Below are 224,652 nucleotides of genomic sequence, written 5' to 3'. Positions count from 1 at the left end.
ACCTATGTCGCCAAGTATCGTGAAGATTTGAATCAGAGTATCATGAAGCGATTGGGAAAAAATAAATTCAATAGATAATACCGACTGAATAGCTGATTACAAATGTGAATTGCCACATTCGCCATTCAGTTATATTTTCACCTAGTAATAAGTTGTACAGATTATCAGTCAGACTAAATAGAAGAGTATTTTATAAGGAGGAAAAAAGTATGAGCAATGCAGCGATTTCTGTAAAAGGGTTAAAAAAATCCTTTAAAGACAAGGAAGTCTTAAAGGGAGTAGATTTTGAGGTACAGCGTGGCGAAATTTTCGCACTGCTGGGCTCAAATGGAGCGGGCAAGACGACGATAGTCAACATCCTCTCGACGCTGATGAAGGCCGATGGCGGCGAAGTAGGTATTTGCGGCTTTGACATCCAGCGTCAACCGGATCATGTTCGCCAGAGTATCAGCCTGACAGGGCAGTTCGCAGCTTTAGACGGGATGCTCACCGGGCGGGAAAACCTGATGATGATCGCCAAGTTGCGGGGAGTTTCCAATCCCGCTCAAGTCGCCGACAATTTGCTTGCAAGATTCAGCCTGACCGATGCGGCCAACCGCCGGGCAGACAAATATTCAGGCGGGATGAAGCGCCGGCTTGACATCGCCATGAGCCTGATCGGGACGCCAGCAGTCATTTTTCTCGACGAACCTACGACAGGGCTTGACCCCGAAGCGCGGATTGAAGTCTGGGATACCGTCAAGGAGCTTGCCGGCGGCGGCACGACCATCTTGCTGACGACCCAGTACCTGGAGGAAGCCGAACAACTGGCGGACCGTATCGCCATCCTGCATGGCGGAAAAATCATCACGACCGGAACCCTTACCGAACTCAAGGAGATGTTCCCGCCAGCGAAAGTGGAGTACATCGAGAAGCAGCCGACATTAGAGGAAATTTTCCTCGCGATCATCGGCAAAAAGGAGGAGATGTAAATGAAAAGCAAAACAGGGGTATTACTAGGACGTTTAATGCGCAACATCATGCGCAGCCCGGATACGATTATCACGGTGGCGATTACGCCGATTATGATGCTGCTGCTGTTTGTCTACGTATTTGGCGGCGCCATAGAGACAGGCACGGACAACTACGTCAATTATTTATTGCCGGGAATCTTGCTGATGGCTATCGCATCCGGCGTCGCTTACACTTCTGTACGGCTGTTCACGGATGTAAAGAGCGGGCTGATGTCGCGTTTCATTACCATGCCCATCAAGCGCTCGTCGGTATTGTGGGCTCACGTGTTGACCTCGCTTGTTTCCAATGCGCTAACTATCGTGGTGGTTATCCTCGTCGCGCTCTTGATGGGCTTCCGTTCCAGCGCGGATATCCTGGATTGGCTCGCGGTAGCTGGGATACTCGGGCTGTTTACACTGGCGCTGACATGGCTGGCGGTCATTCCCGGATTGACAGCGGGGTCTATGGAAGGGGCGACAGCCTACTCGTACCCGCTGATTTTCCTACCGTTTATCAGTTCGGCCTTTGTCCCCACCGAAACCATGCCTAAAATTGTCCGTGCGTTCGCTGAGAACCAGCCCGTGACTTCAATCGTGAATGCGATTCGTGCCCTTTTGTATGAAGGGTCTGTTGGCAACGATATCTGGATTGCGCTTGCCTGGTGCGTCGGCATCATGGTCATCGCTTACTTCTTCGCCATTAAAGTATTTAAACGCCAGTTAGGGTAAGTACACCATTATGGGATTAGCCATATCAATAATCAGTCGCTGCGATGAATGCATTTGCTATCACAGGAAGGCTGCTTAAATGCCGGGGCAACCATTGATGAAATCATGAAAACCCTCAAAATTGGTGTGATTGGTGGCGGCTCGATCAAAAAGAAATTGAAACCTATATCCATGATTTACCGATAAAAGCAAGACATACTCACTAGACAAATATTAGAATCCCCCTCACTGCAAGAACGAATGTTCTTATTTTGAGGGGGATTATTTGTGAAACCATTACCGAATCGCGCCATTACGTGTCTGGATATGCGAGTTTTTTACAAGTTAAGCACTCAAATCATGCTTTGGTGTATTGAAACTTCTATAACTACTACTCGTCGAATTACTGGGGAGGGTGAATAAAATGAGGCTTCATTGTCTATGGTTGTACCTCAACAAATCATACGGTACAACACTCGATGATTTCGCAAAAGAGAAGAAAATCAAGGCAAAACAAAAATATGATCAAGACAAGTTTCGCTTCAAAATGAAAAGTGAAGAGTATTTTTCGCCTCTCCGCATTCACAAGATGCAAAATACCTGAAATGCATCACACTAGAACCTCGTTGTAACATATTGGTAAGCCGTATGCCTAAATAGGGCACGTGCGGTTTGATAAGGGGGAAACCATGAATTTGTACTGGCCATACGTTTCTTCCATATTAATGGCATACAGTGATTATCAATATTTCTAATTGTATTAGATTTTAATTATATCGGTACTTTTTTAGAGTGCATTAAAAAATGAGCCGAAATTACTCGGCTCTTCTTTTTCAAATCAGTCTAGTAGTTTAAGTGTGTCCAATGTACGATAGAGCATAACTGCTGCTTCAGCACGTGTTGCGTTGTTTTTAGGATTGAACTGACCTTCGTTACCTTTAATAACACCTAGTGCAGTTGCTTTATAGACAGAATCAATTGCATATGCACCAATTAATTGATGGTCTTTAAAATTAGCTGGTTTTTCTAGGTTGTCTAGTTTTATTTTATCTTTAATCTCAACTGCTCTTACAACCATTGCCGCGATTTCTTCACGTTTAATCGGAGCGTCTGGATTAAATTTACCATCCTTCATTCCGTTCACAATGCCTGCATTGGCGGCTGCTTCAATCCCTGCAAATGCCCACTTTTTACTTGTGTTCACATCCTCAAACTTGCCCTCGTACGTCTTCAACGGAAGGTTTAGCGCGCGAGCAAGTAATACGGTGAATTCTGCACGCGTAATTTGTGCGTTTGGTGCAAAGGTAGTTCCCGTTTTCCCTTGGATAATTCCCTTCGCTGCGAGCTTATTAATTTCATCTTTTGCGAAAGTATTTGTAATATCTGTGAATGCTGGTGGTATTTCTGGTTTAGGATCAACCGGACCAGGTCCAGGGCCAGGACCAAGATCCTTGGATAGTAGTGAAACAATAACAGGATTCGATTTTCCCGTCATTTTCCCATTCAACATGGAGACTGCTGTTAAACTATTTTTACCATCTTTAATTTTCATTGGGATTGAAAATTTGCCTTCATCGCCAACTTTTGCAGTACCTACTTCTTCATTATTATTCATCAGCTTAATCGTTGTTGAAGGTGAGGCAGTTCCTTCTACCGTGATGTTTTCGTCTTTGAATACTTCATCCTGTTTTGGCGAAGTAATTGATGGCTTGTCTACTTCATAACTAACACGTGCACGGATCATATAATTACCGTCTTCAACAAATGCTGGATAAAATTCGCCATCAAGATATTGATAGCTTCTCTCCATATATGGATTACCGTTGTCGGTTGCTAAACCAAGTGCCTCCGGATAATTCAGTGTTTGGACATACACCATATAAAAGTCTCCATCAACCTTGATATTGTAATCGGTTAAATCAACTACTGTCCAGTCATCCAATACAGCTTCAGCGGCTATCGGGCCAGCAAGTTTCTTACCCGGTAACCCATCGCGCCCAGAGGCATCCCATACTTCCACATTAAATTCCGTCCCATGTGTTTCTGAGTATTTTTTATCCTTTAAGTGAAACACACCATCTGTGACAATCGCTGATTTCTTATTCTCTGGCAATGACATTTTTACTGCCCAGCCAGCTCCACCGCCAAAATACATACTGCCACTATCAACTTTTCCATTATCGTAGCCAATTTCGCCGCCAGGATACGTGTAAAAAGGATCAAGAACAATATCAACCGCATGTTCATTTCCTTTTATTGTAATATCAACATCTTGACTGTGATAGCCGCTTCTCATGGCTCTCAACGTATAAGTTCCTTCAATAGCAGTAAGTTCATATTTACCGTCCCTATCCGTAGCCACAGGTGTAATATTGGCATCTTCCATAAGGAGTAATGTCACACCTTCAACAACTTCCCCCGAGATTTTATCGGTAATCACACCACTTATAGTTCCTTTTGGGATTTCATTCAATGTGAAATCTGCGTGTATAGCTTTATCTTTTTCAAACGTTACTGATTGCTGTTTAGATTGATATCCATATGCTTCGGCTTGAACTGTAAATTTACCAGCAGCATGCGGGAGTTTATAAGAGCCATTTTCAGGATTTGTGTTGATGTACTGTCTACTTTCAAGCACGCTTACTTTACCGCTTATCGGCAAATCAAAATTCGTTTGGACCACTTTTCCTTCCAAAGTCCCTAGACCATCACTAATAGAAGATACCGCATTGTATGCATTGACTAATCCATAGCCGTACCCGTTATTTGGTGATTCTGGATATTCCTTATCCGTTAAAGGCTTTGCTGTTTCTATTAAAATTTTTTCTATTTCATCAACCGATAAACTTGCATTTACTTCATATAATAATGCTACAACTGCCGATACAGCGGGGGCCGCCATCGATGATCCATTCCAACCGCCTTCGTAATCACTGCGAGGTATCGATGAACGAATATTCGCTCCAGGCGCTGAAATATCAGGCTTTATTTCACCATATGGTGAAGGGCCGCGTAATGAAAAGTCTCCAACGATATCATTACTATCCGTTGCTCCCACTGCAAATGATTCGGGATAGTTTGCTGGATTGGCGACTGATCCAGGTCCGCCATCATTAGTCATGCCTGTGTTTCCAACTGCGAAAGTAGGAAATATCCCGGCATTTCTCCATTCTCTTACTACATCCCGATACCATTCATCAAGACCTGGTCCGCCACCCCATGAGTTGTTAACAATATCAGGTGCCATGTCAACGCGGGTATTCCCATTTGCATCTGTTGGTGCTAAAATCCACTCTGCTGCAGCCAATAGATTGGCATCACTTCCGCTAGTCTCCGAGAATGCCTTAACAGCAATCCATTTTGCGCCCGGTGCTACACCTATTTTGTTAGATCCATCTGGTTCACTGCCGACCATTGTCCCAGTCACATGTGTTCCATGTCCTAAATCATCATATGGACTCGATAGTCCGGCTGTGGCATCAAACCAATTAAAGTCGTGATCAACTTCTCCGGTTGCTGCATTATAGCCGCGATACTTTTCCTTTAATGCGGGGTGATCCAATTGAACACCGGTATCAATACTCGCTACAACAACACCTGAACCGTCGATTCCTTTTTCCCATAAAGCCGGAGCTCCAACTCTCTCAGCGTTCCACTCTACATTCGCTAGATTTGAATTAAGGCTTTCCTCTTTAGTTGTTGAAGCAAATAATTGTCTTGTTTCGTTTGGCAGTACTTTTTCAACTTCGGAAAAGGTTGCTATCTTTTCTGCAACCTCTTTCGTCGCTGTAACAGCCATACCATTGACGATAAAATAGGAATTAAAAGATTCGACATTCCCTTTAAGTTCTTCTTGTTTAAGATATTTTAAAACGTTTTGCTGCTCTACGTGTGCAGTAGCTTTTAACTCAGATACTACTGCAGAGCGTTGGATAAACTCTTCTTTATTCGCCGTTAATTTTTCTTGCTTCGCAATCGCTTTCGCCCGCTTTATAGCATTTGCTGTATCTGCTTTTTCATTAAATTTGATTAAAAAAGTTACTTTATCATCTTTTTTAAACGTATCCAGTAAACGATTGCTTACCTTTACCTCTGCAGCAGTTTGGTGATCATTTACATAACGGTTTGATGGCTTTATTGATTCAGCATCCGCGAATCCTGGTGATAGTAATGAAAATACCATAAGTAATGTTGCTACAATACTAAATATTCGCTTGTAACAGTGTTTCCTTTTCTTCAATTCGTTCCCATCCCTCCGAATATAAATTGATACTTGTCATTTGAAGCTGCCGTCTCTGTTTGCGACATCAATCGTTCAAAAATCCATCAGTATTTTTCATCTCCTCAACTCTCAATCTCAATCGTTACTAGTATAGGATAAGATAAAATATATTTCAAGAAAATTCAGTTTTAATAGAATAGTTTGGATATATATCCGGTGGAAAACATTTAGAATTGAATACATAGCCGATTAATAGTAGCTTCTGGTGTTTCATTGATATGACAATTAAAACCTTGAACGGCTTTACGGATCTTTTGAACAGAATCGAAGAATACGTTGTTGATGACGGATGATTTTAACCACCCCCGAATAGAATAGGTGCTATTAAGTGATAAAACATTGCCCACATAGGTATACCACGTGACAGATGGGAGACTGCAAATACCATAGAAATTAAGAAATATCTTATTAATAATTTGAAAACCGAGTTGGAACTTATGGTTAATAGGTTAAAAAAAGAAATATGAAGTTAATGATATAGATTTATGGAGTGACTTTTCTGAAAAGGATTTCTTATTCAACTGACGGGGCAGGTTAGTTGAAGAAAGATATAAATGGGGTGGAGTATATGAGTGAACGATTTGAATTAAGTTTTAAAAACAAGGAAGTAAGAATGGGGGGTTATTTGGCGGTAACAACGTTTATTATAAGCTTCATAAATTATATTTTTTGGTGAATAAGAACGGGTGCTTTACTTGAAGATCATTTAGCTGTTTAGACAGCTTTTTTTCTTATTCAACTAAAGGGGCACTTTTACGAACTGCTTTGAATTGCTCCTATTTAGTCATTTACATAGTTCGCAATACTATAATACCTTTTAATGAACGTTCACTTTTTAACGTCACTTTTACGAACTCTTATAAGCAATAAGAAAAAGCTACCCTCAAAGGATAAAATTATTTAAAATGTTTCGACAATATAATAAGACAGATAAAAAAAGAAGCATGGAATTAACCACACTTCTTTCTCTTATTTTCCTATAAATTGTTGAGTCCAATAGTTTCCACTTGCTACATGGCCAACTCCGATATGAGTAAAGTTTTTACTCAAGATGTTAGCTTTATGACCAGGAGAATTCATCCAAGCTTTCATGACTTCTGCAGGGGTTGTTTGACCTTGAGCAATATTTTCGCCAGCTGATTTATAAGTAACTCCAAAATGTTTCATCATATCGAAAGGTGATCCATAAGTTCCGTCATGAGACATAGTATTAAGGTTTTTCATATCTTGTGATTTGATGCCTGCGACTTCAGATAATTTCGCATCAACTTTCAAAGCAGGAAGAGAAACTTTTGCACGTTCTTGATTTACCAATGTAACCACTTGTTGTTCATATGCTGAAAGAGCAGATGAAGCTGTGGTTGGTGGAGTTGGAGTTGGAGTTGATTGTGAAGCTGGTTTTAGTTGAATCACTGATCCAACTTTCATTTGCATAGGATCAACTGTTGGGTTTAGCTCCATTAATTTTTTGTAATCTAATCCGTATCTATTAGCAATAAACCAAAATGAATCTCCTTGGGTTACTTTATATGCTTGAAAAGGTGGTTCCTTAAATGTTGTGATTGCACTAACTGATGATACACCACTGAATAAAGACATCAGCAGAACTAACGATATTAGTTTCTTCATGTATGTTTTCCTCCTAGGTTTTCTATCAGTATTTTAATATCTTATTATTTGAAAATGTAAAGCACCTAACGAATCATAACATGGATTAGGCAAAGAAAAAGAAGGTAATTTATACCTTCTACACCACTCTGATATTTTTGGAATATTAGTCAAGCTCTGACTGGGAATAATTATTAATCCCCTATGTAGCAAAGCTCGTCCTTATCTGGACACGACAATAGTGTTTTTCAAAATATCATTAAAATAAATTCCGCGTCACAAAACTCTGACCATAATTCTATGTTCATAAACCTATACTAATTTTTCTTATTCAACTAACGGGGCAGGTTAACTCAATAAGGAAATTAATCAATAAATGGTTAATTTAATCAATTAAATAAGAACATAAACTCGTGAGTTTTGTTACAATTACTTACTTGAGCAGTTGATTAACATAGCAAGTTAAACAGCAGAAAGAGGCAATGCAATGACAAAGTTTATGTATATATTTTGCTTAATCGTGTGGGGACTTAATTTTATTGCGGTGAAAATCCAAGGAACACCTGTCAGTTTGGAATTATCCTTAACCTATCGTTTAATTATTACAGCCTTATTATTTTTAGTTCTTGTATGGTTCCTTAGACCAAAGGGGAGACCAAAAAGAAAAGATATCCCGTTTGTAATAGTGTTCGGTATATGTAACTTTGCATTAAGCTACCTGTGCTTTTATTACGCCACCATTTTGAGTTCTGCGGCAATAGTAACATTGGTCTTCTCGTTAAAAGTGATACTGACTCCAATCGCTCTCCGAGTTTTTTTAAAAGAAAAATTACATTCACGCGTTTTAATTGGGGGGGTTTTTGGGGTATTGGGCGTATGTATTCTCATTTATCCCACATTGAACAATTTTCAAGGGTTTAATGAGATAAAAGGAATTGTGGTTGCTTTCATAGGTACGCTTCTTACAGCAGTTGGTGACGCCAGCTCGGCAAGAAATGCCAGTAGGAGGGTTGATCCTATCTATGCGAATGCCATTGGATTTACAGTAGCCAGTATATTAATGGGGTCCATTGTATTGATTCAAGGACAAGAAATAACAATTCCAACATCTGTTTCATACGTATCCGCGTTGCTTTATTTAACCCTGGTTGCTTCGTTCGCTGCCTGGTTGTTCTACTTAAAGCTTGTAGAAACAATTGGGGGATCTCAAAGTGGTTATATGGTCGCCCTTTTCCCGGTCATTGGAGGAATAGCTTCTGTATTAATCGGTGAATCAGATCCGTCATTGTTTTTGTTTGCTGGTTGTCTGTTTAGTTGCATTGGGGCTGCCATTGCTTTAGGTTTTGGAATTCGACGTCAGAATGTTAAGTTGCCTGTAAATGCTGATTAAGAATGGGCTTATTTATAAAAATCTTAAAAAGCTAACGGGTGCTTTAGTTAAAGATCGCCATTTTTCTTATTGAACTAACGGGGCAGGATAGTTGAAGAAGGAACTCCGAACATTCACAGAGAAGTAACAACTAAAGGTGGTGGAATTAGTGAAAAATGGTCGTGATGGTGGATTTAATTATTGGAAGTTGAATTATAGAAAGAAGTTCATTCGAACTTTGTGGATGATTCCTGTTGTTATATTTTTATCAATCCAGCTGTTTGTATTGGATATCCAGTCAAATTTTAGCGTATTTTTATTGGTACTTTTAATAGTTACCCTAATAGTCCAATTAATTTATACGTATTTCAAGTGGAAAAGTGAAAGACAAACCGTAGTTCTTAAAGATAAGTGAATATTAGAGATGTTTCTGTATTAAACAGAGACGCTTTTCACTAACGGGTGCTTTAGTTAAAGATCATTAGGCTGCCTTGGCAGCTTTTTTTCTTATTCAACTAACGGGGCAGTTTAGTTCAATAAGAAGGCGCGACATAGCGTGATACACAGTGTTTGTTGGAGTCAGACTAACGGGAGGGCTGTATGGCACCATAGTTCAACGACCTTCATTTCCTAGCCGTAGTAATCTATAACCGTTCTGAATACATTTTCATCCTCTGAGGTGCAGTGCTGTTTTAATGCAGCTTTTTTGGATTAAAGAAGAAGAGAGTTGGACTGATATATAGGAAGTGAAAGAATCAGAAATTTCTTACCACTTATCATTAAGACATAGTGAATTTAATGTTGATTTAGAGGATTTAAAGAAATCAAAAATATTGTTAAAAGTGCATGGAATCCTAGCAAAAATAAAAGAACGCTCAATGTATAAAAAGATTGAGCGTTCTATTTCGATCCTAAAAGGAATATTCAAACCTGTATTTAAGACAATAGTTGAACTTCTGTTATTCTTCTTATTTTAGATTTAAGAAATTACTAATTACCTCTACATATTCATTTTTTGGATATTTCTTATATAAATCGCTTGATAATCGAATTGGGTCACCAAAAAAGTATCGCTCATATTGGGTTTGTCTAGTTCCGAATGAACTCATTGTTAGATCCCAAGCTAAACGAAATATTTTTACACGTTCCTCTGCGGTCTTATTTGCTCCTTGAAGATAAATATCTAAGTCATTTCTAATAATAGAATGAAATGCTTTTTCAGTTGGCAATGTAATCATTCCACTAGCTCCGATTAACTGGATAATTTCAGTGAAACGAGGATAAATTTTAGGGAAAATGTTACCGGCAACTTGAAGCGGGAAAATATCTGGACGCATATATCCCCATTCATCTAATTTTGCGTTATTCTCCGATTTTTCTAACAAGGCTTTCATCGTTTCTAGACCAATGATGATTTCTGACATCTTTTCTTGAATATGTTGATACCCGTTAATATTAATCGTTTCGATAAGAAGCTCAGCAATACCTAAGACGAACTCTATTTTTACAATTTGTCTATTCAAAACTTGGTGCTTAGTAAAGGGATTGAAAGAGCTTTGAATTGGGAATTCTTCGGCTACTTCCGCATTGTTGTAATAAAATACCCTATTCCAAGGTACTAATACATTGTCAAAGACAACGATAGAATCCATTTCTTCGAATCGCGAGCTTAATGGATAATTAAAAGAAGATTGTCCTCCGATGAATGAATCCCTACAAATAAACTTTATTCCTTTCGTGTTAGAAGGGATCGAAAAAGCAAAAGCTTCATCTTCATTAAATAGAAATTTACCAACGCTAAATACTAATAACTCATCAGTTAAACCACCTTGCGTAGCAAGAAGACGGGCTCCTTTAATGATGATTCCTTCTTCATTTGTATCAATAACTTTTGCGGCGATTGGTGGCTCATCGGTATCTTCAAAGTAGATTTCAGAACGATTCACTTGTGGTGAAACAAAGGTATGTGTAAACGACAGGTCATTTTCCCTAGCCAATTCATAAAACGCTTGCAGATTATTCGGAAAACATTTGTCTTTATTTTTTAAAAAGGATACCGAAGAGGCAAAGCTCATTAAAACTGTGTTCAAATAATCTGGGCTTCTTCCCATGACACCACCTGAATACCTAGCCCAATGTTCAATCATCTTTCTTCTTCTTATTAAGTCCTCTTTCGTTTTTGGTTGCAAAAACGAAAGACCAATACGTTCACCTGAGACTGGGGAAATAAAAGTCATCTCATCTTTTATTTTTGGGTCATGTTGCAAATCATAAAGAGCCGCTTTTGACTGAATAAGTCCTTTGAATGCAGGGTGTTCCGAGAGCAACCCCTCAATTTTTTCACCGTCGTACCAAATCTCATTGTTAAGCTGGTTTAATCGGTAAATATAATCTTTTCCATTAATAGCCCCCATGTTTCACTCCCCAATGTAATTCGATATTTAAATATTCGATTAAAGCTGTTTTAAGAAGTTAAATCGTTCAATTTTTTATTACTATTGCTAAAATTAACCTATGTAACTAGAGCATGCTAATATTCCTTCTTCAACTAAAGCGCGCTTTAGTCAATTTGGGCAATGTCAATTATGACGTTGCCCTTTTTACATTTTAAAGTACTTCTGATAATACTCTTTCCTTAGTCTTTCGCTTAGTTGAGCGTAAATCAGAGGGGGGCGCTCTTCTCGTGTCCCAGAAGACTTTGAACGACTTCAATGGGTGTTCCAATATTCAACAAATGAGTAGCATAGCTGTTTCTAAGTAGATGGGGATGGATCTCTTTTCCAGGACGATATGTAATCTTCTTGATGATGTATCTCATTTGAGCGACATTCATTTTATGGGGATGTCTTACTGTGACGAAGATGGCCAGGGCATTTTCTGTGCGACTCTCCATATAGCGTTTAAGCAGATCGATTGGACCAATTAATATGGTTCCTTTCTAACGAAATGATTTCTCCGATTCGACAACCGAACTAACGGACCAGGTTAGTTCAAAAAATATTCTAAATATATCCAACTAAGGGATTTTTAATGTTATGCTTATGCTATGTTTTGAGTATATAAATTTGCTGAACTTTTTAACTGAAGTAATTTAAATCAACTAATAAAAACCATTACTTTGTAGCTTGAAAAATGAGTTTTTACTTTTTTTATCTCGATGTTGGAATTAAAAGTCTAAGTAAGAAATGAATAAGTACACAGAATGGAGTGGTAATCTGAAAACGTCAACTGGTTTATTAATTCTAATTGTTTTAATGCATCTCATCACGCTTACCAATATCACCCTTTTTAATGGAAATTGAAATGGAATAGCTTTATGGCTAAGTACGGGTTTATTCATAGCAGCGATAGCCTTCTATTTATTGGATAAAAGAAAAAAACAAAAAGTTTAACCCATTTGATCCGGATTCTTTCGTTCAAAGTAATATACGAAGTAACGGGTGCTTATGTTGAAAAACAGCAGCCATCCTTTGAGGCTACTGTTTCTGGTTTTATGTTAACTTATTGAGGGTTAGGAGGTAGCTGATGAAAATTAACACATATCTTATTCAATTGGCTTGTATGATTCTTTTAATATTTGGTGGAACTTTTATTCTTCGTTACTTTAGAACTGAAGAACTTTTATTAGACCAAATTATAGGAGTTGTTGTAGGATTTCTTCTCCTTATTTTTTCACTTTTTTGGAGAATAAAAAAAAATAAAGCGTCGAGAACTGGTGCTTAGAATAGAGTTACAAACGATAAGTTGTTGAACCAACGGGTGCTTTACTCCATTAAGGAGTGAAGCTTTTTTTCTTATTGAACTAACGGAGCAGGTTAGCTGAATAGGGGTTAAATTAATCATAATTCTATCCACGTTTCTGCGAGCAGTAGAAGCGTTTTCTGTATGGCTACAAAAAAACGTTGAAAATTTGAAACGAAAGGGGAGTTTCATTCATCTAACAATTGTAAAGGAAATGGAGGGTACTTTGTGTTTAATCAAAGTCTATTTAAAAAGGCTCAGCAAGGCGACAAAAAAGCATTTCTTCATTTAATTGAAATCGATAAAGAAAAGCTTTACAAGATGGCTTATTTATATGTAAAGAACGAAAATGATGCTTTAGATATTGTTCAAGAAACAATCACGAAAGCCTTTGTAAATATGAGTACTGTAAAAAAAGAAAAGTATTTCAATACATGGCTTACGAAGATTCTTATCAATACAGCACTCGATGTTTTGCGAAAAAAATCGAAAATCATCCTACTCAAAGAGGAAATGGTGGAAAAACAGTCTCCCGATATGCGGATTGAAGAAAAAATGGATTTATTACAAGCAATCGAACAGCTAGAAGAAAAATATAAAACGGTCATTATTCTTCGATATTATAGGGATTTACCAGTTCAACAAATAGCAGATTACTTAAACTGTCCAGAAGGCACAGTGAAGTCGAATTTACACAGAGCAATTCAAAAGTTAAAACAGTTTTATCAAGGGGGACAAGTGAATGAACAAGGATATTAAAAAATCAATTGATTCAATTCAAGTACCTTTTCAAAAGTTAGATGCAGCGATTGAAGAAGGGCTAAGAGCTAGCCAAAAAAAAGTTGCGCCTAAAAAAGTAATGATGCTACTGCTTTCAAGTGCTGCCGCATTTGGTTTAATCATTGGCTCAGGATTTATTTCACCAACGATGGCAAGTGTCCTTGCAAAAGTACCAATACTCTATTCAATTTTTACATCAGTTGGTGATAAAGGTTTGCAAGTTGCAATCAATGATAAAAATGCAATGTCGCTAAATGAAACATTAACGAGTAATGGGGTTTCATTAACAATTCAGGATGTATTATATGATGGTTCACGCCTTGCATTTTCATTCGTTCAAGACAAGGCAGAAGAAATTTACCCACTTCATATTGAAGTAAACGGGGAAGTAATTAACTTTTCGGAAAATATGACAGGGGAGTATCTACCAAACGGGCAATATTCCGGACTCATTCAAGTTCATCCAACGAAGCCTTTACCGAATGAGTTTGACTTATCCGTTGCCATACATCAAATTGGTAAGACAGAAGGTGATTGGCATTTTGAAACACATGTAAAAAAAACAAATAATAATAGTATTAATTTAACCACAGGGCAAAAAACTGAATTAGATGGCCTTTCCTATGAAGTGAAAAAATTTGAGAGTACAAATTCAGCTGTAAGTCTGCACATTTTATATAAAGGGACTGTTGAAGAAATCATGAATGAACATCAGGTACTTCAGCTACACCTATTAGACCAAGACGGAACAGTTATACCGATGATTAATTCGTCGGGTTCAGGAGATGCTGAGAGTATGCTTTTAGAATATGTATTCGAACCAATTAGTGAGAAAGTAACTGATCTTACAATTAGTCCATTCTTTATGCCGTTAGTTATAGAAAGGAAGGAGATTACAGCTACTTTAGAAGAAAATCAATTACCTTTAACAATTTCACAAGGTGAAATGGGCGACATTGTGGTGACAAAAGTCGAAGAAGAAAATGGTAAGTATGCCCTTTACTTTGAATCAACAAGTTCATTCCCATTTGGATCGAATTTTGAAATGAATCAATTAAGTGTGGAAGACACAGACGGGAATGATTTAATAGCAGATGGAGGTTATCCTAAAGCGATTGGTAAGAATAAATATAAATTATACTTTAATGATACAAAAGGTAATGGTGACATTATTTTGAAAACATTTGTACTGCCACATATGACGTTGAATCAACAAGCTCAAATCACAGTCAAGGTTCCACGATAGTGCTAGGAGATGAGATTGAAATATTGAATCACATTTCATTGGATTGGAGGAAATAGAGTGGAGACGAAAAACCCTGCTGGTCTAATAGTGAGAGCATTTGCCTTTATAGTGGAATTTAGCATTATTGTCATTCTTGGAGGTGTTGTTTTGATGATCCTAAAAGGTGAATACAATGTTAATTGGACGTCTGGTTTATCTTTTCAATTGTTTTATACATTGTATTTAACTATCTTACCAGTCTTATGGATTGGTTATTCTTTGGGTAAGCGAATGTGCAAAATTAAAGTAAAACGATTAGATGGTGATAATGTCAAACTTTCAAATATGGTTATGAGAGAAGTAATTGGACGTGGTCTAATTGGTTTTGTCTCTTTTGGATTATCAGCGGTGGTGAGTATCTTTATGATTATTTTTAGAGAAGACAAAAGGTCAATTCACGATTTTATTGGCGGAACCTATGTTAGTTATAATTTAAGCACGTCAGAGTATAAGTATTAATTATCAATAGCTATTTACTTTTATTTATTTAACGTGTGCATGTGGTAAAGATCAGAGAGCTGCCTAGTCAGCTCTTTTTTCTTATTCAACTAAAGAGGCAGTATAGTTGAAATGGAGTTTTATTGTAGTTAATAGGAGGGACAAGATGAATAAAAATAGTACGTGGTTTTTATGTGGTTATGGCTTAGCACTTACTTTACTTTTATATTTTGGTTTGAATGGTTTAGTTGTAGCTGTATTAAACGATACATTCCCTAATGCAAAATTTATAATTATTTTGTCTTTAATCCTTATAGTTACTTGGTCGATTGGGTTAGGAACTCGTCGATACTTAAATAGTTGTACTAAAGAAACACGAAGTAAAATCAGAAATCTTTTATTAGGTATTACCGTATTCAGTTGGATAATTGTCTTAATTGTTATTTAAATATCTGGGGAATTTATTATCCATTAGCAATGAGGGTTAGTTTTTCTCGTATTCAGTAACGGGTTTACTTCAAGAAGGAGTATTTTTAAAATGGTATTGAATAAGTTAATATATGTAAATTAAAAATAGAATTGGTGTTTAACAGGGTATTGTGAATAACAACTTGAAAAGAAGATTAGAATCCTACGTTCTATTCAAAACATGCTTTCAATTTTGTTGAAAACTTCTGATGAAGAGAAAAATAACTATTAACGTTATTTCATAAACTGAACAGAATGATCAATAAAAAAGGGGTTTGTGAAAGGGGATATAAAAATGAGTTTACAAATTTACAGCAAAAAACGTTCTATACAAAGTTATCTTTTTGAAAAATATCTAACTTTGCGAAATACAAAAAAGGGTTTTTCCACTATTGAAAACACCTCGCAGTTCGTAAAACAAAGGGGAACTGAAAATATTAAGCCATATGTTATAGGGAATGCTAAATTTTCCAGTGATATTAAGGAGCAAGTAATTGAGGACATAAAGGTTTTCACATTAAATGACCAAAAATCTTTGGGACAAAAAGTAATTCTTTATATACATGGAGGGGCCTGGACTAATCAACCTTTAATTTTTCACTGGAGGTTCATGGATAAAATGGCTCAATCATTAAATGCGAAAATTATTGCTCCTATTTATCCTAAAGTACCTAATTTTAATTATCAGCACACCTACCCAAAACTCTTAAACCTATATAAAGAAGTCCTTGGAACCGTTGAAAGTCCTAAACAATTGACCATCATGGGGGATTCGGCAGGCGGAAATATATCACTTGGTTTGGCACAACTTTTAAAGACGAACAATATACCTCAACCAAAAGATATCATTTTGCTATCTGCATGTGTTGATATGGGACTTGATAACCCTCTTATACCTGAATATGAAAAAAAGGACCCAATGTTGGCTATTGGAGGAATGGAAGTGATTACAAAGATTTGGGCAGCTGATAAGAACATAGATGACCCATTAATTAGTCCAATCTACGGTAACTTTAAAGGACTTGGGAAAATCACTCACTTTATTGGAACACACGAAGGTTTATATCCAGATGCTATAAAACTTGATGAAAAACTAACAGAGCAAGGAATTGAGAACATTACATTTGTTTATCCAAAAATGAACCATGCGTTTGTTGTAATGCCTATCCCTGAAGCTAAAGATGCTCAACAAAAAATTATTGAGATCATTAATAACTAATTGAGGTCTATCAACTGCAAATTAAGAATGCTTGAGTTAAAGACTAGAGCGTCATGTAGGCAGCATTTTTGTCATCAAATGGTCAGAATATAAGATTGTGAAAGATTGCACTTAAACTAACGAATGCTTTCGTATTATAAGGTCAACCAGTTTTTACTGGTTGACCTTATTTTTATTGGATTTAAGATATCAGTAGCCAAGGGTAGGACGTACGGGTGCGTGGGATGATGATCCGTGAAGAAGCATGTTTGAGGCTGGTTGGGAAGTAGATCTCGACAAGCGAAGCTATGATACTGCATGGATGTAATTGACAATGAAAATCATTATCAATTGTGTTATGATATCTTTTGTGCTTTTTACTTTGAAAAATAGGAGGAAAACATGGTATCGAAGCTGTGTTACATGTGTAACTCGAATAAACGTGTTTCATGGCTAGCGGGTGATATTTCTGAAAAATTTAGCTATTCGTTATCACACATTTAACTTTTTAGAAACTTGGGGAAACTATTGGTAGGTATAGGTTTATTAATCGGTTGTTTTACAAAAAATAGTTTTGGATTGTCGATGAACTTTTCTTATGATTATCAGTACTGATTCTACTTCGTTCTAAAAATATTCAGGAGGACTTTATGATGCAAAATGAAGTAGTTGCTAAAGATATATTCCATACTACAGATCAAAACAAACTTGGAAAACACGTGTTTCAATCTTTAGTCGTTTTAATGCGTATTCTATTTGGGTTAGGTTGGCTTTTAGCGGGAGTTACGAAGATTTTGGGAAAAGGAGGTTCCACAGGGCATTCGTGGTTTGCTCAACCCGGAGTATTTCTTAGTGATTATCTGCTGAAAGCATTAGATAAACCTAATGTACCAGATTTTTATAAATTCCTTATTGACGAGGTAGCTTTAAAGCACGTGATGGGTTTAAATTATTCCATTCCCATCGTTCAAATGATGCTTGGTTTGTTCCTCATCGCAGGATTTATGATACTTCCATCGATTCTGACTTGTCTCTTTATGCATATAAATTTTCTTCTCTCAGGTAATATCAATGTAATGAGCCTTACCCTTTATACAAGCGCATTTTGCTTGTTACTAAGAGAAAGACAGATTTATAGTTTAAGCTTGGATCAATACTTTAAAATAGATCATTTATTTTCCTTAACTATTAACAGACTTAGAGATACAAAATTCCGAGTTCCGTTGAAAAAACTCTGGAATTAAAATGAGCAGTTCGAACAAAGTTTAGAAATGATAAATAAAATCGATATGGGGAGGGATAGCTTGTGAAAAGATACTTAATCTTATTTTTGGCATCATTAGTAATTCTAGTATTATCGGCTTGCACTAATCAGAAAGAACATGGTTCTGAACATGAAGGTCAAGCTGGAGAGGATATAATGATTGGTCAGGTAATTAAAAATGGAATGGAGATTAATGCTGTTTATTTGCCCCATTCAGTTGAAGTAGCTCCTGTTGAGCGTGGAGGAAAAGAAGGAAACATTCACTTAGAAGCCGACATTCATGCAGCAAAAGACAATTCTTTTGGATTTCATGAAGGTGAATGGATTCCATATCTAACAATTGGCTATAAGATACATAATCTTGATACAGATGAAGATGTAGATCAAGGGCAATTGTATCAAATGGTAGCAGGTGACCCACATTATGCTTCTAATGTTTTATTACCTGAACCTGGAAATTATGAATTAACTTTTCAAATCAGCGAACCTGATCTATCTCGTCACGCTGAAGATGTAGAAAAGTTCTATGAACCAATGACTTTAAAGTGGGAATTTAAGTATGATGGGGCTCAAAAATAAATAAATACGAGCAGGAATCGTTGCCCTTTGCGGAACCGACGCTGCTCTAGAAGTGGTTTCGATAATTGGAATGTCTTCTTATTGTTAAAAAACTTCGGGGCTATTTTATAAAAAAAAGACGATTTAGCCACTAAAAAGGTTAAATCGTCTTTTGCTTTTTATAAGTTTAATAGCACTGGACTATGTAGGCTTAAGTTATTTGATAAATAGAAATTCCAAATAGGGAAAAGGTTAAATCTTATGATTTAGCCTTTTTCTGTTTTAGGGGTAGCACAAGCCAATCGCCGTATAAGTTAGGAAACGGGATCAATCAATGGGTGCTTTTCTTTAAGAAAAATCACATAAAACATTCCATAAACTGGCGCTTACTTCAATAAGGAGTAAAGTCTTTCTCTTATTCAAGTAACGGGATAGAGATTTTCTTGCAAGTTAAAAGACGAGCTCCTCCCATTTAGGGTAAGAGCTTGTCGTCGTTTATTTGGCGGTACAGCAGGCAATTCACCTTCACAAGGATTTACTTGAATAAAACACTTTTGAGTGAAGCACATCCAGCGACCGGTTAATTTCTTCCAAATCTTCATTGGATGCCTCCTTTATCCGTTGCAGGAAACGGGCTTCTATATGTTTAAAGGCTTCGTTCATCATGACTTCGCCTTCTTTGGAAAGACGGATATATTGCTTTCGTCGATCCTCGGCAACGGCAAATTTTTCGCATAGATTTTTTTCGCTTAGTTTTTTCAGTTCACGGCTCGTGTTAGGCATGGACATATTCTGACAATCACTAATTTGACTAATGGTAACGGGCTGACTAACCGCTATATATTCAAGAATACTATGTTGAACGGGGGTAATAGAATCGGATTTAACATCTTTTGTAATTTCATGCGTCACTTGATGTACAGAAGTAGTAAAGGCCACAAATTTATGAAATAAAGCTTTTTTGTCCAGAAGGATCACCTCTTACTGACAATATAACAAAATAGTTGTTATAATACAATTATCATTTGATAACTAAAAAAGAGTGTGTTACGATTTGTTTATCAAATGATAAGTAAAGAGGTGGCACAATGAAAACGCTTGTTATATATACGCATCCAAATCATCAGAGCCTAAGTTATGCATTTTTTCAAAAGGTCATCCAAGGAAGCAGTGAGAACCCCAATAAAGCGGAGATAAAGGTGCTGGATTTATATAAAGAGGAGTTTAATCCGATCCTAGTTTTCAATGAGAAAAAACGCAGAAGGGATATGCACTCCGATCCCCAACTTGAAAAGTATAGAGAACAAATTATTTGGGCCGATAAAATAGTTTTCATATATCCGATCTGGTGGGGACGTCCTCCAGCTATGCTTTTGGGGTATATAGACCAAATGTTTGCTTCAGAATTTGCCTACAAAGACAAGGGCGGACTTCTGCCAGAAGGACTTTTGAAGGGGAAGTCTGTTGTTTGTATTTCAACGATGAAGGGGCCAACGTATTATCCTTTGTTCTGGTTGAATAATGCGCACAAAGTATTAATGAAGAAGGCCTTATTTAATTATGTTGGGATAAAAAGAGTGAAGTTTTTTGAATTTGGGAATATGGAAAATCCGAAGGGAAAGCATGACGAGAAATTAAACAAAATATATCGTTATTTCAAAATAATAGACCGCTAAAGAATGTGAATAAGCATTTTTTCCACAGTAAACAACTGCATACGAGTCAGCTCTTTTTTTCTTATTGAACTAATGGGGCAGGTTAGTTCAATAAGAAAAAGTAGCATTTTTTATGCAGTCATCTTTTCATTGTTCTCCACTTCACTAAAAATCGACTGATAGATACGATGTTTCATTAGTACGATCAGGCCAATTATAGAGAAGAAATTCACCAGAGATAATGTGATAATTGTATATCGGAGTGGAAAAATATCTGCTATGATACCAACGACTATTACCAAAAGGATTTGCCCTGCACTTTGGATGAGTCCATAAAAGCTAGTCACCCTCCCCATAATTTCAATCGGAACATGAAATTGATAAAATGTGTTGTAGCCAGTGTTTGCAAAAGAATTAAAAAACCCCAATATTACGAACCCTATTGTAATCATTGTGAATGACGTACTGAAGGCATACAGTAAGTAACCAAGTGACATTAGAAGAAGTCCTCCACCAAAAAGAAAACGAATGGATAGTTTTTTTGAATAAGACGCCACCGTCAATGCGCCTAAAATAGATCCTATGCCTGTAATACTAATGAGCAAACTATAATCCAGCTCTGATAGCCCAACTACTCGCTGAGTAAAGACAACTTCTTGCGTATCCATAGCAAATGTTGTGAACAGTGTTCCTAAATACAAAGCAAGTACTAGCATAAAAACGGGTGTTTTTTTTCCAAAAGCAATAACGGTTTTTGCGTCTTCTCTAATAGCTGAAAAAGACAATGGATTTTTAAATGATGTTTTTTCTTTCTGTTGATCAGGTAAAAATAAAAACAAAATTGCTGATATTAAAAAAGAGATTGCATTTAAAAAGATTGCTAAATACACTGAACCAATGACAAAAAGCACCCCTGCAATCGCGGGTCCTACAATAAATGCACCAGAGCTTGTTAAGGAATAAAATGCATTAAATTGTTTGCGTTGTTCAGCTGGAACAAGTTCCGTAATATAGGTAAGCGATGCAGGTGCAAAAAATGCTTTCGCCATGCTCACAAACCACAACAATATGTATATCTCCCATACGGTAGGCATAAAAGGGACCAAAGCGATTAATAATGCCCGAATCAAGTCCGTCCATATCATTAACTTTTTGCGATTAGCACGATCAATAATGCTCCCAGCCCAAAATCTCGTGAAAATCGATGCAAGTGGTCCAACAATCCACAGACCAGCCACAGCTGCTGCGGATTCTGTCATTTGATACACTAATAAATTTATAGCGACCAAAAATACAAAATCCCCCAGTCCAGATATTCCAACAGCCCCTAGTAATAAAGTTGGGAAACGCCATCGTTTCCATTTTTCTTTACTTACCACTTAATCACCCCTTTACACAATCTATTCAATACGCACAAGTTAATTACCTGTAAAATGGATCTCTTCTTCAACTAACGGGTGCTTTACTTCAATAAGGGTTAAAGCCTTTTTCTTATTCAACTAACGAAGCAGGTTAGTGGAATAAGTGCTGCGTTTGATTTAGTATTTTAAACGAAGAATTATTAAGAGGTGAGGAGATTGGTGAAAGCAGATGATTAGCCTCCTAAAAATAAAAAACACAATTTTAGGAGGCTAATCAAGTGAAGTTTAATTTAATTGATAAAGAAAAATGGGATAGAAACCCGTATTTCGAGCATTATTTAAATCTAAAGTGTACCTTTAGCATAACAGCAAATATAGACATCACAACGTTATTGGAACAGCTTCGTACCAAGGGAATTAAGCTATACCCTACTTTTATTTACATGATCAGCAAGACAGTAAATTCTCATGAAGAATTTAGAACTTGCTTTAATGATGAGGGTGTTCTAGGGTATTGGGATAAAATGATTCCAAGTTATACAATCTTCCACAGTGATAATAAATCATTCTCAAGCATATGGACGGAGTTTTCTAATGAATTTACTGTCTTTTATAAAAACTATCAAAGTGATATAAAGCAATACGCTGAAGTTAAAGGTCTCTTTACAAAAGATAATGAACCCAAAAATTCTTTTCCTATATCTAGTATTCCTTGGGTTAGTTTTACTGGCTTTAACCTAAATATAAATAATGATAGCGACTTTTTATTACCCATCATTACAGGGGGGAAATATTTAAATATGAAAGATAAAACGTTGTTGCCAATTTCATTACAAGTGCATCATGCTGTTTGTGATGGATATAACGTAGTACATTTATAGAGGATTTGCAGCAATTAGCTAATAATTGTCATGATTGGCTTCCTTAAAATATGCAAATGAGTGCTCGTTTTAATTTAACTAAGGAGTTGTATTGGCGACTCCTTCTTATTGAACTAACGGGTGCTTTAGTTGAACAACCAGCTGCCTTTACAAGGCGGCTTTTTCTTATTGAGTTATGAAGTTGAATACTCCCTAATTGTGGTGTTATGTCAACCAAGCGTGCATACGTTATACAATCCAGTTGAGTAACAGAATCGATGTTTGCGGACGGATCGTCCGTGACGGTCAAGGGCTAAATCATTAGCTATCACGTTTTAGTCGTAGATTTTTGAACCATAAAGAGAATAAAAGACATTCATCAATGAACGATGAATGTCTTTTATTATTCTCTTGTAAACCCGGGAAGAGACTATATAATCTCAACCCTTATTAAATTTTAGTACAACCACATCAAAGATACGGTTTATGGATTTTATTGTTACAAATCCAATTGGAATCAATACAAATAAATACACAGCAGAATACATCATACTTTTAAAATCACTTGTTGCAGATAACTTTGTAAACGCTAAAGCGATAACAAAAGCAATCATAAAAATAAAAAGATTATTTTTCGAAATTTTCATAATTGGAAAACTCCCCTAGTTTAATCTTATTAAATCCAACCATTGGTTTCACAAAAGTCTGTGAAGAACCTATAGTCCCCTTCCAGTTTTTAACATGCTTTTATAATACCATAAGTAACTACATGATAAACAATTCCAGATGATAATTAACCGAAATTACTCAAGCCAGCTTTATCTCTTTAGAAATAATTGATATTCCTTCTTCAACTAACGGGTGCTTTAGTTAAACAAGACCATCATTTCGATGGTCTAGTTTTACGTCCAAAACATCAAGTAGATTTCGGCCATCCATTGTGAAATGATACACTTAAACTAACGGGGCAGGTTAGTTGAAGAAGGTAACGTAGGTGTAAAGGATTTAAAGGTAATGATAAAGAGCTTAATCATTGTGCTGTGTGCTTAGAACATTATTATTTAAGTTAGTAGCTAAATGTAATAGAAAAAAATTTGCGCAGGATTTTTAAAGGAGGAACTAGAGGTGGAAGCGAAATATCCAATTGGAAAATTTCAGCTTGATGGTGAGATTACTAATATTATGACAGAAGGTTGGATAAATGAGATTGAAGATTTACCTGGATTATTACGAGAGGTTGTAAGAGACTTGGATAATGAACAGCTTGATACACCTTATCGTTCAGGAGGATGGACTGTTCGTCAAGTAGTGCATCACTTAGCGGATAGTCATATGAATGCCTATGTTCGTTTTAAATTGGCTCTTACTGAAGAAAATCCTGTAATCAAGCCTTATGACGAAGGGAAATGGGCAGAACTTCCTGACTACAAATTACCAGTTGATATTTCACTATCTCTGCTAGAAGCATTGCACATACGCTGGGTCAAACTTTTACGTAGTCTAAGTCCTGCTGATATTGAAAAGACATTTATACATCCGGATTTAGGCGGAGTTTCAGTAGGTGAAAATATAGGAATTTACGCTTGGCATAGTGGACATCATCTTGCACATATTACTTCTTTATGTTCTCGTATGGGCTGGTAAATTACTACTTCTTGAAAGAAGAGCTAAGCTAGAAGGTTAAATGGAATTTATTTGACTAACGGGTGCTTTAGTTAAACAAGACCATCATTTCGATGGTCTATTTTTTATCCGAATCATCAAGTAGATCTCAGAAATCCATTGTGAAATGTTACACTTAAACTAACGGGGCAGGTTAGTGTTAAAAGTAGTAGTTTCTTTTGGTAACCTTAACAGAGGATGATGGATATGTTTTTCTGTAATAAAGAAGATGTTAAGATTGGATATTCAATGGAAGAATTTTCAAAGGTAAGAGCAATGCATTAAACATTCCAATAATAGAAAACTTGCATTTAAAACAGATGATTGAACCTAATAATTCTATTAAGAAAATGATAGTGTAAAAAGGTTTTAAGGAGATAGGTGATTAAATGAAAGACAAATACAAATTAAAAGACCCTTCAAAAAAATATATTGAAGTAGTAGAACAAGCTAATTCTTTGTACGGTTTGTTTTCGAGGAAGAAAAAATTAAGAGCGATAGAGTTTTTAAAAAGTAAATTAAATGACGAAGATTTCGAAGTAGAAGAATTAGCTAGTGGATTTATATTCATAGGCTATTTATATCAAGAAATTAAAGAATATGAATCTGCAGCATTTTACTTTAGTAAAGGTTACAGCTTAGGTAAAGACGTCCTATTTCCTTATAACTCTGAATTAAAAAAAGTATTAAAAACTTTTCTAAAAGCAAGTCGAAAAGATTTATATGATTATTGGCGTTCAGATTTTTTAAAGCGAAGTCTTTACGACAAAAAATTCAACAAATTGATGAATTCATAACTCCTCTACTCCTCTTATTAAATTAACGAGTGCTTTACTTCAAGAAGGAGTAAAGCATTTTTTCTTATTGAGCTAACTGGGCAGGTTAGTTGAACAAATTAACCTGAGAAAGGAGAAAAAATGGAATCGAATCAAAGAAAAATGATGGATAATGCCTTGAAAAAAATTGTGACACCGGTTTTAAGAAAACAAGAATTTAAAGGGTCGTTTCCTCACTTTAGACGGACAAATGAAAAGATTATAGATTTAATTACTATCCAATTCAACAGATGGGGTGGTTCAATTGTAGTTGAATTGGCAACGTGTCCAATAGAAGGTGTAACTATGAGTTGGGGAGAAAAAATCCCACCAAACAAAGCAACTGCTCATCATCTAAACAATCGGTTTAGGTTAGGAGCAAAATCAGTTGATGAAGAAGGAATATGGTTTGATTTTGAGAATGCAAAAACAGAAGATGATTTTGATGAAATAGCTTCAAGTGTTGTGGGTTTATTAAATACATCAGACCGTTTTTGGATTTCTATGTTATTAAACTAACGGGGCATGTTAGTTGAATAAGAAAAATCGTAAATTGGAACTTATAGACATTTAAACCGTAATAACATTAAGGGAATAATTAGGGAGGGATTTATTGATTTTCATTATATTGTTGTACGGAATTATAGCGGGAGTTTTTATTTCAAAGAGAAAAATGAAAATGTCTCAAGCAGTAATACCAATGATCGCATTCGCAATTCTTTCAAGTGTTGCTTTAGGTCAAAATTACACTAAAAGTTTAATTCCTGAAGTGAATGATGGTATAGGAATCTCCAATTTTTTAGCTACATTTTTATTGCCAGAAGACGGTTGGACAAAAGAAATGTTTTTATCAAAATTTGAATTATATCTGGGTATTTCTATCGCATTAATTCTTTTATATTTTTTAATCGTAATTGTTGAAAATATAAAATCAAATGTTAAAGCATAAGCGGTCTTATTGTGCTAACGGGTGCTTTAGTTGAATAAAAGGAATACTTCCCGATTGTGATGCTATGTCAACTGGTTGTGTATGGACTATACATGCCAGTTGAGTAATCGAATCGATGGATGGCGGACGAATCAGCCAATGATAAGCTTTCTTTAAAAGTGAAACGTTCGGTAAATATACTTTATTGTTGATCTATAGAAGGGAAGGTGAGTTAAAACATGAAATACCAATTGCATTTCACCATTCCAGAATTCCCTAATCCTAATCCGATGCCTGAAGATTATGAGTACTGGGTTCCGTTAATGAAATACTTCATTGAGAAATCGGATACCATCGAGATCCATTGTTGGAATGAAGAAAAAGAAGTGATTAAGGAAACGAAAGCCTTAGTTCAAGACGATCCTGAGTTGCCAGAAGATATGAAATTAACCATTTTCCGAGGAATCCTGACGTACGATATTTCACATCATCTTCTTTATGATCACATAGCTGAAACGGAGAATATCAAATGGTTCTCTATTTTCTTAAGCAAAGGTGATACTACGATGTTTCATTCTGAACATTGGGGAACGGAATTTTTTGCCCCTAATCTTAGTGAAGAAGAAATAGCGTATATTACATCCGTTATGCCAAAGGATACAAATTTCAACCAATACGAGTAGATAAACAGCTTTTTTTCCTTCAGCTCTCAGGGGGGGCGGTTTCAAAAGTATTATATGAGGTGCAAACTCGAATAAAATCCAGAAAGGTAGCGTTTTAGGTAGAAAAATGAGAGTGAAATATCCACGAAAAATGATCCAATCAAGTTAAGCAACTTCAACTAACGGGTGCATAGTGAGTTATCAAAAGAAAAGCAATTCACGCTCGCTGCCCCGTTTAAAGTTATTACACCGTAAATGTAAAGCAAATTTGATGTGTTTTAGGCTTGAGTTTTTAAAACCATTTGAACTAATAATACGGACTTATATGGATAAATTTTTCTGGGAATCAATACAAACACAATGAATTGGCATAGAGGGCTACATTGGCAGCTTATTGAGTATTTTCGAAGTGTTGATCCAAGAAGGATTAACGCTTATTTTGTTGAACTTCTTCAACTAACGGGGGCAGTTTAGTTCAATAAAGAGTACAAAGACGGTTGGCTAAATTCTAAAATGTAGGCTGATTTAATGAAATAAAAAACACGAATGATTGGTTTTCTACGATTGAGGAGAATACAATAGGAAGATTCCATAAAGGAGAGGGTTTAATAAATGCGTCAAGACTTTAAAGAAATTGCCTTGAAATTACTATGGGTTATAGGTTTGCTTGCATTGCTACTGGTTGCTTTCCATTATCAACAGATAATAAAACAAGATTTTGAAGCAACGTATAATCCTCTATCTACGTATTGGTTCAACTCGATTGTCCCCTTTTTGTTTGGCTAATATAGTTCCCTAATCTTTATAAAATTTTGGTCGTTTAAAATTAATATACCACTGTTTCTATGCATAACATGTCCATTACTAATTCTATCCTTTTATAGTCCAGTCACATACACGATTTTCTTAAATGTAGCACCTAATTCTTCTTCATTTAGTGTACCTATCCCTTATTGGTTGTTTAATATAAACTCATTTGAGATTGTTCCAATTGTCGCTGGATTAACTTTTATCGTGAGTTTATTTGGGGTAAACCGGCAACAATCAAGGAATTAATAGATTCTTCACTAGAAGATGACTTTTTTAGCTGTATCTTTATTTGCATGTACATCGGATCAGACGATCGTTCAGAAGGTAAGTCAAAAAGGAAATTCTTATTCAACTAACGGGTGCTTTACTTCAATAAGGATCAATTATTTGGTCTGTTAATCGTTTAGCTGGTCCATTTTATGGATTTCACCACAAAATCTGGGAATACCCGGATTTACTGCCTCTTCTGCACCAAATGGAAATTCTCGTTTTAATCCTTACACCCTCTATATTAAATGTATATTATATTAGTCCTTTGGGAAAACTAATCAAAAAAGGGTTGGTAATATGGAATTAAATTTGATTTGGAATGCAGTTCTCATTGTTGTAGTGGGAGTGCTCTTATTAAGACTAGCTGGAAGAAATTCCATTTCTCAAATGACCGTCTCCGAACTTGTTATAATGATTACGATTGGACCTTTACTTAGTCGTCCTATCGAGAACCAAGGACTTTGGAACACATTTGGTGTTGCTTCTGTTCTCATACTTACAGTGTTTGTAATCCAGTATCTTAAAATAAAGTTTGAAGGGGTAGAAAAACTTCTTACAGGAAAATCAATATTAGTAATTGAAAATGGGACCATAAATGAAGAAAACATGAAAAAAATGAGACTTACTACTGAAAATCTTGAAATGCGATTACGCCAAGTTGGAATCTACACTATAGGTGATCTAGAGTGGGGAACAATAGAGGTTAATGGAGAACTTGGTTATAAGTTGAACGCTAATAAACAACCAGCCACCAAGCAGGACATTCAGGATTTAATACTATTAATTGAATCCAAGTTTTCCGATACATCCTTTTCTTATCAAAAGGATTGATTTAATCAATCAGTCGCATACCAATGTGAATGATCCGATCAGCCCGGAGTTGCCGAAAGACTAGAATAATTTTTCTCAACTGTACAGCACATAATAGAAAATCACAAAACACTCCTTCCGCCTGAAAAGGTAGAAGGAGTGTTTTTATTATTGGGTTTGGATGAATGATTTTGTTGAAAATATACTAAGTTTTGTTAACTTATAGTAAATTTCGTTAAGAATTATCCGAAATATGGAAAATAAAAGCATCAATATGATAAATATTAGATTGTGTGAGAATTGTGTGAGTGATTGCACGACCAAAAGAAAGGGGTTTACAAGTGAGAAAAAAGAGTAGTGTTCTAATGAGAAAGAGCATAGCTTTGTTAATGCCGTTAGCTTTGATGATGCAAACGATTCCTGCCTATGCTGCAGGGGATGAGAGTGCACCGGACAGTGAAAGGGCAGAGTATTTAGATCTGAAGTTATTTACGGGGGAGTTGCATTCGCATACTTCCATTAGTGATGGTGTGTTGTTCCCGGAGGATGCTGTTAATCATGTGGCGGAAAATACGAATCTTGATTTTTACAGTACATCGGAACATGATGTGACGTTTGATATAACTACTGGTAATGACTATCTGGAAAGCTACACAGATTCTTACTCGGATGAATACAAGTTTTCTCGATCAGAGCTTGATAGATTGAATTCTGACAGTCTTGTAACAATACCTGGTGTTGAAGTAACTTGGTATGACAATGCTGGGCATATCAATTTGTTCAATACAGAATGGTTTCCTAGAACATATGGAAAAGGGGCAACTGGACAATTTGGAATGGGCGAATTAATGTATGATCTTCCAACATTTTATGGTCGTCTTGCAGAAGAAGAAGGTGCAATTGCACAATTCAATCATCCCGATCCAAATAGTAAAGGCAATTTCAATGGCTTTGGTCATTTAAATAAAGACATAGATGATAACGTTACGTTGTTTGAATATAAAGTTTCACGTTATTTTGACACATTCGTCCAAGCTTTAGATAATGGGTGGCACCTTTCTCCTTCCTATGGAGGGGATGAACACAGTGCCAATTGGGGAAGCGGAAATCCTGCTTTAACAGGTGTTTGGACAGATGAATTAACCAGAGAAAGTATTTACGATGCAATGGCGAACCGCCGTACGTATGTTACTTTCGATGAAAATTTTGAATTAGGTTACTCAGCTAATGGAAATATAATGGGTTCTATACTCTCTGGGGACACAAAAGAACTTAATCTTAATGTTTTATTGAAAGATCCAGACACAGAGGATCTTATTGACAATGTCACTATCTATACAAACAACGGTGAGATTGTAAAAGAATATAAGGATATTAATAACAATGAGTTTGTATTAGATGAGTCGATACCATCCAGTGATGGGGAATATTTCTTCGTTCGAACTTTCCAGAAAGATGGAGATGAAATACTTAGTGCACCGTTCTGGGTTGGTGAAGTAACGAAAGGAACTGACTACGCTCCTGACATCGTCATAAACGGGGAATTGCCTTCTACTGTTCAGTTAGGTGATACAGTGGAAATTCCTGATGCAACATCAATTGATGATAGTGGTGAAACTCCTAATGTGAAAGCAGAAGTTTTCGATTCTAAAGGCATGGCGGAAATAGTGGATAATCATTTCGTGGTAGAGGAATACGGCGAATACTTTGTTAGATACTATACGACGGATTCAGCAGGAAATTCACGGGTTAACACAGTCAGAATATTGGTTGATGATACTAGTCTAGATGGAGACAAAATTTTAAATGAATTTACGCCAACTGTAAATGTTGGGGCAACGGATGAAGAAGTAGGCATAACACTGGTTACGGACAGTGTTCTGAAGGAAGCCCATGTTCAGTATATGCCTACTTCCGAAAAAGATTGGAGCAATGCAAGTGTCATGGAAACAAAGGTTTCTTATTTTGAATCTGCATATGGGGAAAATATAGACAATAGTAGTTATAGAGTACTAGCTTCACATGAGGCAGATTTAGCGGATTTAAAAAGAGGGACAACTTATCAATACCGATATGGCCTGACTCCGGAAGGTCCATGGGGACAAGCGTATTCATTTGAAACAGCTCCTGAATCAGAGGATACAACGATTTACCTTATGGGGGATCTCCAAGTTCCGGACCGAAATCCAGAAAGCTTTAAGCTTTATACTGACATGCTGGATGTATTGAAACAAAACAATGCAAACGGCAAGCTAATGATCCAAGTTGGTGACTTGGTGAATTCAGCTGGTATGACTGATGCTTGGACGGATGTAATGAAGTATATCTACAAAGACCTGAATTTGTTATCAGCAAACATGATTGGGAATCATGAAGTCATACAAGATGTTGATGCAAGCTCATACACGAATTTCTTCAACTTACCTGAAAATGGCAAAGGGACGAAAAAAGAAGGGAATTATTCGTTTGACTATGGAGACGCACACATCGCTGTATTAAACTCGATGGACTTCACGGATAAGCAATTAGAGTGGCTTGAGCAAGACATGAGAGCAACCAATAAGAAATGGAAAATTGTGATGGGGCATTTCCCGTATTATGGTGGTTCACATAGCGATGATGCTGGGATGAGTACAGGTAGAGCACAAATATCTAAGAAACTTCAACAATTGGGAGTAAGCCTTTATATTGGCGGGCATGACCATGTATATAAACGTACCACCATTAGAGACGGTGTCATGAATAATAACCAAGACGCGATGAACTTAGGGACTACGTTTATTACAATGGGTTCATCTGGTCCTAAATTTTATGACAATGAAGTCTATGATTGGGATAACGTAGTTTACGATGAAAATGTTCAGACTGGCGTGATTCTGGAAGCTAATGAAGATTCCTTAACGATTAAAGCCTACAATAATGCCGGAACTGTTATTGATGAATTTACATTGACTCCGCCGGAAAGCCATATGGAATTATCAAGTGTAGATGTGGAGGATGGAGAGTTTAATGGAGTTGGTTTATTAAACTATCCGGATTCAAGTGATCAAGTTACTGTGATTGGTGCTACCTATGATGCAACAGGTACAAAGCTTATCGATGCACAGATTAAAGAGGTAGCATTAGAGGGACTTGGTCGTGAACAAATCATCAATTTCGACAAACCACTTATTTATAATGATCAAAATACGGTGAAACTTTTTGTTTGGGACAATTTGACGAATCAAAATCCTATTTTCCCTTCTAGAATTGTAAGAGAAGCGATGGATGGAGAAGGTACTGCAGAAAATCCATATAAAGTTGATACAGTTCAAGACTTGGAGAAAATCCAATATTATCCGGATAAACATTATATCCTAACAAAAGATATCATTGGAAACCAGGATGTAATTACTGCAATTGGATCCGATGCCACCCCATTCAGTGGAGTTTTTGATGGAAATGGACATTTTATAACAGGTGTTGATATTTCAACAAATGGTGCTGGATTATTCCGGATTAATAACGGCACGATCAAAAATATCGCTGTTTTGGATGTGAACATTGCTACAGGAACGAATGATGTAGGAATTCTGGTAGATGTAAATAATGGGACGATTGAAAACTCCTACACGACAGGAGCTATCAAGGGACAGTCGACTGTCGGCGGCCTGGTTGGCTATTCAAATGGAATAATTAGAAACAGTTATTCAACCGCCAATGTAAAAGCAAATGAAAAACAAGCGGGTGGTTTGGTTGGGATTACGAACCGTGGAAGTATTACAGAAAATGTATATGCAACTGGTACTGTAACAGCAGGAGCAAGCAATGCGGGTGGAATCAGTGGTTACGCCTATGGTGATACAGTGATACAGAACAGTGCTGCATTGAATACTTCAGTAATTACGACTACCGCAGCTAATAGAATTGTAGGAAGAGTGTTGGCTGGCGAAAAGGCGGAATTAGAAAATAACATCGCAAAAGAGAAGATGATTGTCAGCAAAGAGGCAATCACTCAGGAAGATCCAAATAATGAAAAAGGTCTTGGTAAGAGTGAAGATGCCCTTAAAGACCAAGCAACGTTTGAAGATCTTGACTGGGATTTTAATCACGTATGGACGTGGGATGAAAACGCAGATCGACCTATATTAATAGGGAATAAAGAACTTACGGAAAACAGTGGGGCAGGAAAACCATCATTGGATCAGGATGAAAATGGATTCTACATGATCAGAACGGTGGAAGACCTTAAGCAAATCGATGATCATTTAAATGAAAAGTATACTTTGGAAAATGATATTGATTTAACAGGAGAAGTATTAACACCATTTGCTGTTGATGCACCATTTATGGGAACACTTGATGGTAACGGGAAAAAGCTGATTAACTTCAAATCAACTTCAGGTGCTCTTATTCATTTAAATGGTGGAACTATCCATAACATCGCGATGGTGAATGTAGATGTAACCGGAGAAACTGGCGCATCTCAAACTGGTGTACTAGTGAATCTTAACAATGGGACGATCGAAAATAGTTATTCGACAGGTAAAGTAACTGGGGCCAATACAGTAGGTGGATTAGTTGGGTACTCAAATGCTGTAATACGAAATAGTTACTCCAACGCAGATGTATCGGCAACTGGGAGTCAAGCTGGTGGACTGGTAGGTATCACAAATTCTGGAAGTTTGACAGAGAATGTGTATGCTACTGGTAAAGTGAGTGCCACTAAGAGTAATGCAGGTGGTATTTCCGGATATGGTTACAACAATACAGCTGTGAAAAATACGATTGCATTAAATGGAACTGTAACATCTCCATATGCGAATAGAGTCGTCGGTCGTATATTAAGCGGACATACTGCAATTTTGGAAAATAACTTTGCCTATAATGGATCGATCGTTAATGTGGAAAAAACAAAAGAAAATGCTGGATCCAGTGTGTCAGGATTAAGTAAAACAAAAGAAGAAATCGAAACGATTGAGACGTACAGTGAGTTATTAGGTTGGGATTTTGAAACGGTTTGGAAATGGGATGAAACATTAAAACGTCCTGTATTAAGATAATCAATTGTTCTGTTCAGCGGGAAGTAATCTTCTCGCTGATAACTTTCTAAGTACGAATGAAGTTAGATGGAGGTTAAGGATGAAAAAATTAATATGTATGTTCATCGCAACAGTTGTAATAAGCCTATGTATCCCATTATTAACACTTGCTGCAACAACCAATAATGAAGATGGCACATTTACAACTAGTGGACATGATGCCAAATATGCCAATAAAGTAATGACGATTACAGTTTTCAAAGGAAATGTTCTTACATCCGAAAATTTGATGTATATCGACGAATTCACAGCTGACGAATCAGGAAAGTATTCGAATACGTATAAAACGAAAGAAGCATTGACCAACAATGTATCCTTTACCGTTCAAGTAACTACAGAAAGCAATCTTGTCGAGAAAGAAGTCATTAAGCTTAACGGGTCAACGCCAAATCCAGAACCAAACCCAACACCAACTCCAGAGCCAACGCCTGAACCAATCACTTTTGCTGATATCTCAGAACATTGGGCAAAAGAGGATATTGAATTATTAGCAACAAAAGGCATTATTAATGGACTGAAAAATGGATTATTTGCACCCGAAAAAGATATTACACGTGCAGAATTCACAGCCCTACTTGCGCGTGCTCTCGACTTGCCAAAAGCGACGGAGCAAGAAAACTTTACAGATGTCCGACCAACGGATTGGTATGTTTCGGAACTACAATCAGCTGTTGAAGCAGGATTAATCAATGGTTACGAAGACAATACATTTAAACCAAGTATGTACATCACACGTGAACAAATGGCTGCATTAATGGGTCGTGCATACAAAATCATAGAGAAACAAGCACCAACAATGGATGTGGATCAAGTATTGGCAAAATATATAGATCGTAAATCTATCAGTGCATGGTCCAGAGCAGACGTAGCATTAGCTATACAACTTGGCGTAATTCAAGGAAACAAGGCAAATGAATTGCAACCAAAAGAATCTGCAACAAGGGCAGAGACAGCAGTCATGCTAAAAAGGTTACTGGTAGAAATTAAACTGCTGGAAGAATAGATTTGCATAAAGCGATATTCATCAAATAAAATGACAAATTATCAAAAAGGGTATGTTCAAAGTGATTTCTGAACATACCCTTTTTTGCCTCCTAGCACTAAAACGCTGAACCGTAGCATAAATAAATGAGGTTTTCTCATTTACTTATGCTTTTTGCTTAGTTATTAGAGGGTTTGATGTTTTAATTCTGTACTATTATGCCGCTTTCTAGCCCTGATACGTTCTGCAGTATTCGGGAAATCCGCCAAGCTGAATGGCTATTTGACATACGTTGAGAAAAAAGGTTTGTCTAAGTTTTCATATTACTTAGAAACTGTAGCATTAAAACTAAGTTTACAATGACACAAGGTAGGTTTTTTTTCATACTATATTGTTGGGGTGAATAAATGCCAAGAGTAAAATACAAAAGTTCAGACATTGACTTAATGGCAAGGATGATGAGGGCAGAAGCCGAAGGTGAAGGACAGCAAGGAATGTTATATGTTGGAAATGTAATTGTTAATCGTCTTAAAGCCGATTGTTTAGACTTTAGAGATTTAAGAACAATTTCAGATGTAATTTTTCAAGTACAAGGAGGAAATTATTCTTTTGAAGCGGTTCAAAAAGGTAATTTATTTTATGAAAGAGCGAGATCTGTTGAAAAAAGATTAGCAAAAAAGAATTTAGATTATTGGAGAGACCATCCAGGGAAATATGCTCTATGGTATTTTAATCCATATGCACCATGCCCTCCAACATGGTACGGTCAACCTTATGCTGGTCAATTTAAAAATCATTGTTATTATGAACCAGCAGCTGGAACATGTGATAGTGTTTATAGTGGTTAGGTTGTCTAAGAGCTATTATTAATTCTGGAGGTTTTTGTGATTTTGCCTTTTGGTGCTACAACATTTTTAGTTATAGGTACTGGTTACCAACTATATTCATTCAATGCACTCCTATAGGTAATGTAACAGTTGTCGGTTGAAAAAAGCTGAAACCCAAACCTCAGCCTGTTTTTTTCCAAACGTTATTTTGTATTTTTTATCTCACTAATAAAAAAGGGAACCTCCTGGTTAGCAGGGTTCCCTTTTTTTACATATCAAACATTTAGTAATAGTAATTTATCCAAGGATGCAAGATTGTGAAGTATTGTACTTAAACTAAAATGTGCTTTCGTATTATAAGGTCAACAAGTTTTTAAAGGTTGACCTTATTTTTATATGATTTAATATTTCAGTAAATAGTTGTTACAATGAAATTATTAATAAGGAAGGAAGTGCAAAACTATGGATTTCAAAACAGTTATGCAGGAGCTTGAAGCCCTCGGTAAGGAACGAACGAAAAAAATATACTTATCTAATGGTGCGCACGAGCCTCTTTTTGGCGTAGCTACAGGCGCTATGAAACCAATTGCAAAGAAGATAAGAATAAATCAACATTTAGCTGACGAGCTTTATTCCACAGGTAACTACGATGCAATGTACTTTGCAGGCATTATTGCAGATCCAAAAGCCATGACTGAGACGGATTTTGATCGGTGGATGGATGCAGCATATTTTTATATGCTGTCCGATTATGTGGTTGCAGTAACTTTATCAGAGTCTGATATTGCACAAGACGTTGCTGATAAATGGATTGCAAGCGGTCAAGAACTGAGAATGTCAGCGGGCTGGAGTTGCTACTGCTGGCTTTTAGGTAATCGCATAGACAATGAATTTTCCGAAAGCAAGATTTCAAATATGCTTGATCTTGTAAAAAATAAGATTCACGATTCCCCAGAACGAACGAAATCAGCTATGAATAATTTTCTATACACTGTGGGGACTTCATATTTGCCTCACCATGAAAAGGCAGTCGAGACCGCAAAGGCAGTAGGTACAGTAGAAGTCAAACGGGACAAGAAAAAAAGCAGTATCCTAAACGCTTACGAAAGTATTCAAAAAGAAATTGATAAAGGGAGGCTGGGTTTTAAACGAAAACATGTAAGATGTTAAAAATTAGCTTCGTATCGGTGTGTTGATCGAAGAAGGTTTGACGTTCTTTAATGTTGAAGTTAGTGAACTCCCATGAAAAACAGTGCATAAAAAGAGGACCCAGAGATGAGCCTTAATTCTTCTTCAACTAACAGGGCAGCTTTCCTGTTTGAAGAATGTTCGAGGTCTTGAACGAAAAAGAGCCCTCTTGTATGATCATGAGTGTCAACTGTCATTGACTCATTATCAAACAAGGAGGACTCCTATACGGCTCTTTCTTCTTGTTCAACTAATTGGGTAGGTTAGTTGAAGAAGAAGAAAGGAAAATAGAGGTTTATGATACGTTCCCAGACGTTATTCCTCTTAGTAAGTTTAAAAATGGTTAACATAAAAAAACCTTTCCAAAGGAAGGTAACAATAAGCTTTTGAATAATTTTTATTCAATCTCAAGTCCGAAGTATTTTTAATTTTCTTTAGAAAGTTCGCTATATCTTTTGAAATTTTCTAGAATCGCCTGCCAGCCTGCTTTTTGCTGCTCAATGGAATGAGTGGCTTCTCCTTCAAAAACTTCAATTATCTTAGTGTCGTTTTCTTGACTAACAAACGTGATCGTAACTTTCCTACCATCTCCAAGAGTGTAAGAAATAAATTCATTTATTCTAATTTCATCATAAACTCCACCAAAATCAAATCCAAAGCTTCCATCCTTTGCTTCCATTCTTGTATGGAATCTTCCGCCAACCCTTACATCATTTTCGGCAATTGGTGCGTGCCAGTCTTCAGAAGCAAACGTCCATTTCGTTATATGCTTTGGTTCTGTCCAAAATTCCCACACTTTTTCAACGGGTGCATGAACTATTGTTTCTACCGTTATGGTTACTTTATCGCCTGTGTCCATTATAATTCCCCTCTCAACATTAATGGTTAATTATACCACATGATTTTTAGGTTAGAATAGTTGAAAAGCATCGGAAACCCAAAATAATTAACCGGAAATTTGCGCTTAGATAAGACATACGGAAGCTTATAAACGGATTAAGACTTTCTAAACCGAGTGAAGAAGAAGGGTGCAGTGCAAAGTGTCAGCTCTTTTTTCTTATTCAACTAACGGGACAAGTTAGTTCAATATAAAGTGATAAAATGTTTTTATAGCATTATTAACTTCGGGATGTGATTAAATCGGACAAAAGTTATTGATTATATATCAAGAATGGGAAGATAAATTAGATAAAGACGAGTGGTATTTCAGTAATTTTTTTGAATCAATTACTAAGGGAATGACTTCTGAAGAAGAGTTTAACTATTTACCAATTGTCATTGAGATGTTATTTAAGTTAGACGATGACTATTTGATATGGGAAACCCTTTATTTCTTAATTAATCTGTATAGTATTTCAGATACCACTCAGATACACCCATTCCTCGACCGTAATTGGTCTGGGTTAATCATATAAAGAAATTTAATGATTCCTATGCTTCTCCATTTAAGGAACTTGAAAATTACCTTAGAATAAAAAATTGAGATTATTACCCTTATTCAATTATCGGGTACTTTACTTCAAAACGGAGTGAAACCATTTCTAATTGAACTTTTTGGGGGTCAAAAAACTGCACCTTCAATCGTTAGACACAACTAACAATTGGAGGTGCAGTTCATTATAAGGGTTTTCTTTGAATAAATGGTAGATTTATCAGATTTTGAGAGTGGATATGATGTTGTGGAAAGTTTATAAAAAAATCCACGCTGTAGATCAAAAGAGTTATATCCTGTTCATTGGAAACGCCATACATCCTATGAGGGAGGGGTGTTTTTGAAATCTTGATAAAACAATCAATGCATTCCTTTCCATTCCCCTTGGTTTTTGGATGCTTTTTCTTTTTTCGCCTTTTCTTTTTTCGCTCGATTAGCATTTGCACTGCCAAATTCTTTGGAGAATTCTGAATCTGTTTTGCTGGAGTCAAACCCTTGTTTATTCTTTTGTTCTGCGTCATTTTTCTTAGTCCGTTTCGCCATAGATATCACTCCTTTTGTTCTTTAGTATGAGAAATGAAAGTAGAAATATACGTCCTAGCATTTTGCAGGTATTTATCAATCTCCATAAACAATTCCTAACAAGTTAATCAATAATATTTTTAAATCCCTATATGATTAAGATAATCTTTCTTTCATCTACCGTGAAAAAATGAACAATAGACACAAGATTAAGAATGCCCACTGTTATTTATATGTCCGCCTAGACTAGAACGGCGAATGGCTGTACCTGCTAATTGAAGTAATTCAATACATTTACCCAACTGGAAGAGTATCTGATGTAAATGATTTTAATATTCAACACATTTGTGTCTTTTTTAGGGGCATGGATAGGAAATATAGGTAGCAGTGTTAATAGAATTTTAACGTTTCATAAATCAAAAATAACCGATAACTAAAAGATGGGTTATTGTTGAACTAACGGAGTGCTTTACTTCAATAAAGATGCAAAGCATTTTTATTATTCAACTAACGCAGCAGTTTAGTTGAAGAAGAGAATGGGAGTTTTTATGTCGCATTTGACACATAAGGTGCAAGAAAAAAAGCCGACGTGATAGCCGGCTGCTAAACAATTAATGATGATTCATGAAATATAAAAACCAAACCGCATGATTTTGTTCATCAGCAGAAGCTTGCGTGAAAGCATCTTTAATAACAGGATTATTAGTACTTCGCGCTATATCGTGATAGAAGTCTACAGTCTCCTGTTCATCTATGAATGCAGCAAGTATCCCACTTTTATAATCTGCAGAACATTGTTTTGTGATTTGTGGAGTAGGTTGTTTTCCCGTCAAAGAAATATAAAGTTGCCAAAAGGTTTCATAGTGTCTGATTTCATCATTTCTGATTTCAAGAATACGATTTTTTATTTCGGCGTTCTGAGCCTGGTTCGCTAATAATTCATAGCAGGCAATTGCTGTATATTCACCATTAATTGCTTTCAAAATGTCGTTTAATACTTCCATGTTTGCAGAAGGCTGCACAGAATTTTGATTCAATTTGCTTTCACTCCTTTTTATCAATATATGGGTACACCATGTTTTGTGGACCTTGTCTTATGGGAGTGAAGGTCTTAGTACGCAGTTCGACCATAATGTGTATTAAAAGATAAGGTGCTTATTCAACTAACAGGGCAGATAAAGAAGGAACAACAATCGATGGTGAATAAAAAGGAGGAGAGAATTAGAAAGATTTAATTAAAGGCTCTGTTATCGTTTATTGTTGATTTTTACAAAGGAAAACCGCCCATGACATGAGCGGTTAAAAAAAATCGTTATCCGTTAGCTGAAGTGAACTATTAGCCAATAAATTGCATCAATAGCTGGTTAAACTTCTCACGTTCTTCCCAAAAAGGACCATGACCGCTGTATTGAAATGGAACAAGCAGTGAATTTTTTATTAGCGTATTTGTTTCCTGAGCTTTATCAAACGGAACAATTTTATCATGTATTCCGTGAATAATCAGTGTAGGTACTAGTATTTTGTCAAGATCATAGTACACGTTCTCATCTCTTAGTGTCTTCATGACTGCTACAGTCGACCAACCAGCTGCCTGTAATCCTAGCTGAAAAAACCAGTCCGATAATGGGGTGGTAAGATACTGGAAGAAGAAGAGATCATTTAATCCCTGCAACATTTTAGGTCGATCATTAAGTGATCCTGAAATGAACATATTTGCAACTTCTTCTTGAACACTATACGGAGATTGCGCGTCTATGAGGACAAGTTTGGATACTCCATAACCTTGGTGTCGAGCCATATATCGAATCGAGATTGCCCCTCCTGTAGAGTGTCCAGCTAGTGTGAAGTCTTTTAACTGCAACGCGACTACTACTGCATGGATATCATCTGCCAATCTGTCAAAGTTGTAGCCATGGAATGGTTTATCCGAATTACCGAACCCCCTCCAGTCGATGCCTATACATCGATATCCCATTGCTGGAAGAACATCAAACTGATATTCATACTGCTTATGGTTTAATGGCCAACCATGTATAAATAGTATTGTTTTATTTCCCTCCGGGTTTACATCCTCTACATATATCTTTACACCAGGTTCTACAGTAACAAAGTATCCCATGTTGTTCCCTCCGTTTAATTAAAGTGGCATCAACAATAAGATACTCATCTAGGGAAACATAGGTGAATTGCTTGGGTTGTTTAAGCACTCTTTCTACTTCAACTAACGGGGCAGGTTAGTTGAACAATAAAATTGGGGAAAAAATAAATACAAGAACAGATCGGGGTTAATTATGTCTGAATACATTATTGATTTAGTTAACGATACAGATAAAGAAGAAGCTTTTGAAATTACTGGAGACAACATTGCCTTAGTAAACGTTATGGATGGTAGTGGAATGATGTAACTCAGAATTGTAGAGTACAAATTAATCTGGTTTTCTGAACAAAACCCTTCGGTTCAGTGATTGAATCGGGCTTTATAAAATCTTTGAATAAAACGTTACTAAATGGCGAACTATTTGGTAATTAATTTACATGTGAGTTTATCCGTGGTAATATAACTAAATATTCCCAAGGTTAAAGGAGATTGAATGATGAAAAAACTATTATTGCTTCACTTTCTTTAGTTCTTGCAGCTTGTACTGAAGACGAAGAAGAGAAAAAAGTTACAACGACTGAAGGAACTAAATCTGAAGAAACTACATCTAAAGAAAAAGCGAACCCAGCTGGAGATATGATGAAGTTTTACTTATCAATCTCTCAATCTATTAATGCTGTAGATGCAGAACTAAATGCTTATGAAAATATAGATTTAGAAGCACCTCCAGAAGCTGCTGAGCTTAAAAAAATGCGGGATGCTGCAAAAACAGCTGCTGCAAATACTGCGGTTAAAGTAGAAGAATTAGAAGTTCCGGCTGAATTAAAAGATCATCAAGAAACAATTGACTCAGCATTAAACAAATTACAAGAAGCTTATACAATGAAAGCAGACGCATTAGCTGCGGAAGGTGACGTTGTATTAGATGAGGCAAATGCAAAATTTGAAGAGGCTGACGCTGAATTAAGTAAGGTACTTAAAGAAGTTGGCTTAGCTGAATCAAGCATTGCCAGCGAAGTAGCACAATAAGAAAAAATCGTCCGATTGAACGGACGATTTTTTTATTTAACATTATGTCAGTTGGTATATATACAAATGTGAAGCCAGCTGCCTTTAAAGGGCAGCTTTTCTTGTGGAGTAATGAAATCGAATACTTCCCAATCCGGGTGTTATGTCTACTTGGAGTCGAATGCTTTAGTTGAATATCATTGGGCTGCTGAAGGCAACTCTTTTCCTACTTGAATTATCGGGGCAGTTTTGAACAGTATTTAGAAAGGGAGTTAAAAAATGAGTATTAAATTTAAGTATCGAATTGCGTTAATAATACTTATGATAATTTTTATTTCTTTTCAGGCAATGAGAATTATTGATAGTTACAACAAAGGGTTTCTATCTGGTCTCCCTAGTTTTCAGTTATTAATTGGACTAATTATTTTGATTGCATTATTTTTACCTAATCATCAAAAAGAAGATGAGTAAATTTTTGACAAGATGCTCAAGCAGCCATTTTCCTTATTGATCTAACGAAGCAGGTTAGTGTAAATAAAACAATCGTCATTACCACAGAGTAATAATTGAAACATTGACCCAACATAATTGGTTAGATTACTAAAAAGAACCCACTAAAAAAACTATTTGAGGTGAAGTTATGTGGAGTATATCGAAAGAAGTTAAAGAAAGATTTTTAATGTGTAATTTACTGCCAATTCATGAATCCGACCAAAATTGGGAAGTAGCACGAAAAGAAGCAATAGAAGAAAGGTACGATCTCATTGCGCGTTTAAAAGAAGAACTTGAAGACGTAAAAGCGAGATTGCTGGCAGTCTTGCCAAGCCGTTTCATTCCATTCGTGGAAAATGCTACTTTAAATCAACCGACATTACCAAAACAAGTACGTGATGATTATTTGCAATGGATGCGAGAAGCAGACAAGGAATTTGAACAAATTTTAGATGCTGCATATGAACAGACAAAGCAGACTGTTACCTATTTACCAACTACAGTTCAAGAGGTCTTTGCGGAAAGTTTGCATGATTCAACCATTGAACGAATTGAACGAGAGGATAAAACGCTTCATCTATACGTCAATACAGAGGGTGGGTTTTCATCCAAATCACTTATTCATTTCATTTTTCAAAATGTTATAGCAGAAGAAACAGATGAACCAATCCAAGTTGGGCAATGGTTCATTTACAATGAGTTACAGAAAACAGATGATGGGTTTGCTTTCCGTGTGCTGTTTGAATGTCCTGATGCAGAGTGGACAATCGAAATTAAAGAGATGGATGTCCAGTATTATTATCGTCCGATTACTTATGCAACATTGAGAGATGAAGGTAGGATTGAAAAGACATCACTTGCAGAGTACATTACACAGCTGAATCTGGAATATAGCTATTTTTTGATTACACCAGATGTGAAGTGTTCTATTCAATCCTTTTCGGAAAATATGGTATTAGAAAACGGAAAGATTGAATTTGGAAAGAATAATATAATTGTTACAGTTGGGAATGAATGCTTTACGTATGAGTTAGATGAGTACAATCCAATCAAGTTCATTTACACGAACGTATACGAAAATCCGTATGCACAGTTTAGTGAACCGGTGCCAACAGAACAACTCGAAGTAGCCGCATTGAGTGATGAATTAGAATTGCAAGTCCGGGCATGGAATACAATGTATGCGAATCCTGAAGAACTAGCAGGCATTATCAATCGCGTATTATGGAATATGGAGATTACGGAAGAAAATGAAATGATGGTAAGTGTTTATGTGAGTCATTTTTATAAAACAGGGATTTTGACAACAGCAGTCATCGAAAAGTATCGAACAGAAATTTATTAGTATCCATTTCACGGAATAATAAGAAATGTACTTAAAGTAACGGGTGCTTTAGTTGAAGAACATCGGTCAGCTTAAAGCAACTCTTTTTCTTAATAAACTAACGTAGCAGTAGAGTTGAAGAAGGAAAAATAAGAGAAACTTATTGGGGGGGAATATATTGAGTACAGTTTTTTATATGGTGAGACACGGTGAGTCGCCAAAAGAAGGAAATGATAGAACAAGAGGATTAACCGAAAAAGGTTATTTAGATGCTCAACGAGTAACTGACATATTGAAAGATGAAAAAATCGATACAGTTGTTTCAAGCCCATACCTACGTTCAATATTGACTGTTGAAAAGATAGCTCAACAAATAGGGCAAGAAGTTTTAGTCTTTGAGGATTTAAAAGAGAGGATATTTTCTTCTGAAATCAAAAGATTAGCTGATAAGGAATTGGTTCAGATTTTGGAAAAGTCGTTTTTCGATTCGAATTTCTCCTTAGAGGGAGGAGAATCAAATGCTGATTGTCAAGAAAGAGCAATAAAAGTTTTAAAAGAACTATTAGATACTTTGAGAAATAAAAAAGTAGTTATAGGAACTCACGGGGCTATTATGACCTTGATGATGGGATATTTCGATAGCACCTATGACTTAAATTTTTTACATAGCACATCAAAACCTGATATTTATAGAATGGAATTCAATGAACAGGAATTACTGAACGTTCAAAGAATATGGTGAGTTAAATGAATTTGTAAGTTTATTTTAAATCAAATAAGAGGAGGGAATAAAGTTGGTATATAATGCAAAAGGTCAGCGAGGAGTTATAGGATTTTTATTTGCGATGATGATGGGTTTATTAATTTCAAATATTACAGGATTTAATTTTTCCAAAGGGTTATTATATTTTCAAATAGTAGTTCTTGTTTTTCTTGTTGTATCATTCTTTATTCGATACAAGTTTGAAATAAATGACGGTTTTCTGACGTATCAACCATTATTCTTAGCAATTCCTCTCTATAAAAAAGTAATATATCCCAATCAAATAATTAAGATAAAATTTAAACGATTAGGTTGGACAAACAAAGGTGCTATTATAAAAATCAAAAAGGGATTTAACATTCATGTTGTTAATTTCGAACCCGACAACGTATTTATAGATTTAATTAATTTTACAAATAAAAATTCTATTTCAATCTTAAAAACAAAGGATTATCTGATTTTAGAAAAAATGAAATAACCTTATTCAACTAACATGGCAGGTTAATATAATAAGAATTAAAATGATAAAATTGAATCACAGTGGAATTAGTGCTAGACAGAATTAATCCAAAATTATTTATTCTGGAGGTAAAAATGAAAACATTTATTGAGTTTTTAGAAGATAATTTAGGTGAAATTCTTTATGGGTTTGGGGATGATGCGGAAAGTGCAGAATTACCATTCCAAATTGTTAAATTTAGCAAAGGTCCCTTCCAAAAAACTACGACCTACTCCACGTTAGGATTGAGCAATCATATTTTGGCATCGCCTGAAAATGAAATGGAGATTCGTCAAGAGTTAATAATGGTTTCTTATTCGGAATTTGGGGATGAAGGCATACCAGGTATTCTCCACCAGGTTGGTATGTCCATTCTTAAAGATCACTCTGCTCTCTTGAGAGGGGATGTAATAGGTCCGTACGGTTCATTATTTGATGATTCGAACCTTGAAGCTTTATATTCCAGCATTCCAGTTTATTTTCATGATAGCTTCCATAGCTACGATATTGATACAAACTCTTCAATTCTAATGACCTGGCTTATTCCAATTACATCACAGGAAGCTGGGTTTATAAGTAAGCAGGGTTGGGATAGCTTTGAAGACATTTTAGAGGAAAAGGACCCTGATTTAGTGGATTTTTACAGAGAGAGTATCGTCTAATTAAGCAAACGGTGGGTGCTTTACCTCAAGTCGAGGTTAAGTCACTTTTTTATTGAACTAACGAGGCAGTTTAGTTCAATAAAGAGTAGTTAATATTAGTTGAATTTTTTCTGGAAAGTAAGCTTGTCTATTCTAATAAACATGTGATAGAATACATTAATTTGTGCATTTAGCGATGAATCGCCTGACATCTCAAATTAGTTTAGTAAAAGAGAATTAATTAGATGAGGAGACGTTTCGATGGAATTCAGAGGATCAAATGTTTACGATCAAACAGATTTTTTTTCAAATTACATGAAAAGAAGAAACAGACAAGATAGTCCAAATAATGCCATTGAAGGTCCAATTATCTATGAATTAATTGGGAACATTCAAGATAAAAGCGTCTTAGATTTAGGATGTGGTGATGCCTCGTTCGGAAAAGAACTCTTACAGTTAGGGGCAAAAAACTACACAGGAGTTGAAGGTTCGGAACAAATGGTGGAAGTGGCACGCTCTAACGTACTTGAACCAAACGGGACAATACACTTTGAAACAATGGAATCTTATGACTATCCGACAGAGGCATTTGATATTGTAACATCTCGATTTGCATTCCATTATGTTTCAGACATTAACCGCCTGTTTCAAGATGTTCATAAAACACTTAAAGGAAACGGAAGATTTGCTTTTAGTATCCAGCATCCACTAACAACTTCATCATTTGTTAGTAAGCAATCTGGGGACAAACGCGGTAATTGGATTGTTGATGACTATTTCCGTGAGGGTGAAAGAAAAGAGCCTTGGATTGATCAAATAGTGGTTAAGTATCATCGTACAATTGAAAATTATTTTATAGCACTTAGACAAGTTGGCTTTACAGTGCTAGATTTACGTGAAGGTACACCAAAACGTGAACATTTCAGTAGCGAAGAAGAATTTGTAAGAAGACAGCGAATTCCAGTTGTATTGGCTTTTTCTTGTGTGAAGTAAACAAATATCCTAACATGCCTGTTAACGCGTGCTTTACTTCAATAAGGATTAAGACCATTTCTTATTCAACTAACGGGGCAGGTTAGTTGAACAAGGTGAGCTGAAATCATGTTTAAATTTCTAATATTGTTTCAAAAGTGATTTTTTAGTGGGACTTACATATGAGTGGAATTGCAAAAACTCCTGAACCACCTTATTACGCAGTGATTTTTTCTTCACAAAGACCGGAAGTAGGCAGGGGTTACGGGATAATGGCGGATAAAATGGTGGAATTAGCTTCTCGGCAGAAAACTTTTTCTCAAAGTTTGTAAAGTAGTGAGACATAACTTTTTTGAAATGTGACAATTGTTATTGTGTTTTTTATTCACAGTATGGCTCAGGGAACGATACGATTACGATTAGAACATGTATCGATCAATTGGAATCGAACTTTCGTTATGATGGACGATATGTTGGTAATTTTGAATCAAATAACCTGGTTGCGACATCGAAAGTTTCGCCAAATGTTTAAAAGATGGTCTTGCAACTACATTTGTCAGATAGGCTGATTGATTTGCCCCTGGCATTCTGGTTTGATTCAGAGCATGAATCATTTGTTCAGCTGTCATTATTCCTAACCCATGACCAAAATACGTACCATCTCCTAAAACAACGGCATTCTCCCCTCTCCAGTGAGGGGTTCTCGGGTCGAAGTCCGGATTTTCAAAATATACGACATCTCCAGGCAAAAAATGGTCTGTATAATACGGTTTTATTTGGAGTTCAGAATCATTTTGCCAGCTGTATAAATAGATGTTTTGAAATAATTGATTAAATAAGGATTCTCCCATAGTGTTTAGGACCGCATGGTAATAGATAATGATCATTGCCGTAGCACATTCAAAAGCATATTGTGAACTGTTCATGTAGATATCTTGAATCGCGTCTGATGGTTTTACTCCATGCCGCAGCAGGAATCCGCCGGTACTCGTCATATGCCAGTACTGAGGATTACCACGGGAATTTTCAAGTGTTTCAAACCGCACATTGCTTTGATTCATGGCTCTTGCACTTAATATGATATTTTTTCGTAACTTAAGCTCAAACGATAATTCACCTATGGATTGATACGAGTAAACGACTGTATCTTCAATCATCCGTTGAATGATCATACTTTCAATACTACCAGACGACCACATGTCACTTTGTTGAAAGGGCATCCCCGATAGTTGAATCATAATATACCTCTTTCCAAGTTCGAGTAATAATTTACATTCTTACCTAGCATATTCAAGAATCGTTTTAATGTGTAGTTATCACAAACAAAACAAAAATAGGTGGAAGCTCGCCTATTAATAGGACTCGTATTTATTATTCTTTAGAAGAAGCAGAAGAATGGTGGAGTTCATATCCGAACTGGTGGAAAAACTAAATTGATTTACTGCTTATTCAACTTACGGGTGCTTTAGTTTAAACAAGACCATCATTTCGATGGTCTATTTTTACGTCCAAAACATCAAGTAGATTTCGGCAATATATTGTGAAATGTTACACTTAAACTAACGGGGCAGGTTAGTTGAATAAAAATTATTGAAAAGAAGAATAAATATGAGAAATCCTCTTTGACATAAAACCAAAAGGTGTTATATTATCTGATATATAACCAAAAGGTTTTATTTAATAATAAAGGAGAATATAATTTTGGAAACAATACAAGATATTAAGCAGATTGTTACTTTTGAAGCACCTATACAAAAAGTGTGGGAAACGGTTTCTACTTCGGAGGGAATTGCAATTTGGTTTATGCAAAACGATTTTGAACCTAAAGTAGGACATGAATTTCATATACAATCCCCATTCGGTCCATCTCCTTGCAAAGTATTAGAAATTGATGAACCAACCAAAGTTTCTTTTTCATGGGATACAGAAGGTTGGGTGGTTACGTTTCTTTTAAAAGAGCTGGATGAGAAGACGGAGTTTACACTTATACACAGTGGTTGGAAATCTCCTGATACTGTTCTTCCAAAAGCGAACGAGAAAAGTTCTATTATTCGTGACAGAATGGACAATGGCTGGGTCGGAATTGTAAATGAACGACTTCGAAAGGTAGTTGAAGGATAAATGACAGCAGCAAAGCATGATGTATTTCAAGCTATTGCTGATCCAACTAGAAGAGAGGTACTTCGATTACTTGCTAACAAGGAATTACCAATCTCAGAAATAACATCTCATTTTCCAATTAGTCGGACAGCCGTTGCAAAACATCTATTTATCCTTTCAGAAGCAAATTTAGTAAGCGGAAAAAAAGTTGGTAGGGAAAAAATTTATCAGTTGCAACCAGAACCCTTAGCAGAATTAAAACTATGGCTTTCATATTATGAACAGTTTTGGAATAACAAATTGTCAATTCTTAAACATGTGGTTGAAAATGAAGGTGTAAATGGTTTTAAAGTAGTAAAAACAGATAGTAAATAAGGTTATATAAAATTAATTCAGAAACCGACAATAAAATGTCGGTTTTTTTGTGTTGTTCAACTTACGGCTGTTTTACTTGAATAAGGAGTTAAGCCTTTTTCTTCTTCAACTAAAGGGGAAGTTTAGTGGAAGAAGGTATAAAACTTTCAGGGGGCGGTTCTAGAATACGCATTCCAAAGTGAGTTGAAACGTGGATGGCTGTGTTCTTTAAGAGATATGATGAATTATACAATAAATAAGTAAAACTTCTGCGGACGAAACTTTGATTTCGCCCGTTTTTTAATTCTTGCACTGTGAGTGTTCATATTAGAATTCTTTTTTACTAACGGGTGCTTTAGTTGAAGAACCCTTATTATATTTAGTGCAAACACCTGACCTCTTAGTTGGGTGTTTTTGTGTTTGATATCTACATTCATTAGTTCTCCATGTTGATAAAAGCACTTACATTTTGATTATGATAACGATACTTTTCATTCTTTCGTTCGTCTATGATTGTTAAGAGGAGTTGAAATTTATGGAAGAGGATGTAGAACGGTTGTATTTAGATTATAGTGACAAGGTTTATCACTTTATTTATCTGCTGGTACGTCATAAAGAAACCGCTGAAGATTTGACGCAGGAAACGTTTTGTAAAGCGATAAAGAGCCTGAACCATTTTAACAATCGAGCTTCAGTCTTAACATGGCTTTTGAAAATAGCACGAAATGTTACCTATGATTACTTTAGAAGAAAAAGAATCATCCAGTTTTTTAAATGGGGAAATGAAAACGACATCGACCATAAGACCCCTACGCCTGAGGGCACTGCAGAAACGAACGAGGATCTTGCAAAGTTACACGCCGCCTTAAGCAGACTGAAGAAAGATTATAGAGATGTGCTGATTCTCAGAAAAGTGAATGAATGTTCCATTAAAGAGACGGCCTATATATTGGGTTGGACAGAAGCAAAGGTGAAAACAAAAATGACCCGGGGATTTGAGGCATTAAGAGAAGAATTTCATGGAAAGGAAGGTTTTATTAATGGATCCATCAAAAGAATTTGATGAACATTTCCAGAAAATGCAGCATATTGACCGTTCCAATGAAGCACGAAGAAATAGTCTACTAAAACTGCAAGATAAAGTAGGAAGGGAAAAACGATATGTAGCGCCGATTTTCATTTCTATAGCAATGGTTGCAGTGGCTTGTTTCCTCATTTTTAGTTTAGTTAAAACTGAAAATCCTACTAATCATTTGGCTGCTGAAATTGCTGATGAAGATAAAAATAAGGCAGCGGTCCAGGCAATTCTTGAATCCGAATTTACGGTTCCTAATGAGGAATATATTCTTATCCAAAAAAACATTAATAAAAAAATGGATGAAATTAGTCAAAGCTTGCCAGAAGGTTCGGCAGGCTTCGGACTTCCAGCAGATTCTCCTGAATCCCTTGCCTACGAGGAATTAGTGAAAAAAACATATGGACCTTACTTTATGGACTATGCTTATGAACACCTTATTCCTACTAATCAGGCTTTCCAGTTCCACTTTGGTACGGAACTAGAGGAAGTGCGTTATCAAATGAAAGTTAGCGATATACAAGTGACTCAAAGTGAAAACAAGTCTGCACCAAAAAATTATGACTTTACTGCTCAGGTGGAATATAAAAATAACGTTGGGGAGGTTTCACGTCACGAGATACAAGGGATGGCAATTCTCTCGGAAGAAGGCAAAATTGGAAAGTTTGAAATCCGTGATGTTGGTGGGTTACATGAAAAAATAGAAGAAGACAATGGATATTGAAAAATTTTGTAGTTTTGCATTATCTTCGGAGGGTGCATTTCAAAAAGCGATTTGAATTTTCGGTACGATAATCGTTATACTTCTATCATTATTGATTTCACTCATATACTATTGAATAAATTTAGACTTTAGGTCGACTTTTCACTAACGGGTGCGATTCTTCAATAAAGAAGGATCGCTTTTTCTTATTCAAGTAACTTAAGCAGGTTAGTTAAACAAGGAGATATGTATTATGATTAAAGAAATGGAATCAAGGAGGTTGTAAGTTAATAAAATAAATGAATCAGTAACGAATAATAAATAAACAGTCTTTGTTTAACTATCGGGATAGTAAAAAACTTCTAAAGGTGATCTAATAATGAATATACAAGTCAGTCTAAAAGATATAATTGAGGAAATGGAAGTACAGTTTGAAGAGTCACGTTCATTACTAAATATTAATACGGGTGAAATAATTATAGTTACATCTGAGGACTTGAGAGCTGCCGAAGACGAAGAACCATTTGATCATTTACCTGAATGGGAACAAGAAAATAGAATGAATGCAATTGATGTGGTTAAAAACTTTGAAAACTATATAGAGTTACCTACTAAATATGCAGTGAATGAATATGAAATAATGGAAAACTTCAGTTTAAAAGTAAGGGATCAACGGATGCAGGAATCTTTATTAAGGGCCATTAAGGGTAAGGGTGCCTTTAGAAGGTTTAAGGACAAAATAATAGATTTTGAAATAGAAGATCAATGGTATTCATACCGTGATGAGTGTTTTAAACAAATTGCGATTGAATGGTGTCAGGAAAATAAAATAAACTTTATTGAATAGAAATAACAGAGATGATTACTGAACCATGAACTGAACCCCTAATAGTGGACACTTTAAAAAAGTGACCTATACGGGGTTTTTTCTATTCCTAGAGCCCGTTATATCTGGAAGATAACTATTGTGGACGGGTGCTTTTCAATCGTGACAAAATGCTCAAGGAAAATCGCTTGTATTTCAACCTTATGATTTATGAGTTGTTGAACTAACGAAAGCTTTTTTAAAGATTAAAGAGCTGCCTAAACAGCTCTTTTTTTGTCACTCACTGAACCGATTAGTTCAATAAGAAATTATTTTAATACTGGATTAAGTTGATTTGTATTTCTCCTTGTTTTAATTATCACTAAATTAGTAATCATTCTCCCCAAAAACATAGCCAGCATAAATTATTAATGGAATACAAGTTAATTCATACCTTTGCATTTCTTATTCTAAAAACGAGGAAGTTTAGTTCTATATGAAGGGATTATTGGAATGGTATTCAATAAGTTAATATATGTAAATCATTGAAGTTTTTAAGTGGTGATTAACTGATCATCGGGCTTGGGGTATAAATTTGTATTTTAAAAGCAAAAGGGGATGTATTATGCGTCGAAGGATTTCAGCATTATTGTTGCTGGTATTGGTATCATTTTTGCTATCAGCATGTGGCTATAAAACTTTCGATTTCTCTGGAGAGTCTGATAATTGGACGGGAGAATTAAAGGTTACTCAAACCGAAGATGAATGGGAAGAACAGGAATTAAAACTTCAATATAAAGGAAACGATGTAAATTCAGTTGGAGAAATTGAATATAACGTTGAGACTAATGCAGGAGGTTTTGGTGGAAGCGGTTTAACATTGGAGGAAAACGGAACGTTTAAAGCTAGTAAAGAGGCTAACCCAACAAATGCCAAAATCATTGAAGAAGCTGAGGTTGTAGTGACAATAGAATGGAATGGCCATACTGAAACAATCATATTAAACATCAACTAGATATTGAACTAACTGTTACTAATGCTTTAGTAAAAGATCATCGGGGTGCTTAGGCAGCTCTTTTTCTTATTGAACTAACACGTGGCAGGTTAGCAGAAAAAGAAATTTACTTTAGGGGTAAAGGATTTTGATGAAGATATTGTGAAATATCATATTAATAAGGAACAAATTTTTTAAGGGGTGTGTTAATAGTGGAAAGGGAAATAACAGTATTTGCGATTGCTTTTTTGGAGACCTTTGCTCTAGCTGGTGTTTTATATTTAATATCTTTATTGATTTTCAAAAAACATAATCAAATGATTTCAGTAATATACTATTTGATTATATTAATAATGGTACATTATTTTATCATTGGTCAACGAGATTAAATATTTAATGAGTACCCTACGATTGCATATTCAATGATAGTTTTAATGTTGCTTGGATATTATATCTTTTTTAGAGAATTGTTTTCATTTATAAAAATGAAGAAATCTGAAAGAGTCACATCAGCTAAGGAAATTAGATGATTTTTGCTCAAAAAGGTAGAACCGAAAACAAGTTCACTTATTTGTGAATAATCGCCTCGAAAAAATCAATGTATAACAACTGTCCCTCACGGTAATGCTTTGTAAAAAGTAATTTGCTAAAGGAGACTATTCAATGGCTGAGTTTCCAATCATACATACAAATGTTTGGGATGCACTATGGGCTATCCCTGTAATTATAATATTGCTCCTCATCCTAAAATTCCTTGTTCACGTACCTTCAAAATATATCCCTACTTGTGCAACCTTGATTGGTTTATTCATTTCGATTTTCATCAGTCATCCCGATAACCTTTCTGCTGGAATATTCATGGGTTTTTTCTATAGTGCTGCAGCAATCGGCACATATGCATCAATTAAAACAACATTGAAATCATATCGAACATCATAAAAAAACCCAACACTTGACTAGAAAACTAGTCAGTTGTTGGGTTTTCTTTGTTAAACCACAATGGATCTTCATTATCGACTTCACCATTATAGTTAATCAAAACTTCTTCTCCAGCTTTAATATCTTTGTAAGCGAAGAAATCAAACGTGTGATTATCAAAGTTAATGTCATACACAGCATTCGGTTGATACGAATGATTGAATAGCATGCCATAACCGAGCACTAATGCAGTATGGTTTATGCCATATTCAAATGCATAGTCCGCAAGCAACGTCTTTTCCACATGCTCATGCTCTTCATTTGGGTAGGGTAAAACTGGTGCTTCGTGAATCAGTTCACCTTTTTTAATATCACGCGTAGCAAAAACGCCACGATTTAATTCTCCATCACTTAATGTTGATGTTTTTATTTCAATCATTGATTTCACCTTCTCGATTCGATTGTCTGTAAAAGACATGCACATTTGGGAAAATATTATTGATCTTTACCCTTCACGCCAGCTACAAGTATACCACGTCATATCACAATCGGTAGGGTAAACGATAAATCAACGTCGAAGCGACCCCATTATTTTTCAGTCAAGCCTTTGAAGATTGTATCAATATTCCATTCCATCATCTTGATATATGTGTCGCCATCTTCACCGGGCTTGCCGATGGAGTCGGTGAAAACTTTTCCGTAAATCGGTACACCAGTTTCAGCAGACACGGACTCCATACTACGTGGATCGATGCTCGTTTCCACGAAAAGTACTGGATCTTCTTTAGAGCGGATATAATCAACGACTTTACTTACTTGTTCAGGGGAGCCCTGGTTTTCTGAATTAATTTCCCAAATATAAGCCGCTTCAAATCCATATGCCTCTGAAAAATATTTAAAAGCACCTTCACTGGTAATTAAAACTCTTTTTTCTTGAGGAATTTCGTTGAAACGGGCAACTGCTTCTTCATGTAACTTCTTCAATTCAGCAATATAGGCTTCCGCATTTTTTTCGTATTCAGCCGCATGATCTGGATCGACTTTCACTAATGCATTTTTGGCGTTTTCAGCATATTTAATGCCGTTACGGATGTCCAACCATGCATGAGGATCTTCTTCTGATTCTTTGCCTTTAGTCGTTAGATGTTTAGGTTCCACACCTTCACTTAATCGGAAAACCGGTGCATCTTTTTCGGACTTTCCTGCCGTAAGGAGGAGTTTCTCAAACCAAGAGTTTCCTCCTTCAAGATTTAGACCATTGTAAAAGACAACATCTGCATCAGTAGTCAATTGCACATCTTTTGGCAATGGATCGTACTCATGCGGATTTGAACCAACGGGTGCTAGTGTATGAACTTCGACTCGATCGCCGCCAACGTTTTTAACGATATCGTAAATGATCGAATAGGTAGCTACGACTTGAATTTTCCCATTGTCATCTGTTTCATTTCCATTTTCTTTTGTACAACCTGAAAGTAGTAGCAGCAATAGAATACTCATCGTGCTTAATAAATATAGTGTTTTTTTCATGTTTATCCTCCAAAAATAATTAAGATTGAGAATGCAGTTCTCGTTTTCGAGCACTTTTTAGTGATCTCCAGACCAATCCTTGCTTCGGCGAAAATAAAAAGGCGAGAATGAATAATACAGTTGCAGCAAGTACAATTGTTGCACCTGAAGCCAAATTATATGTGTAGCTGAAATATAAGCCGAGTATGGATGATAATATACCAATTCCAGCTGATAGATAAATCATTACCCACAGTCGATCAGTTAACAAATAAGCTGTCGAGGCCGGAGTGATGAGCATTGCCACCACCAGAATAATTCCTACGGTTTGTAAAGAAGCGACTGTCACCAAAGTCAGTAGCGCCATTAAAAAGTAATGAATGGCTTTTGTAGGAAGTCCATATGCTGCTGCCATCGTCGGATCAAATGAACTGACAAGAAGTTCTTTATAAAAGACAAAGATACTGATTAGCACAAAGATTCCAATCACCAATGTTGACAACATTTCTGTCGGTCTAACGGCCAGTACATTCCCGAATAGGATATGGTACAAATCAGTACTGCTTTTCATAAGCGTAATGAGAATAATCCCAGAGGCAAATGCAGCAGTAAACATAATACCAATTGATACGTCATTTTTAATTCGACTGTTTTGGCTGATAAATCCGATGCCGATGGCAGTCAGAATCCCTGTAAAGACAGCACCAATGAAAAAGTTAATTCCTAACATGTAAGACAATGCCACACCTGGAAGGACTGCGTGAGAAATTGCATCTCCCATTAAGGCCATGCCCCGTAAAATAATAAAGCATCCTATAACCCCGCAAATAATTCCGACCATTATCGACGTGAGCAAGGCCTTTTGTAAAAATTCATATTGAATTATAGCATCAATAAAATTCATCATGATGTCACCTCCGTGCCTACAATTGGAGAGAATTGATTGGTGTAGGCTTTGTTCAGTACGGCAGGTTGAAATACTTTCTCGACAATGCCGTGCTCAATCAATTCTTTATTAAGCAAAATCAATTCATTAAAATAATCGCTTGCTTTGCTCAAATCATGGTGAACAACAACGACTGTTTTTCCGCTATCGCGAAGTTCTTTCAAAATGGAAATGATTTTTTCTTCACTCGTTACATCAACACCTACGAATGGTTCGTCCAGAAAATACATTTCAGGTTTTTGTACCAATGCACGCGCTAGAAATACTCTTTGTTGCTGTCCGCCTGATAGCTCACCAATTTGGCGATTGCCATAATCGGCCATGCCAACTTTCTTTAAACATTCTAAAGCCCAAGCTTTATGTTCTTTTTTAGGACGATTGAAAATTCCTAAGTTTGGATAGGTGCCAATTAGGACTGTGTCCATAACGGTAATCGGGAAATCCCAGTCAATATTGCTGCGTTGAGGAACATAAGCAACTTTCGTCTTCATTTCCTTTATCGATTTTCCGAGTATTTCAACTTTACCTGTATCTTTTTTAATGAGATTCAATAAAGCTTTCAGCAGGGTGGATTTCCCTGCTCCATTGGGTCCTATGATGCCAACCAAATTTCCTTCTTCGACTGTAAAACTGACATTTCTTAACGCTTCGTTTCCGTTGTATGATACAAATAAATCGCTTACGGCAATAGCTGTTGTCATTTCTAATCCCTCCTGATAATTAAATATCTATATACGTCATATTTTTATATAAAAATAATTATTTCCTAATCGAAAAAAAGTTTCCTTAGAACAACTATATGCGACAACGTTCAATAAAGCAACTACAGAATAGTGTGAATTTATTTTAGAAAGCTTGATAGTGCAGCGAAATTCATATCATAAAGAAAAACTTATTAACTAAATTTCACGATAAATCACAAGGCGCGTTTCATGTACAATCATTTAGGAAAAACAGTATAATTAGAGGAAATAATTTCTTAAAAAATGGCACGATGCATTAGTTGTCAGGAATGATCTTTCGAGGAGGATTAAGTATGGGCGAGTATATAATGGCGATTGACCAGGGAACAACGAGTTCCAGAGCAATCCTATTTAATCAAAAAGGTGAAATTGTACATACGGCACAAAAAGAATTTCAGCAGTATTTTCCTAAGCCGGGCTGGGTCGAACATAACGCAAATGAAATCTGGGGTTCAGTCCTATCGGTAATTGCCGCAGTATTGACTGAGAGTGGTATTCAACAGACAGAGATTGATGGTATTGGTATTACGAATCAACGCGAAACGACCGTTGTGTGGAACAAAAAGACCGGTCGCCCGATTTATAATGCCATTGTTTGGCAATCCCGGCAAACACAAAAAATTGTGGACGAACTGAAAGAGGAAGATTTGGAAAAGTGGTTTCAGCAAAAAACTGGCCTACGTTTAGATCCCTATTTTTCAGGGACAAAAGTTAAATGGATCTTGGAAAATGTTGATGGTGCTAAAGATTTAGCGGATCAAGGGGATTTGTTATTTGGAACGATTGATACGTGGTTGATTTGGAAGTTGTCAGGTGAGAAAGTACATACGACCGATTACTCAAATGCGTCACGGACATTATTATTTAATATCCATGACTTAAAATGGGATGAAGAAATTTGCGAGAAATTAAATATTCCATTAACTATGCTTCCAAAAGTGGCATCCTCTTCTGAAGTGTATACAAAAACTGATCCAGCTGTTTTCTATGGAGCTGCGGTGCCAATAGCCGGGGTTGCTGGAGATCAACAGGCGGCACTTTTTGGTCAATGCTGCTTTGACAAAGGGATGGCGAAAAACACTTACGGTACGGGCTGTTTTATGTTATTAAATACTGGTGAAACCGCAGTTACATCGGATAATGGTTTGTTGACAACAATCGCATGGGGAGTGGAAGGTCAAGTTACGTATGCATTGGAAGGAAGTGTGTTTGTTGCAGGATCTGCCATTCAATGGTTGCGTGATGGGCTTCGAATGGTGAAAAATGCTGCTGACAGTGAATCGTATGCTAAAAAAGTAGATTCAACAGACGGGGTATACGTTGTACCGGCTTTTGTTGGACTCGGTACACCCTACTGGGATTCAGATGCCCGAGGTGCAATTTTCGGATTAACTCGAGGTACTTCAAAAGAACATTTCATTCGCGCTACAATCGAATCGCTTGCCTACCAGACAAAAGATGTTCTTGATGCTATGGAACAGGATGCGGGCATGAAAGTAGAAACGTTACGTGTAGACGGTGGCGCAGTTAATAATGAATTTTTGATGCAGTTCCAAAGCGATTTGCTTCAGCTTGATGTTGAATTAGCGAAATTAAACGAATCAACAGCTCTAGGTGCTGCTTACTTGGCAGGATTAGCTACTGGTTTTTGGTCGGATCTAAAAGAAATCGAAAAAATGCGCAGCAGCAAAAAAACATATACACCTCAAATGGAAGAAACGAAGCGACAAGAACTTTACAGAGGTTGGCAAAAAGCAGTGGAAGCAACTCGACTGTTTAAATAAGGGGAGATCGTCATGTTTTCAGCAATTGGACGTCCAAAACAAATCAAGACTTTAAATACGTTTCAATTCGATTTATTAGTCATCGGTGGAGGGGTTACGGGTGCAGGAATTGCACTTGACGCCGTCACTCGAGGTCTGTCAGTAGCTTTAGTTGAAATGCAGGATTTCGCTGCAGGTACGTCCAGTCGATCCACCAAACTTGTTCACGGAGGACTTCGTTATCTGAAGCAATTCGAAGTTCAGATGGTGGCGGAAGTGGGGAAAGAGCGTGAAATCGTATATGAAAATGCAGTTCATATAACAGAACCAGAGTGGATGCTATTACCGTTTCATAAAGGCGGAACATTTGGACCGCTTTCGACTTCAGCCGGACTTCGCGTTTATGATTTCTTGGCGGGAGTCAAACGGGATGAACGCCGTAAAATGTTAACATCAGAAGAAACGGTGAAGAAAGAACCCCTGTTGAAAACAAAAGGACTTCGTGGTGCGGGATACTACGTGGAGTATCGTACTGATGATGCGCGTTTGACAATTGAAGTCATAAAAAAAGCGGCTGAAAAAGGAGCCGTTTGCGTAAACTATGTGAAAGCCGAGTCCTTCATTTATGAACAAGGTCGAAATGTCGGCGTAGAAGTAGTAGATCAACTATCCGGAGAACTAGCGACGATTCATGCCACTCAGGTTGTTAATGCAACTGGTCCTTGGGTAGATCAAGTCCGTGCAAAAGATTCAATTGAAAATGGCAAACAGCTTCGAATGACAAAGGGTATACATGTTGTAGTGGATCAAACGGATTTCCCGTTAAAGCAAGCGGTTTATTTTGATACACACGATGGGCGCATGATATTTGCGATACCCCGTAATGGCAAAACCTATGTCGGTACCACGGACACATTTTACGACAATGACCCGAAGAATCCTGTTGCAACCAGTAAAGATGTGACTTACATATTAGAAGCCATTACATCTATGTTTCCAAGTATAAGATTGACTCCGCAACAAGTTGAGTCGACATGGGCCGGTGTAAGGCCACTTATTTTTGAAGAAGGAAAAGATCCATCCGAAATTTCCCGCAAAGATGAAATTTGGGAATCGTCAAGCGGTCTGATTACGATTGCTGGTGGCAAACTGACAGGATATCGCAAAATGGCGGAGATGGTTGTCGATCGTGTAATTAAAAAATCCACTTTTTCTTATGGTGCCTCCATAACAAAAAATCTTCCATTATCAGGGGGAGATGTAGGTGGATCAAATCGTTTTTCATCTTTTGTTGAAATGAAAGCTCTGGAAGGTCAACGGTATGGCTTAACGTATGACGAGGCTCTCCAACTGGCATCTTTTTATGGAACAAATGTCGATCATTTATTTGCCTACGCGAGCGTTCTACAGGGAAATGTCTTTGATTTGCCACTGCCACTAGCTGCTAGACTTGCGTATGGAATACAATTCGAAATGACTTGTACACCGTCAGATTTTTTTGTCCGTAGAACTGGAGATTTATATTTCAACATTGAAGAAGTTTATTCGTATAAAAAACAAGTGTGTCAAATGATGAAAGCACAACTTGGCTACACGGAAGATCAATTGGAATATTATCTTGTTGATTTAGAAAATCAACTGAATGCAGCAACATCATTCCGAGAGGAGCATGCATAATGACGAAAAGCATCCATTATGTAAAGATGTCAGATGGACATGAAGTCTATACAGTTGTCTATAAACCCCAGAACCCACCAATTGGTCATATCCATATATTGCATGGCATGGCGGAGCATATCGGACGATATGAAGAGTTTGCACAATTTTTGGTTACCAAAGGATATGTCGTGTCTGGGCATGACCATCGAGGGCATGGTTTCACTGGACAAAAAAATAATCAAAAGGGATTCTTTGCAGAAAAGGACGGCTTTGATCGAGTGACAGAAGATGTCCGGGAAGTTTTACAGGATGTTAGAAAAGATTTTACTTGTGAAAGTCCCATTCTTTTTGCTCACAGCATGGGTTCATTCATTGGCAGACGCTATATACAAAAATATGGCCACTCCATTTCAAAAATCGTTTTATCTGGTACAGGAGGTCCTGCTGGTTTCTCTGGTAAAGTTGGGAAATTGATCGCCAAGGGATTTGCTCGAGTAAAAGGAACTCAAATTGAGAATCCATTATTGAACAAGTTGACGTTCGGAAAATTCAATAAAGGTGTTATAGATGCTAAAACAGAATTTGATTGGTTATCGACAGATTCTGTTGAAGTCCAAAAGTATATTGATGATCCTTATTGTGGATTTGTAGCAAGTAACCAATTCTTTGTTGATTTAATCACAGGCATAAATAAGATACATGAAATGAAAGGGATGGATGACATTCCAAAACAACTCCCAATTTTGATGATATCTGGTGCGTTGGATCCCGTCAGTCAAAATGGTAATCAACTTTGGGAAGTTGCTGAAAAATATAAGAAAGCAGGACTTACTGATATTACGGTTGTTTTAATTGAAGGAAAAAGACACGAATTACTAAACGAGATTAATAAAGAAGAAACATTTGAACTCATTATTAATTGGATGGAGAAAAAATGAATGAATTAGAAGTGTTAGCCATAGTTGGACCTACCGCATCCGGTAAAACAGCCCTATCAATTAAGCTTGCTAAATTGCTGGACGGGGAAGTAATTAATGGTGATTCCATGCAAGTTTATAAAGGACTTGATATCGGCACAGCCAAAATCACATCAGACGAAATGGAAGGGATTCCTCACCATTTACTGGATATAAAACAGCCAGATGAATCTTTCTCGGTAGCAGAATACCAAAAAATAGTACGAGCAAAAATCGCAGAAATTAGAGCAAAAGGAAAATTGCCTATTCTAATTGGCGGTACCGGGCTTTATGTACAATCTGTTTTATATGATTTTCAATTTACTGAGGAGCGGGTTGATGAGACCATCCGCAACAAATATTATGAACAACTTGCAGAACTGGGCCCCCTTGCGTTGCATGAGAAACTTAAACAGGTGGACCCTCGAAGTGCCGCGGAGATTCATCCTAATAATACACGCAGAGTGGTAAGGGCGTTAGAAATCGCAGAGCATTCGGATACAACTAAATCTGCCGAACCACAAAACCAGGGACATGAACCTATGTATCGGCATGTGATTCTCGGACTTGATGTTGAAAGGGAAATTCTCTATGAGCGCATTAATTTGCGTGTCGACCGCATGATCGAACGAGGTTTGGTCCAGGAAGCGAAGCTTCTATGGGATAATGATATCAGGGATACTCAGTCAGTACAGGCTATTGGTTATAAAGAAATATTCTCTTATTTCAGAGAAGAAATTTCATTGGCAGAAGCCATCGAACAAATTAAGCAAAATTCACGCCGATATGCAAAGAGACAATTAACTTATTTCCGCAATAAGCTGCCTGTCGTTTGGATTGAACCAGAGATTACTTTATCGGAAATTCTTCCGAGCATTATGCAGGAATCCCATCATTAAAAGCGAATACTATCAGTGATAATAAATTTACAACCAATACGTGAGTTGAAATTGGAGGAACTAAACAATGAAATCGATCAATATGCAAGATACATTTTTAAATCAAGTAAGAAAAAATAATATATTTGTGACGGTCTTTTTATTAAACGGTTACCAACTAAAAGGACTTATTAAATCTTATGATAATTTCACAGTGTTGCTGGAATCAGAAGGGAAGCAGCAATTGATTTATAAACATGCCATTTCTACGTTTGTACCGGCGAAAGCAATTTCTATTTCCACTGACGAAGCATAATCAATTGTTTGATTGTATACCCGCTAGGATATATCATAAGGGTTGTATTTAATTGATTGGAGGAACAAACATGAAAACGATTCAACCTGAAGAGTTACAAGCAAGACTTGATGCAGGGGAAACAGTTCATATGATAGATGTACGTGAAGCTGATGAAGTTGCTAACGGTATGATTCCTGGTGCGCAACATTTACCATTGGGGTTAGTTGAATATAAACACCAAGAATTAGATAAAACGAAAGAATATGTCATAGTATGTCGCTCTGGTGGACGCAGTGGACAAGCTTGTCAGTTCTTGGAATCACAAGGCTTTGACGTAACAAACCTTTCTGGTGGCATGTTGGATTGGAAAGGTGAAGTAGAACTATAAAAAAACAGCTTAACTCGAATAATGAGTTAAGCTGTTTTTTCAGTTTGTTGTAAAGAACGAAATGGCAGGCGCCATTTATTCATATATGAAACAACACGTAAAGCTGTTGTAATCATGAACAATACATAAAGTGATACGTCGCTTTCGGCTAGTCCCACCCCAATAACTAATCCAGTAATCGCTGCCCATACTGCATATACTTCATTTTGCAAGATTAAAGGTTTTCGTTTCGCTAGGACATCACGGACGATACCACCACCCGAACCAGTCAGGACAGCAGCCACTACCGTTGCGTTAATTGGCAATCCGAGCTGAACAGCGAACAAGGCACCTTGAATGGCAAAAGCAGACAAGCCGATTGCATCGAAGAAATTTCCCCAACGATTCCAATGTTTCAATAAGTTTTGTGGGAATAAGAAGACTGCGGTAATCGCAACAAAGGCAATTTGGAACATCATTTCCTGCTCCCAAAGTGCAGATACCGGTACACCTATAAGTAAATTTCGAATTGCTCCACCACCAAAGGCTGTTACAATTCCAAGTAAATACACCCCGAATAAATCATATTCTTCTTCCATGGCAACAATTGCACCAGAAACCGCGAACGCAATTGTTCCAATAATACTTAATACTTCCCAAGCCACTTCACATTCCTCCAGAATTCAATAGAACGGATTAAATTGTAGCAGATTTTCAGTTAATTACAATACTTTTCAGCTAGCTATCAATATAATTAGTTGACGATAGTAGTGGGACTGATAAGATGAAAAAGGAAAATAGAAGAATTGAGGCATATATCATGACATTTCGAACAATTTTGACACCAAAATTATTAAATGAAGCCAAGCAAATGGAACAACTCGTTTCTGCTCAACATGAAGCGGCTGATCATATCGCTTTTTTTAATCAGGAAAAAGTTATTACTGCATTTCGCAATAACCAAGTCAGCGATTTTCATTTACATCCTTCGACTGGGTATGGCTACGACGATGAAGGAAGAGATAATCTGGAAAGAGTTTATGCTGAAGTGTTCGGGAGCGAAGCAGCACTCGTCAGAGCACAGATTATTTCCGGAACACATGCTATAACAATCAGTTTATTTGGAGTGCTCCGTCCTGGTGACGAACTATTATATATAACAGGTAAGCCATATGATACATTGCAATCAATTGTAGATGGGGGAGAAAAGGACACGGGGTCATTAAAGGACTTTAATATCTCCTATCAACATGTCGATTTACAAGAAGACGGACAAATCGATTGGACCAAAGTGGAACTAGCCATATCTGAGAAAACGAAAGTCATAGCAATTCAACGTTCAAAAGGGTATGCAAACCGCCCGTCGTTTACCATTGAACAAATTGAAGTGATGACAAAAAAAATTCGGACCTTAAAACCGCAAGCTATTATTTTTGTTGATAACTGTTATGGAGAATTTGTAGAAGAGCTTGAACCGACTAACGTTGGAGTCGATTTGATGGCCGGGTCCCTTATTAAAAATCCAGGGGGTGGCCTAGCAAAAATCGGAGGATATATTGCTGGTAAAAAAAGGTATGTAGATATGTGTGCTTACCGCATGACTTCTCCGGGTATAGGAGGAGAGGCAGGCGCATCCTTAAATACATTAGCTGATATGTATCAAGGATTTTTCTTGGCACCACATGTTGTTGCACAAGCTGTCAAAGGTGCCATCTTTACTTCAGCGATGCTTGAAAGCATCGGCATGGATACGTCTCCTCATTACATGGAAAAACGCACAGACCTCATCCAGTCCGTATCTTTTAAAACGGCTGAACAAATGATACGTTTTTGCAAAGCTATTCAAGCCAATTCTCCAATTAATGCACATTTCGCACCCGAGCCCGCATATATGCCAGGATATGAAGATGATGTCATTATGGCTGCCGGTACTTTTATTCAAGGCTCCAGTATCGAATTAACAGCAGACGGTCCCATCAGACCTCCCTATACAGCATATATCCAAGGTGGATTAACATATGAACATGTGAAATTCGCGATTCTGTCAGCGGTACAACAATTGCAATCAGAAGATCTTGAAAAATAAAATCGTCCTCCTATTTTGGAGGATTTTTTTCATGTTAGATAATATGACATGAACTTGACAGGAAACCTCACATATATTATGATAAGACTTGTGAAAGCGGAGGTGAGCTTTGTGAGTCAGCAATTAAGAAGGTCAATGCCATTATTACCAATTAGCATCGTCATGCAGCTGACAGAGTTGACTGCACGGCAAATTCGCTATTATGAGGATCATGATTTGATACATCCAGCCCGTACTGAAGGTAATCGACGAATGTTTTCATTGATTGATGTCGACACTCTACTTGAAATCAAAGATTTTCTTGAGCAAGGAATCAATATGGCTGGAATAAAGAAATTGTTTGAAATGAAAAACCAGCCAATTATCCAGGAAGCGAAAGCTCAATTAACGGATGCTGAATTACGTAATATCTTACGTATGGAAATGCAACAGGCAGGAAGATATCAGAAGGCTTCTTTAAGACAAGGGGATTTATCTCGTTTTTACCATTAAACGAGCATTATAAATATATAAATAATAATTGGGAGAGTGACAAGAAGTGAGCAAGTACACAAAAGGCGACATTCATAAGTTTGTTAAAGAGCAAGAGGTTAATTTTATCCGTTTACAATTTACTGATATTCTTGGGACGATTAAAAATGTTGAGATACCTGTAAGCCAGCTTGAGAAAGCTCTCGACAATAAAATGATGTTTGATGGTTCTTCAATCGAAGGTTTCGTACGAATTGAAGAGTCTGATATGTATTTAGTGCCAGATTTGAACACATGGGTAGTCTTCCCGTGGATTACTGGTAAAGGGAAAGTTGCAAGATTGATCTGTGACGTAAATAAAGCTGATGGGTCACCATTCCCAGGAGATCCCCGCAGTAACTTAAAACGTGTATTAAAAGAAATGGAAGAGTTAGGCTTTACAGATTTCAATTTAGGGCCAGAGCCAGAATTTTTCTTATTCAAATTAGATGAACACGGTGAGCCTACGCTTGAACTAAATGACGCTGGTGGCTATTTTGACTTAGCACCAATGGATTTAGGGGAGAACTGCCGACGTGATATCGTTCTAGAATTAGAAGAAATGGGCTTTGAAATCGAAGCTTCTCATCACGAAGTAGCTCCAGGTCAACATGAAATTGACTTTAAATATGCAGATGCTGTAACTGCATGTGATAATATTCAAACGTTTAAATTAGTTGTTAAGACAATTGCCCGTAAACACGGATTGCATGCGACATTCATGCCTAAACCATTGTTTGGTGTGAATGGATCAGGGATGCATATGAACGTTTCATTATTTAAAGGTAAAGAGAATGCGTTCTTTGACGAGACGGGTGACCTGAAGTTAAGTGAAACAGCTTATCAATTCATGGCAGGTATTCTGAAACACGTTCAAGGATTTACAGCGATTACTAATCCGACAGTAAATTCTTACAAACGTCTAGTACCTGGATACGAAGCTCCATGTTACGTTGCATGGTCTGCACAAAACCGTAGCCCACTAATCCGTATCCCATCTTCACGCGGAGTAAGTACACGAGTAGAAGTGCGTTCAGTGGATCCAGCTGCTAACCCTTACTTAGCAATGGCAGTAATATTAAAAGCTGGTCTTGATGGAGTGAAAAACAAACTAACTCCACCAAAAGCAGTTGATCGCAACATTTATGTAATGAATAAAGAAGAACGTCTTGCAAATGGTGTAGAGGATCTTCCAGCTAATTTACACCTAGCTTTAGAAGAACTTGAAAAAAATAGTACGATACGTGAAGCGCTGGGTGAGCATATATATGCAAACTTCGTAGATTCCAAAGAAATCGAGTGGGATATGTTCCGTACGTCTGTACACCCATGGGAACGCGAACAATATTTGAAAATGTACTAAGAAAAAACGTTGGAGTCTTTAAGACTTCCAACGTTTTTTTTTACGGAAAAAAATTCATGAAAGACCTGCAATAATTTTGCATATTTAGGATACAACATAAATTAGGTTGAGATACCATATAGGTCTCACCTTTAAATCGTATTATTTATTTATCTTGTTGGTTTGTTGATTCTTGTTTTTGTTGTTAACAATATTTTTAGGGTTGGAATCAAATTCTGTAACAGCAAATTCCTCTTTCTGATTGTTGGGGGTTTTGTAGGTTCCAAAGGGGTTATGCGTTCTTTCATTCAATGTTTTTTTGTTGTTTTTCATGGGTGTTCACCTCCTAGAGTCTAATGTGCTCTGTATAGAAGGTTTTATTCTTACAACTGCAAGGGAACTTTGATTAAACTTGTTCCCAAAATTAGCTAATTTCTACCTGAAAAGAAAATCTAAATTATATGACAGACGAGAAGAATTAATAAAATATAATATTTTTTCTTAGTCAATAGGTTTGTAATTGGGTTAAATGTACAGTTTGTGGGTATAAAGTAGTATGAGTAATGAATTTAGTAACTGTCGTTAAGCCTTCTTTTTAGCGGGAGGTGATTAATTGCGAAAAGTCCAAGGTGTTAAAAGTTTGATGGCTTATTTCGATTCAGTAAATTACCCAATGACTAAAGAAAATTTAATCGATCTTATGGCGCGAAAAGAAGTACTTCACATAAGTCCTATAAGCGTTATCCTTCTATTTGAACTAAATCATATCGACTGGTGGATTAAAGCACATATAAAGTAAGCATTGACAAAACCCTACTTATTATTCGGTAGGGTTTTGTTCATAAAGTGGATAAAATTCATTCGAGAATAAAGAATGTGTTTAAGTTCATAATGAAAGAAAGTATCATTGAAAATTCAATCAGTTGTTATGTTCGCTTGTTTCTAGTAGAATGAGTACTGATTTTGTTTTATGAAAAGAGGATATCAAATGAAAACATCTATTTTTGGATTGACATTGGAACAGCTGACAGCATGGCTTTTAGATAACGGACAAAAAAAATACCGAGCAGAGCAAATTTGGGATTGGTTATATATAAAGCGTATTACTGAGTTTTCACAAATGGCAAACATCAGTAAAGAATGTATTCATTTACTGGAAGAAAACTTCGTTCTTTATACACTAGAACAAAGCGTTAAGCAGGAATCTGCAGACGGTACCATTAAATTCCTGTTTAAAATGAAAGATGGAAATTTAATTGAAACTGTTCTGATGAGATTCAAGTATGGCTTATCAGTCTGTGTGACGACGCAAGTTGGATGTAACATCGGATGTAGTTTTTGTGCAAGTGGTTTACTGAAAAAGAGTCGTGATTTATCTTCAGGAGAAATTGTGGAGCAAATCATGAAAGTTCAGCAACATTTGGATACAGTGAAAAAAGACGAGAGAGTGAGCCATATTGTTGTAATGGGAATTGGCGAACCTTTTGATAACTATTCAAATTTGATGAGTTTCCTAAATGTAGTAAACTCACAAAAAGGACTTGCGATTGGGGCGCGTCATATCACCGTATCAACAAGTGGTATTGTTCCTAAAATTTATGACTATGCTGATGAAGGTTTGCAAGTTAACCTCGCAATTTCAATTCATGCACCGACAAATGAATTGCGTACACGAATCATGAAAATCAATAAAGCTTATCCAATTGAAAAATTAATGGATGCGATTGATTACTATTTAGAAAAAACAAACCGACGAATTACATTTGAATATATCCTGTTACGCGATGTAAACGATCATGTGGAAGAAGCGGTGAAACTAGCCAAATTGCTTGAAAACAAGCGTCACCTTTCATATGTCAATTTAATTCCTTATAACCCGGTTGATGAGCACGGCCAATATCAACAAAGTACGCCAGAAGCAATCAGTGCGTTTTACGATGCACTGAAGAAAAAAGGAATTAACTGTGGAGTACGTCATGAACAAGGTGCAGATATTGATGCTGCATGTGGTCAGTTAAGAAGTAAACAAATAAAAAAAGCTGATAAAGCGACAACATAATTAAACAAAAGACGAAAAACGCCTCCATATATGGGGCGTTTTTCGTCTTTTTGTGAATTTTTTTAGTGGAATCAAAAGAAATATCCAATTTTATTTCAAAAAAATAAGGGAATTAATACTAGCTCCCAACTTATTGTCATATGATGAGCTAACACCAAAATAATAAGGAGGTTTACTTGTGAGCGAAACAAATAATCACGCCCCGTTTGATAAAATGATGATCGTTCGGACAGTAGTTCTTTTATTAGCTTGGCTCAATCAATATTTGGTCATAAAAGGTAATAGTCCATTGCCCATCAGTGATACGGAGATTACGGCTTTCATTACTTTTGCAGCATCTATGTGGGCCTGGTGGAAAAACAATGATGTTCGTTTTAAAGCAAGAAGAAATACACAGTATTTAAAGGATAAAGGGTTAAAGTAAACTATTAAAATTTCGGAAATTCAGTTTAACACAAAAAAAGTGCACAAAAAGGCCGACTGAAGATGAAAATGTCAGTCGGCGTGATATCGGCTCATTTACTAGTATAGCATAGTCACCATAAGTCTACAAGATTATTTTAAGAGTGATAATTCAACTAAGATTTACATACAATTGATATAATTTCACAAAAAAGGCTAATCCAAAGTCTATGCATTAGACAAATGGACCAGCCTTTTATTAATAATTTAATGGATTTGACGATAAACCCCAACGACTTTACCAAGTATCGAAACTTGTTCAACGATTATTGGCTCCATTGATGAGTTTTCAGGTTGAAGGCGGAAATATGATTTTTCTTTAAAGAACCGTTTAACAGTAGCTTCATCATCTTCAGTCATGGCAACAACGATATCACCATTATTTGCAGTTTGCTGCTGTTTCACGACAACATAGTCACCATTTAAAATTCCGGCTTCTATCATACTATCTCCCATAATTTCCAGCATGAAGAGATTGTCTTCTGAAGTTCCGAAAGTCTCAGGAAGAGGGAAGAACTCTTCAATATTTTCAATGGCAGTAATAGGCAATCCTGCAGTAACTTTACCGATCAAAGGCACATTAACAACGTTTGGTCGTATTTCTGTAACGTTATCAAGCTCTAAAATTTCAATAGCACGTGGCTTTGTAGGGTCGCGTCTTATTAATCCTTTGCTTTCCAATCGAGCTAAGTGACCATGAACTGTCGAGCTAGAAGCAAGTCCAACCGCTTCGCCGATTTCACGTACGGAAGGTGGATACCCTTTTTTTCGAACTTCATCTTTTATAAAAGCTAATATATCTTCTTGTCGTTTCGAAACTTTTTTCAACTAGTTCACCTCTTCACCTAAATGGTTGTCTCTTTCATCTAAGAGTAGTATAACAATCCGACTGTAAAAATGCAAACATAGGTTCTAATTATTGTTGACAAGAAACAAGTGTTCGGTTTATAGTGAGAGCATATATTCCGAACAAACATTCGGTTCGAGGAGGAAACAACATGAATTGGATAAAAAACAATCAATTTATTTCTTTATTAGTAGCAGTAACTTTGGGTTGCACACTATTTTTTGTGCTCTTTAATGTTAACCATGAGGAATCTTACAATGAAATCTACATAAAAGACGGAGATACACTCTGGACGCTATCTGAAAAATATCGTGGTAATACACCAAAACAGGATTGGATTTCTGAAGTGATGGTAGCAAACAACCTAAATTCACAAATGATTCATTCAGGTGATTCTTTAATTATTCCAGACTCTCTACAGCAATACGCACCAGATCATGGAGTGGAATATGCGGGAGACACAGAGTGATGGATAATTCTAATTCCGTTGTATTATATTGCCGTGTCAGTACGGAAAAAGAGGCTCAGGAGACGTCGCTGTCCCGCCAAGAAGAAGAATTACGCCAGTTCGCTCTAGAACAGAATTATTTTGTCTGGGACGTATTCATTGATCAACATAGTGGTTACTCTGTAGAACGAGAAGGATTGCTTGATTTACTGGATTATGTAAAACAACATTCAATTTCAACCGTTTTAATTCAGGATGAAACAAGGTTGGGACGAGGCAATTCACGAATGGCTATTTTACATATGCTAAAAAAATTAGAGGTTCAAGTTATTTCTTTAAACGATGGCGGTTCAATCCGATTGAATGAAATGGATACGATGATGTTGGAAATTTTAGCGCTGGTAGAAGAATACCAACGGAAATTGCATAATGCGAAAATTCGTAGAGGGATGAGAAGGGCAGTAGAACACGGTTTCAAGCCTGAAAAAAATCTCAGAGATCAAGGGAATCCAGAAGGAAGAGAACGAAAAGATATTCCTATCGAAGAAATTGTGAAATTGCGAAATAACGGACTGACCTATGAAGAAATTGCTTCGACACTGAGAGGTTTCGGTTTTCCTGTGAGCAAAGCCACAGTTCATCGAAGATATATTGAGTATAAAGAAAGATTTGGAGGCTAAATACTTGCGCTCCAAGTCTTTTTTGCATACCTTTTAATAAGGTTATTAGAAGGAAGGTGTGTATTGAATGTTATCTCCTGATAAAATTTCACGAATTAATGAATTGTCCAAAAAATCCAAGTCTGTGGGTCTTAGTATAGAAGAAGCGAAAGAACAAACGTCCTTACGAAAAGAATATCTTGAAACGTTTCGTTCATCTATGAGAAGTACCATTGAAAATGTTAAAGTGGTTGATCCAGAAGGAAATGATGTTACACCAGATAAAGTGAAAGCGTTAAAAGAAAAGAAATTTCTGAATTAAATCAACATTTGCTAACCGTTGTCAGTTTATCAAAAGTTGACTACACTAAGGAATGAAGAAAACTTCTGTATCAGAAAGGATGTCAAGTATGTCTCAACACGTAGATCATTTAGCCATCAGTACTATCCGCACGTTATCAATCGATGCGATTGAAAAAGCAAATTCAGGTCATCCAGGTTTACCAATGGGTGCAGCCCCTATGGCTTATACTCTTTGGACGAAACATTTACGTCATAATCCGGAAAATCCTAACTGGTTTAATCGTGACCGTTTTGTATTATCAGCGGGCCATGGTTCCATGTTGCTTTATAGCTTATTGCACTTAGGTGGTTATGATTTACCAATGGAAGAGCTTAAAAACTTCCGACAATGGAATTCTAAAACACCAGGACATCCTGAATACGGTCATACTGCTGGAGTTGAAGCTACAACAGGACCACTTGGACAAGGGATAGCTATGTCAGTTGGTATGGCAATGGCTGAGCGCCATTTAGCTGCGGTTTACAATAAACCGAACCATGAAGTTGTAGATCATTACACTTATGCTTTATGTGGTGATGGGGACTTAATGGAAGGTGTTGCTGCGGAAGCCATTTCACTAGCAGGACACTTGCAATTGGATAAACTGATTGTATTGTACGACAGTAATGATATCTCGTTGGACGGGGATTTGAATAAATCTTTCTCTGAAAAAATTCAGAAACGCTTTGAGTCTTATGGTTGGAACTATTTGCATGTAGCAGATGGGAATTCACTAGAAGATCTTTCAAATGCTATTGAAACGGCTAAAAACCATAAAGGACAACCAACTCTTATTGAAGTGAAAACGATCATTGGTTTTGGCTCTCCAAACAAATCTGGTAAATCAGATGTTCACGGCGCGCCATTAGGTAAAGATGAGGCACTGCTTACAAAAGAAAGCTACAAATGGACTTTCGAACAAGACTTCCATGTACCGGAAGAAGTTTATGCTGCTTTCAAAGAGTCAGCTGAAAAACTTGGCGGGGTAAATGAAGCTTCTTGGAACGAACAATTTGCATCTTATAAATCAGAATATCCAGAGCTTGCACAACAGTTGGAGCTTGCAATTAAAGGGGATCTTCCTGAAAATTACGATTCAGAAATTCCAGTTTATGAAGTTGGTACTTCTCATGCAACTCGTTCATCTTCTGGTGACGTTTTGAATGCAATCGCAAAAACTGTCCCTTCATTCTTCGGAGGAAGTGCGGATTTAGCTGGTTCAAATAAGACGACAATCAAAGGTGCGGGTGATTTCTCAAGTGACTCGTACGAAGGCCGTAACATTTGGTTCGGTGTTCGTGAATTTGCGATGGGTGCTGCCTTGAACGGTATGGCCCTACATGGTGGTTTACACGTATTTGGCGGTACATTCTTCGTATTCAGCGATTATGTACGACCAGCTGTACGTTTATCAGCATTAATGGGACTTCCTGTTACTTATGTATTTACACATGACAGTATTGCAGTTGGAGAAGATGGTCCAACGCATGAGCCGGTTGAACAATTGGCATCATTGCGTGCTATGCCAAACTTGTCCGTCATTCGTCCGGCAGATGCCAACGAATCGGCAGAAGCTTGGAAATTAGCTGTTTCATCTAAATCAGTGCCAACAGCGTTGATTTTATCTAGACAAAACTTACCGGTTCTAGAACACTCTGCTGCTCGAGCAGCTGAAGGTGTTGCAAAAGGGGCTTATGTTGTTTCTCCTGCAAACAAAGAACTGGCAGACGCATTGCTCTTAGCAACTGGTTCTGAAGTTTCACTTGCTGTGGATGCACAACAACTGTTAGCAGAAGAAGGAATTGATGTAGCAGTTATTTCGATGCCGTCATGGGATCGCTTTGAACAGCAAGATGCCGAATATAAAAATAGTGTCTTGCCGAAAACGGTCAAAAAACGTTTGGCTATCGAAATGGGCGTATCATTTGGCTGGGAACGTTACACAGGTGACGAAGGCAGTGTGTTAGGAATCGATCGTTTTGGTGCAAGCGCACCAGGAGAAATCGTTATGAAAGAATTTGGTTTCTCTAAAGAAAACGTAGTAGCGCGTGTGAAATCTTTATTGAATAAATAATAAAAAAACAAGTAGTGTGCATTCGCCACTGCTTGTTTTTTTTCGTCAATAAAAGTGACCAAGCAGAATCGCAGTTCGACAACTTTAGCGAAGAGCACCCTTTATACTTAATAAAAAAAGTGGGGGTTTAACATATGCGCACATATAAAATTTTTCACATTAAAAAAGCATACCAACCTTTCGTTTTAGGCCGGGAAAAAATGCTTCAGGAAATACTGGGAAGAGACAATATGCAAAGTAACCAGGACCATAATGAGATGACATATGTGTGCGAGAAAATAGATGAAGAATTCATCAAACAAAGTTTGGAGAGAAAACTAAGTCGTTTGTTTTCGCATAACGAACAGGATATGCATAAACTGTTGCTTGAACATCCATTAAAAGGCTCCATTCAAATGAAGTTTGAACCATATTGTGTACATGTGTGGTGTAAGGGGTCCCATATGCTTGATTTGGATTTATTTGCAGGGTTTTCCGATTCTAGTGATTGCTATATGGCTTTCCAGCAAGAAGAAGCATCCTTTGGCTGGCTTAAGCCAATCAAAGTAGGATCCATTCATTCATTTACAGAAATTCTAGACTTCGCCTAGTAAGGAGAAGGGTTTTGTTGTATAATCCTTCTTGGAGATAGAAAGTAAGGTTAATCACCGAGAAGGGGGAAAACAACAATGCAATTATGGTTAGCAATTACTTTAATCATCGTGGCGTTAGTAGGTGGAGCTGTAATCGGTTTTTATGGCGCCCGTCAATATATGATGAAGTATTTAAAAGAGAACCCACCAATCAATGAACAAATGCTTCGCATGATGATGGCTCAAATGGGTCGTAAACCATCTGAAAAACAAGTGAAACAAATGATGAACCAAATGAATAAAATGCAAAAATAAAAAATAGCACTCCGTGAGTGCTATTTTTTATTGGTTATTATATCTAGTTCTTATAGGTAATACGACTTATGTTTTTATAATGTTGGTAAAAGATCATAGGTGTGAAGGAATTCTGCGACTGTTTTTTCATATTCCTCAGCATTTTGATTATATGATTGTGCATGGGGACCAATTTCAAATAGTTTTAATTGTTTTGGTCCTTGTTTCAACTCATACAGCTCTTTAGTCATTTCAGGCAAAATGAAATCATCAGGTAAACTATGAATGAATAAAACCGGTTTCTCGATATGAGATACTGCTTCTCTAGGTGATACAAGTTTCATGGAATATCCGTCCCGTACCCGTAAAAAGACATCCGCCAATTTTATTGCAAGACTTGAACGAAGTGGTGTTTCTTTTTTCATTAAGTACAGTAGTTGATCGGTAAAATCTGAAAACGCACAATCAGATATATAAAAATGAGCTTGATCTTCCAAAGTTCCAGCATACAGAATGGTTGTAGCGGCTCCCATCGACTCCCCATGAATCCCAATGATTGCGTCTTCACCGGCATAGTTTTTAACTGCGTTGACTATTACCTGTAAATCCATTTTTTCATAGTGACCGAAACTCGTTGTTTTACCCCCAGAATCACCATGCCGACGATGATCATATACAACTGAATTAAAACCCAACCGTTCAAAGAGACGGGCATATTTTACTGAATTTATTTTGTTTTCTGTGACACCGTGGCAAATGACGACGAAGTTATTTGTATCCAAAGGTTCCAGGAAAATTGCTTTAACTGGGTAGCCATTAGGGCTGTCAATCCATTTCTCCGTTTTTCGTACAATATTGAACCAAGCCTCATCGAATCTTTTCGCAGTAATTTCACGATTTAATATAAACGCATCATCTTTTTTCTTCAGATACATGAGTCGGTTTGTAAACACAAAACCAAAAATCGCCGCTCCTGCGGTCATAATACTCGAGAGAATACTGGTGATCCAAAGAATGCGACGCTTCATGGGAAATCCTCCTATGCTTGATTTAATTCGTATAATCTAAACATGCCCGTATCTATCGGTCTCGAAACGTGAGGAGCTATAATAGAAACCGCTTTACATAATTTATTCAGATCAATTCCTGTGTTTACTCCCATTGTATGTAACATATTCACGACATCTTCAGTTGCTACATTTCCTGTTGCCCCGGGCGCAAAAGGACAACCACCCAGTCCACCAGCTGATGTATCGAATCGTGTTACACCTGCAAGAAGAGCCGCGTAAATATTTGCTAAGCCCATTTTTCGTGTGTCGTGGAAATGTGCATTCATCAAAACTTGTGGAATTTCGCGAATCAGTAATGTGAATAATTCATAACTTTCCTGTGGATTCGCCATGCCGATTGTATCGGCAACACTAAGTTCGTCAATACCCCAGCTTGCGAACTCTTTGCATAAAGCCACCGTTTCATTAATGTCGATTTTCCCTTCATACGGACAATAAAAAGCCGTAGAGATACATGCCCGAACAAAAATTCCTTGTTGTTTTAAATCGATGATAACAGGTTTTAATTCCTGCATGCTTTGCGCCGTTGTTTTATTTATGTTCTTTAAATTGAATGTATTACTGACACCTACAAAAACTGCTACATTTTTTGCTCCTGCAGAAAGTGCACGTTCCACTCCTTTAGAGTTGGGTGTTAGCACGATTTGACGTCCTTGCTTGTGAACCCCTTGTACAATCTCGGTTGCATCGGCCATTTGTGGGACCCATTTTGGAGATACAAACGAAGTGATTTCCATTTCTTCTATTCCAGCTGTTTGTAATGCTTGAATAAATGCAAGCTTATTTTCGGTTGAAACCTCATTTTTCTCATTCTGAAGACCATCTCTTGGACCGACCTCGATAATTGTCACATTGTTTGGTAAACTAAACATATCATCCCTCCTTTATTCTATTGTAATGATGAGATAGGGGTGCTAGCAAATATATTTTCTTAGGGGATTAGGGGGATTTTCAATGTCAACAAGAGAAGTGGTTGTAGTAAGTGCTGTCCGTACAGCAATAGGTTCTTTCCAAGGGGCATTAAAAGACGTACCGGCTACAAAGTTAGGTGCGATTGTCATAAAAGAAGCATTAGAAAAAGCGGGTCTAGAACCAAATCAAGTGAGTGAAGTGATCATGGGGAATGTTTTGCAAGCTGGTTTGGGACAGAACCCTGCTAGACAAGCATCGATTCTTGCAGGTCTTCATGAAACAATTCCTTCCATGACAATTAATAAAGTGTGTGGATCAGGATTGAAAGCGATTCATTTGGCAACACAGGCTATTATCGCAGGAGATGCGGACATTGTTGTGGCAGGTGGAATGGAAAACATGAGCCAAGCTCCGTATTTGTTGAAAAATGCGCGTGAAGGTTTCCGAATGGGCGACCAAAAAGTGGTGGATAGCATGATTTCTGACGGCTTATGGTGTGCTTTCAATGATTACCATATGGGCATAACAGCAGAAAATTTATGTGACAGTTACGAAATTACACGTGAACAACAAGATGAATTCTCAGCTCGTTCACAGGAACGTGCAGTTCAGGCGATTGACGGCGGGAAATTTAAAGAAGAAATCGTTGCTGTCGAAATTCCACAACGCAAAGGAGACCCAATCGTATTTGATACGGACGAATATCCAAAACGTGGGACTTCAGCAGAGAAGTTAGGTAAATTGCGACCAGCGTTTAAAAAAGAAGGCAGTGTCACTGCTGGGAATGCTTCCGGTATTAACGACGGAGCAGCAGCGGTTATCGTTATGTCTAAAGAAAAAGCAGATGAGTTAGGTTTAACACCATTAGCAACGATCGTAGCGAACGCATCAGCTGGAGTTGATCCATCCGTTATGGGAATTGGCCCTGTTAAAGCAGTGAAAAATGTTTTTGAAAAATCAGGCCTATCAATGGCGGATATTGACTTAGTGGAAGCAAATGAAGCTTTTGCAGCACAATCAATTGCTGTAGATCGCGAGCTTGCATTTGATCATGACAAGCTGAATGTTAATGGTGGTGCAATAGCTCTCGGACATCCAATCGGCGCGAGTGGTGCACGTATTTTCGTTTCTCTGCTTCATGAAATGGCTAGACAAGATGCGAAGACAGGGTTAGCAACTTTATGTATTGGTGGCGGACAAGGTGTCGCTACAATTGTGAAAAGAGCATAGGTAGAAGGTGAAAAAATATGGCAAAAAAGAAACAACAACAGCAACAACGCAGACAACCTGAGCGATCTGAACAATCATCAGGCAACACATTGTCCGATCAACTGCAAGGGGATGTGCTTGAAAAACTGAAGTTAGCTAAAAAGCAGTTACAGGATACAGAGCGTCAACAGGAAGAAGAACGCCTCGCGCAAGCTGAATTTGATCGTAAACAAAAAGAGAAAAACAAATCCTTTGCTGAACTTCTAGATGAGTATGGAATGAAGGGTAATAAATTTTAAGAAAAAAGGACTTCGAATTTTTGAAGTCCTTTTTGTTTTGCCATCATCAGCGAACTATTTAATTAAAAATATCAAAAATCATTGAAATTAAGTAAAGAGGGACGCCAACGATGATCATACCTGCGATAAAATAACACATACTCCTTAACGCAAAATTGAAGATATCATAGAGTGCACCGGCAAAGTCATCAATAAACTTAGTCATTCATATCGCCTCCTTGAATCCATATGTATACGTTTTAACAAATAGGTAGGTTTCAATCTATAAAGGCGAGATTTAGAATATAACGACTTTTAAAGGCGATGGTCTTTGTAAATATCTGCTCTTAAGTATTCCTTCAAGTGTGCTAGTTGCTCAGGGGTCATAGGCTGATGATATGCTTGCATCGTTTCCACTAATTGATTTACTGAGCTTGCTCCAGCTAAGATAGCGGACACTTGGTCGTATTGAAGAACAAATGCCAATGCCGCACTATGAAGATTTTGAGTGGTTTGAGTGAGTTGTGAAAGTGTTTCTATTAAAGCTTCTTTTTTGTATTCTCCGTATCCATCCGATTTTTCGGCACGTTTCAATGCATCAGGCGTAAGCAGACCTTTTGCTAGAGAACCCCGGGTGACAACAGAACCACTATGTGATGCAATCATGTCAAACCATTCTTCGGGTCTGCGGTCTAACATGCTGTATTGCATCATGACAGAGCTTGCTTTACCGTTACGTAGGAAACGATGAATGACATTCGGGCGTATGGATGAAATGCCGTATGCTCGAATTAAACCTTCTTTTTTTAAAGATTCAAAAGCATCGACTGCTTCTTCTAAATCATCTTCCATCGTGCCTCCGTGTAATTGATATAGATCTAAATAATCGGTTTGAAGCCTTTGTAGACTTTCTTTAATTTGAGACGTGATATATGACTTTGATGAATCCCACGTCCAACCTGAAGCATCTTCATTCCACTTGTTACCCACCTTCGAAGCCAAAATGATGTCTTGTCGTTTGCCTTTCAGAGCGTGTCCAACAACATCTTCATTTTTACCTTTATCATATAGATCCGCTGTATCAAAGTATGTAATTCCATGTTCAATGGCTGCATCCACTATTAGTTGGGCTTCACGTTGATTTGTCGGAAGAGACATACAACCCAGTCCGATTTCCGATACCATTATTCCACTTTGTCCAAGTTCGCGTTTATTCATCAGTCAGCCTCCTCATTTCATACATGGTACAATTGTCTTTGAAAATAGACAAACAGAAAGGGCGAAAAATATGAAAAAATATGAAGAGAAATCTATATCGTCAACACCGATTTATGAAGGGAAAGTTATTTCTCTTCGAGTGGATGAAGTAACATTGCCAAATGGTATGACTTCGAAGCGTGAATTGGTTAAACACCCTGGAGCGGTTGCCATTGTACCGATTACAGACGAAGGTAAAATTGTCTTTGTCGAGCAATATCGAAAAGCGCTCGAACGTTCTCTGATTGAGACGCCTGCAGGGAAACTAGAGCCAGGAGAAGAGCCGGAAGTAACGGCAAGAAGAGAACTGGAAGAAGAAACAGGGTACGGTTGTGAGAAATTGACACACATTCAATCGTTCGCAACTTCTCCGGGCTTTGCAGACGAAATTATTCACCTATATGTGGCAGAAGGATTGTCAAAAATTGAAAACGCGGCATCACTGGATGAAGATGAGTTTGTTGAGATAATCGAGGCAACCTTAGAAGAAGCAGAAGGAATGATGAAGTCTGGCCAAATCTTTGATGCAAAAACAGCATATAGTGTTCTTTGGGCTAAGGAATATTTACAAAATCGATGAATGATTGATAGTGGGACACGCATAAGCTACTCTATGAAAGGTAGGTGGCAGATGTTGACTCGCTCTTTCCCAATATTTTATTTACTAGGATTGCTAGTCATCGGTTATTTAGGTGGGTTATGGCTGTATTCAAAAATGCCTTTTGATCAAGTTGAAAGAGTCATACATTGGATAGACCCAAGACTTTTGAATGAAAACATACCAAGTGGTTTTGATTCAATTCTCCCGCAACTCGTTACGATTTTATTATTCCTACTTTTTGCTACTCATTTAATCCTGAAATATACCATTCTATTAATAGGTACAATGAGAGCTGTTTTTTGGGGAATTTGCTCAGGTTTTTTAATTGCACAGGAAACAGAATTTTGGGCATATGCATTATGGTGGTTCCCATTCCAGTTAATTTATTGTTCTTTATTACTACTGATTGGATTTTTACTTGTCCCACCACCATCGTATAATCAATTCAAACAAGCCCGCAGTTTTAAAGGTATAGGCGTACTAAGTCTAATCTATTTTGTATTAATTGGACTTGAATTGTTTGTCCTTCCTTATATTCATGGTTTATAATCAATTTTAGATTATAATTATTATCATGTGGATAACTTTCTCTATCTTGTAAAGGGAAAGACCAATTTGGTATAATGAAGGAAGTTTGGGGGGGCGTCACATGGAGAGCCGTATTGACCGGATAAAAAAGCAGCTTCATGGTGCGAGCTATAAACTGACGCCACAGCGTGAAGCGACAGTTAGAGTGCTTCTTGAAAATGAAGAAGATCATCTGAGCGCAGAAGATGTATATCTTCTCGTTAAAAATAAAGCACCTGATATTGGACTTGCAACAGTATATCGAACGCTTGAACTTCTTACCGAATTAAAAGTTGTCGATAAAATTAACTTTGGAGACGGCGTTTCAAGATACGACTTGCGTCAGGAAGGTGCAGCACACTTCCATCACCATCTCGTATGTATTGAATGTGGAGCTGTAGATGAAATCCAGGAGGACTTGCTGGAAGATGTGGAAGTCGTTGTTGAAAAAAGATGGAATTTCCGTATTAAAGACCACAGGTTGACGTTCCATGGTATTTGTTGGCGCTGCCACGATACCCAGGATGAAAAAGAGGAGTCTGAGTAACAGAAAAGCGGAAAACATCGCTTCTAGCTCGACACAGACATGTTATACTGTAAAACAAAAGGATGGCAGAATTGCTATCCTTTTTTATGTTTTCATTAATAAAAATATATTGTCCATATATATACATAAAAGTGTTTTTACAGGGAGGTATCATTATGAAAGAAATGCAAGATGCAGTCGCAGATTATCTTCATTTTCTACGTGTAGAAAGACAATTATCAACCAATACTTTAACTTCGTACGAACGAGATTTACTTGCATATATTAAGGACCTTTCTAAAGTACAGCAATTATCCACTTTGAACGACGTCGAGCGAATTCATATTCTTTCACACTTGCAATCGTTAAAGACGAGTGGTAAATCTTCGCGAACATTAGCCCGTCATATTTCGTCAATCCGGTCATTCCATCAGTTTTTACTGCGGGAAAAAGTATCCGGTTCAGATCCCTCGGTCCACTTGGAAATGCCACAAATGGATCGTACACTTCCGAAAATATTGTCAATTGAAGAAGTAGAGGAATTGATTGCGGCACCCAACTTGGGGAAACCTCAAGGGCTACGGGATCGTGCATTGCTCGAGATTCTTTACGGGACGGGAATGCGGATTAGTGAATGTATTACATTAAATATGGAAGATTTACATTTAACGATGGGATTTGTTCGATGCTTCGGTAAAGGCGGAAAAGAGAGAATCATTCCTCTTGGACGAACAGCACTGGCAGCATGTGAACAATATTTAAAAGAAGGTCGTCCAAAACTGATTAAACCAACACATCGCACCGACGTTATTTTTGTTAACCAGCGAGGAAAAGGATTGACCAGACAAGGGGTCTGGAAGCTTATGAAAGAATACTCTATACAAGCGGGCATTCAAAATGATATTACGCCTCATACTATGCGCCACTCATTTGCCACACATTTAATTGAAAATGGAGCAGATTTACGCGCTGTACAGGAAATGCTAGGACATGCAGACATCTCGACGACTCAGATTTATACGCATGTCAGTAAAACCCGTTTGAAAGATGTGTATAAACAATTTCATCCGCGCGCATAATTCGACTTAATTCGTCAGAAGTCTGACGTGTATTTTTTCCAAACGTTTGATAAGATATGAGTAGAAGTTGAAGGAGGATATGTATGACACATAAATCATTTAAACGCATTCACTTAGTTGTTCTAGACTCCGTTGGAATTGGCGAAGCACCAGATGCCCAATCTTTCGGAGACACAGGTTCCGATACACTGGGACATATTGCAGAAAAAATGAATGGCTTGAACATGCCAAACCTTGAAAAAATGGGACTTTCCAATATTCGTCCATTCCAAGGTATTCAGCCTGTAACGATTCCTTCATCTCATTATGGAAAAATGCAGGAAGCGTCAGTAGGTAAAGATACAATGACAGGTCACTGGGAAATCATGGGACTTAACATTAATCAACCGTTTAAAGTGTACCCAGACGGATTCCCTGATGAATTAATCAATGCTTTGGAAGAAAAGACAGGACGTAAAGTCATTGGCAATAAACCAGCAAGTGGTACGGAAATCTTGGACGAGTTAGGACAAGAGCATATGGAAACAGGTGCAATTATCGTTTATACATCTGCAGATCCAGTATTGCAAATTGCTGCTCACGAAGAAATTATCCCTTTAGAAGAACTATATAAAATCTGTGAAATTGCACGCGAATTAACACTTGAACCCGAATTTTTAGTAGGACGCGTTATTGCACGTCCATTCATCGGACAACCTGGCGAATTCAAGCGTACAACGAATCGTCATGACTATGCGTTGAAACCGTTTGAACGTACAGTGATGAACGAATTAAAAGATGCAAATTATGATGTGATTGCTATTGGTAAAATCTCGGATATTTACAACAATGAAGGTGTAACTGAGTCATTGCGTACAAAAGATAATATGGACGGAATGGACAAGTTGGCTGAAGTCGTGAAAAGAGATTTCCATGGCATCAGTTTCTTGAATCTTGTGGATTTTGACGCATTGTATGGTCACCGTCGTGATCCAATCGGTTACGGAGAAGCATTGGAAGCTTTCGATGCACGTATGCCAGAAGTGTTGGATGCTTTGACAGATGAAGAATTACTAATTATCACAGCGGACCACGGAAATGACCCTACCTTCCCAGGTACGGATCATACACGTGAATTTGTACCGGTGCTGGCTTATTCACCTCGCTTTACGGAAGGCAAAGAACTTCCACTAAGCGAAACATTTGCCGATATAGGGGCGACAATTGCGGAAAACTTTAATGTTTCTATGCCTAAATTTGGCCGCAGTTTCCTTTCCCACTTAAACTGAAGGATAGGTGAATATTCATGAGAATGGTTGATTTAATTGAAAAAAAACGTGATGGCGTGGAATTAACAACTGAAGAAATTCGTTTTTTCATTGAGCAATATACAAACGGAAGCATTCCCGATTATCAAGTGAGTGCTTTAATGATGGCTATTTATTTCCAGGACATGAACGATCGCGAACGTGCAGATTTAACAATTGCCATGGTAGAGTCAGGCGATCAGATTGACTTGTCTGGCATTGAAGGTATTAAAGTGGATAAGCATTCAACTGGAGGCGTGGGTGACACTACCACATTAGTGCTTGGACCTTTAGTGGCAGCATGTGGTGTGCCAGTTGCTAAAATGAGTGGTCGTGGCCTAGGTCATACAGGTGGTACGATTGACAAACTAGAAGCAATTGAAGGCTTCCATGTTGAATTGACGACTGAACAATTTACGAAACAAGTTAATGAAATGAAGCTTGCCGTAATCGGTCAAAGTGGTAATTTGACTCCTGCAGACAAAAAATTATATGCGCTTCGTGATGTTACGGGAACTGTTAACAGCATTCCGTTAATCGCAAGCTCGATTATGAGTAAGAAAATCGCAGCGGGTGCAGATGCCATCGTTCTTGATGTGAAAACTGGCGAAGGCGCGTTCATGAAAACTGTTGAAGATGCACGTGCCCTAGCAACAGCGATGGTGCAGATCGGCAACAACGTAGGTCGCCAAACAATGGCAATAATCTCTGACATGAGCCAACCTTTAGGGTTTGCGATTGGTAATTCACTAGAAGTGAAAGAAGCGATTGATACACTTCGCGGTAAAGGTCCTGAAGATTTAACAGAACTATGCATGGTCCTAGGAAGTCAAATGGTCGTGGTCGGTGGCAAAGCAAAAGATTTGGAAGAAGCACGCGGTATGCTTCTTGAAGTGATTGAAAATGGATCAGCGATTGAAATCCTGAAAAATTTCATTGAAGGTCAAGGTGGAAATCCAGCAGTTGTAGACTCACCAGAATTGTTGCCACAAGCTCAATATACGTTTGAAGTCCCTTCAAAAGAAAGCGGATATATCTCTTTCATTGAAGCTGACGAAATTGGTACAGCTGCTATGATTCTTGGAGCGGGACGTGCGACAAAAGAATCTGAAATTGATTTGGCAGTCGGCATCGTTCTTCACAAAAAAGTTGGCGACTCTGTTAAAGAGGGCGAGTCCCTTGCAACAATCCACTCTAACACTCAAAATGTAGAAAAAGTTATGGAGATATTGTACAAATATATTGAGTTCTCAAAAGAACCAACCAAAGCACCAAAATTAATCGAAGAAATCATCACTCAATAATCTAAATCATCAAAGCGGTCTCTCCGGAGATCGCTTTTTTTATGGTATTTTTAAACTAACGTGTACTTTAATAGACGTACATCGAGCTTGGTTAAACAAGGATGGTTAATCTTTTTATAGAAAATAACAAGTTATTAGTACAAAAATCATTGTTATTACAAGGAGATGTATATGGAAATTTCATTGATTCGGCATGGAAGATCACTACTGACTGAAAATAATAAAATGACTTGTATGGAGTTTAAGAAATGGGTGGGAAAATATGACTTTAACGGCGTGTTTGAAGAGTCATTATACCCGTCGGAAACGCTTGAAAAAGTAACTACTGCAAAAATTGTTTTATCCAGCAATTTAAAAAGGTCAGTTGAATCAGCAAGGTTATTAAATACAAAAGTGAAAATAGTTTCTGATTGTTTATTTAGAGAAACAGAGTTACCTTCAATTCCAACTAAATTATTTAATGTAAGATTAAAGCCAAATATCTGGGCAGTGATTTTAAGATTACTGTGGTTTAGTGGATATTCTAACGAATGCGAGTCTTTCCGTCAGGCGAAAGACAGGGCAGGATTGGCTGTCCAACTGCTAATTGATTATGCACATGAGCATAAATCGATAGCTTTAGTAGGACATGGTTTTTTTAATATGTTAATTGCAAAGGAATTGCAGAAGAAGGGGTGGGAAGGAAAAAGTAAAGTAAGTGCAAGGCATTGGAATTGTACTACATATTCCTTGCTAGACTAACGGATCAAGTTAGTTCAATGATTTTACAAAGCCGCAAGGTGATCTAACAAAAGAGGATGGGGTTGTGACACAGTCACAACCCCATCCTCTTTATTCTCTAAATCAGGGTGCAGCAAATGAGGCGTCCACAGCGAACTGAAAACCTTATGCTTCAGTTTTCATTTCGAAATCATGTCTCAGCACAGGAAGTGTCTTTTAGCTCAAAACGTAAATGCCTACAAAAAAGTAAAACCTTTTTTCTTCTCTGATGTTTAAATGTATGAAAGATTTTCCATACTGTTAATGAATAGAATGTTGCAATTTCTGTCGAGAATTAAGAGGTTTAACCTTTATTTGTCAACGACAAGGAATTGGAGTAGCTCACCTCGAATAGTCACGGAAAGGAGGAGTTACTAGATGAAACATCAACTTTTATTTGTCGAAGATGGTATAGCTATTATTCGCTTAAAGGGCGAGCTTGACCATCATGCCACACAAACAATCCGTGACGAAATTTCACAATCTCTTTATAGAGGAACTCTTCGCGCCATCATATGGAACTTGCAAGACTTACATTTTATGGACAGTGCAGGTATTGGACTTATCTTAGGAAGAATGAGAGATTTTGTCCCTACTAATGGACAAACAGTTATTTTACATCCTTCTGAAACGATGAAAAAAATCTTTCAATATTCTGGTCTCGGTTCCTATGTTTGGCCAACAACAGAAGAAGAAACAATCGCACAGTTAGGGGGTATTTTAAATGGACAATGAAATGACGCTATCGTTTATTGCCATTAGTGAAAATGAAGGTTTGGCACGTATGGTGATGACGAGCTTTATTGCATCTCTTGACCCAACCATTGATGAATTAGCTGAGTTTAAAACAATTGTTTCTGAAGCAGTGACGAACGCCATCATTCATGGATATGAAGAAGATGGGGAGGGCATCGTAACCATACGTGCCAAAAGAAATGGACAATCAATCACGATGACCATCAGCGATGAAGGCAGAGGCATTCCAAACCTCGAGCAAGCGATGGAACCTCTTTATACATCAAAACCGGAGAGAGAACGCTCCGGGATGGGCTTTACCATTATGGAAAGTTTCTCGGATCATTTGTCGGTATGGTCAGAGCCTCAGAAAGGAACTGCGATTACCTTTACGAAGGAATTTTTACCCATACAATCCAACTTCGTTTTAGGTGAACGATGACGACGCCTATCGGACAACAACCCGTGTTGTTGACTCAAGAAAAAATGCGTGAATTGATCTTTTTGTCTCAACAGGGAGACAAAATTGCCAGACAAACCATGGTAGAAGGAAATACCCGTCTTGTCTGGTCCATCGTCCAACGATTCGCTTCACGGGGAGCGGATTTAGAGGATCTATTTCAAATCGGTTGTATAGGGTTAATGAAATCTGTCGACAAATTCGATTTATCGTACGAAGTTAAATTTTCCACTTATGCTGTTCCAATGATTATTGGGGAAATACAACGGTTCCTGCGAGATGACGGCATGGTTAAAGTAAGTCGTTCCATCCGGGAATTGAGTTTTAAAATTCGTCATGCAACCGATGAATTTATTCGGCTACATGAACGCCAACCCTCCTTGTCGGAACTTGCCACAACGCTTGATGTGACGATGGATGAAGTGGTTTTAGCTTCCGATGCATTAAGAGATCCAGCTTCTCTTCATGAACAATTATTTGAAAGTGAAGGGGACGCCTTAACTCTGATGGATCAATTAAGAGACGAACGTTCGGAGCGCTCGTTTGATCACATTCCATTGCGAGATATTTTATCGAAACTCGGAAAAAGGGAACAAATGATTATCTATTTACGCTACTACTTGGACTGTACGCAAAGTGATATTGCGGAAAGACTCGGTATTTCACAAGTGCAAGTTTCCAGGTTGGAAAAGAAAATACTTAAGCAACTGAAAAGTTGGATGATGCCTAAACAGGCGACATTAAAGGATGGATCTCAATAGATAAGTCACTTTTTGCCAATATCCAGGATGCTGAATCCTTTGTGTATTCCAAGTTTGGAAAGGGAGAAAGCTTCGATGTTGGTGTCAAAAACGCACACGTTTGGTCAATACCATCATTATTTGTCTATATGAATGGGTTGATTGATTCTACGACGCTTACACAAATTTTGACGTTAACACAGAGCACGACATCTCAAGTGAAACATAAATTAGAGATTCATGAAATTGAAGCAATGAATAGTTATTTTCCATATCATTCAGTCACAATCTATGACTCTAAAGATGCCTGGCTGTCCGCAATTTTAAGTGGACAGCTTGGTATTGTAACATCTGGTGGTTATGTTTTCACAATCGATGTTCGTTCATATCCAGGAAGACAACCCGATGAGCCTGATAATGAAAAAGTCATTCGCGGATCTCGTGATGGCTTCACGGAAAATATTTTACAAAATACGGCATTAATTCGAAGAAGAATCCGGGATGTCTCGCTTCGCTTCGAATTAACAAAGCTTTCCACTCGTGGTCAAACGGATACGGTCATCGCTTTTATTAAAGGTGTAGCGAATGAACAGCATATCGATTATATCCGCAAACGTATGAAAAAAATCCATCACGATGGGTTGACAATGACAGACAAGTCGCTAGAAGAATGGATATTCAAGCAAAAGTTCCATCCTGTCCCATTTGTCCGCTATACAGAACGTGCTGATACATGTGCAGCTCATTTATTGGAAGGTCATATTGCGATTATCGTGGACACCTCTCCTTCCGTAATTTTAGTTCCAACAACGATTTTTCATCATTTGCAACATGCAGAAGAATATCGACAAGCTCCTTTGATAGGAACGTTTGTCCGCATACTTCGCTTCTCGGGATTTTTCCTGAGTTTAACACTTTTGCCTTTCTGGTATTTATTAGTGGTGGAACCAGATCGAGTCCCTGAGTTTCTTTCCTACATTGGTCCAAAAGAGAATGGAGAGGTCCCGCTTTTTCTTCAAATCGTGATCGCTGATTTAGGTCTTGAATTTTTGAGGCTAGCAGCCATTCATACCCCTACACCTCTTTCCACGGCAATGGGCTTAGTAGCGGCCATTATTATTGGTCAAATTGCAATCGATGTCGGACTTTTCATTCCTGAAGTAGTGTTATATACAGCGGTATCAGCCATTTTAACATTTGCATTACCTTCTTATGAATTGAGTGTTGCCGCCAAGTTATTCCGAAATGTGATGCTTATTGCTACCGTCATATTTGGGTCCAATGGCTTTTTCATTGGAATCCTATTCGTTTTCATGTACCTGGTTTCAATTAAGCCGATGGGAGTCCCTTATTTGTGGCCGCTCGTTCCATTTTTCCCTAAAGCATTGGCACGCATTCTGGTTCGCTTTCCTACATCAAATGGCGCACTCAGACCATTCATTGTTCACTCGCCTAAGCGCAAACGTTCGTAATCCACTCATTGCATCGGAGTCTTTCCCTATGGTAAAGTTCTTATATTGAAAAACCACTTACCACTGGGAGAGATGAAGATGCATTTATTTGGAACACAGTCCGTGGATGAACATGGTCACTTAACAATTGGTGGAACTTCTGCAATGACATTAGCAAAAAACTATGGAACACCATTATTTGTTTACGATACAGCATTAATAAAAGAACGGGCACGTGCTTTTATTCACACATTTGAACGTGAGCAAGTTGAAGCTCAAGTAGCTTATGCGAGTAAGGCTTTCTCAAGTATTGCAATGTATCAGCTTGCAGCTGAAGAAGGACTGTCTTTGGACGTTGTGTCTGGAGGCGAATTGTATACAGCCATTCATGCCGGTTTTCCAGTGGAACGAATTCATTTTCATGGCAATAATAAGAGTGATGATGAATTAGTCTTTGCATTGAATTCGGGTATTGGATGTATTGTGGTTGATAATTTTTATGAAATAGAACAGTTAAAGAGATTAACAGAAATCCTTAAAAAACAAGTAAATATTTTATTACGTGTGACGCCAGGTATTGAAGCGCATACGCATGACTATATCACGACAGGACAAGCTGATTCAAAATTTGGTTTTGATCTGAATAATGGCCAGGCAGATGAAGCGTTCCATGCAGTAAAAGATGAAGAATCTATTCAATTACTAGGCATGCATTGTCATATTGGTTCACAAATTTTTGATACTGTTGCTTTCTCCTTGGCAGCAAAAAAACTAATTGGGAAAATGCTTTCCTGGAAAAAGAGTTATGACTTTGTTTGCCCAGTTTTAAACTTAGGGGGCGGTTTTGGCATCCGCTATACAGAAGAAGATAAACCACTTCAACCCGCAATTTATGTAGAAGACATGATTAAATCCATACGTTCTGAAATCGGCGAAGCAAAGTATCCAATGCCTGAGATTTGGATTGAACCTGGCCGTTCACTAGTAGGTGACGCAGGAACTACTTTATATTCGATTGGATCTCAAAAAGAAGTGCCGGGTGTCAGAAATTACTTGGCTGTAGATGGCGGAATGTCAGACAATATTCGTCCTGCACTTTATCAAGCAAAATATGATGCGGCTGTTGCGAACAAAATGACAGTTGAAGCCACTAAAACCTACACAGTAGCCGGTAAATGTTGTGAATCAGGCGATAAACTGATCGAAGACATTTCTTTGCCAATAGTAGAAGCGGGAGATATACTCGCTGTATTCTGCACAGGGGCATACGGATATTCGATGGCCAGCAATTATAACAGGCTTCCTAGACCCGCTGTCGTGTTCGTGGAGGAGGGCAATCATCGCATTGTCATTAAGAGAGAAACTTATGAAGATCTCGTAAAGTTGGATTGTTCTTTACAAGATGAGACGGTAGGTGCACACTCATGAAAAGAAACAATAACAAATTATATTTATTTATCCTATTAATAAGTATTGTTTGGGGAGTTCTTTATTGGATATTTATTGCACCGAACCAATAAACTGTTAAATAATGGATTGCGAGTTGAAGTTTTATTGCAAATGATGTAGGATAGTCATTGTGCTGAAGCGGAATCAAAAATGAGGGATTTATTATGTTAGTACGATATAAAAAAATATGTGAAAAAATTGCGATGGGTCTCCTGTCGTTTATGCCACAAGAAAAAGATTTAAAAAAATTACAAGAAACCATTCAAACCTATGAAAATAATCCGAACTGGCATTTGTTTATGTGGAAAAAAGAGGAAGATTTTGTGGGCTTGATTGGCATAGAAACTACAGATACAGAGTGTTTGATTCAGCATATAACTGTTTCACCTTCATTTAGAGGTGAAGGGATTGGAAAAGAAATGGTATCCAAAGTGCAAAATTTCCTTCCATGTACAGAAATAAAGGCTGCTGAATCGACAAAACCATTCATAGATAAGTGCACAATCCAGCAAGAAGGAACAGACATTTAATGTCTGTTCCTTCTTTTTTCTTCACGGGCATTAAGTATTTCTGAACGATCCCGGAGCATATGCTTGTGTATGAGTTGATCACCTGTTAGTGCTTCTAATGCTGGTTGTTGTAGGATGGCTGATGATAACTCAGATGAATCGACTTGTATTTTAAATGGCTGAAAAGATGTATTATTTTCAATGGATTCTAGTGATTGTTCCAAATTCACGATAAGTCTTGAAAAGTTAATGCCTTCATAAAAAGCACTCGTACCATTCAGATGGAAACGATCGTATGATTTGGCCAGTGATCTTTTCGCGCCATTGAAATTACCCCTTCGCCAGTGATACATTCCTGTCGAGAGCAAAATCCAAGCAGTAAGCGGATGTGTTTTATCTTTCGGTGCAATTTCTTTCCAGTATTCTTCCAACACTTCGTGGCATTCAAAAAAATCCTCGTGCTCATTAAAATATATGACAAACTGCACAAAAAGTGGGTGAAACAACGGATGCATTCTTCTCACACTTCCTCTATACTAAAATTTGAATCTATTTGATCGGGTGATCTTAACATGTCTTATGAAGTAAAATTGGACGCTTTTGAAGGTCCTCTCGATTTATTATTGCACTTAATCCATCGTTTGGAAATTGATATATATGATATTCCAATGGCTGATTTAACTTTACAGTACATGGAACATATTCGTGCTATGCAAGTGCTTGAATTGAATGAAGCAAGTGAATATTTAGTAATGGCCGCATCCCTGCTTGCAATCAAAAGTAAAATGCTGCTTCCGATTCACGAAGGTGAATTGGATGATGACGAACTTGCCCTTGATATGAATGACCCAAGGGAAGAATTGGTGAATCGTCTGATTGAGTATCGGAAGTATAAAGAAGCAGCTGAGAATCTGCAGCAATTAGAAGAACAAAGAGCACAAGTCTTTACAAGAGCACCAAGTGACTTGACCGACTATCAGCCAACTCAACAATTAACTGCATTTGATGATCCTTTGAATGTCTATGACATGTTGGGTGCTTTTCAGAAAATGCTGAGAAGGAAACGATTGAAAGCCCCGCTTGCCACCAAAATTACTCGACAAGAACTATCCATTAAGGACCAAATGAAAAGTGTCTTCAAGACTTTGAAATCCCGAGGCGGAAGTTGTTCTTTTTCAGAACTTTTTCCATCAGAAGACAAACCAACTCTGGTTGTCACATTTTTATCTTTGCTGGAACTTATGAAAAGACAAATGGTAATGGTCGAACAACGTCAGAATTTTGATGATCTGACAGTTAATCTAATAAATGATCGATGGGAGGAAGAATCTTTTGAGCCTATTGATGAGTAGAATTGAAAGTTTACTTTTTGTCACAGGAGACGAAGGGTTATCAAGTAAACAGATTGAAAATTTAACTGGTGCAACATCTATAGAGGTAAAAGAAGCATTAGAGAAATTACAGGATGACTATACAAAATCCAAAAACCGCGGAATTGAATTAAAAGAATTAGCCGGTACATATCAACTAATTTCAAAAAAACAAAACGCAGAAACCATTCAACGTCTCGTTGAAAACCCAACGAATCAACCTCTTTCACAGGCTTCATTGGAAGTGTTGGCGATTGTTGCCTACAAACAACCGATTACACGAATCGAGATTGAAGACTTACGGGGCGTGAAGAGTGAAAGACCATTACACACGTTAAGCCTTAAAGGTCTGATTCAGGAAGTCGGTCGAGCTGAAGGTACAGGGCGTGCCATCCTGTACGGTACCACGAAAGAGTTTTTAAATGTATTTGGATTAAATGATATGAATGAGTTGCCGCCGTTACCGGAAACACAAGGGACGGAAGATGATGACCAAACAGATTTATTCATGACAAAGTTCCAGGAAGCTTTTGGGGAACAACAAGAATAAGAAGCGAAAGGTGCTGCTGGTTGCGAAATAAATGGTTGATATTGTTAGTGATTCTCCTGGTAGGTGTAAGTCTGTTGTACCCTCGATTATCTGAGGCGCAGGGATCTGCTTATGCAGTAATTGATGCGAAGACAGGACGGTTATTGGCAGGAAGTGGTGAAGACCAAAAAATGCCGATTGCCAGCTTAACAAAAATGTGGACAGCGGTTGTCGTGGCGGATGAAGTAGATTTAAAAGAAAAGGTCAAAATTTCTCCTGTAGCCACATCGCAAGAAGGTTCATCCATTTATCTTAAAAATGGAGAAGAAACAGCCGTTGATGTATTGCTTTATGGATTAATGCTGAGGTCTGGTAACGATGCAGCAGTTGCTCTAGCAGAGCATGCAGGAGGATCAGTTGAAGGCTTCGTTAAATTGATGAATGAAAAAGCAAAAATTATGGGATTAAAAGATACACACTTTGAAAACCCATCAGGATTACACCACGAGGAACACTTATCTACCGCTTATGACACAGCTCTTATGTTGAAAATCGCAATGGAGAATAAAGAACTCAAACCGATCTTAACTGCACCCCATTTCAAACAAGACGGGAAGTACTGGGATAACAAACATAAGCTCGTTCGCTTGGAAACGAAAGCGATTGCCGGGAAAACAGGATTTACGAAAACAGCAGGTAGAACACTTGCAACGTATTTCAAAGATGGAGACGAAGAAGTGATTGTTGTTACATTGAACCAATCGAATGATTGGCAAATGCACATGCAACTTGCAGAGAACGTCTTTGCACAATATGATAGAGTTCAAGTCATTAAAAAAGGCTCATATGATTTACCAGGTGGATTGGTGATGAAAGCTGACAAGTCAGCCTACATTCTAAAACACAAAGATGAACAAGTTTCGCATCTTGTCGTTTTGAATCGGGCGAAAGCGTCTCAAAAGATGGCAAAATGGGAAGTACAAATAAACGGGAAAACCATACTTACAAAAAAAGTACATATTGAGCGGAATGAATGACGAAGACTGCTTATTAAATAAGCGGTCTTCTTTTGTTTTGAGCGAAAGTGTGACATAATTTTTAAAGAGTATAGGAATCGACGATGAGGTGAAAGTATGGAAAGATTACAAAAAATGTTAGCACATGCTGGGGTTGCGTCACGAAGAAAATCCGAGCAACTGATTTTAGAAGGAAAAGTGAAAGTGAATGGACAAGTTGTCAAAGAACTTGGAACAAAAGTATCTGCATCAGATACAGTTGAAGTAGATGGCGTGAAGTTGGAAAAAGAGCAAAAGGTTTATTATTTATTATATAAACCAAGAGGAATTATTTCGGCAGTGACGGATGACAAAGGACGTAAAACGGTTGCAGATTTATTTCCGCACATACCAGAACGACTATTTCCGGTGGGGCGTTTAGATTATGAGACATCGGGTCTTTTAATCATGACGAATGATGGCGATTTATCATATACGCTGACTCATCCTAAATTCAAAATTGATAAGACGTATGTTGCACGAGTTAAAGGAATCCCAGTGAAAGAGCAACTCCGACCGTTAGAACGTGGAATTGTACTAGAAGACGGAAAGACAGCTCCAGCCCGTGTCAAATTATTATCGGCTGATCCAAAACAAAGCAAGGCAATTATTGAAATCACGATTCATGAGGGTAAAAACCGTCAAGTTCGTCGCATGTTCGATGCCATCGGTTTCCCTGTGCAAAAATTGAAACGTGAACGCTTTGCTTTCTTGACGCTTCATGGTCTTAATGCAGGTGAATCACGTGAGTTGACGTCCCATGAAGTGAAATTACTGCGTGTTATGGCTGAAACAGGAAAAATTGGTTCATAATTAGTAGGTATTGGAAATTGCTTAAATCTATTCACAAATAATTTAGAGGTTTTCGGAATACCTGAAAACGTTCACAAACCCTTCAAATGTGCGGTCTTAGCAACCGCTTTTCTTTGTTATAATGATAAATGATTATTTCGTCATGTAGGAGGGTATAAAAATGGCTCAGACGAAACAAAAAAGATTTTTGATACGGACATTGATTTTGTCTGTTCTGGTAGTAGCAATCATTTACACTATTTACAACAATGCTTCTAAAGACAAGGTGGATGTTCTAGGCGTTGGGGACGAAGCACCGGATTTCACTTTGGTGGATTTAAATGGGGAAGAGCATCGCTTGTCAGATTATAAAGGACAAGGGGTCTTTCTAAATTTCTGGGGTACATGGTGTAAGCCGTGTGCAAAAGAAATGCCCGCAATGGATCGTCAATACGAAGTATTTAAAGAACAAGGTGTTGAAATATTGGCTGTAAACATCGCGCAATCCAATTTTGAAGTAGAACAGTTTGCTGACCAGTATGGACTGGATTTCCCGATTGTTATTGATAAAACGAAAAGTGTGATGGAAACATACAACATTGATCCGCTTCCAACGACTTTGTTAATCAATCCTGAAGGTAAAATTGAGAAGATCGTACGCGGAGAGATGACAGAACAGGACATCGCTCATTTTATGGAGCAGATACGTCCCGATTAAGGAGTCAATCATATGAACAACATCATTTGTGCTTGTGGGCATGAAAATCCAGAAGGAACAGTGTTATGTGGGAACTGTGGTCGGCCCCTCACAAAAGAAGCAAAAGATTTAAAATTAGCGGATATGCGTTACGAAGGTTCTGCACGCCGTTCGCAAACATACAACAAATCGATTATTGATAAGATATGGAACTTCTTTTCAAGTGTTAAAATCGGAGTAACGATTATTATCATGATTTTGGTGGCAGCTGCCATCGGAACAATTCTACCGCAAGTACTTTACGTTCCAGCAACAACAGAAGCGGATATAGCCGCTTATTATGAAAGAGTGTATGGAACGTTTGGGAAGATCTATTACGAATTGGGCTTATCAGATCTATATGGCTCATGGTGGTTCCAGACGTTAATCGGGATGCTTGGTATTTCCCTTATCGTTGCAAGTTTGGACCGTTTTATTCCTTTATACAACTCTTTGAAAAAACAACGCACGAAAAGACATGAAAGCTTTATGAAACGTCAACGTCTTTTTGCTCTTGGTGGCATCAGTTCCATAGAAGAAACGTTTACAAAAAGTGAAGCTAAGCTAAAAGAACTCCGTTATAACGTGAAGCGAGAAGACGGAGCGTTACTGGCGGAAAAAGGTCGCTTTTCAAGATGGGGTCCTTATGTTAATCATGTTGGTCTTATTATTTTCCTGTTCGGGGTTATGCTGAGGGCATTACCAGGATTCTATGTGGATGAAACGATGTGGATTCGCGAAGGTGAAACACGGGCCATTCCGGAAGCACCTGGTTATTACTTGGAAAGTAAAGAATTTATTCTTGAAACTTACGATAAAGAAAAATCAGACGAAGTATTCGGAGATGCTATTGATCGTGTCGGAACGATTGCATCTAACTATCAGACAAATGTAGTTTTATATAAAAAACCAGAAACTGCATTACCTGGTCAAACTGATAATCTTGAAGAAGTGAAAAAAGAATCCATTCAGGTGAATCATCCTTTGAAATTTGAAGGTTTTTCTGTTTATCAAATGGACTTCCGTTTGGATGAACTTCGCACAATGCATTTTAATCTATCAAATAAAGCGACTGGCGAATCTTTAGGTGATCTTTCCATCGATTTGACGAATCCAAAAACTACTTATGATTTAGGTAATGGGTCTTCTGTAAAATTGTTAGGATATTATCCGGATTTTTCTGGATTTGAAAAGGGAGAGCCTCAAACGAAGTCTCCAGTTCCGAACAACCCTGCATTTTTAGTGGAAATGAAGACACCTGAAACTCCTGAAGGGGAAACCAGTTTTGTGGCGATAAAACAAACTGTGGAGCCGCTTGGGGATAATGAATATAAACTTGAATTCCAAAATGTAGATACGCGTGATGTTTCCGGTCTCACGATACGGAAAGATAAAACATTATGGATTTTAGCTTTAGGTGGCTTGATTTTCATGATCGGGGTTGCGCAAGGATCTTACTTCAATCACCGTAGAATATGGATTCATGAAACGAAAGATGGACAGGTTGCTGTCGCTGCCCATACGAATAAAAACTGGTTTGCTATTAAAAAAGAGTTGGATCAGCTAACGGAAGTAGCACAACTGCCTCCATACATGGATCAACAGGACTCTGAATCACATGAGCTCAAAAAGGATGGTGAGAAGTCGTCATGACACTCGTCTCGATAAGTGGGAATTTATTGTTTTTTGCATTTGTTTGTTATTTGATTGCAACATTATTTTTCGGTGGAGCAGTGAAAGGGTCAAAGTCAGAAGCATCAGCTTCTGAGAAGCGATGGGGACGCATCGGTATTATTGTAACGATTGTTGGATTCATCGCAAACTTGGCTTACTTCATCACTCGTTGGATAGCTGCTGGACATGCTCCGGTAAGTAACTTATTTGAGTTTACAACCGCTTTTGGCATGATGGTAGTTGGTGCGTTTATTTTAATCTTTTTCATTTACCGGACACCATCACTCGGACTGTTCGCATTACCAATTGCAATCATCATTATTGCATATGCGAGCATGTTCCCGCGCGACATTAATCCTTTGATTCCGGCGTTGAAAAGCTATTGGTTAACAGTCCATGTTATTACGGCTGCACTCGGTGAAGCCATTCTAGCAATCAGTGCCGTGGCTGGTTTGATTTACTTACTGAAGAATGTTGACATTACGAAGAAATCAAAACAAAGTTTTTGGTTGGAAACGGTCATGTTTACACTCGTCTTAACATTAGGCTTTGTTGCTTCAACTACTACATTTACCGTGATGGATTACGAAGCAAAATTCAGCTATGTAGATAAAGAAGAAAAAGAAAAAGAAATTACGTATAATGCACCACCTCTATTCGGAATGAATGAGTATGAGTCTTTGACACCTGGAACTATGGCACCAGTTGCCGAAATGCCTCCACTTGTTAATGCGAAAAAATTAACGACGGTTACTTGGTCATTAGTGTTTGGGGTTATTATTTATGGATTAATCAGGCTAATCATTCGCAAACCAATTTCAGCTGTTCTGAAACCTTTTGCCCAAAAGGCCAATTCGCAGTTAATGGATGAAATCGGTTATCGTGCTGTGTCCATCGGATTCCCTGTGTTTACGCTTGGTGCACTGATATTTGCGATGATCTGGGCACATGAAGCCTGGTCAAGATTCTGGGGTTGGGATCCGAAGGAAGTTTGGGCTCTCATCACATGGCTATTCTATGCAGCTTTCCTGCATCTTCGATTATCACGAGGCTGGCATGGCGAAAAATCTGCATGGTTGGCTGTCATAGGCTTCATTATTATTATGTTTAACTTAATTGCTGTTAACCTAATTATTGCCGGGTTACACTCATACGCATAAAATGACAAGCCTTTTCCTTCCGAGGGAAGGGCTTTTCTTTCATTTTAGAGCATGTAATTGTACAATAATTGGTAGAGTCAGGACGAGAGGGGTAACACTATGTCGGAACATATTGCTGTTTTAGTTGTAGATGACGAAGACCGCATTCGTCGATTATTGAAAATGTATTTAGAGCGTGAAGGATATGAAGTGGACGAAGCTGAAAATGGAGCCATGGCACTAGAAATGGCACTTGAAAAAGAATATCACTGTATCCTGTTGGATGTGATGATGCCAGAGAAAGACGGCTTGGAAGTCCTTGCCGAACTTCGTGAACTTAAAGCAACACCGATTCTTTTATTAACTGCCAAAGGCGAAGAAGCAAACCGCGTTCAAGGATTTGAATTAGGTGCGGATGATTACATAGTCAAACCATTTAGCCCGCGCGAAGTCGTTCTTCGTATTAAGGCCGTCTTAAGACGCTCCGTGACAATTTCACCAATTACTACAACCTCTTCTTCAAAAGATTTGGTGGTATTTCCGCATCTAACGATTGACCATGATGCACATCGCGTCACAGCGGATGGAACAGAAGTGAACTTGACACCGAAGGAGTATGAGCTACTTTACTTTTTAGCGAAAGCTCCGGATAAAGTGTTCGACCGTGAACAATTGCTGAAAGAAGTTTGGCATTACGATTTCTTTGGTGATTTGCGTACAGTCGATACCCATGTGAAACGATTACGTGAGAAATTGAACCGTGTATCCGAAAAAGCCGCAAAAATGATTGTAACTGTATGGGGAGTAGGCTATAAATTCGAGGTTGTCAATGAATAGAATATGGAACAGCGTTGTCGGGAAGCTATGGGTAACCATATTGCTTCTCGTTTCGTTTGTATTGTTTATCATTACGGTCTTAATGCTTGAATTTTTAGGGAACTATCATAGCGAGCAAGCTGAAGCATCCTTACGGCAGGAAGCGAGTACAATTGCCCGTATTGTAGATGATCATGAAAATGTTGATGCATCTCTCTCTATTATTTCTGACGTCCTTGGCCCAGAAACGAATGCACTGATTGCAAAAGAACCGCGTGAAGTATCTCTTGCCTTGCATGAAGGGGAAAATGGAGAAGAAATAAAAAAATATATTATGAGAGATCAAACGCTTGGAAATGTTTTCGAATCATCACAACCAATCATTAAAGAAATGATGCTGCCATCTCTGCAAAATAAAAGTCAAATGGAACCATTTATCGTATTGGCTTCTCCATTGAATGTTGAAAACGAAGTTCATGGAGCCGTATTCATTTATCAAAGCTTGGATGTCATTCATAAAACTACAAAAGAAACGACGAATATCGTCTTTCTCTCTGCTTTTATCGCATTTATCTTAACGACATTCTTTGCTTTTTTCCTTTCTACCCGGATCACATCACCACTGCGTAAAATGCGTGAAGCCGCATTTGAATTATCGAAAGGAAACTTTGATACAAAACTTCCTTCACATCAAAATGATGAAATTGGCCAGTTGGCAAATGCATTTAACCAGATGGGAAGACAATTAAAGCATCATTTAGAAGTGATCAATCAAGAGAAGGAACAGCTATCCAGTATTTTGACGTCGATGACAGATGCCGTCATTACGTTTAATCGTGATCATACGATTTTACTAAGCAATCCACAAGCTGAAAAATTGTTACAAAAATGGTTTTTCCGCATGGGTACGAATAATGGTCAGCCGATACCTGTTGAAATGGATCACATGCTCGACCATGTCCTTCATATGGAAGAAGAAATTAATGAAGAACTCGAAATGGAAGGAAGCTATTTTGCCATTACAATCAGTCCATTGTACAGTGGCGATTCAATTAGGGGAGCCGTTGCTGTATTGCGGGATATGACTGAACAACATCGACTGGATCGATTACGCTCTGACTTCATAGCGAATGTGTCTCATGAACTCAGAACCCCTATTGCGATGTTGCAAGGGTATAGCGAAGCCATTATAGATGATGTTGTATCATCTGAAGAAGAACGAGACGAAATGATAAAAATTATTTATGAAGAATCCCAACGCATGGGACGGCTCGTTACTGATTTATTGGACTTAGCCCGTATGGAATCAGGTAGGATGCGTCTGTATAAAGAGAATGTTGCTGTTTCCCCAGTCATCGAAAGAATTACACAAAAATTCGCACAAGTAGCGAAGGAATCACACATTGATTTGAAATTCGATTCTGCCGTCTCTCAGAAATTGACTACAGAAGTGGACGAAGATCGTATTGAACAAGTTTTGACCAATCTGATTGATAACGCTATCCGTCATACACCGAATGAAGGAAAAGTCACGGTATGTGTCGAACAACACAATGCATTCGTGAAAATTAGCGTGGAAGACACAGGTTCGGGAATACCAGTTGAAGATCTGCCGTATGTGTTTGAGCGTTTTTACAAAGCAGATAAATCGAGAACAAGAGGAAAAGGTGGGACTGGTTTGGGTCTTGCCATTGCCAAAAATATGGTGGAAGCCCATGATGGTGTGATTTCAGTAATGAGTGAAGAAAATGTTGGAACCAAATTTACCTTTACATTACCAATAAAAAAAATGTAACTTTTTATTTGTTGTAACGACTAATTTTATGAACGGGGGGAGTTCATGAATGACTCCGTTTTTCACAGGCTCTATGATCAATATCATCAAGACGTATTTCAGTTCTTGCTGTATATTGTTAAAAATAGACAGACAGCCGAAGACTTAATGCATGAAGTATATGTTAGAGTTTTAAAAGCATACAGCCGATTCGAAGGGAAAAGTTCCGAAAAGACTTGGTTATTTTCGATTGCCAAAAACGTTGCGATTGATCATTTTCGAAAGTCGTCTGTACGCAAGCGTCATGCTTTTGACTTTTTTGACTGGGAAAAACAAGAGCTGAGATCCAATGAAGCTCTGCCCGATGAATTAGTCGAAATGAATGATGATATGAAGCAATTGCTGGACGTATTAGATGAATGCACTGGCGATCAAAAAATGGTTATTGTCATGCGATACTTTCAAGACCTATCCATTACGGAGACAGCACAAGTTCTCGGATGGACGGAAGGGAAAGTAAAGACCACACAACATCGGGCAATCCATAAACTTAGGGATCGCTTATCAGGGCATTCGGATAGGAGGCAAGTTCACGGTGAGCAACAATAAATGGAGTGAACAAAAGATTGACGAGTTACTTAGCCAAGTGCCCAAAATACATGATACACGCTCCAAAGACGAAGTATTGAAACGTTTGCAGCAAGATCCAAGATTGGCCGATAGCAAAAACAAAAAACGTAAACAATGGATTCCATCAGCTGTAGCAGTTGCAGCGATGGCTACCTTGACAATACTTGTAGCAAGTTTTCTCAATAATCCGCAAAATGAGGATAAGACCATGTCAGAGATAGCTGTTACAGATAGTTCCGCTAAACTTGAAGAAGAAAGCGCGGATGATACATCGAATCAAATGTTTTCAAATAGTAAAGAATCTGCAAACGATAGTGCGGGCATAACCAGTGATGAGGAAACGTCTCCTACATTTGCTCGTCAAGGTGCCGTTCTCACATCTGTCTACCCAGTAGATGCAAAAGAACACACAGTCTTTCACATTGGCATGTTGTCGAATGATGGAATCGTTGTACCCTTAACGGTACTTATTCCGAGCCGGACCATTGCGAATGATTTAGGAAATGCAGAGCCAACGAGTTTGGATTTGTATAATCAATATGCTGGTGAATTAGTTGAATCCGCACTTGGATTTGCTGAATTCCATCCATTCGAAGGTGAATTTAAAGAACAACAGAATCAATTGATTCACAAGTTGCCATCTACACATGATTACGATTTGTCGAGTGCAACCATAAATGCGTATACCGAATCAATTCAAGAAACGTTTTATGGCTACAACCAAGTTGTTTTTCAAAATGAAGATGGAAGTCAAGCTGAATTTGATCAGGTTGGTCCTATGAAACCGCGAGCATTGACAAGTGGGAACACGTTTACGAGTTTCTATCTGTATAGAAATGAAAACGGAAATCAATTTTTGGTACCGAACATGAACGAAACTCATTCGGACGTTCAAGAAGCGATGAATGAAATGAAAACATCTCAGAGTGATTATCTACAGAGTGTAATTCCCGAAGGCATCAATTTTGAAGTGAGCAATGAACAAGGGATAAATCGTATCCGGTTTACAGAGGAATTGAACTTAGAACTAATGGATCCTCAAGTAGCTTCTCATTTAATCGAAGGGATTCTATTGACGAATGGAAGTTTTGGGAACGACGTTCAGTTTGAAAATATCGCACCATTGACTTGGAATGGATTCGATTTCAGTAAGCCCGTTGAAAGTCCTGTTGGAGCGAATAAATATGTTTGGGAATAAGGTTTTACATGTTTCAAATTGACAATTGGATAGAAATTTATTAATAAAAAAGAACCATACGTAGGCTCAAGTAGTTTACAAATGGTTCTTTTTTTCTTATAGTAAACAATGTAAGTTAATATTGATTCATCTTCGGGGCAGGGTGAAATTCCCGATCGGCGGTAATAGAAGAACGTTTTCTTAAGCCCGCGAGCCGTAAGGCAGGATTTGGTGTGATTCCAAAGCCGACAGTATAGTCTGGATGGGAGAAGGTGAAGGTGCGGTCGTTTTTCGTTCTGTCATTTAACGAGACGCCTATTTAAGTGCGCCTTTCTACTCCCTTAAGCGATAACGGCTTAGGGGATTTTTGATGGGACAAAGCGGACGAACTTTTCTTCTTGTGGAGTGGATCGGCAAAAGGAGAGAGTTTTTATGAAGAACAACAAACTGCGTGTCATGATTGCAGTAGCCATGTTAAGTAGTATTTCATTTGTTTTAATGCTATTTAATTTTCCGTTACCTGCATTACCACCATTTTTAAAAGTCGATTTCAGCGATGTGCCAGCACTTATTGCGGCAATTACTATGGGACCTGTAGCTGGGATTTTAGTAGCACTATTTAAAAATGTTCTATATTGGATTTTCAGTGGTAGTCCAACAGGTGTTCCTGTTGGGGAAATTGCCAATTTTGTAACGAGCATTTTGTTCATGCTTCCTGTATATGCAATTTATCGTAAAGTTTCAAATACGAAAGGTTTGGCAATTGGTCTGATTGTGGGAATCCTTGCCATGGCAATCGGAATGAGCGTGTTAAATTACGCGGTATTTTTACCGATGTACACTTATTTCTTGAATATGCCAGCACTTACTGGTTCTGCATTGCGTGATACCATTGTGCTAGGGATTTTACCATTCAACTTAATTAAAGGGTTGCTGTTGTCCGCCATCATCATTGTTTTGTTCAAGACGATGAAAACGTGGTTGGATAAACAACGAGCTCAATTTTCATAATAATAATCATTATTAGGCTATGTGAAAAAATACTAGAGATTGATCAGAAAGAGTCCATTTGCGCACAGCATGCCGCAAGTAAGAGTAAGGTCAAAGGAAATTTGACCGTACTCTTTGCGACGAGTAACCGCAGGCACAGCACTTTTGAAGTGTAAGACCAACAAGTATGCGGTTTTCATACTTGTTGGCTCATGCGTAACATGCGGCTAGCGCAAATGTGCGATAAACGACATTATATTAATAAAGCTATATTAATGAAAAAAAAAAGCTGCGAAGAAATTCGCAGCTTTTTCCTATTCGTATTTTAATGCATCTCCGTCAAATGATTCTTCGGCAACTTTAATGGAATCCGTAGGGCAGCCTTCAAATGCATCTTGCATATCTTCTTCGAGTTCATCTGGAACTTGAGTTGTTCCCATGTTATCATCTAAAATAACAAAGGCAATGCCTTCATCATCATAATCGTAAATATCAGGTGCAGCTGCGCCACATGCGCCACAAGCGATACAAGTATCTTTATCTACAATAGTATACTTCGCCATGTTAAAACCTCTCCTTTTTCTCCGTTCGCTTGAAAAAGCTTTTCGTATTTATTCTAATCATGTTTTCCTCAATTTTCAACCTAAATACATATTAAATTGGAGGAAGTCTTGTGCTATTCCAACAAATCATCTTACATATGGTCAATCGATTAAATGAAGAACGTACAATTTCAGCCCCGTTTCACCTAATTAGAGGTAAACGTTCGGGTCAAACCATCCAAGATGTTAAAAGTTATGGACTGACCAATTACTTTTCACTTTTTCCAAAACTCACAAAACCAACATATGAACAATATGTGCAACAAATGATTCAGTCAAACTTGCTGATTGTCAACGAGCAATCTATTCCCAAACTAACGCTCTTGGGAAAAGAAAAGTTGAAGGAAATGCCATCATTGCAGTTGAATGGCTGGTTATATAGAGGAAATGAACGCATTTTCTTTCAACGTTTATCGTTAGTTACTCAAACACTCTCGCATGTTAACGCAAAAAAATGGACGTTCACACCCATCCAGAAAGATGAAAAGATTCAACAATGGGTTCGTCATTTTTTGCATGACTTTACTTACAAGTCAAATGAGTTCATTTCAAAATATTATGAAGAACTGCTCAGTGTGTGCCAGTCGGACAAGTTATCCGAACTTCATTTAGTAATTCTCAGTCATCGTTTGACTGGATATGAGGTAAGTGGAGTGACATGGCAACAGCTTTCCCGCGCGTTGGAGGAAGATGAAATGGATCTTCAAATCCGTCTGCAAGAAAGTTTACATATTATACTAGATGAAATTTCTATCAGACCATCTTTGAGTCTATTAACGAGAATGACTGAAGATATCAAAGTATCAACTCCATTAACTGAATCAGCTAAGAAAACCTCAGATTTGTACCAAAAAGGCTATTCATTTGAAGAAATTAGTTCAATGCGCCAACTAAAGACAAGCACAATAGAAGATCATTTTGTAGAGATGGCGATGAATGGATCATTATTATCAGTAGAGATGTTTTTTCCGAGCGAGGATGTTCCGACGCTCATTCAAAAAATTAAACAACAAGAAACTAAAAAATTACGGACGCTAAAAGACGTTTTCCCAAGTTATACGTACTTTCAACTAAGGTTGCTTTTGGCTATAGGAGGGGAATCGAATTGACGTCAAATCTGGAGAAAGTTCTATATGATAAATTTGGTTATCGTACGTTTAGGCAAGGTCAAAAAGAAATCATAAAAAGTATTATCAATAAAGAAGATGTTCTTGCAATTTTACCTACAGGAATGGGTAAATCACTTTGTTATCAGCTACCGGGATATCTTTTACCGCATAGCGTCATCATTATTTCGCCCTTGCTATCATTAATGCAGGATCAAGTTGAACAACTGAAAAAAATGGGGGAGAGGCGAGTCGTTGCGGTAAATTCATTTTTGACTCCACCTGAAAAAAATGCGCTTTTGCAGAGAATGGAAACATATAAATTCATTTTTCTATCTCCTGAAATGATGATGCAAGAACAAGTGAAAGCTAAGCTAATGACCATGAAGATTTCTTTAGTTGTTGCGGATGAAGCTCATTGCATATCACAATGGGGATTCGACTTTAGACCGGACTATTTGCGATTGAGTGATTGGTTATCTTTTAGCGGACGCCCTCCAATCCTTGCGTTAACTGCGACAGCGACACCAAAGGTTATTGAAGATATCACCACTCAATTGAATATGCGCCAGCCATCAATCCATATCCAAGCACTCGATCGACCAAATATTCGATATGAAGCGGTTGAAGTTGATTCCCAGGAGCATAAGTTTGATCTTATCGCAGAACAAATAGAGCGCTTTACCGGTCCGGGAATTCTGTATACGCAATCACGCAGAAAAGCAGACGAATATGCTCTGAAATTAAATGCGAAGGGCATCCGTATTGCCTCATACCATGCAGGAATGGAACAAGTCGATAGGATGTTTATTCAACAGCAGTTTTTGAATGGTGAAATTGATTGGGTGTGTGCGACAAATGCCTTTGGAATGGGTGTACATAAAGATGATGTGCGGCAAATCATTCATGATCATTTTCCGTCATCGGTTGCCAATTACGCTCAGGAAGTTGGGCGTGCTGGAAGAGATGGCCTTGATTCACTGGCCACAATGTTTTTTACTCGAGATGATGAAGATTATTCGATTTTCGTGGCTACGAACGATTTTCCCGAAGAGACACATGTCAGATTGTATAAAGAATTTCAGCAAAACGGACAACATCCTAGTCAATTAGTGGAGATTGGCGTGTTATCTGAAACGCATGTACGAATATTAACCTATTGGTTACCACGCAAATCAGTTGAGGAGACCATCGATATTTTGCATCAATTAAAACAGCAAAAGATTCAGCAGATTTATTTGATGAAAGACATTTTAACGAATTCTTCTTGCATTCGACAGCAAATCGTTGAAGTGTTTGGACAGCAACTTAAGGAAAGGCCAGAAAATTGTTGTTCGAAATGCGGATTAAATAAAGAGAATATCGTAAATTCATCGGAACAACCAGCAGCCAAATTAATACTGAATGCTTGGGAAAAAAGAATTTCAGCATTGTTCCAACGAAACTGTTAGAGGTTTATTTTACTTTTTCTCCAAATTTCGTCATAATAAATAAAGATGAAAAGTAGAATAGGAGTTTACAGCTATGAATAAAGATGATTATCAAAATAAAATTGAAGAACATCGTAAACCCATACAATTAAATGGTGATGAAAAACCCAATACACGTGCTTCCAGACGTTCAACGAATGTTGATCCTAAAAAGAAGAAAGAAAAACGCAATTTATTGTTACCCATCCTGTTCTTATTCTTTATTCTGATACCTGTTTCATTTCTGATCTATGTTTTTGCATTTTATGAGCCGAATGCGAATGAAACAACAGTTCAAGACGATAGCCAAGTCAAATATGAACAAAATGAAGAAGATGTAGCAAGTGAAGAAGATTCTCAAAACACTGAGTCAGAAGCGTCTGCTGAAGAAAACACTGAAAAGGAGAATGCGGAAGAATCTTCAACAACTGAACAACAAACCAAAGAAGAAACACCAGAAGAAGTAGTAACAGAAACCGAAGAAGTTGAAGAAGAGACTGACACAACACAGGATGAAGAACAATCCTCAGATTCCAAGACACATGTCGTTAAACCAGGTGAAACACTTTACCGAATTGCCATGAATTATTACAATTCACCAGATGCCGTCGAAAAAATCAAATCTGCAAATGGACTTTCATCAGACTCGATTTCAACTGGGCAAACATTGATTCTTCCATAAATTTTTGTATTATAAAGAGGATAAGAGTGAGTTTTGTAGAATAGGTTAATAATCAATATAGATTGAGGTGACAGCATGTTTGCGAAAAGTGTAATGATTCCAAAGGAAAAATGTATTTCAATTCAAACATCAGAGTCGGTGCAAGCGGCACTGGACATATTGGAAAAAAATCAAATCGATGCATTGCCAGTATTGGAAAATGGCCATTATAAAGGTATTTTAAATCGATATATTGTTTACCGTGCATTTTATTACAGTGGTTTAAACAAAGAAGATTTTCTTGCAAGCACGTCTTTAATGGACGTTGTGACAAGATCGGAAATCTATTTATCCATTGATGACGTTTTTGAAGATTCTCTACTTCAACTAAATGACTTTCCAATTATAGCGGTAGTGGAAGAAAATCGCTTTTTAGGTCTTGTCACTCGATTTGATATCATGGATCAATTCAGAAGTGCTTTTGGAATGGATAGTCCTGGCGTTCGCATAACATTTACGTCTGTAGAGACAGAGGGACAGATAGCCCGCGTAGGAGACATTATTCAAAAGTTCCATGAATCTGTGATTTCATTAGTTACATTTGATGAATCAGACAAATTATTGAGACGTATCGTGTTGAAAATCGAGAAACGTGATAATGTACAAAAATTCTTGAAAGAACTTGACCGTTCTGGATTCCGCGTATTGCATATGGAAGAAGATTGATCGAAATACAACTTTCATACAAGTAAGGGGAAGGGGAAACCCTCCTCTTTTTATTTTGATTCAGAGGTGAATACATGCGTTATTTGGCAACAATTATAGGCTTTACTTTATGTATACCATTGATTATGGTGAAAAAAGCTTTTGAGACGAATATACGTCACCAGCAAATTGACATATCCAGTTATAAGGATGAGCATCCATTCCGCCTGTTTTTCATTTCCGATATTCATCGAAGGAAAATAACGAATCATTTAGTTGAGGAAGTCGGAACAGATATACATGCAGTGATTATAGGTGGAGATCTGGCGGAAAGTGGTGTACCTTTAGGGCAAATTGAAGACAATATTAAACAACTGGCTAAAATCGGTCCTATTTATTACGTTTGGGGTAATAATGACCGTGAAGTGGGAGAACACCATATCCGAAAATATATTCAAAATGTGGGTGGAATAATTTTAGAAAATGAAGCAGTCTGCGTAAAAACGAATGCTCATCATATCTGGATTGTTGGCATAGAGGATGTATCTTCTGGAAGAGCGAACATTAGTAAAAGTTTTGCCAAGGTACCTGAAGAAGACCCGATTGTCTTTGTTTCACACACTCCGTTTGTCTTTCATAAAGTAAAAGACCGTTACAATTCTGACGTGTTATTGGCTGGTCATACTCATGGAGGACAGATTCGATTAGGAAAATGGGGATATTACCAAAAAGGTGAGTTGATAAAAGGTCGAGATGAATTTACTTTAATCAGTAATGGCTTCGGTACAACTTTTATCCCTCTCAGATTGGGTGCACCTGCAGAATGCCACATCTTGACCATTAAAAATAAAGATTTTTAAAATGTTCTCGCAGCACATACACGACGTTTACAATAATTGTTAAAAAAAGAATCTTCCAGACCGTTTAATCAGCATGCTGAAAATTGAGTTTCACAAATTCAACAGGATATTTTGCAGGCATTTCTATATTTTGATGAGCGATCAGTGCAGAACTTGTTGCATGAATCATAATATTCTCGGACCAAGCATCAGTGTATGGGATTATTGGATTGAGGAAAAAACGATGCCAATTAGTTGTATTGTACAGTTAGTTCTCCAATCATTAGATAGGAGATTTTTATATAGAGGAAGTGTAAAATGATGGAGAAAGTAGATGCAATCATTGTAGGTGGGGGTCCTTGTGGTCTCGCAGCTGCAATATCTTTACAAAATATCGGGCTTTCACCCGTCATAATTGAAAAAGGGAATGTCGTGGAAGCGATTTATAAGTACCCTACTCATCAAACTTTTTTTAGTACAAGTGAAAAACTGTCAATCGGGGATGTACCGTTCATTATTGAAGGACGTAAACCAAAACGAAATCAGGCACTTGTTTATTACCGCGAAGTGGTAAAAATGAAAAAATTACACGTCCGCAAATTCGAAACGGTTCAACGAGTTGAGAAAATCAAAAATATGTTTGAAGTATATACAACAAAATCTACCTATAAAACTGAACATGTAGTGATTGCAACCGGATATTATGACCACCCGAATTTTCTTGGTATACCAGGAGAAGAGTTACCGAAAGTAAGCCATTACTTCAAGGAAGGTCATCCTTATTTTGATACCGATGTAGTGGTTATAGGGGGTAAAAATTCGAGTATTGATGCAGCTTTAGAGTTAAATAAAGCAGGGGCCAGAGTAACTGTCGTATATAGGGGTAGTACTTATTCAAGTAGCGTGAAACCGTGGATACTGCCTGAATTTGATGGCTTGGTTCGCAGTGGTGAAATCACCATGCTATTTGATTCACACGTTGAAGAAATTGGACAAGAAGAAGTACGGATACGCAAACCAGATCAAGTCATCACCCTTAAAAATGATTTCGTTTTTGCTATGATTGGGTATCATCCGGATCATGACTTCCTGCGCCAAATGGGTGTGCATATTGACGAAGCTTCCGGCAGACCATTGTTAAATGAATTGACGATGGAGTCCAATATTGAAAACTTGTATATTGCTGGTGTTTTAGCGGCAGGAAATAATGCAAATGAAATTTTCATTGAAAATGGTCGCTTTCACGGCGAGTTAATTGCGGACGCGATCAAATCAAAAAAAAGCTGCTGAGTGGTCAGCAGCTTTTTCTTATGTAGAATTAAAAGTGTTCAAAAGGAAAATTAATATTCAAAAATGGTTTGAAGGGATTGTGAGCATCGAGCATCAGATAGCGCTATCAACAGTTTAATTCGTGCTTTCTGACCACTGAGTCCATGTGCAAATAACACGCCCATTTCTTCTAGCATTTTCCCTCCACCTACATAACCATACACGGGCTGCGCAATGCCGTTGTAACATCTGGAAACCAAAACAACGGGAATCTTTTGCAGAATAAGTTGTTTAATAGCGGGTATAATTGCAGGCGGAACGTTTCCTTGCCCCAATCCTTCCAAAACAACTCCGCTATAGCCCGAATTTGCAACATGCATCAGCAAGTCTGCATCCATGCCAGCATAGATTTTAAGTAATGCTACTTTTGGTGACACGTCATCCACTTCAAATGATTCACGCGAGTTGGGTGTATGATGAAAATGAATAGTCGTTTTTGAAATGAGTCCGATTGGTCCATATTGAGGACTTTGGAATGTTGATACGTTACTTGTTGATGTTTTTGTTACGTTCTGGGCTGTATGGATTTCATCATTCATAACAACCAGAACTCCTTTGCCATTTGCGTCTGCAGTAATCGCTACCCGTACTGCTGATAACAGATTATAAACGCCATCTGCACCAATTTCATTTGAAGAACGCATGGCACCTGTCAAGATAATCGGAATATTGCTTTTTACAGTGAGATCTAGAAAATAAGCTGTTTCTTCCAGAGTATCTGTCCCATGTGTAATGACGAAGCCATCTACATGATTTTCTGTCGATTGCAGATCAATAATTTGTTTCAGTTTTAACATTTCTGTCGGGGTCATATGTGGTGATGGGTAATTAAATGCTTCAATTTCATGAATATCGGCATATTCCTTCAATTTATCGATTTCAGCAGTTAACGGATTGGAATCGCCAGGAACTACCGCCCCAGATTCATCTTGAACATGCATGGAAATCGTTCCACCAGTATGAATAACAACTATTTTTTTCATTTCTTACTACCTCCATCCATCCAACAACTGACATAAGAATGATATAATTAAACCAATAAAAGGGAGGCGAGAGCAACTTGATACTATTATTATCTGTCGCAATCGCTCCAGGGCTTGCGTTATTCAGTTATTTTTATTTGCGTAACCAAATTTCATCAGAGCCTTCTCGTACATTGTTTCATACATTTATCTATGGTGCTATTTTAACGTTTCCTATTCTCTTCATACAACATGTGTTTGAAGTTGAACATATTTTTCAATCAATGTTTATACGAAACGTATTATTCACCAGTTTATTAGAGGAGTTTTTTAAGTGGCTCGTTTTGGTTATGGCCATTTACCAGCACGTTGAATTTGATGACCCGTATGACGGGATATTATACGGTGCTAGTGTATCACTTGGTTTTGCTACGGTTGAAAATATTCTTTACATATTTACTTTTGGATTGGATACCGCTTTTTTGCGAGCGTTATTGCCGGTTTCAAGTCATGCTATTTTTGGAGTGGTAATGGGATATTATCTGGGACGTGCAAAATTTGCTTTAAGTGAATCTTCCAAGCCTCTTTTGTTTATCGCTTTGCTGGCACCTTTGTGCTTGCATATGGTCTATAACGGGATACTATCAATTAAATCGATTTCCATGTATTTCATGATTCCGTTCATGTTGTTTTTATGGTGGTTATGTTTAGCAAAAGTAAAAAAAGCGCATTTATTAACGGTTCAACATTTTAATAAACAAGAAGATATAAGTGAAAGTTTGTGAAACCAATTTTAATAAATTGGTTTTTTTTTGTATAAAAAACGCATGATTCCTCATTCTAAGAAAAAGGAGAATGTGTATGCGAAAAAACAAATGGTTAATTTGGTTTATCACTTTATGTATGCTGACATTATCGGTCAGCGCACCCCAGCAATCAGAAGCCTTTTCGGATCAAGTGATTGAAATGGGTGCTTACGGAGATGATGTATTAGAATTGCAAGCACGATTACAATATATCGGTTTCTACAAAAATAAGATAGACGGAAAATTCGGCTACGGTACTTACTGGGCACTACGTAATTTTCAAGAGAAGTTTGGCTTGCCAGTTGACGGTGTGGCAGGGCAAAAAACCAAATCGAGGCTAGCAAAAGAGTCCACCTATCATAAAAAGTATGTAAAAGATCAAATAAATAAAGGAAATCAATTTACTCACTACGGCAATATTCCTTTAGAACAACAGGTTAAGAAAGGGACGAATCAAGGAGCTAAAAAACCTGAGCAGGTACAATTACCAGCTAAATATTCTGAACAAGATTTACAGCTTATGGCCAATGCTGTTTATGGTGAATCACGGGGAGAACCATACGAGGGGCAAGTTGCTGTTGCAGCAGTAATTTTAAATCGTGTGGAAGATCCCAAGTTTCCGAATACTGTAAGTGGGGTAATCTTTCAGCCTAGGGCATTTACCGCAGTTGCTGATGGTCAAATATGGTTGACTCCAAATGCACGCGCTAAAGAAGCTGTACTAGATGCATTGAATGGTTGGGATCCTACTGAAAATGCACTTTATTATTTCAATCCAGACACTGCAACAAGTGATTGGATTTGGTCTCGTCCGCAAATCAAAACAATAGGAAAACATATATTCTGTGAGTGAGGAGGAAAGACATGAAGATTTTATCAAGTATATTAGCTCTTGCCTTGATTGTTATGGGTGTATTTTTATATAACTCCAAACAAAACGAACAAGATTTGCAAAATAACCTTCGGAATCAATATACAAGTCGAATGACGGATGCTTCAGAAAAAATGAGTGAGCTGCAAAAATCTATTCAAAGTGCAACCGTCTTCAGTGACAAAGCCGCACAAGCAGAACCACTTGAAGATATCTGGAGACTATCTTCCGAAATAAAAGACGACATTGCTTCACTACCACTCGATAGGGATTTTTCAAATGAATGGATGAATTACCTCGGACGCCTCGGTGATTATGCAAAACTAAAAAGTGAGGATAAAGTACCTGAAGAGCAATGGTTAAAAGTGACAAATAATGTAGCAAAAAATTTGGATGAGTTTTCCTACGAATGGCAAAATGCCTCAACGGAATTGCTAGCAAGTCAACAATCTTTCCAAAAGTGGCAAAAAGACGTCAAAGCAGAGAAGCCTTCAAAAAAATGGACAGCTTTATCCAGTACGGTAAAAGGTTATTCCGAAAGTGACTTCCCTTTAACTGCAAGTGAATCAGACGACCTTAAGAAAAAAGAGTTAAAGTCTATTGTGGATAAACCAGTAACAAAGCAATATGTTGAAAAAACGATGAAAGAAATGTTTCCGAAGTTTAAAAATGCAAAATTAGTGACCACGTCGAGTAAAAAAGGAGCTGCATATCCTTTCTATCATATTCAATTTAACGAAGGGATTCGAACTGGTTACACGGATTACACCAAAAAAGGTGGACATTTACTATCTTTGTTAATTGAACGTCCAATTGGAAAAGATCGCATTCCCCCAGAACAAATCAAAGAAAAAGCTGAGAGAGCTGTCAAGTCATTTGGATTTGATGATGTTGAACTAGTGGAAACACGTGAAAATCATCTCGTCTGGCATGTTGTTTTTGTAAGGTTGAATCCAACAAATAAAGCTCGGATTTATGCTGATGCCATTCAAATGAAATTGGCGAAAGATGATGGTGAAATTCTTGGTGTGAACACGATGGAATATATTCAAAAGGAAACGTTGCCTGACCAAAAACAAATTCCGATAAAATGGGATGATTATTTCACTGAACAGGTGACAATTGAAAAAGAACGACTGGCCTATACGGAAAATGAAACACTTCAACAAAGACTTTGCTATGAATTAATCCTTCTAAAAGACACAGATACACAAAGTCACACATTCCGCATATTGATTGATACGGAGACACATGAAGTGTTAAAATCCGAGATATTATATTAATCATTATGTGAAATCCCTCGTGAGAGATTGATTAGAAATCCTTTCGCAGATTTTTAATATACAAGCAACAAAGCATACTCCCGTGGGCTTTTCAGACTCCAACAGATTTCGCTTCTGTTTGCGTATCTCTTCATATTATTTTAGTAGTAACATGTTCGGCTATTTCTGAAGACTCCTGCGGAAAAACGAAACAAGCTAGACCCCACAGGGTCAGCTGTCATAGACAGCTGAGACGAGGAGGCTAGCGTTTCGTCCGCGGAAAGCGAAAGAAATAGCCGACCATAATATATTTCGATAGAGTCAAGAGATAAGAATGCGAATTTTTATACTTTTATATTGATTAATATTCTTTTGTCAACAAGCAACAAAGCTCATTCTCGTGGGCTTTTTTTTTTATCCATGTGGTACAATATGTGTGAGAAAGTTTAGGAGTGGATTTCATGAAAAACAATATTCAAATTGCGATTGATGGACCAGCTGCTGCGGGGAAAAGTACAATTGCAAAATTGGCGGCTGAAGAACTTGGTTATACATATATTGATACAGGAGCCATGTATCGAGCAATCACGTATAAAGCAATTGAACATCACATAGATTTAGAAAGTGAAGAAGAATTAACAGGACTCCTTCTTGATACTGAAATTGATTTGAAACCGTCATATAATCGACAACTTGTCTATCTGGATGGCGAAGACGTTTCGGACGCGATCCGATCAAATGTTGTGACTTCTTTGGTTTCTGCTGTTTCTGCACACGCAGCATTGAGAGAAGAAATGGTCAAACGCCAACAGAAAATGGCTGAAAATGGTGGCGTTGTGATGGACGGACGAGATATTGGTACTCATGTACTCGTTGATGCTGAATTGAAAATCTTCATGTCTGCTTCTGTCGATGAACGGGCAAAAAGACGTCAATTGGATAATGAGCAACGTGGAATTAAATCCAATGTCGACCAGTTGAAAGAAGAAATTGAAGCACGTGACAAATTCGATAGCGAACGTGAAGCTTCTCCACTTGTACAAGCAGTAGATGCTATTTATTTGGATACAACACATCTAAACATTCAGGAAGCTGCACAACAGATCATTCAGTTAGCTAAAGAGAGGATGAGCTAAGTGAACTTATACAAATTTGCTAAATCACTTGTGTGGACGGCTTTATATCCGGTTTATCGTTTTGATATAAAAGGGTTGGAACATTTCCCTAAAACAGGCGGGATTCTTATATGTACCAATCATATTGACGCTCTTGATCCGCCTGTTGTCGGTATTACGTCGCCACGACCTGTACATTTCATGGCAAAAGAAGAGTTATTTAACATGCCCATCCTGAAACCATTATTGCCAAAAGTGAACGCTTTTCCTGTCAAACGAGGTTTGAGTGACCGTGAAGCATTAAGAAGGGCTTTAGCTATTTTAAAAGGCGGGGACGTGATGGGAATATTCCCGGAGGGCACACGCAGTAAAAATGGTGAGCTTGGGAAAGGGTTTTCCGGTGCCGGTTTTTTTGCTCTGAAAGGTGAGGCAGACGTAGTTCCTTGTGCCATCATTGGTCCTTACAAGCCATTTAAACGTTTGAAAGTTGTTTACGGTGAACCCATTATCATGCAACCTTATCGCGATCAAAAAGCTTCTGCAGATGAAGTAACAACAGTCATCATGGAACGTATCCAAAAATTATTGGATGAAAACAAAGTATAATAAATGTAATTTTTGTTATGAAAAAGTGAAAATTTTTGTTTTTATTAAAGAATTCGCATAAAATAAAGATTGGAACGTTGTGAAGGAGGATGCTATATGTCTGAGGAAATGAACTTGCAGGAAAACCAGGATTTCCGTGAAGGAAGTTTTGTGAAAGGTACGGTTGCCCAAGTTGAAGAAAAGGCAGTAACTGTCACAATTGAGGGTGCACCGTTTGATGGAATAATCCCGATTAGTGAACTGTCAAGCTTGCACATTGAAAAAGCTTCTGACGTCGTTTCAATTGGAGATGAATTGCAACTAATTATTACAAAAGTAGAAGATGACAATTTTGTGTTATCAAAACGTAAAGTTGATGCTGCTGAAGCTTGGGATTCTTTGGAACAAAAATTCGTCAGTGGGGAAATTATCGAAGCTGAAGTAAAAGACGTAGTAAAAGGTGGACTAGTTGTTGATCTTGGATTACGTGGATTTGTTCCCGCTTCACTGGTCGAAGATCACTTTGTGGAATCATTTGACGATTACAAAGGCAAAGTGCTGACATTCAAGATCGTTGAAATGGAAAAAGAAAAAAATCGTTTGATTTTATCCCATCGTGCAGTGGTGGAAGAACAAAAACAATCGAATAAAAAAAGTGTACTCGATCATATTCATCCAGGTGATGAGCTAACTGGTACCGTTCAAAGAATTGCTGCTTTTGGAGCGTTTGTTGATCTTGGTGGTGTCGATGGACTTGTTCATATTTCACAATTATCCCATGAACATGTTGAGCAAGTTTCTGACGTTATCCAGGAAGGCCAGGAAGTAAAAGTCAAAGTTCTTTCTGTTGACCGGGACAGTGAGCGCATTTCTTTATCCATTAAAGATACACTTCCTGGACCTTGGGAAGGCATCGAAGATAAGGCGCCAAGAGGGTCTGTTCATACAGGGACTGTAAAAAGACTAGTTTCATATGGTGCTTTTATTGAAGTATTCCCTGGAATAGAAGGATTGGTTCATATTTCTCAAATTGCCCATTCACATATCGGCACGCCTCATGAAGTGTTAAAAGATGGCCAAGAAGTGCAAGTGAAAGTATTGGACGTAAACAAACAAGATAAACGATTGTCACTAAGCATTAAAGATTTGTTGGAGAAGGAAGATGGTTATTCAGGCACTGATTATGAAATGCCTGAAGAAGCAAAAGGTTTCTCAATCAGTGATGTTATTGGTGATAAATTAAAAAACTTTAAATAACGGAGTAATCTTATGACTAGAGCTGAACGAAAATTGGACCATATAAAGCATGCGTTGTCTACAGGACAATCAAGAGAGACATGGTTAGATGATGTTCGTTTTGTTCATCAAGCACTGCCTGACAGTAATTGGGACAGTGTGTCATTGCAGACTCAACTGGGCGAACTTGTTTTTGGTTCGCCTTTTTTTATTAATGCAATGACCGGTGGCGGAGGAGCTAAAACGGCTGAGTTAAATAGCCAACTATCCCGTATCTCCAAAGAAATGAATATTCCCATGGCCGTTGGATCTCAAATGGCGGCGCTTAAAAATCCCGAAGAAATAGCTACATACTCGACTGTGAGAAAAGAGAATCCGAATGGTGTGATACTTGCCAATTTGGGTAGTGAGGCTACAGTTGACCAAGCAAAACGAGCAGTCGATATGTTGGAGGCCAATGCAATACAGATTCATTTGAATGTTATCCAGGAATTGACAATGCCTGAAGGAGATCGAGATTTCAAAGGAGCTTTATCCAGGATTGAATCAATTGTAAATGAATTGACAGTACCGGTAATTGTTAAAGAAACTGGTTTTGGCATTTCAAAGGAAACTGCGATTAAACTTCAGGAAATTAATGTAGCTGCCATTGATGTAGGTGGATTTGGCGGAACGAACTTTGCGGCAATTGAAAATGAGCGTAGACAAAGGAAACTGTCCTATTTCAATGAATGGGGTATTCCTACTGCTGCTGCTTTGATAGAAACCTCTTCAGTAACGTCCTCAATGCTACCCGTGATTGCATCGGGAGGTGTCCAGCACGCTCTCGATGTCGTGAAGTGTTTAGCACTGGGAGCTTCTTCGGTTGGCCTTGCCGGCGTCTTATTAAAGAAGTTGGTTGAGGATGGGGAAGAAGCAACCATTCAAGAAATTAAGCACATGAATGAAGATTTAACGATGTTGATGGTTTCTCTTGGGGCTGAATCTATTCAGGAGTTACAACAATCTTCTTTAATCATATCAGGTGATTTATATCACTATCTCACTCTCCGAGGAATAGATACTCATACATATGCCAATCGAAAATAATAAAGAGATGCAGACATTCTCCACTGTCTGCATCTCTTTTATTTTTGTTGGATATATTAAATGTACAAAAGCATAAAAATTGGAATACTGCACCCATTGCCGTTCGAACAATGTTTTTCACCATGAAACGTCGAATTCCGACTAACTTGGACTTTTCAACATTCCATGAAGTCGAGCTATCATGGCGTTTTACACTTTACGTGCACTGATATTTTCTTGAAATAGTCCGGATATCAGTATACGAAATATACTTGCTTTCACCATTGGGGTGCAACCTGTGTTTTTCTCATGTATAATACTTTAGAGAAGAAGTTGGAAGGATGAATTATATATGTCTAAACCGGTAGTAGCTATCGTAGGCCGGCCGAATGTCGGAAAGTCCACAATCTTTAACAGGATTGTAGGGGAACGTATATCAATCGTAGAGGATATCCCAGGAATCACACGCGATCGTTTATACAGCTCGGCAGATTGGCTGACTCATGAATTCAATATAATCGATACAGGCGGTATCGAAATTGGGGACGAGCCATTTTTGGAACAAATCCGTCAGCAAGCAGAAATCGCGATCCAGGAAGCAGATGTCATCATCTTCCTTACCAATGGTCGTGAAGGTGTAACTGCTGCTGATGAACAAGTGGCGAAAATATTGTATAAAACAAAAAAACCAGTCGTGCTGGCAATCAATAAAATAGATAATCCAGACATGCGTTCCATGATTTATGATTTCTATTCACTTGGATTCGGTGAACCATTCCCGATCTCTGGTTCCCATGGTCTTGGATTAGGGGATCTGCTCGATGAAGTGGCAAAAAACTTCCCTGAACAGGGTGAAGAAGAATATCCAGAGAATGTCATCAAATTCTCACTCATCGGTCGTCCGAATGTAGGGAAGTCTTCTTTAGTGAACAGCTTCCTTGGGGATGAACGAGTCATCGTAAGCGAAATCGCAGGTACTACACGCGACGCAATCGATACTCAATATGAATATGAAGACCAGCCATATGTCATCATCGATACAGCTGGTATGCGTAAAAAAGGGAAAGTTTACGAAACGACTGAGAAATACAGTGTGCTTCGTGCTCTTCGTGCAATTGAACGTTCCGACGTTGTTTTAGTCGTATTAAACGCTGAAGAAGGTATTCAGGAACAAGATAAAAAAATTGCCGGCTACGCACACGAAGCGGGTAAAGCAGTCATTATCGTCGTAAATAAATGGGATGCTGTTGAAAAAGATGAGAAAACGATGAACAAAACAACAAAAATGATTCGTGAACATTTCTTATTCCTCGATTATGCACCAATCATTTTCGTATCCGCAAAAACTAATCAGCGTGTGCATTCAATTTTACCAATTATCAACCGTGTCAGTGAAAACCATGCAATGCGTGTTACTTCTAGTGTCTTGAACGAAGTAATTGAGGATTCAGTTGCACGTAACCCTGCACCGACAGACAAAGGCCGTCGTCTGCGTATTTATTACGCTACACAAGTTGCGATCAAGCCACCGACATTTGTCGTGTTTGTGAACGAACCAGAAATCATGCATTTCTCATATGAACGCTTCCTTGAAAATAGAATTCGTGAATCTTTCGATTTTGAAGGGACACCAATTCGTCTTATTACACGCGCTAGAACGTAATTTGTTTCAGTAGGAGAGTTGCTAACATGGAAAAAGTAGTCGTTTTAGGTGCCGGAAGCTGGGGGACAGCGTTAAGTATTGTTCTTGCAGAAAACGGTCATGATTGTTTGCTATGGTCGCACCGTGAAGATCAGGCAAACGAAATCAATCAGCAACATACAAATGAAAAGTATCTACCTGGAACTGTATTACCAGATTCGTTGATAGCTACTTCATCCCTAGAAGAAGCAGCCAGACATGGGAAAATAGTGGTCATGGCTGTTCCGACGAAAGGCATTCGTGAAGTATGCCGCAATATCAAAGAGTGGATACAGGAACCTATTCTTTTTGTTCACGTGTCAAAAGGTATTGAACCAGACTCATTAAAACGTATTTCTGAAGTGATGAGGGAAGAATTGCCCGCTCACTTGATAGAAGAAATTGTAGTTCTATCGGGTCCGAGTCATGCCGAAGAAGTAGTTTTGAAACACCCGACTACCGTGACAGCAGCGTGCGAAAATATTCAATATGCTGAAAAAGTACAGGATTTGTTTATGCATGGATACTTCCGCGTATATACCAATTCTGATGTCATTGGAGTAGAAATGGGCGGTGCATTGAAAAATATCATTGCACTGGCTGCAGGAATAACTGATGGATTGGGATACGGTGATAATGCCAAGGCTGCTCTAATAACAAGAGGACTTGCTGAAATTGCCCGCTTAGGAACAAAAATGGGTGCCAATCCCTTAACGTTCTCAGGCTTAACAGGCATTGGGGACTTAATTGTGACCTGTACAAGCGTTCATTCTCGAAATTGGCGGGCTGGCAGCATGCTGGGTAAAGGGATGAACCTGGATGAAGTGTTGGAGCAAATGGGAATGGTTGTTGAAGGTGTACGCACCACAAAAGCTGCATACCAGTTGTCGAAATTCCATGATGTTCCCATGCCGATCACCAGTGCTCTTTATGCCGTGTTATTTGAACAAGTAGATCCAAAATCAGCAGTTGATCAGTTAATGGATCGCGTGAAGAAACATGAAATGGAAGATTTATTCGAGTATCTATAAATCGTCACAAAACAAGGGGTAGAGCGTCTGTACCTCTTGTTTTTTCGTGTTATACTTATTCGTTGAGAGATAGTGAAAGGTGGTTAATTTTATGTCATCACTAGACAAAATGTGGATTTCGTTTGCTGCAATGGGCTTCATGATGATTTCTATGTGCTTAATTTATGTCAGTCGAAATAAAATCAATAATCGTGTTATTAAATTTCTATTTGCACTTGTTTCATATGTACTTCTAATCATTGGATTCTTATGTATGATATATATCGTATTTAGCGGTCCAACAGGGGGGGCGTAAGAAAATCATGAAGAAAATATCACAATTAAGTCTATTAATCCTCATTGCAATATTGTTGTCGGGATGTATGTATCCCGAATCGGAACGGGTAGAAAATCAAAGACCCGATGAAGAACAATTGGCTTCAGTACAAGCCGCTGTAGAAAAATTCCAAGAGACTACAGATGGTTTATTGCCTATTAAAACAAGGGATCAAGATGTTGATCAATACATTAAATATCCGATTGATTTCGAAAAGATTGTTCCGGCTTATTTAAGTGAAATTCCTCCAAATTCGTACGAAAATGGTGGTTTGTTTCAATATGTCATCATGGATGTCGAAGAAAATCCAACGGTCAAATTGGTTGATTTACGTTCTGCTGAAAAAATAAGAGAATTAAATATTAAACTTGGCGCAAATGGGTATGGGCCTATAGCGGAACAAGTCGCGGAAAATGTATATAAACTGGATTACAAAATCATGGGTTACAAAGAGGAACAAACAGTACCTAGTCCATATTCAAACGTAAATCTCCCATTAGTTGCAACGGGAGATGGGTCTATTTATATCGATTACTCGATTGAGTTAAATCGCATCCTCCAAGAAGATAAACCAGATGTCAAACCTGGTGAAGATATTCGTTATCTATTGGTAGACAAATACCCTGTTTTGCCAGCTTACTCGCTACCATACACTGTCAATGAAAAGAATGAACCAGAATTTCTACAAAAGGAAGTTAAATAGATCCGCTAAAAATAGCTATCAGATCTCTTCGTTGGCTTGTTTCTTGCTCCTCACGTATTGAGAACATACGCTGCGGTGCTCGAAAACTACGCCGCATTGACCTCCTCGGCTATTTTTATGCTACTTATTGAACTAGAATTTAAAGAAATAAAGAGAAACGTTTCGTGCATATGCATGAAACGTTTTTTTTGTGCATACGATAAAGTGCGTAGGAAAGGGGGCAACGATATGGCTGAAGAGCTTTATCAACAAATAGCCGAACGGACAAATGGAGATGTATACATTGGTGTTGTTGGACCGGTACGAGTAGGAAAATCTACTTTTGTAAAGCGGGTAATGGAAAGTTTAGTAATTCCGAATATGACGGACGAAGTGGACCGAATCCGTGCACAAGATGAACTACCTCAGAGCTCTCCTGGTGCAGTAATTATGACAGCTGAACCGAAATTTGTGCCAGCTCATGGTACTAGCATTCAAGTGGGTGACGACGCATTCCGATTCCATATTCGCCTGGCGGATTGTGTAGGATATATTATTGAGGGTGTAAAAGGCCATGAAGATGAGAACGGTCCGAAGTACGTTCACACACCATGGCATCATGAACCAATCCCGTTCCAGGAAGCTGCAAGAATCGGCACAGATAAAGTTATCCGTGACCATTCTACAATTGGGATTGTAATGACAACAGACGGTTCGGTTAACGACATTCCGAGATCAGCAGTCGAGGGTGTTGAAGAAGAAATTATCGGTCAGTTAAAAGAGATTGGAAAACCTTTTGTAGTTGTTCTGAATACCCGATTCCCGGCTCATGATCAAACTCATGCATTGCGCCAGGAATTATGTGACAAATACAACGTGCCGGTCATTGCGACAGCTGTGGATCAAATGACAGTCCAAGAGATTCAATGGGTATTGAAAGAAGCGCTGTATGAGTTTCCAGTGACAACATTTGAACTTTTGAAACCGGAATGGATGGATGTATTGGAAAGTGATCATCCACTTAAACAATCGATTCAAAATTCTTTGGATTCTTGGTCTCAACAAGTTGCAAAAATCAGAGATGTGAAAGATCTGGCTACATTTTTATCTGAAGAACCTCACGTTGCAAACGCTGAAGTCATTGAAGTGAATGCAGGTAAAGGAAAAGCATCCATTCAAATCGATTTAACAGATGATGCGTTTCAATCGGTATATCAGGACTTCCTGGAAGAGCCGATTGTCTCGAAAAAAGATTGGCTTTTATACGTAAAAGAAGCATCATATGCAAAAAAATCATATTTAAGGTTCCACGAAGCCATTGAAATGGCAAAAGAAAGTGGTTATGGTGTGACTCTACCGACAATGGAAGATTTCACGCCTTCAGCACCAGAGTTAATTAAAGAAAATAATTTCTTTGGTGTCCGGATGAAAGCAAAAGCACCTTCACTACACATTATCCGTGTAGATATGGATGCAGAGTTCTCACCATTGATTGGCTCGGAATTCCATAGTCAACAGTTATTAAAAGATTTAAAAGATGCCTACCTGCACAACCGTGATGCCTTATGGCAAACATCTTTATTCGGTACTCCACTTCACGAAATGCTGAAGGAAAGCATGAAATTCAAAACAGAAGCTGTTCCAACTCATGCGAAGAGACGCATGCGTGAGACGATTGAACGAATGGTAAACGAAGGCGATCGCGGGAGCGTCACCTTTATTCTATAAAAAAGAACGGGGCATCGCATTTTACTATGCGAAAAGTCCCGTTCTTTTTTGTTATGAGGGCATTTTCTGCATGAAGTTGGAAATTGTGGTGGAAATATTGTTGCGTAGGCTTTTTGGTTATGATACTCTTTTTACATGATTGAGGTTCCATCCCCTTTGAGAGGAGGTGAATGGTGTGAATAAAACAGAATTAGTGAACTCTGTAGCTGAAGCTGCAGATCTTTCGAAAAAAGATGCTTCTAAAGCAGTTGATGCGTTATTTGATACAATTCAAGATGCTCTTGCAAAGGGTGAAAAAATCCAGCTAATTGGTTTTGGTAACTTTGAAGTTCGTGAACGTGCTGCTCGTAAGGGTCGTAACCCACAAACAGGTAAAGAAATCGAAATCGCTGCAAGCAAAGTACCTGCTTTCAAACCAGGTAAAGCGCTTAAGGACGCGGTAAAATAATACGTGTCTGAACCTACATAAGAACGGCTTTTGTGAATTCTCACAGAAGTCGTTCTTTTTTTATTTGGTTTAGTTAAACGATACTTTTAATTAACATATATTTTCGCTAGCACCTTATATTTTGGAAGCTTTTTTTCAGTTTACAGTGTCGCTCCAGATAAGAGCTTTTCTCTTTTTAAAAAAGAATCTAGACGAATGAAGCGTTTTTGCGTAACATTTGATGGTATGCTACGATTCAGTAGTATTATTTATATTCATTACATATCTCTCAATTTCATTTTATTCTTTGAGGATTAAAGCTCGATTTGTGTCGTCTGCATTAGTAAAGTGCAGTAACTCATAAAACAATCTGGCTTGCGTTGTGATTATTTCAGGAGGCGTCCATCATGTCAAAAGTAAATTTACAAAAAATAGAAGAAGCAGTGAAAATGATTCTGGAAGCAGTAGGCGAAGACCCAGAACGTGAAGGATTACTTGAAACGCCAAAACGTGTGGCAAAGATGTATGCTGAAATGTTTTCAGGGCTGCAGGAAGACCCTAAAGAATACTTTAAAACCGTTTTCCATGAAGACCATGAAGAGCTGGTTTTAGTAAAAGACATTCCGTTTCATTCGATGTGTGAACATCACTTAGTTCCTTTTTACGGAAAAGCGCATATCGCCTATATTCCGAGAGATGGAGTCGTTACAGGCTTAAGCAAATTGGCGAGAGCAGTAGAGACAACAGCAAGACGTCCGCAATTACAAGAACGTATTACGTCTACGATTGCAGATTCGATTATGGAGATGCTAAATCCTTATGGTGTATATGTAGTGATCGAGGCTGAACATATGTGCATGACGATGCGAGGTATAAAAAAACCTGGAGCTAAAACCGTCACGGCAGTTGCACGTGGGGTCTACGAAGAAGACGATATTAAACGTAGTGAGATTTTATCGTTCATTCAAATGAATTAAGCAAGTAAACTTACAAAGTTAGGTTATGCTATGATAAATAGACAATAAAGTTCATGGAGGAGGATGCTGAATGGCACAAACGGAGTATATCGTAATCCGCGCAGAAGAAGATGGTGTTCACGTAATCGGACTTACTAGAGGCACAGACACAAAATTTCATCACTCAGAAAAACTGGATCGTGGCGAAGTTATGATTGCACAATTTACTGAACATACTTCAGCGATGAAAATCCGTGGGAAAGCAGAAATTCGAACAACTCATGGCACGATTCACAGTGAAACGAAAAAATAGGTCCAGTCTACGTGAAGGACTAGCGTTGCTGTGCTATAATGACAAAATACGACACCGGCAATATAGCGAAATGGAGCACGTACGATGAACGAACAATTCATTCAACAAACAATCGAACAATTTAAGTCGAAAATATTGATGTCTGTCCGTCATCGGACTCTTCGTATCCATACGGGCGAACCGGATCTTCGCGAAGACCGATTATTTTTTTTGCTTCTGCCATATTTGAATGGAGAGCATTGGAATGATGAGCAGGAACAATCAGCTATTTCGGTTGCAGTCATTTATAGTGCATTAGCGGCACATGATCAGATTAAAGAATTAAATGCTTCGTCCAAAAGTCAGCAATTAACTGTGCTGGCCGGAGATTACTATAGTGGTCTCTATTACCAAATGTTAGCCAAACTCTCCAATATAGATTTGATACGTTCATTATCCAATGGCATTATCGATATCAGTGAGAAAAAGGCATCTGTCTATGACAACGTAAAGCAATCATTTGATCAATGGATGGAAACCATTCAGACCATTGAAAGTTTATCTATTGTTCAATTTCATGAACACTTTGAGTACGTGGGATATCAATCATTTGTTCGTCGAGGCTTAATGATTCATCGATTAGAATACGAGTTGGATCTAGTGAAACAAGGGAAAAGTTCTCGTTTTCAAGAGTCGTTAGCAGATAGCGAAGATGAATTTGATTTTTCACACTCCTGGCTCGTCTTACTGAACCATGAACTTTCTAATCAAAAAATCAAAATGATGGAAGACATTTCACAATCTCATCTATTAAGCCATCCTGTCCGAAAATACTTATTAGATTTGTACAAACTCCGCTTGAATGAACAAGTGTCAGTCATGAGAGAAAGGTGACCTAGGCATGACCAAAACAAAAGAGCAACGTGTCCATGAAGTATTTGAAAAAATTTCAGGGAATTACGATAAGATGAATTCAGTCATCAGTTTTCAACAACATATAAAATGGCGTGAAGATACGATGTCGCGAATGAAAGTTGAACCAGGAAGCACCACATTGGATGTTTGCTGCGGTACAGCCGATTGGACGATTTCAATGGGTCAAGCTGTAGGGTCCTCTGGTAAAGCGATAGGACTGGATTTCAGTCAAAATATGTTGAATGTCGGTATGGAAAAAGTGAAAGATTATCCTCAGATTGAGCTTGTTCATGGCAATGCGATGGATTTACCTTATCCGGATCATACCTTTGACTATGTTACGATTGGATTTGGTTTGCGAAATGTACCGGATTATATGCAGGTTTTAAAAGAAATGCATCGCGTCCTGAAACCGGGTGGTATGTTTGTATGTCTTGAAACTTCGCAGTCGGAGTTGCCAGTTTATAAACAACTGTTTCGCTTTTATTTCAAATATGTGATGCCTGTCTTTGGTAAGTTTTTCGCCAAAAGCTACAAAGAGTATTCTTGGTTACAAGAATCGGCAAAAGATTTCCCAGGAATGAAGGCACTTGCAAAAATGCTTGAACATGCTGGATTCAAACAAGTTGAATACAAGCCATATAGCGGCGGAGCAGCTGCGAGACATATTGGCATTAAAAAAGTTTAAATAGCGGGAGAAGGTTAATTGTTGTGGAAAAGATGAAGTTGAAGATGCTCTATTCTGATATGCGTTCAGATTTAGATCTCATCGAAAAAGAATTGGAAATAGCGGTGAATTCGTCTTCAGACTTACTCAATGAAGCTTCTCTTCATTTATTGCATGCGGGCGGAAAGCGAATTCGGCCCGTTTTTGTTTTGTTGGCAGCTAAGTTTGGAAATTATCAAATTGACCAAATTAAACATGTCGCCGTCCCACTGGAGCTTATTCATATGGCCTCATTGGTACATGATGATGTAATAGATGATTCCGAAATGAGACGTGGACAATTAACGGTAAAAGCACAGTGGAATAATCGAGTCGCCATGTATACCGGCGATTTTATTTTTGCCCGTGCTCTTGAATACATAACGAACATCCAAAATCCAAAAGCGCATCAAATCCTATCTTATACAATGGTTGAAATATGCCTAGGAGAAATCATTCAAATTGAAGACAAATTCAAATTGGATCAACGCCTTCAGGATTATTTTAGACGGATTAAAAGAAAAACAGCGTTGTTGATTTCCTCAAGCTGTCAGCTCGGCGCAGTTGTCTCGGGAGCCGATGAAAAAACCGTCAATCATCTGAAGCGGTTTGGATATTATGTCGGCATGTCATTCCAAATAATTGATGATATTTTGGATATTACGTCTACTGATAAAGAATTAGGCAAACCTGCCGGATCTGATTTGATACAAGGTAATATAACTTTACCGATTTTGTTCTTGAAAGATTTGCCGGAATTCAGACCAGATCTTGAACATGCTCTATCAGGAAATATGACTGAAACAGAGCGTTTAGCACTCGTTAAAAAGATTCGGGAATCAGATGCAATTGAGAAGTCCAAAGCAATCAGCAACCGGTATTTGCAGAAAGCTTTAAAAGAAATCGATGCACTTCCAGCGTCGCGTGCAAAAAAATCATTACGAGATATTGCACTATATATGGGCAAGCGTAAATTTTAATGTGTTGAACAAACGAAGAGACAATGGTAATATTTTTTACGGTGGATAAAGTATCCATAACTATTTTGGGGATAAATCTCTAACATACAATTGAAGGAGTGTTAATTATGGAAAGAACTTTCTTAATGGTAAAACCTGATGGCGTACAACGTAACCTAATCGGTGAAATCGTTGGTCGTTTCGAAAACAAAGGCTTCCAACTTGTTGGAGCAAAATTAATGCAAATCACACCTGAACTTGCTGGCGAACACTACGGCGAGCACAAAGAGCGTCCGTTCTTCGGTGAATTGGTAGACTTCATTACTTCTGGACCAGTTTTCGCAATGGTTTGGGAAGGCGAAAATGTAATCGCTACTTCTCGTTTATTAGTAGGTGCTACTAACCCTAAAGAATCTGCTCCAGGAACAATCCGTGGCGATTTTGCAGTAACTGTTGGCAAAAACATCATTCACGGTTCTGACTCTGCAGATAGCGCTGTTCGTGAAATCGGTTTATTCTTCAAAGAAGAAGAACTAGTTTCTTATTCAAAAGACGCTAACAACTGGGTAAACTAATTAACTTAGCAGTCAAATGATTTTTCATTTGACTGCTTTTTATTTTAAGCAAATATAGCTTTGCGATATAATGGAACTATATTTGCATACATAATAGTTGTTTTCATACTTGTAGGCTCATTCTTGAAATGTGCAACAAGCGCAAATGGACTATATATAACAGTTAAGTTTAAAATAGCCTATAATGAAAATAGTAAGTAAAATCGTCCGAAGGAATTTTCGGACTTTTTTTAATATTTTCAAGAACGATGAAAATGAAATCGGTTTGTGTTATAGTGTTACTTAAAATACTTTAGCGAGTTGAAGGGGGAAAGTGTTATGCGTTATTTAACAGCTGGAGAATCTCACGGTCCACAATTGACCGCCATTATAGAAGGATTACCCGCACAATTAACCATTACAGCAGAAATGATCAATAAGGATTTAAAAAGAAGACAAGGTGGTCATGGACGTGGCAGACGTATGCAAATTGAAACCGATACGGTTGATATAACTTCAGGTGTGCGTCACGGTAAGACATTAGGTTCACCAGTTGCTCTGGTGGTTACAAACGACGATTGGAAGCACTGGACACATGTCATGGGAATTGAACCATTGGAAGAAGGATTGAACCCAGAAGATATCAAACGACAAATTACGCGTCCTCGACCAGGGCATGCGGATTTAGTCGGCGGCATGAAATATGGTCATTCAGATTTAAGAAACGTTTTGGAACGTTCTTCCGCGCGAGAAACGACTGTTCGTGTGGCTGTTGGTGCAGTGGCAAAACAGTTACTTTCGGAATTGGGGATCAACATTGTTTCGCACGTGACAGAAATCGGTGGCATAAAAGCAGATCCATCCGCTTGGGAAGGTCTAGATGTAAAGCAAATTCGTGAAATCATTGAAGCGGATCCTGTTTATTGCTTGGACCCACAGGCCTCAGAATTAATGGTCAAAGCAATTGATGAAGCAAAAGAAAACGGCGATTCTATCGGTGGAGTTGTGGAAGTCATTGTGGAGGGTATGCCAGCTGGAATAGGAAGCTATGTTCACTATGATCGTAAACTCGATGCCAAACTTGCAATGGCAGTAATGAGCATTAATGCATTCAAAGGTGTTGAAGTTGGATTAGGATTTGAAATGGCTCGTAAACCAGGCAGTCAAGTACATGACGAAATTGTTTGGAATGAGGAACAAGGGTATACCAGAACAACAAATCGACTAGGAGGACTGGAAGGTGGCATGTCCACTGGAATGCCAATTGTCGTCCGAGGTGTAATGAAACCCATTCCAACTCTATATAAACCTCTTCAAAGTGTCGATATATCTACGAAAGAACCATTTAAAGCTAGTATAGAACGTTCAGATAGTTGTGCTGTACCTGCAGCCTCTGTTGTTGCAGAGCATGTCGTAGCGTGGGAAATTGCCAATGCCATTTTGGAACAATTCCATAGTGATCAAATGCCACAACTTCTCAATTCAATCAACCAGCACCGTGCCTATACAAAGGAGTTCTAAAGAATGCATACTATTTCAATCGACACGGAAAGCAAATCATACAAAGTTCATGTAGGTTCATTCATATACGAGCCTGCATTGGCTTTATATGAAAAGCAAATTAAACATGCAGATCATGTGGTAATCTTTGTCGACGAAGCAGTTGCCAATCTGCATTTGGACAAATTGCTGAAACCTCTCCAATCGTTTTTGGATACATCCGTTCATATATGTCGGTTGCCTGCAGGGGAATCCAGTAAATCTATGGAGACCTTTATGGCATGTCAGTCGTTTTTGCTCGAAAAAGGGTGTACCAGAAAATCAATTCTTTTCGCTTTTGGCGGTGGAGCATGTGGTGATGTAGTAGGTTTTGTTGCCTCTACATTCATGCGAGGGATTCCTTTTATACAATTACCGACAACTATTTTAGCTCATGATAGTGCAGTTGGAGGGAAAACGGCAGTCAATCATCCGCAAGGGAAAAATATGATCGGCTCGTTTTATCAGCCTGAAGCTGTCATTTTTGATATTTCGACATTAGCCACGTTGCCTAATCAACAAGTATTATCAGGGATGGCTGAAGTAATAAAACATGCTCTAATCTCGGATAAGAATTGGTTGGAAGATTTGCTTTCTTATCAATCTCTTGAAAATATATCAGAAGAACAGAAGTTATCTTTCTTGGTTAAAGGCATTCAAGTAAAGGCTGATATAGTGAAAGCGGATGAGTTTGAGCAATCCGTAAGGAAATATCTGAATTTAGGACATACTTATGGACACGCAATTGAAGCGTCAGTTGGATACGGAAATATAACGCACGGGGAATCCGTTGCAATTGGACTTGTGATTTCACTTCAGTTAAGTGAAAAACTACTGTCGCTCAAAGAAGGAACAGCCAAAAAGCTTTTTAATGCTTTGAACGGTTTTGGGTATTCATTTGAACCTGTTTTAAAGCAGGAAATCGATCAACTCATTCCTTATATGAAACGTGATAAAAAGGCTTCTTTTGGTGATCTTCATTTTGTTCTACTCGAACAAATCGGAAAACCATGTATGAAAATTGTCCCCGTTGAAGAAGTAGTACGGGCACATGAACAATTACGAAAATGGAGTAAGGAGGTACATAAATGATTCGTGGTATTCGAGGAGCGACCACCATACCAGAAGATTCGACATCTCATATTTTAATTGAGACAGAGAAGCTTGTTTTGACAATGGCTAGAGAAAACCAAATCAGTCCTGAGGATGTTGCATCTGTCGTGGTTTCAACGACAACTGATATAGCTTCTGCATTTCCTGCAAAAGCTGTCCGAAGTATTCCTGAATGGACATACGTACCTGTTATGTGTACCCATGAAATGGATGTACCAGGCGCGATGCCATTGTGTATACGTGTATTGATGCACGTCAATACGGAAAAATCGCAACGCGATATTCATCATGTATACATGAACGATGCAGTTAAATTACGACCTGATTTAATAACAAACAATAAGTAAGAAGGTAGAGGCGAATGACGATGAAGTGGAAAAACCAATTAACAGGGATGAAACCATATCAACCAGGACGTTCAATCGATGAAGTGAAAAAGATCTATGGCTTAGATCATATCGTGAAGCTCGCTTCGAATGAAAACCCTTTTGGAACATCTCCAAAAGTCCGTGAATTCCTGGAAAACCAAGCGATAAATCATGCCATTTATCCAGATGGATACGCAAGTGGTTTACGTCATGCTTTGGCAGAAACGGTAGGTGTGGCAGAAGAACAATTGTTATTTGGAAATGGATCGGATGAAATTATCATGATGATTTCTCGTGCTTTGCTTCAGCCAGGAGTTAATACTGTCATGGCAATTCCTACTTTCCCACAATATCGACATAATGCGGTGATTGAGGGTGCAGAGGTTCGTGAAGTTCAATTGAAAGACGGGGCTCATGACCTGGAAGAAATGGTTCGCCAAATCGATGAAAAAACAGCAATCGTTTGGTTGTGTTCTCCAAATAATCCGACAGGTACGCTAATCAATCATCAGCAGATGGAACAATTCATTCAAAAAGTTCCCGAAGAAGTACTTATAGTGATTGACGAAGCCTATTACGAATTCGTAACTGACCCCGCATACAAAGAATCCGTTGATCTCTTAAAAGATCATGGCAATGTCATTATTTTGCGAACGTTTTCGAAAGCATATGGACTTGCAGGTTTTCGAGTCGGTTATGCAGTGGCACAAAAGGAACTGATTGCTCGTCTGGATCCGGTCCGTGAACCATTCAACAATACAGTAATCAGTCAAGGCGCTGCATTGACGGCACTTCAAGATACGGCATTTCTTAAGGAATGTATTATCAAAAACGAATTAGGAAAACAGCAATTTAATGAATATGCCACAAAACATGACCTACATATGTATCCCACTCAAGGAAACTTTGTACTTCTTCAAGTAAAAGCTGACGCCGATACAGTATTTGAAGGTCTCCTTAAAAAAGGCTTTATTATCCGTAGTGGAAATGCACTTGGAACACCGGGATATATTCGAATCACTATAGGTACGACTCAACAAAATGATGCATTCTTAAAAGCGTTGGCGGATGTTTTAAAAGAATTAGAGGTATTTGCATGACAACGCATGTTCTAATCGTAGGTCTGGGTTTAATTGGTGGTTCATTGGCATTGGCCATTCAAAAGAATCCTGAAGTGAAAGTAATTGGCTTTGATTCAGACTCACACACCGTTCGTAAAGCCAAAAAATTAGGTGTCATTCATGACATGGCACTCAGTATAAAAGATTCTGCAAGAATGGCAGATATCATTGTATTTGCGACTCCAGTCAATGCCACGCTTCAGTTAATGAACGAAGCACAGCATTGGCAGCTTAAAAAAGGTGTCATCCTTACAGATACCGGCAGTACAAAGAAAATCATCATGGAAAAAGCAAAATCACTTAAAAAACTTGGCCTTACATTTATTGGAGGACATCCAATGGCCGGTTCACACAAAAGTGGTGTTGAAGCAGCGAAGGCTCATTTATTTGAAAATGCCTACTACATGCTTACTCCATTGGAACAGGAAGATGAAGAAAAAATTCATACCCTTGAAATGTTGTTGCAACCGACAAAGGGGAAGATTCTCCGAGTCTCTGCGTCTGAACACGATCATATGACCGCTGTAGTCAGTCATTTTCCACATTTGGTCGCTGCGTCCTTGGTTCACCAATTATCCAGTGAGAATGAAGAATTTCCCTTCACTCGCCAATTGGCAGCAGGTGGTTTTCGGGATATCACACGGATTGCTTCATCGAATCCTGTGATGTGGAGAGATATAACCATTCAAAATCGAATCGAATTGGTCAATCAATTGACAAAATGGCAAAAAGAAATGGACACAGTAAAAACGTTGCTTATGGAAGCGGAACCTTCAAATATAGAGCACTACTTTTCAAGAGCCAAATACGTCAGAGATGAATTGCCGATTACTTCACAAGGCGCCATGTATTCTGTATTTGATCTGTATGTGGATGTTCCTGATTATCCTGGTGTCATTTCTGAAATAACAGGACTTCTGGCAAAACACATGATCAGCATTACAAACTTGCGAATTGTTGAAACGAGGGAAGATGTTTTTGGGATTTTGGTCATCAGCTTTCAGACAATCGAAGACCGAAATAAAGCGGGCGGTTGTATTGCAAATGAAACAATCTACGAAACGTATATATCATAGAGTGAGTCTGCTCTCTTTCCGCGGACGAATGGCAAGCCTCCTCGGGCCAACATGATGTTGGTCACCCACATGAGCGTTAAGCATGAGACCAACGCTTACGCAAATGTACGATTAACTAAATCGTTTAAGATAGTCTATAAAGAGAGAGTATAGCTTCTCAAATCTGCGAAGAAAAAAGATGAATTTATACTGAGCAATTATTATCCAATAAGAATATAAGGATGTGAATGGATTGAAGGACTCCATAAAATTACAAGCAGAGCAAGTAGCCCTTCGTGGAACAGTTAGAGTTCCTGGAGACAAATCAATTTCTCATCGCTCTATCATGTTCGGGGCAATGGCAAAAGGTAAAACAACGGTTAATGGTTTTTTGCTTGGAGATGATTGTTTAAGTACAATTTCCTGTTTTCAAAAATTAGGTGTCGATATTCAAGTGAATGGCAATCAGGTTACGATTACGAGCGATGGGATGGAAAGTTGGAAAGAACCTTCTGAAATTTTGGACACAGGAAATTCTGGGACAACTACTCGTTTAATGCTTGGAATATTAGCCGGATCTAACGTTCACAGCGTTCTTGTAGGGGATGAATCAATCGCTAAAAGACCGATGAAGCGTGTAATCGAACCTTTAAGGCAAATGGGTGCACAAATCTCTGGCAGAAGTGGGGGGCAGTTCACTCCACTTGCAATACAAGGCACTGAGTTGACTGCAATAGACTACACTATGCCTGTTGCCAGCGCGCAAGTAAAATCAGCCATCCTTCTTGCTGGTCTTCAAGCGAATGGTGTGACGACAGTACGGGAATCAGAAGTTTCACGAGACCATACCGAGCGTATGTTACGCCAATTTGGTGCTGACATCACTTGTCAGGATGGAGTCATTCAACTCCAGGGTGGTCAAAAGCTTTCTGCAACACATATTGAAGTGCCAGGAGATATATCCTCAGCTGCATTCTTTTTGGTGGCAGGAGCAATTGCGAAAGACAGTAGCATCCACTTGGAACATGTCGGTTTAAATCCAACACGCACCGGCATTCTCGATGTGTTGCAACAAATGGGAGCCAAGTTGGATGTTGAATTGGAAAACGGCGGGGATGAAGAGCCAATAGGACGTCTGTCGATACAATCTTCACAGCTCAAAGGCATTGAAATCGGCGGAGAGTTAATTCCCCGCTTGATTGATGAAATTCCAATCATTGCATTACTGGCGACCCAAGCTCAGGGTACGACGGTGATTAAAGATGCAGAGGAATTAAAAGTAAAAGAAACAGACCGCATTACAGCAGTTGTAGATGAGTTAAAGAAATTAGGTGCCGATATCGAGGCTACCGAAGACGGAATGGTCATAAATGGTCCTGTTACTCTTACAGGAGGGGTTCTACAGTCTTATGGAGACCATCGCATCGGAATGATGGGCGCAATCGCTTCAGTGATTTCGACAGGACCTATCGAAATTGAACATGCTTCGTGCATTTCTGTATCTTACCCCAACTTCTTTGATCATTTGCGAAATGTGTCAACTTGTGAAACTCTCCGCTAGCGGGGAGTTTTTTCTTGTGAATGGGGTAGTCGTGATGTAGCATATGGTATGAATAGAAAGAGAACGGGTGATGGAGATGGAAATAAGTCAACAATTTATTGAAGCGATTGAAGCGGGCGATTTGCAGACCATACAGTCTTTAATCGAAACATTGCAACTTTCAGGGGAACCTGATGCTCAATATGAGATTGCAAATATGCTAGTTCAAGCTGGATATTTAAAAGAAGGTGAACAAATACTGGAACACCTTCAGTTTTTGTTTCCAAAAGAAGCGCAAATCAAGATTGATAGAGCACAGATACTCATGGAAATTGACGAGGAAGATGAAGCCTTACTTTTGCTGACAAGCATTGAAGAGCATGAGGAAGAATATCCACAAGCATTACTGAGTCTAGCTGATTATTATCAAATGCAGGGGTTTTACGAATCGGCAGAGCAAAAAATCAACCAAGCACTCGCACTATTGCCGGGAGAGCCTTTATTGATTTTTGCCAAAGCGGAACTTTTACTTGAAACAGGAAAGTATCTCGAAGCTGCACGACTATATGAAAACTTAAAAACCACAACAGATGAAATTGCCGGGGTACGTTTATCCGAACGTTTAGCGGAAGTTTACAGTGCTGGAGCGGCATATGAAGATGCCATTCCTTTTTACGAAGAATCACTGTCAAACCATGTTACGCCAGATTTACTTTTTGGTTATGCTTATGCCGCATTCCAAGCGGGGCAGTATGATTTATCGGTTCGTAAACTGAACGAAGTAAAGACATTGGACCCAGACTATTTCTCTGCACACTTGCTCCTGTCGCAAGCCTATAGCATGCTTGAAGACCATGAACAAGCATACCAGGCAATTCTAGAAGGATTAAGTCGTGATGAATATGATAAGGAATTGTATTTATTTGCCGGCAAAATGGCCTTGAAACTAGGTAAAGTGATAGAAGCTGAACAGCATTTGCGTCAGGCAATCGCACTGGACCCAGAATATATGGAAGCGACGTTGACTCTAGTGTCATATTTACACGCAGAAGAACGCGATCAGGATGTCATTGAATTGATTGAGATCATTTCAAATAATCAAGATGATTGGTCTGCGTTATACCCATTTGCGGCTGATGCCTATGCGAAAGAAGAAAATTTTGAACGTGCATACGATTTTTATTCTTTGGCATATACTGATCATAAGGAAGACCCGTTGTTCATGGAAAAATACGTTTATTTTCTGCTGGAAGAAGGAAAACGTGATGAAGCCCTAGAAATAGGTAGACAATTAGTTCTTTTACAACCTCATGAAGAAAGATGGCAAGACCTGATTGAATCATTGTCGTGAAAGGAGGAGTAGTATGACCGCATCTGTTTCTGTGATGGAAAAGAAAGAATTTGTGCGTTGGTTTTTGAAACGATATCAAATGAAACGACGAGAATGCGTATGGATCCTCAATTATTTGTTAAGTCATGATGATTTACTCCAAAAAGTACATTTTGTAGAAGAAGCACATTACTGCCCAAGAGCGATGGTTATGTCTGTTACAGAGTCGAATGGCGTGCCTTTTCGCTTTTACAAAGGAAATTTAATGACTGCAGATGCCGAGAAATCATTTCACGACTTACGTTTAAATCCAAATGAAGACATGTTTATTCAGTTGAATTTTCCAAATGTACCACCAAGTTCAGAGTATTTGGCGGTTTTGGAAGAAAATCCATTTATGCCGAAATACCTGCATATTAACGACAAAGATCGTCTTATAGCTGAAGAAGTGCTTAAAGTCAGCATGAATTCATTTAGAGAAGAACATATATTGAAACAAATTGATGAAGCTTTGGACGCCAATGATAAAGAACGATTTTTTGAATTGTCTAAATTGCTACAAGGGATGAAAGAATCATCCAAATCTTAACTTCATCGTATATGCGATGAAGTTTTTTGTTGAGAGGAAATGAAGATATGTACTGGAACTCAAAAGATATAAATGTATTTTTAGAACAGAAAGAATTTGTTGATACAGCCGTAATCCCTTTGTTACTAATCGATGGACAAGCCAGCCAACTGAAACAAAATGCATCAAGCGCTGAATTTTTGATGTCTCTTACCGCTTTTATCGAAAATCAATTTAAAGGACGAGTGGTGTTAATGCCACCGATATCGTATACGAAGCGTTCCAATAGGCAACAATTAGGGAATGAATGGACGGAAACATTGAATGAAGCGGGCTTTAAGCACTTGTTTTTTGTTTCATGCGATATGACGTGGGGAAATGAAGTAAGTGAATTAAACGTTATTTATACGCCTTCTATACCACTTGAACACATGGACCAGAAATTGCGTCAATCCGTTCTGGAAGATCAATTGAGACAAATAATTCCGGTATTTGCAAATCGCTGGGAATAGGCAGTTCAATAAGCTTCAAGAAATGTTCACAAAGTAGATGTTCGCAACTAAAGGAATATTGACCTCCGTTTTTTATTGAGCTATCATAGAACTGTCCTAGTTTTACTATTTTTTGTATAAGTATGTCCGTTGGACTGACCTTTAAAGTTAGAGGGGGGAAAAGGATGAGTAACAATCGTGTATCAAGACGTCAATTCCTAAACTACACACTAACCGGTGTTGGTGGGTTTATGGCTGCAGGTATGTTAATGCCGATGGTTCGTTTTGCAATCGATCCAGTATTGCAAAAAGCTGGAGGCGGAGACTTTGTACCAACTGATAAAAAAGTGGCTGATATCACTGATGTGCCGGAACGCGTAGACTTTTCATTTGAACAAGTAGATGCATGGTATACATCTGAAGTCACAAGCACTGCATGGGTTTACAAAAAGGGCGACAAAATTATCGCGCTATCTCCAGTATGTAAACATTTAGGTTGTACGGTAAACTGGGCAGGTAGCCCGGATCACCCGGACCAATTCTTCTGTCCATGTCACGGTGGTCGATATGAGAAGAATGGTAAGAACGTACCAAAAACACCACCTCTAGGTCCGTTGGATGAGTTCGAAGTACGTGTGAAAGATGGTCTTTTACAAATCGGTAAAACACGACCAAATACATTAGTTTAAAGTAAGGGGGTACGACGTCAGTGCTAAATAAGATTTATGATTGGGTGGATGAACGTCTGGATATTACTCCTATTTGGCGTGATATTGCAGATCATGAAGTTCCAGAGCACGTTAACCCTGCACATCATTTTTCAGCATTCGTTTATTGTTTCGGGGGCTTAACGTTCTTCGTCACTGTGATTCAAATTCTTTCGGGTATGTTTTTAACAATGTACTATACGCCAGATATTGAAAATGCATGGAAATCCGTTTACTACTTACAAAACGAAGTAGCATTCGGTGAAATTGTGCGTGGTATGCATCACTGGGGAGCTTCACTTGTAATCGTTATGATTTTCCTTCATACATTACGTGTATTCTTTACAGGTTCTTATAAAAAACCTCGTGAACTTAACTGGGTTGTCGGCGTATTGATTTTAGGCGTCATGTTAGGTTTAGGATTCACGGGTTACCTACTTCCTTGGGACATGAAAGCGTTGTTTGCAACGAAAGTAGGTATTGAAATTGCTGCATCCGTGCCATTTATCGGAGGAGCTATTAAAACCTTGTTAGCCGGCGATGAACACATTCTCGGTGCACAAACGCTAACACGATTCTTTGCGATTCATGTATTCTTCTTACCAGCTGCTTTGCTTGGGTTGCTTGCAGCACACTTTATCATGATTCGTAAACAAGGTATTTCAGGACCGTTGTAAAAAAACAGCGTCTTTGATGATTTCTAAAAGGAGGGGACAATATGCATCGCGGAAAAGGGATGAAATTTGTCGGGGATTCTCGTGTACCTGCTAATCGCAAACCGAATATTCCAAAAGACTATTCCGAGTATCCGGGTAAAACAGAAGCTTTCTGGCCAAACTTTTTATTGAAAGAATGGTTGGTTGGTTCCGTTTTCTTAATTGGTTATTTAATCTTGACTGTTGCACATCCATCACCACTTGAACGCCAAGCGGATCCAACAGATACAGGTTACATTCCACTACCGGACTGGTATTTCTTGTTCTTATATCAATTGTTAAAATATGAATTTGCTTCTGGTCCATACAATGTTATCGGAGCAATCGTTATTCCAGGACTTGCGTTTGGTGCACTAATGCTTGCACCATTCTTGGACAAAGGTCCAGAACGTCGTCCATTTAAACGTCCTTTACCAACGGCATTTATGCTACTTGCATTGGCATCAATGATTTACCTTACTTGGGAATCAGTGGTCAACCATGACTGGGAAGCAGCAAAAGCTCAAGGTGAAATTCGTGAAGAAGCACAATTCGACACAGAAGCGGAAGGGTATAAAATTTACTCTGAAGCATCTTGTATAGGCTGTCACGGTAATGCATTTGAAGGTGGTATCGGTCCATCTTTAGCAGCTACTGATAAAACGGCTGAAGAAATTATGGAAATCGCGAAAAATGGTAAAGGTACAATGCCAGCTGGCTCGTTCAAAGGTACTGAAGAAGAATTAAAAGAGTTAGCTACATTCATTGATGAGTTAACACCATAATTGATTTTAAAAAGAGAGTCAGGAAACTGGCTCTTTTTTTGTACATAAAGGAGTCGTAGGAAGTGAATACTTTACTTACTCAAATTAAATTCATATTATTTCATAAATCATTCATGTGGTTGTTGCTCATCGTAAATATTTTAGGAACTGCTTATGGGTATTACTGGTATGGGTGGCAACTTGCAATAACGGATCCGATTTTCTTGATTTTCGTACCCGATAGTCCCACAGCCAGCTTATTTTTCTCAATTGCTCTATTTGGATGGCTGATTAATCGAAATTTCAAGCTTATTGAAGCTCTCGCTTTGATTACGCTCGTAAAATATGGATTATGGGCAGTAGTAATGAACATTTGGACACAATTTGAAGGGAGTCCAATTGGTGCGGTCGGATGGATGTTGATTGCGAGTCATTTTGCGATGGCCTTACAAGCAGTACTATATATACCTAACTATAAATTCACGTGGAAACATATTTTGATAGCATCGATCTGGACGTTACATAATGATGTTATTGACTATGTCTTTGGACAAATGCCAATTTATCGTAGCTTGAGCGAACATTTTCAGGCAATCGGCTATTTTACATTCTGGTTATCAATCGCTTGTATATTACTTGCGATTAAGGTCACTAAATCGTCACCACTTTAGCAGCCTAAATAGTTGCTCATTTATTGCAGGGCAGATAAAATAAGTGGTAGATAGAAAATAGGGAGATGATCCATTTGGGTTTTTTGATATATTTTGCCGTATTATTATTGTTACCAATTTACGCGCAATATAAAGTAAAGAGTACCTATAAAAAATACTCAAAAGTACGTTCTACATCTGGGATGACTGGTGCTCAGGTAGCACGTTTAATTTTAGATCAAAACGGTTTACAAGATGTTAAAGTGGTTGAAAGTCGCGGTTACTTGAGCGATCACTACAATCCTATGACGAAAATTGTCGCATTATCTTCGCACAATTATCATGAAGCTTCAGTCGCTGGTACTGCAATTGCTGCCCATGAAGTTGGACATGCGATTCAGCATAAAGAAGCTTATTCATTTTTGAAATTCCGCCACATGTTAGTACCTGTAGCAAACTTCTCTTCAAATGCATCATGGATTTTCGTGATGATCGGGATTTTTGCAAGCATGTCCAATATGTTGTTATTGGGAATTGTTTTGTTAGCCGTAGGGTTATTGTTCCAAATTGTTACATTGCCAGTAGAATTCAATGCTTCAAGCCGTGCCATGACTCAAATCGTTACTCTCGGAGTCATCCGTAACGAAGAAGAAAAACATGCACGTAAAGTATTGAATGCCGCTGCTATGACGTACGTTGCTGCAGCTGCTGTAGGGGTTCTTGAGTTGTTACGTTTAGTGTTAATTTATACAGGCATGAGCCGAGACGAATAGAATCAAAAAAAACTCACGTGCATGATTGACATGCCACGTGAGTTTTTTATATCCCAACTAACTTATATCATTTGCTTAATCCAGTGGACGTTTTTGTTCATCCAACGTAAATCCTTCGCCCATAACGTCATGTACTTCAGTCATTGAAACAAAGGCATGGGGATCTATGGATGTGATGATGCTTTTTAAGCGGACAATTTCGTTCTTACCTACCACACAATACAAGACTTCACGGTCAGATTTAGTAAAATGTCCAAAACCTCTTAATACGGTTACGCCTCGTTCCATATCGTTTGCGATTCGATCTGCAATCTCACTTTGGAATTCCGAAATAATAAATGCACCACGTGCTGCATAAGCACCTTCCTGCACAAAATCAATCACCCGCGCTCCAATAAAGACCGCCACTAACGTATACATCATGGAACGTGAATCCAAGAATGTTAACCAGGAAAGTAGAATGACCGCTGCATCAAACATGAACATCGTTTTTCCCATACTCCAGCCAAAGTATTTATGCGCCAGTCTGGCAATGATATCCACGCCTCCTGTCGTGCCGCCATATCTGAAAATGATACCAAGCCCCACGCCAACAAAAACTCCTGCAAAAAGGGCAGCGAGGAACAAATCATCTTGTATATGTATATTGATTTCATAGATTTGAAAAATCTTTAAAAATACTGATACGGAGACAGTCCCGATGATTGTATATACAAATACTTTTTGCCCTAGAAGGCGCCACCCCAGAATAAACATGGGAATATTAAGTAGCAAATTCATTAAAGCTGGATCTAGTTTGAATGCAAAAAATAATATTAAGGTGATTCCACTAAATCCACCCTCACCAAGCTCGTTTTGAATGTTAAAATGAACAAAACCAAAGCTGAATATTGCTGCTCCTAACATAATGAAAAATATATTTTTAAACTTAATGCCTTTCAACACTGAAACACCCCATTTTCTGAAAAAGAATCCTTCGCTATTATCATTCATTTTTAGTATTTTGACAACATCATTCCTTATTATTAGGATAAGGATAGGAGCGTGAAAAGAATGACGAATGAGAAAACTATTCAAACTTTGCAAAAAGAAGTCGACGATTATATTGGGAAATTTAAAGAAGGTTATTTTCCTCCCTTTGAAATGCTTGCACGAATGACTGAAGAACTAGGTGAATTGGCAAGGGAAGTTCAACATGTGCATGGTATAAAGAAGAAAAAATTGACTGAAGCAAAAAAGAGCATGGAAGAAGAATTAGGCGATTTGCTGTTCGTTCTTATCTGTTTTGCCAATTCTGAGAACATTGATATGCAACGAGCACATGACCGTGTAATGGACAAATTTAACTCAAGAGATAAAAATCGTTGGACGTTAAAGGAGGAAGAATAATGATTCGAGTTGCTATAGGTGGACCACGAGGCAAAATGGGACAAGAAGCTGTACATACTATCATGAATAATGAGAATATGGAATTAGTGGCAGTACTTGATCATAAAGAAATAGGAGATCTATTAAGTGAGTCTCCAGAATTTCCTGCAGGCTATGATGTACCCGTATTTTTGAATCTAGATAGTCTGATCTCAGCAATCAGACCAGATGTTTTCTTGGACTTGACTACACCCCATCAAGTCTTTGAACACACGACGATGTGTTTGCAAAATGATGTAAGACCAGTAATCGGCACAACAGGGTTTAGCGAAGCACAACTAGAGTTATGCACGAAAATTGCAAAGGATAATGAATTAGGTTGCATTATTGCACCTAATTTTGCGATAGGTGCCGTATTGATGATGAAATTCGCATCCATGGCTGCTGCTTATTTTCCGGATGTTGAAATCATTGAGATGCACCATGATCAAAAACTAGATGCCCCATCTGGTACAGCTTATAAAACAGCTCAAATGATTGCGGAAGTACGACCAGCACATAAACAAGGACATCCATTAGAGGAAGAAACGTTGCCAGGTGCAAGAGGTGCATCCTATGATGGAATACCAATACATAGCGTAAGACTACCTGGAATGGTAGCTCACCAACAAGTTATGTTTGGTGGAGATGGGCAGCTGTTCACACTGCGACATGATTCTTTCAATCGACAATCTTTTATGTCTGGCGTTACATTTTCTATAAACCAGGTGATGGATTTAAAAGAACTTGTGTACGGACTCGAAAACATTTTATAAATGATAGGATGCGAACCTCATGAAAATAGCTTTAATTGCGCATGACCGTAAAAAAGATGATCTGATCCAGTTTGTGACTGCTTATCGTGACATTTTGGATGAGCATGAACTCTACGCTACAGGAACCACGGGACAACGGATTATCGATGAAACAGGTTTAGCCGTAATCCGTTTTCAGTCGGGTCCACTTGGAGGCGACCAGCAAATAGGTGCCATGGTTGCAAAAAATGAAATGGATATGATTATATTCTTCCGTGATCCGTTGACTGCCCAACCTCATGAGCCTGATGTGACTGCGTTGATTCGATTATGTGATGTGTATCAAATTCCTTTGGCTACCAATATGGGCACTGCAGAAGTTTTATTAAAAGGTCTGCAAAAAGGCTTTATTGATTGGCGATTACTACAAGAAAGACGTTCTTAAGAAAGGAAGTGGTTTCATGAAGAAATTGAAAATTGGCATCACCTGCTATCCAACAGTAGGGGGGTCAGGAGTAATCGCAACTGAACTGGGGAAGCTCCTTGCAGAGCGTGGTCATGAAATTCATTTCATTACTTCCAGCATGCCTTTTCGGTTAAATCGCATGGTTCCAAATATTTTCTTTCATCAAGTGGAAGTAAACAGTTATTCTGTCTTTCAATATGCTCCTTACGATATCGCCCTGGCGAGTAAAATGGCTGAAGTGGTCCAAAAAGAAAACTTAGACATACTGCATGTGCATTATGCTATTCCACATGCGGTATGTGCAGTGCTGGCACGTGACATGGCCGCACAAAATGTGGGAATCGTGACAACATTGCATGGTACAGATATTAGTGTTTTGGGTTACGATTCATCTCTTACAGGTGCCATCCGCTATGGAATTGAAAAATCAGATGTGGTAACGGCAGTTTCCAATTCATTGAAGGAAGAAACGTATCAATTAATACAACCATCTCAGACGATTGAAACCATCTATAATTTTGTTGATGAACGCGAATATGTTCCATCTAAATCAACGAATGTAAAGTCTTATTTCAATATTCATGAGGATGAAAAGGTAGTCATTCATGTTTCGAATTTCCGAAAGGTGAAGCATGTTGAAGATGTTGTTTCAAGTTTTGCTTATATACGAAAAGAAATGCCATCTAAATTACTTCTTGTCGGAGATGGGCCTGAAATGAATAACATCATTAAACAAGTCGATTCCTTGGGATTACAAAATGATGTGCTGTTTTTAGGAAAACAGAATAATGTGTCTGAATTGTACTCTATAAGTGATTTGAAATTACTTCTGTCGGAAAAGGAAGCGTTCGGGTTGGTATTATTAGAAGCAATGGCCTGTGGAGTACCTTGTATCGGCACAAATGTAGGCGGAATACCAGAAGTAATAGACCACGGAGAAAATGGCTACATTGTCCCTTTAAACGATGTTGAAGCAGTGGCATGTAATGCTTTGAAGATATTAAAGAATAATGACTTACATAAACGCATGAGAAATGCTTCCATTGAAGCGGTGTCTCGAAAATTCCATTCTTCAATCATCGTGAACCAATACGAAAAACTGTACGAGAAAGTGGTTCGTCAATATGTTAACAACTGAACATTGGCAAGCTGGTACAGCAATTATAAAAAAGCTGAAAGAAAATGGATATGAAGCCGTATTTGTTGGAGGAGCAGTGCGCGATTTTTTGCGTCAAAAAGAAGCCAATGATATCGACATCGCTTCCAGCGCTTTACCAGAACAAGTAAAAAAAATATTCAAACGGACGGTCGATGTCGGACTTGCCCATGGAACTATCCTTGTTCTCGAAAGTCATATTCCCATTGAAGTCACAACATTTAGGAGCGACGGGGAATATGCAGATTACCGAAGACCAACGGATGTAAAGTTTGTCCTGTCTCTCGAAGAAGATTTGAAGCGTAGAGACTTCACAATGAACGCACTAGCCATGACTGAAAGTTTTCAGATTATCGATTTGTTCGATGGAAGACTTGATTTAGAAAACCGAATCATTCGAACTGTCGGCAATCCTACTGATCGTTTTCAGGAAGATGCTCTACGTATGCTAAGAGCTGTACGTTTCAGTGCTCAGCTCGGTTTTACAATTGACGACAAATCGTTGGAAGCCATCCAATTTTGCGCGGAAAATCTTACATATGTATCTGTTGAACGAGTGACTGCTGAACTTGAAAAAATGTGGGATAGCTCGAACTTACAAAATGGAATGAGCTATCTCGTCACAAGCAAATTGTCCGATCAATTGCCAGGAGGTTTCCCATTCCAACATGAAAAATGGGCGCAACTAGGAAATCCTCGCAACAGCTTGATATGTTGGTCCTTTCTTTGTTTATTGCAGGAAACCTCATCTGTGTCCGAACTGACCAGAACGTTTAAATTATCGAATGAATCGAAACAACAAATTGGTCAACTGGTTAAAGCCACTCAAATTCGATTTGAACGTTTGTTTACGAGAGATGACCTATACTCTTTTAATGAAGATATTCTTATCAAGGCGGAGAGCCTCGTTCATGTATTGAGAGATAAGATCCCACCGATGCCAATCGATACAATAATAAAACTCAAGCGTTCCTTACCAATTCAATCAAAAGCTGATCTTGTCATTTCAGGGAAAGACTTGATGGATTGGTTTAGCAAGCGTGGTGGTCCTTGGCTCAAAGAAGCATTGGCAGAGATTGAAATGGCTGTGCTTCATAAAAAAGTAGTGAATGATGCTACCAAAATAAAGGAATGGATAATGAATGAATCCAACAGTGAAATATGAAATTAAGAAACGTTTATTATCTGCAAAGGGTCAGCCTGTCTCGGGCCAACAATTAGCAGATGAATTTGGATTATCTCGAACAGCTATTTGGAAACATATTAAGGAACTTGAAGAAGAAGGATTTGTGATTAATTCCATTAAGAAAAAAGGATATGTATTGACATCCTCTCCAGACTCATTGCAAGCCGCCAAAATTAATCAGTATTTGACATCCAAACGGTTTGGCCAGTCAATTCATTATGAAGAAACTTGCCCTTCGACTCAGCCTATCGCCCATCGACTTGCACAATCGGGAGCACCTGATGGCTCGATTGTCGTTTGTGAAGAACAAACGGCAGGAAAAGGTCGTTTGGCACGAGCATGGACCTCTACTCAAGGAAAAGGCATTTGGATGAGTATAATCATTCGACCGGAAATACCGCCTACAAAAGCACCGCAGTTCACGTTGGTTGCAGCAGTAGCAGTCACAAGAGCCATAGAAGATATAGCAGGCATTCGCGCAGAGATTAAATGGCCGAATGACCTATTAATAAATGGGAAGAAATGTACTGGAATATTGACAGAGCTCCAGGCCGACATGGACCGTGTTCATGCCATCATTTTGGGAATCGGAGTGAATGTTAACCAGTTAGAAACAGATTTCCCTGAAGAAATACAATCGATCGCCACTTCCATTCAAATGGTTTCTGGACAACCAGTCGATCGTGCTCAACTGATTGCACGAATTTTGCATCATTTAGAAATTTATACAGATTTATATATAACGCACGGTTTTGAGCCATTGAAGATCCTATGGGAAAGTTATTCGTGCACACTCGGTAAACGAATAAAAGCGAGCATGATTAATCAGCAAATTGAAGGCTTGGCTCTCGGCATTACAAATGATGGGGTATTACAAGTCAAAACCGACGATGGTCAGATTCACGGAATTTACTCTGCTGATATCGAAATACAAAATTAAGAAAAGTAAATCAAGATGGAATGTGCAATTTATTTCTGTTATAGTAAAAGCGAAGGGCAGTATCTTTGTAGAACTGCACCTGATGAATACAAGAAGATCTTTATAAATTTAATAATTCTGCCTTGATCTTAATCGACAGGGACGGAGGAAACCAATTACTTATCCTACGCAACCCTTCTGTCCATTCCTGGTCAGTAGGGTTTTTATTTTGGTTTTCTCTCCGAAGAGAGGAGCTAGGAAATGAAAACGACGACCGATTTTATTAATATGAAAAAAGAGAACGATAAAATTATTATGTTAACTGCTTATGACTATCCATCTGCAAAAATTGCAGAAAGTGCAGGCGTTGAAATTTTGCTTGTGGGAGATTCCCTGGGCATGGTTGTGCTTGGATATGATTCGACGATTCCTGTCACAATGGAAGATATGATTCATCATGGAAAAGCAACAAGACGCGGTGCAAAAGATACCTTCCTTGTAGTGGATATGCCATTTGGAACCTACCACGGGACAACGGACACTACACTTTCGAATGCCATTCGCCTTTTCCAGGAAACAAATGCACAAGCACTGAAAATTGAAGGTGCGGATGAAATGATCGACGTCATCCGTTTATTGTCACGTACTGGTATTCCCGTAGTGGCTCATCTTGGGTTGCTTCCACAATCTGCAAGCGTATCAGGTGGCTATAAAGTACAAGGGAAAACTGCGGAAGCTGCTCAAAAACTAATTGAAGATGCCAAGGCATGTGAAGCGGCAGGTGCCATTATGGTAGTTCTGGAATGTATTCCTTACCAACTCGCTAAAACAATCACAGAATCTTTGACGATTCCTGTCATCGGCATTGGGGCTGGCGCTGAAACGGATGGTCAGGTTCTAGTATTCCATGACACCGTGACTTATGGTAGCCATCATATGCCTAAGTTTGTTAAAGCTTATGCGAGTGCAGGCAAAGAAATTGAAGACGGCTTGACACAATATGTTGATGAAGTGAAATCTGGTGAATTTCCAGCAGTTGAACACCGATTCACAATGAAAGATGAAGAATTCCAACAGTTATACGGAGGAAAACAATGATTCAAGTTCAGTTAATCAACGATCTAAAAGAAAACGTAAAAGCAGCGAAACAAGCCGGTAAAAGCATCGGCTTTGTGCCAACGATGGGCTTTTTGCATGAAGGGCATATGTCTTTAGTTAAACATGCAAGAGAAGAAAATGACTTTGTGATCATGAGTATTTTTGTCAATCCTGCACAATTTGGTCCGAATGAGGATTTGGACAGATATCCCCGAGATTTAGAAAGGGATACGAAAATGGCCGTTGAGGCAGGAGTCGATTTGTTGTTCTTCCCGCAAGCGGAAGAAATGTATCCGCAAGATGGCGGAATTACAATCCGTGCAGGTGCTCAAGCTGATGTTCTTTGTGGTGCTTCAAGACCTGGACATTTTGATGGTGTCTTGAAAGTTGTCACAAAGCTTTTCCATCTAGTTGAGCCGACTAAAGTATATTTTGGCCAAAAAGATGCTCAGCAACTAGCTATCATTGAAACGTATGTAAGAGATTATAATTTCCCTCTCGAAGTTCGCAGAGTCCCAACAGTTAGGGAAGAGGACGGTTTAGCTAAAAGTTCAAGAAATGTATTCTTAAGTGAAAAAGAACGTGTCGAAGCGCCACTTATCCAACAAGCGATACAAATGGGACTGGAAGATTATCAAAAGAACCAGGATGCCGAGAAAGCTACATTAGTAACCATACAACACATCGAAAATGGCACGTCTGGGAATATTGATTATGTGGAACTGTTGAGCTATCCCTACCTGACAAATAATTTATCAAATAACAAGTCCATTATTTTAGCGGTAGCTGTCTTTTTCGAAAAAGCACGGCTGATCGATAATTTAATTTTGAACAATAAAGGAGAATAATCCATGTTACGAATGATGTTAAATTCAAAAATTCACCGCGCTGTCGTGACCGAAGCGGATTTAAATTATGTAGGCAGTATCACTATCGATCAAAATCTTTTGGATGCAGTCGGTATGCTGCCAAATGAAAAAGTGCATATCGTAAACAACAATAACGGTGCACGTTTTGAAACGTATATCATTGCCGGCGAAAGAGGCAGTGGAGTTATTTGTGTTAATGGAGCAGCTGCCCGTCTTGTTCAAAAAGGCGACGTCGTCATTATTTTGTCGTATGCATACGTGATGAACGATGAAGCAAAAGAACATAAACCAACTGTTGCCATCATGGGTGAGAATAATTCAATTCGTGAAATCATCAGCTACGAACCTGAAGCAACAGTAATGTAAGTAAAAACTGTATTTCAACATGTACAGAATAAAAAGAGGAAAGAAGTGATCTCACTTCTTTCCTCTTTTTTATGATGTAATTCATTTTAGGTAACTGCTCAAGGTTGATTAATAAATAGTAATTCTTGTTGCAATATTTCACATTGCGCCATGAAGTAGTCCCAGTCAACAGAAATTGTATTCTCCATTTTCAGTTCAGCTTTAATTAGTGCTTGATTTACAAATTGAGCTTTCTTTATATCTTCTTCTGTCCAAGTGCTTAGTTGGTAATTTGAATTTGTCGGTAATTGATTTAATGCAGAAGCAATCTTTTGGATGGTTTCCATTTCTTCTTTACTCAGTCCTTTGGAGGGGAATGTATGGGAAGCCGTTCCATACCATAGATCATCAAGAATAAGATTTAATTGGTTCGAAACAATCTGAGGGTTGTTCCAACCTTCTGTTTCTTGTTGTTGCAAAATTCCTTGTAATTCGACTAAGGGATATTGGATATTATCTAGAAAGTATTGTTTTTGATGCCAGCTATTCAAATAAAGCATAAACAAAATAACTGATATCATTGTTAATGATATGAGTGAGTATATGATTCTTATCTTTTTCTCTTTTTTTATAAGCCAACTTCCTTTCAAATAATCTTAAAAGTTATTCGGAATGAGAATAATGTAATAGATATAAATATATATTCCATAAAAATTCCAAATAACCTTTTTGATTATAAGGAATGATGAAATTAAACGGAGTAAAATGAAGGAACCTGCCAAATTTACAACATCGGGAGGTTTTTTCCCTCAGGTAAGTTATACAGGGGGAAGTCAAAAGCAAACCGGAATCCAGTCTGGAATAGTGTCTTTTTATAGGGTGAATCGTAATGTTTCAATCATTTCTTTTTCATCTACCATTTTTGTGGAAAATGCGATATTATTATTTTCTTTGGCTTTTTTAAATTTATTAAAAATGGAATCTGCGCCCTTTCCGCAGACGAACTAGCAAGCTTACTTGGGCCAACAGGATGTTGGTCACGAAGTACCTCTTATTCCGTTTTGCAAGCAGATAATGAAAAAGCCAGGATAAAAATGGCGGTGAAATGTTTCCATATGTCCATTTGGCAATAACCTCCTTCTTGAAATAGACCTCATCACATCGTGTCAGTTACACTTCCATAGATGTTTTGTGATACAATTTTTTTGTTAGAAGTCTAAATTGTGAGCTGATATTTTATGTTAAGCCCTACTTATGCCGTTGTAGATATTGAAACGACGGGTCATTCGCCTGCAAAAGGGGATCGGATGATTCAATTTGCCGTTGTATTCGTACGAGATTGGCAAATCCAATCTACTTTTTCAACCTTCATTCAACCAGGTAAAAAAATCCCTTTATTCATACAAGACTTGACCAATATTTCAGATGATGACGTCAAAGATGCACCGATTTTTGAAGATGTGGCCGGAGACATTTATGACATGCTGGAAGATTGTATCTTTGTTGCGCATAATACGAATTTTGATTTATCTTTTGTACAAGCCGAATTCAAGCGTACGGGATTCCCTTTATGGAAAGGCAAAAAAATGGATACCGTTGAACTGTCACGCTTACTGTTTCCGACGTCTTTCAGTTATAAATTACAGGATATTACCCAAGAGCGGGGCATCCAACTAACAAATGCCCATCGTGCAGACGATGATGCCTATGCGACCGCTGAATTATTTATAGAGTGTATGAAAGAAATTGAAAAACTGCCGATTCAAACATTAGAACTAATTCATAAACGATCTTTTCAGATGAAATTCGACATCTCTGCTTTATTTTTCGAAGCTCTTCAAAGAAAGCGAAAGATGCTCAAATCCGAAAATTACGATTTTTATAAAGGCATTCCGCTTCGACAGAAGTATTTCATGCAAGGTCCAGTGGAATCTTCCATTTTCTATCCTGAAACCAAGAACCAGAAACGTCTCTATTTTTCAGAAGGGTTACAGGACTTCAAAGAACGTGAAGGGCAGTTTCAGATGATGGATGCCATATGGCAAACCTTTCAGGAAAAAAATGAACTGGCCATTGAAGCATCGACGGGACTCGGAAAGACGCTAAGTTATTTAATTCCAAGTTACTTCTATGCAAAACAACAAAACAAAAAAGTATTAATCAGCACGTACACTACTCACTTAATGGAGCAACTATATGACGTTGAAATACCGAAATTAGAAGCCATTGTAAAAAATAGTGTTCAAGTTGCGATTTTGAAAGGTGCTAGACATTATCTCGACTTGCACCGTTTCGAGGAATTACTGCGTGCAAAAGACGAATCTTATGATGAAACGTTTGCTATTTGCCAGCTGTTAGTTTGGTTAACAAGAACTTCTACAGGTGATGTTGGGGAACTGAACGTTTCAAGTGGCGGTCAATTTTTCCTCGACAAAGTCCGGAAAAATGCATTTTCCGTTAAGACAACGGAAGTGAATGACCATGATTTCCATGCATATGCATTGCTTCAAAGTCAGCATGCAGATATTCTTATTACCAACCATGCCATGCTCTTTACTGATCGGCATAGGCTGGAACCATTACTCAAGAATGAAATCAGTGGATTTATTATTGATGAAGCACATCAATTTGTACAAGCTGCGAATACACGTGATGAAAGAATCTTTTCATACACGCAGTGGAAATATGTATTTGGTCAACTTGGAACCCGCGATCAGGAACAATTAACCTTTTCTTTCGCCAATGTTTTGGAGAAACATGGGGTGGATGTGATTTATTCGTTCGATGAACTTGATCGGATTTATATGAGGTGTAGTGACAAGTTTGATGAAGCGATTCAATCCATTATTCAGAGTGTCCGCCGTAAGACTGCGACAAAATCTCATTCGAAACAAACGATTTTGTTCGAAGATTTAGATCTGGATTATGAATTGCTCGATGAAGTTTACCAATACCTTCAAAGGTGGGTGACAATTGCCCAACACTTACTCGAGAGAATGTCTAAAAGTCAGCTTGAATCAACACATGCCGATAAACTAGTTGCTGCCGAATGGCAATATTGGTTGAACGAAATGAAAATCAAGACAGGTGAATGGGTCGATATTTTCCTAGCTTCTCCTGCAGAACATTCAGTATGGGTGGAAATGGATCGCAGAAGCATTCCAGGTAGCCTGCAAGTGTATAAAAAACCGATTGACAGTACACAGGCGGTCAATGAAATATTTAACGATTGGAGAGGCAGTGCTGGCATCGTCTGGACGTCAGGTACGTTATCAGTCCCAGGAAATAATCGTTTCATCGTCAATCAACTGGGGCTTCCAGAGACGGTGTCCATAAAAAATTACTCTGCGCCAAAAGATTTTTACCAAGGAGCCAATTTATTCATTGTCGATGATATGCCGGATATTCAGCATGTCTCACAATCTGATTTTATCGAAGCAGTTGCCGATGCAGTCATTCAAACGGTTCTGATTACGGAAGGCCGATGTTTTGTGCTCTTCACATCACAGGACATGTTGCGAAAAACAGTCGATTTAATTCAAGATACAGGATTGCTTGAAGATTATATGTTATTCGCCCAAGGCATGACATCAGGTAGCCGCATGAAATTATTGAAATCATTCCAGAGGTTCCGAAAGTCCGTATTGTTTGGTACGAATAGTTTTTGGGAGGGTGTCGATGTACCGGGAGATGCATTAACTGCAGTCATCTTGGTACGGTTGCCGTTTTCTTCACCGGATGAGCCTGTCTTCAAAACACAAGCTGACCGTCTGACCAAACAAGGAATCAATTCATTTACATCACTGGCATTGCCGGAAGCGATTCTTAGATTCCGTCAAGGTTTTGGCCGTCTAATTCGTTCATCAACCGATCGTGGCGTATTTATTGTCCTCGATCGCAGAATTGAGTCGAAATCTTATGGGAAAGAGTTTATTAGTGCTTTGCCAGATATCCCAGTTAAGAAAGTATCCCTAGAAGATATGGTCTTGGACCTTGAAAATTGGTATAATGAGAAAGTATGAGCGAAGAAAGTAGGGGTTACAAAATGGAAAGCAGAATTGAAGTAATATCAACAGTTACGGTTGACTATCAATCAGACTTGTATAAAATTGTGGACGCCTTGAATCGCACTTTGAAACAAAGAAATTTAATGTTTGGCCTGGCACTTGAAAAAGATAATCATGAGAAAGCCGTTTTCACAATTTATAAAACGTAAGGTGCAGAAATGAAAAAATGGTTTATTTTTATCAGTGTATTTATTCTTTCATTAACTCTTTGTATCAGCTTGTTTGTCATCTGGAAAGCAGGACAACCTTTCAGAAGCGCAAAACAGGATGCTGAACAATTGGCAATTAGTGAGAAAATGTTAACAGAAGTGACAGATTCACAGGTGTACAGTAGTACAAATACATATATTACTGTACTTGGAAACGATGAAAACGGAGAAGAAAAAGCTGTTTTTATTCCTTCCTCCAATCAAAAATTAAAAATTGAAGAAGTGCTTATGAAAGATGGCATTTCGAAAAAACAAGCCATTAAAACTGTACAAGATGAATTTGAAGTCAAAGAGGTGCTACATACTAAACTTGGCTGGGAACAAAATCATGCAGTATGGGAAATTACATTTTTAAATGAAAACGACAAGCTTAATTACGTTTATTTATTATTTGAAAATGGAAAATGGTGGAAACGTATATTGAATATGTAAAAGGGGACAATCGATGATGAAACCTATATTAGCTAACCGTGTTCAGACATTGACACCGTCAACAACACTTGCCATTACAGCAAAAGCAAAGGAATTAAAAGAACAAGGTATTGATGTGATTGGTCTTGGCGCAGGCGAGCCCGATTATAATACTCCTCAAAACATTTTGGATGCGGCATTTAAGTCGATGAATGATGGTTATACAAAATATACACCAGCAGGCGGTTTGCCAGCATTAAAAAAAGCAATTATCAACAAGTTACAGCGTGATCAACAAATCACATATCAACCGTCTGAAATTTTGATTGGTATTGGTGCGAAACATGTTTTATACACATTGTTCCAAGTACTATTAAATGAAAATGACGAAGTAATCATTCCCATCCCTTATTGGGTAAGTTATCCAGAACAAGTGAAACTTGCAGGAGGCGTACCTATTTATATTGAAGGTACAGCTGAACAACAATACAAAATCACTGCCAAACAAATTAAACAAGCAATCACTGACAAGACTCGTGCCGTTATCTTGAATTCTCCAAGTAACCCAACCGGGATGATTTACTCAAAAACTGAATTGCAGGAAATTGCAGAAGTTTGTAAAGAAGCGAACATCTGGATAATATCTGACGAAATTTATGAAAAATTGATTTATGGAGATGCCAAACATATTTCCATTGCTCAACTTTCAGACGATGCAAAAGAGCGTACGATTATTATCAATGGTGTGTCTAAATCACATTCCATGACAGGATGGCGTATAGGCTATGCAGCGGGCAACAAGGAAATCATTACAGCAATGACAGACTTAGCGAGCCATTCCACATCAAACCCTGTCACTACTTCTCAATACGCTACAATTGAAGCGTATAATGGTCCTCAGGACACAGTAGAAGAAATGCGTTCTGCGTTTGAATCACGTCTTGAAATTATTTTCCCGCAAATAGTAGCTATTCCAGGTTTCAAAGTATTAAAACCACAAGGAGCATTCTATTTATTTCCAGATGTTTCTGAAGCAGCATCAAAAACAGGTTATGATTCAGTTGACACATTTGTAGAAGCACTACTGACTGAGGCAAATGTAGCGGTCATTCCGGGTTCTGGTTTTGGAGCCCCATCAACAATTCGATTATCCTACGCAACTTCACTCGACTTACTTGAAGAAGCAGTGTCACGTATAGATACATTTGTACGATCAAAATGGCAAGATGGTTTGCTGTAATTTCTGGAGGAATTTATGAAAAAAATTATGATTCACGAAATGCCAAAACACTTAGGCGAAACAGTAAAATTAGGTGCTTGGTTAGCCAATAAACGTTCAAGTGGAAAGATTGCATTCTTGCAACTACGTGATGGTTCTGGCTTCGTACAAGGCGTTGTTGTTAAGGCAGATGTGGCAGAAGAATTATTTATCAAAGCAAAATCTTTAACACAGGAAACGTCAATGTACGTTGTCGGAGAAGTTACTAAAGATGAGCGTTCTTCGTTTGGCTTTGAACTTCAAGTGAAAGATATCGAAGTCATTCACGAAGCAGTAGATTTCCCAATCACACCAAAAGAACATGGAACTGAATTTTTGATGGATAACCGTCATTTATGGTTGCGTTCACGTAAACAACATGCCATTATGAAAATCCGTAATGAAGTCATCCGTGCAACTTATGAATTTTTCAATGAAAATGGATTTGCAAAAGTAGATCCGCCGATTTTAACAGGATCTGCTCCTGAAGGAACTTCTGAATTGTTCCAGACCAAATATTTTGATGAAGATGCATATCTTTCTCAATCAGGTCAACTTTATATGGAAGCGGCTGCTATGGCACTTGGAAAAGTGTTCTCATTCGGTCCTACTTTCCGCGCTGAAAAATCAAAAACACGTCGCCATCTGATTGAATTCTGGATGATCGAGCCGGAAATGGCTTTCACGGAATTTGAAGAAAATCTTGTGGTGCAAGAGCAATATGTTTCATACGTTGTTCAATCAGTCCTGAAAAACTGTAAGTTGGAGTTGGAGCGTCTTGATCGTGACGTAACGAAACTTGAACATATTCAAGCTCCTTTCCCACGTATTTCTTATGACGATGCCATCACATTCTTAAATGAAAAAGGGTTTGATGATATTCAATGGGGTGATGATTTTGGCTCACCACATGAAACTGCAATTGCTGAACATTATGACAAGCCTGTATTCATCACGCATTATCCGATTGGTATTAAACCATTCTATATGCAGCCACACCCAGAACGTGATGATGTCGTTTTATGTGCGGACTTAATTGCACCTGAAGGCTATGGCGAAATCATCGGTGGTTCAGAACGTATTCACGATTACGATTTATTGAAACAACGTCTTGCAGAACACGAACTGGATGAAAAAGCATATGCATGGTACTTGGAACTGCGTAAACAAGGCTCCGTGCCACACTCAGGATTCGGACTAGGATTAGAGCGCACAGTAGCATGGATCAGTGGAGCAGAACACGTCCGTGAAGCGATTCCGTTCCCACGCTTATTAAACCGTTTATATCCATAAACAAGAAAAGTGCAGAAGCCCACGCTAGCTCGACTCCGACGGTGGAAGGTACGAGCTGGGCTTCGGAACTAGACATGTAGGAAAGTAAAGAAAACAGCTAAAATTCGTAACATGAGTTTTTTATCAATAATATAAGTACAAAGGAGAGTTCGGGTATGCAACAGCAACAGCCAGATCGGCTCCGTATGTGGACAGAGCAGGGAAATGTAACCATTTCCCAGCTCTTTTTTCAACATTACAAAAAGTGTGATATCCAGGATGATGAAGCCTTTTTAATTCTTCATATGGTGGCGTTTATCGATAAGGGAAATCATTTTCCCACGCCAGATGATTTAGTGGAACGTTCCCATTTTACATCGGAACAAGTAAGTCGACATATGCAAAGATTGTTCCAAAAAGGGTATTTATCGATACAACAAAGATATGATGATAAAGGAGTATTGATTGAAGCCTTTTCGTTTCACTCATTATGGAATCGGTTGATTGACACAGTTCTGGAAGAAAAAACTTCACAGAAAGTAATGACTCAAAAAGAACAAGAAGGCGAGATTTTCCGATTGTTCGAACAAGAATTCGGGCGTTTCCTTTCCCCTATGGAAAGTGAAACTATTGCAATGTGGATGGATCAAGATCAGCAATCACCCGAGTTGATTCGAGCAGCATTGAAAGAAGCTGTACTTGCACAAAAAATGAGCTTACGCTACATTGATCGCATTTTGTTTGAGTGGAAAAAGAAAAATGTCAAAACTATGCAGGATGTTGAAAAACAAGCAAGTCAATTCCGCACAGTTCCGGAAAGAACATCGCCACCAACGCAACCGCAAAAATCAAATAAAGTACCATTCTATAATTGGTTAGAAGAGCGAGAGTAGGGAAGTGAAAATATGCTGACAAAAGGTCAATGGGAGTATTGTTTATCAGAAATGGATAGAATGTTCCCTGATGCTCATTGTGAGCTCGTTCACGACAATCCATTTGAGCTGACAATCGCCACATTGCTTTCTGCACAATGTACGGATGTACTCGTAAATAAAGTGACCCCGGCTTTATTCGCAAAGTATCAAACCCCGGAAGATTATTTAAGTGTGCCACTGGAAGAACTACAGGATGATATCCGTTCAATTGGATTGTTTCGTAACAAAGCAAAAAACATACAAGCTTTGAGTCGAATGCTGCTTGAACAATTTGATGGTGAAGTTCCTGCCAATCGTGATTTGTTAACCACACTTCCTGGAGTGGGTCGTAAAACAGCAAATGTTGTCGTTTCAGTTGCGTTTGATATCCCTGCATTGGCAGTGGATACACATGTGGAGCGAGTGACAAAACGTCTGGGTCTCTGTCGCTGGAAAGATTCGGTTCTGCAAGTTGAAGAAACAATCATGAAAAAGACGCCGATGGACAAGTGGTCAAGAACACATCACCAACTCATTTTCTTCGGTCGTTATCATTGCAAAGCACAAAATCCCCAATGTCCAGTGTGTCCACTGTTGTCCTTGTGTCGTGAAGGGAAAAAACGGCTAAACAAAGGATTGGTAGAAATTTGATTCGATTTGATGCCAAACATGCACATAAAGAACATCTTAGCGGCATTCTAAGTCAATGGTCGACTTTAAAAGAAATGATACAAGATGCTTTTAAACTGAAAAATAAGGGTGTTCATGAGCAGATGCTTTTAGGCATTAAGCTATATGAAGATTTATTGGTTCAAGTATCAGAATCAACAAGTTTTAAGCCTGATGAGATTCAAGACTACGAAATCATTCCTCTAAACGGGAAAGAACGATATATATTTATCATTACGAATTCGAATCGCTATGTAGCTTCTAGTCAGTTAAATGAGTTATTCGATGAAACAATTAAGAAAATTGCTCGATTGCGCATAAAATCCAACTAAAAAGAAGCAGATCCTTAAAAAGGATCTGCTTCTTTTTTTATATTATGGGCTTATAGAGGAATCAGAATTCGATATTGAGGCGGTTCTCGCTTCTGTCTTATTTTCTGTACTGTTTGCGGCACCTTCAGTTGATCCATCATCGCCACCATCTTCTGGCGGTGGGGGAGTTTCACCTTCAGGAGGTGGCGTTGTCCCATCGACAGGTGGTGTCGTCCCGTCTTCAGGTGGAGGTGTCGTTCCATCGCCATCTGACCCGCCGTTACCATTACCATTTCCGTTCCCGTTACCATTGCCATTCCCTTCACCAGGAATTTCCGGTTCAGGTACTTCAACGGCATCAATTTCAAGTGTTGTACTAGCTGGTTCGCTTCGTACTCCTTCTGCTATTGCCACTACAGTAAATGTATAGGTACTGCCTGGAGTAATGCCTGTGACAATCAAGCCTTCCTGGCTAGTGGTTTGTAGAACCGAAGGAGTGCCTCCATCCACTGCAAACGAAACTTCAAATGCTACATCCACTTTGTCTTTATCACGTTTTGGTGCTTTGTGCTTCCAGGATAATGTAGCTGATTGATCGCCTTCACTGTATTCAGCTTTGAAATTTGATGGTGCTTCCACTTCAATTTGTTCATATTCCTCGGAAACTTTAGTTGGTTCAGTTCCACGAACAAATAATTCTGTTCGTTTCAAGCTGTCCGGTGTAAATTCACTTGCAAGACGAAGAGGGGAAGTGCCCACTTCAACAGTTGCTTCTACAACTGAATTTGGTCGTTTAAAGCGTGGTGTATCTTTGTCTGCAGATATATTTGTCATAACATCTTTAAACAATCTTTGGGCGAAAGTGCGTTCAGTTGAATCGGCTGTATTGATTGCTTGTTTACGTTCTTTATAACCAGTCCAAACGGCGATTGAATAATTTGTCGTATAACCAGCAAACCAAATATCCGGAGCTGAGCCTTCAGGCAAATTATAATCATTAAATTCTTTGGATGTATAGTTGGTGGTTCCTGTTTTACCTGCAACATCCAAGCCTGGAATGATTGCTGCTTTACCAGATGCGCCTCTGCGCTCACTAACTACATCTCGAAGCATATCGGTCACCATAAAAGCAGTTGAATCTTTCATGGCTGGTTTTGATTTAGGTTTAAATGTTTTCTTCGTTTCTCCATCACGATAAACAATTTCACTAATAGTGTAAGGGTCTGAGTACATGCCGTCATTCCCGAAAGCTGCATATGACGCTGCCAACTTAATCGTGTTGATTCCGGTAGTTGCTCCAATCGCAGCAGATTCATAATCGAGATAGTCACCAGTAATGCCTAAATTATTGGCAAATTCTTTGCGGTCACCACTTTCGACTTCTTTGAAGGCTTTAACAGCTGGTATATTTCGAGAACGATACAATGCTTCACGCGCTGTCATAGCTCCCAGATATTCATTATCGAAATTGTAAATTTGTTGATCTGAATTTGAATAATTCATTTTTTCATCAACCAGGGTGTGACCAGTAGACCAATTCAAATATTCGATGGCAGGACCATAATCCAGGATCGGTTTAACAGTTGAACCAATACCACGTTTTGAAACATCTTGCGCGTAGTTAAATTCGAAGCTTGGGCCATAATCACGACCGCCACCTACTGCAACAATGGCACCTGTTTTCGTATCCAATACGGTCATTCCTGCTTGCATTTCTTGAGTAGGGAAGTTATCTCCTGAAAAAGCCTCTTCTACTGAACCCTGAGCTTGTGGATCAAGCGTCGTATAGACTTTCAATCCATCAGCTAAAGAATCATCTGAGCTTTTAGCTGCCAGTTCATTCAATACAATATCCAAAAAGGCAAGATACTTGGTAGAATTCGAAGGTTTGCGATTTTCTTCAGCTAGTAAACCTTCAGTTATTGGAATCGCTTGTGCTTCTTCCATTTCAGCTTTTGTAATTTTCCCATGCTGTTCCATCAGGCGTAAAACGATATTTCGACGTTTTTCTGCGGCTTCGGGATGCTTGAAAGGATTGTAGTTGTTCGGACTTTGAGGCATTCCGGCCAACATCGCCATTTCGTGTAGCTCCAAGTCTTTTAATTCTTTTCCGAAAAAGCTTTCAGATGCAGTCCCAAATCCATAAATATTTCCTGACATTAAGACTTTGTTGAAGTACATCTCAAAAATTTCTTCTTTTTCATACTTTTGTTCAAGTTGATAAGCAAGATAAGCTTCTTGAGCTTTACGTTTTAACGTTTTTTCATTTTGTAAAAATGAATTTTTTATCACTTGTTGTGTTAAAGTACTAGCACCTTGAGAACCAAATCCACTTGTAATGTTAGCAAGAATTGCTCCACCAAGGCGGTAAAAATCAATTCCGTTATGTTTATAGAAACGAGCGTCTTCAGTAGCCAATATGGCTTCTTCCATTTCTTTAGGGATATCTTCGTAATTCACATAATCTCGGTTTTCGGATCCAATTGTTGCAAAGACATCGCCATTTACATCATAAAACTCAGATGAAATTGGGTCCTTTAATGATTCTTCATCTAATTCTGGTGCAGAGCTTGCGTAATAAACAAAGAGTCCTCCACCGAATAACAGTCCTGCCAATCCAATAATGAGAATGGCCATAATAATACGTTTAAACCAACCTGTTGTACTTCTTTTTTTCGATTTCTTTTGTTTTTCTAATTCTTTTCTTCGTTGTCCACGAGAGTTAGCTTTTTCGCTCACGAACGTCTCCTCACTTTCACGGCTTCACAGATTCCTCTGAAAGCATCTTTGTTACTCCCCGCAAATAGTCAATTGGAGGATAAGCTCCTGGGACTATTTCAAAGGCATGTTGTTCGAAAAATTCGAACGGAATTGATTTGCGACCACCTTTACACATTTCATCCCATGCATCTTGAAGGGGACGATAAGGTAAAATGAAATATCGATTGATGGATGAAAAACGAACGATTAAAAAGGTAAGACCTTTCTGTTCCGTTACCAGTCGCATGTGGTCAATTTGATGAGCATGGATATTCTTTAAAGGGAAGGAAGTTTTATTTTTCGTTTCTTTCGCTTCAAAATCCACATGAATGCCTTGCCATACACCATTAAAGTCTGTTGTCGAAGCAGTCCGATAATAGGCTTCTCTTATGACAGCTGCACTTCGGGAAGGATATTCTACTTTTACTACTTGGATAGGTACAGGTTTTTTATGAATGACTGCCGTACCTTTTTGCATATAAAAGTCATTTGTTTCATTAATCTCATCCTCTAAGGTTTTTCCCCGGTTACTGAAGGTATAATCCTTCTTTGCACGTTTTTCCGAATTATTTTTTGTGGGCGTATAAATCTTACCATTCGGGTAGTTAAATGCCATGCTCGTCACCTCGCATACCAGTTTATCATAACCACACCCTACTAGACGTGATTCGCGCTTTAAGGTTTCATAGTTTGTGTGTCGAATTGTTGTAAGTATTAGCTTAATCCTTCTAGTTTTGTCGTTGGCAAAGGATTTCATCATGTTATGGAGAACTTCACTAACAACTGGAGGGATGCAGCATGAAACGTATAGAAGAATTGATTGAACAATTGTCATTACTTGAACATATCTTGGAAGCACGATTTATACAGGAAAGATCTACACAAACGCAAACTGTCATCGATAAAGGGCATCAAGTAGGAAAAGCATTAAAAGAAACGGAACAAATGATAGAATGGAATACCTGTTCGCAAAAAAGTGGTTAAAACCACTTTTTTTTGTTACTATAAACAGTAACAAAGGGGCTGAGAACATGAAGTTAAACGAACATACTAAATTAATTTTGGAAGAAAGTCAAAACTGTCTAATACGTCATCAAGAGATGCGTGATAGGGAGGCATCTCCTGATTTTTTTTCACAAGTGAAGCCCCATGCCGATTATTGGCATGCTTTCCTAATTGAATGGAGAGCAAATGCCAACTCTTGGATTAACCATCACCGTCCGAAGTATATGCGAATCCAACAAATAGATGCGGCAATTGAAGCTTTCAATCAATATGTCGTTCAATCATTTTATAAAGAGACTGGAAAAAAGAGGTTTGCGCAGTCTATACAGTCAACTTGTTACACGTTGCAAACTTTTATACATGCCATAGAGCAAGAAGGTGAAAAGCTTGATCAGGAAACAATCAATTAATGACATATTAAGTGAATGGAAGCAAGACCCGGTCATGCGAGAACGAATTGTTCATTGGCATACGATTGAGAAAAAAGAGGCATTCTTGTCTGATTTCCCCGAAGATTTACATCCGTCCATCCAGCAGGCACTGAACGAACGGGGCATTACACAACTCTATAGCCATCAGAGAATTGCATATGATATAGCGCGTATGGGTCAATCCTTTACAGCCATCACCCCCACTGCTTCGGGGAAATCCCTTTGCTATCATTTGCCTGTCCTTCAATCAATCGTCGAAGACAGTTCTTCAAGGGCACTTTATTTATTTCCCACGAAAGCGCTCGCTCAAGACCAAAAATCCGACTTGAATTTATTGATTGAACAAATGAATCAAGATATTTTGAGTTACACCTATGATGGCGACACTTCACCGGCAATTCGTACGAAAGTAAGAAAGGCTGGTCATATTGTTTTGACCAATCCTGATATGCTCCATTCGGGTATATTACCTCATCATACGAAATGGGTTTCCTTGTTCGAAAATTTGAAGTATATAGTGGTCGATGAGCTGCATACATACAAAGGCGTGTTTGGAAGTCACGTGGCACATGTTTTGCGTCGATTAAAACGCATCTGTCAATATTATGGAAGTAATCCGGTTTTTATTTGTACTTCGGCAACAATTGCAAACCCGAAAGAACTGGCCGAATCATTAACTAATGAAACTCATACACTGATCGATGAAAACGGTGCACCGTCGGGTAAGAAAAATTTCATTTTTTATAATCCGCCAATCGTTCACCCAACCTTTGGTGTCAGACGTAGCGCTATTCTCGAAGTTCGAGATCTAGCTAAACGCCTATACAAGGAAGGGATTCAAACCATCGTATTTGCGAAAAGCAGGGTACGTGTTGAGATGCTTGTCACGTACTTAAAAGAATTATCCAAGAAAAAAATAAATGATGAATCCATTCGTGGCTACCGAGGAGGGTATTTACCTTCTGAACGGCGACAAATTGAAAAAGGTTTGCGGGATGGAACAATTCAGACTGTAGTCAGTACAAACGCATTGGAACTGGGTGTGGATATTGGTCAGCTCCAAGCCTGCATCATGACCGGTTACCCTGGGAATATTGCAAGTGCTTGGCAACAGGCGGGCCGTGCAGGACGTAGACAGGATGAGGCCTTGATAATATATGTTGCGCAATCAACTGCACTTGATCAATATATTGTGAATCACCCTTCATTCTTACTCGGTCAATCTCCAGAAGAAGCCCGCATTCATCCAGACAATTTAGTTATATTGATGGATCATTTAAAGTGTGCTTCTTTTGAATTGCCTTTCAAAACGACTGAACAGTACGGGGAATTTGAAATACAAGAGTTACTTGCCTATTTGGAAGAAGAAGGAATATTGGTTCGAACCTCTGACAAATGGCATTGGATGAGTGATCGTTTTCCTGCACATGAAATCAGTTTACGTTCTGCCTCTCAGGAAAATGTCGTAATTATTGACCAAACCATCCCTGCTGCAACTAAAGTTATTGGAGAAATGGATCGTTACAGTGCGATGACATTATTGCATGAAGAAGCGATTTATTTGCATCAGGGCATTCAGTTCCAAGTGGAAAAGCTGGACTGGGAAGAAAAGAAAGCCTTTGTAAGAGAAGTGGATGTAGACTACTTTACAGATGCAAATCTTGCAGTTGAATTAAAAGTGATGAGTGAAGACAAAGAAAAAACGTTTAAACACGGCTCTGTGTTTTTTGGGGATGTATCGATTTTAGCGATGGCGACCATATTCAAAAAAATTCGGTTTGATACACATGACAATATCGGGTCAGGCCCTATCCAGCTTCCTCCGGAAGAATTGCATACTTCATCGAGTTGGTTAAGTTTCAATCGACCCTCTGGCTGGACGGATGCAATGCTCACAGATGCCATGACAGGTGCAGCGACTTCCATCGCATCGTTCATCCCATTGTTCGTCCATTGTGATCGTCGCGATATTCATGTTGTACCACAAGTGAAATCGATTCATGCTGAACTCCCTACATTTTTCGTTTATGATAGCTACCCAGGAGGGATCGGCATCAGTGAACGCGTATTTGACGTTTGGCCTGAATTACTTGGACACGTCGAACAGCATGTCGAGGCGTGCCCGTGTGATCAAGGTTGTCCCGCATGCATCGGACCCCAGGAAGCAAGCGTTGGAATGAAAGATGAAGTGTTGAAACTTCTAGCTTATTTACAATTAGAATCAACTGGTGATCCGTATGTCATTTGAAAAAAATCTCTTACAAATGAAGAAACTGATTAAGAAAAAGCCAACGAAATCTCAATCGCTGGCTCCTTTCGTCATACCAGAAAAACCGAAGTATACGGAAGAGTGGGAACGGGCAGGTCTGAAAATCATCGAAAATGATTTTGGTATCGTTTTTGAAAAAAAGATAGTTTATGACCGGACATATTGTCACGGTGATTTTCAATTAAAAGAAGTCTTCGATGCTTTCGCATTGTGGAATTCTTTTCAAGGTGTTCACCCCATATCAACAGATGGACAGCATGTTGTTTTTTTTGATACGGAAACAACAGGTCTAAAAGGAACAGGTACCTACATATTCTTAATCGGGCAGTTAATATGGAATAAAGATCATTTTGAGATGACTCAACATGTTTTAGCGGATCCGAGCCATGAAGCGGCAATGTTGTACGAGTCAGGCTTATGGAAAGCTGGCCAGACCGTCGTAACGTATAATGGCAAAAGTTTTGATTGGCCCCAATTGCAAACACGATGGACAATGAACCGAGAGCATCTACCTAAACTGTCTGATCCTACACATATCGATTTACTTCATGGGTCTAGAAGAGTTTGGCGGAATGAACTGGATCAATTCAAACTAACAAAAATTGAAGAAGATAAACTTGGATTTAAACGTGTTGGGGATATTCCAGGACATCTGGCTCCGATTATTTATATGGATGCTGTAAAAAGCGGGAATCCGGCGACCTTATTAAAAGTTCTACACCACAACGAATGGGACATCCTCTCATTACTTACATTGTTTATTCACACGACAAAATTGATTTTGAAAGAGCAGTACATCGATTCTAGTATCTCATCAACGAACATTGGAAAATGGTTTTCGGATCTGAAAGACTTTGAAAAAGGGCAAAGTGTTTTTGAGCAAATTACAACCCAATATAGTACTGATGAAGCTGCTATGGCGTTTTACTATTTAGGCTATGAATATAAACGCACGAAGCAATACGACCTTGCTTACGAAGTATTTGAAAAGGCACTCGGATACGTACAAGATGGTTTGAAAATAAAAACGTATGAAGAGCTGGCGAAAATAGCGGAACACGTGAAAAAAGATTTTGATCTTGCCAAACTTCATGTTGAAGAAGCATTGATCCTCATACAAAAAACTCCGATTTTAAAAGAACAACAAAAAGAGAGAAGAACACATGCATGTAAAAAGCGTTTGGAACGAATAATCAAGAAACAAACTATTTCCCGGGCAAGCGCAGGTTTCGACAGAAAATGAGTGAGGAAATGAACGACAAAACGTTCTTTATGCTATAATAAATCCATGCATGAACAATGGAAGGACGATGTATTATGGATATGAAATTGACGCCAGAAGTCATTTTAGAAAAAGAATTTAAAACTGGATTACGCGGCTATCACCAAGATGAAGTAGATCAGTTCTTGGATGAAGTCATTCAAGATTACAATACTTTTATGCAAACAATTGAAACACTAAAAGCTGAAAATAGACGATTGAGAGACGAATTGGATGAAGCTCCAAGACGTCAAGTTGCTGCACCTTCAACAGGAACAACTAACTTTGATATTTTAAAGAGACTTTCAAATCTAGAAAAACATGTATTCGGCAGTAAGTTGTACGAATAATTCAACATTCCAAGGATGGATTGTTTATTACATGAATATCAAGTATAATGAAGAAACCATTTAGATAATCCAGGTAATCGCTGCAACGCTTGACGTTGTAGAGGAAAGTCCATGCTCGCACGGTTCTGAGATGACCGTAGTGTTCGTGCTTAGCCAAAAAATAAGCTAAGGCAGTGTTACAGCTGACGGCGGGAACAACACCTAAGTCTTCGGATATGGTCTATGTTCTCTGAAAGTGCCACAGTGACGGAGCTGATTCGGAAACGTTTCAGGTGGAACGAGGTAAACCCCACGAGCGAGAAACCCAAATTATGGTAGGGGCACTCTCATGCAGGAATTGAACGAATTGAGGGACAGACAATGTCTGTAGATAGATGATTACTACTCACTTGTACGAGGCATCAGCCGCTTGAGTACGTGATAACAAAACATGGCTTATTGGGTTTTCTAATGGGTATACTTGACTACACAAGCTCTCCACTAATTCGGAGAGCTTTTATTAATAAATAAGCAAATAAATGAAACAATGATCGTTAAAAGAAAGGATGAGATGATGACGACTCATCGATTAGTAGCAACATCAGCAATGGGGTTAGAATCCATTGTAGCAGATGAAGTAAAAAAATTAGGGTATGAAACCCAGACTGAAAACGGAAAAATATATTTTGAAGGGGACGAGCATGCCATTGCCCGTGCCAACATGTGGCTACGAGTAGCGGACCGTGTCAAAATAATAGCTGGTGACTTTAGAGCCACCACGTTTGATCAATTATTTGAACAAACAAAAGCGATTCCTTGGGAAAAATATTTACCGGTAGATGCAGCTTTTCCTGTTCAAGGGAAATCAGTTAAATCAAAATTATTCAGTGTGCCCGATTGTCAGGCAATTGTTAAGAAGGCCATTGTGGAACGTTTAAAATTGGCTCATAAACGAATTGGTTTTTTGGATGAGTCCGGTGCAACATTTAAGATTGAAGTTAGTATACTTAAAGACCAAGTAAAATTAAGCATTGATACAAGTGGTGTCGGTTTACATAAACGAGGGTATCGCTTAGATCAAGGGGAAGCTCCATTAAAAGAAACATTGGCTGCTGCACTGGTCTATATTTCAAAATGGAATCCTAATCGTCCGTTTGTTGATCCATTCTGTGGGTCTGGGACAATTCCTATTGAGGCAGCGATGATTGGTCAAAACTTAGCTCCAGGGTATAACCGTAGCTTTATTAGTGAAGACTGGCCATGGATGTCAAAAAAAATATGGGAAGATGTTCGCTTGGAAGCTGAAGAGTTAGCGAACTATGATCAGCCATTAGATATCACAGGTTCTGATATAGATGCGCGAATGATTGATGTTGCAAAAAACAATGCAATTGAAGCTGGCTTTGCCGATTTAATTCATTTTAAACAGCGTCAGTTAAGAGATTTCACAACTTCGTCTTTGGACGGTGTTATGATTGGAAATCCACCTTATGGTGAGCGTATCGGAGAAAAAGAAACGATTGAAGACATGATTCATGATATGGGGCGTATAATGGATAGTTACCCTACATGGTCTGTTTATATGTTGTCATCAATGGCAGACTTCGAAACGTTATACGGGCGTAAAGCGACTAAGAAACGCAAATTATTTAATGGATTTATCGAAACAAACTATTTTCAATATTGGGGTAAAAAATCACCTCGTGAATAGCACCCAAAACGGATAGGTCAACCTATCCGTTTTCTTATCGTTTGAAAGGGGATCACTATGAAGCAAACATTACCATTTGCACTAACGAAAGACCGCTCTTTTTTTGAATCACTAGGTGATTGGATGGGAGACGTTCTTTATGATGAACTTCCTGAAAAAGGATTCGAATGTCGTGATGAGCAGATTTATATGGCCTATCAGATTGAAAAATCTTTGAAAAATAAAAATGTTTTGTTTGCCGAAGCTGGCGTAGGAACAGGGAAGACGATTGCTTATTTACTTCCGGCAATTTCCTATGCGCGATACACAGGAAAACCTGCTTTGATTTCGTGTGCTGATGAGACGTTAATTGATCAGCTCGTTAAAAAAGAAGGAGATATTCAAAAATTACAAGATTCACTAGGATGGAACATTGATGTCCGTCTAGCAAAATCACGTGACCAATATTTATGTTTAAAGAGACTTGAGCACGAACAAAAAACGAATGATGAAGAATTCCTGGAACAAATTGAAGATGGAATTCCTGATTTTGTGTACGGTCATCAGTCGCTCCAATCGGTTTACCCATACGGAGAGCGCAGTGCTTTTCCGGATGTCAGTGACGAGGATTGGCAAAAAGTAAATTATCATCCGATTCAGCAATGTGCCGTTTGTGATATCCGCAACCGTTGCGGTCAAACTATTCATCGACAAAATTACCGTGAAGCTGGAGATTTGATTATTTGTTCGCATGATTTCTTAATGGAACACATTTGGACAAAAGAATCGCGTGTACGTGAAGGACAAATGCCTTTACTTCCTGACGTTTCGATGATTGTACTGGATGAAGGTCATTTATTGGAATTCGCTGCTCAACGTGCATTGACTTATGAAGTACAGAGCCAAACGCTTGTGTCATTGATTGACCGTGTCGCACAAGATGGCGTACGTGAAAAGACATTGCAATTGCTAGAAAGATTGCAGGACTTACATGATGATTTCTTCAAAGAATTGCTTACTCATGCACATGGTGAAGAAGGAGAACGTCTCCATATAGATAAAACAGACCGTGTTCTTCAGCTTGGCCAACAGCTTGTGAAATTAGTAGAACAAATTTTAGAAGAATTTGTATTTGAATCAGAGCTTTATACGATTGATGAATATGATCTTCGTATGGTAGAAGAATACTTGGAACAATATGTATTTTCACTCCAATTATTTGTTCAAAATGGAGATGCGGTCGATTGGTTGGAAGAAAAAGACGGTATTGAGACATTAGTCATCATGCCACGTCTAGTAACAGATATTTTAAATGAAAAATTATTCACAAATAAATTACCTGTTGTTTTCTCTTCAGCCACTTTATCGGTTAATAAAGACTTCACCTATATTTCAGATGCTTTGGGTATCGATCAGTACCATTCGTTTAGTGTTCCATCTCCATTTGATTACGACCAAGTAATGCAGATATTTGGTCATTCTGTCGATAGTGAAACGAAAGCAAAGAAAGCACGAGAACTACTCTTGCAATCTAAAGAGCCCACTTTGTTATTGTTCAAGTCGAAGAGTGATATGGTGAATTTTGAAAATTCCCTTTCAGTTGAAGAAAGAATGGGTATGGTTTTTGAAGGAGAACGTGAATTATCATCCATTGTGCGTGATTTCCAAGCTGGGCATATCGCTACATTATGTTCATACCATTTATGGGAAGGGCTTGATTTGCCTGCAGAAGCTTTAACACGCGTGATTATATTTGATTTACCTTTCCCTCCGCATGATCCTTTGTTCGATGCGAAACGAAAATTTTCTAATGATCCTTTTGCAGAAGTCGAATTGCCGTTTATGTTGTTACGCCTTCAACAAGGAATTGGCCGTTTGATACGGACATCTGCCGATCATGGATCCATCCACTTGTTACTGAATGATGATGAAAAGCAATTGAGTACAGATTTTACACATATACTCCCAGTAGAAATATCATGGGTATAAAGTAAAGCCCATCCTGATAAATAGGCTCAGACTGAAGACAAACTCGCATTTTTTGAGTTTGTCTTCAGTTTTTTATTAAATTTTTTGGAAGTTAGCATTGAAGGGGAGTAGTGCGATTTCCTTTCAAATATTGTTTCGTACAAAATCCTTTATGAGGTGCTCCAGTTTCTCCCCATGGTGTAGCTTTGAAATAAAGTCGTACCGTTTATAAAAAAGATGTACCGTTATATCCCTTTGGATATGGTTATCTAAAGGGGTGTTTTATTAGATTATTCGAGTTTGAATATGTCATTGAGATTGTGAAGGTCTTCACTTAAACTAACGGCAGGTTGAAGACCAATTATTCCTAATTGATACGAAGAAAATTGGGAAATAGATTTCATTTGAAGATTTAATGAGCTTGCCAAAATTATTAATGCGAAATTACTTTGATTTTTCTAATTAACATGTGGGTGAACCACTATATACAGAGCCTTGGTAAACAATATGTTATCAAGGTTTTTTTATTTATCTGGAATATCAACAATTAGAACTTTTTTCCTGTTTTAATCTATTATTGTTAAATTTATTTCTAAAAAATTACGAGAAATTTCTATATTCCCCCAGATTTTAAAACTAAGTTCATTAAAAAACTAAAATTTCAGACAATATTCACAACATTCTTCTACAAAATAACTGAAAATTCTTTTGAAATAAGGACTTAACTAACATTTTTTAGTATTGAATTTTCAAAAAATATATTAATAGTTTCATGTGAAATCCCCCAATTTACTATTTTTTAAGGCGGATGTACACTTCGAATTGTATTCATTATCATGCAAGGGGGGAAAAGAGAGCAAAGGTCAAAGATCAAATCTATCCATAGAAAGTCGGTGGTCATCTACAACAGTTAAAAATATCCTTGTAACTCAAGTCTTAATGTAAGCGATTTCAGAGAGGAGTCGAATTGATGAAAAGGAACAGACATGACCGCGTCGTATTTAGTTTTATTTTATGTGCATTATTGTTGCTCACTACCTTTCTACCTCAACTCACATTTGCTAATTCCAACTCCAAAGCAAGTATTTCTATGCTTGAAAGTTCTGATGTAGCTTCTAAAAACATGAAAGAAAAGGTAGATAAAAAACTGAATGATCAGTTTAGTAAGAATGAAACGGTTACTTTTTTATTAAAACTTAAAGATCAAGTGGATACAAAAGAAGTTGCCATTGAAACAGCTAAAAAAGCTAAAGCTCAAGAACAAACTGCTGCCAAAACCGAATTGATGAAACGCTCTGCTGTCGTTTCTTCCCTTCGCGCTAAAGCTAGCGAAACTCAATACTCGATTAAAACCTATCTGGATCAAGAAAAAAAGAAGGGAAATGTCGAAGAGTTTCAATCCTTCTATATCGTCAATGGCATGGCGGTAACAGGAACCAAAGAAGTGATGGAGAAGCTTGCTACCTTCCCAGAAGTCGAAAAAATAACACCCAACGAAACGGTACAGCTGGCCTCAAATGAAGGCAGTGAAACATCCAACCAACCAATAGTTGATATCCAACCAACAGCTGATACCCAAGCAGGCACCACTTCAATCGAATGGAATATAGCAAAAATCGACGCACCACAAGCCTGGAATATGGGCTTTGATGGTACGGGAACTGTAGTCGCTAGTATCGATACAGGAGTCCAGTGGAATCACCCTACGTTAAAAGAAAAGTATCGAGGTTACAACCCAGCTAATCCAGATCAACCTGACAATACCTTCAACTGGTTTGATGCTGTTAATGGGAAGTCGGCTCCATATGATGACGCTGAACAAGGTACCCACGTCACAGGAATCATGGTAGGTTCTGGACCTAATGGTTCAAATCAAATTGGGGTTGCTCCAGGTGCAAAATGGATCGCCGTGAAAGCCTTTAACAGTCGAGGTGGAACCGGAACCCAAGTCGATCTACTGGAAGCTGGAGAATGGATTCTAGCTCCAAAAGATGCAGAAGGCAACCCACATCCAGAAAAAGCACCTGACTTAGTGAACAACGCCTGGGGTAAACGACTAGCAGAAAACGATGAATGGTACCGTCCAATGGTGCAAAACTGGCGTGCAGCTGAGATTTTCCCTGTGTTCGTTGCTGGAAATGGAGCAGGTTTGACTGAGGGAAACATCTGGAACCCGGCCAACTATCCGGAATCGTTCGCTGTTGGCGTAACGGATAGTAATAATCAGCGTGCTTATTTCTCCCCACGCGGTCCTTCGCCATATGGAGAAATGAAGCCAGACATTTCCGCTCCAGGTGTGGGCGTCCGCTCTGCCTGGTCAGGTAGCGGCTATCAAGCATTGAATGGGACTTCGGCGGGTGCATCACACGTTGCTGGAGTCGTTGCCTTGATGAAGCAGGCGAATCCATCTATTACTGTTGATGAAATTGAACAAATTTTACATGATACGGCAATGCCATTAACTGATTCCACCTATCCAGATTCACCAAACAATGGTTATGGTTATGGTCTAGTAAACGCCTATAACGCTGTCTCCTCCATTGTCAGCGGACTTGGCCGAGTTCAGGGACAAGTGGTTCGTGAAGGTCAAGATACTGAGGATCCAACTTATCAGCATACCGCTCCATCTGAAACATATTCGAATATGACATTACCTCTTACTGTTCAAGTACAAGACACTGTCAGTGTAAGAAGTGTAGAGCTACAATATCGTGCAAGCGAAACTGCCGAATGGCAAACAGCGGCGGCAACTCTTACCGCAGGTGACTATAAGAGCGGAACGTACCAGGCCGTGATTCCGGCTGATGCCGTACAGGTCCCAACCCTTACCTATCATTGGCGCATCACGGACCATGGGGAACACGTGGTTACTTCTGACAATTACGCAGTACCAGTCAAATCTGGAATCAACACCGGTTACCATCAAGATTTTGAATCTCAACCAATTGGTTGGATCTCCTACGGTACCAAAAACACTTGGGAGTGGGGAGTGCCTGCCTTTGACTCTGGACCGGAAAAGGCCGCTTCTGGTGAAAAAGTGTACGGAACCAATTTAGATGGTAACTATAACAATTTTGCCAATATGAGCTTGATGATGCCTCCAATCGTCCTGCCTGAAGGTAACGCCTATCTGCAGTTTAAAGACTGGTATCAAATTGAAAGCGGCTACGATTATGGTTATGTGCTTGTGTCGACAGATAAACAAAACTGGCAACTGCTGTCGAGGTTCACTGGTAACTCTATGACATGGACGGAGCGCCAAATCGATCTATCCGCATATGCTGGTCAACAAATCTATGTCGCCTTTAACGTCACCACAGACGAGATTGGCGAGAGAGCAGGTTGGTATATCGATGATGTCGCCTTAAGTAATACACCACTTACCACAGCCAATGTAGAACTAGAAGATGTACAACAACAAAAAATGTTAGCTAGACAACTGGAAAATGAGCTACAAACCAATAAAAAAGCAGTCAACCCGGATACCATCCAACCAACCAAAATACAAAACGTGATGGCACCTACCGCCACGATCACGCCGACAGCAGTCCAACCCATGTCCCTGCCACTTGGAGCTACAGTAAGTGTGCTCGAATCAGGACGTTCTGTTACCACCAACCCAATTGATGGTAGCTATGTTATTAATTCTCATCCTTCTGGTGAGTTCACCTTACGTGCTGAAACATATGGATATGAATCTGCAGATCAACGAGTGACGATTCCTAAAAATGGTACAGTAGAAGCCAACTTTACCTTAAACCCGATCCCAAAAGGAACGGTTAGCGGAACTGTCACAAACAAGCAAACAGGTGAGCCACTAGCTAACGCAACACTCTCTCTGCTCGAAGACGCGCTCATTCAACCTGTACAAACAGATGAAAACGGACACTTTTCCATCACTGCCTATGAAGGAACCTATACCTTACATGTATCTGGGCCTATCTATCATAGCCAAGATTTAACGATCACTATCCTAGAAAGTGGAAATATCGAACAAAATGTTCCGTTACAACCATTTATCGGCTATCCTGATGAGATCGGCTATGATGATGGGACAGCGGAAAACGCTCGCGCTTTCGGTGCTCCTAATGCAGAAAACAACGTTGCGGCTGTAAAAATGTCTCTACCTAAAGGCAAAAATAGCGCCTTCGTCACCGCTGGTCTCTTCCGCTTTTGGGATGAAAGTTGGCCGGATCCAGGTGGAACAGCCTTTAAGGTTGCCATCTATGATACCAGTGGACCGAATGGTGCTCCTGGTAGAAAATTGGCGGGTCCATTAGATGCGACTGCTCTGCGTAATGGAGAATGGACGGTTGTCGATCTGGTAAACCCAGTTCTAGTAAACGACGACTTCTATATGGTCTATATCCAAGTAGGCGTCGCCCCGAATACACCAGGTCTTGCTATTGATCAAAGCAGTCCAAGCGCGGGTCGTAGCTGGCAAAAGGTGGAAGGGCCATGGGGTAGAACGACTGGAAACTTTATGATTCGGGCACGGGTAAAATATGAAGCGTCGGTTCCAGTGATTACAACGCCTAAAGATGCAGCCCACACCAATCAATCTACTTTCACAGTAGAAGGGAAAGCTTCACCAACTACTCAAGTTCATCTTTTCAATAAAGGCGAAGAAGTTGCTGCCACAACAGCTAGAAAGGATGGTACCTTCTCTGTAGATGTTACCCTTCAAGATGGTGAAAACGAGCTGACAGCTACCTCTTCTACTGATCGAGGTAGTACAGATCCGTCCGAGCCAGTGAAGATCATCCTTGACCAAGCAAAACCAGAACTAACCACCAAACCTGCTGAAGGCTTCAAAACGAATCAGAAAGCGGTTACGGTCGAAGGAAAAGCGACCGATCCATATCTAGCAGAAGTCACTATAAATGGTCAAAATGCGAATCTCACAGAAGATGGCTCCTACTCCCTACGCGTACTACTCAATAATGGAGAAAATAAATTTACTGTCACTGCAAAGGATCGTGCTGGAAACGAAACTAGCAAGGAAGTCACTGTTTACGCCAAGTTTAATCTACCTGCGATCGAAAACTTAAAACCAGCTCAAAATGTGGTGATAAAAACGGGTAAAACGTTGACCGTCGAACTAGATAGTGAGCAAGGAATTAATGGCTTCTTCTTGGTCCGATTACCTTCAACCTTTGCAACCGCAACGACAGCCGCCACTTCTGTTGAAATACCATTAACAGAGCAAGGAAAAGGTCACTATGTTGGTATCTGGAAGGCACCAAAAGAAAAAATCAACGGTGCTGTGATCGAAGTGGTGATGAGAGATGATCATGGAAACGAATCTCGTCAAACAGCCGCTGGTAAAGTGTATGTCAACGTAAAACCTCAGTAAATCATAGATTGATAGAATCATCTTTCACTTACCTTTTAGGTGAAAGGTGAAAGATGATTCTAAAATGAAGTCTTAATGTAAGCAAATTTTAGGGGGGAAATCAAATTGATAAAAAGGAACAGACATTACCGCATTGCATTTAGTTTTATTTTATGTGCATTATTGTTGCTCTCAACCTTTCTAACTCAACTCACCTTTGCTAATTCCAACTCCGAAGAAAGTATTTCTCTTCTTGAAAGTTCGGATGTAGCATCTGAAAACGTGAAAGCAAAGGTAGATAAAAAACTGAATGATCAGTTTAGTGAGAATGATACGGTTACCTTTTTAGTAAAATTAAAAGATCAAGTGGATACAAAAGAAGTTGCCACCGAAACAGCTAAAAAGGCTAAAGCTCAAAAACAAACGGCTGCCAAAACCGAATTGATGAAACGCTCTGCTGTCGTTTCTTCCCTTCGCACTAAAGCTAGCGAAACTCAATACTCGATCAAAACCTATCTGGATCAAGAAAAAAAGAAGGGAAATGTCAAAGAGTTTCAATCCTTCTATATCGTCAATGGCATGGCGGTGACAGGAACCAAAGAAGTGATGGAGAAGCTTGCTGCCTTCCCTGAAGTCGAAAAAATCCAGCCCAACGAAACGGTACAGCTGATCTCAAATGAAAGCAGTAAAACACCCATCCAACCAACAGCTGATACCCAAGCAGACACCACTTCAATCGAATGGAATATTGCAAAAATCGACGTACCACATGTCTGGAATATGGGCATTGATGGTGCGGGAACTGTAGTCGCTAGTATCGATACAGGAGTCCAGTGGAATCACCCTGCTTTAAAAGAAAAGTATCGGGGTTACAACCCAGCCAATCCAAATCAACCTGATAACACTTACAACTGGTATGACGCTATTACGGGAAAATCTGCACCTTTTGATGATCTTGGTCACGGAACTCACACCGTGGGTACGATGGTGGGTTCTGAGCCTAATGGCACGAACCAAATCGGTGTCGCTCCAGGTGCAAAATGGATCGCGGTGAAAGCCTTTACCTCGGCCGGTGGAACCGCCGAAGATCTACTGAAAGCTGGAGAATGGATTCTAGCTCCAAAAGATGCAGAAGGCAACCCACATCCAGAAAAAGCACCTGACGTAGTGAACAACTCCTGGGGCGGTGGAAATGGAATAAATGAATGGTACCGCCTAATGGTGCAAAACTGGCGTGCAGCCGATATTTTCCCTAATTTCTCTGCTGGAAATGTCGGTCCGAATGCTGGAAGCATCTCTATCCCAGCCAACTATCCGGAATCGTTCGCTGTTGGCGCAACTGATAGTGAGAATCGGATTGCTGGTTTCTCCTCACGCGGTCCTTCGCCATATGGAGAAGGGAAGCCAGACATTTCCGCTCCAGGTGTGGCCATCCGATCTTCCGTACCAGGTAGTCTATATCGAGGCATGCAAGGAACTTCGATGGCTGCACCAGCCGTTGCTGGAGTCGTTGCTTTGATGAAGCAGGCGAATGCCTCTCTTACCGTTGATGAAATGGAAGCAATTTTAATGAATTCGGCAATACCATTAACTGACTCCACCTATCCAACTTCACCAAACAATGGTTATGGTCATGGTCTAGTAAACGCCTATAACGCTGTCTCCGCCATTGTCAACGGAATAGGCCGAGTTCAGGGACAAGTGGTTCGTGAAGGTCAAGATACAGAGAATCCAACTTATCAGCATACCGCTCCAACTGAATTATATGCGAATATGACATTACCTCTTACTATTCAAGTACAAGATAATGTCAATGTAAGAAGTGTTGAGCTAAAATATCGTGCAAGCGAATCTGCCGAATGGCAAACTGTAGCTGCAACTCGTACAGCAGGTGACTATAAGAGCGGAACTTACCAAGCCGTGATTCCGGCTGATGCCGTACAGGTCCCAACCCTTACCTATCATTGGCGCATCACGGACTATGCGCAACATGTGGTTACTTCTGACAATTACGCAGTACCAGTCAAATCTGGAATCAGCACCGGGTACCATCAAGATTTTGAATCTCAACCAAGTGGTTGGATCTCCTACGGTACCAACAACAGCTGGGAGTGGGGAGTACCTACCGGTGGACCAGGAATGGCCGCTTCTGGTGAAAAAGTATACGGAACCAAATTAAATGGCAACTATGCCAACTATGCCAATATGAACTTGATGATGCCTCCAATCGACTTGCCTGAAGGTAACGCCTATCTACAGTTTAAAGACTGGTATCGACTTGACAACGCCACAGCGGACGGCTTCGCCGACTATGGTCATGTGCTTGTGTCGACAGACAAACAAAATTGGCAACAGCTGTCCCGCTTCACTGGTAAATCTGACACATGGACGGAGCGCCAGATCGATCTATCCGCATATGCTGGTCAACAAATCTATATCGCCTTTAACGTCACTACAGACGCTGCTTATGGGAGCGCAGGTTGGTATATCGATGATGTCGCCTTAAGCAATACACCACATACCACAGCCAATGTAGAACTAGAAGATGTACAACAACAAAAACTGTTAGCTAAACAACTGGAAAATGAGCCACAAACCAATAAAAAAGCAGTCAACCCGGATACCATCCAACCAACCAAAATACAAAACGTGATGGCACCCGCCGCGACAATCACGCCGACAGCAGTCCAACCCATGTCCCTGCCACTTGGAGCTACAGTGAGCGTGCTCGAATCAGGACGTTCTGTTGCCACCAACCCAGCGGATGGTAGCTATGGTATGACTCATCCTGCTGGTGAGTTCACCTTACGTGCTGAAACATATGGATATGAATCTGCAGATCAACGAGTGACGATTCCTAAAAATGGTACAGTAGAAGCCAACTTTACTATAAACCCGATCCCGAAAGGAACGGTTAGCGGAACTGTCACAAATAAGCAAACAGGTCAGCCGCTAGCTAACGCAACGCTCTCTCTGCTCGAAGACGCGCTCATTCAACCTGTACAAACAGATGAAAACGGACACTTTTCCATCACTGCCTATGAAGGAACCTATTCCTTGCATGTAACCGCGCCTTTCTATCATAGTCAAGATATCACGATCACCATACCAGCAAACGGAAATATCGAACAAAACGTTCCGTTACAACCATTTGTCGGCTATCCTGATGAGATCGGCTATGATGATGGGACAGCAGAAAATCATAATGCTTCGTTTACTGCTGGAGATGGTTGGGCTGTAAAAATGTTTTTACCTGAAGGTAAAAAAAGCGCCTTAGTCACCGCTGGTCTATTCCGCTTCTGGGATGAAAGTTGGCCGGATCCAGGTAGAACAGCCTTTAAGGTTGCCATCTATGATAATGGACCAAATAATACTCCTGGTAAAAAAATTGCGGGTCCATTTGATGCGACTGCTCTGCGTAATGGAGAATGGACGGTTGTCGATCTGGAAAGCGAAGGAGTCGTGGTAACCGACACCTTCTATATGGTCTATATCCAAGTAGGCTCCTACCCGAATACACCAGGACTCGGTGTTGATAAAAGCAGTCCAACCGCTAGTCGCAGCTGGCAACTGGTTGACGGAGTTTTCTCCCCAGACCGTTACGAAAACGTAATGATTCGGGCACGGGTAAAATATGATGCGTCGGCTCCAGTGATCACAACGCCTAAAGATGCAGCCCACACCAATCAATCTACTTTCACAGTAGAAGGGACCGCTTCACCAACTACTCAAGTTCATCTTTTCAATAAAGGCGAAGAAGTAGCTATCACAACAGCTAAAAAGGATGGTACCTTCTCTGTAGATGTTACCCTTCAAGATGGTGAGAACGTGCTGACAGCTTCATCTTCTACTGATCGAGGCAGTACGGATCCGTCCGAGCCAGTGAAGATTACCCTTGACCAAGCAAAACCAGAACTAACCACCAAACCTGCTGATGGCTTAAAGACAAATAAACAAGCAGTTACGATCGAAGGAAAAGCGACCGATCCATATCTAGCAGAAGTCACTATAAATGGTCAAAAAGTGAATGTCACAAAAGATGGCTTCTACTCCCTAGATGTACTGCTCAATAATGGAGAAAATAAATTTACTGTCACTGCAAAGGACCGTGCTGGAAACGAAACTAGCAATGTAGTCACTGTTTACGCCAAGTTTAATCCACCTGCGATCGAAAACTTAAAACCAGCTCAAGATGTGGTGATAAAAAGGGGTACGACGTTGACCGTCGAACTAGATAGTGAGCCAGGAATTAGTGGTTTCTTCTCGTTAAGCGTACCTTCAGCCTTTGCATCCGCAACCGCCGCTTCTGTTGAAATACCATTAACAGAACAAGGAAAAGGTCACTATGTTGGTACCTGGAAGGCACCAAAAGACAGGATCAACGGTGCTGTGATCGAAGTGGCGTTGAGAGATGCTTATGGAAATGAATCTCGTCGAACAGCCGCTGGTAAAGTGTATGTCAAGTAAAACCTATATCCCAATTAGAATTGCAATGGCTGATAAAAAATTTCCGTGACTCAAATAATACTTTAAAAAACAAGACCACTTATCCCTGATAAATGGTCTTGTTTTTTTGTAAAGAATTGAAGAACTTTTCAGTCATTATGGTAAAATGAGAGAGGTGTTTGAATTGTTAAGGGGGATATTTATGGAAACGACAGAGAGATTTATAGACTATGTTAAAAAAATGCAGGCCTACACGGAAGTAATTGGTCTGATGTATTGGGATTTACGTACTGGTGCTCCGAAAAAAGGAGTCAATCAACGTTCCGAAGTGATAGGGACAATGTCATCAGAATTATTTGCAATGCAAACATCTGATGAACTGGCGGGCATGCTTGAAGAACTTGAAAATAATTTAGAATCACTGGATCCAATTACAAAACAAACGTACAAAAAAGTAAAAAAAGAATATGATATGAACAAAAAAATTCCTGCTGATGAATACAAAGCATTTGTAATTTTGACTTCGAAATCTGAATCCGCATGGGAAGAAGCAAAAGACAAATCGGACTTTAAGATGTTCTATCCGTATTTAAAAGAAATCGTAGAAACGACAAAAAGATTCGTTACTTATTGGGGTGTAAAGGATAACAATCCTTACAATACGCTCCTTGATGAATATGAACCAGGAATGACAACTGAAATATTGGATGAAGTATTTGGCGAATTAAGAAACCGAATCGTGCCATTGGCGAAAAAGATTGCAGATTCTCAAAATCAACCAAAAACTAATTTCTTATTCAAGACGTTCCCGAAAGATAAACAAAAGCAATTCAGCTTGGATATTTTAAAGCAGCTAGGTTATGATTTCGAAGCGGGACGCTTGGACGAAACGGTCCATCCTTTTGCTACTGGTTTGAACCGTGGAGATGTCCGCATTACAACAAAATATGATGAGAATGATTTCCGTTCAGCGGTATTTGGAACGATTCATGAATGTGGCCATGCACTATATGAACAAAATATCGCAGAGGAACTCGAAGGTCTCCCATTAGCAAGTGGCACATCTATGGGTATTCATGAATCCCAATCCTTGTTTTACGAGAATTTTGTCGGGCGTAATGAAAAGTTCTGGGAGCATAATTATGAAACACTTCAGTCCTATGCTCCGGAACAGTTTGGTCATATTGCAGTTGAAGATTTCCTGGCAGCAATCAATGAATCAAAATCTTCGCTTATTCGAATTGAAGCGGATGAGTTAACATATCCATTGCATATCATGATTCGTTATGAAATTGAAAAAGGTCTCTTCAATGGAGACATGAAAGTAGAAGATCTGCCTCAAATCTGGAACGATAAATATGAAGAGTATTTGGGGGTTAAACCTTCCAATGATGGAGAAGGAATTTTGCAGGATGTGCACTGGGCCGGAGGGGCCTTCGGTTATTTCCCATCTTACGCACTCGGCTATATGTATGCATCTCAATTAAAAGCAGCGATGTTGAAAGATTTGCCTAACTTCGATGAATTATGTGCTAATGGTGATTTGGAACCAGTGAAAAACTGGCTGACAGATAAAGTACACCGTCACGGCAGTATGAAAAAGCCCTTGGAAATTCTAACAGAAGCTACAGGTGAAGGGTTGAACGCAACATATCTTGCTGAGTATTTGGAGGAAAAGTATTCTCGTTTATATAAATTGAATTCATAATATCGGAGGATTGCTATGGGGGGACGCACATGAAGAGAATTGCAATTATTTCAGATATTCATGGAAATATGCCTGCCCTGGAAGCGGTTTTTGAGGATATTCAACTTCATACGGAATTATCGAGCATGTTGGAAACAGTATCAGTGTTCAACTTGTACGGGTACCATATGATAAGCAAGCGGTATTACAAAAAGCAAAAGATCTCGGGATGCAGAACATAGATGTATATAAAGCAGAGATTATGGATTACATATATATAGGTCAACAAAAAAAGAAGCTCAGGCAACATGAGCTTCTTTTTTTGTTGGCTTTGAAAAGGGAATTATAGAGATAAAGTGGGATAATCAGTTGCAACCAATCCAGACTTTCCACCAATATCATTACTCATTAATAAGAGATGAGAGTTTGACAAGGTGACTTTTTATATTTTTTTTTGTTTTAGAACGAGTATACTAACATAATTTTTAAAATAAATAAATTTCCAATTATTGTAAAGTTGGTTCTTTAGGCATAGGTGCAAATGAAACTTTTATAAAAATATAGTTTTGAAGGAGGAGTAGTTTACCTTAAATAAGAAATTCAAAAATTTGTTAAAGCAGTAGGATAAACTTGAAAATTTAGCCATTTATTTAACTGTAAAATGGAAATTCAAAGGGGATTAAATAGCACAAAAGTCTTGTATGAGGAAAACTCATAAGAACATACAAATTTCCCAATTATGCAAGCAATTAGTCTATATTACTTATTTTATAGGTTTTTTATACATAGAGTAGTGATTGGGAAATAATATCTATACATCAAAACTCAATCCTAGCATGAGGTTATAGAATTTTATTGATCTCGTATTAAATCATGTAATGTATCATTATACCCAACTCCAGATAGGTACTAAATATCAATTCTGAAAACGATGAATTTTAGCGACAAATTATGACAAAAAAACTACTTTCTTTCTTTTATAGTTTGATTAACAACTAGAGCTTCACGATCGACACCACTGATACTGTTTGCCTAAATAATTAGGGAAAGGGGGCCATAGGTGTTTTTGTTTGGTCATTTTTGTGGGAATGTAAAATGCAATCCGCTTTACGAAAGGCAAGAAAGGAAGATTAAAAGGGAGGAAAGAAGATGACGAAGAAAATTAGTTCTAAAAAGTCTTTCAACATTGCTGTTTCTTTACTCATGACCTTGTCTCTAATCGCACCTGGAGTCGCGAGTGCCGAAACAACTAGTAAACTGCACCAGTCGCTTAATAATTCGAACGTGAATACAATCGAAAAAGTGAGCAAACGTTTGCTGTCGGATTTTAAAGAAGATGAGAAAGTTACCTTCTTAATAAAATTCAAAGAAAAAGCGGATACGAAAAAAGTGGTGGAAGAGGCTAGGAAAAGTTCTAAAAAAGCGAAATTATCTTCTAAAAAATCATTAATGGTCCAGCGTTCTGCATTAGTGTCTGAGCTAAAAGCGACTTCCCTTCAAGAGCAGCAAAATGTAAAAGATTATCTTGAACAAGAAGAAGCTAAAGGAAATGTTAAGGATATTAATTCGTATTATATTGTAAATGGGATGGCTGTAACAGCAACGAAAGAAGTTGCAGAAAAGGTAGCATCATTTGCAGAAGTTGAAAAAGTGCTACCGAATGAAATGCGACAACTTTTCACAACAAAAACGAAAGAAGCTGTGGCGCCTGAATCTGAAGTTGCCAATATTGAATGGAATGTTCAACGCGTTAAAGCTCCAGATGTATGGGCGATGGGAATTGATGGAGCAGGAACGGTTGTAGCGAGCATTGATACGGGGGTTCAATGGGATCATCCAGCATTAAAAGAAAAATACCGTGGTTATAATTCTTCAACAGGTCAAACAGATCATGACTTTAACTGGTTTGACGCTACAGCTGGACGAGCTACACCTTATGATGATCATGGTCATGGTACTCACGTGACTGGAACAATGGTAGGTAGTGAAACAAACGGTTCCAACCAGGTTGGAGTAGCTCCTGGTGCTAAATTCATTTCTGTAAAAGCTTTTACTGCAAATGGTGGTACAGATGCGGATTTATTAGAAGCTGCACAATGGATTTTAGCACCAACAGATTCTGAAGGAAATGCACGCGTAGACTTAGCACCAGATGTTGTAAACAACTCGTGGGGCGGTGGTCCAGGTCTTGACGAATGGTATCGTGATGTAGTCAGAAACTGGCGTGCAGCAGAAATTTTCCCTGAATTTTCAGCAGGAAACACAACGCCAACAAATCCAGGTGGTCCGGGTTCTGTTGCATCACCTGCAAACTATCCTGAATCATTTGCAACAGGTGCAACTGATATTAACAACGTAGTAGGTAATTTCTCTTTACGAGGACCTTCTCCTTATGCTGAAATCAAACCAGATATCTCGGCTCCAGGAGTAAATATCCGTTCTTCTGTACCTGGTGGTGGCTATGAAGGCGGCTGGAATGGAACATCAATGGCTGGACCAGCTATATCCGGGGTCGCGGCATTGTTGCGCCAAGTAAACGCTAACTTAACCGTTGAAGAAATGGAACAAATTTTACTTGAAACAGCAATCCCATTAACTGACTCACAATATCCACAAACACCGAATCACGGGTATGGATATGGTTTAGTTAATGCGTATGAAGCGGTGTCTTCAATCATGAACGGTATTGGAAAAATTGGTGGACAAGTTACGAAACAAGGTGAAGATGATGAAGCACCAGTCTTTGAACATAGTTCTCCTATAGAAACGTATGAAGGTATGGATCTAGACTTGGCTGTAACAGTAACAGATAACATCAGCGTTTCATCAGTTGAATTAAGTTATTTGGATGGAAACAATGAATGGCAAACTATGGTGGCTCCACGAATTTCTGGAGACTACAAAGTTGGTGAATACGCTGTTACGGTTCCTGGAACTTCAGTAACAGGGGGATCATTCACTTATAAATGGATCATCAATGATTTCGGAAACAACGTTGTCAATAGTGAAGAATATTTGGTTGAAGTGAAACCGGGTATTACTGTTGGTTACTTCCAAGATTTTGAAACTGCTGCAACAGGCTGGAGTTCATTCGGAAATATGAACAGCTGGGAGTGGGGAGTTCCTACTTCTGGACCAGGAAATGCGGCATCTGGTGAAAAAGTATATGCAACAAATTTAGAAGGTAAGTATGACAGTAACATGAACGCAACACTTGTTCTCCCTCCAGTTGATCTGCCAGAAGGTAATTCGTATCTGCAGTTTAAACACTGGCATAATTTTGAACAATCTTCAACAGGAAGAGCATGGGATTATGGTCATGTTTTTATTTCCACTGACCAACAAGAGTGGACTCAATTACAGAAGTACCAAGGTGATTCGGGTTCATGGATAGATGGTGAAGTAGACTTGTCAGCGTATAGTGGACAACGAGTTTACTTGGCATTCAATGCATTCTCCGATGGCAGTGTTGTGAGAGACGGTTGGTATATCGATGATGTTGCTTTAACCGATATTGCCCAAACTGAGAATGTTTCAAAAGATAATAAAGGCAACATTGGTCTAGACTTAATCAAAGTTGATGATAAAGAAGCAATGAAAGAAGCGATTGATCCAACAAAAATCAGACCTTCAATGCCTGTAAAAGAAGAATTGCCAGTATCTGAGGCACCGATTAATCCGACTTTATTGCCTATTGGTGCACAAGTCAGTGTGCTTGAATCAGGACGTTCAGTATATACAAATCCTGCAGATGGCACATATTCAATGACGCATGTTCCTGGTACATTCAAAATGAAAGCGGAAGCTTATGGATACCACACAAATCAACAGACGGTGACAATCGAAGCTGACGCAACAGCACAAGCGAATTTCACTTTGGATGAAATTGCACAAAACACTGTAAGTGGAACAATTACTGACGAATCGACAGGAGAAGGAATCGAAGGCGCGACACTTCTACTTGTTGAAGATGCCAATATCACTCCTGTTGAAACAGATGCATCAGGAAACTACAGCATCACAGCTTACGAAGGAAATTATACACTCAAGGTAATTGCACGCGGCTACCATAGTAAAGAAACATCCGTTACAATCGGTGCAAACGCACTTGAATTAAGTCTTGCACTTGATCCGTTCTACACATATCCAGGTGGTGAAATTGGTTATGATGATGGAACAGCTGAAAATGCACACGCATTCAATGCAGCGGGTAATGCTTGGGCAGTGAAAATGTCTCTTCCTGAAGGGAAAGAAAATGGCATTGTTACTGATGGCGTATTCCGTTTCTGGGACACTGAGTGGCCAGTACCAGGTGGAACAGCATTTGCAGTGGAAGTTTGGGATGCTACTGGTCCTGATGGAACACCAGGTAAAAAACTCACAGAATCAATTAATGCAACAGCATTACGCAACGGTCAATGGACGGTAGTAGACTTATCTGAACATAACATCGTTGTAAATGGTGACTTCTACATGGTTTACAGACAAACAGTTGCGAATCCAAACTCACCAGGACTTGCTGCTGATGAAGATGGAACAAACGCGGAAAGAAGTTACCAATCTGTTTCAGGTACATGGACAGCTTCCCCTGCAGAGGAAGGAAACTATATGATCCGTGCTCGTGTAAGTTATGAAGTAAGTGCACCTGTCATTACTTCGCCAACTTCTGATTTAGCAACGAATAAGTCAGCTATTACTATTGAAGGCAGTGCATCACCTACAACAACAATTAAACTTAAAAATAATGGTGGAGTTGCAGGTTCTGTAGTAGTAGGAAATGATGGTAAATTTGCCATTCAAACCGAATTGACAGAAGGATTGAATGTATTTACAGCGACTTCATCTCTTGATGGTAAAGTAACGGGCGAATCTGCTCCGGTATCTGTTATCTTGGACACAGTGAAACCAAATCTAACAATCGACAGCCCGAAAAACGGAGATAAAACAAATCGGGAAACGGTTACAGTAGAAGGTAGTGTCGCAGATGCCAACCTTGATTGGGTGAAAGTAAACGGTCAAATTGCAGCAGTTGTAAACGGAAAATATTCAAAACGTATACTTTTGGATACTGGTGCAAATGAAATTACTGTTGTAGCAAGAGATAAAGCAAACAACAGCATGTCGAAAACAGTGACAGTACATGCAAAATATGTTTCACCTGACATTACAAACTTAAAACCAGACCAAGATCTCAATCTTAAAACTGGCAAGACTGTCAAAATCGAATTTGATAGTGAACCTGGATTAAAATCAACTTTTGTAATCCATATGCCACTAACAAATATGGGCGGACAACTTCAAAACGCTACAGAATTGCCAATGACAGAGCAAGCGAACGGCCATTATGTTGGCTATTATACGGTTCCAAAAGGTACAGTAGCTAATGGTGCGGTAATCGAAGTAAAAGCAGTCGATAGCTTCAATAACGAAACACGCCAGACGGCAAAAGGTAAACTATATCTGAACATTAAAGGTAACAGTAATAAGTAGAGTTCTATGAGAAAGATACCAAAGAGAAGATAACCTTCTCTTTGGTGTTTTTTTGTTTGTCTTTGATTTTGGGTATCACTCTTGAATTAAATGCACTCCAAGAATAAAAATGATAAGTCATCACGTCTTAATCATCCTACCTATCAATTAGTCGAATTTGTTAATATGAACAAAAAAAGTATCAATAATTTTCAACATTTTTATCCATACTATCTGTTGAGGTGAATCAATTGTATAAACTTTTGTCGCACAACGATCTAGATGGAGTTGGGTGTGGGATTCTCGCGAAACTTGCTTTTGGCAAGCAGGTGAAGGTCAGATATAATTCGGTATCAAGTCTGGATCGTGAAGTTGGTTGGTTTTTGGAGAATGATGACAAAAACACGCTATTATTCATAACTGACCTGTCTGTAAATAAAGAAAATGAACAAAAGCTGAATGATTTTTATCAAACTACTGGAAATGTCCAACTTATCGATCATCATAAAACATCACTTCACTTCAATGATTATGAGTGGGGACATGTTCTGGTTGAAGATGAACAAGGAAAATTAACTTCTGCAACTTCTTTATTTCATCATTACCTTGTGTCTCAACAATTATTGGAGAACAGGGAAGCCATTTCAGAGTTTGTTGAGCTTGTCAGACAGTATGATACATGGGAATGGGAGAAAAATGAAAACTTTGAAGCGCAACGATTGAATGCGCTCTTTTATTTAATTTCAATAGAAGAATTCGAAGAAAAAATGATTGAACGGCTTAGAATTATCGATCATTTCGATTTTGACGATTTTGAAAAGAAACTACTGGACATGGAAGAAAATAAGATCGAACGCTATATAAGACGCAAGAAAAAAGAAATCGTACAAGCACAGGTTGGAGAGCATTTGGTTGGTATTGTTTATGCAGAATCATATCATTCAGAACTCGGAAATGACTTGGGCAAAGTATATCCACATCTCGATTATATCGTGATTTTAAATATGGGTGGAAAGAGAGTGGGGTTTCGAACAGTTCATGACCATGTTGATGTATCAGAAATAGCGGGAAGATACGGTGGTGGTGGGCACGCCAAAGCATCCGGTAGTTCATTAACTGATTCAGCATACAAGCAGTTTGTGACGGATACGTTTCAGTTGGAACCAATTCGTGAAGATGCACAGCGAAATCGATATAACCTGAAAAAATCATCATTCGGATCTCTTTATAAAAATATTATGGAAGAAACATTCTTTATTCATGCAATCAGTGATCAAGAATGGAAAATTGATCATAATAACCATATATTAGACCAGAAATTTACAAGCTTTGATGAAGTAGAAAATCACTTAAAAAGAAATCATTCGGCATGGTTAGTAAGAGATGACACGTTTGTGGCTTATTTAATACATCATGTAAAAAGCGGTAAGAAAAATGAATAGAAGGAAGTACTATTAATTTCAAGGCTCTCGGGGCATCCTACAAGCGTAGAGAATATCAAGGAGGTTTAATCATTATGGGATTGAGCAAAGAAATCCAGGATTTAAAGGACCATCGTAGCGGTGATCGTAATGTATTGAGTGTTTATTTGAATACAAATCCAGGCGATCCTGACCAATTAAATGGAGCATGGAAAATACATTTGAAAAATGGCTTAAAAGAAATTGATAAGAGTCTAAATGCTTCTGAAAAAGATACTGAGCTTAAGTACTTTAAGGAAACCAAGAAAAAAGTGATGGATGAAATTGAACAAAACAAAGATGATTTGCACAAAGGGGCTGTTATATTTGCCTCGGAAAATCCACCTTTATGGTCCGTTCATTATGTTCAAGTGCCAGTAAAATCAGGTTTCCATTGGGAAGATCGTCCTGTGGTTGAACAATTTGAATATATGTACAAAGCATATCCAGAAGCGGGAATAATTTTGCCGAGTTTCGGTGAAGTCCGTGTTTTGGATACTTCGATGGGATTTGTTAAAGAAGATATGGTATATATTTTCGACCCGAAACTTGAATTTTGGGGTCAGGATAAAGATATGGATCCAACTGGACCTCATAAAATTGGGGGCAGTAAAGTTGATTTTATCGAGTCCCGACTAAAAGAAAATTTGCACAGATTTTATAAAGGGATGGCAGCAAATGTTAAAAAATTGAAGAAAGAGCGAGGCTGGAAAGAAGTCCATGTTATTGGTGAAACGGAATTGGCGATTGCGTTCGCAGAAACCTTAAGTGAAAAACCGAACAGCTGTATCTATAAAAACTTGAATAACAGCAAACCACATATAATCATTAACCAAGTTTTGGAGAAATAAAAGCCATAAAAATTGTATAAAAAGCCTTCCTGATGACTGAACTGAACCAAAAAAGTTAAACATGAAAATTATGCAGATTTAAGGACCTGACTCCGGTATTTCACTGGGCTCAGGTTCTTTAATTTTGCCTTGATACGCTTGTTGTTGTAGTAATCCATAAACTCGTCCAGTTCTCTCTCAAAATGAGCGATGTCTCGAAAGTCTTGCAGATAGAGAAGTTCGGACTTCAAGATGGCAAAGAAACTCTCCATGGCTGCGTTGTCGAGACAGTTTCCCTTACGGGACATGCTCTGGGTGATGCCGTGTGCATCGAGTGTCTTGACGAATTTCGCATGTTGATAATGCCAGCCTTGATCTGAGTGGAGGATGACGTTATCCTCAGGACACAACTTTTCCAAAGCCTGATCTAACATATCACTTACGAGTTCATATACTGGGCGTGCCATGACCTTGAAAGCGATGATTTCCCCATTGCACAGATCCATGATGGGTGACAGGTAGCGTTTCTCTCCAAACAGGTGGAACTCTGTCACGTCCGTGACCCACTTCTGGTTCATTTTATCCGCACGGAAATCACGATTCAGATGATTTGGAGCGATATGACCGACATTCCCTTTGTAAGAACGGTACTTTTTCATACGGACCAGGCACTTCAGTCCCATGTCATTCATGAGACGAAGGATGGTCTTGGGATTATGTTTGAAGCCTCTGTTTTCGAGTTCTATCGTGATACGTCGATACCCGTAACGTCCCTTATGCTCGTGGTAGATCTCCGTGATGGCCTTCTTTACCAGTTCATATTTGTCTGGCGCATTCAACCGCTGTTCCCAGTAGTAATAGACACTCCGTTTGATACTGGCCACTTTAATAAGGTCGGTGACCTGGTAGAGATGCTTCAGTTCAAGGATTACTTGCGTCTTGATTTTATTTGTGACCTTTCCTGTTCTTGAACCAAAGCTTTCAACTTTTTTAGGTACGCGTTTTCCATCTCTAAAAGTTTGACCTTCTCCTTCAACTGATCAATCTCTGTTAACTCTTTCTTATCTTCTGATTTCTTTTTCATAGGAGGACGAACCTTTCTATTGGGAAACAGGGCGTCGTAACCTTCTTTTTCGAAGGCTCTTCTCCAACTTCTAATCATTGCTGGTGAGGTAATGCCATATTCGACCGCAATATCGAGAGAAGAACTTTCTGTATCCGCCATATTGTTTAGTACCTCCAGTTTAAACTCTGCAGAATACGTTGTATAGGATACATCAAAGATGTCAGGACCCCAAACCTTGTAAAGTCCAACCCACTCTCGAAGAATAACTTGTGACACACCAATTTCTTTTGAGAGAGTTGAATATCCCTCGTTGCCATCCAAGTATCGTTTAACTGCTGAAATTTTTTGTTCTTTTGTAAATTTGGCCAAAATAAACACCCCATAAAAGTTAGATTGGTGTCTAACTTTTATGGGGCAGTTCAGACGTTGGGAAGGTTTTTTCACTGCATCTCGAGAACGAATATTAATTTCAATAATATTCCGAAAACATTTCGTGGTCTTAGAAATAGAAACCTAGAGGAAAGAATGTAAATCCCTGATAGTTGTCTCCTTCAGACTGTAGACAAACAATAAAAAGAGTGAATATAACTGTATACTAATGAAAAAGAGCGTATGTAAGAAAATGTTGATTTCCATTGCGGCGGACGCGTTTCGCGGGCACGGCTTCAGTCTCCTCGTCACTACGTTCCTGCGGGGCCTTCAGCTCGTGCTGTTCCCGCTGAAGTCGCCGCCTCCACAATCAACAGACTTTACTTCTGTAAGCGTATATCTTCATATTATTTCATTAGAAAGATGGTCGGCTATTTCTGAAGACTCCTGCGGAAAAACGAAATAAGCTAGACCCCACAGGCTCAGCTGTCGTAGACAGCTGAGCCGAGGAGGCTAGCGTTTCGTCCGCGGAAAGCGAAAGAAATAGCCGACCATAAATTTTTTCGATAGAGTGCAATAGATAAGAATGCGAATTTTTATACTTTTATATTGATTAATATTCTTTTGTCAACAAGCTGAAAGGAGCCAAAACAGTTTATGTTTTGGCTCCTTATTCGTTTGAAAATACTTATTCATTACTTTGGATTCAAGAACGGTACATCGAATTCAAAGATATTTCGCATAACGTTTTTCCAAATAGTTCTGTAGAACAGTCATGACTGAACAAATCGCCCAGTACATAAGAGCTACAAGGATGAGTAGGGTTAATAAATCATATTCCCTTGCCCCAACGCTTCGTGCTTTTTGAAACATTTCTGGCACCGTAATCATTGCTGCCAATGAAGAGGCTTTGATTAAATCCATTAATACATTGGATAGTGGAGGTACGGCGATTCTTACGGATTGTGGGAGAATAATTCTTCTCATGGACTGCCAATACGTAAGTCCAAGAGCTTTGGAAGATTCCCATTGTCCAATATCAACGGAAGATAGTGAAGATCTAAGAATTTCAGCCATGTATGCCGCGCTATTCAAACTGAATCCAATCAGCGCAGCCTGCATCGCAGTAAATTCAACTCCGATGACTGGAAACCCAAAGTATAACAAGAACAGTATGACCAGAATTGGAACGCCTCTCATAAATGAAATGTACAATCTCGCTGGCCATTGTAAGAACGGGAGATTTGATGTTCTTGCCAGAGCAATGAAAAATCCGATAATCAGTCCGACTACCATACTGACAATTGCGATGAGAAGCGTATACCAAATGCCACTAAGAACGTAGGGGAAAGAATCAAGAGCTAATTGAGGATCAAATAGAAGTCCCCATTCAATTTCATTCATCCGTTAATCCCCCTGGCTCAATTAATCAATATTAACTTCTTTGGAAACATCCGCACCATTAAAGAATTTTGCGGAAATTTCACTGATGGTTCCATCTTCAAGCATTTCTTTCAACACTCGATTCACGTTGTCTTCGAGCTCTGAATTTTCTTTGTTGATGACAAGACCAATCTTGGATGGACTGTATTTGATATCCGGATGAATGGTGATGTTCAATTCAGGAAATGCAGCTACAGCAAGTGTTTGAAGATAATAATCATTTAAAATAACGTCTGTTCGCCCAATGGATACGTCACGTAAGTAAACTTCGTTCGGTACATTATCATACGTAACTTCTTCTGCTCCATATTGACGGGCCATTTCCATATAAACTGATGTAGATGCCCCAGCCGCTTTTTTACCTTTTAAATCTTCCAAAGATTTAATGCCTGATAAATCATCCTTGCGAACTACTGCTGTGCCATATGAATATTTAATCGGAGTGGAGAAGATGAAATTTTCAAGTCTGTCTTCGCTGATTTCAATGTCATTGGCGGCTAAATCAACTTGCCCAGTTTTGACACTTGTAAGCATTTCATCAAATCCAAGTTCTTTGAACTCTATATCCAACTCCAAGCGTTTTGCGAGTTCACGTACAACTTCCACTTCAAATCCAGTTAATTCATCCGATTGTTCGTCTCGGTAAGAAGTTGGGAAAAGTGTACCAGAAGTTGCAACAGTTATTGAACCTTCTTCTTGGATTGTATCCCAAGCTGTAGTTGATTTGGCTGATTCTTTTGCATTATCGTTTCCACATGCAGTCAAAAATACCATCGAAGCCAACCCGATATATAGTGATAATCTTTTTTTCTTCATAAAAAGCCTCCTTATAATGTAATCCGCTTAAAAACATACCATTGAAGTATGAATTAGAGCAACCTTTTGATTAAGATTTTCGAATGTAAGAATTCTTAGATTATTATCGATTTATTTCTTATTTAACAGAACCTGTAAATGTGATTAATAGTTCGTTAATGAATAGTCTTATACTTTCAAAAATACATTATATAAAGGAATTTTAATGTTTTTACTTTGAAAGGAGAGAATGAGGCGTGGGAATTAAATTTATCAAGGTTTCGGTCGTTTATTTTACCATTGGCGTAATACTGGGCATGTATATGTCCATGGGGCATGACTATACGCTTAAAGGCGTCCATGTTCACATCAGTTTATTAGGTTGGGTTTCATTTGCACTAGCGGGACTCATTTATTATTTATTTCCAAAAGCGGGAAATCATACGCTTGCCAAAGTACATTTTTGGGCATCTAACATCGGCCTGCTACTAATGATGGTTGGCCTGTCTACACTCTTACTCAGCGGAGCAGAGCAGGCAGTAACATTTATTTCAATAGGTGCTACGCTAGTCGTAATCAGCGTTATCCTGTTTGCTTTCAATGTTTTAATGAACGTCAAGTTTCCAGTAATAACAGTGAAAGAGTAAATGAACAGAAGAAAGACCGGTGCGGAAATTCCGTTACCGGTCTTTTCGTGTTCCTGGACTTTCATGTATCATAGAAGTCTTCTCCATAAATTCGCAACAACTTACATTTCTACAAGATGCGACAGTTTTAAACATGATATGATAGACATAGTTTTTGATAAAGGAGTTCAACCAAGAATGCATTCATTTGAAGATCAAATTAATCACCTATTACAAGAAACGGCAAGAGCCTATACATTATTTAAAGAAGTAGACGATGTGGAACGAATGAACAAAACGAATTTGTTCTCACAAAAATTAATGAACCGGGAATTTACAATTGGTTTTGCAGGTCACTTTTCTGCGGGCAAGTCGAGTATGATCAACGCCTTGACGGGAGAGCAACTCCTTCCATCCAGTCCCATACCAACAAGCGCGAATATCGTTAAAATACATAAAGCAACAAACGATTTTGCCATTGTGTACATGCAAGATCAACAACCAGTTAAATTTTCGGGAGATTATGATTTTGAAACGGTAAAAGAATTTTGTAAGGATGGACATGCAGTTTCGCAAATTGAAATTGGACATGAATCTTCGGTCCTACCTGAAGGAATAACGGTCATGGATACACCAGGAGTTGATTCTACTGACGATGCACACCGTATGTCGACAGAATCATCGTTACACTTGGCAGATATCGTTTTCTATATGATGGACTATAACCACGTACAATCAGAGTTGAACTTTGGGTTTACAAAACAACTTATGAAATATAACGACAATCTCTATTTGATTGTAAATCAGATTGATAAACACCGTGAAAATGAGTTGACGTTTACGCAATTTAAAGAGTCTGTACACGACTCCTTCAAGGCATGGGGCGTAATACCAAAAGATATCTTTTTCACTTCTTTAAAAGATGCCAATCATCCTTACAACGACTTTACCGAAGTTCGGGAAATCGTGATGTACAGCATGAATAATTGGCAAGACCAATTAGTGAAGTCGTCGACCAATACATTAATCAAATTACACGATGAACATCTTGAATATTTAACGGATGAAATAGAAGAGTGCCAGTCAACTTTCGCCAACGTACTATCTGAGGATGAATGGGAAGATAAAGAAGAAATCAGAAAGACGGCCGCACACTATCAAAACCAAGCCAAATTACTTAGTTCTAAAGCGTGGTCAGATAACTTTGAAGCCAATCGAAAAAATTTACTGGATAATGCCACCATGATGCCATACGAGTTACGAGACAAATTAAAGTCGTATTTGGAAGCAAAACAAGAAAACTTTAAGGTTGGCCTATTCTTCAGTGGGAAGAAAACGGAAGAAGAGAGAAATACTCGTGGACAGCTAGTCGAAAAAGAATACGATACGGTCATACAATCTCAAATTGCCGGACATATGCGTTCATTAATGAAACAGTCTTTAAAAGATGTGGGCTTATTGAGTGATGAACAATCACTGGCAATTGATCAGATGGAATTCCATCCACCTATACAAATTATTGATGAACAAATTCAAAAAGGGTCACTGGTTACCGCTGATTCTGTATTGAATTTTGCTAACCGAGTTACAGATGCGACGAAAAAATGGTTCATCCAACAAACCGATGGCTGGAAAAACGTGCACGTAAAAGTTATAGAGGACTTACCGGAAGATGATTTTGGTCAAGCTGATTCTAAATCTCGTGCTTATCAAGAAAAATTATTAGCGATTGAAACGCTGGAACAATTGCATAAACAGCATGTAGGTTTCACAAAAGAATGGGACAACCCTTCAAGAAATACGAATAGTAACTCTGCTGAGTTGGTGAAAAAATGGGTGCAAAATCATGAGTTGGCTGAACAACAAATGGTACCTTTCGATTCTTCCATGATTGTCGAAAAAGACACGGAAGATAATGTTATGGAACATCCGTCTGACAGACCGGAAACTGTAGGTATTGCAGTGAATGATACACTGTCACGTGCGAAATACATTGCCAATCAGATTGAACATATCCAAGGCTTCTCTGAGGTTGCACAGTATCTGCAAACTAAATCTCAGCGTCTTGAGAAACAGGACTTTACCATTGCCTTATTCGGGGCTTTTAGTGCAGGCAAATCGTCGTTCTCAAATGCTTTAATGGGGGCAAATGTGTTGCCAGTTTCCCCAAATCCAACAACTGCCGCAATAAATAAGATTCGTCCCGTCACTGAACATCATCCGCACGAAACAGCTGATGTAAAGCTGAAAACGAAAGATCAATTTTTTGAAGATGTTGCTTCTTCATTCCATGCCATCGGAATCAATGTCGTTTCTTTAGATGAAGCGTACAAAAAGGCGACCGATATAGAAAATATGACTTTAGAAAACGAAGGCTTGCAAGTACACAAAGCATTCATTCGTGCTTTTAAAGAAGGGTATTCTACGTTCAAAGAACAACTTGGTGAAACTTTGCGCGTAAATAGAGATGAATTTGAAGCGTTTGTTGCCCAGGAAAACAAGAGCTGTTTTGTCGATACCATTGATTTCTACTATGATTGTCAGTTAACGAGAATGGGGGTCACTCTGGTGGATACGCCAGGAGCAGACTCTATTAATGCACGACACACAGGCGTGGCATTTGAATACATCCGTAATGCGGACGCTATTCTTTTCATTACGTATTATAATCACGCATTTGCTCGTGCTGATAGAGAATTTTTGATTCAGCTTGGTCGCGTGAAAGATGCCTTTGAATTGGATAAAATGTTCTTTATCGTGAACGCCATTGACTTGGCTGCAAACGAAGAGGAAGCAAATGATGTCAAAAATTATGTGACGAATGAATTGCAACGATTCGGTATACGCTTCCCACGAGTATATGGAGTTTCGAGCCTTCAAGCGCTAAAAGAAAAAGAAGAGTCGGTTCAATTGAATTCAGGAATGGAAGTTTTCGAACAATCTTTCGAACAATTTTTGTCCGAAGATTTAAAAGCTATGGCTGTTCAAGCACTCGCTGAAGAAACGGAGAAAACAGTTGCCCGATTGGCTTCCTTGATTGAACAAACTGAAGTCAATCTATCCAGAAAAGAAGAACGGTTGCAGGAACTACGTCTGTTGGAACAAAAGATCCGTCAACGTTTTACGAGTTCAGCTGCAGGAGTAATCACAAAAAATTCCTATCAGGAACTGGACGAACTGCTTTACTATGTATTGCAAAGAGTCTATTACAGATACCCCGACTTCTTTAAAGAATCGTATAACCCGTCTGTTTTTTCGAACAAATCATCAGTAGAAGCACTTGATTTTGCCTTGAAAGAAACACTTGCCATGTTAAGTTTTGATTTTGAGCAGGAAATGCGTGTAACGAATTTCCGTTTAAATCAATGGATTGGCAAAGCACTGCAACAACGACAAAAAGATGAAATGCATGAACTGAAAGAAAGCAACAACAGTTTTTCATTTATGCCGTATGAAATAGCGGAAGCAAAACTACTTGATTTTGAAGGACCTTTCGAGGATTCAACTAAGTATTCACATGTGAAGTCACATTATAAAAACAATAAATCTTTCTTCGAGAAAAATGAAAAAGAAAAGCTAAGAGATGCATTGCAGGATGCAACAAAACCGGAAGCTGAGAAATATTTAAATACTCAAAATGTCCGCATGAGAGATTGGGCTAGAGGTGTAATTGATTTGGAAGCAGAAGGATTAAGACAACATTTACTCCGTGAGTCACTGCAACAACTTGACTCTGAAAGAGCGGCAATGCAAGAAGGTAGCCGCCTTGAAGAGTGGAAAGCTGTTTACAAGAATTTATCTGAAGGGGAATGAGCTGATGGGTAAAGTTTGGAAGTCTGCAAAAGAACTGAAAGAATCTAATGTTCGATGGATTGATACTCGCTTTTCACTACAAGATCCTAATGCTGGCAAAAAGCTATATGATAAAGGTCATATAGCTGGTGCCATCTATCTTGATCTAGAAAAAGATTTATCCGATATGAATAAGACAAATGGACGTCATCCACTGCCTGACAAAGACAAGTTGAAATATCTTTTTGAATCAAATGGTTTACAGTATACAGATCATGTCGTGATTTATGACCAAGGCGGAATGCCATTTGCACCTCGAGCTTACTGGATGTTTTGTTTCGCAGGTTTCCCACAAGTAACATTGGTGAAGGAAGGCTATGAAGAATTGGTTGAAATGGGTTTAGAAGTGTCAACTGAAACATCGTCATACCCGGCTTCGACATTAATCCTTCAGTGGAATGAAGACATTCTTTCGACTCGCGAGCAAGTAAAAGTAGTATCGGAAACGTCAAATGGTGTTCTTCTGGATGCCCGATCAGCAGAAAGATATGCAGGCATTCATGAGCCGATTGATTCAGTAGCTGGTCATATTCCGACTGCGAGAAATTTGGACTGGGAACTGTTGAAAGAAGATGGTCGTTTTAAAGAAGCAGTCGATGTTTTATCGGAAGTAGAAGCGGTTGTTAAGCAAGATGAAGATATCACGGTGTATTGCGGGAGTGGAGTAACTGCAGCTCCTCTATATGCAATGCTTAAAGAAGCGGGATATCCAAAAGTGAAATTATATGTAGGCAGTTATAGTGACTGGATTACGGCTTATCCAGTGGACAATAAATTGACTTAGCTAAAATAAAAATAATCAACAAAAAAACGAAAAGCAATTTGCTCTTCGTTTTTTGTTTTATGAGAATACTTTATAATTTTTATGTGATACTACTGTTAAAGTTGATGCGGCACCAATTTTTTTTGCGTCTTCTTGAGAAATTTCAACGATGCAAGAATTTTCAAGGATTTTGAAGATAGCTCCTTCAACTTCTACATCACGACGAACGAATGTGATTTTTTCACGAATTCTTCGTGCTTGTACAAATTCAGATACTTCTTTTTCATGTTTTTGGAACGTCATTTGAATTCCCCATTTCTATAACACTGATGTCATGTCGAATACAAACTACTCGAAACAAGTCGAAAGATTCTTATGAAAATTTGTCGTATTATGAAGTTATTATGTATCTATTATAACATAGTTTTCAGTTTTAATCTATCACACCCGATTCATTGGTATACTTATGATACAAAGAAGAGTGGACAACTCTTAAATAAAGGGAGATTTTAATGATAAACACACAATTTAAAGATTTTGGTATTTCAGACGACATAATTCGCGCACTCGAAGGTCTGGGATTTACATCCCCAACAGAAGTGCAATCAAAAGTGATACCTACAGCACTATCAAAGCGGGATGTTTCAGTTAAATCTCAAACAGGAAGTGGTAAAACAGCTGCTTTCGGTATTCCGATTTGTGAGATGGTGGACTGGGATGAAAACAAACCACAAGCTTTAGTATTAACCCCGACACGCGAATTAGCTATGCAAGTTTCGCAAGATATCATGAGTTTTGGTCGTTTTAAGCGTATTAAAGCTACGGCGATTTATGGGAAACAGCCATTCGCTTTTCAACGCACTGAGTTAAAACAAAAATCACATGTTGTTGTGGGAACCCCAGGTCGTGTCATGGATCACATTGAGCGCCATACACTGGATTTAAGCAAAGTTGAAATTCTTGTCATTGACGAAGCGGACGAAATGTTGAGCATGGGCTTTATTGAATTGGTCGAGTCCATAATCAGTCACTTGCCAAAAAAACGATTAACGATGTTGTTCTCGGCAACACTTCCAAAAGACGTGGAAAAACTATGCCATAAATATATGGACAATCCGGTGGACATCGAAATTGAAAAAACAGAAAGTGTAAACCAACAAATAGAGCACTCTGTATATATCGTAAAAGAAGCAGAGAAATTTGCGTTGCTGAAAGATATTACGATGGTAGAAAATCCAGATAGCTGTATCATTTTTTGCCGTACGAAAGATAACGTCGATCAGTTGGTGGACTTACTGGATGATGAAGGCTATACAGTTGATAAAATTCATGGCGGGATGGAACAAAATGAGCGTTTCGATGTAATGAACGATTTCAAACGTGGGGATTTCCGCTATTTAATCGCTACTGATGTTGCTGCTCGAGGAATTGATATTGACCGTATTACGCATGTCATCAATTACGATATGCCTTTGGAAAATGAAAGCTACGTTCATCGTACTGGTCGAACAGGTAGAGCAGGCGAAGTCGGTAAAGCAATTACACTTGTTACACCTTACGAAGATCGTTTCCTTGCATCGGTTGAAAAGTATATTGGTTTTGACATCCCGTTGAAAGATGCTCCTTCAAAAGAACAAGTAGTTAGAGCGAAAGCTGCATTTAAACAAAAAATGAATGAGCAACCTGAAATCAAAGTGGATAAGAAAGAACAATTAAATGAAGATATTACGAAATTGTATTTTAACGGCGGGAAGAAAAAGAAAATCCGTGCTGTGGACTTTGTTGGGACCATTGCAAAACTTGATGGAATGACTGCACAAGACATCGGCATCATTACCATTCAGGATAATGTTTCTTATGTGGAAATATTGAATGGTAAAGGACCGCTCGTATTGAAGCAAATGAGAAACACGACAATCAAAGGAAAACTGTTAAAAGTTCATATCGCTAACAAATAATAAGATAATAATATTATGTAAACTAAAAATAAAACGAAAAGCAGTTGCCAAAAAGGCAGCTGCTTTTTTAATTGTTCTTATTCGGCACCAAAAATCGAACGGATTTTGGCTTTACTGTTATTTCAACAGGCGTTTCTAAATAAATCTCTCCGTCAGTATCCACTTTTTTCGGTTCATCGGTACGAATCACAATATGTTTACCGGTATAATGGGTCACATTCTTCAAATCATCCGGCATTATATCTGGTTGATTTAATGAAAACCATTCACGTATGGCTGCCATAGTTGACGATTGTATGAGCACCACATCCAATTGTCCATCACTAGGATCAATGATGTCGAGAGGGAAGCGATGGGTTCCGATGGATTTTCCATTCATAACGAGTAACATGACAGCTTCTTCATTATACGTAGTGCCATCAATCTCCAAATGAATAGAAAACGGTTCACTTTGACTAAACGTTTGTAAAGCACTCATGAAATAGCTTAGCTTACCGTACTTTTCTTTGAGATTGGGATTAATGTTCTCGGAAGCGTCGGCAATTAATCCAATTCCAGCGAAGTTCATAAATAAGCCATCATTTATTTGTGCTAAATCTACATCTTGAACGACTCCGGTAACAATTGTTTCAGCTGCTTCTTTAAGAAAAGGCGGGATGTCTAATGTACGTGCAAAATCATTGCATGTCCCTCCAGGAAGTAAACCGATGATAGGGAGATTTTCAATCTTTTCTAATACTTGAACAGCTGTATGCAGCGTTCCATCTCCACCCATTATAAATAAAACATCCGCATACGATGCGTCCATGCATGCTTGTTTAAACTCGTCAGGAGATAATGTCTGTACAATGGTCAGTTTGTGACAATGGGTCGCAATAACCGGAACGACAAGTGATAAAGCTTCTTCTTCAGAGTCCTGTCCAGCTTGCCCATTAAATAACAGAACGCCATGATTGAAACGGGACATCTTTTCACCTTCTCTTGAAGTATAATATTGATAAAATCATTTGAAATTACTTTAACATACTTAGTGGGGGTGAAAGAAATTGTCAAACCAAACTTTTGTTTATACCACGTATATCCGAACCAACCCGGAAAGACTTTGGCAAGCACTGACAAACAGTGAAGATACCGAGCGCTATTTCTTTGGTAGTAAACTTCAATCATCTTGGAAATTGGGAGAGTATGTTTCTTTTTTTAGAGCAGAAAAACTGGATGTAACAGGTGAACTTGTGGAAGTCATTCCCTATGAAAAGCTGTCGTATACGTGGTCAGCTCCTGAGAATCCTACTTTACGTAATGAACCCTCAGTCGTTACATTTTCACTAAAAGAGATGGATGATACAGTGAAACTTACGCTCATTCACTCGAATTTAGCGGTAAGTGATATAGTCGATTCATCAGATACTTTTTTGGGGGCTAATAACGGATGGCCGGCAATTATGAGCAATTTGAAAAGTTATTTGGAAACAGGAGAAACACTTAAAGCAATTCAAGCATAAATCCTTTTATTCTCTTTTTATTAGGCGTGATGAACGTTCGCCATAGAATAAACGTTCTGTTATACTCGAAAATATGTAAAATCGTTATCTATAAAAAGATAGCGATTTTTTTCTTGTAAAGGAGTCTAAGAATGCCTACGTTTTTTGAAAGACAAGCGATCAGTCATAATGTTCATTTAAATAAAGTACAACAAAAAGCAGTTTGCCAAACGGAAGGACCACTTCTGTTATTGGCATGTCCAGGTTCCGGTAAGACAACGACGTTGATTATGCGCATAGGATATTTAATTGAAGAGAAAGGTGTAGAACCCCGACGTATTAAAGCCATAACATTCAGTCGAGCTTCTGCCCAAGATATGAAATCACGCTTTGAACAGTTTTTTCCTTCATTAAATCAAGTCGCTTTTTCAACCATTCATAGCTTGGCTTTTTCGATTACATCACGCTTTTTAAAGAGCCAAGGGATTTCATTTACATTAATAGAAGGAACTCCTACCAATAATGCACCGATGAAATCACAAATTCTGAAGGATTTATATAAACAAGCGCTAAAAGAAGATTGTACTGACGATCAGTTGCAAGAGATGATTCAGTTTATCAGTTTCATCAAAAACAAAATGATTCCAGAAGCACGATGGAAAGACGAAGCACTTCCAAATCCGGAAGCCGTAAAAATTGCGATTCAATATGAAGCGATTAAAACACAAAATCCTTCTCATCTTTGGCTGGATTTTGATGATTTGCTCGTAATTGCTTACGAAGCTTTATCTACAGACAGACACATCATGGAAAGTTTCTCGAAATTGTATGATTACGTGTTAACAGATGAAAGCCAAGATACTTCGAGAGTTCAACATGCAATTGTTGAAAAGCTTGTTGAAGGGCATCGGAATTTATGTGTCGTGGCAGATGATGATCAAACGATTTATTCGTGGCGAGCTGCAGACCCTTCATACTTACTTAACTTTAAAGAGACGTATCCAGACGCCAAAATATTGAAGATGGAACAAAACTATCGTTCATCTGCCAATATCGTCTCGGTTGCCAATCAATTCATCAAAAGAAACACTATCAGGTACAAGAAAGAAATGTTTACAAAAAACAGCCCTGTATTGGATATTGAATTGAAACGATTGCATGACGATCAAGCCCAAATGAGATATGTCATATATGGACTGCTTGATTTAAAGGAAACGAGCAGTGCAGCCATTCTTTTCCGGAATAATGCAAGTGCCATTCTTTATATAAGCGAGTTGGAACGAAGAGGCATTCCGTTTTATATGAAAGATGTCGATCAACGATTTTTTTCTCATTGGGTAGTTGACGATATATTGAATTTCATGCGATTAAGTTTTAATTTAGAACGAAAAGATATTTTCCTGAAAATTGCACGGAAATTCAATCTGTATTTATCAAACGACCAAATTCGCAAATTTGAGCGCATTGAAGAAGCAGGAAATGTCTTTCAGCTTCTTTCTAGACACGTCCCGTTAAAGGATTATCAAATTAAATCATTGCAGAGCTATGCAACGATCTATGAGCAAATGAAAGAATCGCGTCCGAAAAGCGTCATTCGTTTAATAAGAGAAAAACTCGGTTATGAACAAGTTTTACAAAACCGTGCAGAGAAATTTGGATTTCGTATTGAAGTGCTTCTCGACATGATCCGTACACTCGAACAAATCGCTGAGCCATTCACGACGATGGAGGCATTTGCCAAGCGATTAAAAGAATTGGATGAGCTTACGCAAAAAGCAAAAAAGATCAAAGATCCAAACGCCGTCACGTTATCCACTTTTCACAGTGCAAAAGGGTTGGAATTCGATCATGTGTACATGATTGATTGTCATAATGGAACGATTCCATCTGACGAAGACCAGCGGGACACCGAAAAGCTTGAGGAAGCGAGACGCTTATTTTACGTGGGAATGACGAGAGCACGACAACATCTGGAATTGTTGACGTATGCAGAGAAGGATGGGAAAGAAAAGGTTGAATCGCGGTTTATTAGTGAAGTAAGAAGCATTCTGCTGAAAAATTCGAAACAAAGTGAAGCTGTGACGAAACAGGTAGACCCCGAGAATCCAAATACCATTCGTGAAATACGAGAAATGACAGTTGGTCTTAAGATTGTTCATAAGAAATTTGGTGAAGGTCATATCGTTCAACTAAAAAGTGATCGAATCATCCTGCAATTTGGGGAAACTCAAAAAGAACTGGTGATTCAAATGATTTTAGACAAAGGTTTGCTTGCAAAGGACAGTGCGGTTCAGAAGGACTTGATTGTAAAGTGAATGTTACAGGAACGTCATGAAGTATTGGTAGTATAGGTAGGAATCTATAGAGGTTGGTGGTTTTTTTGAGTAAGCGTATTAATTTGAGTCAAGGGAAATTGGAAAAATGGGAAGAGGCATTCATCCCAGAAAAAGATGTGTTCTTTCTAAGAGAGCAAGATAAACATTTATTGAAAGAGTTTGGCAAGAATTGTTTACTTTTTTCAAAAGAAGAATTTATGAAGCATCCGACATATACTGCGGTTTCATATGCCAGCTGCTACACGTATTGGACATTGTCGAAAGACATTACTACAGTAGTTGTCTTGCCACATCGTGTCTTTCCTTCTTTGGATCAAAAGGTAAAGACAGCGATATTGAAAATTCAGCAACAGGTAGGAAGAGGACTGGTATTTGAAGCTCGTTATTTCGAAGGGATTTTGAGAGAGCCTGCTAAATCGCTGTTGGCACCATACGAATTTTTTTCGAATAGTCGACAATACACAGCTATTCAGAAAGAAGTATGGAACCAATTGCCGAAGTCGTTAAAATCGGATTTACTGAATCGCATTGCCTTTGATTACGATACTCCAGGAATATTTGATCCGTATGTACCTACGGAAAGTGTCACAAGTACATATGTCAACACGTATCCAAATGAACATGGAGCCAATTGTTTGTCATCCACTTTATTTGCTGCGGCATCGATTCAGGAGGGTTATACGTTAGACTGGATTATTAAGGAATGGGTTCACCCGACCACATTTATTAATGGCCTGACACAACTTGGTTATAAAGAAGTGCCTTTGTCCATGGATGCCATTTTCCAACATGATATCCTCGTGTGGAAAGATGACAAAAATCAAATCATTCATGCAAGTTTCCATATCGATCAAAACTACTTCTTCAATAAAAATGGTCAAGTATTTTTCAACCCATGGAAAACCGTTCACATGAGAGAGTTGGAAGAACAATGGAGTGCCTATAAAATACATGTGTATCGAAAATAAGAGGTTGTCTAAATGTGGAGTTTTCTCTAAACTATATGTATGAAGTTTGAGAGGAAGTGTCCACTTGAAACGATGGACGAAATCAATTGTTATTGATGCACCAATTGAAGATGTGTGGAAGTATTTGGACGGCGACTTGGAAAAGATGCAACAAATCATGCCGAAAGTAGTCAGCAATACGCCCGTCACTGAAACGCAAGAAGTTGTGGGCAGTGTTTATCGCCAAGAATACCGTGAAGGCAATCGTGTAGAAGCCTATGATGTGCACGTTACCGAATACGAAAACACTCCAACTCACAAACATATGAAAGTAGCATTTACGCTTGCGAAATTATTTGAGATTACTGCGAAATATGAAGTCGAAGCATTACCTGATTCTAAAACGAAATTTGTTTATATAACCACAAATAATCCGTTAAAATGGTTCATTAAACTATTCTTGTTATTTGGCAATGACAAAGTAATTGTCGAATTCGTAGAACGTGTAAAACAAGTGGCAGAGAGCAATCGCACATAACAACTTTGAGCGTCGCCCGAAAGCGACGCTTTTTCGTGTGTTTAAAGGAGAATAGATATGGTACAAGCAATTGGAATAGATGTCGGTGGTACTTTAACCAAAATCGCTTACTTTGAAGAAGACCAACAGTTGAATTTGATACACTTTCCTTCCGCAGATTTGCAAAAGGTAAGTGATTGGATTACTACATTTAAAGATGATATTCAAATCGGACTTACCGGTGGCCGTGCTGAACAATTAAAGACTTTTTTGAAATCCCATGAAAATCTACATTATCTGGTGGAATTTGATGCAACAGTTGCTGGTGTCAAATATCAGTTGAAAAAGGACGGCCAAAATTTCGAAGAAGCTGTCATCACCAATATCGGAACTGGTACATCCATTCATTCTCTTAAAGGAGATGCTCATGTACGAATTGCCGGGACTGGAATTGGTGGGGGGACATTACTTGGAATGTCAGCATTAATGACTGGCGTTAATGAGTTCAAACAAATTGTTGAGCTATCTGCCACTGGAAGCCGCGCTGAAGTCGACATGTTGGTAAGTGATATCTATTATGGCAATAAAACGCCTATTGATGGAGGGCTGACTGCAAGCAATTTTGGTGATGCAGGATTAAGGCCGTTCCTTGAACGGTCAAGAGAAGATATTCTAGCGACAGTTCAAGGTCTGGTTGGTGAAGTCATTTCAACTTTAAGTATTCAATGTGCTGATGCTGAAAATGTGGAACATATTGTATATATTGGATCAACTCTGGCAGAAAACGACCCTCTTCAAAAGGTTATTGGTAGCTATACAAGACGAAAAAACAGGACACCAGTGTTTTTGAGTGACAATGGATACAGCGGGGCTATCGGAGCTCTATTGAGCAAATTTGATGGAAAATAATTCTTAATAAAAAACTGATTTTTAGGAAAATACATGAACTTTTCATTTGCATTAACCCAGGTTTCATGTTACATTTATAGAGGATTATTTTTGTTCGGATAAGAGTAAGACTTGTAAGAGATTTTATCTCCACGATTTGAGCAAGGATAGTAACACAATGTGTACTTAGTACACGAGGAGGAAACACACATGGAACAAGGTAAAGTAAAATGGTTTAACTCAGAAAAAGGTTTTGGATTCATCGAACGTGACGGCGGAGACGATGTATTCGTACATTTCAGCGCTATCCAAAGCGAAGGTTTCAAATCTCTTGACGAAGGTCAAGAAGTTACTTTTGAAATCGAGCAAGGACAACGTGGCCTACAAGCTACTAACGTAAACAAAGCTTAATTTTAAGAATAACCTATAAACAGATTCTCTTCGGAGAATCTGTTTTTTTGTGCAAAATTAATGATTAGATGCACTGCAATTTAGCTGAAGGGTTAATATTTCGGAAGCTTTTATTGTATTGCTCACATATAACACAAACCATTAATAAAAAGAGACAAAAGGACTCAAAAGCGTATTACGCTTATGAGTCCTTTTGTTTTATAATGGCTTTTCGTGCTAATTGATCGGCAGTTAGATTAGAGCTGTCCGGCACCCATTTAATAAAGAAGAAATCAAAAGTATCGGCAATTTCAAGTGCCTTATCGAGCAATTCCTTAAACACTGGGTTTTTAGCGTATCGTTTTTCAACGGCAGCAACAACAATCTGTGAATCTGATCTGACGGATATCAATTCTTTTGACAGCTTCTGTGCTTCTTCAAGACCTCGTAATAAGGCAATGAATTCTGTCGTATGATTATCATAAATCCCTATATATTCTGAAAAGCGAAGTTGATGACCTTCGCCTTTGATGAATATACCAATACCGCTCGGACCTGGGTTTCCTGCACTTGCTCCATCAATATACACTTCAAGCATGAAAACAACTCCTTATTTTTCATCCAGCGGTGTCATTCGTTTGGCCATGTAACCAAAAGGCGTTCCGAGTATAGACACCAAGAACTTCAAGACATAAGTTGATACAAATACACTTAACCAAACTTCAGTAGGGTAAACACCTAAGAAAGCAATAGAGGTGAAAATTAGTGTATCCAGTAATTGACTGAGCATAGTCGATCCATTATTGCGAATCCAGAATGCACCGTCAGATGGAAACAGTTTGCGTATGAAACTGAAAATGAGAACATCGGTGTATTGACTGACAAGATAGGCAATCATACTTCCAAGTGCAATACGCGGAATCAATCCGAAAATCGTCGATAGGGATTCCTGTGCAATATCATCAGGGGCTGGCTGGAACTGGATGACGAATTGCATGATGGCAGTCATCATTAATAAAGAAGTGAAACCTAACCATACTGCTTTTTTGGCTTCTTTCTTGCCGTATTTTTCATTTAAAATGTCAGTTACCAAAAAAATGCTTCCATAAATGGCATTGCCGAGTGTAGCGGTCAAGCCAAAAATTTCAATAAGCTTTGTTACTTGTATATTTGCTAAAACAGTGGCGAATCCAACCCAGACAAATAATCCCGTTCTTCCAAAAAATTTATACATGATTAACACGAATATCATATTGACTATTGCAAATCCTAATCCAAGTACTTCATTAAACATAGATATCCTCCTGAAGTTTTGATAACGCGAGAAGGTTACGAACCGCGAAAAAACGTGTTGATTTCCAACTTGACTATTATAATGTCAGTTGCAAGCAAAAGCAATGAGGGTGTAAGATAAAGTAGCACTTTCTTAGTGAATAGAGTGTAAAATTAAGAAGTGTGTGACTTCTATGAAAGGATGAAGCAATTTTGAACAAACTAACAGTAATCAGTGAAATTGACGATTTGCTTGAGACTTATTGCGATGGTTGCTTCATTAAAAGAGAACTCAAGATAAACGGCGGAAAAACATTGGCTCACCGTTTCTGTATAAATAGCTGTACCGTTGGTGACCAATTGCAGTTTCTAGGGCAAGAACTCAATAAAGTAAAAACCAAATAGTCTACCATATAAAACCCACCAATCATCTGATTGGTGGGTCGACTTTATTATGTAATCAATAGAACGTTTGCGGCTTGTGGACCTCGATTGCCATCGATAATTTCGAAGGAGACAACTTGACCTTCATCTAACGTTCGGAATCCATCACCTTGAATTCCAGTAAAATGGACGAACACATCTTCACCATCATTGTATTCAATAAATCCGTAACCTTTTTCATTGTTGAACCATTTTACCTTGCCTTGGTGCATGAACGTTCCTCCTCATACTATTCGAGTGAAATGTCAATTTCCACAACCACAGATTACAAAATATTCCGTGAATGGATGGATATACTATACATGAATTGTCGAAACTAGTCAATTTTCTGTCGATTCAGTGTGTTGCGGTTTGAGCTTGATTTATGCAATGATACTAATAGTGAAGTATTGTCTGTTAAGGAAGGAAGATCAAATTGAATGCGATTGAAAAATGTGAACGACTAGTAAAAGATATATACAATCAATTTGACGCAAGTCATGATTTTCAACATATTGAACGTGTGAGAAAAAACGCCCAAATCATCAGTCAGGAAGAAGGGACCGTTCGTACAGATTTAATAGAACTAGCTGTACTTCTTCATGATGTCAGTGATGTTAAATATAGTGGCATAGAAGGCAAGGCGAAAGAAAATGCCATTTTGGACGAACTAGACTTGCCATTGAGTGATCGACAACAAATAGTTGAGATTATTGAATCTGTTTCCTTCAGTGGTGGACACGAAAAAGAAGCCAAAACAATTGAAGCCAAGATTGTCCGTGATGCAGATCGTCTGGATGCAATCGGTGCGGTGGGAATCGCCAGAACGTTTGCATATGGCGGAGCTAAGGGTAGAAAGTTGTACGATTGGTCTGAAACGGCAAGAATGAACATGTCCGTATCGGAATACCGCAATAAAGAAACAGCATCCGTCACACATTTTTACGAGAAATTGCTTTTACTGAAAGATTTAATGGTAACCGAAACAGGAAAAAAATTAGCGTTGCAGCGTCATGAATTTATGTTGGCATTTATCGACCAACTGAAAATAGAAACGAGTGAAGAAAAATGAGCCATTTAATCGTATCAAACTTAACAAAAACGGTTGGAGAAAAAACGTTATTTGAAAACATCGATTTTACAATATACGCTGGCGAACGTGCTGGACTGATTGGTGTTAATGGAACAGGTAAATCAACGTTTCTTTCCATTCTTGCCAATCAGATAGAGGCAGATCAACTCTCAATGGACCATCCGAACCAATACCGTATATCGTTTTTAGAACAGGACCCTCAATTCGCAGAGGATTTAACGGTATTACAAGCGGTGTTCAGTGGAGATGCACCTGTATTACAGATTAATAGAAAGTACGAAGATGCTCTTGAAAAATTAACTGAAGATTCGTCATCTGTCGAAAATCAGGACGCCTACATGAAAATACAGCAGGAAATGGACCAATATAATGCTTGGGATATCAATGCAGTCGCTAAAACAGCCTTATCGAAACTTGGAATTGATATGTTCGACCAAAAAGTAAATGAACTTTCGGGTGGACAATTGAAACGTGTGGCGTTAGCTAAAGTATTAATAGAACCTGCAGACTTAATATTATTGGACGAGCCTACCAACCATTTGGATGTTCAATCATCAGAATGGTTACAAGAAAGCTTGGCACGTTTGTCCAGTGCTATTATATTCGTAACCCATGATAGATATTTCCTGGATGGCGTATCTACTCATATTTATGAAATTGCTGACCAAACAATGTACACTCACCGTGGAAATTATGGAGATTATTTGGAAGCGAAAGCCATTCGTGAAGAAATGGCAGCATCTTCTCAATTGAAATTGCAGAACCGATTCCGTTCTGAACTGAAATGGATCCGACGCGGTGCCAAAGCGAGAACAACTAAACAAAAAGCGCGTATTCAGCGATTTGAGCAATTGGACGACCAAATGGACCGTAACAATGACAACACATCTCTAGACATGAAACTGGCAACGACGCGATTAGGTAAAAAAGTGCTTGAAGGCATTGATTTATCAAAAGCATATGCAGGAAAACAAATCATCAAAGATTTTTCGTTTTTACTGCAACCAGGAGATCGAATTGGTATTGTTGGACCAAATGGTGCCGGGAAAAGTACATTAATCAATATGCTGGCAGAAAAAATAGAGCCAGACAGTGGTGAATTGAGTATTGGGCAAACGGTCAAAATCGCTCATTTCGAGCAAACCATCCCACCAATGAATCCGAACACTCGTATGATTGAATATGTTCGAGAGTCTTCAAATGATATTGAAGGATCGGATGGAGTAAGACATTCAGCTGCCCAAATGCTTGAACGATTCTTGTTCCCACTAAAAGTTCATGGAACGCCAATTGGGAAATTGTCTGGTGGAGAACGCAAAAGACTTCATTTGCTAAAACTTCTTATGGAACAACCAAATGTCTTGCTATTGGATGAGCCAACAAATGACCTGGACATTCAAACATTGTCGGTGTTGGAAGATTTCATCGAACAATTCCCAGGTGTTGTCATCACAATTTCGCATGATCGTTTCTTCTTGGATCGTATTGCGAAAAAATTATGGGTACTAGACGGCAAAGGGAATACTCGAGAAGTACAGGAAATTTATTCTGACTTTTTACTGCAATCTCCTGAAGTGATTGTGGAAGATACGGTTGTTATCGAAAAAACCGAACCTGTAAAGCCGAAAGAACAAAAGAAAAAATTGTCATTCAAAGAACAAAAAGAATGGGAAACCATTGAATCAGATATCGAAAAAATAGAAGAGGCGATTATCGTTGCCGAAAAAGAAGTGGAATCTGCGGGTGCAGACTTCGAAAAATTACAAAAAGCAACGAATCAACTCGAGGCTTTAAATGAGCAATATAACCACTTAATTGAGCGATGGGGTTATCTGCAAGAAATTATTGGGTCATGATAATATCCAAGTAGGAGGCGTTTTGCATGAAAATACTCACAATTGAACCGACACCAAGTCCGAATACCATGAAAGTAATTGTTGACCATGAACTTCCTTTTGGAAAAAGTTTTAATTATAAAAAGGATGAAACGTCAGAGGCACCTCAGGAAATCGTCTCCATTTTAAATATACCTGGCGTTAAAGGGATTTATCATGTAGCGGATTTTTTAGCGATTGAACGGTTGGCTAAAAATGACTGGGAACAAATATTAGCTGAAGTACGAAACGTATTTGGCGAAAATGACCAAGCCATTGCAAGTGAAGTACAAGTGGACGAACACTTCGGGGAAGTTTATGTACATGTACAACAAATCAAAGGAATTCCTCTTCAAGTGAAAATATTTGACCAAACATCTGAAGAACGTATCGGCCTGTCTCCTCGGTTTGTTGAAGCCATGAATGCAAGCATGCAAGATCAGGATGAAAACTATATATTGCAGCGCAAATGGACAGATTTCGGAGTCCGTTACGGTGAGATAAAAGAAATTGCCGAACAGATCAAAGAAGAAATCGAAGCCACTTATCCTGATTCTCGTCTGAGTATGTTGGTAGAAGCAGCGAAGAGTCCGAAAAATGAAACGATTGTTCGTGGTCACAAAGTAAGTCTCGAAGAATTCCAAGTAGATGCATGGGAAGAACGATTCCAATTGCTTGATCAAATTGCAGACCCATCAGTCGAAGACTTGCCACTACTGGCCAAAGCATTGGAAGATGAACAAATGTCAATTCGCCGACTAGCTACCGTTTATCTAGGTATGATTGATAACGAAGAAGTCATTCATTATATGGAAAAGGCGTTACAGGATAAAAGTCCATCAGTTAGACGGACAGCAGGAGATTGCATGAGCGATCTTGGGTTCCCACAATTTGAAAAAGCGATGCAACATGCTTTAGCTGATAAAAATAAACTCGTACGCTGGCGCGCGGCAATGTACTTATATGAGACAGGAACTGAAAATTCTTTACCTGCCCTTCATCAGGCGAAAGAGGATACTGAATTTGAAGTGAAGCTCCAAGTCAATATGGCCATTGCCCGCATCGAGCAAGGCGAAGAAGCAAAAGGCTCTGTTTGGAAACAGATGACTGAAGCGAGAAATCAGTAGTTTTTAAGTGAAGTTTTTTGGGAAAATGTTAGCATAAGTGATTCGTATCACATTTGCTAACATTTTTGCAATTCTCATTACCATTTCTATTAAAACATCTAGAATAAGTGAAATCATTCGAAATACACGTTATGATAAAGATTGAAAAAGATTACGCCAAATATAGCAATTGAAAACGAAAGAGGCGAAATATATGAATGCATACGATGAATACATGAAAGAAGTAGTTAAACCCATGAGAGCAGAACTAGTGAATGTTGGCTTCAAGGAATTGACGACTGCCGATATGGTGAATGAACATATGGCGGAGGTTAAAGGAACATCTTTAGTCGTAATTAATTCCGTTTGTGGTTGTGCAGCTGGATTGGCACGTCCGGCAGTCTCTGAGGCATTAACAGAAGTGGAAAATAAGCCTGAACATTTGGTAACTGTTTTTGCAGGACAGGACCAGGAAGCGACTTATCAAATGCGCACTTACTTTGAAGAAGTGCCACCAAGTTCACCTTCAATTGCAGTTGTGAAAGATGGTCAACTAGCTTACTTCATTCCGCGTGAACAAATTGAAGGGTTTCCGATGGAACAAATCAAAGATCATTTAGTTCAAGTATTGAACCAAGTTACATCTGCGTGAAAGCGATTGTAACTACTGCTGGCAGGCCAACCGATTTGACGATACAGTTCGCGAAAAATGCATCAGCGAAGTTGGGATTGTCTTATGTTGACCGTCAGAAAAGAACCGTCACACAATTACAGCAACATTATCAAAGTTATGTGCTCGTGGCGGCTAAAAGTCGCTGGGAGTATCATGCGTTAAACTCAAAAGAACCGTTCTTTTATCATCCAAGCTCCGCAATGTTCCGATTGAAACGAGTGTCAAGAGGAGAACATGATCCTTTGCTGGATGTATGTCAACTGCAAACCGGGGATTCTTTCTTGGATTGTACACTTGGTTATGCATCAGATAGTTTGTTGGCCGCGTATGCAGTAGGGGAGACTGGCACCATTCATGGCTGCGAAGCTAATCCTGTGCTTGCGTTTATTTTAAAAGAAGCTTTTCATAGAGGGCGAACTGATCATACGGAATATCAAAGCCTCATGAATCGTATTCAAGTGATTTCTTCTGATGCTGTTACTTATTTGAAGCAGCTAGCAGACAAATCTGTTGATGTCATTTATATGGACCCTATGTTTGAAACTTCGATTACGGAGTCAGTAAATATAAGTCCGTTGCGGGCATTGGGGATTCAGGATGCTTTAAACGAAGAATGGGTAGAGGAAGCAAAACGCGTTGCTAAAAAGCGAGTAGTGTTAAAGGCGCATTTTGGCTCACCTTGGTTCGAACAGTTTGGTTTTGAACAAATCAAACGGCCAAATACAAAATTTCATTATGGATTCATAGAAAAAGCTGCAACTCAATGAATGAGTTGCAGCTTTTCATGTTCAGTCTGTAAAGTTTAAAGAAGTCAAGTACGCGAGCAAAAGTAACATTCCAATTCCAATCACTGTATGCATGTCCATAATAATTCCTCCTACTTAAAAAACGAAGCGATTTCTACATTTTTATTGTACAATGAATTATAGAAAGATGAAACCTTTTCGTGATTCAATTCGTATAACTTATAGAATCTTGTTAAAAATTGTACAAACTTGAAGGTGATAATGGATGAAAAATTGGATTCAGAAAACGTTAGTAATTGCAGTTGCACTTCTGACATTTGGTGTAATATCGCCTAACCATGTAATTTGGGAAAACTTACTGGATGAAAAAGCGAACCAAAAATCGATTTCTTCCCACAATACGCAACCTACATATGCTGTGGAATGGTCTGAAGAAGCACCATCTACTTTTCTTGAAGATGCCATTGTTCAAGCAAAAGAGCAATCATTAGTTAAGTTCGGCTCACGTATTGGTCCCGTTATCACCAATGAATTTGACGAAGTCATCTTCCCGAAAATTCAAGAAGCGATTGAAATGACTTTATTTGAAATGGACAACAAAACACTCAACTCATTGGCAATTAGTGAAAACCCATCCGGGGATCACAGTGAAAAGATTTTCCACATTTTTGATACAACAACGAAATCCGATGTAATCCGTTTTCATGTAAGAACGGAGAACCGACCTCAAGACGGTTATTATTTTAATTTTCATTACCATACATCGTCAGATGAATTCGCCAAACACTACATGTTAGGTGATATTTATTGGTCGAAAAACATGCCACCAAAGTGGTTATCATAATGCATAAGACCTTTTTCAATGCATGTCGCTGAAAAAGGTTTTTTCACATCTAAATTTCTGGAGGTTATATATATGGATCAGTATTTGCAACTTTGTAAAACAATTCTGGCTAATGGTGCAGTAAAAGATGACCGTACGGGAACCGGTACAAAAAGTATTTTCGGCTATCAAATGCGTTTCGATTTAACGAAAGGATTTCCTTTAATGACAACAAAACGGACAGCAATGAGATTGATTGTTTCTGAATTGCTTTGGTTTTTAAAAGGGGATACCAATGTAAAAACGTTAATCGCTGAAAACAACCATATTTGGGATGAATGGGCTTTTGAAAAATGGGTAAATAGCGAAGACTATAATGGTCCGGATATGACGGACTTTGGTTTGCGTGCAGCCCAAGATGAAGCATTTCAGCAAATTGTGGATGAACAAATGACCGTTTTCAGAGAGAAAATTCTGTCCGATGATGAGTTTGCGAAAAACTATGGGGACCTAGGTCCTGTGTATGGCCGTCAATGGCGTTCATGGCCATCGGCTGATGGGACATCAATTGATCAGTTGAAGAATCTCATCACGTCACTAAAAAACAATCCAGATTCTAGACGACATATTGTCACTGCATGGAATCCATCTGAAGTCGATCAAATGGCCTTGCCTCCGTGTCATACATTTTTCCAGTTTTATGTTGCCGACAACAAGCTGTCATGTCAATTGTATCAGCGCAGTGCTGATGTGTTCTTGGGTGTACCTTTTAACATTGCTTCTTACGCTTTATTGACCCATTTGATTGCAAGGGAATGCAATCTGGAAGTCGGCGAATTTGTCCATACACTAGGCGACGCGCACATTTATTCAAATCATATGGATCAAGTGAATGAACAACTTGCGAGGGAGCCTCGTGATTTGCCCACATTGTCGATTTCAAGTGATAAGAAGTCCATATTTGATTTGGAAACCTCGGATATTTCAGTAGAAGGATACAATCCACATCCACGAATTAAAGCACCGATTGCGGTGTAGAGAGAAGGAGTTTTATGATTTCATTAATCGTTGCACATGATATGAATCGCGTAATTGGCAAGGATAATAAAATGCCATGGCATATTCCAAATGAACTGGCTTATTTTAAGGAAAAAACGATGGGGAAGGCCATTGTGATGGGACGCAATACGTTTGAATCCATTGGACGTCCTTTGCCTGGCCGTTTGAACATAGTGATTACAAGGAATACTTCTTATAATCCTGAAGGAGTAACCGTTGTCCATTCGATTGAAGAAGCGATTGAGATTGCAAGAAAGCATCATGAAGAAGTCATGGTCATTGGTGGGGAGCAAATTTTTAAGGAAGTCCTACCATATACAGACTTGATTTATGTCACGCTTATTCAGAATGAGTTTGAAGGAGATACGTTTTTCCCTCCTTATGAAGACGGCTGGGATGTTGCTTCCACTTCAGAAACCATTACAACAGATAGCGGGTTACAATACCAATACATGATTTATAAAAAGAAAAACAGGGTGCAGGAGCTTGTTTAATTCTGTACGGACTTTTTCATTTTTATTTGGTTATTTGCCCTTTAGTTTGAAAGATTTACGTAAAGTGCAAAATCAACGCCATCTTTTGTCAACAGAAGATTATGATGTACTTGTACACCGTCAGCCTAAGAAATGGGCTGACGGTATTTTAAAGCGGACGAAAAGCACCTTCGAAAAGAATTGATTGATCTTGTCCAACAAAAAATTTCAAATGAAGTAGAGCTGTTACAACACTCAAAAATTTGATGCTGATGACAATCGTCTGTTTTGTAAGTACATGGCTCATATTGGACAGCTCTAATAGTTTACATTTCCTTCAAATCTTTTTTATAATAACTATATGAAGAGAAAGGTGTGACCGGCTTGGCGAAAATACATATCGTAACCGATTCAACAGCAGATTTAACGGCTGAACAAATTACTCAGCATTCAATCCATGTTGTACCCTTAACGATACAAATCGATGGAAAGACATACATTGATAGAGTGGACATCCAGGGAGATTCGTTTTTGGAAATGATGAAGACATCAAAGGAACTGCCAAAAAGTTCACAGCCGGCAGTTGGCGTATTCCAGGAACTCTACGATGAGTTAGGGAAGAATGGGGATCAAATCATTTCCATACACATGACTGGTGGTATGAGTGGAACGGTTAAATCAGCACAAGCAGCTGCTGAAATGACCAATTCTGACGTAACAGTGATTGACTCACGATTTATTTCATATGCTTTATCATTTCAAGTTTTAGAAGCAGCACAATTGGCACAACAAGGTGCGACAGTTGAGGAAATTGTAAAGAAGCTGGACATCATGCGTGAGAACACAAATCTTTTTGTTGTTGTTGATACGTTGGAAAATTTGGTTAAAGGTGGCCGTATTGGCAAAGGGAAAGCATTAGTAGGCTCATTGTTGTCAATTAAACCAATTGCCTCGCTAGAAGGAGGAGAATACACTCCCGTCCATAAAGCAAGAAGCCATAAACAAGTGGTTCAATATTTATATAAGCAGTTTTTAGAAGACACAAAAGGTAAAAAAGTGAAAGCTGTGGGCATCTCCCAAGCTAACGGCTTTGCGATGGCAGATCCATTGAAAAAATTAATTGAGGAATCCAGTTTTCATGATGTTTCAATAGGATATACGACGCCAATTGTTAGTACCCATACTGGTATGGGCGCTATTGGTTTTATGTACACCGTCGAATAAAGAAGGAAACGAGCAGGGAGAGATCCCTGCTTTTATAATGAGAGGGAGAGGGAAAATGATAAAACGATTGATACTTGTCATCTTGGTGAGCGTATTCATCTTGACAGGATGTCAATTTGGCCAAATAAGCAGCCCCGATTTTTCATCAAGACAACCATTTGCAATGAAAGATTTCTTTATAAGTGAAACGTTCTTTCCAGATGATATCATGCTAGTTGGTTTAGGCGATTCTTTAACACAAGGAGTAGGGGATGAACGGAAATTGGGAGGGTATTTGGGACGCCTGGCGTCTGAAATGGAAAATTTTCAAGGAATCCGTGAAGTTGACTTAAGGAACGAAGCGAAGAGGGGAAAGCGAAGTGACCAATTATTGAAGCAACTTAAATCTGGTGACATTAACGAACCCATTCAGGAAGCTGATTTAATCATTGTGACAATCGGTGGAAACGACATCATGCGCATCGTCAAGCAAGATTTATTTCAATTGCGAATTGCTGCTTTTCAGAAAGAGTTAGTGAAATTCTCTGAGCGTTATTCGGAAATTCTCATGGAAATCAGAAAAGTCAACCCGAATTCACCCATTCTCATGGTTGGCTTATACAATCCGTTTACGGTTGTGACAAATGAAAAAAATGAGTTTGATCAAATCATGATGAATTGGAACGAAGCAATTCTTAACACTTCTTACACCGACGTAAATGCTTGTTTTGTACCTGTAAGCGATTTATTCAACTCGAACGAAAACATGGTATATCATACGGATTTTTTTCATCCAAATAGTAAAGGCTATGAACAAATGAAAGACCGCATACTGGAATCCCTTGAATCTTGCGGTTTAAAACACTTAGCAAAAGGGGAAAAGGATTTTTAAGGAGTTGACATATTAATGAATGGATGGAAAGTTGCTTTTTTACTATTAATTGCACTAATAATCACTTCTGTAGTTGTTTTTGTTATTTGGATGACTTCACCTTCTGAAAAAACGATTATTCCTGAACCACAGGCAACTTCCGATGGAAATGTGTTGACGCTAAAGACCACCAAAGAAGATTTTGAAGGCATTGCTAATTCGTACATAAGTGAAGCGATAAATATAAAGCCGATGCCAGTCGTTCTAAGTGTGGAGGATCAAATACTTCTGTCTACTGAACTTACTATTTTTTCAACCAAACTTCCCGTCATCATGAAATTTGATCCGCTGGTCGAGCCGAATGGCAACTTGAGACTGGTTCAAACAGGCGTAGAAGTCGGTCCATTAGAGCTTGATCCAAAATACGTGTTAAACTTACTGAAGGATTCCGTAACTTTGCCTGAATGGATGATTGTACGACCGGATGAAGAAGATGTGTATATCGATCTATCCCGTATTCCGATGAAATCCAATGTGAAAGTTAAAGCAAAAGAATTTAATCTACAAAAAGATGAAATCACTCTCGAGATACTTGTTCCGAGTAACTAAAGGAGGTCTACTCATGACCATTGAAAAAGCAACATTTGCAGGTGGATGTTTCTGGTGCATGGTGAAGCCATTTGACTCGTATGAAGGCATCCATTCAGTTATTTCAGGATATACAGGTGGAGATGTAGAGAATCCGACGTACGAACAAGTATGCACGAATTCTACTGGACATAAAGAAGCTGTACAGATTACCTTTGATTCAAATTTGTTTCCTTACGAACAACTTGTTGAACTGTTTTGGATGCAAATTGACCCGACAGATCCTGGAGGTCAATTTTTTGATCGCGGATCATCCTATGAGACCGCAATTTTTTACCATAGTGAAGAACAAAGACAGATTGCTGAAAGATCCAAACAAGAATTACAAGACAGCGGAAAATTCTCGCATCCAATTGTCACCCCGATTGTGGAAGTGAAAGCATTTTATCCAGCAGAACAGTATCATCAGGACTATTATAAAAAAAATCCAACACACTACGAACGGTATCAGGTAGGATCCGGAAGAGCAGGATTTAAACAAAAAATGTGGGGTGACCAAAAATGACTAAAGAAGATTTAAAAAATAAACTGACACCTATGCAATATCACGTAACTCAAGAAAATGGAACAGAGCCGCCACATCGCAATGAATTTGATCAACATTTTAATGAAGGTATTTATGTTGATATTGTTTCCGGAATACCCTTGTTCAGTTCAAAAGATAAATATGATGCTGGCTGCGGATGGCCAAGTTTCACTAAGCCTATCGATGGTCCGGAAGTAACTGAACATACGGATGTTTCTCACGGCATGACTAGGACTGAAGTAAGAAGTAAAACAGCCAATTCGCATTTAGGACACGTTTTTCCGGATGGGCCAGGTCCTGAAGGTTTACGTTATTGCATTAATTCAGCGGCATTGAAATTCATTCCGAAAGAGAAGTTGCAAGAAGAAGGATACAGTGAATATTTAAGTTACTTTTAAAGGAAAAGCTAAACTCGAATAACTAAGAGTTTAGCTTTTTCCTCTGCTTAGACTTTTACTTTATGTTGGAAAACCTGTATATATAGAATATAAGAACACTTTCTTTGGAGGTTAATATGAATCATACATTCTATAAATACACCCTGACTTTCAGAGGAGGACCAAAATCGGATCTTAAGGCTATGTTTGCGGAAGTTATGTTTCAGGATTTGCCTTTCCCAAAGCAATCTTCCGATTTTGAAGAAATTTCCCGTTACATTGAAGAATTGGCGCACCCCGATATGAGCGCAAGTATTTTTGATGAAATTTGGTCGTTATATGAAACAAATGTCCTTTCTCAATCGTAAATATGTATAGAAACTAATTAGGAGGAATGTATATGTCGATTTTCAATAAAGTATTAGCATCTGTAGGTGTGGGTAATGCAAGAGTAGATACAAAACTGAACGATTCTGCTTTTGTTGCAGGTGAATTGATCTCAGGAGTCACTGAAGTGGTTGGGGGAAACACATCTCAAAACGTGGATAGTATTTATATTAAAGTTTATACCACGTACGAACGCGAATCGAACGACAATAAATACACAGATTCAGTCGCAATTTATTCACACAAATTAAACGAACCATTCACGATTGAAAAAGGAGAGAAAAAGGCATTTCCATTTTCATTCAATCTTCCGCTCATTACTCCGGTCACCATGGGAAGAACGAGAGTTTGGTTACAAACCGGTCTTGACATTAAAAATGCAGTGGATCCTGGAGATAAAGATATAATTGAAATCCGACCGAATGCTTTTGTACAGGCTGGGTTGACTGCTGCTCAAAATTTAGGTCTTAAATTACGTAAAGTGGATTGTGAAGAAGCACCGCGTGCATACAGAGGTATTACTCCTTTCGTTCAGGAATTCGAGTTTTTTGTAGCATCTGGACCATTTAGAGGGAAATTTGATGAAATTGAACTTACGTTTATTCCAAAAGGATTGGATCAGGTTGAATTACTTATCCAAGTCGATCGTAAAGTGCGAGGCTTGGGTAGCTTGTTCTCGGAAGCACTGAATATGGATGAGTCATATATCCGTATGACTTTGTCAAAAACTGATTTATCATCTCTTGAGTCCCGATTAAATCAGGAAATTGCTCGTTACGTTTAACACAGTTTGCATATCGACACAAAAAACAGTATGATAGTACGGAAATGTTTATAAAGTGAGGTTACAAAGATGAGTGTTCATATTAATGCTAAAAAAGGCGATATCGCTGATACGATTTTATTACCGGGAGATCCACTACGTGCTAAATACATTGCAGAAACGTTTTTGGAAGACGTTGTTCAGTACAATGAAGTACGTAATATGTTCGGATACACTGGAACTTACAAAGGGAAACGTATTTCTGTACAAGGAACAGGAATGGGCGTACCTTCAATTTCGATTTACGTTACAGAATTAATGGCTGAATATGATGTTCAAAAATTAATTCGTGTAGGGACTTGTGGTTCAATTCACCAAGACGTTAAACTCCGTGATGTAATCATTGCACAAAGTGCTTCAACGGATTCCAAAATGAACGATATCATTTTCAACGGCGTTACCTTTGCACCGACAGCAGATTTCGATTTACTATTAAAAGCTTACAATGCTGGTAAAGAAAAAGGCTTGAATCTAAAAGTAGGTAATGTATTCACTGAGGATGTATTCTACAACGAGCATGCTGAGCATGAAAAATGGGCTCAATATGGAATTTTGGCACTTGAAATGGAGTCAGCTGCTCTGTATACATTAGCAGCTAAATTTGGCCGTCAAGCTCTTTCAATCCTAACAGTAAGTGATCACTTGTTAACAGGGGAAGTAACATCTTCTGAAGAACGTCAATTGACATTTAACGACATGATTGAAGTAGCATTGGATGCTGCAATTCAAGATTAATTAGAATATTTTAAAAGGCTGTCATATCATTTTTTGACAGCCTTTTTCTTTCCGTTTACTTGAAGTAACTGATAAACTATACATAACTATTGAAGCATTTATTTTAATGGTTTCGATTTGAAAGTGGTGAATGACTTGGAGGAAATGAAAAACAATACGGAACAAACAGAAGGACAACCTGAACAACCGGAACATGTACAACATGATGGACCAGCAGGAAAGTATATACGCTTGAAACCTTTCTTTTTCATCATGCTGATTTTCACATTAATTTTGAGTACAGCAGGATTAACGATTTTTGCTTTAACATTTGGCGATGAAAAGGTAGTCGAAGTCGGAGCTCCTGAAAGAAGAGAGTTTACAAAGTTATACCAGGCGTATGATGAATTGAAGGCTGGCTACTACGCTGATATTGACCAAGACGCTATTGTCAATGGAGCAATCAATGGAATGATTGAAGCCCTGGGGGATCCTTACTCCGATTATATGAACCAAGATGAGGCTGCTCAATTCGAAGAAAGTATTTCTTCAAGTTTCCAGGGTATCGGTGCTGAAATACAAGAACGCAATGGAGTTATCTCTGTAGTGTCACCCATTAAAAATTCACCAGCTGAAAAAGCAGGGATTTTGCCAAATGACAAAATCATTGCTGTTGATGGGAAAAACATTCATGGTATGAGTGCTTCAGAAGCCGTATTGCTGATTCGTGGAGAAAAAGGCACATCCGTTTCGTTGACTATTCAACGTGGTGAAATGAAAGAACCGCTTGAAATTGAAATTGTGCGTGACGAAATTCCGATTGAAACTGTTTATGCAGAGCTATTGGAAGGTAAAGTTGCACACATTCAAATTACAAGTTTCTCAACCAATACGTATGATGAACTGCTTGCAGCCATAACTGATATGGAGGAAGCGGGAATGAAAGCATTAGTGCTGGACGTACGCCAAAATCCAGGTGGCTTGTTGACTTCAGCTATTGATATCTCCAATTTGTTTGTTGATGATGGCAAACCTTTATTCCAGACCCAGGAAAAAGGGAAGGAAGCAGAAATTTACTATGCAACGAATGGAACGAAAGTTAAAGTACCTGTTTCTTTATTAATAGATGAAGGTAGTGCTTCTGCTTCTGAGATTCTTGCAGCTGCAATGAGTGAATCGGCCGGTACAAAATTGGTAGGCTTAAATTCATTCGGTAAGGGAACGGTACAAACAGCAAATGAATTAAAAGATGGATCTAATATGAAATTCACAACTGCGAAATGGTTAACTCCTGAAGGCAATTGGATTCACGAAAAAGGGATTGCCCCTGACGTGAAAGTAGAATATCCAGCTTATACGCAGCTTGCGTTTTTGGATGCGTCTATCGAAATGAAAAATGGCGTTTTATCTGATCAAGTGAAAGCTGCAGAAGAAATGCTTACTGCAATTGGCATTGATACAGGAAAAGTGGATGGACTGTTTGATGATCAAACTGAAGCTGCTGTAAAACAAGTTCAAAAAGAAGCAAAACTTGAAGAAACGGGCGTCTTGACGGGTGATTCTACGTTTGCCTTAATGGACCGTTTACGTGTGAAAATCAAAAAGGATGATCCACAACTTTTGAAAGCAAAAGATTTGGTATTAGAAGAACTAGCAAAATAAACAAAAGCTGGCCTGCAACTTGAGGCCAGCTTTTTTCACCAGAAAGGGCGTACACGATGAAAGACGTTTATTTATTCAGCGGTTTTTTGGGAAGCGGAAAAACCTCATTATTAACAGATACGATTCGACAGTTGAAAGAAAAAGGATTAAAACCCGCGATATTGATGAATGAACTAGGAAAACTTCCATTTGATTCTCAGGCAGTAGATGAAGACATTCCATTGAAGGAAATGTTGGAAGGATGCATCTGCTGTACAGGCTCTGAACAGACAGAGGCTCAATTACAAACATTGTTGGCAGGCGAAGCATTCGATGTACTGATTATTGAAACAACCGGTGCAGCACATCCTGTTGAAGCGCTGGATGCTGTCTATTCACCATTATTTGCGAAACAATTAAATGTCAAAGGAATCGTGACAGTGGTTGACAGCTTGCTTTGGTTAGATCGTCAAGCATTACGTCCACAAATTCGTGCTCTCTTTTTGGAACAAATTCGTCATGCGCACTTATTGTTAGCCAATAAAATGGATTTGCTGTCTGATGCACAACAGGCGAAAATTACATATGAATTACAAAGTTTCAATCCTTCTGCGACAATTATTCAAACATCTCACGGAAAATGTCCGTTTGCCATGTTAGAAAGAATGAAAGGCACTGTGCAAAAGACAGATGTTAATCAAGCCCGTATCGGTGAAGAACTTGCCTTGTCCACAAGACTAGTTACATTTAAACAATCGATTGATAAAGAAGAGTTTGAAGAATGGTTACGTACATTGCCGTCTTCCGTATATCGCATGAAAGGTTACGTTCCTATCATTGGCATGAAAAACCCTATGCTTTTCCAATATTCGTATGGAATGGTGCAGTGGTTGCCTGAGTATGTGAAAATGGAGCCATCAATTATAGTCATTGGTGAACAAATTGCACAACTGCAAGTTCCAGGAAGCGAGTGATTAAGTCATGAATGAAACGATACTAGCTTATCAATCATTGTTCCCATATCGTCAAGGAACTAAGTTGATTGAAACGATGGATCAATTATCAGACAGCATAAGAATCGAATTATTAGATGAGCTCACCCACCCACGTGTTAGGAAAAGCGCTGATGAAAAATTACAAATTGCTTTTGATAGAATCGATAGAAGTAGCCTCATTTCTGTAGAAAAAGAGGGGTTAAAGAAGGTTTATGAGGCTGTTTATCAGTCCGTCAATAGTTAATTCAATGAAAGATATGGTAATTTCCCTAAAACCACTCAATATTGATGTCGTGTAAACCGCTTGAAGAGTACCTTTTCATTTCTTCTGGCAACAGTGGAAATGAATGGGTATTTTTTTCATAGTTTTAGCCGATAGACTAGGTGGCAGAGGAGGGAATAACAAATGAAAAAAATGTTACTAGGTTTAACAATGGGAGCTATGGTGTTCTCATTCAGTCAAGGTACGACCGCAGAAGCTTCATTTTCATCAAATCAACCCACGTGTCTAACTAATACAAGTTATGACTGGTCAACACGTACTCTAGTAAAACCGGTGGCGAACTCAGCCATGGAAAAACAATTGATAGATCAACTTTATGCACAGCTATTTGCTGCAGGATTTAAAGTTCCAACACAAAAACCAGCTGTCCCAGCAAAACCAGCTGTCCCAG

Annotated in this window: 223 protein-coding genes, 1 other RNA gene, 5 pseudogenes and 1 riboswitch; of the genes and pseudogenes, 191 read left to right on the top strand and 38 right to left on the bottom strand. The window is 38.5% G+C overall.

Annotated features, from left to right (window positions below):
* The 4 genes and pseudogenes from HMPREF1210_RS18615 to HMPREF1210_RS18475 form a co-directional block, all read left to right on the top strand.
* Positions 1-78, top strand: a pseudogene (locus tag HMPREF1210_RS18615) (cytoplasmic protein); the annotation flags it as partial.
* A gap of 131 nt (positions 79-209) precedes the next feature.
* On the top strand, positions 210-971 hold the full coding sequence (locus HMPREF1210_RS05130; protein WP_016427554.1) for an ABC transporter ATP-binding protein: 762 nt from the start codon (positions 210-212) through the stop codon (positions 969-971).
* A complete protein-coding gene (locus tag HMPREF1210_RS05125) occupies positions 972-1,721 on the top strand; it encodes an ABC transporter permease (protein ID WP_016427553.1) in 750 nt (249 codons plus the stop codon).
* Positions 1,722-1,988: 267 nt separating this feature from the next.
* On the top strand, positions 1,989-2,123 hold the full coding sequence (locus HMPREF1210_RS18475; RefSeq protein ID WP_255349281.1) for a hypothetical protein: 135 nt from the start codon (positions 1,989-1,991) through the stop codon (positions 2,121-2,123).
* Positions 2,124-2,538: 415 nt separating this feature from the next.
* Here HMPREF1210_RS18475 and HMPREF1210_RS05110 read toward each other — a convergent pair whose 3' ends face one another.
* On the bottom strand, positions 2,539-5,940 hold the full coding sequence (locus HMPREF1210_RS05110; protein ID WP_016427551.1) for a S8 family serine peptidase: 3,402 nt from the start codon (positions 5,938-5,940) through the stop codon (positions 2,539-2,541).
* A gap of 1,011 nt (positions 5,941-6,951) precedes the next feature.
* Positions 6,952-7,611 (bottom strand): CAP domain-containing protein, encoded by a 660-nt coding sequence (locus HMPREF1210_RS05105; protein WP_016427550.1) that lies wholly within the window; start codon positions 7,609-7,611, stop codon positions 6,952-6,954.
* Between the two features lie 466 nt (positions 7,612-8,077).
* Here HMPREF1210_RS05105 and HMPREF1210_RS05100 point away from each other — a divergent pair, with 466 nt between their 5' ends.
* Entirely contained in the window at positions 8,078-8,980 is a 903-nt protein-coding gene (locus HMPREF1210_RS05100; RefSeq protein ID WP_016427549.1) for a DMT family transporter, read from the top strand.
* A gap of 148 nt (positions 8,981-9,128) precedes the next feature.
* Positions 9,129-9,374 carry a hypothetical protein gene (locus HMPREF1210_RS05095; protein WP_016427548.1) on the top strand — a complete coding sequence of 82 codons (246 nt, stop codon included), beginning with the start codon at positions 9,129-9,131 and terminating at the stop codon, positions 9,372-9,374.
* Positions 9,375-9,927: 553 nt separating this feature from the next.
* Here HMPREF1210_RS05095 and hpaB read toward each other — a convergent pair.
* Positions 9,928-11,373: a 4-hydroxyphenylacetate 3-monooxygenase, oxygenase component gene (gene hpaB, locus HMPREF1210_RS05085; protein ID WP_016427546.1), complete on the bottom strand. Its 1,446-nt coding sequence runs from the start codon at positions 11,371-11,373 to the stop codon at positions 9,928-9,930.
* 248 nt (positions 11,374-11,621) lie between these two features.
* Positions 11,622-11,852, bottom strand: coding sequence for a tyrosine-type recombinase/integrase (locus HMPREF1210_RS17555; protein ID WP_231391049.1), 231 nt, complete (start codon positions 11,850-11,852; stop codon positions 11,622-11,624).
* A gap of 632 nt (positions 11,853-12,484) precedes the next feature.
* Here HMPREF1210_RS17555 and HMPREF1210_RS05080 point away from each other — a divergent pair.
* The 8 genes from HMPREF1210_RS05080 (at position 12,485) to HMPREF1210_RS05045 (ending at position 18,712) form a co-directional block, all read left to right on the top strand.
* Positions 12,485-12,682, top strand: coding sequence for a hypothetical protein (locus tag HMPREF1210_RS05080; protein ID WP_016427544.1), 198 nt, complete (start codon positions 12,485-12,487; stop codon positions 12,680-12,682).
* Positions 12,683-12,928: 246 nt separating this feature from the next.
* Positions 12,929-13,459, top strand: coding sequence for a sigma-70 family RNA polymerase sigma factor (locus HMPREF1210_RS05075; RefSeq protein ID WP_016427543.1), 531 nt, complete (start codon positions 12,929-12,931; stop codon positions 13,457-13,459).
* On the top strand, positions 13,443-14,726 hold the full coding sequence (locus HMPREF1210_RS05070) for a DUF4179 domain-containing protein (RefSeq protein ID WP_016427542.1): 1,284 nt from the start codon (positions 13,443-13,445) through the stop codon (positions 14,724-14,726). The genes HMPREF1210_RS05075 and HMPREF1210_RS05070 overlap by 17 nt, the downstream gene beginning before the upstream one ends.
* A gap of 57 nt (positions 14,727-14,783) precedes the next feature.
* The gene (locus HMPREF1210_RS05065) at positions 14,784-15,224 is read left to right on the top strand and encodes an RDD family protein (protein ID WP_016427541.1); all 441 of its coding nucleotides are present in this window, start codon (positions 14,784-14,786) and stop codon (positions 15,222-15,224) included.
* 145 nt (positions 15,225-15,369) lie between these two features.
* Positions 15,370-15,651, top strand: coding sequence for a hypothetical protein (locus HMPREF1210_RS05060; RefSeq protein ID WP_016427540.1), 282 nt, complete (start codon positions 15,370-15,372; stop codon positions 15,649-15,651).
* Between the two features lie 315 nt (positions 15,652-15,966).
* Positions 15,967-16,890, top strand: a complete 924-nt coding sequence (locus HMPREF1210_RS05055) for an alpha/beta hydrolase fold domain-containing protein (protein WP_016427539.1) — start codon at positions 15,967-15,969, stop codon at positions 16,888-16,890.
* 632 nt (positions 16,891-17,522) lie between these two features.
* Positions 17,523-18,113: a hypothetical protein gene (locus HMPREF1210_RS05050; protein ID WP_196930497.1), complete on the top strand. Its 591-nt coding sequence runs from the start codon at positions 17,523-17,525 to the stop codon at positions 18,111-18,113.
* Positions 18,114-18,175: 62 nt separating this feature from the next.
* A complete protein-coding gene (locus HMPREF1210_RS05045) occupies positions 18,176-18,712 on the top strand; it encodes an iron transporter (protein ID WP_016427537.1) in 537 nt (178 codons plus the stop codon).
* 504 nt (positions 18,713-19,216) lie between these two features.
* On the opposite strand, the gene HMPREF1210_RS05040 is transcribed toward HMPREF1210_RS05045, so the two are convergent.
* Positions 19,217-19,660 carry a MarR family winged helix-turn-helix transcriptional regulator gene (locus HMPREF1210_RS05040; protein ID WP_036659735.1) on the bottom strand — a complete coding sequence of 148 codons (444 nt, stop codon included), beginning with the start codon at positions 19,658-19,660 and terminating at the stop codon, positions 19,217-19,219.
* 119 nt (positions 19,661-19,779) lie between these two features.
* On the opposite strand from HMPREF1210_RS05040, the gene HMPREF1210_RS05035 reads away from it, so the two are divergent.
* Complete coding sequence (locus HMPREF1210_RS05035) at positions 19,780-20,367, top strand: NAD(P)H-dependent oxidoreductase (protein ID WP_016427535.1); 588 nt, start codon at positions 19,780-19,782, stop codon at positions 20,365-20,367.
* Between the two features lie 110 nt (positions 20,368-20,477).
* On the opposite strand, the gene HMPREF1210_RS05030 is transcribed toward HMPREF1210_RS05035, so the two are convergent.
* A complete protein-coding gene (locus tag HMPREF1210_RS05030; protein WP_016427534.1) occupies positions 20,478-21,725 on the bottom strand; it encodes an MFS transporter in 1,248 nt (415 codons plus the stop codon).
* 260 nt (positions 21,726-21,985) lie between these two features.
* Between HMPREF1210_RS05030 and catA the strand changes: the two are divergent.
* A pseudogene (gene catA / locus HMPREF1210_RS05025) lies at positions 21,986-22,635 on the top strand (type A chloramphenicol O-acetyltransferase).
* Between the two features lie 372 nt (positions 22,636-23,007).
* On the opposite strand, the gene HMPREF1210_RS05020 reads toward catA, so the two are convergent.
* Positions 23,008-23,214 carry a hypothetical protein gene (locus HMPREF1210_RS05020; protein WP_016427532.1) on the bottom strand — a complete coding sequence of 69 codons (207 nt, stop codon included), beginning with the start codon at positions 23,212-23,214 and terminating at the stop codon, positions 23,008-23,010.
* Between the two features lie 478 nt (positions 23,215-23,692).
* On the opposite strand from HMPREF1210_RS05020, the gene HMPREF1210_RS05015 reads away from it, so the two are divergent.
* From HMPREF1210_RS05015 to HMPREF1210_RS04970, 11 genes are all read left to right on the top strand, one after another.
* Positions 23,693-24,211 carry a YfiT family bacillithiol transferase gene (locus HMPREF1210_RS05015; RefSeq protein ID WP_016427531.1) on the top strand — a complete coding sequence of 173 codons (519 nt, stop codon included), beginning with the start codon at positions 23,693-23,695 and terminating at the stop codon, positions 24,209-24,211.
* Between the two features lie 407 nt (positions 24,212-24,618).
* The gene (locus tag HMPREF1210_RS05010; RefSeq protein WP_016427530.1) at positions 24,619-25,026 is read left to right on the top strand and encodes a hypothetical protein; all 408 of its coding nucleotides are present in this window, start codon (positions 24,619-24,621) and stop codon (positions 25,024-25,026) included.
* A gap of 120 nt (positions 25,027-25,146) precedes the next feature.
* Positions 25,147-25,563 (top strand): DUF4304 domain-containing protein, encoded by a 417-nt coding sequence (locus tag HMPREF1210_RS05005; protein ID WP_016427529.1) that lies wholly within the window; start codon positions 25,147-25,149, stop codon positions 25,561-25,563.
* Positions 25,564-25,657: 94 nt separating this feature from the next.
* Positions 25,658-25,993 (top strand): hypothetical protein, encoded by a 336-nt coding sequence (locus tag HMPREF1210_RS05000; protein ID WP_016427528.1) that lies wholly within the window; start codon positions 25,658-25,660, stop codon positions 25,991-25,993.
* Positions 25,994-26,211: 218 nt separating this feature from the next.
* A complete protein-coding gene (locus HMPREF1210_RS04995) occupies positions 26,212-26,655 on the top strand; it encodes a hypothetical protein (RefSeq protein WP_016427527.1) in 444 nt (147 codons plus the stop codon).
* Between the two features lie 591 nt (positions 26,656-27,246).
* A complete protein-coding gene (locus tag HMPREF1210_RS17950; protein ID WP_016427526.1) occupies positions 27,247-27,420 on the top strand; it encodes a hypothetical protein in 174 nt (57 codons plus the stop codon).
* Positions 27,421-28,011: 591 nt separating this feature from the next.
* Positions 28,012-28,545: a DUF421 domain-containing protein gene (locus HMPREF1210_RS04990; protein WP_016427525.1), complete on the top strand. Its 534-nt coding sequence runs from the start codon at positions 28,012-28,014 to the stop codon at positions 28,543-28,545.
* Between the two features lie 344 nt (positions 28,546-28,889).
* Positions 28,890-33,566, top strand: a complete 4,677-nt coding sequence (locus HMPREF1210_RS04985) for a CehA/McbA family metallohydrolase (protein ID WP_016427524.1) — start codon at positions 28,890-28,892, stop codon at positions 33,564-33,566.
* Between the two features lie 79 nt (positions 33,567-33,645).
* Entirely contained in the window at positions 33,646-34,608 is a 963-nt protein-coding gene (locus HMPREF1210_RS17260; RefSeq protein ID WP_016427523.1) for an S-layer homology domain-containing protein, read from the top strand.
* Between the two features lie 386 nt (positions 34,609-34,994).
* Positions 34,995-35,435 (top strand): cell wall hydrolase, encoded by a 441-nt coding sequence (locus HMPREF1210_RS04975; protein WP_016427522.1) that lies wholly within the window; start codon positions 34,995-34,997, stop codon positions 35,433-35,435.
* Between the two features lie 441 nt (positions 35,436-35,876).
* Positions 35,877-36,584, top strand: a complete 708-nt coding sequence (locus tag HMPREF1210_RS04970; protein ID WP_016427521.1) for a DNA alkylation repair protein — start codon at positions 35,877-35,879, stop codon at positions 36,582-36,584.
* A 442-nt stretch (positions 36,585-37,026) separates the two neighbouring features.
* Here the strand turns inward: HMPREF1210_RS04970 and HMPREF1210_RS04965 are convergent, their stop codons facing one another.
* From HMPREF1210_RS04965 to HMPREF1210_RS04945, 4 genes are all read right to left on the bottom strand, one after another.
* On the bottom strand, positions 37,027-37,461 hold the full coding sequence (locus HMPREF1210_RS04965) for an SRPBCC family protein (protein ID WP_016427520.1): 435 nt from the start codon (positions 37,459-37,461) through the stop codon (positions 37,027-37,029).
* A gap of 933 nt (positions 37,462-38,394) precedes the next feature.
* On the bottom strand, positions 38,395-38,577 hold the full coding sequence (locus tag HMPREF1210_RS04955) for a hypothetical protein (protein WP_016427518.1): 183 nt from the start codon (positions 38,575-38,577) through the stop codon (positions 38,395-38,397).
* A 590-nt stretch (positions 38,578-39,167) separates the two neighbouring features.
* Positions 39,168-39,560, bottom strand: a complete 393-nt coding sequence (locus HMPREF1210_RS04950) for a ferritin family protein (RefSeq protein WP_036659725.1) — start codon at positions 39,558-39,560, stop codon at positions 39,168-39,170.
* A gap of 332 nt (positions 39,561-39,892) precedes the next feature.
* Complete coding sequence (locus HMPREF1210_RS04945) at positions 39,893-40,675, bottom strand: alpha/beta fold hydrolase (RefSeq protein WP_016427516.1); 783 nt, start codon at positions 40,673-40,675, stop codon at positions 39,893-39,895.
* Between the two features lie 468 nt (positions 40,676-41,143).
* On the opposite strand from HMPREF1210_RS04945, the gene HMPREF1210_RS04940 reads away from it, so the two are divergent.
* The 8 genes from HMPREF1210_RS04940 to HMPREF1210_RS04905 all read left to right on the top strand — a co-directional run bounded on the left by HMPREF1210_RS04940 (position 41,144) and on the right by HMPREF1210_RS04905 (position 46,685).
* Positions 41,144-41,683: a hypothetical protein gene (locus HMPREF1210_RS04940; protein WP_016427515.1), complete on the top strand. Its 540-nt coding sequence runs from the start codon at positions 41,144-41,146 to the stop codon at positions 41,681-41,683.
* Between the two features lie 258 nt (positions 41,684-41,941).
* Positions 41,942-42,133, top strand: a complete 192-nt coding sequence (locus HMPREF1210_RS04935) for a hypothetical protein (protein WP_016427514.1) — start codon at positions 41,942-41,944, stop codon at positions 42,131-42,133.
* Positions 42,134-42,302: 169 nt separating this feature from the next.
* Positions 42,303-43,499 (top strand): DUF4085 family protein, encoded by a 1,197-nt coding sequence (locus HMPREF1210_RS04930; RefSeq protein ID WP_016427513.1) that lies wholly within the window; start codon positions 42,303-42,305, stop codon positions 43,497-43,499.
* Between the two features lie 157 nt (positions 43,500-43,656).
* Positions 43,657-44,220, top strand: coding sequence for a histidine phosphatase family protein (locus HMPREF1210_RS04925; protein WP_016427512.1), 564 nt, complete (start codon positions 43,657-43,659; stop codon positions 44,218-44,220).
* 52 nt (positions 44,221-44,272) lie between these two features.
* Positions 44,273-44,719, top strand: a complete 447-nt coding sequence (locus HMPREF1210_RS04920) for a hypothetical protein (protein WP_016427511.1) — start codon at positions 44,273-44,275, stop codon at positions 44,717-44,719.
* A 116-nt stretch (positions 44,720-44,835) separates the two neighbouring features.
* On the top strand, positions 44,836-45,402 hold the full coding sequence (locus tag HMPREF1210_RS04915; protein WP_016427510.1) for a suppressor of fused domain protein: 567 nt from the start codon (positions 44,836-44,838) through the stop codon (positions 45,400-45,402).
* Between the two features lie 240 nt (positions 45,403-45,642).
* Complete coding sequence (locus HMPREF1210_RS04910; protein WP_016427509.1) at positions 45,643-46,374, top strand: bifunctional 2-polyprenyl-6-hydroxyphenol methylase/3-demethylubiquinol 3-O-methyltransferase UbiG; 732 nt, start codon at positions 45,643-45,645, stop codon at positions 46,372-46,374.
* A gap of 161 nt (positions 46,375-46,535) precedes the next feature.
* Entirely contained in the window at positions 46,536-46,685 is a 150-nt protein-coding gene (locus tag HMPREF1210_RS04905; protein ID WP_016427508.1) for a hypothetical protein, read from the top strand.
* An 87-nt stretch (positions 46,686-46,772) separates the two neighbouring features.
* On the opposite strand, the gene HMPREF1210_RS04900 is transcribed toward HMPREF1210_RS04905, so the two are convergent.
* Entirely contained in the window at positions 46,773-47,591 is an 819-nt protein-coding gene (locus HMPREF1210_RS04900; protein WP_016427507.1) for a protein-glutamine gamma-glutamyltransferase, read from the bottom strand.
* 463 nt (positions 47,592-48,054) lie between these two features.
* Here HMPREF1210_RS04900 and HMPREF1210_RS04895 point away from each other — a divergent pair, with 463 nt between their 5' ends.
* The 7 genes from HMPREF1210_RS04895 (at position 48,055) to HMPREF1210_RS04860 (ending at position 53,323) form a co-directional block, all read left to right on the top strand.
* Entirely contained in the window at positions 48,055-48,474 is a 420-nt protein-coding gene (locus HMPREF1210_RS04895; RefSeq protein ID WP_016427506.1) for an SRPBCC domain-containing protein, read from the top strand.
* The gene (locus HMPREF1210_RS04890) at positions 48,475-48,828 is read left to right on the top strand and encodes a helix-turn-helix transcriptional regulator (protein ID WP_016427505.1); all 354 of its coding nucleotides are present in this window, start codon (positions 48,475-48,477) and stop codon (positions 48,826-48,828) included.
* Positions 48,829-49,342: 514 nt separating this feature from the next.
* Positions 49,343-49,870 (top strand): RNA polymerase sigma factor, encoded by a 528-nt coding sequence (locus HMPREF1210_RS04880; RefSeq protein WP_016427503.1) that lies wholly within the window; start codon positions 49,343-49,345, stop codon positions 49,868-49,870.
* Complete coding sequence (locus tag HMPREF1210_RS04875) at positions 49,848-50,606, top strand: hypothetical protein (protein WP_016427502.1); 759 nt, start codon at positions 49,848-49,850, stop codon at positions 50,604-50,606. Before HMPREF1210_RS04880 ends, HMPREF1210_RS04875 begins: the two co-directional genes overlap by 23 nt.
* Positions 50,607-50,964: 358 nt before the next feature.
* A complete protein-coding gene (locus tag HMPREF1210_RS04870; protein WP_016427501.1) occupies positions 50,965-51,432 on the top strand; it encodes a UPF0158 family protein in 468 nt (155 codons plus the stop codon).
* Between the two features lie 583 nt (positions 51,433-52,015).
* The gene (locus HMPREF1210_RS04865; RefSeq protein WP_016427500.1) at positions 52,016-52,405 is read left to right on the top strand and encodes a hypothetical protein; all 390 of its coding nucleotides are present in this window, start codon (positions 52,016-52,018) and stop codon (positions 52,403-52,405) included.
* A 642-nt stretch (positions 52,406-53,047) separates the two neighbouring features.
* Positions 53,048-53,323: a hypothetical protein gene (locus HMPREF1210_RS04860; RefSeq protein WP_016427499.1), complete on the top strand. Its 276-nt coding sequence runs from the start codon at positions 53,048-53,050 to the stop codon at positions 53,321-53,323.
* A gap of 25 nt (positions 53,324-53,348) precedes the next feature.
* On the opposite strand, the gene HMPREF1210_RS04855 is transcribed toward HMPREF1210_RS04860, so the two are convergent.
* The 4 genes from HMPREF1210_RS04855 to HMPREF1210_RS04840 all read right to left on the bottom strand — a co-directional run bounded on the left by HMPREF1210_RS04855 (position 53,349) and on the right by HMPREF1210_RS04840 (position 56,458).
* The gene (locus HMPREF1210_RS04855; RefSeq protein WP_016427498.1) at positions 53,349-53,741 is read right to left on the bottom strand and encodes an SET domain-containing protein; all 393 of its coding nucleotides are present in this window, start codon (positions 53,739-53,741) and stop codon (positions 53,349-53,351) included.
* 149 nt (positions 53,742-53,890) lie between these two features.
* Entirely contained in the window at positions 53,891-54,832 is a 942-nt protein-coding gene (locus HMPREF1210_RS04850) for a metal ABC transporter substrate-binding protein (RefSeq protein WP_016427497.1), read from the bottom strand.
* Positions 54,833-54,851: 19 nt separating this feature from the next.
* Complete coding sequence (locus tag HMPREF1210_RS04845; protein ID WP_036659719.1) at positions 54,852-55,715, bottom strand: metal ABC transporter permease; 864 nt, start codon at positions 55,713-55,715, stop codon at positions 54,852-54,854.
* Positions 55,715-56,458 (bottom strand): metal ABC transporter ATP-binding protein, encoded by a 744-nt coding sequence (locus HMPREF1210_RS04840; protein WP_016427495.1) that lies wholly within the window; start codon positions 56,456-56,458, stop codon positions 55,715-55,717. Before HMPREF1210_RS04840 ends, HMPREF1210_RS04845 begins: the two co-directional genes overlap by 1 nt.
* Positions 56,459-56,793: 335 nt before the next feature.
* On the opposite strand from HMPREF1210_RS04840, the gene glpK reads away from it, so the two are divergent.
* From glpK to HMPREF1210_RS04810, 6 genes are all read left to right on the top strand, one after another.
* On the top strand, positions 56,794-58,284 hold the full coding sequence (gene glpK, locus HMPREF1210_RS04835; RefSeq protein WP_016427494.1) for a glycerol kinase GlpK: 1,491 nt from the start codon (positions 56,794-56,796) through the stop codon (positions 58,282-58,284).
* Positions 58,285-58,296: 12 nt separating this feature from the next.
* On the top strand, positions 58,297-59,940 hold the full coding sequence (locus HMPREF1210_RS04830; RefSeq protein ID WP_016427493.1) for a glycerol-3-phosphate dehydrogenase/oxidase: 1,644 nt from the start codon (positions 58,297-58,299) through the stop codon (positions 59,938-59,940).
* Positions 59,940-60,860 (top strand): alpha/beta hydrolase, encoded by a 921-nt coding sequence (locus HMPREF1210_RS04825; protein ID WP_016427492.1) that lies wholly within the window; start codon positions 59,940-59,942, stop codon positions 60,858-60,860. The genes HMPREF1210_RS04830 and HMPREF1210_RS04825 overlap by 1 nt, the downstream gene beginning before the upstream one ends.
* Positions 60,857-61,777 (top strand): tRNA (adenosine(37)-N6)-dimethylallyltransferase MiaA, encoded by a 921-nt coding sequence (miaA, locus tag HMPREF1210_RS04820; RefSeq protein ID WP_016427491.1) that lies wholly within the window; start codon positions 60,857-60,859, stop codon positions 61,775-61,777. The genes HMPREF1210_RS04825 and miaA overlap by 4 nt, the downstream gene beginning before the upstream one ends.
* A 67-nt stretch (positions 61,778-61,844) precedes the next feature.
* Positions 61,845-62,072: an RNA chaperone Hfq gene (gene hfq / locus HMPREF1210_RS04815; RefSeq protein WP_016427490.1), complete on the top strand. Its 228-nt coding sequence runs from the start codon at positions 61,845-61,847 to the stop codon at positions 62,070-62,072.
* Positions 62,073-62,142: 70 nt separating this feature from the next.
* A complete protein-coding gene (locus HMPREF1210_RS04810; RefSeq protein ID WP_016427489.1) occupies positions 62,143-62,442 on the top strand; it encodes a rhodanese-like domain-containing protein in 300 nt (99 codons plus the stop codon).
* Positions 62,443-62,468: 26 nt separating this feature from the next.
* Here HMPREF1210_RS04810 and HMPREF1210_RS04805 read toward each other — a convergent pair whose 3' ends face one another.
* Positions 62,469-63,086 (bottom strand): trimeric intracellular cation channel family protein, encoded by a 618-nt coding sequence (locus tag HMPREF1210_RS04805; RefSeq protein ID WP_016427488.1) that lies wholly within the window; start codon positions 63,084-63,086, stop codon positions 62,469-62,471.
* Between the two features lie 155 nt (positions 63,087-63,241).
* On the opposite strand from HMPREF1210_RS04805, the gene HMPREF1210_RS04800 reads away from it, so the two are divergent.
* From HMPREF1210_RS04800 to glnA, 3 genes are all read left to right on the top strand, one after another.
* On the top strand, positions 63,242-64,507 hold the full coding sequence (locus HMPREF1210_RS04800) for a methionine gamma-lyase family protein (RefSeq protein WP_016427487.1): 1,266 nt from the start codon (positions 63,242-63,244) through the stop codon (positions 64,505-64,507).
* A 111-nt stretch (positions 64,508-64,618) separates the two neighbouring features.
* Complete coding sequence (locus HMPREF1210_RS04795) at positions 64,619-64,999, top strand: MerR family transcriptional regulator (RefSeq protein ID WP_016427486.1); 381 nt, start codon at positions 64,619-64,621, stop codon at positions 64,997-64,999.
* Between the two features lie 46 nt (positions 65,000-65,045).
* The gene (glnA, locus tag HMPREF1210_RS04790) at positions 65,046-66,380 is read left to right on the top strand and encodes a type I glutamate--ammonia ligase (RefSeq protein ID WP_016427485.1); all 1,335 of its coding nucleotides are present in this window, start codon (positions 65,046-65,048) and stop codon (positions 66,378-66,380) included.
* Positions 66,381-66,521: 141 nt separating this feature from the next.
* Here the strand turns inward: glnA and HMPREF1210_RS18180 are convergent, their stop codons facing one another.
* Complete coding sequence (locus HMPREF1210_RS18180; RefSeq protein WP_016427484.1) at positions 66,522-66,692, bottom strand: hypothetical protein; 171 nt, start codon at positions 66,690-66,692, stop codon at positions 66,522-66,524.
* Between the two features lie 280 nt (positions 66,693-66,972).
* On the opposite strand from HMPREF1210_RS18180, the gene HMPREF1210_RS04785 reads away from it, so the two are divergent.
* The 3 genes from HMPREF1210_RS04785 (at position 66,973) to HMPREF1210_RS04775 (ending at position 68,842) form a co-directional block, all read left to right on the top strand.
* On the top strand, positions 66,973-67,158 hold the full coding sequence (locus HMPREF1210_RS04785) for a hypothetical protein (RefSeq protein ID WP_016427483.1): 186 nt from the start codon (positions 66,973-66,975) through the stop codon (positions 67,156-67,158).
* A 189-nt stretch (positions 67,159-67,347) separates the two neighbouring features.
* A complete protein-coding gene (gene rlmN, locus HMPREF1210_RS04780) occupies positions 67,348-68,418 on the top strand; it encodes a 23S rRNA (adenine(2503)-C(2))-methyltransferase RlmN (RefSeq protein WP_016427482.1) in 1,071 nt (356 codons plus the stop codon).
* A 178-nt stretch (positions 68,419-68,596) separates the two neighbouring features.
* A complete protein-coding gene (locus HMPREF1210_RS04775; RefSeq protein ID WP_016427481.1) occupies positions 68,597-68,842 on the top strand; it encodes a phage holin in 246 nt (81 codons plus the stop codon).
* A 245-nt stretch (positions 68,843-69,087) separates the two neighbouring features.
* On the opposite strand, the gene lexA is transcribed toward HMPREF1210_RS04775, so the two are convergent.
* Entirely contained in the window at positions 69,088-69,708 is a 621-nt protein-coding gene (gene lexA, locus HMPREF1210_RS04770) for a transcriptional repressor LexA (RefSeq protein WP_016427480.1), read from the bottom strand.
* A 170-nt stretch (positions 69,709-69,878) separates the two neighbouring features.
* Here lexA and HMPREF1210_RS04765 point away from each other — a divergent pair, with 170 nt between their 5' ends.
* From HMPREF1210_RS04765 to HMPREF1210_RS04740, 6 genes are all read left to right on the top strand, one after another.
* Entirely contained in the window at positions 69,879-70,196 is a 318-nt protein-coding gene (locus HMPREF1210_RS04765) for a LysM peptidoglycan-binding domain-containing protein (protein ID WP_016427479.1), read from the top strand.
* A complete protein-coding gene (locus tag HMPREF1210_RS04760; protein ID WP_016427478.1) occupies positions 70,196-70,855 on the top strand; it encodes a recombinase family protein in 660 nt (219 codons plus the stop codon). Before HMPREF1210_RS04765 ends, HMPREF1210_RS04760 begins: the two co-directional genes overlap by 1 nt.
* 67 nt (positions 70,856-70,922) lie before the next feature.
* Entirely contained in the window at positions 70,923-71,156 is a 234-nt protein-coding gene (locus HMPREF1210_RS04755) for a DUF896 domain-containing protein (protein WP_016427477.1), read from the top strand.
* A gap of 88 nt (positions 71,157-71,244) precedes the next feature.
* Positions 71,245-73,251, top strand: a complete 2,007-nt coding sequence (tkt, locus tag HMPREF1210_RS04750) for a transketolase (RefSeq protein WP_016427476.1) — start codon at positions 71,245-71,247, stop codon at positions 73,249-73,251.
* Positions 73,252-73,385: 134 nt separating this feature from the next.
* Entirely contained in the window at positions 73,386-73,841 is a 456-nt protein-coding gene (gene sirA / locus HMPREF1210_RS04745; protein ID WP_016427475.1) for a sporulation inhibitor of replication protein SirA, read from the top strand.
* 78 nt (positions 73,842-73,919) lie between these two features.
* Positions 73,920-74,138, top strand: a complete 219-nt coding sequence (locus tag HMPREF1210_RS04740; protein WP_016427474.1) for a YneF family protein — start codon at positions 73,920-73,922, stop codon at positions 74,136-74,138.
* Positions 74,139-74,212: 74 nt separating this feature from the next.
* On the opposite strand, the gene HMPREF1210_RS04735 is transcribed toward HMPREF1210_RS04740, so the two are convergent.
* Both HMPREF1210_RS04735 and HMPREF1210_RS04730 read right to left on the bottom strand, forming a co-directional pair.
* A complete protein-coding gene (locus tag HMPREF1210_RS04735; RefSeq protein WP_016427473.1) occupies positions 74,213-75,145 on the bottom strand; it encodes an alpha/beta hydrolase in 933 nt (310 codons plus the stop codon).
* An 11-nt stretch (positions 75,146-75,156) separates the two neighbouring features.
* Entirely contained in the window at positions 75,157-76,059 is a 903-nt protein-coding gene (locus HMPREF1210_RS04730) for a hydroxymethylglutaryl-CoA lyase (protein ID WP_016427472.1), read from the bottom strand.
* Positions 76,060-76,141: 82 nt separating this feature from the next.
* On the opposite strand from HMPREF1210_RS04730, the gene HMPREF1210_RS04725 reads away from it, so the two are divergent.
* Together HMPREF1210_RS04725 and HMPREF1210_RS04720 are read left to right on the top strand one after the other, a co-directional pair.
* On the top strand, positions 76,142-77,329 hold the full coding sequence (locus tag HMPREF1210_RS04725; protein WP_016427471.1) for an acetyl-CoA C-acetyltransferase: 1,188 nt from the start codon (positions 76,142-76,144) through the stop codon (positions 77,327-77,329).
* A 17-nt stretch (positions 77,330-77,346) separates the two neighbouring features.
* Positions 77,347-77,607: a YqkE family protein gene (locus HMPREF1210_RS04720; RefSeq protein WP_016427470.1), complete on the top strand. Its 261-nt coding sequence runs from the start codon at positions 77,347-77,349 to the stop codon at positions 77,605-77,607.
* 58 nt (positions 77,608-77,665) lie between these two features.
* Here HMPREF1210_RS04720 and HMPREF1210_RS18175 read toward each other — a convergent pair whose 3' ends face one another.
* On the bottom strand, positions 77,666-77,812 hold the full coding sequence (locus HMPREF1210_RS18175) for a hypothetical protein (RefSeq protein ID WP_016427469.1): 147 nt from the start codon (positions 77,810-77,812) through the stop codon (positions 77,666-77,668).
* 89 nt (positions 77,813-77,901) lie between these two features.
* Entirely contained in the window at positions 77,902-78,804 is a 903-nt protein-coding gene (locus HMPREF1210_RS04715; RefSeq protein ID WP_016427468.1) for an aldo/keto reductase, read from the bottom strand.
* Positions 78,805-78,874: 70 nt separating this feature from the next.
* Here HMPREF1210_RS04715 and HMPREF1210_RS04710 point away from each other — a divergent pair, with 70 nt between their 5' ends.
* The 13 genes from HMPREF1210_RS04710 to HMPREF1210_RS04650 all read left to right on the top strand — a co-directional run bounded on the left by HMPREF1210_RS04710 (position 78,875) and on the right by HMPREF1210_RS04650 (position 90,330).
* Positions 78,875-79,423 carry an NUDIX domain-containing protein gene (locus tag HMPREF1210_RS04710; RefSeq protein ID WP_016427467.1) on the top strand — a complete coding sequence of 183 codons (549 nt, stop codon included), beginning with the start codon at positions 78,875-78,877 and terminating at the stop codon, positions 79,421-79,423.
* Positions 79,424-79,477: 54 nt separating this feature from the next.
* Entirely contained in the window at positions 79,478-79,993 is a 516-nt protein-coding gene (locus tag HMPREF1210_RS04705) for a hypothetical protein (protein WP_016427466.1), read from the top strand.
* Positions 79,994-80,093: 100 nt separating this feature from the next.
* Positions 80,094-80,558, top strand: coding sequence for a Fur family transcriptional regulator (locus HMPREF1210_RS04700; RefSeq protein WP_016427465.1), 465 nt, complete (start codon positions 80,094-80,096; stop codon positions 80,556-80,558).
* A 155-nt stretch (positions 80,559-80,713) separates the two neighbouring features.
* On the top strand, positions 80,714-81,616 hold the full coding sequence (gene xerD / locus HMPREF1210_RS04695) for a site-specific tyrosine recombinase XerD (RefSeq protein ID WP_016427464.1): 903 nt from the start codon (positions 80,714-80,716) through the stop codon (positions 81,614-81,616).
* 83 nt (positions 81,617-81,699) lie between these two features.
* On the top strand, positions 81,700-82,884 hold the full coding sequence (gene deoB, locus HMPREF1210_RS04690; RefSeq protein ID WP_016427463.1) for a phosphopentomutase: 1,185 nt from the start codon (positions 81,700-81,702) through the stop codon (positions 82,882-82,884).
* A 17-nt stretch (positions 82,885-82,901) separates the two neighbouring features.
* Entirely contained in the window at positions 82,902-84,206 is a 1,305-nt protein-coding gene (locus tag HMPREF1210_RS04685; protein ID WP_016427462.1) for a pyrimidine-nucleoside phosphorylase, read from the top strand.
* 171 nt (positions 84,207-84,377) lie between these two features.
* Positions 84,378-84,947 carry a histidine phosphatase family protein gene (locus HMPREF1210_RS04680; RefSeq protein WP_016427461.1) on the top strand — a complete coding sequence of 190 codons (570 nt, stop codon included), beginning with the start codon at positions 84,378-84,380 and terminating at the stop codon, positions 84,945-84,947.
* A 396-nt stretch (positions 84,948-85,343) separates the two neighbouring features.
* Positions 85,344-85,700: an anti-sigma factor antagonist gene (locus HMPREF1210_RS04675; protein ID WP_016427460.1), complete on the top strand. Its 357-nt coding sequence runs from the start codon at positions 85,344-85,346 to the stop codon at positions 85,698-85,700.
* Positions 85,690-86,142, top strand: coding sequence for an anti-sigma F factor (spoIIAB, locus tag HMPREF1210_RS04670; protein WP_016427459.1), 453 nt, complete (start codon positions 85,690-85,692; stop codon positions 86,140-86,142). Before HMPREF1210_RS04675 ends, spoIIAB begins: the two co-directional genes overlap by 11 nt.
* The gene (locus tag HMPREF1210_RS04665) at positions 86,139-86,921 is read left to right on the top strand and encodes a SigF/SigG family RNA polymerase sporulation sigma factor (protein ID WP_016427458.1); all 783 of its coding nucleotides are present in this window, start codon (positions 86,139-86,141) and stop codon (positions 86,919-86,921) included. Before spoIIAB ends, HMPREF1210_RS04665 begins: the two co-directional genes overlap by 4 nt.
* On the top strand, positions 86,918-88,372 hold the full coding sequence (locus HMPREF1210_RS04660; RefSeq protein ID WP_036659386.1) for a spore germination protein: 1,455 nt from the start codon (positions 86,918-86,920) through the stop codon (positions 88,370-88,372). The genes HMPREF1210_RS04665 and HMPREF1210_RS04660 overlap by 4 nt, the downstream gene beginning before the upstream one ends.
* 78 nt (positions 88,373-88,450) lie before the next feature.
* Positions 88,451-89,779 carry a diaminopimelate decarboxylase gene (gene lysA / locus HMPREF1210_RS04655; protein ID WP_016427456.1) on the top strand — a complete coding sequence of 443 codons (1,329 nt, stop codon included), beginning with the start codon at positions 88,451-88,453 and terminating at the stop codon, positions 89,777-89,779.
* Positions 89,780-89,964: 185 nt separating this feature from the next.
* Entirely contained in the window at positions 89,965-90,330 is a 366-nt protein-coding gene (locus HMPREF1210_RS04650) for a GNAT family N-acetyltransferase (RefSeq protein ID WP_016427455.1), read from the top strand.
* On the opposite strand, the gene HMPREF1210_RS04645 is transcribed toward HMPREF1210_RS04650, so the two are convergent.
* Positions 90,327-90,824: a DUF309 domain-containing protein gene (locus tag HMPREF1210_RS04645; protein ID WP_016427454.1), complete on the bottom strand. Its 498-nt coding sequence runs from the start codon at positions 90,822-90,824 to the stop codon at positions 90,327-90,329. The genes HMPREF1210_RS04650 and HMPREF1210_RS04645 overlap by 4 nt on opposite strands.
* A gap of 57 nt (positions 90,825-90,881) precedes the next feature.
* On the opposite strand from HMPREF1210_RS04645, the gene HMPREF1210_RS04640 reads away from it, so the two are divergent.
* From HMPREF1210_RS04640 to HMPREF1210_RS04585, 12 genes are all read left to right on the top strand, one after another.
* The gene (locus HMPREF1210_RS04640) at positions 90,882-91,661 is read left to right on the top strand and encodes a segregation/condensation protein A (protein WP_016427453.1); all 780 of its coding nucleotides are present in this window, start codon (positions 90,882-90,884) and stop codon (positions 91,659-91,661) included.
* Positions 91,654-92,229 carry an SMC-Scp complex subunit ScpB gene (gene scpB, locus HMPREF1210_RS04635; RefSeq protein ID WP_081637822.1) on the top strand — a complete coding sequence of 192 codons (576 nt, stop codon included), beginning with the start codon at positions 91,654-91,656 and terminating at the stop codon, positions 92,227-92,229. The genes HMPREF1210_RS04640 and scpB overlap by 8 nt, the downstream gene beginning before the upstream one ends.
* A gap of 20 nt (positions 92,230-92,249) precedes the next feature.
* Positions 92,250-93,245, top strand: coding sequence for a D-alanyl-D-alanine carboxypeptidase family protein (locus tag HMPREF1210_RS04630; RefSeq protein ID WP_016427451.1), 996 nt, complete (start codon positions 92,250-92,252; stop codon positions 93,243-93,245).
* 96 nt (positions 93,246-93,341) lie between these two features.
* Entirely contained in the window at positions 93,342-94,076 is a 735-nt protein-coding gene (locus tag HMPREF1210_RS04625; protein ID WP_016427450.1) for a pseudouridine synthase, read from the top strand.
* A gap of 160 nt (positions 94,077-94,236) precedes the next feature.
* Positions 94,237-94,773 (top strand): thiol-disulfide oxidoreductase ResA, encoded by a 537-nt coding sequence (resA, locus tag HMPREF1210_RS04620; protein WP_016427449.1) that lies wholly within the window; start codon positions 94,237-94,239, stop codon positions 94,771-94,773.
* 12 nt (positions 94,774-94,785) lie between these two features.
* Positions 94,786-96,444, top strand: a complete 1,659-nt coding sequence (locus HMPREF1210_RS04615; RefSeq protein ID WP_016427448.1) for a cytochrome c biogenesis protein ResB — start codon at positions 94,786-94,788, stop codon at positions 96,442-96,444.
* Positions 96,441-97,625 carry a c-type cytochrome biogenesis protein CcsB gene (ccsB, locus tag HMPREF1210_RS04610; RefSeq protein WP_016427447.1) on the top strand — a complete coding sequence of 395 codons (1,185 nt, stop codon included), beginning with the start codon at positions 96,441-96,443 and terminating at the stop codon, positions 97,623-97,625. Before HMPREF1210_RS04615 ends, ccsB begins: the two co-directional genes overlap by 4 nt.
* A gap of 99 nt (positions 97,626-97,724) precedes the next feature.
* The gene (locus tag HMPREF1210_RS04605) at positions 97,725-98,441 is read left to right on the top strand and encodes a response regulator transcription factor (RefSeq protein ID WP_016427446.1); all 717 of its coding nucleotides are present in this window, start codon (positions 97,725-97,727) and stop codon (positions 98,439-98,441) included.
* Positions 98,434-100,215: an ATP-binding protein gene (locus HMPREF1210_RS04600; RefSeq protein ID WP_016427445.1), complete on the top strand. Its 1,782-nt coding sequence runs from the start codon at positions 98,434-98,436 to the stop codon at positions 100,213-100,215. Before HMPREF1210_RS04605 ends, HMPREF1210_RS04600 begins: the two co-directional genes overlap by 8 nt.
* 45 nt (positions 100,216-100,260) lie before the next feature.
* Positions 100,261-100,803, top strand: coding sequence for an RNA polymerase sigma factor SigX (sigX, locus tag HMPREF1210_RS04595; RefSeq protein ID WP_016427444.1), 543 nt, complete (start codon positions 100,261-100,263; stop codon positions 100,801-100,803).
* On the top strand, positions 100,790-102,022 hold the full coding sequence (locus tag HMPREF1210_RS04590; protein ID WP_016427443.1) for a hypothetical protein: 1,233 nt from the start codon (positions 100,790-100,792) through the stop codon (positions 102,020-102,022). The genes sigX and HMPREF1210_RS04590 overlap by 14 nt, the downstream gene beginning before the upstream one ends.
* A 124-nt stretch (positions 102,023-102,146) precedes the next feature.
* A riboswitch (FMN riboswitch) is annotated at positions 102,147-102,279 on the top strand.
* A gap of 154 nt (positions 102,280-102,433) precedes the next feature.
* A complete protein-coding gene (locus HMPREF1210_RS04585) occupies positions 102,434-103,012 on the top strand; it encodes an ECF transporter S component (RefSeq protein ID WP_016427442.1) in 579 nt (192 codons plus the stop codon).
* Positions 103,013-103,305: 293 nt separating this feature from the next.
* Here HMPREF1210_RS04585 and HMPREF1210_RS04580 read toward each other — a convergent pair whose 3' ends face one another.
* On the bottom strand, positions 103,306-103,554 hold the full coding sequence (locus HMPREF1210_RS04580) for a ferredoxin (RefSeq protein ID WP_016427441.1): 249 nt from the start codon (positions 103,552-103,554) through the stop codon (positions 103,306-103,308).
* 110 nt (positions 103,555-103,664) lie between these two features.
* Here HMPREF1210_RS04580 and HMPREF1210_RS04575 point away from each other — a divergent pair, with 110 nt between their 5' ends.
* The 6 genes from HMPREF1210_RS04575 (at position 103,665) to HMPREF1210_RS04550 (ending at position 109,663) form a co-directional block, all read left to right on the top strand.
* Entirely contained in the window at positions 103,665-104,702 is a 1,038-nt protein-coding gene (locus HMPREF1210_RS04575; RefSeq protein ID WP_016427440.1) for a helix-turn-helix domain-containing protein, read from the top strand.
* On the top strand, positions 104,699-106,150 hold the full coding sequence (locus HMPREF1210_RS04570; protein WP_016427439.1) for an ATP-dependent DNA helicase RecQ: 1,452 nt from the start codon (positions 104,699-104,701) through the stop codon (positions 106,148-106,150). Before HMPREF1210_RS04575 ends, HMPREF1210_RS04570 begins: the two co-directional genes overlap by 4 nt.
* Before the next feature lie 73 nt (positions 106,151-106,223).
* The gene (locus tag HMPREF1210_RS04565; RefSeq protein WP_016427438.1) at positions 106,224-106,850 is read left to right on the top strand and encodes a LysM peptidoglycan-binding domain-containing protein; all 627 of its coding nucleotides are present in this window, start codon (positions 106,224-106,226) and stop codon (positions 106,848-106,850) included.
* A gap of 75 nt (positions 106,851-106,925) precedes the next feature.
* Complete coding sequence (locus HMPREF1210_RS04560) at positions 106,926-107,555, top strand: CBS domain-containing protein (RefSeq protein WP_016427437.1); 630 nt, start codon at positions 106,926-106,928, stop codon at positions 107,553-107,555.
* 74 nt (positions 107,556-107,629) lie between these two features.
* On the top strand, positions 107,630-108,394 hold the full coding sequence (locus tag HMPREF1210_RS04555; RefSeq protein WP_016427436.1) for a metallophosphoesterase: 765 nt from the start codon (positions 107,630-107,632) through the stop codon (positions 108,392-108,394).
* A 300-nt stretch (positions 108,395-108,694) separates the two neighbouring features.
* Positions 108,695-109,663, top strand: a complete 969-nt coding sequence (locus HMPREF1210_RS04550) for a YpdA family putative bacillithiol disulfide reductase (protein WP_036659715.1) — start codon at positions 108,695-108,697, stop codon at positions 109,661-109,663.
* 50 nt (positions 109,664-109,713) lie between these two features.
* Here the strand turns inward: HMPREF1210_RS04550 and HMPREF1210_RS04545 are convergent, their stop codons facing one another.
* Entirely contained in the window at positions 109,714-110,685 is a 972-nt protein-coding gene (locus HMPREF1210_RS04545) for an asparaginase (protein ID WP_016427434.1), read from the bottom strand.
* Positions 110,686-110,762: 77 nt separating this feature from the next.
* Between HMPREF1210_RS04545 and prsW the strand changes: the two genes are divergently transcribed.
* The 33 genes from prsW to HMPREF1210_RS04380 all read left to right on the top strand — a co-directional run bounded on the left by prsW (position 110,763) and on the right by HMPREF1210_RS04380 (position 140,568).
* Positions 110,763-111,449, top strand: coding sequence for a glutamic-type intramembrane protease PrsW (prsW, locus tag HMPREF1210_RS04540; RefSeq protein ID WP_016427433.1), 687 nt, complete (start codon positions 110,763-110,765; stop codon positions 111,447-111,449).
* 76 nt (positions 111,450-111,525) lie between these two features.
* Entirely contained in the window at positions 111,526-112,323 is a 798-nt protein-coding gene (gene sleB / locus HMPREF1210_RS04535) for a spore cortex-lytic enzyme (RefSeq protein WP_016427432.1), read from the top strand.
* Between the two features lie 11 nt (positions 112,324-112,334).
* Complete coding sequence (locus HMPREF1210_RS04530) at positions 112,335-113,624, top strand: PepSY1/2 domain-containing protein (protein ID WP_016427431.1); 1,290 nt, start codon at positions 112,335-112,337, stop codon at positions 113,622-113,624.
* A 440-nt stretch (positions 113,625-114,064) separates the two neighbouring features.
* Complete coding sequence (cmk, locus tag HMPREF1210_RS04525; protein ID WP_016427430.1) at positions 114,065-114,739, top strand: (d)CMP kinase; 675 nt, start codon at positions 114,065-114,067, stop codon at positions 114,737-114,739.
* Positions 114,740-115,324: a 1-acyl-sn-glycerol-3-phosphate acyltransferase gene (locus tag HMPREF1210_RS04520; protein ID WP_016427429.1), complete on the top strand. Its 585-nt coding sequence runs from the start codon at positions 114,740-114,742 to the stop codon at positions 115,322-115,324.
* A 96-nt stretch (positions 115,325-115,420) separates the two neighbouring features.
* Positions 115,421-116,560: a 30S ribosomal protein S1 gene (gene rpsA / locus HMPREF1210_RS04515; RefSeq protein WP_016427428.1), complete on the top strand. Its 1,140-nt coding sequence runs from the start codon at positions 115,421-115,423 to the stop codon at positions 116,558-116,560.
* Positions 116,561-116,572: 12 nt separating this feature from the next.
* On the top strand, positions 116,573-117,628 hold the full coding sequence (fni, locus tag HMPREF1210_RS04510; RefSeq protein WP_016427427.1) for a type 2 isopentenyl-diphosphate Delta-isomerase: 1,056 nt from the start codon (positions 116,573-116,575) through the stop codon (positions 117,626-117,628).
* Between the two features lie 331 nt (positions 117,629-117,959).
* The gene (gene der / locus HMPREF1210_RS04505) at positions 117,960-119,270 is read left to right on the top strand and encodes a ribosome biogenesis GTPase Der (RefSeq protein WP_016427426.1); all 1,311 of its coding nucleotides are present in this window, start codon (positions 117,960-117,962) and stop codon (positions 119,268-119,270) included.
* A 26-nt stretch (positions 119,271-119,296) separates the two neighbouring features.
* Positions 119,297-120,319 (top strand): NAD(P)H-dependent glycerol-3-phosphate dehydrogenase, encoded by a 1,023-nt coding sequence (locus HMPREF1210_RS04500; protein ID WP_016427425.1) that lies wholly within the window; start codon positions 119,297-119,299, stop codon positions 120,317-120,319.
* 91 nt (positions 120,320-120,410) lie between these two features.
* On the top strand, positions 120,411-120,614 hold the full coding sequence (locus HMPREF1210_RS04495) for a DUF2768 domain-containing protein (protein ID WP_016427424.1): 204 nt from the start codon (positions 120,411-120,413) through the stop codon (positions 120,612-120,614).
* A gap of 7 nt (positions 120,615-120,621) precedes the next feature.
* Positions 120,622-121,338 carry a hypothetical protein gene (locus HMPREF1210_RS04490; protein WP_016427423.1) on the top strand — a complete coding sequence of 239 codons (717 nt, stop codon included), beginning with the start codon at positions 120,622-120,624 and terminating at the stop codon, positions 121,336-121,338.
* Positions 121,339-121,566: 228 nt separating this feature from the next.
* Positions 121,567-123,045: a stage IV sporulation protein A gene (gene spoIVA / locus HMPREF1210_RS04485; protein WP_016427422.1), complete on the top strand. Its 1,479-nt coding sequence runs from the start codon at positions 121,567-121,569 to the stop codon at positions 123,043-123,045.
* Between the two features lie 175 nt (positions 123,046-123,220).
* Positions 123,221-123,493, top strand: a complete 273-nt coding sequence (locus tag HMPREF1210_RS04480; RefSeq protein ID WP_016427421.1) for an HU family DNA-binding protein — start codon at positions 123,221-123,223, stop codon at positions 123,491-123,493.
* Between the two features lie 386 nt (positions 123,494-123,879).
* On the top strand, positions 123,880-124,449 hold the full coding sequence (gene folE / locus HMPREF1210_RS04475) for a GTP cyclohydrolase I FolE (protein WP_016427420.1): 570 nt from the start codon (positions 123,880-123,882) through the stop codon (positions 124,447-124,449).
* A 70-nt stretch (positions 124,450-124,519) separates the two neighbouring features.
* Entirely contained in the window at positions 124,520-124,741 is a 222-nt protein-coding gene (mtrB, locus tag HMPREF1210_RS04470) for a trp RNA-binding attenuation protein MtrB (RefSeq protein ID WP_016427419.1), read from the top strand.
* A gap of 84 nt (positions 124,742-124,825) precedes the next feature.
* Positions 124,826-125,614 (top strand): heptaprenyl diphosphate synthase component 1, encoded by a 789-nt coding sequence (locus tag HMPREF1210_RS04465; protein WP_016427418.1) that lies wholly within the window; start codon positions 124,826-124,828, stop codon positions 125,612-125,614.
* Between the two features lie 7 nt (positions 125,615-125,621).
* Positions 125,622-126,323: a demethylmenaquinone methyltransferase gene (locus HMPREF1210_RS04460; protein ID WP_016427417.1), complete on the top strand. Its 702-nt coding sequence runs from the start codon at positions 125,622-125,624 to the stop codon at positions 126,321-126,323.
* Positions 126,324-126,346: 23 nt separating this feature from the next.
* Positions 126,347-127,321 (top strand): heptaprenyl diphosphate synthase component II, encoded by a 975-nt coding sequence (gene hepT / locus HMPREF1210_RS04455; protein WP_016427416.1) that lies wholly within the window; start codon positions 126,347-126,349, stop codon positions 127,319-127,321.
* Positions 127,322-127,428: 107 nt separating this feature from the next.
* Entirely contained in the window at positions 127,429-127,875 is a 447-nt protein-coding gene (gene ndk / locus HMPREF1210_RS04450; protein WP_016427415.1) for a nucleoside-diphosphate kinase, read from the top strand.
* 318 nt (positions 127,876-128,193) lie between these two features.
* Entirely contained in the window at positions 128,194-129,375 is a 1,182-nt protein-coding gene (gene aroC / locus HMPREF1210_RS04445; protein WP_016427414.1) for a chorismate synthase, read from the top strand.
* Between the two features lie 3 nt (positions 129,376-129,378).
* Positions 129,379-130,485: a 3-dehydroquinate synthase gene (gene aroB / locus HMPREF1210_RS04440; RefSeq protein WP_016427413.1), complete on the top strand. Its 1,107-nt coding sequence runs from the start codon at positions 129,379-129,381 to the stop codon at positions 130,483-130,485.
* Positions 130,482-130,853 carry a chorismate mutase gene (aroH, locus tag HMPREF1210_RS04435; protein ID WP_016427412.1) on the top strand — a complete coding sequence of 124 codons (372 nt, stop codon included), beginning with the start codon at positions 130,482-130,484 and terminating at the stop codon, positions 130,851-130,853. Before aroB ends, aroH begins: the two co-directional genes overlap by 4 nt.
* A 20-nt stretch (positions 130,854-130,873) precedes the next feature.
* Entirely contained in the window at positions 130,874-131,974 is a 1,101-nt protein-coding gene (hisC, locus tag HMPREF1210_RS04430; protein ID WP_036659712.1) for a histidinol-phosphate transaminase, read from the top strand.
* Positions 131,971-133,071 carry a prephenate dehydrogenase gene (locus HMPREF1210_RS04425; protein WP_016427410.1) on the top strand — a complete coding sequence of 367 codons (1,101 nt, stop codon included), beginning with the start codon at positions 131,971-131,973 and terminating at the stop codon, positions 133,069-133,071. Before hisC ends, HMPREF1210_RS04425 begins: the two co-directional genes overlap by 4 nt.
* Positions 133,072-133,303: 232 nt before the next feature.
* A complete protein-coding gene (gene aroA / locus HMPREF1210_RS04420; RefSeq protein WP_016427409.1) occupies positions 133,304-134,611 on the top strand; it encodes a 3-phosphoshikimate 1-carboxyvinyltransferase in 1,308 nt (435 codons plus the stop codon).
* A 70-nt stretch (positions 134,612-134,681) separates the two neighbouring features.
* Positions 134,682-135,941: a tetratricopeptide repeat protein gene (locus HMPREF1210_RS04415; RefSeq protein WP_016427408.1), complete on the top strand. Its 1,260-nt coding sequence runs from the start codon at positions 134,682-134,684 to the stop codon at positions 135,939-135,941.
* 13 nt (positions 135,942-135,954) lie between these two features.
* Positions 135,955-136,509: a ReoY family proteolytic degradation factor gene (locus HMPREF1210_RS04410; protein WP_016427407.1), complete on the top strand. Its 555-nt coding sequence runs from the start codon at positions 135,955-135,957 to the stop codon at positions 136,507-136,509.
* A 47-nt stretch (positions 136,510-136,556) separates the two neighbouring features.
* The gene (locus HMPREF1210_RS04405) at positions 136,557-137,000 is read left to right on the top strand and encodes a YpiF family protein (protein ID WP_016427406.1); all 444 of its coding nucleotides are present in this window, start codon (positions 136,557-136,559) and stop codon (positions 136,998-137,000) included.
* 164 nt (positions 137,001-137,164) lie between these two features.
* The gene (locus tag HMPREF1210_RS04400; protein ID WP_016427405.1) at positions 137,165-137,668 is read left to right on the top strand and encodes a ubiquinol-cytochrome c reductase iron-sulfur subunit; all 504 of its coding nucleotides are present in this window, start codon (positions 137,165-137,167) and stop codon (positions 137,666-137,668) included.
* Between the two features lie 20 nt (positions 137,669-137,688).
* Complete coding sequence (gene qcrB / locus HMPREF1210_RS04395) at positions 137,689-138,363, top strand: menaquinol-cytochrome c reductase cytochrome b subunit (RefSeq protein WP_016427404.1); 675 nt, start codon at positions 137,689-137,691, stop codon at positions 138,361-138,363.
* 41 nt (positions 138,364-138,404) lie between these two features.
* Entirely contained in the window at positions 138,405-139,166 is a 762-nt protein-coding gene (locus HMPREF1210_RS04390) for a menaquinol-cytochrome c reductase cytochrome b/c subunit (protein WP_016427403.1), read from the top strand.
* A gap of 62 nt (positions 139,167-139,228) precedes the next feature.
* Positions 139,229-139,816, top strand: a complete 588-nt coding sequence (locus HMPREF1210_RS04385) for a DUF1405 domain-containing protein (RefSeq protein ID WP_016427402.1) — start codon at positions 139,229-139,231, stop codon at positions 139,814-139,816.
* Positions 139,817-139,881: 65 nt separating this feature from the next.
* Positions 139,882-140,568 (top strand): zinc metallopeptidase, encoded by a 687-nt coding sequence (locus tag HMPREF1210_RS04380; protein WP_036659379.1) that lies wholly within the window; start codon positions 139,882-139,884, stop codon positions 140,566-140,568.
* Between the two features lie 75 nt (positions 140,569-140,643).
* Here the strand turns inward: HMPREF1210_RS04380 and HMPREF1210_RS04375 are convergent, their stop codons facing one another.
* Positions 140,644-141,513 (bottom strand): YitT family protein, encoded by an 870-nt coding sequence (locus tag HMPREF1210_RS04375; protein ID WP_036659377.1) that lies wholly within the window; start codon positions 141,511-141,513, stop codon positions 140,644-140,646.
* A 108-nt stretch (positions 141,514-141,621) separates the two neighbouring features.
* Between HMPREF1210_RS04375 and HMPREF1210_RS04370 the strand changes: the two genes are divergently transcribed.
* From HMPREF1210_RS04370 to panD, 9 genes are all read left to right on the top strand, one after another.
* Positions 141,622-141,957, top strand: a complete 336-nt coding sequence (locus HMPREF1210_RS04370; RefSeq protein ID WP_016427399.1) for a nucleotide pyrophosphohydrolase — start codon at positions 141,622-141,624, stop codon at positions 141,955-141,957.
* The gene (dapB, locus tag HMPREF1210_RS04365) at positions 141,954-142,751 is read left to right on the top strand and encodes a 4-hydroxy-tetrahydrodipicolinate reductase (RefSeq protein WP_304412219.1); all 798 of its coding nucleotides are present in this window, start codon (positions 141,954-141,956) and stop codon (positions 142,749-142,751) included. Before HMPREF1210_RS04370 ends, dapB begins: the two co-directional genes overlap by 4 nt.
* A gap of 19 nt (positions 142,752-142,770) precedes the next feature.
* On the top strand, positions 142,771-143,175 hold the full coding sequence (mgsA, locus tag HMPREF1210_RS04360; RefSeq protein WP_016427397.1) for a methylglyoxal synthase: 405 nt from the start codon (positions 142,771-142,773) through the stop codon (positions 143,173-143,175).
* Between the two features lie 16 nt (positions 143,176-143,191).
* Positions 143,192-144,334: an N-acetyl-alpha-D-glucosaminyl L-malate synthase BshA gene (gene bshA / locus HMPREF1210_RS04355; RefSeq protein ID WP_016427396.1), complete on the top strand. Its 1,143-nt coding sequence runs from the start codon at positions 143,192-143,194 to the stop codon at positions 144,332-144,334.
* Complete coding sequence (locus HMPREF1210_RS04350; RefSeq protein WP_016427395.1) at positions 144,321-145,517, top strand: CCA tRNA nucleotidyltransferase; 1,197 nt, start codon at positions 144,321-144,323, stop codon at positions 145,515-145,517. The genes bshA and HMPREF1210_RS04350 overlap by 14 nt, the downstream gene beginning before the upstream one ends.
* Complete coding sequence (locus HMPREF1210_RS04345) at positions 145,495-146,478, top strand: biotin--[acetyl-CoA-carboxylase] ligase (RefSeq protein WP_016427394.1); 984 nt, start codon at positions 145,495-145,497, stop codon at positions 146,476-146,478. Before HMPREF1210_RS04350 ends, HMPREF1210_RS04345 begins: the two co-directional genes overlap by 23 nt.
* Before the next feature lie 240 nt (positions 146,479-146,718).
* A complete protein-coding gene (gene panB / locus HMPREF1210_RS04340) occupies positions 146,719-147,555 on the top strand; it encodes a 3-methyl-2-oxobutanoate hydroxymethyltransferase (protein WP_016427393.1) in 837 nt (278 codons plus the stop codon).
* Positions 147,552-148,403 (top strand): pantoate--beta-alanine ligase, encoded by an 852-nt coding sequence (gene panC / locus HMPREF1210_RS04335; RefSeq protein ID WP_016427392.1) that lies wholly within the window; start codon positions 147,552-147,554, stop codon positions 148,401-148,403. The genes panB and panC overlap by 4 nt, the downstream gene beginning before the upstream one ends.
* 3 nt (positions 148,404-148,406) lie before the next feature.
* Positions 148,407-148,790, top strand: coding sequence for an aspartate 1-decarboxylase (panD, locus tag HMPREF1210_RS04330; RefSeq protein ID WP_016427391.1), 384 nt, complete (start codon positions 148,407-148,409; stop codon positions 148,788-148,790).
* 98 nt (positions 148,791-148,888) lie between these two features.
* Here panD and HMPREF1210_RS04325 read toward each other — a convergent pair whose 3' ends face one another.
* Positions 148,889-149,335, bottom strand: a complete 447-nt coding sequence (locus tag HMPREF1210_RS04325) for a hypothetical protein (RefSeq protein ID WP_036659375.1) — start codon at positions 149,333-149,335, stop codon at positions 148,889-148,891.
* A 672-nt stretch (positions 149,336-150,007) separates the two neighbouring features.
* Here HMPREF1210_RS04325 and dinG point away from each other — a divergent pair.
* The 8 genes from dinG (at position 150,008) to HMPREF1210_RS17255 (ending at position 157,901) form a co-directional block, all read left to right on the top strand.
* Entirely contained in the window at positions 150,008-152,791 is a 2,784-nt protein-coding gene (dinG, locus tag HMPREF1210_RS04315; protein ID WP_016427388.1) for an ATP-dependent DNA helicase DinG, read from the top strand.
* Positions 152,792-152,814: 23 nt separating this feature from the next.
* Positions 152,815-152,985, top strand: a complete 171-nt coding sequence (locus HMPREF1210_RS17545; protein ID WP_016427387.1) for a YpmA family protein — start codon at positions 152,815-152,817, stop codon at positions 152,983-152,985.
* Between the two features lie 9 nt (positions 152,986-152,994).
* Complete coding sequence (locus HMPREF1210_RS04310) at positions 152,995-153,477, top strand: DUF5590 domain-containing protein (RefSeq protein WP_016427386.1); 483 nt, start codon at positions 152,995-152,997, stop codon at positions 153,475-153,477.
* A gap of 16 nt (positions 153,478-153,493) precedes the next feature.
* Complete coding sequence (locus tag HMPREF1210_RS04305; protein ID WP_016427385.1) at positions 153,494-154,696, top strand: pyridoxal phosphate-dependent aminotransferase; 1,203 nt, start codon at positions 153,494-153,496, stop codon at positions 154,694-154,696.
* A gap of 15 nt (positions 154,697-154,711) precedes the next feature.
* Positions 154,712-156,007: an asparagine--tRNA ligase gene (asnS, locus tag HMPREF1210_RS04300; protein ID WP_016427384.1), complete on the top strand. Its 1,296-nt coding sequence runs from the start codon at positions 154,712-154,714 to the stop codon at positions 156,005-156,007.
* Between the two features lie 155 nt (positions 156,008-156,162).
* Complete coding sequence (locus HMPREF1210_RS04295) at positions 156,163-156,879, top strand: DnaD domain-containing protein (RefSeq protein ID WP_016427383.1); 717 nt, start codon at positions 156,163-156,165, stop codon at positions 156,877-156,879.
* A gap of 12 nt (positions 156,880-156,891) precedes the next feature.
* A complete protein-coding gene (gene nth, locus HMPREF1210_RS04290; protein WP_016427382.1) occupies positions 156,892-157,551 on the top strand; it encodes an endonuclease III in 660 nt (219 codons plus the stop codon).
* Complete coding sequence (locus tag HMPREF1210_RS17255; RefSeq protein WP_016427381.1) at positions 157,548-157,901, top strand: YpoC family protein; 354 nt, start codon at positions 157,548-157,550, stop codon at positions 157,899-157,901. Before nth ends, HMPREF1210_RS17255 begins: the two co-directional genes overlap by 4 nt.
* A gap of 42 nt (positions 157,902-157,943) precedes the next feature.
* On the opposite strand, the gene HMPREF1210_RS04280 is transcribed toward HMPREF1210_RS17255, so the two are convergent.
* Both HMPREF1210_RS04280 and recU read right to left on the bottom strand, forming a co-directional pair.
* Positions 157,944-160,619 carry a penicillin-binding protein 1A gene (locus HMPREF1210_RS04280; protein ID WP_016427380.1) on the bottom strand — a complete coding sequence of 892 codons (2,676 nt, stop codon included), beginning with the start codon at positions 160,617-160,619 and terminating at the stop codon, positions 157,944-157,946.
* Positions 160,620-160,635: 16 nt separating this feature from the next.
* Positions 160,636-161,256: a Holliday junction resolvase RecU gene (gene recU / locus HMPREF1210_RS04275; protein WP_016427379.1), complete on the bottom strand. Its 621-nt coding sequence runs from the start codon at positions 161,254-161,256 to the stop codon at positions 160,636-160,638.
* Positions 161,257-161,438: 182 nt separating this feature from the next.
* On the opposite strand from recU, the gene HMPREF1210_RS04270 reads away from it, so the two are divergent.
* The 16 genes and pseudogenes from HMPREF1210_RS04270 (at position 161,439) to HMPREF1210_RS04205 (ending at position 188,841) form a co-directional block, all read left to right on the top strand.
* The gene (locus HMPREF1210_RS04270) at positions 161,439-161,624 is read left to right on the top strand and encodes a hypothetical protein (protein ID WP_016427378.1); all 186 of its coding nucleotides are present in this window, start codon (positions 161,439-161,441) and stop codon (positions 161,622-161,624) included.
* A gap of 47 nt (positions 161,625-161,671) precedes the next feature.
* Positions 161,672-162,055, top strand: a complete 384-nt coding sequence (locus HMPREF1210_RS04265) for a DUF1798 family protein (RefSeq protein ID WP_036659368.1) — start codon at positions 161,672-161,674, stop codon at positions 162,053-162,055.
* Positions 162,033-164,324, top strand: coding sequence for a DEAD/DEAH box helicase (locus tag HMPREF1210_RS04260; protein WP_016427376.1), 2,292 nt, complete (start codon positions 162,033-162,035; stop codon positions 164,322-164,324). Before HMPREF1210_RS04265 ends, HMPREF1210_RS04260 begins: the two co-directional genes overlap by 23 nt.
* Positions 164,314-165,588 (top strand): ribonuclease H-like domain-containing protein, encoded by a 1,275-nt coding sequence (locus HMPREF1210_RS04255; RefSeq protein ID WP_016427375.1) that lies wholly within the window; start codon positions 164,314-164,316, stop codon positions 165,586-165,588. Before HMPREF1210_RS04260 ends, HMPREF1210_RS04255 begins: the two co-directional genes overlap by 11 nt.
* Before the next feature lie 74 nt (positions 165,589-165,662).
* The gene (gene gpsB / locus HMPREF1210_RS04250) at positions 165,663-165,956 is read left to right on the top strand and encodes a cell division regulator GpsB (RefSeq protein ID WP_016427374.1); all 294 of its coding nucleotides are present in this window, start codon (positions 165,663-165,665) and stop codon (positions 165,954-165,956) included.
* Positions 165,957-166,021: 65 nt separating this feature from the next.
* An RNA gene (gene rnpB, locus HMPREF1210_RS17540) (RNase P RNA component class B) lies at positions 166,022-166,399 on the top strand.
* Positions 166,400-166,509: 110 nt separating this feature from the next.
* A complete protein-coding gene (locus tag HMPREF1210_RS04245; protein WP_016427373.1) occupies positions 166,510-167,646 on the top strand; it encodes a class I SAM-dependent RNA methyltransferase in 1,137 nt (378 codons plus the stop codon).
* A 57-nt stretch (positions 167,647-167,703) separates the two neighbouring features.
* The gene (locus HMPREF1210_RS04240) at positions 167,704-169,614 is read left to right on the top strand and encodes an ATP-dependent DNA helicase (protein WP_016427372.1); all 1,911 of its coding nucleotides are present in this window, start codon (positions 167,704-167,706) and stop codon (positions 169,612-169,614) included.
* Positions 169,615-169,936: 322 nt separating this feature from the next.
* Positions 169,937-170,059: pseudogene (locus HMPREF1210_RS18340) on the top strand (YokU family protein); the annotation flags it as partial.
* A 504-nt stretch (positions 170,060-170,563) separates the two neighbouring features.
* Positions 170,564-174,949: a S8 family peptidase gene (locus HMPREF1210_RS04235; protein ID WP_016427371.1), complete on the top strand. Its 4,386-nt coding sequence runs from the start codon at positions 170,564-170,566 to the stop codon at positions 174,947-174,949.
* 108 nt (positions 174,950-175,057) lie between these two features.
* Entirely contained in the window at positions 175,058-179,395 is a 4,338-nt protein-coding gene (locus HMPREF1210_RS04230) for a S8 family peptidase (RefSeq protein WP_036659706.1), read from the top strand.
* 181 nt (positions 179,396-179,576) lie between these two features.
* On the top strand, positions 179,577-181,082 hold the full coding sequence (locus tag HMPREF1210_RS04225; RefSeq protein WP_016427369.1) for a carboxypeptidase M32: 1,506 nt from the start codon (positions 179,577-179,579) through the stop codon (positions 181,080-181,082).
* Positions 181,083-181,111: 29 nt separating this feature from the next.
* Positions 181,112-181,186, top strand: a pseudogene (locus HMPREF1210_RS18610) (metallophosphoesterase); the annotation flags it as partial.
* 1,024 nt (positions 181,187-182,210) lie between these two features.
* Positions 182,211-186,551, top strand: a complete 4,341-nt coding sequence (locus HMPREF1210_RS04215; protein ID WP_016427367.1) for a S8 family peptidase — start codon at positions 182,211-182,213, stop codon at positions 186,549-186,551.
* Positions 186,552-186,781: 230 nt separating this feature from the next.
* Complete coding sequence (locus tag HMPREF1210_RS04210; RefSeq protein WP_016427366.1) at positions 186,782-187,972, top strand: DHH family phosphoesterase; 1,191 nt, start codon at positions 186,782-186,784, stop codon at positions 187,970-187,972.
* Positions 187,973-188,046: 74 nt separating this feature from the next.
* Positions 188,047-188,841, top strand: a complete 795-nt coding sequence (locus tag HMPREF1210_RS04205; protein WP_016427365.1) for a VLRF1 family aeRF1-type release factor — start codon at positions 188,047-188,049, stop codon at positions 188,839-188,841.
* A gap of 68 nt (positions 188,842-188,909) precedes the next feature.
* Here HMPREF1210_RS04205 and HMPREF1210_RS17535 read toward each other — a convergent pair.
* From HMPREF1210_RS17535 to HMPREF1210_RS04185, 3 genes are all read right to left on the bottom strand, one after another.
* Positions 188,910-190,255, bottom strand: a protein-coding gene (locus HMPREF1210_RS17535) for an IS3 family transposase (RefSeq protein WP_147640285.1) whose coding sequence is annotated in 2 segments (ribosomal slippage) — positions 188,910-189,781 and positions 189,781-190,255 — 1,347 coding nt in all. Because the reading frame shifts where the segments join, the coding sequence is not laid out codon by codon here.
* A 726-nt stretch (positions 190,256-190,981) separates the two neighbouring features.
* Positions 190,982-191,659: an amino acid ABC transporter permease gene (locus HMPREF1210_RS04190; RefSeq protein WP_016427363.1), complete on the bottom strand. Its 678-nt coding sequence runs from the start codon at positions 191,657-191,659 to the stop codon at positions 190,982-190,984.
* A 21-nt stretch (positions 191,660-191,680) separates the two neighbouring features.
* On the bottom strand, positions 191,681-192,514 hold the full coding sequence (locus HMPREF1210_RS04185; RefSeq protein ID WP_016427362.1) for a transporter substrate-binding domain-containing protein: 834 nt from the start codon (positions 192,512-192,514) through the stop codon (positions 191,681-191,683).
* Between the two features lie 236 nt (positions 192,515-192,750).
* Here HMPREF1210_RS04185 and HMPREF1210_RS04180 point away from each other — a divergent pair, with 236 nt between their 5' ends.
* The 3 genes from HMPREF1210_RS04180 to HMPREF1210_RS04170 all read left to right on the top strand — a co-directional run bounded on the left by HMPREF1210_RS04180 (position 192,751) and on the right by HMPREF1210_RS04170 (position 197,755).
* The gene (locus tag HMPREF1210_RS04180) at positions 192,751-193,140 is read left to right on the top strand and encodes a hypothetical protein (RefSeq protein WP_016427361.1); all 390 of its coding nucleotides are present in this window, start codon (positions 192,751-192,753) and stop codon (positions 193,138-193,140) included.
* A gap of 177 nt (positions 193,141-193,317) precedes the next feature.
* On the top strand, positions 193,318-196,932 hold the full coding sequence (locus tag HMPREF1210_RS04175) for a dynamin family protein (protein WP_016427360.1): 3,615 nt from the start codon (positions 193,318-193,320) through the stop codon (positions 196,930-196,932).
* A 4-nt stretch (positions 196,933-196,936) separates the two neighbouring features.
* Positions 196,937-197,755, top strand: a complete 819-nt coding sequence (locus HMPREF1210_RS04170) for a sulfurtransferase (protein WP_016427359.1) — start codon at positions 196,937-196,939, stop codon at positions 197,753-197,755.
* A 57-nt stretch (positions 197,756-197,812) separates the two neighbouring features.
* On the opposite strand, the gene HMPREF1210_RS04165 is transcribed toward HMPREF1210_RS04170, so the two are convergent.
* Positions 197,813-198,037, bottom strand: a complete 225-nt coding sequence (locus HMPREF1210_RS04165) for a DUF2187 family protein (RefSeq protein ID WP_016427358.1) — start codon at positions 198,035-198,037, stop codon at positions 197,813-197,815.
* Positions 198,038-198,246: 209 nt separating this feature from the next.
* Here HMPREF1210_RS04165 and HMPREF1210_RS04160 point away from each other — a divergent pair, with 209 nt between their 5' ends.
* Positions 198,247-199,692 (top strand): DEAD/DEAH box helicase, encoded by a 1,446-nt coding sequence (locus tag HMPREF1210_RS04160; RefSeq protein ID WP_016427357.1) that lies wholly within the window; start codon positions 198,247-198,249, stop codon positions 199,690-199,692.
* Positions 199,693-199,759: 67 nt separating this feature from the next.
* Here HMPREF1210_RS04160 and HMPREF1210_RS04155 read toward each other — a convergent pair whose 3' ends face one another.
* The gene (locus HMPREF1210_RS04155) at positions 199,760-200,659 is read right to left on the bottom strand and encodes a diacylglycerol kinase family protein (RefSeq protein WP_016427356.1); all 900 of its coding nucleotides are present in this window, start codon (positions 200,657-200,659) and stop codon (positions 199,760-199,762) included.
* A gap of 79 nt (positions 200,660-200,738) precedes the next feature.
* Here HMPREF1210_RS04155 and HMPREF1210_RS04150 point away from each other — a divergent pair, with 79 nt between their 5' ends.
* From HMPREF1210_RS04150 to HMPREF1210_RS04125, 6 genes are all read left to right on the top strand, one after another.
* Positions 200,739-201,194: an SRPBCC family protein gene (locus tag HMPREF1210_RS04150; protein WP_016427355.1), complete on the top strand. Its 456-nt coding sequence runs from the start codon at positions 200,739-200,741 to the stop codon at positions 201,192-201,194.
* Positions 201,195-201,325: 131 nt separating this feature from the next.
* Entirely contained in the window at positions 201,326-203,488 is a 2,163-nt protein-coding gene (locus HMPREF1210_RS04145) for an ATP-dependent helicase (protein ID WP_016427354.1), read from the top strand.
* Between the two features lie 65 nt (positions 203,489-203,553).
* On the top strand, positions 203,554-204,477 hold the full coding sequence (locus HMPREF1210_RS04140; RefSeq protein WP_016427353.1) for a hypothetical protein: 924 nt from the start codon (positions 203,554-203,556) through the stop codon (positions 204,475-204,477).
* Between the two features lie 64 nt (positions 204,478-204,541).
* Complete coding sequence (locus tag HMPREF1210_RS04135) at positions 204,542-204,994, top strand: SRPBCC family protein (RefSeq protein WP_016427352.1); 453 nt, start codon at positions 204,542-204,544, stop codon at positions 204,992-204,994.
* 57 nt (positions 204,995-205,051) lie between these two features.
* Entirely contained in the window at positions 205,052-205,882 is an 831-nt protein-coding gene (gene coaW, locus HMPREF1210_RS04130; protein WP_016427351.1) for a type II pantothenate kinase, read from the top strand.
* A 189-nt stretch (positions 205,883-206,071) separates the two neighbouring features.
* Positions 206,072-206,272 carry a cold-shock protein gene (locus HMPREF1210_RS04125; protein ID WP_016427350.1) on the top strand — a complete coding sequence of 67 codons (201 nt, stop codon included), beginning with the start codon at positions 206,072-206,074 and terminating at the stop codon, positions 206,270-206,272.
* A gap of 181 nt (positions 206,273-206,453) precedes the next feature.
* Here HMPREF1210_RS04125 and HMPREF1210_RS04120 read toward each other — a convergent pair whose 3' ends face one another.
* Together HMPREF1210_RS04120 and HMPREF1210_RS04115 are read right to left on the bottom strand one after the other, a co-directional pair.
* Complete coding sequence (locus HMPREF1210_RS04120; RefSeq protein ID WP_016427349.1) at positions 206,454-206,849, bottom strand: reverse transcriptase-like protein; 396 nt, start codon at positions 206,847-206,849, stop codon at positions 206,454-206,456.
* A gap of 12 nt (positions 206,850-206,861) precedes the next feature.
* Entirely contained in the window at positions 206,862-207,545 is a 684-nt protein-coding gene (locus HMPREF1210_RS04115) for a queuosine precursor transporter (RefSeq protein ID WP_016427348.1), read from the bottom strand.
* 191 nt (positions 207,546-207,736) lie between these two features.
* Here HMPREF1210_RS04115 and HMPREF1210_RS04110 point away from each other — a divergent pair, with 191 nt between their 5' ends.
* Complete coding sequence (locus HMPREF1210_RS04110; protein WP_036659365.1) at positions 207,737-207,928, top strand: zinc-finger domain-containing protein; 192 nt, start codon at positions 207,737-207,739, stop codon at positions 207,926-207,928.
* 47 nt (positions 207,929-207,975) lie between these two features.
* Here HMPREF1210_RS04110 and HMPREF1210_RS04105 read toward each other — a convergent pair whose 3' ends face one another.
* The gene (locus tag HMPREF1210_RS04105; RefSeq protein ID WP_016427347.1) at positions 207,976-208,179 is read right to left on the bottom strand and encodes a cold-shock protein; all 204 of its coding nucleotides are present in this window, start codon (positions 208,177-208,179) and stop codon (positions 207,976-207,978) included.
* Positions 208,180-208,382: 203 nt separating this feature from the next.
* Here HMPREF1210_RS04105 and HMPREF1210_RS04100 point away from each other — a divergent pair, with 203 nt between their 5' ends.
* From HMPREF1210_RS04100 to HMPREF1210_RS18335, 21 genes and pseudogenes are all read left to right on the top strand, one after another.
* A complete protein-coding gene (locus HMPREF1210_RS04100) occupies positions 208,383-209,018 on the top strand; it encodes an HD domain-containing protein (protein WP_016427346.1) in 636 nt (211 codons plus the stop codon).
* A complete protein-coding gene (locus HMPREF1210_RS04095) occupies positions 209,015-210,895 on the top strand; it encodes an ABC-F family ATP-binding cassette domain-containing protein (protein ID WP_016427345.1) in 1,881 nt (626 codons plus the stop codon). The genes HMPREF1210_RS04100 and HMPREF1210_RS04095 overlap by 4 nt, the downstream gene beginning before the upstream one ends.
* 26 nt (positions 210,896-210,921) lie before the next feature.
* A complete protein-coding gene (locus HMPREF1210_RS04090) occupies positions 210,922-212,040 on the top strand; it encodes a virulence factor (protein ID WP_016427344.1) in 1,119 nt (372 codons plus the stop codon).
* A gap of 193 nt (positions 212,041-212,233) precedes the next feature.
* On the top strand, positions 212,234-212,671 hold the full coding sequence (locus HMPREF1210_RS04085) for a BrxA/BrxB family bacilliredoxin (RefSeq protein WP_016427343.1): 438 nt from the start codon (positions 212,234-212,236) through the stop codon (positions 212,669-212,671).
* Positions 212,668-213,459: a class I SAM-dependent methyltransferase gene (locus HMPREF1210_RS04080; RefSeq protein ID WP_016427342.1), complete on the top strand. Its 792-nt coding sequence runs from the start codon at positions 212,668-212,670 to the stop codon at positions 213,457-213,459. Before HMPREF1210_RS04085 ends, HMPREF1210_RS04080 begins: the two co-directional genes overlap by 4 nt.
* 244 nt (positions 213,460-213,703) lie before the next feature.
* Entirely contained in the window at positions 213,704-214,282 is a 579-nt protein-coding gene (locus HMPREF1210_RS04075; RefSeq protein ID WP_016427341.1) for a YpjP family protein, read from the top strand.
* 72 nt (positions 214,283-214,354) lie between these two features.
* Positions 214,355-215,299 carry a thymidylate synthase gene (locus HMPREF1210_RS04070; RefSeq protein ID WP_016427340.1) on the top strand — a complete coding sequence of 315 codons (945 nt, stop codon included), beginning with the start codon at positions 214,355-214,357 and terminating at the stop codon, positions 215,297-215,299.
* 14 nt (positions 215,300-215,313) lie between these two features.
* The gene (locus tag HMPREF1210_RS04065) at positions 215,314-215,814 is read left to right on the top strand and encodes a dihydrofolate reductase (RefSeq protein ID WP_016427339.1); all 501 of its coding nucleotides are present in this window, start codon (positions 215,314-215,316) and stop codon (positions 215,812-215,814) included.
* Positions 215,807-215,998, top strand: a complete 192-nt coding sequence (locus tag HMPREF1210_RS04060; protein ID WP_036659363.1) for a hypothetical protein — start codon at positions 215,807-215,809, stop codon at positions 215,996-215,998. Before HMPREF1210_RS04065 ends, HMPREF1210_RS04060 begins: the two co-directional genes overlap by 8 nt.
* 179 nt (positions 215,999-216,177) lie before the next feature.
* Positions 216,178-217,017, top strand: coding sequence for a DegV family protein (locus tag HMPREF1210_RS04055; RefSeq protein ID WP_036659362.1), 840 nt, complete (start codon positions 216,178-216,180; stop codon positions 217,015-217,017).
* Between the two features lie 55 nt (positions 217,018-217,072).
* Positions 217,073-217,888 (top strand): GDSL-type esterase/lipase family protein, encoded by an 816-nt coding sequence (locus tag HMPREF1210_RS04050; RefSeq protein WP_016427336.1) that lies wholly within the window; start codon positions 217,073-217,075, stop codon positions 217,886-217,888.
* 15 nt (positions 217,889-217,903) lie between these two features.
* Entirely contained in the window at positions 217,904-218,476 is a 573-nt protein-coding gene (locus HMPREF1210_RS04045; protein ID WP_016427335.1) for a YpmS family protein, read from the top strand.
* Positions 218,477-218,489: 13 nt separating this feature from the next.
* Positions 218,490-219,020 (top strand): peptide-methionine (S)-S-oxide reductase MsrA, encoded by a 531-nt coding sequence (gene msrA / locus HMPREF1210_RS04040; protein ID WP_016427334.1) that lies wholly within the window; start codon positions 218,490-218,492, stop codon positions 219,018-219,020.
* Positions 219,017-219,439: a peptide-methionine (R)-S-oxide reductase MsrB gene (msrB, locus tag HMPREF1210_RS04035; RefSeq protein ID WP_016427333.1), complete on the top strand. Its 423-nt coding sequence runs from the start codon at positions 219,017-219,019 to the stop codon at positions 219,437-219,439. The genes msrA and msrB overlap by 4 nt, the downstream gene beginning before the upstream one ends.
* Before the next feature lie 116 nt (positions 219,440-219,555).
* Positions 219,556-219,786, top strand: coding sequence for a YozE family protein (locus HMPREF1210_RS04030; RefSeq protein ID WP_016427332.1), 231 nt, complete (start codon positions 219,556-219,558; stop codon positions 219,784-219,786).
* Positions 219,787-219,818: 32 nt separating this feature from the next.
* A complete protein-coding gene (locus HMPREF1210_RS04025; RefSeq protein ID WP_016427331.1) occupies positions 219,819-220,589 on the top strand; it encodes a sporulation protein in 771 nt (256 codons plus the stop codon).
* Positions 220,590-220,658: 69 nt separating this feature from the next.
* Positions 220,659-221,363, top strand: coding sequence for a purine-nucleoside phosphorylase (deoD, locus tag HMPREF1210_RS04020; protein ID WP_016427330.1), 705 nt, complete (start codon positions 220,659-220,661; stop codon positions 221,361-221,363).
* 144 nt (positions 221,364-221,507) lie between these two features.
* The gene (locus HMPREF1210_RS04015; protein ID WP_081637821.1) at positions 221,508-223,004 is read left to right on the top strand and encodes a S41 family peptidase; all 1,497 of its coding nucleotides are present in this window, start codon (positions 221,508-221,510) and stop codon (positions 223,002-223,004) included.
* A 56-nt stretch (positions 223,005-223,060) separates the two neighbouring features.
* On the top strand, positions 223,061-223,957 hold the full coding sequence (locus tag HMPREF1210_RS04010) for a GTP-binding protein (RefSeq protein WP_016427328.1): 897 nt from the start codon (positions 223,061-223,063) through the stop codon (positions 223,955-223,957).
* Positions 223,958-223,964: 7 nt separating this feature from the next.
* Positions 223,965-224,222, top strand: a complete 258-nt coding sequence (locus HMPREF1210_RS04005) for a hypothetical protein (RefSeq protein WP_016427327.1) — start codon at positions 223,965-223,967, stop codon at positions 224,220-224,222.
* Positions 224,223-224,384: 162 nt separating this feature from the next.
* Positions 224,385-224,652 (top strand): annotated as a pseudogene (locus tag HMPREF1210_RS18335) (hypothetical protein); the annotation flags it as partial.

The sequence above is a fragment of the Paenisporosarcina sp. HGH0030 genome, from assembly GCF_000411295.1.
GTDB lineage: Bacteria > Bacillota > Bacilli > Bacillales_A > Planococcaceae > Paenisporosarcina.
The sequence above is the reverse complement of the archived record's forward strand: the minus strand, read 5'-3'. Positions and strand labels throughout refer to the sequence as shown.

Excerpts from the sequence above, each read along its gene's own strand:
- HMPREF1210_RS05130 (WP_016427554.1), top strand. The coding sequence starts at position 210 with ATGAGCAATGCAGCGATTTCTGTAAAAGGGTTAAAAAAATCCTTTAAA.
- HMPREF1210_RS05125 (WP_016427553.1), top strand. The coding sequence starts at position 972 with ATGAAAAGCAAAACAGGGGTATTACTAGGACGTTTAATGCGCAACATC.
- HMPREF1210_RS05105 (WP_016427550.1), bottom strand. The coding sequence starts at position 7,611 with ATGAAGAAACTAATATCGTTAGTTCTGCTGATGTCTTTATTCAGTGGT.
- HMPREF1210_RS05100 (WP_016427549.1), top strand. The coding sequence starts at position 8,078 with ATGACAAAGTTTATGTATATATTTTGCTTAATCGTGTGGGGACTTAAT.
- hpaB (WP_016427546.1), bottom strand. The coding sequence starts at position 11,373 with ATGGGGGCTATTAATGGAAAAGATTATATTTACCGATTAAACCAGCTT.
- HMPREF1210_RS17555 (WP_231391049.1), bottom strand. The coding sequence starts at position 11,852 with ATGGAGAGTCGCACAGAAAATGCCCTGGCCATCTTCGTCACAGTAAGA.
- HMPREF1210_RS05080 (WP_016427544.1), top strand. The coding sequence starts at position 12,485 with ATGAAAATTAACACATATCTTATTCAATTGGCTTGTATGATTCTTTTA.
- HMPREF1210_RS05070 (WP_016427542.1), top strand. The coding sequence starts at position 13,443 with ATGAACAAGGATATTAAAAAATCAATTGATTCAATTCAAGTACCTTTT.
- HMPREF1210_RS05060 (WP_016427540.1), top strand. The coding sequence starts at position 15,370 with ATGAATAAAAATAGTACGTGGTTTTTATGTGGTTATGGCTTAGCACTT.
- HMPREF1210_RS05055 (WP_016427539.1), top strand. The coding sequence starts at position 15,967 with ATGAGTTTACAAATTTACAGCAAAAAACGTTCTATACAAAGTTATCTT.
- HMPREF1210_RS05050 (WP_196930497.1), top strand. The coding sequence starts at position 17,523 with ATGCAAAATGAAGTAGTTGCTAAAGATATATTCCATACTACAGATCAA.
- HMPREF1210_RS05035 (WP_016427535.1), top strand. The coding sequence starts at position 19,780 with ATGAAAACGCTTGTTATATATACGCATCCAAATCATCAGAGCCTAAGT.
- HMPREF1210_RS05020 (WP_016427532.1), bottom strand. The coding sequence starts at position 23,214 with ATGAAAATTTCGAAAAATAATCTTTTTATTTTTATGATTGCTTTTGTT.
- HMPREF1210_RS05010 (WP_016427530.1), top strand. The coding sequence starts at position 24,619 with ATGAAAGACAAATACAAATTAAAAGACCCTTCAAAAAAATATATTGAA.
- HMPREF1210_RS05005 (WP_016427529.1), top strand. The coding sequence starts at position 25,147 with ATGGAATCGAATCAAAGAAAAATGATGGATAATGCCTTGAAAAAAATT.
- HMPREF1210_RS04995 (WP_016427527.1), top strand. The coding sequence starts at position 26,212 with ATGAAATACCAATTGCATTTCACCATTCCAGAATTCCCTAATCCTAAT.
- HMPREF1210_RS17950 (WP_016427526.1), top strand. The coding sequence starts at position 27,247 with ATGCGTCAAGACTTTAAAGAAATTGCCTTGAAATTACTATGGGTTATA.
- HMPREF1210_RS04990 (WP_016427525.1), top strand. The coding sequence starts at position 28,012 with ATGGAATTAAATTTGATTTGGAATGCAGTTCTCATTGTTGTAGTGGGA.
- HMPREF1210_RS04985 (WP_016427524.1), top strand. The coding sequence starts at position 28,890 with ATGAGAAAGAGCATAGCTTTGTTAATGCCGTTAGCTTTGATGATGCAA.
- HMPREF1210_RS17260 (WP_016427523.1), top strand. The coding sequence starts at position 33,646 with ATGAAAAAATTAATATGTATGTTCATCGCAACAGTTGTAATAAGCCTA.
- HMPREF1210_RS04975 (WP_016427522.1), top strand. The coding sequence starts at position 34,995 with ATGCCAAGAGTAAAATACAAAAGTTCAGACATTGACTTAATGGCAAGG.
- HMPREF1210_RS04970 (WP_016427521.1), top strand. The coding sequence starts at position 35,877 with ATGGATTTCAAAACAGTTATGCAGGAGCTTGAAGCCCTCGGTAAGGAA.
- HMPREF1210_RS04965 (WP_016427520.1), bottom strand. The coding sequence starts at position 37,461 with ATGGACACAGGCGATAAAGTAACCATAACGGTAGAAACAATAGTTCAT.
- HMPREF1210_RS04955 (WP_016427518.1), bottom strand. The coding sequence starts at position 38,577 with ATGGCGAAACGGACTAAGAAAAATGACGCAGAACAAAAGAATAAACAA.
- HMPREF1210_RS04950 (WP_036659725.1), bottom strand. The coding sequence starts at position 39,560 with ATGGAAGTATTAAACGACATTTTGAAAGCAATTAATGGTGAATATACA.
- HMPREF1210_RS04945 (WP_016427516.1), bottom strand. The coding sequence starts at position 40,675 with ATGGGATACTTTGTTACTGTAGAACCTGGTGTAAAGATATATGTAGAG.
- HMPREF1210_RS04935 (WP_016427514.1), top strand. The coding sequence starts at position 41,942 with ATGAGTATTAAATTTAAGTATCGAATTGCGTTAATAATACTTATGATA.
- HMPREF1210_RS04930 (WP_016427513.1), top strand. The coding sequence starts at position 42,303 with ATGTGGAGTATATCGAAAGAAGTTAAAGAAAGATTTTTAATGTGTAAT.
- HMPREF1210_RS04915 (WP_016427510.1), top strand. The coding sequence starts at position 44,836 with ATGAAAACATTTATTGAGTTTTTAGAAGATAATTTAGGTGAAATTCTT.
- HMPREF1210_RS04910 (WP_016427509.1), top strand. The coding sequence starts at position 45,643 with ATGGAATTCAGAGGATCAAATGTTTACGATCAAACAGATTTTTTTTCA.
- HMPREF1210_RS04905 (WP_016427508.1), top strand. The coding sequence starts at position 46,536 with ATGAGTGGAATTGCAAAAACTCCTGAACCACCTTATTACGCAGTGATT.
- HMPREF1210_RS04900 (WP_016427507.1), bottom strand. The coding sequence starts at position 47,591 with ATGATTCAACTATCGGGGATGCCCTTTCAACAAAGTGACATGTGGTCG.
- HMPREF1210_RS04890 (WP_016427505.1), top strand. The coding sequence starts at position 48,475 with ATGACAGCAGCAAAGCATGATGTATTTCAAGCTATTGCTGATCCAACT.
- HMPREF1210_RS04880 (WP_016427503.1), top strand. The coding sequence starts at position 49,343 with ATGGAAGAGGATGTAGAACGGTTGTATTTAGATTATAGTGACAAGGTT.
- HMPREF1210_RS04875 (WP_016427502.1), top strand. The coding sequence starts at position 49,848 with ATGGATCCATCAAAAGAATTTGATGAACATTTCCAGAAAATGCAGCAT.
- HMPREF1210_RS04870 (WP_016427501.1), top strand. The coding sequence starts at position 50,965 with ATGAATATACAAGTCAGTCTAAAAGATATAATTGAGGAAATGGAAGTA.
- HMPREF1210_RS04865 (WP_016427500.1), top strand. The coding sequence starts at position 52,016 with ATGCGTCGAAGGATTTCAGCATTATTGTTGCTGGTATTGGTATCATTT.
- HMPREF1210_RS04860 (WP_016427499.1), top strand. The coding sequence starts at position 53,048 with ATGGCTGAGTTTCCAATCATACATACAAATGTTTGGGATGCACTATGG.
- HMPREF1210_RS04855 (WP_016427498.1), bottom strand. The coding sequence starts at position 53,741 with ATGATTGAAATAAAAACATCAACATTAAGTGATGGAGAATTAAATCGT.
- HMPREF1210_RS04850 (WP_016427497.1), bottom strand. The coding sequence starts at position 54,832 with ATGAAAAAAACACTATATTTATTAAGCACGATGAGTATTCTATTGCTG.
- HMPREF1210_RS04845 (WP_036659719.1), bottom strand. The coding sequence starts at position 55,715 with ATGAATTTTATTGATGCTATAATTCAATATGAATTTTTACAAAAGGCC.
- HMPREF1210_RS04840 (WP_016427495.1), bottom strand. The coding sequence starts at position 56,458 with ATGACAACAGCTATTGCCGTAAGCGATTTATTTGTATCATACAACGGA.
- glpK (WP_016427494.1), top strand. The coding sequence starts at position 56,794 with ATGGGCGAGTATATAATGGCGATTGACCAGGGAACAACGAGTTCCAGA.
- HMPREF1210_RS04830 (WP_016427493.1), top strand. The coding sequence starts at position 58,297 with ATGTTTTCAGCAATTGGACGTCCAAAACAAATCAAGACTTTAAATACG.
- HMPREF1210_RS04825 (WP_016427492.1), top strand. The coding sequence starts at position 59,940 with ATGACGAAAAGCATCCATTATGTAAAGATGTCAGATGGACATGAAGTC.
- miaA (WP_016427491.1), top strand. The coding sequence starts at position 60,857 with ATGAATGAATTAGAAGTGTTAGCCATAGTTGGACCTACCGCATCCGGT.
- hfq (WP_016427490.1), top strand. The coding sequence starts at position 61,845 with ATGAAATCGATCAATATGCAAGATACATTTTTAAATCAAGTAAGAAAA.
- HMPREF1210_RS04810 (WP_016427489.1), top strand. The coding sequence starts at position 62,143 with ATGAAAACGATTCAACCTGAAGAGTTACAAGCAAGACTTGATGCAGGG.
- HMPREF1210_RS04800 (WP_016427487.1), top strand. The coding sequence starts at position 63,242 with ATGACATTTCGAACAATTTTGACACCAAAATTATTAAATGAAGCCAAG.
- HMPREF1210_RS18180 (WP_016427484.1), bottom strand. The coding sequence starts at position 66,692 with ATGAAAAACAACAAAAAAACATTGAATGAAAGAACGCATAACCCCTTT.
- rlmN (WP_016427482.1), top strand. The coding sequence starts at position 67,348 with ATGAAAACATCTATTTTTGGATTGACATTGGAACAGCTGACAGCATGG.
- HMPREF1210_RS04765 (WP_016427479.1), top strand. The coding sequence starts at position 69,879 with ATGAATTGGATAAAAAACAATCAATTTATTTCTTTATTAGTAGCAGTA.
- HMPREF1210_RS04760 (WP_016427478.1), top strand. The coding sequence starts at position 70,196 with ATGGATAATTCTAATTCCGTTGTATTATATTGCCGTGTCAGTACGGAA.
- HMPREF1210_RS04755 (WP_016427477.1), top strand. The coding sequence starts at position 70,923 with ATGTTATCTCCTGATAAAATTTCACGAATTAATGAATTGTCCAAAAAA.
- tkt (WP_016427476.1), top strand. The coding sequence starts at position 71,245 with ATGTCTCAACACGTAGATCATTTAGCCATCAGTACTATCCGCACGTTA.
- sirA (WP_016427475.1), top strand. The coding sequence starts at position 73,386 with ATGCGCACATATAAAATTTTTCACATTAAAAAAGCATACCAACCTTTC.
- HMPREF1210_RS04740 (WP_016427474.1), top strand. The coding sequence starts at position 73,920 with ATGCAATTATGGTTAGCAATTACTTTAATCATCGTGGCGTTAGTAGGT.
- HMPREF1210_RS04735 (WP_016427473.1), bottom strand. The coding sequence starts at position 75,145 with ATGAAGCGTCGCATTCTTTGGATCACCAGTATTCTCTCGAGTATTATG.
- HMPREF1210_RS04730 (WP_016427472.1), bottom strand. The coding sequence starts at position 76,059 with ATGTTTAGTTTACCAAACAATGTGACAATTATCGAGGTCGGTCCAAGA.
- HMPREF1210_RS04725 (WP_016427471.1), top strand. The coding sequence starts at position 76,142 with ATGTCAACAAGAGAAGTGGTTGTAGTAAGTGCTGTCCGTACAGCAATA.
- HMPREF1210_RS04720 (WP_016427470.1), top strand. The coding sequence starts at position 77,347 with ATGGCAAAAAAGAAACAACAACAGCAACAACGCAGACAACCTGAGCGA.
- HMPREF1210_RS18175 (WP_016427469.1), bottom strand. The coding sequence starts at position 77,812 with ATGACTAAGTTTATTGATGACTTTGCCGGTGCACTCTATGATATCTTC.
- HMPREF1210_RS04715 (WP_016427468.1), bottom strand. The coding sequence starts at position 78,804 with ATGAATAAACGCGAACTTGGACAAAGTGGAATAATGGTATCGGAAATC.
- HMPREF1210_RS04710 (WP_016427467.1), top strand. The coding sequence starts at position 78,875 with ATGAAAAAATATGAAGAGAAATCTATATCGTCAACACCGATTTATGAA.
- HMPREF1210_RS04700 (WP_016427465.1), top strand. The coding sequence starts at position 80,094 with ATGGAGAGCCGTATTGACCGGATAAAAAAGCAGCTTCATGGTGCGAGC.
- xerD (WP_016427464.1), top strand. The coding sequence starts at position 80,714 with ATGAAAGAAATGCAAGATGCAGTCGCAGATTATCTTCATTTTCTACGT.
- deoB (WP_016427463.1), top strand. The coding sequence starts at position 81,700 with ATGACACATAAATCATTTAAACGCATTCACTTAGTTGTTCTAGACTCC.
- HMPREF1210_RS04685 (WP_016427462.1), top strand. The coding sequence starts at position 82,902 with ATGAGAATGGTTGATTTAATTGAAAAAAAACGTGATGGCGTGGAATTA.
- HMPREF1210_RS04680 (WP_016427461.1), top strand. The coding sequence starts at position 84,378 with ATGGAAATTTCATTGATTCGGCATGGAAGATCACTACTGACTGAAAAT.
- HMPREF1210_RS04675 (WP_016427460.1), top strand. The coding sequence starts at position 85,344 with ATGAAACATCAACTTTTATTTGTCGAAGATGGTATAGCTATTATTCGC.
- spoIIAB (WP_016427459.1), top strand. The coding sequence starts at position 85,690 with ATGGACAATGAAATGACGCTATCGTTTATTGCCATTAGTGAAAATGAA.
- HMPREF1210_RS04665 (WP_016427458.1), top strand. The coding sequence starts at position 86,139 with ATGACGACGCCTATCGGACAACAACCCGTGTTGTTGACTCAAGAAAAA.
- lysA (WP_016427456.1), top strand. The coding sequence starts at position 88,451 with ATGCATTTATTTGGAACACAGTCCGTGGATGAACATGGTCACTTAACA.
- HMPREF1210_RS04650 (WP_016427455.1), top strand. The coding sequence starts at position 89,965 with ATGTTAGTACGATATAAAAAAATATGTGAAAAAATTGCGATGGGTCTC.
- HMPREF1210_RS04645 (WP_016427454.1), bottom strand. The coding sequence starts at position 90,824 with ATGCATCCGTTGTTTCACCCACTTTTTGTGCAGTTTGTCATATATTTT.
- HMPREF1210_RS04640 (WP_016427453.1), top strand. The coding sequence starts at position 90,882 with ATGTCTTATGAAGTAAAATTGGACGCTTTTGAAGGTCCTCTCGATTTA.
- scpB (WP_081637822.1), top strand. The coding sequence starts at position 91,654 with ATGAGTAGAATTGAAAGTTTACTTTTTGTCACAGGAGACGAAGGGTTA.
- HMPREF1210_RS04625 (WP_016427450.1), top strand. The coding sequence starts at position 93,342 with ATGGAAAGATTACAAAAAATGTTAGCACATGCTGGGGTTGCGTCACGA.
- resA (WP_016427449.1), top strand. The coding sequence starts at position 94,237 with ATGGCTCAGACGAAACAAAAAAGATTTTTGATACGGACATTGATTTTG.
- HMPREF1210_RS04615 (WP_016427448.1), top strand. The coding sequence starts at position 94,786 with ATGAACAACATCATTTGTGCTTGTGGGCATGAAAATCCAGAAGGAACA.
- ccsB (WP_016427447.1), top strand. The coding sequence starts at position 96,441 with ATGACACTCGTCTCGATAAGTGGGAATTTATTGTTTTTTGCATTTGTT.
- HMPREF1210_RS04605 (WP_016427446.1), top strand. The coding sequence starts at position 97,725 with ATGTCGGAACATATTGCTGTTTTAGTTGTAGATGACGAAGACCGCATT.
- HMPREF1210_RS04600 (WP_016427445.1), top strand. The coding sequence starts at position 98,434 with ATGAATAGAATATGGAACAGCGTTGTCGGGAAGCTATGGGTAACCATA.
- sigX (WP_016427444.1), top strand. The coding sequence starts at position 100,261 with ATGAATGACTCCGTTTTTCACAGGCTCTATGATCAATATCATCAAGAC.
- HMPREF1210_RS04585 (WP_016427442.1), top strand. The coding sequence starts at position 102,434 with ATGAAGAACAACAAACTGCGTGTCATGATTGCAGTAGCCATGTTAAGT.
- HMPREF1210_RS04580 (WP_016427441.1), bottom strand. The coding sequence starts at position 103,554 with ATGGCGAAGTATACTATTGTAGATAAAGATACTTGTATCGCTTGTGGC.
- HMPREF1210_RS04565 (WP_016427438.1), top strand. The coding sequence starts at position 106,224 with ATGAATAAAGATGATTATCAAAATAAAATTGAAGAACATCGTAAACCC.
- HMPREF1210_RS04560 (WP_016427437.1), top strand. The coding sequence starts at position 106,926 with ATGTTTGCGAAAAGTGTAATGATTCCAAAGGAAAAATGTATTTCAATT.
- HMPREF1210_RS04555 (WP_016427436.1), top strand. The coding sequence starts at position 107,630 with ATGCGTTATTTGGCAACAATTATAGGCTTTACTTTATGTATACCATTG.
- HMPREF1210_RS04550 (WP_036659715.1), top strand. The coding sequence starts at position 108,695 with ATGGAGAAAGTAGATGCAATCATTGTAGGTGGGGGTCCTTGTGGTCTC.
- HMPREF1210_RS04545 (WP_016427434.1), bottom strand. The coding sequence starts at position 110,685 with ATGAAAAAAATAGTTGTTATTCATACTGGTGGAACGATTTCCATGCAT.
- sleB (WP_016427432.1), top strand. The coding sequence starts at position 111,526 with ATGCGAAAAAACAAATGGTTAATTTGGTTTATCACTTTATGTATGCTG.
- HMPREF1210_RS04530 (WP_016427431.1), top strand. The coding sequence starts at position 112,335 with ATGAAGATTTTATCAAGTATATTAGCTCTTGCCTTGATTGTTATGGGT.
- cmk (WP_016427430.1), top strand. The coding sequence starts at position 114,065 with ATGAAAAACAATATTCAAATTGCGATTGATGGACCAGCTGCTGCGGGG.
- rpsA (WP_016427428.1), top strand. The coding sequence starts at position 115,421 with ATGTCTGAGGAAATGAACTTGCAGGAAAACCAGGATTTCCGTGAAGGA.
- fni (WP_016427427.1), top strand. The coding sequence starts at position 116,573 with ATGACTAGAGCTGAACGAAAATTGGACCATATAAAGCATGCGTTGTCT.
- der (WP_016427426.1), top strand. The coding sequence starts at position 117,960 with ATGTCTAAACCGGTAGTAGCTATCGTAGGCCGGCCGAATGTCGGAAAG.
- HMPREF1210_RS04500 (WP_016427425.1), top strand. The coding sequence starts at position 119,297 with ATGGAAAAAGTAGTCGTTTTAGGTGCCGGAAGCTGGGGGACAGCGTTA.
- HMPREF1210_RS04495 (WP_016427424.1), top strand. The coding sequence starts at position 120,411 with ATGTCATCACTAGACAAAATGTGGATTTCGTTTGCTGCAATGGGCTTC.
- HMPREF1210_RS04490 (WP_016427423.1), top strand. The coding sequence starts at position 120,622 with ATGAAGAAAATATCACAATTAAGTCTATTAATCCTCATTGCAATATTG.
- spoIVA (WP_016427422.1), top strand. The coding sequence starts at position 121,567 with ATGGCTGAAGAGCTTTATCAACAAATAGCCGAACGGACAAATGGAGAT.
- folE (WP_016427420.1), top strand. The coding sequence starts at position 123,880 with ATGTCAAAAGTAAATTTACAAAAAATAGAAGAAGCAGTGAAAATGATT.
- mtrB (WP_016427419.1), top strand. The coding sequence starts at position 124,520 with ATGGCACAAACGGAGTATATCGTAATCCGCGCAGAAGAAGATGGTGTT.
- HMPREF1210_RS04465 (WP_016427418.1), top strand. The coding sequence starts at position 124,826 with ATGAACGAACAATTCATTCAACAAACAATCGAACAATTTAAGTCGAAA.
- HMPREF1210_RS04460 (WP_016427417.1), top strand. The coding sequence starts at position 125,622 with ATGACCAAAACAAAAGAGCAACGTGTCCATGAAGTATTTGAAAAAATT.
- ndk (WP_016427415.1), top strand. The coding sequence starts at position 127,429 with ATGGAAAGAACTTTCTTAATGGTAAAACCTGATGGCGTACAACGTAAC.
- aroC (WP_016427414.1), top strand. The coding sequence starts at position 128,194 with ATGCGTTATTTAACAGCTGGAGAATCTCACGGTCCACAATTGACCGCC.
- aroB (WP_016427413.1), top strand. The coding sequence starts at position 129,379 with ATGCATACTATTTCAATCGACACGGAAAGCAAATCATACAAAGTTCAT.
- aroH (WP_016427412.1), top strand. The coding sequence starts at position 130,482 with ATGATTCGTGGTATTCGAGGAGCGACCACCATACCAGAAGATTCGACA.
- hisC (WP_036659712.1), top strand. The coding sequence starts at position 130,874 with ATGAAGTGGAAAAACCAATTAACAGGGATGAAACCATATCAACCAGGA.
- HMPREF1210_RS04425 (WP_016427410.1), top strand. The coding sequence starts at position 131,971 with ATGACAACGCATGTTCTAATCGTAGGTCTGGGTTTAATTGGTGGTTCA.
- HMPREF1210_RS04415 (WP_016427408.1), top strand. The coding sequence starts at position 134,682 with ATGGAGATGGAAATAAGTCAACAATTTATTGAAGCGATTGAAGCGGGC.
- HMPREF1210_RS04410 (WP_016427407.1), top strand. The coding sequence starts at position 135,955 with ATGACCGCATCTGTTTCTGTGATGGAAAAGAAAGAATTTGTGCGTTGG.
- HMPREF1210_RS04405 (WP_016427406.1), top strand. The coding sequence starts at position 136,557 with ATGTACTGGAACTCAAAAGATATAAATGTATTTTTAGAACAGAAAGAA.
- HMPREF1210_RS04400 (WP_016427405.1), top strand. The coding sequence starts at position 137,165 with ATGAGTAACAATCGTGTATCAAGACGTCAATTCCTAAACTACACACTA.
- HMPREF1210_RS04390 (WP_016427403.1), top strand. The coding sequence starts at position 138,405 with ATGCATCGCGGAAAAGGGATGAAATTTGTCGGGGATTCTCGTGTACCT.
- HMPREF1210_RS04380 (WP_036659379.1), top strand. The coding sequence starts at position 139,882 with ATGATCCATTTGGGTTTTTTGATATATTTTGCCGTATTATTATTGTTA.
- HMPREF1210_RS04370 (WP_016427399.1), top strand. The coding sequence starts at position 141,622 with ATGACGAATGAGAAAACTATTCAAACTTTGCAAAAAGAAGTCGACGAT.
- mgsA (WP_016427397.1), top strand. The coding sequence starts at position 142,771 with ATGAAAATAGCTTTAATTGCGCATGACCGTAAAAAAGATGATCTGATC.
- bshA (WP_016427396.1), top strand. The coding sequence starts at position 143,192 with ATGAAGAAATTGAAAATTGGCATCACCTGCTATCCAACAGTAGGGGGG.
- HMPREF1210_RS04350 (WP_016427395.1), top strand. The coding sequence starts at position 144,321 with ATGTTAACAACTGAACATTGGCAAGCTGGTACAGCAATTATAAAAAAG.
- HMPREF1210_RS04345 (WP_016427394.1), top strand. The coding sequence starts at position 145,495 with ATGAATCCAACAGTGAAATATGAAATTAAGAAACGTTTATTATCTGCA.
- panB (WP_016427393.1), top strand. The coding sequence starts at position 146,719 with ATGAAAACGACGACCGATTTTATTAATATGAAAAAAGAGAACGATAAA.
- panC (WP_016427392.1), top strand. The coding sequence starts at position 147,552 with ATGATTCAAGTTCAGTTAATCAACGATCTAAAAGAAAACGTAAAAGCA.
- panD (WP_016427391.1), top strand. The coding sequence starts at position 148,407 with ATGTTACGAATGATGTTAAATTCAAAAATTCACCGCGCTGTCGTGACC.
- dinG (WP_016427388.1), top strand. The coding sequence starts at position 150,008 with ATGTTAAGCCCTACTTATGCCGTTGTAGATATTGAAACGACGGGTCAT.
- HMPREF1210_RS17545 (WP_016427387.1), top strand. The coding sequence starts at position 152,815 with ATGGAAAGCAGAATTGAAGTAATATCAACAGTTACGGTTGACTATCAA.
- HMPREF1210_RS04310 (WP_016427386.1), top strand. The coding sequence starts at position 152,995 with ATGAAAAAATGGTTTATTTTTATCAGTGTATTTATTCTTTCATTAACT.
- HMPREF1210_RS04305 (WP_016427385.1), top strand. The coding sequence starts at position 153,494 with ATGAAACCTATATTAGCTAACCGTGTTCAGACATTGACACCGTCAACA.
- asnS (WP_016427384.1), top strand. The coding sequence starts at position 154,712 with ATGAAAAAAATTATGATTCACGAAATGCCAAAACACTTAGGCGAAACA.
- HMPREF1210_RS04295 (WP_016427383.1), top strand. The coding sequence starts at position 156,163 with ATGCAACAGCAACAGCCAGATCGGCTCCGTATGTGGACAGAGCAGGGA.
- nth (WP_016427382.1), top strand. The coding sequence starts at position 156,892 with ATGCTGACAAAAGGTCAATGGGAGTATTGTTTATCAGAAATGGATAGA.
- recU (WP_016427379.1), bottom strand. The coding sequence starts at position 161,256 with ATGGCATTTAACTACCCGAATGGTAAGATTTATACGCCCACAAAAAAT.
- HMPREF1210_RS04270 (WP_016427378.1), top strand. The coding sequence starts at position 161,439 with ATGAAACGTATAGAAGAATTGATTGAACAATTGTCATTACTTGAACAT.
- HMPREF1210_RS04265 (WP_036659368.1), top strand. The coding sequence starts at position 161,672 with ATGAAGTTAAACGAACATACTAAATTAATTTTGGAAGAAAGTCAAAAC.
- HMPREF1210_RS04255 (WP_016427375.1), top strand. The coding sequence starts at position 164,314 with ATGTCATTTGAAAAAAATCTCTTACAAATGAAGAAACTGATTAAGAAA.
- gpsB (WP_016427374.1), top strand. The coding sequence starts at position 165,663 with ATGGATATGAAATTGACGCCAGAAGTCATTTTAGAAAAAGAATTTAAA.
- HMPREF1210_RS04245 (WP_016427373.1), top strand. The coding sequence starts at position 166,510 with ATGACGACTCATCGATTAGTAGCAACATCAGCAATGGGGTTAGAATCC.
- HMPREF1210_RS04240 (WP_016427372.1), top strand. The coding sequence starts at position 167,704 with ATGAAGCAAACATTACCATTTGCACTAACGAAAGACCGCTCTTTTTTT.
- HMPREF1210_RS04235 (WP_016427371.1), top strand. The coding sequence starts at position 170,564 with ATGAAAAGGAACAGACATGACCGCGTCGTATTTAGTTTTATTTTATGT.
- HMPREF1210_RS04225 (WP_016427369.1), top strand. The coding sequence starts at position 179,577 with ATGGAAACGACAGAGAGATTTATAGACTATGTTAAAAAAATGCAGGCC.
- HMPREF1210_RS04215 (WP_016427367.1), top strand. The coding sequence starts at position 182,211 with ATGACGAAGAAAATTAGTTCTAAAAAGTCTTTCAACATTGCTGTTTCT.
- HMPREF1210_RS04205 (WP_016427365.1), top strand. The coding sequence starts at position 188,047 with ATGGGATTGAGCAAAGAAATCCAGGATTTAAAGGACCATCGTAGCGGT.
- HMPREF1210_RS04190 (WP_016427363.1), bottom strand. The coding sequence starts at position 191,659 with ATGAATGAAATTGAATGGGGACTTCTATTTGATCCTCAATTAGCTCTT.
- HMPREF1210_RS04185 (WP_016427362.1), bottom strand. The coding sequence starts at position 192,514 with ATGAAGAAAAAAAGATTATCACTATATATCGGGTTGGCTTCGATGGTA.
- HMPREF1210_RS04175 (WP_016427360.1), top strand. The coding sequence starts at position 193,318 with ATGCATTCATTTGAAGATCAAATTAATCACCTATTACAAGAAACGGCA.
- HMPREF1210_RS04170 (WP_016427359.1), top strand. The coding sequence starts at position 196,937 with ATGGGTAAAGTTTGGAAGTCTGCAAAAGAACTGAAAGAATCTAATGTT.
- HMPREF1210_RS04165 (WP_016427358.1), bottom strand. The coding sequence starts at position 198,037 with ATGACGTTCCAAAAACATGAAAAAGAAGTATCTGAATTTGTACAAGCA.
- HMPREF1210_RS04160 (WP_016427357.1), top strand. The coding sequence starts at position 198,247 with ATGATAAACACACAATTTAAAGATTTTGGTATTTCAGACGACATAATT.
- HMPREF1210_RS04155 (WP_016427356.1), bottom strand. The coding sequence starts at position 200,659 with ATGTCCCGTTTCAATCATGGCGTTCTGTTATTTAATGGGCAAGCTGGA.
- HMPREF1210_RS04145 (WP_016427354.1), top strand. The coding sequence starts at position 201,326 with ATGCCTACGTTTTTTGAAAGACAAGCGATCAGTCATAATGTTCATTTA.
- coaW (WP_016427351.1), top strand. The coding sequence starts at position 205,052 with ATGGTACAAGCAATTGGAATAGATGTCGGTGGTACTTTAACCAAAATC.
- HMPREF1210_RS04125 (WP_016427350.1), top strand. The coding sequence starts at position 206,072 with ATGGAACAAGGTAAAGTAAAATGGTTTAACTCAGAAAAAGGTTTTGGA.
- HMPREF1210_RS04120 (WP_016427349.1), bottom strand. The coding sequence starts at position 206,849 with ATGCTTGAAGTGTATATTGATGGAGCAAGTGCAGGAAACCCAGGTCCG.
- HMPREF1210_RS04115 (WP_016427348.1), bottom strand. The coding sequence starts at position 207,545 with ATGTTTAATGAAGTACTTGGATTAGGATTTGCAATAGTCAATATGATA.
- HMPREF1210_RS04105 (WP_016427347.1), bottom strand. The coding sequence starts at position 208,179 with ATGCACCAAGGCAAGGTAAAATGGTTCAACAATGAAAAAGGTTACGGA.
- HMPREF1210_RS04095 (WP_016427345.1), top strand. The coding sequence starts at position 209,015 with ATGAGCCATTTAATCGTATCAAACTTAACAAAAACGGTTGGAGAAAAA.
- HMPREF1210_RS04090 (WP_016427344.1), top strand. The coding sequence starts at position 210,922 with ATGAAAATACTCACAATTGAACCGACACCAAGTCCGAATACCATGAAA.
- HMPREF1210_RS04085 (WP_016427343.1), top strand. The coding sequence starts at position 212,234 with ATGAATGCATACGATGAATACATGAAAGAAGTAGTTAAACCCATGAGA.
- HMPREF1210_RS04075 (WP_016427341.1), top strand. The coding sequence starts at position 213,704 with ATGAAAAATTGGATTCAGAAAACGTTAGTAATTGCAGTTGCACTTCTG.
- HMPREF1210_RS04070 (WP_016427340.1), top strand. The coding sequence starts at position 214,355 with ATGGATCAGTATTTGCAACTTTGTAAAACAATTCTGGCTAATGGTGCA.
- HMPREF1210_RS04065 (WP_016427339.1), top strand. The coding sequence starts at position 215,314 with ATGATTTCATTAATCGTTGCACATGATATGAATCGCGTAATTGGCAAG.
- HMPREF1210_RS04050 (WP_016427336.1), top strand. The coding sequence starts at position 217,073 with ATGATAAAACGATTGATACTTGTCATCTTGGTGAGCGTATTCATCTTG.
- HMPREF1210_RS04045 (WP_016427335.1), top strand. The coding sequence starts at position 217,904 with ATGAATGGATGGAAAGTTGCTTTTTTACTATTAATTGCACTAATAATC.
- msrA (WP_016427334.1), top strand. The coding sequence starts at position 218,490 with ATGACCATTGAAAAAGCAACATTTGCAGGTGGATGTTTCTGGTGCATG.
- msrB (WP_016427333.1), top strand. The coding sequence starts at position 219,017 with ATGACTAAAGAAGATTTAAAAAATAAACTGACACCTATGCAATATCAC.
- HMPREF1210_RS04030 (WP_016427332.1), top strand. The coding sequence starts at position 219,556 with ATGAATCATACATTCTATAAATACACCCTGACTTTCAGAGGAGGACCA.
- HMPREF1210_RS04025 (WP_016427331.1), top strand. The coding sequence starts at position 219,819 with ATGTCGATTTTCAATAAAGTATTAGCATCTGTAGGTGTGGGTAATGCA.
- deoD (WP_016427330.1), top strand. The coding sequence starts at position 220,659 with ATGAGTGTTCATATTAATGCTAAAAAAGGCGATATCGCTGATACGATT.
- HMPREF1210_RS04015 (WP_081637821.1), top strand. The coding sequence starts at position 221,508 with ATGAAAAACAATACGGAACAAACAGAAGGACAACCTGAACAACCGGAA.
- HMPREF1210_RS04010 (WP_016427328.1), top strand. The coding sequence starts at position 223,061 with ATGAAAGACGTTTATTTATTCAGCGGTTTTTTGGGAAGCGGAAAAACC.
- HMPREF1210_RS04005 (WP_016427327.1), top strand. The coding sequence starts at position 223,965 with ATGAATGAAACGATACTAGCTTATCAATCATTGTTCCCATATCGTCAA.